Source organism: Noviherbaspirillum sp. (genome assembly GCF_035254685.1).
In the GTDB taxonomy this organism is placed as follows: Bacteria; Pseudomonadota; Gammaproteobacteria; order Burkholderiales; family Burkholderiaceae_D; genus Noviherbaspirillum.
In genome coordinates, this window is sequence record NZ_DATFAI010000025.1 from 55,805 (window position 1) to 249,901 (window position 194,097).

Consider the following 194,097-nt stretch of genomic DNA (forward strand, 5'->3'; position numbering starts at 1 on the left):
GGATCATCAATCAGCAAGATGCATTCCCGCGTACATTAACTTCCAAGCGACATTTCTTCTTCAACAGAGCCGGCTGCGAAAAGAACATGATCAACTTCATCGTTTTGGGAAAGTGCAGGCGTGTGACATCGGCGGTGCTGCAAGCGATCCGCAGTTTCACCGACGCCAAGTGCATCGTGATTGGTGGTCCGGAGACGACCGTGCTGCGATGGTCCGCGCTCTGCAAGCGGCAGGTCACCATCGACCTGAGCGGAACGGATGACGAGCGCTTCGTCGACCTGGTCAATGACATTGTGAAGACGTGTCCGCATGTCATCCTGATTCCGGTTGATTGCGACGGCACCCGCCTTGTCAATCGCGTGCGCGACCGCTTGATGCTGCCTGTCACGCCCATTCCCGAGATGGACGTGCTCGACATGTTCGACAACAAGTGGACCTTCCACCAGTTCTGCACGCGCAATGAGCTGGCCGTTCCGGAGACGCGCTTCATTCCTGCGAAGAACGAACTGGACCATGATGCCATCGCCGCCGAACTCGGCAGCCCCTTCGTCGTCAAGCCGATCGGCCTGGCAGGTTCGACCGGCGTGCAAATCGTGCACAGCAAGGCGGAATTCGAAGAGGTAATCCTGAACAATGATGCCTACGACTATGGCGCGCTGATTGCGCAGCAGTATATCGACGGCGAGGATATCGACGTGAGTTTCCTCGCACTGGGCGGGCGGCTTGCAGCGCTCGCGATCCAGCAGGTGCATGGTGCGAGCATCGTGTTCTGCAGCAATCCTGAACTGGAAGCGATGGCGGAACGGATGTGCCGCGCCAGCGAATACCATGGTGTGATGCATGTGGATGCCCGCATCGATGCGAAGACCGGAAAACTCTACCTGATCGAATCGAACCCGCGGTTCTGGGCATCGCTGACGGCTTCCGTGTGGTGCGGCCTGAACTTCGTTGCGCAGGCCATCATTCCCGCGCCGGGCGCCATTGGCGTTCGCCGCCTGACGTCGGGCACCGCTTACACAAGGTTCCCGCTGATCCGCCCCGGCTGCTGGCAGCAGCTGATATCCGACACAGGCGAACGTGGACGGCTGCTGCGCGCGATGTCGCTCGATCCGGTGATGCTGAGCTGGTTCCTCAAGGATCTGCCGGCCACCGGCCGGAACTTCATTGCCGGGCATGCCTCCGGGCTTTTCGCAGGGATGCGGCGTACGGATACGCCGAATGCCTTTGCGAAAGATGTGGCGCACATCGATCGCCGTGCCTGACACATTTGTCTTGCCGCAGCATTGCGGCAAGACTGCATTGCGCTGCCGTGAACTGTTTCCCGGGTTGGTTTTCTATGTTATGAGGGGCACCGTTTCCCTGTGCCGCCTGCAACTTTCCTTGAGGAGACAAACATGGAATTCCTTTGGTTCATCCTGATTGGCCTGATCGCCGGATGGCTTGCCAGCGCGATCGTGGGCGGCGGCTTCGGCGTGCTGGGTGATATCGTAGTCGGCATCGTCGGCTCATTCATCGGCGGTTATCTGTTCCGCACCTTCGGCTTCTCCGCAGGCGGGGGAACGCTCGGGAGCATCATTGTCGCAACCGTCGGCGCGATCGTGCTCCTGCTGGTGCTGCGCCTGGTGCGGCGGGCGTAGCACTGCATGCAATTTTTTACTGGAAGATATACTGCGCGTCTTGACAGACCGAGCGCGCCAGAAAGGCGGAGTTGCCATGCCTGACGCAGGAAAAATGATTTCCATGACCATGAGCGATGGTGCTGCCGTCGGCGTGTATCACGTCGAAGCGCGAGGGCCGCGGCGCGGTGGGCTGGTACTGATCCAGGAGATATTCGGCGTCACTGAACATATCCGGGAGCAGTGCGATGCCTACGCCGCCGAGGGCTATGAAGTGCTGGCGCCCGCGCTCTTCGACCGTGAGGCGCCGGGATTGCAGGCAAGCTACAGCCCGGAAGACCGGCAAATGGCAATCAGGATCATGCGCGAACTGCATCCTTTCGACCTGTCCGTCGCTGATACGCAAACTTGCATCGACCAGTTGAAAGGCAAGGGGCCGATCTTCATTATCGGCTACTGCTATGGCGGCTCGGTAACGTGGGCGGCCGCCTGCCGCTGCAACGGTTTGTCCGCCGCATCCGCCTACTACGGCAGCATGATTCCGCGACTGTCCAGCGAAACACCGCGTTGCCCGGTCATCCTGCATTTCGGCCGCCACGATCAAAGCATTCCCCTCGAAGGCATCGACCAGGTGAAAGCCCTGCATCCCGAAGTGGAGGTCCATGTGTACGACGCCGGCCATGGTTTCAATTCGGACCGGCGCAGCGATTACCACGAAGAGAGTGCAAGGCTCGCGCGCCAGTGCACGCTCGCGCTGTTCCGCGCGCACGGCGGATAGGACGTATTGCTTCGCGCGCGGGATTTGTCGTGGCGCCGTGCTGTCTACTGTCTCCCTTGTCTGACCTTGTGGCAATAATAGATGTGACACATGGACAGCATGAACCCCCCCCTGCAAAGCAGATGAGCTCGGCCACCGAGGCCGATGCAGGTCCGTGGACGGTCGTTCCGGCAGGAGCGACAAGAGCAGCCACGACGCAAAGAGCCACACCAAGGCCGGCTCCAGCCAGGGCGCCGGCGGCGGGAAGAAGCAGAAGCGTCATCAATAATTGTTGCGGCGCGGGAGGCTGAAAAGTTACGCCTTGTCCAGCCTTTCCGCTGCAGTTTCCCCACCTCCTCCCAAGGGAATCCGGGAATGTCCCGGGTGCGACAGAACCCGATTCGCCAAATGGCGTATCATCCGTATGCTGCACTGCCGCAGAAGGGTCGATGGCTCCCGGCGCCGGCGCACAAAGGAATTTTCGCCAACAATTTGAACTAGGAGAGAAGATGGCAAATACGAAGGATGTGGTGATCGTCGGCGCAGCGCGTACCGCGATCGGCAGCTTTGGTGGTTCGCTGAAGGATATTTCCGCGTGCGACCTGGGCGCTCTGGTAGTCAAGGAAGCGTTTGTACGCGCCGGCATCGAGGCCGCGCAAGCCGGTCAGATCGTGTTCGGCAACGTGATCCATACCGAGCCGCGTGACATGTACGTTTCGCGCGTGGTCGGCGTCAATGCCGGCATGGTCAAGGAATCGGCGGCGCTGACCTTGAACCGGCTGTGCGGCTCGGGTTTGCAGGCCATCGTGACGGCAGCCAATGCGATCCAGCTCGGCGATACCGAAGTTGCAGTCGGCGGCGGCGTGGAAACGATGAGCCGTGCGCCCTATTCGGCGCAGGCCGCACGCTGGGGCCAGCGCATGGGCGACTTCAAGATGATCGACATGATGGTGGGCGCGCTGTCCGATCCGTTCGGTGCGGGTCACATGGGCATCACCGCCGAGAACGTCGCGGAGAAATACGGCATCACGCGCGAAGAGCAGGACGCCTTCTCGCTGGAGAGCCAGAAGAAGGCACTGGCCGCGATTGCTGCCGGCTATTTCAAGTCGCAGATCGTGCCGGTGGAACTGAAGGGCCGCAAGGGAACGGTTTTGTTCGACACCGACGAGCATCCGAAGGCTGACACCACCATGGAGTCGCTGGCCAAGCTCAAGCCTGCGTTCAAGAAGGAAGGTGGCACTGTCACAGCCGGCAATGCGTCCGGCCTGAACGATGGCGCGGCAGCCTGCGTGCTGATGGAAGCGGGCGCCGCGGCGCGCGCCGGCCTGAAGCCGCTGGCACGTCTCGTGTCCTACGGCGTGGCTGGCGTCGATCCGTCCATCATGGGTACCGGCCCGATTCCTGCCGTGCAGCTTGCACTGAAGCGCGCTGGCCTGAGCCTGGACGCGATGGATGTGATCGAATCGAATGAAGCCTTCGCCGCGCAATCGCTGGGCGTCTGCCGTGGCCTCGACCTGGATCCGGCACGCACCAACCCGAACGGCGGCGCGATCGCGCTCGGCCACCCGCTTGGCGCCAGCGGCGCGATCATTACCATCAAGTGCCTGTATGAACTGATCCGCACCGGCAAGCGCTATGGCCTGATCACCATGTGCATCGGCGGCGGTCAGGGCATTGCTGCAGTGATCGAACGTCTCTGACGCAATCGTCGATCCCGAAAAAAACCTGCGGTTGCTCGCAGGTTTTTTTATTGGCTGAACGATTTCCGCTTCAGTACGTGCCGACGAAATCGCGCTTGCCGATCTCGATACCGTTGTGCCGTAGCAGCGCATACGCGGTCGTGACATGAAAAAAGAATTGCGGCAGACCGTAGTGCATCAGATACACCGACTGGCTGGAGAAGCGGCGCTCGCGCGGCGTGTCGGGCTGGATCACGATTTCCTGATCGGGGCGTCCATTGATCTGCTCCGGCGACAGGCTTTCGATGAAGGCGAGTGTCGTTGTGATGCGCGCATGCAGGTCGGCAAAGCTTTGTTCATTGTCCTCATACGCGGGAACGGCGACGCCCGCCAGGCGTGCCGAAGTGCCCTTGGCAAAATCACTCGCCAGCTGCACCTGACGAATCAGCGGAAACATGTCGGGAAAAAGGCGTGCTTGCAGCAATGCATGCGGATCTATCCTTTTCGCGCTGGCATGGGCTTCAGCCTTGGAGAGGACGTCGTCGAGACTGTGCAGCATCTGCGTGAAGACAGGAATCGACGCGGCGTACAGGGTGATGGGCATGGCTTCCTCCGTTGAATATCGTGCAAGTATATCCATTTTCAGAAGAGCGTTTTTGATGCCCTGCACGCAGAGGACGGCGAGGTGCGCGGCGTTCGTCTTTCCTCAAGCGCCGGTACTGGCCGGATCACGCGCCAGCGCCGATTTTTCACTTGCCCGTCTGGCGCAGCAGTTCTTCGGTTACCTCGACGATCGATAGCGAGCGCGGTTCACGTCGCACGACGCGGTGTTCGCTCGCCGGCACGACGGTCTTCTGGCCGGACAATTTTTTCATGAGGCGCACGAACAGGTTCGTACCCTCGGCGGTTTGTGTCTCGCGATCTTGCATGTTGCCTCCAAAGATAGCTTAGTTTCCTGTTTTCAAGCTTAGTTCTCGGATGCAACAAAAAAAGTGAGGCTTGCTAGGGATGCGATTGCCGCCATGTGACCGTCATGACAGTGACAATGATGGCAATGAACAGCGCAAGCGCAACCTTGATCGAGAGCGCCTTGGCGTCGAGCCAGCCATTGACCGGCGCGACGGCGAGGGTCCAGGTAGCGTTCGGCACCTGCACAGTCCGCTCGACCGGATCGATCAGCTGCCGGCCGGAGGAGGCATCGATGATGTGTTTCTTGCCGGTGTCCGGGTGGGTGCGCCAGATCTCGTAGTCGTAGCCGCTCTCCGTCAGCTCCGTCAGCCGGGCCGGTGCCAACGTCTCCGGAAAGCGGATCAGCACGATCACGAATCCCCAGAACTGCGCGGCGCCTTTTTCGTCGCTGACGAAGACGGGCAGCCGCCCGGCCGCTCCCAGGCCGCCCTGGACCAGCGGGAATGGGCCGGCGAGGGTGAGCTTGCGGCTGTCGCGCGCCAGCATGGCTTCCTTTTCGCTTACCGGTTCGGAAAGCACGTCGTACCCGATGGCCCGTTCATTGCCGGCAAGCGGAATGATGTGCCGGATCACGCCGCCGGGCGCAAGTTCGAGCGCGGATATGCCGGGATAGAAGGCGCGCAGCGTATTGGCGAGACGTTCGAATTCCTTCAGGTCGCCCTTGGTCAGCTGCACCATGCTTCCCAGGGCAAAGGCTGACGACATGGCTTGTTCGATGTTGGACTGGATGGCGAACGCGCGTTCGCCGGCCAGATAAGACACCCGTGCCCGTTCATGCCGGACGCGCGCCTTTTCCGAATACCAGATAATCCCGGCCGCGGTCAGCGCATACACCAGCAGGACGATCGCCACGCAGAGGCGCGACCGGTAAAGCGTGGACCTGAAAGAATATCCCATGAAAGCTCAGTGGTAGTGCAGTCCGCACGGACATCCCATTATCAGCAATTTACCTTGCTGACAATATGGTTATTTTTCATGCCCGGGCGGTCGTTGCATTCATGCAACGTGTGTTGGCCGGCTGGCGAGGGGCAGGGTAGTGATTAGCCTGCGCGCATGTACTCTTGGTTACATAAAGAAAGTGACTGCCGGACTGTACGCCGAAGAGGAGTCGCCGGCAAGCGGGTTTTCGCTGGCTGGCAGGCTAAAGGCAAATCGTTACCTTTCTTTACAGAAACGTTTGCGGAAGTGCGCTAACTTGGTGACGAAATGCAACTTTTAATGCATATTGCAGATCGCGACTGTTCCGCGGCGGCTGACCATGACCTGTAGACGATCCAGATCGAATCCCTCTTTCATTGTGTTGTTCGTCATCGGCGGACTGCCGGGCGCCGCGGCTCTTGCCTCTGACCTGACGATCGCTCCCACGACGCGCGAACTGCATCAGCGGAACGAGCAGCACAGTGCAAGGACGGTGGCCACAGCCAGGAAAGTTATGCACGCCAAGACCGCGAAGGCAAGGCGTGCCGAAAAGGACAGGCAGCACAGGATCATCACCTACAACCTGTTTCATGATCCCTTCCTCAAGACAAGTGGCGCCGTCTCCGACAAACGTCATCCCGGCGCAGGCGACCTGCGCGGCCTGACGGCCACCGCTTTTCCCGCCATCGCCGCAAATTCGCCTGGCCTGCCGTCGCGCATTCCCTCCTCGGCAGCGGCACCACTCAAGCTCGCTCCCATGGAAGAGGAGGGGTTTGCATTCGACTGTAAGGAGAAGCCATCCGCCGCCGTTCCTGCGCGGCGCGGTCTCACCGCCTGCTTCAAGCAAAGGCTGGACAATTCATGGAAGACGCAGACCTACGTCTCCGGGACGCGCTCCGATGGCAATGTGAGCTGGGGCGGCGGCTTGTCGCTAGGCTACGATTACTGACGGCCTGCGACGCACACGCCGGCGCACCGCCACCACCATCGCCTTATCGCTGCCTTCGGAAGAACCCGGTGTGCCACCATGAAAACACAGGACTCAACAATATTTTCCGTGTTTTCCGTGTTTTCCGTGTTTTCCGTGTTTTCCGTGGACAAATGTTTTTTGTGCCGCAGCTGAACCCACCGGTTCGTCGTCCACCAGCCTGATCCGCATCCGCTACCGATCCATGCTCAGATGTGGCAGCCCTTGCGATTCATACGCCGCGAGGCGCGCCTGTTCTTCCGGGCTGAATCGCGCGTTGCGCAATTGCTGGAGGGCTTGCTGCCGGTTCGAGGAGGGATCTGCAGAGAGTTTTCCGATCTCGGCAAGATAGGCGCTGACGCGTGCCTGCCATTCTGCTTCAGCGCGATCGAGCGCGGCCAGGCGGTCGGCATCCCCCGCCGTCAGTGTAGTGGCCCGCATGCGGTACACCTCGTCTTCCGTCGCGCCTTGCGTGCGCAGGCTTTGCGCCGTCTTCTGCGCGATGACGAGCTGAGCCAGCGCTGATCGTTTTCCTTCGGCTGCCGCGGCTACAGGCGTCAGAGAGGACTGTTGCGGGAGGCTGACCGAGCCTTGGTCCGGCTGAGCCACGCCGCTCGCCGGCTTCAGGAAGGGAAAGAGATCGGGCTCGGCGACTGCTTTCGGTGCTGCCTCTTCATGCCTCGACCACTGCGAGGCAAGCAGCGCTACCGTGACGAGCATCGCCGCTCCTGCCCACATGACGGATTTCCTGTTTCCCATCGTTTTCCTCTTGTTGCATGTCGCGTGGAGTGACGGCGAGGCCGTCGTCGCGGCCCCGCTCCCCGGTGCTGAATTACAGGCCGTAGATGATGTTCGTGAGGTAGTGGTAGATCGGATAGACCTCCCACGTCGCGCGCTCCCAGCCGATCACATCGAAATGATCATACTGGTTGTAGTAGCCGAGGTAATTCCACGCTCCGCGCACGGCAGTGCCGTCGTAGTTGCGCTGGTATTGTCCCTTCGGGCCATGCATGCTGATCGTGTTGACCACGCCATCATTCGGGAACCAGTTGCTGTCGATGATCACGCGGCTCGGATCGGTCTGCGTGTAGGAACCCATGCCGCGCGTGAAGATGGAAGGCACCACCCATTCACCTGCCGTATTCTTCGTGAAGAAGATCATGTCGTCGCGCGCATACTGGTAGCTGCTGCTCTGGAACGGCGCGATGAGGCGGTCGGTGCCGTTGCAGCAGAAGCTGCCCTGTTCCGTCGCCTTGCTGCCCACCGAAAAATAGTAGACGTTCGGCGAGGTCTTCACCCAGGCATTGAGTTCCCTTGCGCCGTCCGGGCCGAGGTCCCATTGCGCGGAGTCGTGGTTGCTCAGCGACCAGAAGGGCGCGCCGCCGGTGCGGTTGAGGAAGTCGCCCAGGCTCTCCGACGGACCCTGCGCCATCCCGTACTGTTCCAGGTCGAAACCGTACAGCGCGCTGGAGCCGCCCAGGCCGGCCACTTGCACGATCTTGCCGAGCAAATCGGAAACTGTTGGCACATAGTCGATGATGATATCGCGCAGCGTGGTGCCGTCGTGCGGGCTGGCAATCGTCGTCGCGCTCTTGACCCAGCCGACCTTGCCGCCGGTGTAGAGATCGCCGCCGCCTTCATCGCCGTTCGGCGAACCGTTCTCCATCAGCTGGATCAAGGTACGTACTGTCTGGCCGCCCTGGCTGTGGGCAACGAAATGAATCGGATGAGATGCGTCCCACTGCGGATATAGCGCGACAGGGTAGTGGTTCGGGTTATTGTTCGGATCCGCCGCCCAGCATTTTCCCGCCGGCTTCTGGATCTTGCCGTACGCGGCGTATTGCGCAGTGCGCCTGGCGCCGTAGTCGGCGCACCCGCCCTTGATCTGGTAATACAGTTCGACCGCGCGATCCCAGTTCGAACTCACCGGCCCGACCGAGGCGGTGTACACCTGGTGCGTGCCGTTGTAAGTCCTCATGTGCGATTCGATGTCGTTGAAGCCGCCCCAGTACTTGAAATTGGTTCCCTGCAGTTCGTTGGGACCGAATCCCAGGAACCCGTGAACCAGTACGATCGGATCATTGTTGGCCGCAACTGCCGTTCCGCCTGCAAACAACGCAGACAGCGCGACGGTTGCCGTAGCCAGGAAGCGCGAGGTGCGCTTCCATGCCTTGAGTGCAAACGTCATTGTGGTCTCCTTGGTTTGTATGGATGTGCGTGACTGCCTGATACGACTCGAAAGCCCTATCCCGGTCGACAACCGCCGCGTGTGCCCTGGACGCTGCGCATCGCGAGCGTAAGCGCGCCTCCCGACCATGCGGGAAACCACGGCAGGTACCAATGCGATTGATAAATCCGTCAGCCGGAGCGATGCGGCATCAGGTGCTTGCGACGCGCAAGGCGAGCGTTCCCGACTGGGATAGGTCCTTGCGAAGGACTAATGCCCGTGATGCACGCAAGCACCCACCTGGAATAAGGGCAGGGGCGGCGGGAAATGAAAGCGATCGGGCAACATGGTTTGTCTCCAACTGATTGAATTTGAATTCTTGTTTTTGTGATGCCTGTCTGCTTGCATTGTGGTATCGAATGCGGCGCAAACGAGCCGGGATTGATTTCACCATAGCTGGCGCGGGCGCTTCGGCTTTCCGGTTGACCCGGGAAGCCAAGCCATTGACCTTCGAAGCCAGGCGTAGATGCGGGACAACATTTGGTTGCCAGATTGTGCTACCGGAAATAACAAACACGCCGCATCCGGTCTCCGGGCGCCTGGCCGTCGCGGACCCTGCCGCTGCCTCCGGTGCCAGATCAATCGAATGCCTCGATCGACCTCGCATTTCATCGCGCCTCACCTATGCTGAAAGCAGGATGCAGCCATGCACCCGCGCTGACGGCAAGCATCCTGCTCAAAAACAAGGAGATCGCGATGCGTACCTCAATGATGCTTTGCGCCGTGACGGTTCTGCTCGTCGCTTGCGGCACGCCCGAAGAGCGGGCGGCCTATCGTGAAGACCCGGTGAAGGCGATGTCTGCGGAGTATGGGCCGGCTTGCGCGAGGCAGGGTTTGTCGCAGGGAAGCGAACAGTGGCGCAGCTGCATCGTGCAGGCAAGCACGAGGGACGACCTGGCGCGGCAGGGCCTCTTTTACGACAGGTACATGCAGTGGTACTGGTTGAGATGAAGTGACTGCAAGAAGGATTTGCCGAGTACCTGTCGATTGCTTCTGCTACAGGACAGGCACGGCATGCATGACAACATGCTCCCCCGCGCGGGAGAGCATGTCTTCATCACTCGTTTTCGAGGAAGGTCTTCAGGCGATCCGCGCGTGACGGATGGCGCAGCTTGTTCATGGCCTTCGACTCGATCTGACGGATGCGTTCACGCGTCACGTCGAACTGCTTGCCGACTTCTTCCAGCGTCAGGTCGTTGCCGGTGTCGATGCCGTAACGCATGCGCAGCACCTTGGCTTCGCGCGGCGGCAGCGAATCGAGCACGTCCTTGATCACGTTGCGCATCGATGCGAGTGCGGCTGCATCGGCCGGCGCCATGGTCATGCTGTCCTCGATGAAATCGCCGAGGTGCGAATCGCCGTCGTCGCCCATCGGCGTGTCCATCGAGACCGGTTCCTTGGCGATCTTGAGGATCTCGCGAATCTTCTTTTCCGGCATGTCCATCTTCATCGCGAGCGTCGCCGGATCGGGTTCCGAACCCGTCTCCATCAGGATCTGGCGGCTGATGCGGTTGATCTTGTTGATCGACTCGATCATGTGCACCGGCACGCGGATGGTGCGCGCCTGGTCGGCGATCGCACGCGTGATGGCCTGGCGGATCCACCAGGTCGCGTAGGTGGAGAATTTGTAGCCGCGACGGTATTCGAACTTGTCCACCGCCTTCAGCAGGCCGATGTTGCCTTCCTGGATCAGGTCGAGGAACTGCAGGCCGCGGTTGACGTATTTCTTCGCGATGGAAATCACGAGGCGCAGGTTGGCCTCGGTCATTTCACGCTTGGCCTTCTGTGTGCGCGATTCGCCGGTGATCATCTGCTTGTTGATCTTGCGCAGCTCGTCCAGCGGCAGGCCGACGCGTACCTGCAGGTCGAGCAGTTTCTGCTGCAGTTCATGGATCGCGGGAATGTAGCGGCGCATCGCCGGGCCGTACGCATTTCCGCCATCTGCTTCCGCATCGGCCCAGCCGAGATTGGTCTCGTTGCCGGGGAACACGCGGATGAAACGCTCGCGCGGCATGCCGCACTTGTTGACGGCGATGTCCAGGATCTGACGCTCGGCCCTGCGCACCTCGTCGACTTGCGCGCGCACGGTGTCGCACAGTTTTTCCACCAGCTTGGCGGCGACGCGCACGCCGAGCAGTTCCGCCGAGATCGCCCGCTGTGCCTGTGCGCATGCCTGCGAATCGCGGCCTTCCTGTTCCGCCGCGGCGCGCATGAGATCGAATTGCGCCGAGATGACGGCGAACTTCTCCAGCACTTTCTTCTGCAACTGGTCGAGTTGTTCATCGCCGAGGCGCACTGCGGCGCCTTCCCCGGCGTCGTCGTCTTCCTCTTCGAGTTCTTCGTCGAGGTCTTCCTCTTCGGCTTCCTCGGCGGTGATAATCACCGGGTCATCCGCTTCGGCATCGACCAGGCCATCGATGACTTCGTCGACCTTGATTTCTTCCTTCCGCACGCGCTCGATCTGTGCGAGCAGTTCGGCGATCGCGGCGGGGCAGGCGGAGATCGCCTGCATCATGTCCTTGAAGCCGGCTTCGATGCGCCGTGCGATGTCGATCTCGCCCTGGCGCGTCAGCAGCGGCACGGTCGCCATTTCACGCATGTACATGCGCACCGGGTCGGTGGAGCGGCCGTAGTCGCCGTCCATGCTCGACAGCGCGGTCACGACTGCCGTTTCGGCATCGTCGTCGCTGGCAGCGGTCGGCACGTTCTCGGACAGCAGGAGCGTTTCCTCGTCGGGCGCCTGCTCGTACACGGCGATGCCCATGTCGGTCAGGGTGAGGATCAGGGTGTCGATCGAGTCCTGCGCGACGGAGTCGTCCGGCAGGTGGTCGTGGATCTCCGCGTGCGTGAGGAAGCCGCGTTCCTTGCCGATGCGGATCAGCGAGGCCATCAGCTTGCGGCGCTGTTCCATGTCTTCCGGACTGAGTTCGGCCTCGGTCGCGCGGCCCTGCTTGAGCGAGCGTGCCGCGTTCAGTTCTGCGCGCTCAACGGCGTTCAGCGCCGCGATTTCATCGTTTTCTGCGCCGAAATCGGCCGGGCGGCGTCCGCGGCGGCCGGGAGCCTTCTGTTCCGGCAGGACGTAGCTGCTCGTGTCGGGCGCGGGGGATGGTTCTGGCCGTGCAGCCGGCGCCGGCTCGGCTGCCTTGACTGCGGGCGCGGCGCGTACTACGCGCGCCTTGGGAGCGGGCTTGATCTCATCCTTGGGCTGCGTCGTGACGGCGACGGTCGGAGCGGCGGGAACACTGGCTGGTTGTGCCGTGCTCGTGACGACAGGTTGCGAAGGCGCGGTGACTGGGGGTTTGATCACGACCTTGGTCGCGCTCCTGCGCACCACGACAGGTTCTCGTTGCGCGGCAAGTTCCGGCGCGGCCGGCGCCGACTCCGTCATGTCGGCATTGTGCTCCGCATTGCCGATGGTGCCCGGCGCCAGCCGGCGCGGCTTCGTCACCACGACGACCTTGGTCGCTTCCTGCAGCGGGTCGAGGGACGGGCTCAGGGTGCGGACAGTCGGTACGGTCGTGGAGGGGCGAGGCGCCTTGCTGGTTAATGTCAGAGTTTTGGTCGGTTTTGTCATTGCGTAAATATCGATTACAAGACTTGGCGCGTTTAGACGTGGCGAAGGTCGTGAGGTTGCATCATTTTTGCGGAAGGCAGGCCCGTTACGGGCGCAACGCTCCCCGCCGCGAAGTCTCGCGCGCGCAAAAGTAAATTCTTCGGAATGTCAATCTTGGTCAATTCAGACTACTGTCAGTTGCCGCCGCGTGAAAATGAAGTCTTTGCTTCGAAATTTTCAGGGCAGCGAATGGAGCAGGGCGCCGTATTATAGGGGCGTTTGGAAAAAATATCATGCGGGTAGAGCAACAAGGGTGCGCGATGTGGGCCGGCAGATACAGGCGAACGGCTTGCGAGGCAGGATGTTGCCGAAATAATTGACAACGCATCGCAAAAGCTGACGAGAAGCAATTATCATACGGGCTTCGCAGATTTCCCGCCTCACCCGGGCGGGAAAAGAAGGCCCGGCCCAATCGGCCTCGCCTCGCATTTCCTCTCATTCCACACCAGAAGACATGAGGTCATTCATGCTTGCAGCACACGATCAGGCACGCCTCGACGCGCTCTACGAGTCAATGAGCCGCGCTTCGCAAGATGCCCTTGGCTACCCGGTGGCGCGGGATTTCGATTACGCACCGCTGTACAGGTTCCTGCAGTTCCCCTCCAATAATATCGGCGACCCTTTCCAGGCCAGCACCTACCGCGTTGGCACGCGCGAGATGGAACGCGAGGTCATCGAATTCTTCGCCGCACTGTTCCGGGCGCCGCAGGACGACTACTGGGGCTATGTCACCAACGGCGGCACGGAAGGCAATCTCTACGGTCTGTACCTGGCGCGCGAGCTGTATCCGAACGGCATCGTGTATTTTTCGGAAGACACGCATTACAGCGTCGCCAAGAATGTGCATTTCCTCGGCCTGCGGCACATCATGATCCGCTCGCAGCCGAACGGCGAGATCGACTACGAAGACCTGGAGGAAAGCGTCCGCCTGCATCGCGATGTTCCGTCCATCATTTTTGCCAACATCGGAACCACGATGAAGGAGGGCAGGGATGACATCCGCCGCATCCAGGAGATCCTGAAGAAGCTCGTGGTGCGTGAGCATTACATCCACAGCGACGCGGCCTTCTGCGGACCGTTCGCGCAGTTCCTCGACCCGAAGCCGGCCTTCGACTTCGCGGAGGGCGCGGACTCGATCGCGATGAGCGGCCACAAGTTCATCGGCGCACCAATGCCTTGCGGCGTGGTGATCGCCAGGAAGCGCAATGTCGACCGCATCGGCCGCAGCATCGGTTATATCGGCAGCATGGACACGACCATCACCGGCTCGCGCAATGCGTTCACGCCGCTGCTGCTGTGGTATGCGATCAGGATGATGGGCGAAGAGGGTTTGAGGAAACGCCTGGCGCGCTGCCAGGAAGTCGCGCAGCATGCGGTGGAGCGCATGAACGAAAACGGCATCGCGGCATGGCGCAATGACAATGCGCTGACGGTGGTTTTCCCGCGCGTCAGTGATGCCCTCAAGAGCAAATGGCAACTGGCGACCCAGGATGCCATCAGTCACCTGATCGTTGCTCCCGGCACCGAGCCGGAGCTGATTGATGCGCTGATCGCCGACATCGTGAAGGAGCAGGCATGAAATCGATCAAACTGATTGTCGAAGACCGCCCGGGCGTGATGGCCGACATTGCCGACCGGCTGGCGGAAAAGCAGATCAACATCCAGAAGATCGAAGGCGAGACGGTGGGACGCAATGCCGTGCTGGAACTGGTGGTGGACCGCCCTGGCGACGCGATGCGCCTGCTGCACCAGCTCGGGCTGCAGGTCGTCTCGGACGACCTGATCACGATTCGCATTGCGGACCAGCCCGGTGCGCTGGCGCGCGTGACGCGCGAGCTGAACGACGCCAACCTGTCGCTGCGCGGCATCAGCACGCTGCAGCGGCAGGACGGGTTCGCCTTCGTGGCGCTGAGCACCGACAACGATGCAAAGGCGCGCACGCTGCTGCAGGATGTACTGATCTGACCCGTTCGCGGCAGAGTTGCGCGAGATCATGGAGCCTGCCGCGCCGATCGCGTATGTTGTGACAGTTGTGATGCGTCAACATCTCGGCGCTGGTGCCGTGAAGACATCAAACGATCCCGCATTCCGATGAACCAGTTGGGCGGTTTCAGGACTAATCGGATGAAGTGTCCCGCGACCGCGTGACGAACAGGAAAGGCAGGTCTCCCATGTCCCCGGAACAAGCTTCTGCATTGAATTCCCTGTCGCCGAAATCCGGCATTTTCCGAGGGCGCCCGGAGAGTATGCCGCGCCAGATTGCTGCCGCGCCGCAGGCACCACAGCCGCCGCAGCCACTACAGGCGACGCAGGCATCACCAGACGGCCAGACGGGTAGCGATAGTGAAAAACCGACAACCCTGCTCGGCGCGCATGGCGGCAAGCTCGCGGCGGGTGCGGCTGCCATGCTGGGACTGGCGATTTTCTACAAATGGCGCGAGCATCAGCTGGCCAAGAACGATCCTGAAGAATATGCAAGGCTGCAGCGCCTGAAGGCCGTGATCACTGCCGACAAGTCGAAGCACAAGAAAAAGGCCCCGCCGCCACGTGATGAACTGAAGTGAGACCGCGCTTGAAAATCGATTTTGTTTCCGACATTTCCTGTCCCTGGTGCGCCATCGGCCTCAATGCGCTCGAACTGGCGATGCAGCGCATCGGCGATGGACTGAACGTCGAGCTGGCTTTCCAGCCTTTCGAACTCAACCCGCACATGCCGGCCGAAGGCCAGGATGTGCTGGAACACCTGGCCGAGAAGTACGGCAGCACGCGCGAACAGATGGAGCGCAACCAGGAGATGATACGCGCGCGCGGCGAAGCGGTCGGCTTCACCTTCCGCATGGAGCGGCGCAGCCGGATCTACAACACGTTCGATGCGCACCGGTTGCTGCACTGGGCTCAGCTGGAGGGCAGGCAGAGGGCGTTGCAGCATGCCTTGTTCAAGTCCTATTTCACTGACGGCGAAAACCCGGGCGACCACGCCGTGCTGGCGCGGCTGGCGCAGGAATCCGGACTGGACGCGCGGCGCGCCGCGGATATCCTCGCGAGCGACGAATATGCTGAAGAGACACGCCGCCAGGAGCGCTTCTATCTCGACCTGGGCATCCATTCCGTACCGGCGGTGATCATCAATGACCGCTACCTCGTCAGCGGCGGACAGCCGGTCGAGGTGTTCGAGCAAGCACTGCGGCAGGCTGCGCAGGCGGCCGTGACCGCACCCTGAAACAGCTTCTTCAGACCTTCGCGCACATCAGGCGGAATGCGCCGCCCACCGCCAGCTTGTCCTCGCGCTGCGCGAGATAACGCGCATTCAATGCATCCGGCGTGAGGTCTCGCGCCTCCGTGAATCCCATGCCACGCAGCGTGTCGCACAGCGCCACCGGATCGAAGGCGGACTTCCACGGTTCCCCCTGCCCAGCGACATGCAAGGCCAGGTATTCGTTGACGGCGCGTGCGCGCTCGTCGAGCAGCGACGGCTCCACCCTGTAATCAAACACGATCGCGCTTCCCGAAGGCAGGGAGGCGACGAACTTCAAGGTCTCGAACACGGCGTCCGGCGTGAGATAGAAGACCACGCCCAGCCATGAAAAGAAGGCTGGCTGATCCGGGCGGAAGCCGGCTTCCTTCAGGCGCTGCGCGAGCACATCGCGCTCGAAGTCGACGCCGACGAATGTCAGCGAATCCGGCTGCGCGATGGCGGCACTTTCCAGCATCTCGCACTTCCAGCGCTGCGTGGACGGATGGTCGACTTCGAAGACGCGCAGACCATCACCGGACCAGGGGTTGCGGCAACCGAAGGTGTCCAGGCCCGCGCCCAGCACCACATACTGCCGTACGCCATCGTGCACCGCTTTGGCGAGTTCATCTTCCGCCACCTTGCTGCGCACCACCAGCGCCGCGCGCAGGCCGCGTAAAAACGGATTGTTGAACCGCTCCGGGTCGGTGCGGATCTTCGCCTCTTTTTCCGCGCCGAGAATGGCCAGCGCCAGCGGGTCTTCGAACACGACAGGTTCATCGAGCAACTGGTGCGCCGCGCGCAGGGCGGCGACCCGCAGAGCAGACCTGCTTGGTTCGCCGGCGTGGATCATGTTGTCCTGGGTCGGGTGCAATCGGATTCTCCTTTGGCTTCCAAGTCGTCACGATAAAGCCTGACGTGGCGTGAGGGTCAAGCGCCACGGCGCATGGCATATTGGCAACCACGCGGTGATATTCATGCCGCGGATAGCCGATATGAGCAAACAGAATTGGATCTGCATGTCGCGCTGCGGCAATATCGTTCCATCCGATCATTGTTCCGCTTGACACGCGCTGGCGCAAGGAAAGATCCGTCATGTTCAATGAGCAACAACAACAGCTTTCCCCGCAAGAAAGGCAAATCCGGTACGCCTTGTCCATGCGCATTGCCACCGTGGTCGTGGTGTTTTTCCTCGGCGCCTGGTGCCTTTTGCAGTGGACCCTCCAGAGCGAACAGCAATACCTGCTGGAAGGGCTGCGCCGGCAGTTGGTGCAGGTCGAGGCCCTGGCATGCGCGGTGATTGCCGCGTGCGCCTTGCTGCATCTGCTCGCCAGCGCAGCGTGCTGGCTGGCGATTGCCGAAAGGACATCGCGTTCTTCCACAAGTCGTGCGGCGGAACGACACGGCCTGCCAACATGCGAACGCCTGTACCACCGCTTGCTCCACGCTGCCCACATCGAATGATGCCAGTGGACGATGCCATGCGGCATCGTCACGTCTGATCCTTCCCTGCTGCATCTGCTTCTTCCGCGAATGGCATGCTCCTTGCACGCCATCCTTCTTTGCCATTCGCTTCTTCGCGGAGGAAACATGAAAGCTTTTGTCCCGGCAACGCTGTTCGTCGCGATGCTGGCCGTTTCAGGCATCACATCAGCACAATCGACATCGCGCTCGGCATCGACCAGCACCCCCAGCTCCAGCGCCGCTACGCTCGGCACCGGGAGTCCCGTCGCGCCGGTCCAGCAGGACAGCTCTTCATCGGCAGTGCCGGGTTCCACCGGCGGGTCGCACACACCGGGTACCTCCGCCTCGGGCGCTGCTGCGGATTGTCCCGCTGCGATCGCGCGCAGCGAAGACCGGAATCACGGTAGCGGCGGCACCGGCAGCGGCTATGCGTTGACCAAGCCGAATTCGTCGAACGCCAGTGACTGCGCGTCGGTCGGATCGGGTGCTTCCAGTACAGGATCGGGCAGCACGGCGTCGGGCGGTGGCTCGAACCCGATCGCGCCCGGCGTCGGCTCGCAGGGCGGCGGATCCGGCGACAAAACGCCCGGCACGGAACGCGGTCCCACCAACGGCCTTGGCCGGTAAACGCGCATCGGGCCGGGGAGGGTGGCAGGTGAGCTTGAGATGGATTCCGGGCAACAAGGTGTCGCTGCTGGAGAATGGCGAGCAGTTTTTTCCGCGCGTGTTTGAAATGATTGCCGCCGCGCGGCGCGAGGTGCTCATCGAGACCTTCATCTGGTACGACGACAAGGTAGGCAAGCAATTGCATGCGGCCTTGCTGGCGGCGGCGCGCGCCGGTGCGCAGGTGGACATCACGATCGACGGCTTCGGTTCGTTGCCCTTCCCGGAAGAGTTCACGTCCTCGCTGGTTGCCGCCGGCGTGCGCCTGCATGTGTTCGATCCGGCCCCGAAGCTGTTCGGGCGGGTCAATTATTTTCGCCGGCTGCACCGCAAGCTGGTAGTGATCGACGGCGTGCACGCGTTCGTCGGAGGCATCAACTTTGCCGCCGACCACCTCGCCGATTTCGGGCCCGCGGCGAAGCAGGATTATGCCGTCGAGATCGAAGGGCCGGTGGTGGCGCACATCCACGGCTTCATGTTGGCAGCGCTTGCGCAAGGCAGGGCAGAGCGGCGCTGGTTCCGCCGAAGGCGCGCGCCGCCGGCCGTTCCCGTGCTGCCGGAAGCGGGCACGGCCGATACCGTTTTCGTGTGGCGCGACAACGGCGAGCACCGCAACGACATCGAGCGCCAGTACCGGCTTGCGATCAGGCTCGCGCGCCGGCGCGTGGTGATCGCGAACGCCTACTTCTTCCCCGGCTATGCCTTCCTGCGCGAGCTGCGCAAGGCCGCGCGCCGTGGCGTGGAAGTGTCGCTGATCCTGCAGGGCAGGCCGGACATGCCGGTGGTGCAGACCGCCGCCGCCATGCTGTACCACCATCTGCTTGATGGCGGCGTGCGCATCTACGAGTATTGCGAGCGGCCGCTGCATGCCAAGGTTGCGCTCGTGGACGACACATGGACGACGGTAGGATCGAGCAATCTCGATCCGTTCAGCCTGGCGCTCAACCTGGAGGCGAACATCATGGTCTACGACCGCGACTTCAATGCGCAGCTTGCGCAAAACCTGGAGGGACTGATCGCAACCAGCTGTCGCCTGGTCCGGGCCGAAGACCTGCATGAATCGAGCGCATGGCGCAAGCTGCGCAGCTTCGTCCTGTTCCATCTGCTGCGCCGCTATCCGGCTTGGGCCGGGCACTTGCCTGCACACGCGCCGACGCTCGCCTCCTTGCCCGAGACTGATCGTCCTGCCGCAACGGACCGCCTGCAAGAGACGGCGCCGCCATGAGCGGACAGAAAAAGGCAGTGTGGCGCGGGCTGGGCCGGCTGCTGACGCTGGCGTTCTTTGTCGTGGTCGTGCTCCTGCTGGCGAAGCAGGTGCGTTCGGTCGAATGGGGCCAGGTGCTGGACACGATGCGTCAGCGACCCGTCACGGATCTGCTGGCAGCCGCGCTGCTGGCGGCGGCGAGTTTTGCGCTCTATAGCTGCTTCGACCTGCTCGGCCGCCGGCTGACCGGGCATGCTTTGCCCGTGCGCCGCGTGATGACGATCAACTTCATCAGCTACGTCTTCAATCTCAACATCGGCGCCATGGTGGGCGGCGTTGCCTTCCGCTACCGCCTGTATTCGCGGTTCGGCCTCGGCGCCGATGCGATCACGCAGGTGGTGGCGATGAGCATGCTGACCAACTGGATCGGCTACGTGCTGCTCACCGGCCTGGTCTTCCTGCGCCCGCCGGTCGCGCTGCCTGATGGGTGGCGGATCGGCACTATCGGCTTGCAGGCACTGGCCGGCGTGCTGCTGGCCGCCGCGCTCGCCTACCTGCTGCTGTGCGCGTTCAGCAGGCGGCGCTGGTCTTTCAGGGGACGCGAGCTGTGGCTGCCTTCCGGTCGGATGGCGCTCTTGCAGTTCGGCATGTCTTCGCTCAACTGGATGCTGATGGCGGCAACGCTGTTTGTCTTGCTCGAACAGAAGATCGCCTATGCGATGGTGCTCGGCAGCCTGCTGGTGGCTGCCATTGCGGGTGTGATCACCCACATTCCCGCCGGCCTGGGGGTCCTGGAAGCGGTATTCGTGGCCCTGCTGCCCGGATGGTATCCGAGGAGCGAACTGCTGGCCGCACTGCTGACCTACCGCGTCATTTACTACCTGCTGCCGCTGACTTTGGCAGGATTGATCTACCTGAACATCGAACTGCGCGCAAACAAAGATGGTCGAAGAATGGCGAGGGAAACCTGAAGACGTGTAACAGGGGAGCGATGCGCGGCATCGTTGCTTGATGTAGATCACAGTTTCTTCGGGCGGCGGCGCGATCTTGTTTGCGTCGTTGATGTCCTTTGAGGAGATGGCTGCAATCGTGTTCGACGTTGCCGCAAAGAGCAGCGGAAAAAAACAGCAGCCCAATCAAGAAGGGAGTTTTTGAAACCCGGATGGCAAGGAGCAAATGATGGGCAAAGCACCCCAAGCATGGATCGGCGAGATGAGCATCATGGATTCGTCTGGCCACAAAGAGTTGAAATGGAACATGGGCGACCCGAAGGAGATCGCGGCAGCGCAGGAGACCTTTGACCGGCTGATCGAAAAGGGTTATTCGGCTTTCGGGTCAAAGGAGAAGGCGGAGACGAAGCATGTGCTGAAGGCGTTCGATCCGACGCTCGAAGAAGTGGTGATGGTTCCGAGGACGGTAGGGGGCTGACGTGCCCGCCTTGAACCGGGCATGGCAGGTCTTCCGCCGCTGCCTTGCCCGCACCGATACGACAGACGCTTCCGTGGAGGCTGCACGGGCAACTGCCACGCATCGGCGCAATCGCCTGGTATCAAGCGTGTGCGCCAATACTCGTCGCGTGTTCAGGGTGTTCGACCGGGCCATGTCCTGGATGCAGCAGACGCAGCGCGACAGCGACCGGACACGACGCGAGGTGATCCGCTGCGAGCGGCGGGCGAACCGTAAATCGCTCACCCTGCTGCTGAAGCAGTTGAGTCCGGAGCAACGCCAGGAATTCCGCCGCTGCAAGCATTTCCACGTGGTTGGCGGCAGCACTGGCGAGCGCTATCGCATCCGTGTGGACCTGATCGGGAACATCGACGTCCTGCGCCCGGACGGCAGGGTGAAGTACCGGCTGTGCGTGCGCCCGGCGGGCGAGATCCCGGTCTACGATGTGATGGCGGGACAACTGCTGCACCTGCAGGATCCGGACACTGAACAACGTTTCCTGCAGCGCGGCAATGTCCTCTCGGCGCTCCCGGAGGACCATATCTGCCTGCGCACCACCTGGGTCTCCTGACAGGCGCGCCAGGTACGCTGCCCGGTTCCGGCAGCCATCCCGCTTCCGGCGATGGCTGCCGTGCTTCCGTTCGTGCCCAGGAATACGTCGCCCGTTCCGGCTGGCCGGAGTGCACGATTTATTCCTTGGCAAGCCCTTCAATGCGTGTTTGAATAATGCCGAAAGGCAACTTCACCGCTGCACGCCGGCGGCCCGACAACGCGCATTGAAACGACTCCCCATGATCGACTGGTTACGAAGTCTCTTCTTCGGCTCCGGCAAGGCTGCCGTCGCGCCTGCTACGCAGGAGGCCGTCCATGCACCTGCTGCATCTGCTGCACGGGCCATGCGGCCGCCTCGTTTCGCCGCCGATGATGTATCGGCGCTGCAGCGCTATCAGATCGATTTCATGTTTTCCAGCTGGCTGTTCGAAACCGAACAGCAGACGGAAATCTTCACCAACCGGAACGAGGACGCGGTCCTCGCCGCGCTCGACGAGGTGGTGAATTCGAAGGACTCCGGCGCGCACATGGTGCACCGCATGCCAGGTGTGATTCCACATCTGCTGCAAAGCCTGCGCAACCCGGAGTTCGATGGCGTCGAACTGGCGCGCAGGATCTCGCACGATGTCGTCCTCGTCGCCGAAGTACTGCGCCTGGCCAACAGCGTCGCCTTCCGCCCCGGCAAGCCTATCGAGGGCATCGACCATGCGATCCTGGTGCTCGGGCAGAACGGCCTGCGGCAGCTCATCTCCGGTGTCGCGTTCCGGCCCATCATCAACCTCCATTCGGGCGCGTTTACGTACAACCTCGCGCCACGCCTCTGGGCGCAATCGGAGCAATGCGCATTCGCCTGCAACCTGCTGGCGCAGAACAGTCCGGCTGACCCGCTCGATGCCTTCCTTGCAGGGCTGGTGCAGAACGTCGGGCTCACGGTGTCCTTGCGCATCATCGACAGGATTTCGGACGGCAGGCAACCAATCGGATCACCGACCTTCTGCAATGAGCTGGCGGCGAAGGCGCGTATCCTGACCGGCAATATCGGGCGCGAATGGCGCTTTCCGGAGGCCGTCACGACCGCGATCCGCGAGCAGGAATCCGATGAAAAGCTGGCCCGCCTCTCGGCCATCGGCAAGATACTCTGGATGGGCGATTACCTCAGCAAGATCGACATCCTCGTGCGTCGCGGCCGGCTCAAGCAGGACGATCCTACGGTGGTGGAAGGCTTGTCCGACAACGAGATCGATTGCCTTGAGAAGCTGGCGGCCGTCGATGAAAAGGACTGGCTTTCGGCATCTGCGGCACAGCGCTCGCGATAGGTCTCCGCAGTGCACCTCTGATCCTGATCCCGCTCCGATCCCTGTCATGTTTGCAGCCATGACTCTGCAGACTGCACTCTTGGTCGTACCGCCGCAGCACATGTCGTGCGAGCGATTCGCCGCATGAATGACAGACATTCCCTGTACCAATCTCTTCCCTCGCCGCGCTTCTTACATCACGTTGCAGTCATTGGCCGGCCTGCATGCCCTTGTCGTATCGACCCGATCCAATGTGATTGCGTCCGAATGATTTCATTATCGCCTTGTGTTGCAACTTGCTTGCTTCTCAGAAAATTTTGACCTGGATCATGCCGTAAAGATCCATTTTCAATGCATCATTTCGCCGAACTGATCCGGAGACTTCTTCATCTCTGGCAGCGACTTAAGGCAAAGCAAAAGGCAAAAGAAATGGCAAAACAAATGAAACAAAAACTGATCTCCCTCGCGATTGCCGGCGTCGTGCTCGGCATGGCTTCCATCGGCACCGTCCATGCAGCGTCGGACCACGCGCAAAGCAGCGCAGCCGTCAAATACCGGCCTGATGTCACGTTCACGCTGCGTACCGATATCGCCGATGGAAAACTGGTGTTCATCGGCGAGAGCGGCGACATCAAGGGCAAGGTGAATCCGCAGCTGAAGGTGGCCGAAGGCGCCGTCGTGCAGATCAACCTCGTGAATGGCGACGGCGCGCAGCATGATCTCACCGTGCCTGATTTCTCCACCCAGTCGAACAAGCTGAACGAAAAGGGCGCCAGCACTTCCGTCGTGTTCCGCGCCGACAAGAAGGGCGAGTTCCAGTACATCTGCTCGCTGCCCGGCCACATGCAGGCAGGCATGATCGGCAAGATTATCGTCGGGGATACGGTAGCGCCGGCAGCGCCGAAAGCGGCAGAGGTTGCGCGCAGCCCGCTCGAAGTCGGCCAGCCAGTCGGCAAGCGCGGACCGGAGGTCGTCAACGTCAACCTCGAAACCACCGAAGTGCTCGGCCAGCTGATGGACGGTTCCACCTATCGCTACTGGACCTTCAACAGCAAGGTGCCCGGCCCGTTCATCCGCGTACGCGTCGGCGACACGGTGAATGTGAACCTGGCCAATGCCAAGGACAGCCATATGATCCACTCGGTGGACTTCCATGCGGTGACTGGTCCTGGCGGTGGCGCAGCGGTCACGCAGGCTGCGCCGGGAACCGGCAAGAGCTTCCGCTTCAAGGCCATGAACCCCGGTCTTTATGTGTACCACTGCGCGACACCGATGGTGGCGCAGCACATCTCGAACGGCATGTACGGCATGATCCTCGTCGAGCCGGAAGGTGGCCTGCCCAAGGTGGATCGCGAGTTCTACGTGATGCAGGGTGAGCTGTACACGACGCAGAAGCACGGCACGCACGGCGAAAACGAATTCTCGCTGCAGAACCTGCTCGACGAGCGCCCCGAGCACATGACCTTCAATGGCACGCACGATGCGCTGACGAAGACCTACAAGATGGAAGCGAAGGTCGGTGAAACCGTGCGCATCTTCTTTGGCGTGGGCGGCCCGAACAAGACATCGAGCTTCCATGTGATCGGTGAAGTGTTCGACCGCGTCTACAGCATGGGCGACCTGACCTCGGCGCCGCTGACGAACGTGCAGACGACGACCGTGGCGCCAGGCGGTGCGACCATGGTGGAATTCAAGGTTGAGTACCCCGGCAGGTACATCCTCGTGGACCATGCGCTCTCCCGCCTGGAAAAGGGACTGGCTGGCTTCCTGTATGTCACCGGTCCGGAGAACCATGACGTGTTCTACTCGGCAGCAGGTCCGGATCCGAAATCCGGGCATTGATAAACTGCAGTCATTACATGAAGACCCGCGCCAGCGGGTCTTTTTTTATGACTATGATCAGCCGAACTGCCGCCGGAAGCGCCACACGCACAACGCAAACATGGCGCCGCCCAGCCCGATCAGGGCCAGCACCGACGGCCACAATACATCGAGCCCGGCGCCGCGGAAGATGATGCCGTACGAGCATTCGATGAAGTGATGCAGGGGCGACCAGTTCACCAGTTCCGCCAGCCACGGCGGCATCGATTCCGGCGCAGTCCATGTGCCCGACAGCATGGTCATCGGCGCGGAAATCAGGATGGTGAGCATGCCGACCTGCGCCTGGTTGCGCACGAAGGTCGCCATCAGCAAGCCGAGCCCCGAAATGTTGAACACATACAGCGCATTCAGCGCAAAGAACAGCAACGCGCTTCCGCGAAATGGCACGTGGATCAGTGGTTGCATGATGGCATACAGGCTGGCAGCCGAGCCGATCACCACGAGGATGGTGGTCGCGATCACCTTCGAAAGCATGACCTGAAACGGCGACACCGGAGAAACCAGCAACTGCTCGATGGTGCCGCGTTCCTTCTCGCGCACGAACGCCGCGGCAGGGATCAGGACGGCCACCACCGTCATCATCGTGAGCCATTGACCGACCGCATTGAACCAGTGGCCGTTGAGCGTGGGATTGAAGGCGACGCGCATGCGATTGTCGATGGATGCGATGGCCGGCGGCGGATCGCTCGACGAGATCGGAGACATCCTGGTTTGCTGCACATAGTCCTGCGAGAAATTGCCGAGAATGCGTTCGACATAGGAGGGTGCGAGATAGCCGAGCGCGACATTGCTGGCATCGACCTGCAGTTGCAGCCGCGCCGTCTCGTTCCCGCTGCGCAGCGTCTCATCGAAGCGCTTCGGGATGTCGAGCGTCATCATCGTCTTGCCCTTGTCCAGCAATTCCAGCCCCTGTGCCGGGCGCGCGACATGCCCTTCATAAAGGAAATAGGGCGGCATGAAATGAGAGACCAGCTCGCGCGACGCCTTGCTGCGGTCATCGTCGTGCACCGTCAGCCGCGCATTCAGCAGTTCGCCGGTCATGCCCACGCCCGCGACGTAGATATCGAGAGTAAACACATAAACGACGAAGACCAGCAAGGGGATGTCACGCAGGAGCTGCTTCAGGTCCTTCTGCGTGAGAACGGCCACACGCCGCACCCACAGCGTGAGCGCCCGGCCGGCAGCGGTAGACGTGATCATGACCGCGTCCTCTTGCGAAACACAACATAAGAGGCGAGCAGCAGGCCGGCGGCGTAGACGGCGAGGAACAGCACATCGCTCCACAGGAGTGCCCAGCCGGTTCCCTTCAGGAAGGTGCCTTGCACGATGTTGTTGTAGTACATCGGCGGGAAGAGATGCGCGAGCAGGCGCGAGCTGTCGGGTAGGAATGCCACCGGCGTGAACATGCCGGAGAACTGCACCGCCGGCACGATCGCGAGGATCACCGTGATCAGCAGCGCCGAGCCTTGCGTGCGCACCAGCGTCGAGACAAGGAAGCCGATGCTGCAGGTGCAGGAGACATACACCACGGATGCAACGAAGAAGAACAGCAGGCTGCCCTTGAAGGGTGCGCCGAAATGCAGCGTCGCGATCAGCCAGAGCACCACCGTGTTCACGGTCGAGATCATGATATTGGGCAGGAGCTTGCCGAGCAGGTATTCCGCGCGCGTGACGGTGGATGCGTAGATGTTGTAGATCGACCCGGTTTCCTTCTCCCGCACCACGGACAGTGAAGTCAGCACGGCGGGCGCGACCATCATGGTGAACATGATGAGCGAAGGCGCCACCGACCAGATGCTGCGCAGTGCCTGATTGAACAGATAGCGCACTTCAAGATGGATCGGCTGCACCATCACCTGCGCGCGCGACGGCGGCATGCCGAAGTGCTCGGTCAACTGCTGTACCTGCAACGCGCTGTTCGCATCGCGGTTGATGGCATCGACATAGCCGGCGATGCCGCGCACACGATAGGCGAAGGTGCCGTCGAGCAGCGACTGGATCGCCACCGTCTTGCGTGACTTCAGGTCCTGCTCGAAGCGCGGCGGTATGACGAGCACCAGGCGCAGCTTGCCGGCGCGCAGCAGCCGGTCGCCTTCATGCGTGTCCGGCAGGTAGCCCTTGAAGGAAAAGTAGCGCGAATCGATGTAGTGATTGGCATACTCGCGGCTCATGGCGGAGTGGTCCTGGTCGAGCACGGCAAAGGGGATGTTCACCGTGTCCATGTTCATGCCGTAGCCGAACACCACCATCCATGCGACGGGCATGATGAAGGCCAGCAGGAAGAACACACGGTCGCGCACGATCTCGCGCCATTCCTTCAGGAACAGGGTGGTGACGCGTTGCAGGTTCATGGTTGTGCTCCCGCGCTGTTGCCTTGCTCAAGGCGGGTAATGCGGTGGACGAACACGTCTTCGATGGAGAGCGGTTGCGGCGTCACGGAAGGCGCTCTGCCGAGCGCACCGAGCAATTCCATGATGTGCCCGCTGTCTTGCTCCGGGTCGCGGGACAGCACGTGGATGTACTTGCCGTGCAGCGACGCGCCCGTGAACCCCGCCTCGGTCAGCAACAGCAGCGCACGCTGCAGGGGGCTGGCTGCGATCTCCAGCAGCACGCCGGCGTCAGCCTCCGTTTCGCGCTTCAGTTGTTCGGGCGAGGCATCGGCGATGATGCGCCCGCCATGCATCAGCGCCAGTCGGTCGCAGTATTCGGCTTCCGACATGTGGTGCGTTGTGACGAGGATCGCGACGCCGTCCTGCCGCGCCAGGTCGAACAGGATGCGCCAGAAGCGGCGGCGCCCGATCGGGTCGACGCCGGATGTCGGTTCGTCAAGAAACAGCACCTGGGGCCGGTGCAGCAAGGCGCAACCGAGTGCCAGCCGTTGCCGCAGTCCCATCGGCAGGCTCGCAGCAGGCGTGTTGCGGTTGTCCGCCAGCCCCGCCATTTCCATCACCCATTCGGTGCGCGACGCCGCCTGCTTTCTGTCCAGGCCGTAGATGCCGGCGTACAGGCGAATGTTTTCGATCACGCTCAGGTCGGTGTACAGGGAGAACGCCTGCGACATGTAGCCGATGCGCTCCTTGATGCCTTGCGATGCGGAACGCATGTCGACGCCGGCGACATAGCCGGTGCCGCTGGTCGGGCGGAGAATGCCGGTGAGCATCTTGATGGCGGTGGTCTTGCCGGCGCCATTCGCGCCCAGCAGGCCGAAGATTTCGCCGGAGGCAACCGAGAATGTGGCATGGTCGACCGCGCGGAAGCTGCCGAAGTCGCAGGTGAGGTCGAGCGCTTCGATGGCCTTGACCTGCTTTGCCGGTGTCGTAGTTTCCGCCGGTTTCCGGACCGGCTCCGCACCATGCCCGCCGTCTCCGATGAGCGCCACGAAAATATCTTCCAGTTGCGCGCCCGGTTCGACTGCGCCGTGCGGCAACTGCACATGCAGCGCGTCAGGTTCGCCCGTGGCGAGGATCCTGCCTTCATGCATCAGCGCGACGCGATGGAAGCGGCTGGCCTCGTCCATGTAGGCCGTCGAGATCAGCGCCGTGATGCCGCGCTCCTGCACGAGATGCGCGAGGATGGTCCAGAAATCGCGGCGCGAGACCGGATCGACGCCGGTGGTCGGCTCATCGAGGATGATCAGTTCCGGCTCATGCATCAGGGTGCAGACCAGGCCGAGCTTCTGCTTCATGCCGCCCGAAAGATTTTTCATCGGCCGGTCCTTGAAGCGCGTCAGGCGCGTCATCGCCAGCAGCTTTTCCTTGCGCTCGGCCAGCGTGCGTTCATCGACCAGCCGCAGGCGCGCGAAGAAATCGACGTTTTCCTCCACGCTCAGTTCGCCGTACAGGTTCTGTCCGAGGCCTTGCGGCATCAGGCCGATGCGGTCCTTGATCCGTTCGCAGGCGGCGTCCGAATCGAGGCTCACACCGAGCACGTTGACGGTGCCGGCGTCGAAGGTCTGCACGCCGGCAATCGATTTGAGAAGGCTGGACTTGCCCGCGCCGTCCGAACCGATCAGACCGAACAGCTCGCCGCGACGCACGTGCAGATTCACGTCGCCGGCGGCATGGGTCGTGCCATACTTCTTCGTGAAGCCTTCGACGCGGATGACGTCGGACGCTACCAGCGGGGAGGGGCCCACGCGACACCTTCTTTCCATCGTATGACCGCATCGGCGGGCAGTCCCGGCGTGAGGCGATGATCGGGGTTCTTGTCGAGGTAGAGTTTGACCCCGTAGGTGAGCTTGGTGCGTTCGTCCTGGGTTTGCACTTCCTTGGGCGTGAATTCGGCGCGCGAGGAAATCATCTTCACCGTCGCGGGGAAGGGCGTGTCGGGAAAGGTGTCGGTATAGATGCGCGCCGGCAGGTTGAGGCGCACTTTACCAATCAGCGTTTCCGGCACGTAGACGTTGAGGTAAAGCTTGTCGAGGTCCACGATGTCGAAGATCGGGCTGCCCGCGCCGAGCACTTCACCCTTGTCACGAAAGCGCGTGAGCACCACGCCGGCGGAGGGCGCCCTGATCGCCAGGTCGTCGAGCACGCTGCGCGCTTCTTCCAGCGCTGCCCTGGCCTGCGCAAGCTGGGCTTGCAGCGCGGCGATCTCGGCCTCTTTCGCTTTCAGCCTGTCCCAGCCCAACCGGGCATCTGCAAGCTGCTTCTCCGCCTGCCGAATGGCATCCTGTGTCGAACGTTCATCCGCCTTTGCCGCAGTCAGCGCGAGCTCAGCCTGTTCGGCGCGTTGCGCATCCACGAAATGGCGTTCCACCAGCATGTGCGCGCGCTCCGCCTCGCGCGCCGCCTGCTGCGTCGAGGCCTGCGCCTTGGCGCCGTTGTTGCGCGCATGGGAAAGCCCGGCTTCGGCCACGGCGATGCCGTTCGGCACCTCCTTTTTCAGCACGCTGTAGGCGCTCTTTGCCGCATCGAGCTGCGCCTGTGCCGCGCCGACAGCTGATTCCAGTTGCTTCACCCGCGCGCCGGCCTGCGAATCGTCCATCATCGCCAGCACCTGCCCGGCAACCACGGTATCGCCTTCGCGTACGCGCAGTTCGGCAATGCGGTTGGCAATCTTGGGAGAGACGACGACATGGTCGCCCTCGATGCGTCCATTGGCCTGGATCAAGCCTTCGGGAAGTGAGCGGTCATTGGCATGTCGATAGAAAAGCCAGCCCATGCCGGCGAGTGCGACAACCGACAGAACAATGATAATGGTTCGCTTGCGAGCCCACATGCAGCGAGTGTAGACATTCGATCCGCTTCGTTTCGTTGATGCAAGTCAAAGCTTGTCAAAACCTTATTGCGGGTGGCGGAGTGTATGCGGAAGGCGGATGGGCGGGGCGCAGGTGGGGCCTGTCTACTGCGCAAAAACCTTTGTCCACGGAAAACACGAAAAACACGAAATTCAAGATTTTCCGTGCTTTCCGTGCTTTCCGTGTTTTCCGTGGACATTGAACAAACGGCGGTGGGTCAAGCCCGGTGCCTGCATGTCAAGAACGGAGATCAGCTGCTCAGTGCGCGCATCTCGCTGTACAGGTTGGCCTTGCCTTCGAAGCCGATGCCGACCAGTTCCGGCATCGTGACGTGCCCGTTCACCACCTCGACGCCGTCAGGGAAGCCGCCGAAGGGCTGGAACAGATCGGGATAGGATTCGTTGCCGCCGAGGCCGAGGCCGGCGGCGATGTTGAGCGACATCTGGTGCCCGCCGTGCGGAATGCAGCGGCTTGGCGACCAGCCGTGCTGGCGCAGCATGTCGAGCGTGCGCAGGTACTCGACCAGGCCGTAGGAGAGCGCGCAGTCGAACTGCAGCCAGTCGCGGTCGGGACGCATGCCGCCGTAGCGGATCAGGTTGCGCGCGTCCTGCATGGAGAACAGGTCTTCGCCGGTGGCCATCGGCTTGTCGTAATAGCTGCGCAGCACCGCCTGCAGTTCGAAGTCGAGCGGATCGCCCGCCTCCTCGTACCAGAACAAATCGTATTGCGACATCGCCTTCGCGTAGGCGATCGCGGTATCCATGTCGAAGCGACCATTTGCGTCGACGCACAACTGCTGACCGGGGCCGAGCACCGAGAGTGCCGCCTCGATGCGGCGCAGGTCCTCCGCCAGCGACGCACCGCCGATCTTCATCTTGACCACGTTATAGCCGCGGTCAAGATAGCTGCGCATCTCGTCCTTGAGCGCGTCGTCGTTCTTGCCCGGATAGTAGTAGCCGCCGGCCGCATAGACGAAGATCTCCTTGTTCACCGTGCCGTCGCCGTAGCGTTCTGCCAGCAGGCGGAACAGCGGCTTGTTCTCGATCTTCGCCACCGCATCCCACACCGCCATGTCGATGGTGCCGATCGCTACCGAGCGCTCGCCGTGGCCGCCCGGCTTTTCGTTGGTGAACATGCAATTCCAGATCTTGTGCGGATCGAGGTTGGTCCCCTCGTCATTGACCAGCGACTCCGGGTTCGCCGCAAGGATGCGCGGGATGAAACGCTCACGCATCAGGCTGCCCTGGCCGTAGCGGCCGTTGGAATTGAAACCGTAGCCCACCACCGGCTTGCCGTCGCAGATCACATCCGTGATGACGGCGACGAGGCTCAGCGTCATTTTGCTGAAGTCAATGTAGGCATTGCGGATGGGAGAACTGATAGGGATAGTCTTTTCGCGGATTTCCACGATTTTCATGGCGGGCTCCTTGGTCTGAAGAGGTGTCCTGGAACAGGGCGCGGCTTCCTGTGCGCCGTGCGATGTCGATACAATACGCCTCGCCGAAGAACATATAATTCACCTGGATTCACACCATTATTCACCCAAAGTGAAAATCGATTCCTCCTCCGAACTCGCCTTCTTCGTGCTGCTTGCCAAAAAAGCCAGCCTGTCCGCCACGGCGCGTGAGCTTGACATCACGCCGCCCGCCGCGACCAAGCGGCTGGCACAACTGGAGCAGCGACTGGGCGTGCGCCTGGTGAACCGCACCACCCGCACGCTGAGCCTGACCAGCGAAGGTGAGCTGTATCTTGCGCATGCGACGAAAATCCTCGCCCACATCCGGGAGATGGAAGAGCAGGTGGCCGGCGGCCGGGCCGCGCCGAAAGGCCTGCTGCGGGTGAACGCGACATTGGGTTTCGGCCGCACTACCGTGGCGCCCATCATCTCTGCGTTCGCGCAGCGTTACGCCGACGTCGAGGTGCAGCTGCAACTGACCGATCGCCCGATCAACCTGGTGGAAGAAGCCTTCGACCTCGGTATCCGTTTCGGAGAGCTGCCGGACGCGCGCCTCGCTGCGCGCAAGCTCATGTCGAACCGCAGATTCCTGTGCGCCTCGCCGGCGTATCTGAAGCAGTTCGGCACGCCGCGCACGCCGGAGGAGCTGGCACAGCATCGCTGCATCATTCATCGTCAGAACGACGACCCGCACGGCATCTGGCGCCTGACGCGGGGACGCAAGACTGAAACGGTGAAGGTCAGTGGCGGCCTGTCGAGCAATGACGGCGACGTGGTGCTGAACTGGGCGCTGGATGGCCACGGCATACTGCTGCGCTCGGAATGGGATGCCGCGAAATACCTGCAGAGCGGCCGGCTACAGATGGTGCTCGAAGAATACAAGCCTGCGCCGGCCGACCTGTTCGTGTTCTACCCGACGCAGCGCAACCTGCCGGCAAGGGTGCGCGCGTTCATTGATTTTTTTGTTGAGGCGCTCAACCGGTAGAGCGTCCGGATGAATTCAGGTTGCGCATGGAAGAGGGTTATTTTTGTCCACGGAAAACACGAAAACACGGAAAAGTTTTCTCGAATTTCCGTTTCTGTTTGAGCTACGCGGGCTGTTTTGTGGAAAAACTCCGGTGCCCTGGCAAGGGGGGAAATAGCTCTGCATACGGCGTTTGACGTGTTCGCAAAAGCCTCTACATGTTGTTGTTTTCCGTGCTTTCCGTGTTTTCCGTGGACATCTGTCTTGCTGCTTGGTGCAGCTCCCGCCTCACTTCGCCTTCAGCGGCATGCTCTCAAACTTCACGCCAGCCCAGCCGGTTTTCATGAAATTGCGGATGTTCTGGTGGTCCGTACCTGCCGGGTTCTTCAGCACGTCGTCACGATAATAGGCGCCGAAGCATGCGAGCGTTTCCGCTTGCGACAGTCCGTTGAGCTGCGCTAAGGCGAACAGCCGGCACGAACCTGAATTCTGCCCGGCCTCGTTGCGCAAGCTGCCATTGGTGAACGCCGCCGGCGTGAAGTCGTAATTCGCGTTGATCACCGTCATCGTGTCGTCGAAACTGATGGAATCCGGATTCTCCCGGAGCTGCTTGAGAAAGGTGTCGAGCGTCATGGCCATACCTGCGATGTAGTGAGAAAAGGCCGCATTCTAAGCGATTGCACGCGGCCATGCTCTTTACCGCCACCCCGCTGAACCCTTGCACGCTCATTGCTGTCAACACTTGACGTTACGCACGCCGCACGATCATGCCGATCAGAGAAGTTGCCATCAGGACGGTTGGAGACCTTTCACGCGAAGTACGGGCGCTCGCACCCATCGAGCAGAAATGGTTGTTCCGCGGGCAGACCGATGCCTGCTGGAACCTTGCGCCGAGCGTGCATCGCGGCTATACGGCACAACAGGAGCGCTACCTGACCAATGAGTTCCGCGTGCGCGCCCGCAGCCGGCACTATTCCTGCCCCTCCAGCGACGATTACCCCGGCTGGCTTGCGCTGATGCAGCATTACGGCCTGCCCACGCGACTCCTCGACTGGACGTATTCGCCGTTGACCGCAGCCTTCTTCTCCGTCCACCCCGACTACGTCCCGCGCCTGCAAGGCCCGGGACGCGACGCCTGCATCTGGGCGCTGGATGGAAGGAAACTGAATGAATCGCAAGGTTTCGAGCCGCTGATCTTTCCGCTCGACGCCTCTTCCTACGAACCGCTCATCGTTCCTGCGTTCAAGAACCGTGACGAGCTCAACAGTGTCGGCGTTGCCATGGCGATCGAGCATGATCCGCGCATCCAGCTGCAGCAGGGCGCATTCACGATCCATTCCTCCCGCACACCGATCAACCGTATCGAGGGTGCCGACGAATGGCTGCGCCGCTGGATCGTCCGGAACGCTGACATTCCTGCCTTCTTCGAGGAACTGACCACGCTTGGAATCAGGAAATTCACCTTGTTTCCGGACTTGTCCGCATTGACTTCCGAGCTGAAGTCCATCCATCGACCGGGCAAACCCTGTCCCTGAGCGCCGCGGGATGACCGGGCGCGTTTGAGCGCACTCAACGAGTGCTGCACTCGGTTGAATTTGGCGGCGCCGCGCGAACCAAAATTGCTGTCGCCCTGCGCAAGCGGGCGGCAAGGTGTTTCCTGTGCGCTTCGGGCCGGGCAGATTCCGGCATGTCACGGGGAGCGGCGCCATCGAGGATACCGACAACGACCCATAAGCCGAGGAGGAGACATGCAAGCGGAAAACGCCAGCGTCACTATCTACAGGGACCCCATCCCGCCGTCGGTCGAGGCCGACATGGAAGCCTTGTATCAGCACAGGTATGCGTCCAGCCTGCAAATGAAGGTCTACGGCCAAATGACCGCCGATACGATGGCCTATGTTGCTGCCAGGGACGGGAAGACATCCACCGCGCTGCTGTTCCGGCTGGAGCATGGCAAGGCTTGCGTGCTCAACGAGCAGATGTGGCTCGATGAAGGTGAAATCGCGCGTTTTGCGCGGTACATCTTCGCCACGTTCAGGGAGGTGAAGGCCATTTCCTTTCCGGTCGTCCGTACCGAGATACAGCGCTTTCCGTTTCCGCATCAGCAGTTCCATTCCACCACGGATATCGTGCTCACCCTGCCGCATTCGGTGGAAGAGTACATGGCGCGCCTCGGGAAATCGACGCGCAGCTACGTCAAGCGCTATCTCAACAAGCTGCGGCGCGATTGTCCGTCGTTCGAGTTTCGCGCCTATGCCAACAGCGAGATCCGCGACGCGGACGTGCGCGACATCATCGCCCTGAACCGCGCGCGCATGTCCGGCAGGAACAAGACTTCCTATATCGACGAAGAAGAAGAGCGTCGCATGCTCGCGCTCCTGAAGCTGCGCGGCTTCGTCGGCGTGCTCACCATCGATGGACGGGTTTGTGCCGGCACGATCAATTACCGATTCGGCGACAACTACTTCCTGCAGGTGGTTGCGCACAACCCCGCGTATGACGATCACGGGCTTGGCACCCTGTGCTGTTATCTCACGATCTGCGAATGCATCGCGCAGCACGGCAATGAATACCACTTCCTGTGGGGGCAGTACGAATACAAGTACCGCCTGCTTGGCGTGCAACGTGACCTCGACCATCTCGCGGTGTACCGTTCGCGCCTGCACATGCTGCTCCTGCTGCCGATGGCACTGCGCATCGCGCGCGAGGGCTACACCTACTCCTTCCGCAGCTGGGTACTGAACAAGGCGCGCCGCAAGGACGACTCCAGCTTCACCTCCACGCTGGTCTTCCATCTCGTGAATGGTTTGCGCGACCTCAAGAATGTCGCCTCGCGCATGCTGCGGCGCGAGCATGCCGTCGTTGCCGGCCTGCCGCCTGCGCAGGGCAGCGACAAGTGATCGTGGCGTTTTTCGTGTTTCATTCGATACAGGGAGGTCGACATTCATGAATACCATCAGCGGTGCGTCATCCATCGCCAAGGACATCGACGGCCGTGCCGCGAGCGGGCACGCGCGACCCGGCGAATACAGTTTTACCTGTCATGAAAGCGAAGTGCCCGTATTCGCCGCTGCGGAGATCGAGCGCCTGCACGGCCACCTTTATTGCCTGCCATCCTGGCTTGCCTTGACGGGACAGCTCTACGGCGCGGGCACTTACATCGCCAGCAAGGGCGGAACGCCCACCACCGTCCTGCTCTACCAGCGGGAGAAGAATGCCGTCACGGTCGTCAGCGAATTCGTGCATCTCGACGAAGATGACATCCGCCGCTTCGTCGGCCACATGTTCGATTTGAACCCTTCACTCAAGCGTGTCACCTTCAACCGCGCCAGGGCGGACATCCGCAACCTGCCTTATCCATGGCATGCAGTGGACCACACCGAGGACATGATCATCGAATTGCCGGCCACCGTGCAGGAATATGATGCCCGTGTCGGCAAGAACATGCGCCGCAACATCAAGCGCTATACCAGTGCTTTGCAACGTGATTTTCCAAGCTATACCTATCACATCAAGGACGCAGACGAGATCAGCGAACAGGAAATTCGCGACATCATCCGTCTCGGCTGCATCCGCATGGAAAGCAAGAACATCGCGCCACGCTATACCGAGGCAGAGACGCAATGGATTGTGCAGCTGGCGAAACAATGCGGCCTGGTCGGCATCGCCACGGTGGAGGGAAAGGTCTGCGCGGGTGCGATCGGCTTTCGCATCGGCGAGAACTACTTCATGCACATCATCGCGCACGACCCGCGCTTCAATGATTACAGCCTCGGCATCCTGTGCTACTACCACACCATCTGCGAGGGCATCGCCCGCGGCGGCAAACGCTTCCACCTGCTGCAGGGGCGCTACGGCTACAAGTACCGGCTGCAGGCGGAGCGACATGATATCCGGCACATCGACATCTACCGCAGCCCGCTGCATGCGGTCATGCACAGCCGCCGCATCCTCAGGAAAGCGCTCGACGGCCAAATCCTCGCCATGAAGCAGTGGCTATTGCATGACGCCGAGCGCTCCGAATCCCGCACAGCGCGCTATCTCGGAGGCATCGTCAACAAACTGAGGCAGCGCAAACGCGCGGCGTCCGGCAGTTCTGCCGGGTGAGCGCAGCTGAAGAGCTTTTTTGTCCACGAAAGACACGAAAAACACGAAATAGGCAAAAGAATTTTTCGTGTCTTTCGTGTTTTTCGTGGACAAGAATATTTTTGCGGTTGACCTAGGACTCCACGATAACCCACCCCTCCGGAAAGAAATCCTCAGGATGGTTCAGGTGGTCGAGTGCGTTCATGCGGCGTGTCCTGACCACGATTTTTTCGAGGTGCGTGTTGAGATACGCCGCCCACCAGCTGAATGAGCTGAAGCCGGCCGTCACGTTGTACTTGCAGCGGCTCATCAGGTGCAGGTCTTCATAGCCGCGCTCGGGGCCGTTGTGGTCGACGTAGGTGACCTTGCCGTGCACCGGCAGGTTGTGCTTGACCCAGTCGATGTCGTCGGAGAACACGAAGAAGTGTGGCTGCGACAGCTTTTGTTCGAAGAAGGAGATGGCGTTGCGGTAGTAGCGCTCGGTCAGCACGCCGTCATACCAGCTGCGGTACTCCGGTACGGAGACGACGTCCCCGCGCCGTACGTGCAGGCTGACTGACTCGGTGGCGAGTATCTTGTGTTCCATCGCCTTGCTTTGCGCAGACAGCGGCACCTTGAGTTTCAGTTCGTCGAGAATGACGTCGCGCATGGAATCGAAATAGCGGTAGGAGAGGAAGCAGCCGCGCAGGATGGTTTCGTCCGGCAGTTCGAAAAAATTCGGCTTGTACTTCCAGTCGCCGCGCTCTTCGGTGAACATGCGCTTGTCGGTGCCCGAGAGCCTGAGCGCGACCTTCGACAGGTCGACGCCACGGTACCGCAGCAGCCGTACCGCGCTGCGCAGGATGGTGATCTGGCGCAAGCGTGCCTTGAGGGTGCTGTAGATGCCCACGCCTGAGCCCGGCCCGTCTTCCTTGATGGCAGACATGCCGAGCACGTCGGCCTTGATATTGAATCTGTCGAGCTGGAATGAATGCCCGACATATTCACCGAAGTTGCGTCCTTCCCTGCAATCCGTATCGACATCGAGATAGAGCGCCGTGTTGTGCCTGCGGGCGAGGGCGCGCGCTGCCGCGTACATGAAGAGCTGGTTGCCCAGGCCGCTGTGAATCTGAACGACGATCATCCCATTCTCCTCCCGGTTTGCCATGACGGTATTGATGATTGTTGGAACCCGTCACGACATCGATCTGAACGCGCAGCAAACTTGCTCCTCCCTCTCCTGGGAAGGAAGACACATTCGTGGAGAGTGATTGCGTGCGGTGCGATCCGTTCAGTCCATCGGCGCGCTCATTGAGACGCGCCAAAGACGTATCCATCCGGTTTGAATTGTGGGTGCGGCGCATTGCGCTTGGCGGCGTGCCATCCATACTAAGGTGAATGCCTGACCGGCTCACACTATTCTCGAACTGGAGTATGAAATGAAACACGCATCTATCCTCATTGCTGCACTCGCGCTTCCGGCATCGATTGCCTTCGCGCAGACACCTACACCGACCACAACGGGAAGCTCGATACCGTTCATTCCGCTGGTCGGCTCATCCGGCAATGCCGGAAGCTCCACCACGGGCGGGACGACCGGCACAGCGACGGGAGCATCGGCCTGGTTCATCGATACGGCGGCCAGGCTGGTAGTGTTCTGTTCAGAGACCACAACGGCAGGCGGCACAGGAACAACGGCCGGAGCCGGCGCGTTCACCTGCACGGCACAGCCTGTGCCGACCGGCCCGACCGGCGGCGCAACGCCCGCCCCGGCACCAAGCGCGGGAGCAGCACCGACCTCGCGTTGATCAGCCTCACATTAATCAGCATCAGTATTTCCCCCAGGTTCAAAGCGGCGGCCGAGAGATTTCTCCCGGTCAGGCATGGCCGCTTTTTATTGATTCATTGCCGAATCCATGAACACGCTTTGAACTTGCCCTGAACGATTTTTCCGCAACGGCATCACATTGACATGGAGTGATCCCGATTGCGACAACAATGACCATTCCCCGTCAACCCATCGCGCACCGCGCCCCGCCGAAGCGCGCGCCCCGCACGCGAGCACCGCATGTGGCTCCGGGCCCCGTCAGCCTGGAAGAAGTCCGTGAGGAGGCCCAGGATTGCCAGGCCTGTCCCTTGTGGGCCAACGCGACACAGACCGTGTTTGGCGAAGGACCGGAGCATGCGCGCATCATGCTCGTCGGCGAACAGCCTGGCGATCAAGAGGATCGTAGCGGCCATCCCTTTGTCGGACCGGCGGGGCGATTGCTCGATCGTGCGCTGCAAGAGGCCGGGATCGAGCGTGACATGGTGTACGTCACCAATGCGGTCAAGCATTTCAAGTGGGAGCCGCGCGGCAAGCGCCGCATGCACAAGAAACCCGGCGAGGGCGAGATCGCCGCCTGCCATCAATGGCTGGAGCGTGAACTGCAACTGGTCGCGCCGGCGCTGGTCGTCGCCATGGGAGCGACGGCCGCCCGCGCGCTGCTCGGCCGCGCCACGCCGATCGAAGCCAATCGCGGCCACCTGAGTGCCTTTGCCGGCGAAATGCAGATCCTGGTCACCGTGCACCCTTCCTACCTGTTGCGTGTGCCGGACGACGCACGCGCCAGCGCCTATGCCCGCTTCGTGCAGGACCTGAAGCTTGCCGCTCCTTTCGCGGAACGTTTTTCCGACCGGAATGGAAACGCCTAGTACGGCGACGGCGACCACGGATTTTCCTGCACAAGAACAAGCCCGGCACGACAGGATCAAAGCCATTTTGTCCAGGTTGGGCGATAATTCGCCCTCGACCTCTTTTTGTGGCGGCATCCGGGGGGATGCAGCGCATGGTCATCAGCAACTTTTTTTGAAGGCATATACATTGGTCACATCACGAAGCAAGCGCTGGAACGGCAGTTTTGACACCCTTCCAGTCGACTATCTCAAAGGCGTCATGGAAAAAATGGGCGAGTACGGGGACCGTGTGCAGTTTTCCCTCGTCAGCGTCGGAGCCGAACCGAATTACCAGGTGGTGAACAGTTTCGGTAAGGCGATGGCCTTCGACCGCAACCATCATCTGTTCAGGCCGGAAGGCGATGAATTTGAAGGCGTCAACGTCACCCAGCCCTTCACGATGGATCAGGTGAAAGCGGCGATTTCCGGCATCGGCGCCGCATCGCGCCCTGCGACTGCGCGCGGGCCGCGCGTGGTGCGAGCCGGCAGCGGAGGCACGCGCGTCAGCGCGGCGAAGCTCGAGGAGCAGTTCGCCGCGCAACGCTATGAGTATTTCAGGAACAACCGCGCGTCGCTGCCGCCGAGGATTTCCGAATACACCGAGGAAATCACCCAGTTGATGAAACAGGGCAAGTCCGTCGAGGACGCGTTCGGCGAAGTGGTGAAGAAGTACTTCTGAACCGGAGACGAGGATCAGCCGCGCGGCACGGGCGCGCCCTCCGATGAGGGGCCTGTGCCGGGGTGCTTCAGCCCGAGCCTGAGCATCAGGGTTTCCTCGTCGATATTCATCAGTCTGGCAATCGCGCGAAAGTCATCCGGCAGCGCCGGGTCGTCCCAGCCCTTGGCAGAGTGGCGCGCGAGGTCCACGGCCAGCTTCACGTTCTTGACGCGCGGCCGCTCGCTGTGCGAGTCGTCCATCAGGTTCAGCAGCAGTTCGGGCAGCTCCCACGTCCGGCACAACGCCGCCTGCAGGCCCTCGAGCGGGAAATGCAGCACCGCTTCGTAGGCGTCGGCGGTCCGCATCGCCGGATGCGATTTGCGCAGCGCGGCCACCTCCAGTGCCTGGCGCGGCGCGACGCACCAGATCAGCATTTCCGCCAGGTCGTGCAGCAGGGCGGCCACCGCCACTTCTTCACTGTTCAGGTCACAGCGCCAGGTAGCCCAGTCCAGCGCGTAGCGTGCCGCGCGCTGCGCCCGCCGGATGACATGCAGCAGGCCGAGCAGGGCCTGCGGATGCGCGGCAAGCTGTTCTTCGACCACCTCGAATTGCACGAAATGATGGAAGAAGGGTTCGACGCCCAGCATCATCACCGCGTGTTCCACTGTCGAGATATCCTGCAGCTGGCGCCGGCCGCGCTGGCGCACGCTGAAGCGCAGCACGCGCGCGGTCATCAGCGGATCGTGCAGGACGATGTCGGCGACTTCACGGATGTTGATGCGTTCCGCCCGTGCGCGCGCCTGCGTGATGGCATGGGCGGTCTGGCGCAGCACAGGAACCTCGCGGGCGGTCAGGAACTCCGTCCAGGATGCGATGCCGGTGAGCGTTGTCGTCATGGTCGCAGCGAATGGAAATGCCGTTGGGAACGGTCATTGTACTGCCAGCGCGGCAGGGAGGGGCGGGAAGCGACAGGAAGGATGATGCAGCCAGAACGCGCGCCGCCGGGCGGCGGCGCGTGGCAAGGAGAGGGCAAGCTTCGTCAGTCTCGCATGGAGATCATGCGGGGAAACGAAGCTCTCGCCGGCACAAGTCATGCCGGGACGAGCTTGTTGCGCGGCCGGCAGGGAACAAGGACGGGACGCCGCGAACGCTGCTTCGCGGTTCAGCCTCGCCGTTGTCCGCAAGGTGGATCAGCCTGCCGGCAACCCCTTATTTCTTGCTCTTGGGCTGCGCGGGATACTGGCCGCATTCGATGTTGCGGTTCATCTCGCCGGATTTCACGGCTTCCTTGGCTTCGGCGCGGACTTCTGCACGGCTTCGGGTACCCGATCCGCCGGAGGAAGTGTCGGCGCACTCGATGTTCTTGTTGAGTTCGCCGGCCTTGGCGGCTTTCGCCGTTTCAGCCTTCACTTGGGCGCGGGTCTTGCCGGCGGCGCAATTCGGCGAGTCGGTGCACTCGGTGTTCTTGTTGAGTTCACCGGCCTTGCCGGCTTTCGCCGTTTCGGCCTTGACTTCGGCGCGGGTCTTGCCGGAGGTGGTTCCCTGAGCACTGCTTTGCGCGAAAACCGGATAGGAAATCAGCGCACTGATCGCGAGGGCGATGATAGGGCTTGCTTTTTTCATGCTTGCTTCTCCTTGTGTTAATCCTGGTATGAATCCGGCTCAAGCAGGCCGGGTCATTGCGGTACAACAAAAGAAGGTTGCTTTCAGATTACCTTTCCTGCCATGGGTGCGCGTGAGAAAAATCAAATTGTTTTCCGATTTCAACGCGAGGCACGATAGCGGCACGCCTCCGCAGAAAACCGGGAAAATTTCACCGGTTTCCTTGCTGTCCGTGCCTTGCGCGGACATCGACTGGATTGCCCTCAGCATCGAAGCGCTTTGCGACGTCGAGTGACTTCAGGCCCATCGACATCAGCGCGTCACAGGCATCGTCCATCTCGCTCGCCAGGTCGCCGGCAAGCGCGAGCGGCCTGTCCGACGAGGAAATCAATGCGCCGCCCGTAGCGGCATGCAGATTGACCCGCAGCACAGTCTCTCCCTCGACATCGGCCGGCCCCACCACCGCGCACACGCTTTCCGGATCCGTGCCATGCGCTTCCAGTTCGTGGTGCAGGTCCGCCATCCACTGCAATGTCTCGTATTCGGCGATGCCGCGCTCCTTGCCGCCGTGGAACAGGTCCTGATAGAGGAAATCGAGATCGATCTCACGGCCATCGGTGACCAGGCAACGCTTCACCACCGGCACGATGTCCGTGGCCCATTGCCGGAAGCGCGCGGCGCGCTTCTCGAAATAGGCATCGGCCGCTGCCTCGTTTTTTGGCACCTGATAGAAGCGGTCATCCATCCGCTTCAGCGTGAAGCCCAGCAGGTAACGCAATTCCACCGCCACGTCCTCCGGCCCGAAATGGCTCTCCGGCCAGCCGCTCATGCTTTGTCCGATCGCCGGAGCGGCGGGCGCCTTCTTGCGCGTCATGGCCTCATAGGCTTCGCGCACCATGGCCTGCACCTGGCTGTAGCCGATTCGTCCCAGTTCATCCGGATGGTAGGCATGGCTGACGAGGACCAGCTTCGCATCGGGGCTTTCCAGTTGCGCCTGCAGGAAGCTCTCGCGCAGCAGGTCGAAGGCTTCTTCATCCTGGAAGCACTGGTCCGCGCGCAGGCCGCCGAGGGTGCGGGCGAACAGTGGCACGACAAAGGCATTCACTTCGAGTTCCGGCCCGTCCTCGCGGCGGAACACCACATTCTCGGCGGCGTCTTCGATGCGCTCCTTCAGGAGGCGATATGCATCGACGTCTTCGTCCAGCGCATAGTCGAGCGCTTCATGCAGCACATCGTCCTTCTTCTGGTGCAGGCACTTGCGAATGACGCGGACACACTCGGCTTCCGCGGTATCGAGCTCCTCCCTGTTCGCCACACGGTCCTCGCGCGCTGCAAGGTCTGCGGCAAGCATCGCCAGCCGGTGTGCCAGGCCATCTTCATGCTCGGACGAGGACTCGGACCGGGCGGTGGAGACGGTGGATATGGGGCGTTTGTTCTTTTGCATGGTTGTCTCTCGTCGTGTACGAAAAGCTGGCGTGGTGTAGGCTAATGGAAGGCACCCATCAAGCAAGGATGCAGTGCCGCATTTTAATGCAGCGGCACGGACACGCGCCATGCGTGCGCCGGCGTCGCTGCAGAAGCGAGGAGACGATTGATGAAAAAGATGCTGCGCCCATTGCTGGCCGTTATCCTGCTGGGACTGGCGGGCTTTGCCTTTTACCTTTGGAAACAGGGGCCGACCTATCAACCCGCGCCACCGCTTCCGGACGCGGCAACCGTACCGCCTCCGCCACCACCAGCCGCCGCTGCGGAACCAGCGATCCAGTACCCCGTGCCCGAACAGGCGCAGAAGCCGTTGCCGCCGCTGGCGGAGAGCGATGCGGTCGCGCGCGACGCGCTTGCCGACCTGTTCGGCAAGAAGGCAGTGAAGCAGTTCTTCGTGCCGCAGGAAGTCGTTCGCCGCATCGTCGTCACCATCGACAGTCTCCCGCGCAAGGTCGTGTCTGCGCAGTTGATGCCGACCCGGACGGTCGAGGGCAAGCTGCGTACCTCCGACGAAGGTGCGACGCTCACGCTGTCGACGGCCAACTACGAGCGCTATGCGCCTTTCATTCGCCTTGCCAACATGGTGGATGCGAAGGTGTTTGCCGCGGCCTACGTCAGGCTCTATCCGCTGTTCCAGCAGGCCTATCGCGACCTCGGGTATCCGAAGGGCTATTTCAATGATCGCCTCGTCGCGGTCATCGACCACATGCTGGATGCGCCGCAAAGCGAGGGCAAAATCGCGCTGGTCCAGCCGCACGTCTATTACCGCTTCGTCGACCCGGAGCTGGAGTCGCTGTCGGCCGGACACAAGCTGATGCTGCGCATCGGGAACGACAATGCGGCGATCGTGAAAAAGAAGCTGCGGGAGATCCGCAAGGAGCTGGTGAACCTCGGACCCGAGGTGAAGTGAACCTGCATCGGGTCCGCTGCGGGTCTGTTACGTCTTGCCGCCGAACATATGGCCAATGCTCGAGCCCAGTTTGCTCAGCATGCCGGGCGGCACGGCCATATCGCCGCTGGCGAAGCTGTCGAGTTGCGATGCCATCTGTTCCGGCATTCTTTCTTTGAGGAATCCGACGACCGTATCGACGGCCAGCTTCGCCTTGTCTTCCGGCAGTCCGGTCTTGTCCATCAGAAGCTGGATGAGTTCGTTCATGTTCTTGCTCCTTGCTTCGAACGCATTCTCCCTTGACTTCATGGCCACACAGGTACCTGAAGCTGTTCTTGTATCTCCACGTTAGTATCTTTCCGCGCGGTTTGCTTGAAGTGCGTCAAATGGGCGGAACAGAGGCGGGGAAGCAGCGCGTCTTTACTCGCGGAAAGCGTACAGGCCAATGCACAGGCCGATGCCGACGAGGTAGAGGACCCAGGTCTGCGTTACCGCATAGGGATACACCATCAGGCCGACGCCCAGCCATTTGGAAGTGGGACGCGACGTTTTTTTTCCGTAGCGGTAGGCGGCCAGGCCGATGATGCCGAAAAGAATGGCGCCGAACAGGTAGGCCGGGGTAGGGAGCGCCAGGCCGAGCGCGCCGAGTTCGTTCAGGTTGCCCATCTGCTGCACCTTCTCCTGTTCGTCATCCTGCATCAACTGCACCCGCAGTTCTTCCGTCGGTTTCTTCGCAGGGTAGTGGGCAATGATAAACCATGCGATTTAAAAAGCGCCTACGCCTCGTCGCGCACATTCAGTCATGCTTCTTTGATATGCCAGCCAGTTAACATCGGTAGCATCGGCACAACGGAAGCACCGCCGGAATTAAAACTTTCATATCGTATCGGTGCGATTGATTTCCCGTTTGCATGCAAAGCCGCTATGCTCGGGTCGGAGGCATCGCTTGCAGGGTTGTATGGCATTCGCCGCGCGCACCTGCAAGCCTGCACCATCAATCAAACCGATATGGGCAAATCCGTTGAAAGGCGGAGACGCAAAGCTTCTGGTCTACGGGTGTGAATTACCTAAGACAGCAGGGCTGCCGGAGTACATGAGCAGGGAAGAACCGATCTTCATGCCTGTCATCGCCTGACGCAGCCTTCTTCTGCCGGATCACAAGGCTTCGTCTTCAACACCGCTTCTCTCACGCCCGTCATCGGGACGACGCGCCGCGTTTTACAGCGGCACTGCAGCGTGAGGGAAACATGAGGTTCAGCCATCTTGATCGAGAACGTGACCGCGCCGGCAGCAGGCGCGGGACTGCGGCAACAACCGGAACAACCATTGCCGCCGCAGGCGTTGCGCTGCTGCTGTGCGCATGCAGCAGCACGCCCGACCTTTCGCCGGCGGAGGCAGAGCGGCAAGCCGTGGCGGCAACCTACGCCGCAAGCAGTGCCAACGCTCGGCCGAGACATGTCCGGACCACGAGCCGCGACATACTGCGCGAGTGGTCCACATTCGGCATCGATCCGCTGCCCCTGAAGCATAAGCGGGGCAGGACCGCCTTATCTTTGCACGACGTGATCGAAGAACCGGATTACATCCTCACCATCGATCAGATCATGACCAATGCCGGATGCCATGCGTGCGATGAGAAGCCTTACCACCAGATGGTGCTGGACGCCTCCGCCCGCCATGGTGTGCCGAGCAGCCTGATCCATGCCGTGATCCAGAAGGAGTCCGGATACAATCCCGCCGCCACCTCAAGGCGGCACGCACGCGGGCTGATGCAGGTCACGCCGGAAACGGCGCGCTTCGTCGGCGTGCGCAACACGAAATACCTGTATGACCCCCGCACCAATATCGATGTGGGCACTGCGTACCTGAAGTACCTGATCGCCAATCACACGACGGTGGATGAAGTGCTCGCGGCCTACAACGCCGGGCCGGGCAATGTGCGCAAGTACAAGGGGGTGCCGCCGTTCAGGGAAACCAGGCGCTATGTGCGGGACGTGAAGAAGCTGTACACGATCACGGCGAAGTAGTGGTTTGTCTCATCTCGATGTGTGGTTTTTGCCGAAGTCATCGCCGTCCAGCGTCCGGCCGAAACCGCACATCGGGGCGTGCTGGAGCACTGCTTGCAGCCGGGTGGCTGCTGCGCAGTCCTACAGACGCGCGTCCTTCTTCAACTGCTTCAGCGCGGTCACCAGCGTGACGAAGGCCTTGGCGCAGGGCGTGCCGCTGGCCAGCATCGCTTCTGCCTGTTCGTATTCGCCGAGATTGATCTGGCGCACCACCTTCTCTACTTCGGCATGGAAAGCGGTATGCGCATCGACGCAGGGACGGTAGCTTTTCACGAACGGGAACTTGCGCTCGGCTTCGCCGTGCAGCCAGTTGCCGAGCATGCACGCATCGACTTTTGCCATGGCCTTGGCGTCGAGTTGATACTTGCCGGCGATCGCCGCCAGCAGCTTCGCCCGCAGTTCTCCATCCTTGACCACTGCTTCCTCGATGTTCATGGCGTTCCTCTTGTCCTGATAATGAAATGACGCGCGGTTTTATTTCCGCAGTGCAATTAATCATAACAGGCCGGATTGGTCATGTCTAAGGGCCTGTCCAGGAATAAATTGTGCATTTTGCCGAGCGTGACGGGATGCAATGCAAGGCGTTCGTTGCGCCGCAGTGCGGGCACTGCAAGCAGCGAACAACGCCGCGGTGCGCCCGTCATGGCCGAGAAAAATGTGCAATTTATTCCTGGACAGGCCCTAAGCAGATGAAGGCGCGCCGCACGAAGCGTTGCGATGCGCTCATTCCCCGATCAGCGTGACCACCACGCGGCGCACCTGCGCGCCGGTGCGATGCTCCCAGAGATAGAGACCCTGCCAGGTGCCAAGCAGAAGCCGCCCGGCGCCGAACGGCACGTTGATGCTGGTGCCGGTCAGCACGCTGCGCGCATGTGCCGCCATGTCGTCCGCGCCCTCGAGGTCATGGCGATATGCCGGATCGCCATCAGGTGCGATGCGGGAGAGAATGGTGTCGAGATCGCGCCTCACGTCGGGATCGGCGTTCTCGGTGATGGTCAGCGAGCAGCTCGTGTGCTGCACGAAGATGTGCGCAATGCCGGTCTGCATGCCGGAGGCAGCGACGACTTGCGCGACGGCCTGGGTGATGTTGCGGGTGCCGCGCCCGGAAAGAGAAAACTCGAGGATGGATTGGTGCGTCATCGGCATTCCTGGAAGATCGGAGCGGCCATGTCGCGGCATCAAGCAAATTTACCGCGTGGCCGCCACGTCCTGCTTGCGTCCCATCGCTTCGCCCATGCGGATCGCCCGTCCCGGCGACCAGTCGGGATTGAACTCCATCACGCCGCGCGGAAACAGCAGGACCACGGTCGAGCCGAGCAGGAAGCGGCCCATCTCCTCGCCTTTCTTCAGCACGATGTTTTGATCGTCATAATGCCACTCGCGCACGGTGCGCGAGCGCGGTGGATTCACCACGCCGTACCACACGGTCGCCATGCTGCCGACGATGGTCGCGCCGACCAGCACCAGCACGAAGGGCCCGAACGATGAATCGAACACGCACACCACGCGCTCATTGCGTGCGAACAGGCCCGGCACGCCGCGTGCGGTCGCCGGATTGACGGAGAAGAGCGACCCCGGCACGTAGATCATGCGCGTCAGCCTGCCGTCGCAGGGCATGTGGATGCGATGGTAATCGCGCGGGCTGAGGTAGAGCGTGGCGAAGCTGCCGTGGTCGAACTGTGCCGCGAGGCTGCTGTCGCCGCCGACCAGCGCGGTGGTGGAATAGCGATGGCCCTTGGCCTGGATGATCTTGTCATGCTCGATCGCGCCGCACTGGCTGATCGCGCCATCAACAGGACAGACAAAATCCGACCCGGCCAGCGGACGCGCTCCCTCGCACAAGGCGCGCGTGAAGAAATCGTTGAAGCTCGTGTAGCTCGCCAGGTCCGGATTGAGCGCTTCCGCCATGTTCACGCCGTAGCGCTTGGCGAACCAGCGGATCAGCTGCGGCGTGAAGCGCTCGTCTTGCGACCGCGCAACGCGGCCGGCAAGAGTGGTCAGCGCCTGCTTGGGCAGGAGGTATTGATGTAACACGGACAAACGCTTGGGCACGGCTAACCTCGTGGAAAAGAGTTGGCCTGATTATAGCTTCACGATGTCACCGGGAGGTATCGGCGGAGCGCCAGCGAGGACAGCAGAAGTTTCTCCGCGGCCTTGTCAGCAGCCGCGTTTGCCGGGTTCGATGCGTGCCCCCGCTGGGCAAATGAGAGGCACGGCGCTCAGGCGCGCTTGCCGGGAATGACAGTCAGCATCGGCCTCTCTGTTGCCCCTGTGGGCAGTGCCTGCCGGACGGCAGCAGATGGCGCCTGCGCGATTGCCGGCGTAGTCGGCATGGTCTCCAGCTTGAACACACCAACGATCTCTTCCAGGTGGCCCGCCTGGTCCTGCAGCGACTGCGATGCGGCGGCTGCTTCTTCCACCAGCGCCGCGTTCTGCTGCGTGGCATTGTCCATCTGGATGATCGCCAGGTTGACCTGCTCGATGCCGGCAGTCTGCTCTGCGCTGGCCGCGGCGATATCGCTCATGATGGTGGTGACATGCTTGATGCTGTCCACCACCTCGCGCATCGTCGCACCGGCTTCATGCACCAGCGTCGTGCCGGAGCGTACCTGGTCGACCGAGGCGCCGATCAGCGTCTTGATCTCCTTGGCCGCGGCTGCGGAGCGCTGCGCCAGGTTGCGCACTTCCGTCGCCACCACCGCAAAGCCCTTGCCCTGTTCGCCGGCGCGCGCCGCTTCCACGGCCGCATTCAGCGCGAGGATATTGGTCTGGAAGGCGATGCCGTCAATCACGCTGATGATGTCGAAGATCTTCCTGGAGGAATCGTTGATCGATTCCATGGTGTCGATCACGCGCGCCACTGCTGTGCCGCCCTTTGCCGCGACCTCGGATGCGCTGGCCGCAAGCGTGCTCGCTTCACGGGCATTGTCGGAATTCTGCTTGACCGTGCCGGTGAGTTCTTCCATCGAGGAGGCGGTCGTTTCCAGCGAACCGGCCTGCGCTTCGGTGCGCTGGGAGAGGTCTGCGTTGCCGCTGGCAATATCGCTCGATGCGCTGTAGATCGCATCGCTGCCCTGGCGCACTTCGCGCACCATGCGCACCAGGCTCTCGTTCATGTCCTTCAGCGCCTGCAGCAGCGTGCCGATCTCGTTGGTGGAACAGACGTCGATGCGTTGCGTCAGGTCGCCGGTGGCAATGGCGCGTGCCGCCTTCACGCCCTTTTCCAGCGGCAGCGTCACGACCTTGCGGATGAACGGGTAGATCAGGAGCAGCACCGGAATGCAGGTGAACAGGGCCGCGAGGATCGACTTCATGCGCTGGCGCGCAATGCCCGCGTTGGCCTGGTCGAGCGAAACCTTCATGCTGACTACGCCCAGCACTGTGTTTTCCTGTACCTGGTGGCACAGGGTGCAATCCTTGCCGAGTGAATTCTTTTTGGCGAGGGCAGGGCGCACCGCACGCAGGTATTCCCCCTTGCCGTCGGATTCGACGCGAACGATTTCCTTCCCGCTCTGCAGGACCTGGCGTTCGAGTTCATCGGGATCGGCGAGATCCTTGCCGCTGGGCGGAAACAGCTTGTTGACCGCCTCGCCGCGAATCACGCGCACGTCGCGCAGCGTGCCGAGCTGGCTGATCTGGTCGAGGAACACTTCGCGCTGGTTGACGGTGCCGGTGACCATCATGCCGGTCAGTCCGGCCATGGTCATGTCGTACATGCTGCGCGAGAAATCGCCGGCCTGCTCGACCGCCGCCTCGCGATACACATGGTCCTGCCAGACGATCACGCCGGACCAGACAACGAGCAGCGCGACGCCGATCGTCAGCAGCAACTGCACCCAGATTTTCATGTTGGCAATACGCGAACCCATACTTCCCCCGTGTGATGCGGACGTTCCTTCGCCGCTGGATACTGCACGCGACTTCCTGCTTCCCCAACTCACGGATGCTGCCCGGGCACCGGGCAGCGTTCGCTGACGATTGCGTAGCGCGTAACTTTGTTGATTGTCTTTCTGAACCATCCCGGTCCCACTATGGCAAAGGCGGTCGGGACGGGCACTGCAAGGCCCAAGCATAGGAATTGCCCGGCGGCATTTCCTTGACATAAGTCAAATAGCCATGGGGCATGTATGGTATTTGCTTGCCGTTATGGCAATTGATGGAGTGTGGACGGCTCACATGGCGCAGATGCGTCGCCCGAATACCTCCACCTCGTCCCAGTCCGTGAATTCGACCACGGCATGCGGATCGGTCGGGCCTTTGGTCAGCCACATGATCAGCCGGATGATCTGCCGGTCGCGGAAACCGTAGATCGGGTAATTGATCTTGCCGGCAAAAACGCCGACTTCGCGGGGGCGCCAGGAAGTGATTTTCCTGAATTGCCGGATGTAGGGATTGGTCTCCGGCCGGTTCTTCTCCGGCTTGCGCGCCACCACATTGACGGAGAAAAAAGCGCTCGGCCTGCTCTCCAGCGCCTGCCGGTTGCGCTCGATGAAGTCATAGACTTGCGGGCGATGCTTCCCGTAACGGATGCTCGCTCCGATAACGACCTTGTCGAACTTTGCCAGGACCTCGTCCGGCTGGCCGTCCACCGCAACGAGTGCCGCTTGGTGGCCCTGCTGCGCGATCACCTGCTGCAGCCGTCCGCAGATCTTCAGCGTCTGGCCATCGACGGTTGAATAGACGATCAGGATGCTTGCCATGGTGTGCCTTTTCTGGTGTTGCCTGCATGAATGAAATCATGGAAAACGGCACTAAACCAGCAACTAGCGCAAACAAAGGGCAGGGCGGCAAGGAATGAAACAGGCGGGCAAGATTGGGGGGAGGCGGCGCCTTGTCGGTATTTATCGAGTGTTATCGAAACGACTATGCCTCGGCAGTATGCGTGCAGGGCAGGGCAGGCGAGGCTGCCCTGCCCTGCACGCGCCGGATCATTGAATCGGCACCGTTCCCGCTCCGGTGGTCGCAGCGGCGCCAGCCATCGCGCCCATGCCGGCCGGCATGAAGGCGTCGCGTGTGGCCGCGGTATCGAAGTACTGTTCGAAGCGTGCCACCTTGCCGTCGCGCAGGGTGAAGCAATGTACCCACGGATACGAGTACGTCTTGCCGGTCGAGCGCACATTCCATTGGGCGTATCCGCGGACCACGACCTTGTCGCCTTCCGCGATCATGTCCTGCGGCTCGAAACGCTGCGCTTCCTGCGCCTGGTTCAGCTCGGCGAAGAATTGCCCCACGTCCTGCCTGCCATGGTAGTCGCGCGAGAACGGCACGTTCTCGACCTCCATGCCGGTCCATTCGATATCGTCCGCAAACAACTGAAGCAGGTCATCGATATTCCCGCTCTGGAACAACTGGTAGCCGCGCGAGACCAAGGCCTTGTTTTGCTCGATGTCCATCATCATCTCCTTCAAACTGCTCGTTCTTCTGCTCCCTTAATCTGCGTTCGATACACACTAGGTCACCGTTTGAAGGTGCGATTGAGAGGCCTCAAAGCCATGGCAAATCGGGCTGCAGCCACGTTCGGCCGGCTGCTTGTCCTGGATCATTCCGGTTTTTCCTCAGCAAGGCTACGCTGGCGATGCCACAGCGGGAGGATGACATGCCCTGGTCGGAAGACTATTACCCGAAATCGATGAACCATCTGCCGGAACATGCGCGGCGCAAGGCGATCGAGATCGCCAACGCCTTGCTCGCGGAGGGCATGGAAGAGGGGATGGCAATCCGGATCGCGATTGTGAAGGCCAAGCAGTGGGCGCAGCATCACCACCATTGGCCTTATGAGTGAAAGCGGGAAGTGAACAGTAGGGGTGGAATCCGTTTCGCCGCAAAAGATTCCACAAAACCGGATACCGTGTTAAACTTGCGCCCCTTGCGGCTGTAGCTCAGCTGGATAGAGTACTTGGCTACGAACCAAGGGGTCGTGGGTTCGATTCCTGCCAGCCGCACCAGATGCAAAAAGGGGTCACGTTCATGCAGCGTGACCCCTTTTTCTTTGCCTTTCGCCTGCGCTCACTTCACATCGACACCAGCTCGGTATGCCCGAAGCCCTTTTCGTAGTCGAGCACTGAAATCACCTTCGGCGTAATCTTCAGCATCACGATATCCATGTTCTCGCCGGGCTGCGCCCATTCCGTCACCTGCGGATAGCGCTTGACCATGCACTCCGTGGCGCGCCGTATTTCGTTCTGGTCCTCCAGGAGCTGCGCCGTCGCGCCCATCGACAAGCCCTTGATGTGATTCCAGTCCTTGTATTCCGCGTTGATGGTCAGCGACACCTTTTCGCAATGCCGGATGTTGTTCGCCTTCTGGCTGTCCTTGCCGATCCCGACGTAAATCGTCAGCCCGTCGTTCGCGTAGCTGACCGTGGTCGCCTGCGGATAGCCGTCCGGCCGGATCGTGGCCAGCGTCAGGTCCTTCCCGTTGTCGATGATGTCCTGGATAAACTCCCTGTTTGCCTTGTCCATGGTGAACCCCCATCCGGAAGTTGAATTTCAACGCGCAGCATGTGCACCGACCATTGTGCGACGCCGGCCGCAAAACGGATTGATGCGCGTCTAGCTTCTCCGTCCCACAAGTACGCATGCTTGCGTACAATAAACACCTGCACAGCATTCCATCGAACCACCCGCCGAAGAGCCGAAGAAATGATTGACCCGACGGACGCCGTCACCCGCTCCATTCCCCAGCCTGTCCGCCTCGATTTCGCCTCGGAAAGCCGCACCTACAGCATCGCCCTCGACCGTGACCTGTTCGACCAGTGGAGCGTGACGCGCTCCTGGGCAGGCAAGCACAACAACCTGCGAGGGAGCCGGATCACGCATGTCGATTCGTTCGAGGCCGGCCTGGCCATGGTGCACCTGCTCGCCCGGCGGCGCGAGAAGAGCGGCTATCATCTCCGGACACCATTCGCGGGCTAGACGCCGCCCGCGGTAGCCTCCGTTTCAAAAGAAGGAGTACGCATGAGCATGACAATCGCCGGCCCTGACGGCAAATCGCGCTGCAGCTGGTGCGCCAGCGTGCCCGAGTTCCTTCCCTACCATGATACGGAATGGGGCTACCCCGTCAGCGATGATCGTCGCCTGTTCGAGAAGCTGAGCCTGGAAGGTTTTCAGTCTGGCCTGAGCTGGCGCACGATTCTCGTCAAGCGCGACAACTTCCGCGCGGCGTTCCACGATTTCGATTTCGACAGGATCGCCCGCTTCACGCAGCGCGACGTCGAGCGCCTGCTCCAGGACCAGGGAATCATCCGCCATCGCGGCAAGATCGAAGCCGTGATCAACAATGCTGCGCGGGCGCAGGAACTGGTCAAACGGGAGGGCTCGCTGGCTGCCTTCGTCTGGCGCTACGAACCGCACGAAGAACATCGAGCGGAACCGCAGACGGCTTCCACGTCGGCGGAATCGGTGGCACTCTCGAAAGACCTGAAAAAGCTGGGCTGGAAGTTTGTCGGGCCCACCACCATGTATGCCTTCATGCAGGCGATGGGCCTGATCAACGATCATGCCGAGGACTGCGTGATCCGCGCCAAGGTCGAGCGCGCACGAAGAAGTTTTCAACGACCGGGTTGCTGATCACGCAAGATCGCGCAACACGTACGGGTTGGGGCAGTGATGCATGTTGGCATGCGGAACGTTGCGCGCTTGCCAGACATCATGAACCGGCGAGCCTGGTGGTCCATGTCGTTTTGATTGTCGGAACGGCCACGTGGTCAATTAGAGGAAAGCCTCGACCAGGTTTCAAGCCAAGTCCAACTCCAATATGATCTACTTGCGGTTCGTTAACCGAGCGCGCCCCGGCGCTGCCCAAACTTTCAGGAGAAACCATCCATGTCGTCGCTTTCCATCAACTCCACGCTCGGCGACCTGCTCGACAACGATGCGAGCAAGTCCGTTCTCGAAAAGCATCTGCCCGGCATTTCGACCCACCCTCAAATTGCGATGGGCCGCGGCTTCCCGCTGAAGGTGGTGGCCGGTTTCTCCGGTGGCCTGATCACCGATGAAGCGCTTGAAAAGGTCGATTCCGATCTCAAGACGCTGGGCTGAATTGCCCGTGATGCAATGAGGCCGGATGCGATGTGAAACGTCATCGCATCCGGCCTCATTCATGTCGTAGGGCCAGCAAACCCACCGATCGTTTATTTGTAGATGCCCGCTCCAACGATCAGGTCATCCACCTTCTCGACATAGCTCGATTTCGATTCGACTGCCTTGGTGACGGGATTCGGCCATTTGTAGTCGACCCAGCCCTTGCCCTTGGCCTTCGTCACATCGATGAAGCCCTTGATGATGTACTTCCCATCGTTGTCCTTCATCTCGAGCAGATTCTTGCCGACCATCTTCGGATTGTTGCCATGCGCGACATTGTTGCCGTGCATGTCGTAGACAAAAATATAAAGATCGCGGTCATGGAACTGCGTATTGGCCGTGTTGCCGAATTCGGCGAATGCCTTATCCTTGCCGACATCTTTCATGTAAGCGACGGCCTTTTTCACCATGGCCATTGCCTCGTCGGCGGACCCGCGTTCTGCTGCTGCAGCGATGCTGGCGGCAAGCATCAGCAGAGCAAATCCCAATGCCTTGAATAGTCTCATGTCATCCCTCCCTGATTGTTGTATTGATTGATAGGCACAGCACGAGCGCTGCGCTGGCTGGAAGTATTCGATGCGTCGCCCTTGCCGGCAAGCGTGCAACTACGTAAAGCGGAGTACGTGGCATCACGTACGTAGCGCCTTTGATGCAGAGCCGGTTATGGTAACGTTGTGCGACAACGATTTATCAGAGAGGCAAAAGTGGCCATTAGCTATTTGACAGCGTTGAAACTGATCCCATGGGATGACGTCGTTCGCAATGCGCCTTCGATCATTGATGGTTCCAGGAAGCTGTGGAATGCGGTAACCAAGAGTTCACAACCGACCGCGACAAGCATGGAATCGCGCGTATCGGCGCTCGAATCCGAGATTGCCGAACTCAAGCAGGAATTGATTTCATCGGCCGACCTGATCAAGGCGCTGGCGGAACAGAATTCACAGCTCGTCCAGGCGGTCAGCGCGTTGCAGAAGCGTGCGCGTCTGCTGTTGGTCGCAGTCGCGGCGCTTGGCGTCGGCGTTGCAGTAGTTGCCACTCTGCTTTTCATACGTTAGGACAGGCAAGCCATTCGACACAAGGGCAGGGTGGAGCGGATGCCGAATGCGTGCCCTGCGCTTGTCGAACGTCGTGGCAATCCTCAGGATGCTGTGCTGCGCGGCATGCGCGAGGATGCCTGGATCGTGCGCCAGCTCCCTGGCGGATGCCCGAACTCGCGCTTGAATGCACGGCTGAATGCAGCCTCGGAATCATAGCCGACCGTGCCGGCCACTTCCGCCAACGGTCTGCCACCACTGAGCAGGCGAGCAGCCAGGCACAAGCGCCAATGTGCCAGGTACTGCATGGGTGGTTGCCCGAGCAGATCGGTGAATCGCTGCGCGAAGGCCGAGCGCGACAGCCCGATATGGCCCGCGAGCTCCTCGACCGTCCAGGGATGCGCGGGGCGCGCATGCAGGTGCGACAGCGCGCGTCCGACGTAACGGTCGCGTACTGCGGCAAGCCATCCTTTTTCGCTTTCCGGCAGGGTATCGATGTAGCGCCGTATGGCATGCACGAACAGGAGTTCGGACAGCTTGGCGAGCACGCTGGTCGTGCCCGTTCGCGGGTCAGCGGCTTCGGCCGCAGCAAAGCTGAGGGCGGAAGCGAGCCACGCCGACTCGATGCCTTGCCCCACGTCGACCTTGAACAGGCGCGGAAGTGACGCGAGCAGGGGATTGCTCAACCCGGCATCGCATGCAATGAAGCCGCACACCATGCGGGTAGGCAAGCCACCGCCGCCATAGTTGACAGCCATCACCTCTCCCGGATGCGCCTGCAGGTAATTGCTCAGGAGCGGCCCGGACGGCACCGGATTCGTCGTCAGTTCGCTCCCCAATACATGCAGTTCCCCCTGCGGCACCACCAGCAGCTCGCCGGCCTCGACACGGATTGCGGAATTTTCATTGCCAGCGAGACTCACCCAGCAGGACCCGCCTGTGATGAGGTGATACGACAATACCCGGCCTGGCTCCGGGAGATACATTGCACAGAGCTCGTTTTCCGCCTTGCTGGTCACGCACCAGGGTGCAGTGAATTCGGCGTTGAGAAAGACCGCGCCGTTGAGCTGCACCACGCGCAACACCTCAGAGAGGGCATCCATTTCAGTCTTCCCCGCAAATCCGGCGTCCCGGGCAAGAAAGCCGGAGGCCGGAGCATTCAACAAAGAAGAGCGCAGGCCGATACTGCATTCCGTCGCACTCCAATCGCCGGTCCGTCAATGGCCACAGGCTGGCCGGAGGCGACGCGTCCATTTCATTATCGTCCTCCGCACCCTGATGCGGAATATTCGAGGAGAATCGCCATGTCCGCAGTCATTTCCACTTCGCCGCCCACCACGGATCTCGCCGCGGTGAAACACCGCCAGCAAGCCGCCTGGTCCACCGGCAACTACGCTGTCGTCGGCACCACATTGCAGATCGTGGGTGAGAATTTGTGCGAGGCGCTCGACCTCCGCTCAGGCATGTCCGTGCTTGATGTCGCAGCCGGCAATGGCAATGCGTCCCTGGCAGCAGCGCGCCGCTGGTGTGACGTCACTGCCGCCGATTACGTTCCCGCGCTGCTGGAATCCGCCAAGGTTCGCGCACAGGCGGAAGGCCACACGATCCGATTCGAGGAGGCTGACGCCGAGAACCTGCCGTTCCCCGATGCATCATTTGACGCGGTGATGTCCACCTTTGGCGTGATGTTCACCCCGGACCAGGAAAAGGCTGCGGCCGAGCTGGCCCGCGTCTGCATGCCGGGCGGAAAAATAGGCATGGCCAACTGGACGCCCGACGGTTTCATCGGGCAGCTGTTCAAGACCATCGGCAAGTACGTTCCGCCTCCGGCCGGTGTGAAATCGGCTGCACTGTGGGGCACCAAAGCGAGGTTGCAGGAACTCTTCGGCGATGCTGCAAACGAAATCCGCACCACCAGCCGCGACTTCGTTTTTCGCTATCGCTCGCCCGCGCACTGGATCGAAGTGTTTCGCACCTATTACGGACCGATGAACAAGACTTACGCTGCGCTCGATGGCGCGAAGCAGGCCGCCTTCACGCAGGATCTGCTTGCTCTCATGGACAGAGGGAACCGTTCGGGCGATGGCACGCTGGTGTTGCCCGGCGAGTATCTCGAAGTCGTGATCGAGCGCAAGTGAATGCGGGTGGAGATCCGGCTCGCTTTCGGCGTTCACAGAGCGAGCCGCGCCAATCGTTCAGCGTGCCGCATTCGCCGGCCGCTCGACCGGTTCAAGACGGACTCTACGCAAGGGATCTCAGCGAAATGCCCTGTTCAGGCGAGCCGTCCAGGTAATCATGCCCGGTATTGGTCAGCCGCCAGAAACCGCCGTCCGATTCCGCCGTCCATCCCTTGTCTGCAAGAAGGTGCAGGTGGTGGTGAACGACTGCCTGTTCCGTGTTCAGGCGCTGGGCGATTGCGACGGCACTGAGCTGAGGTTCCGGCGCTTCCAGAAGCTTTCCCAGGATCGCTTCCATGAGCATTTGATCTCGTTTCATGACGATGAAATTGGCAAAAAGCGCCATCTTAGCGGAATTGGCGGGGCAGGCGTTCCCCTTGAATGCGGTAATTGCCTGCGGCAGATACCATCGGGTCCGGCGCTGCCGATACCTGATTCTGATCTGATTCTGATCTCCTGTTTTATCTTCAGCGCATACGGAGATCATCTACCGCTTTGCCGATGGGATCAGGACATTTAGTGCCCCACACCTAGCCCGTGCAGCCTCGGATTGCTTACAATGCACGCAATGCCGCAACCCGGCCGGCACCATAAAAAAACAAAACAATAATTCCCTTGGAGAGCAAATGCGCTTAATCGCATGTGGCAGCCTTGCTGTTTCCGTCCTCATTCTGAATCCGTCCGTTGCCTCCGCTGGCATCAACAAATGTACCGACGCTGCTGGCGTCGTGACCTATTCCGATCAGCCCTGCGCGACGCAAGGGCAGCAGGCGGCCGAGGCGCGGGACAGCACGGCCTTCTCCTTGCTGGAGGCCCGCGAGAACGACAAGAAGTTGGGGGAGACGTGCATCCGGCTCACGATGCGGCGCAATCAGTGCTACCGGATCGATAACCGCCTCGCCACTGCGCTTCGCGTCAGCTGTGAAGGGCCGATGAAGCGCGAGCGCGTGCGGCAAGCGGAACAGCGCTACAGCCGCTATGCGAATCAGCGCGACCAGTCGGACGCGCTCTATCAAGAGCAGTCGCAACAGGCCGCCGACTGCAGCGCCTTTGAAAAGACCGTGTACAAGTTCCTGCGCGAGAGTTTCCGCGATGCGCTCTCCGCCGACGATATCAAGGCGCTGGAATACCACTTCAATGCAGTGCCTTCCGATGGCAGGCCGGATGTCAGCGTTCCGCGAAGAAGGTATAACCGTTACTGAGTTCCCGCGTAGCGCCCGGCACCTGCGCGCTACAGCTTGTCGATGATCGAGCCGCGCGATCCGTAGCGGCTGTTTTCGCGGGCTTCGATGGCCAGGTCCCTTGGCATCATGCCATCCTGGTCGCGCGCCGTGGTCGGGGCGCCAGCGGCGAGCAGCGTGTCAACGACCTTCTCCGAATCGTAATTGAGCTTCATGGCGGCCAGATGCAGCGGCGTCCGCCCGTGATCGTCTTGCGCGTAGACAGACGCGGAATAATGCAGCAGTTCGGTGACGATATCGTTCTTGCCATCTTTTGCCGCATGGTGCAGGGCAGTACGACCCTTGCTGTCCTTCGCATTGATGTCTGCGCCCGCGGCAACCAATACGGGAATCGATTTCACGGACGCGACATGGATCGGCTGCCGGCCGAAGGAATCGACGTCCGAGAGGTTCAGCCCTTTGGACGTGAGAAGCTGCAGGCAACGCTGGTCCATGCCGGCCTGCGCCGCGATGTGCAGCAAGGTCATGCCCTCGCCGGTGCGCTGCTGCGGATCCAGCCCGAAGCTGAGGAAGTATTCGAGCCGTTCGACGCGCGGCACCTTCGCCGCTTTCTGCAGCAATGTGAGCTCATGCAGCGCGCCGATGTTCTTCGGGTCGGCCCCATGCGCAACCAGCCACTTGAGCGTGTCCAGCGACGCGCTCGACGCCGCTTCATACAGCACATCGTTCATGCCCGGCTCGCCGATGCGTTTCGCGACGGCGGCAAGGTCGACCGAATTGGACGAATTGTCGATCTGCCCGGTCGAAAGGAACAGCTCCCTGATCTCGACCAGCGTCGGCGTGGCGCTCTGGCGCGCACGGTTGTTGGTCGTGCACCAGGCGACGAGACTGATCAGGATGAGTGCAGGCACGAGCCTGACCAGGAAGCGGACGCGTTTTGTCTGATCGCTCATTTTCCTCCCTTTGTGATGAGCGTTATGTGCAGTGGTGCCATGCCTCCATCGCTGTTTTCTTGTTTTGATGATACCTGGATAGATGCTGCGCGAGGCCAGCGCTGATTGTATTGGCACAACGCGGCGGCGGCAAATTCGTGGTGCCAGTTCGCATTGGAACTTATCATCCGGCGAAATCTTCGACATCCCATATTCGAGGTAGGCGGTTCCCACTGTCGTCGCATGATGCACAATGCAAAACCGGTTCAGCTCTTGCGACTTTCGCATGCAATGGTGTTTGCCGAAGGCTTGGCCTCGCCCTTCACGATGCGACGGTCATCGTTTCAAAAAACGCACCGCCAAATCGCCGAGATCGCCATAACGGAGAGTTACTTCTTCTCCGACAGGCAGGTCGAAACTGCCAGCGTACGAGCCGGTAATCACCGCTTGTCCCGCTTGCAAGCCAGATCCCCTGCTGCGCAGGAATTCCGCCAGCCAGTACAGCGGAGCGCGTGGATCTCCATCCGGATGACGACCGTCGAGCAATGTTTCATGCCCTGATTCAAGTGTCACGCGAATCGGCATCGCCGCAGCCGCGTGTGCCTTTTGCGTCTCGACCACCTTGCCGATGAACACTCCCTGATTGAGCAAGCCATCCGCAAGATTTTCGGCGAAAGACGCGCCGGCAGGATCGCTGTAGCGGCTGTCAATCAGTTCCAGCGCAAGACGCGTCTCCGCGATCGCGGCATCGACGTCAGCCTGTGTATAGGCAGCATCGCGCGCCGGCAAGTCCTTGCCAAGAATGAACGCCAGTTCCGGTTCGACACGAACATGCCCAGCGCGAACGATGGCGGGACAATCCCCGCCATCCTGCATGGTCACGGCGCAAATCGGCGCCATGACAACGCGGCCCTCGGACGGCGTGCCGCATTTCCATGCGCGCACCGGCACGCCGAGTTGCCCTGTGACGCCTGACTGGATTGCGAGCGCAGTATCGACATCCAGTGGCCGGCACCATTCGGGCAGGCGAGGGCCTTGTTCGGCATTCCTGCGGCGCGCCGCAAGGATCGAAGCCGCGCTGGAGACGGACGAGGTGTTCTGGGGCATGAGAACCTTTGAATGAGGGCGTCGGGCAAGTGTTGATGCGCCATCGAGGCGCGGCCCCCGGCCGTTGATGGCGCAGCCGAGGGAGACTTGATGATAACTCCATGCCGGCACATGCTGGCTGATCCCATCGGTCCAATTCACGTATCATTAGCGCCCCTCCTGAATCCCGTAGATTTCCAAAATGACAAACGCATGCGGCGTCGATTTCGGCACCTCCAACTCCACCATAGGTTGGAGCCGTCCCGGCCGGCCGGCGCTGCTGGCGCTGGAAGACGGGAAGGCGACCTTGCCGTCGGCAGTGTTTTTCAATGCGGAAGAGGATGAGACCAGCTTCGGCCGTGCCGCTCTGGTGGATTATCTGGCCGGCTACGAGGGGCGCCTGATGCGCTCCCTGAAAAGCCTGCTGGGCACAAGCCTCATCGAGGGACAGACCGAAGTGCTGGGGCGCGCGTTGCCGTTTCGCATGCTGTTGTCGCAATTCATTGCCGAGCTCAAGCGCCGCGCCGAAGCGGCCGCTCAAAGCACGTTCGACCGCGCGGTGTTCGGGCGCCCGGTCCATTTCATCGATGACGATGCCAATGCCGATCAGCTCGCGGAAAACACGCTCAGGGAAATCGCACTCGCGGCCGGCTATAACGAAGTGGCCTTCCAGTACGAACCGATCGCTGCCGCCTTCGATTACGAATCGCAGATCGACCGCGAAGAACTGGTGCTGATCGCCGACATCGGCGGCGGCACCTCGGATTTCTCCTTGATACGCTTGGGCCCAAAACGCGCCGGCAGGCCGGAGCGCCGCGACGATATCCTCGCCAACGGCGGCGTTCATATCGGCGGCACCGATTTCGACAAGTATCTCAGCCTCTCCTGCGTGATGCCCTTGCTGGGATTGGGCAGCAGGCTCAAGAGCAATAACGAAGTGCCGTCCAGCTATTACTTCAATCTCGCGACCTGGCACACCATCAATCTCGCCTATACGCAGCGGGCGGAACGTGAATTGCAGGAGATCCATCGGGACGCGATCGAGCGCGACAAGCTCGGCCGCCTGCTGCACCTGATTAAAGAGAGGGCAGGGCACTGGCTGGCGCTGCGGGCGGAAGAAGGAAAGATCGCGTTGTCGGATACCGGTGCCGCAGAACTCGTGCTCGACCGGCTGTCGCCGCCGAAGACGCTATCGCTCGACCGCAAACGCTTCGACGCCGCCGTCGATCATCTCACCATCGCGGTGGAAAAGACCGTGCGCGACTTGATGCGGGACGCCGGCGTCGCCCCGGGATCGGTCGATACGGTGTTTTTCACCGGCGGGTCGAGCGGTGTGCCGCTGCTGCGTGAACGGATCGCAGCAGCGGTGCCGCATGCGCGCAAAGTCGAAGGGGACCGCTTCGGCAGCATCGGTGCCGGGCTGGCACTGGATGCGGCCAGGAAGTTCTGCTGAGTGGGGATCGGCGCGAACCGGCTTGCCGGCATTTGCGCTGGTTGTCGGGTAGGCAACGTGGCGCGCTTCACGCGACCCCGGAGCGCATCGCAGCAATTAAAATAAATAGCGTCGAGCCGCGATATTCCCAGTCATTGCTGGTCGAACCAGCAATCTCAACACTTCCTGTTTCGGAATTGTCATGCCTACCGTCATCAGTCACCGGCGCATCAACATCGTTACGCTCGAACACGGCGAATCCATCGCGGAGCACTGTCGCGACGGCGACATAGCGATCGTCCGGGGTGAGGCCGGCTGGTGGACTCACTTCGTTGGTGAAAATGGTACCTACGAAAGCTACGACGCGCCGTTCGACAGTTACAACAAGGCGCTGTGGGCGGCGAAGGCGGCGGCGGAATTTTCTGCGGAATAGAAGACATGCATGCGCATCCTGCATCGATGCGCATGCACCATCTCCGTTGCATCACTCCCTGGCAGATCATCCAGATAATGATGATGGATAAAGGATAGTAGGGTGGGTTGAGCAAAGCGAAACCCGCCAATGCCTCGCCTGCCGATAATGCAGCATTAACGCACTTGCCAACGCTGTCACGGTGCGCTCAGCCCACCCTGCGTTTTTATCTGGATGATTTACTAGCCGGCTACTCGCCCGCTCAAACAAGCCCGGCCTTGTCCAGACCAAGGGCCTTGTCGAGCACGCCCGGCGTGGTGCGGAAGGCCACGTTGAGGCGATTCCAGGCGTTGATGCCCATCACGCGGAAGGTCAGCGTCGAGAGCTCCTTCTCGCTGAACTGCTCACGCAGCTCGGCGTAGAGCTCGTCAGAGATGCCGGCGGGCGCGAGCTGGGTCAGCGCCTCGGTATAGGCCAGCGCGGCGCGTTCCTTGGGAGTGAACAGCGGCGACTCGCGCCACGCTGCCACGTGATACAGGCGCAGCTCGCGTTCGCCGTGCAGCTTCGCCTCCTTGACATGCATGTCAAGGCAGAAGGCGCAGCCGTTCATCTGCGAGGCGCGGATATCCACCAGATGGGACAGCCCCTGCTCGATGTGTCCGCTGTTGGTGATGGCCATGCTGAATTCCTGGAGCTTCCTGACCAGTTCAGGCGTCTGCTCGGCAAAGTTTAGGCGGGGTTTGGCATTGGTATGGCTCATGATTGTTCTCTTTCCTGTGAATGATGGAGAGGTTGAGGTGATGCAGTGATTGCGCTCACATCATCAAGACGATTCTATCGTGCGCAATGTGACATCGCCGCTGAAAAAATTTTGCTTGTATCGCTGAACCTGGGATGAGTTCAGGGTGCGTCTCGCGCACCGCGGTGGAGCGGGCACGTGAGTTCGGGGGGGGCAGTTTTTGCGATTCAGCCGGCGCATGATCGCAAGACCTAGCCAGTTCACATCACTTCCAGTTGATTGAGATTTGCGACACGGCATGAGAGACTTCCTTTTCGCTTCTTCCTGATTTCGGAAATGTCATGACTGTAAAAACCGTCTTTCACCATGCCCTGGCACCCGGCAAGACACTCGCCGTCATGGGCGGCGTGCACGGCAATGAATACTGCGGGCCTGCCGCCATCACAAGGCTGCTGTCCGATCTCGACAGCGGCGTCGTTGCCCTGCAGCGCGGCACCCTGCAAGTGATGCCGATTGCCAATCCGCGTGCCTACGCGCAAAAAACGCGCTTCGTCGAGCGCAACCTGAACCGCTATCTTTTCCCGAAGGAAGAGAAACGGCACTACGAAGATCATCTCGACCCCGTCGTCTGCGGCTTTCTCGATCGCGCAGACGTTCTGCTGGACCTGCATTCCTATGCCTCGCAAGGCGGCCCGTTCGTTTTCCTCGGCGGCTCGCAGTCACGGCCGGAGGAAGTCGGGTTTGCCCGCGCACTCGGTGTGCGCGATTTCGTCTGCGGGTGGGCCGATGCATTCGGCAGTGGCGGAAAGGGTGGCGACAAGGAGTCGCAGGGCACGACCGAGTATGCGCGCGCCAACGGTGCGCTGGCGGTGACACTGGAGTGCGGGCACCACCACAACGCCGATGCGGCCGACGTCGGCTATCGCGCCATTCTTCGGGCGCTGGCGCATCTTGACATGCTCGCGCCCGATTGCGAAGCGGCGCGTTCGCTGGATGCGGGCGTTGCGCCTGAATCACAACGTTGCGTCTGGATGAAAAGCGTCTTCTACAAGGAGGCGGAGGCCACCTTCGTCAAGCCATGGCAGCACTTCGACCGCATTGCATCCGGTGAGGTCATTGCAAGCGGAGCCAAAGGCGACCTCGTCGCCCCGGAGGATGGGCACATCATCTTGCCGAAGGCGAGCGCTGCGACGGGGGATGAATGGTTTTTTTTCGGTACGCCGGGTGCGTTTCCGGAGTAAGCGCGGCAATGTGGAGGCAGACTCGACCGATATAGGTAGTTTTTTGTCAAAAAAATTTAGGGAGATGACATAAGATTTAATCGTGCTTGCCCCCATATAAGCCTGCCCCCTATATCCATTTGATGGTGCACCATTGAGTATGGACAACGACAACGTCATCCGGCTGAGCGGCCCGTTCCGCATCAATGACTCCCTGGGACGGACATGGGCAATCCGCGCGATCCGCATCTATGATGAGGGCTACGGCATCATCGACGTTTATGTCGACCTGGACGCGGCCATGGAAGACGACCCGCTCTACGAAGATCCCCTCGTCATCCGACAGATCCTGGCAAGGCTGCGCATGCTCGGCTACGACGGCCCGGATTTCGGTGCTGGCGATTCCGGCCTGCAGGACGACAAGCTGATCGTCCTCGAAGCACCGGAAGAGTTCGGTCATTTCGCGGCGAGCAGGGGGTGGAAAAATCTTGCGGAAGCGTATGAAGAGGATGACGCCAATGCTGCTGCATCCGGCGATGCAACGATGAATCCTTGTGCACAGGCCGCATTCGGTGCACTGATGAAAAAATTGGGCGTAAAGTAACGGCCGACTTATGTCGGCTTATTTTCCCTCGAATCAATATCCGCCAGCGACTCGCGTCCACGTTCGGTCACGTCGAATCCTTCCCCGACTGTCCGCGGCGCGATCAACCCTTTCCTGCTCAGGAACGTTGCGACGTCCGGGTCGATGGCGCCGGGTACGGAGTACGCCACTGCGCGCAGTCCGTCGATGCAGCGTTTCAAAAACAATGTCTGCAGCCCTTTTTCCGTGAGCGCAAACACGCCGCCCTTGCACGTAATGTATTTCAGGCCGGCGAGCCGCTTGGCGTTCCGGGACACGCACGCGCTCTCGCGCTCCCCCTTTCTCAATCGACGAATCTGGGCGAGTGCCTCGAGTTCATCCTTCGTCAACTTGTCTTCCATGGTGTTTGCCTTAAATGTTCGTTATCTGTTTGGCGAATGCAAAAACGGGGGCAGGTCTTGCAATCATACAGGTTGGATTGCAAGACCTGCCCCCGTTCGCGCCGCAGCGAGGATGGCCTGATTATTTCGAGTAGTACCCGACTCCGACCAGCACATCGCCCACGCGCTGAATCAGCGAGTGCTTGGCCTCGACCGCGTTAGTGGCCGGATTGCGCCACGCATAATCGACCGTTCCATTGCCTTTCTCTTTTGCCAGCGTAATCATTTCCTGCACCAGCGGCTTGCCTGCGGCGTCATGCAGTTCGCGTGCATCGGTGCCGCTGAGCTGAGGTACGGCGCCGGAGGCGCGATATTTGCCGTCGTCGATGCCGATCGCGAAGACATACAGGTCGCCACGGATGAAACCGCCTTTCGGATCGTTGAAGCTTTGGTAGGCGGGGCCGGCGCCGGCCTTCTGAATCTGCGCGACGGCCCTTTCAAGCAGTGCCTGCGCCTCTTCCGGGGCCGAGTGCGGAATGTAGTAACCAACGCAGACGATGTACTTGCCTACCTTGTGGAAGGATACTGTCTTGTCTTCGATGCGATTGTCGGCCTGGTTCAGCCAGCGGTATTGCACGATGCCGGTGTCGCTGCTACGGGCGGTATCCAGCAGTTCGTGCATGAACGGCTTGCCGGCCTCGTCGCGCAAATCGCTGACATTGACGCCGACCAGTGCATCCGGCACTCCGCCATTCGCATACATGATGCCGTCCGTGCCGACGACATAGACGTAACGCGAACCATGCACAAACGCTCCCTTGCGGTTGTTAAACGCGTTGAACGATTTGTCGGGGCCATGCTTTTGCAGATAGGCGACTGCATCGGCGAGCAAGCCCGCTGAATCTTTCGCTTCCGCACGTTCGATTGCGCCGGGCACGCGCGATGCGTTATCGGCCGGCGCGGATGCGAGCGCTGGAGCAGCATTCAAGGCGGCCGCGAGGGCCAGGACTAGTAAACCCGCAGGCATTGTTTTCATCGGTTACTCCGTTGCAGTGAAGAATGGAACCAGTCTAGCGAGTGATATCGCGCCGCATCAATGACGTGAGTCAAGCTACGAGAAACTCTGGTCGATCACTTGTTGCAGCGCTTGCGCATGGCGTTTACCGCTTGCGCGTGCAGGTGTTCCAAATTGGAGCAGTAGAGGATGGGGCAGGTCATGCAATCACGCGTGTGTGCTTGCAAGGCCTGCCCCCTTTTGCCCGTTGACTCTGCTCAGTCGGCTTAAAAAATGGGGGGATTACCCATGCTTCACGGGGTTTCAATGAATGTAATCTGCATGTCGGGCGAAATCGGCATCGTCGCGAATCTGATGTTCCCAGAATCTCCTCTGCCACAAGCCGGGTTCGTGCCGATTATTCCGAGAATCGGACAACTCTTTCACACCCAGCGATGCGCCGCACTCTCTTGATACATACCGTTTAATCTTTGACCAGCGGATCGAAAAGTCCGAGTCACCTGCGGGCAACGTTAAGATGCAATGCAGATGATTCGGCAAGAGCACCCAGGCATTGATATCAAATGGATGCTGCTCCCGCGTGTGGCGAACAGCTTCACGCAGTGCAGTTCGCACCGGCGCTTCGGTCAACACACCAAGTCGACGAAACGTGTTCACGGTAAAAAAGAAAGTGCCGCCGGCGACGATTGCTCTTCGATAATTCGGCATTGGCAGAATGGTAGGGTGCGCCGCTCGCACCGGTGCGGAGAAAAATCAGGTGTGCAAAGTATAACGGCGATGAAGAGGGGATTGGTGCGCCGAGCGCACCCTACGTTTGCCGGATGATCTCGATCGCAAGAGCCGCCTTGCGCTTCGCCGCCCAGCGCTTGAATTCTTCTTCTATCATCATGCTCATGTCATTTCCCTTTCAAGGTGATGGCCTGAGCAGATATTCAGTGGGCCATTACACGTGAGCCGAGAGAAAAAACAACTTTTCGCTCATAGGAAAGAGTTGTATTGTTCCTTTCTCTATTTGCTATACGGCAAGGCTTTGGTAGGATCGGCCCTAGGGCAACGCAATGGAAGACCAGACCTGAGATGTCAATCATTCATTGTTGCAACTTGAACAAGCTGTAAATAAGTGCAGTCGCAACACGGGTCTTTGCATGGAAGGGGCTGGGCGAATGAATACATCGCGTATGGCGACAGAATCGGACGGCGTGTCATCACCCCGGAGTGACGCGAGTCTGCAGGATAAAAGCAATATGGACGATGCCAGCCTATTAACAGAAGCCTTTCTTAAAGGTGCGGGCTTGCCGGCAGGGGCACTGCCTTCCGGGCTGACGCCGGAGCTGATGGAACTTGTTGGTCAGCTACTGAAAACCTCCATCAACAGCACTCTTGAGCTGAGCAAGCTGCGCGCAACAGTAAAAAGGGAGGCGCACGCAGAAGTCACGATGGTCGTCGTGCGCAATAACAACCCGCTGAAGTTTTTCTCAGACAGCGAGACCGTGCTCACGCAAATGCTGCGCAAGAAGATGCCCGGCTTCATGAGCCCGATAGAGGCGATGGACGACGCACACGAAGACATCAAGGCACATCAACTGGCTCTCCTGGCAGGCATGCGCGAAGAGATGCGTGCCTTGGTCGGATCGCTTAACCCGGCGGTTCTTGAAAAAGACGTGCCAGTCAGGCCGCTGATTGATGCCTTGCAGCCCTCCGCCCGCAAGGCACGCGCGTGGGACAAGTTCCACGAAGTCCATGACCACATCAAGCGCAAGCACGACGGCGATCTGCAGACGGTCTTTGGCCAGGCGTTTCTGGACGCGTACGAGAAAGAGACGGAACGCATCAAGAATGCGGCGACGAGTGCAGCGAAAAATAGTGAATCAATTGAGTAAATCCGTCGCCATCCTCAAGCCACGCCTGACCTTGCGTTTCGCAGCAGTCACGAATACGGGTGGCCGCGCCAAAAACGAAGACGCCTATCGAATTTCCATGCGTGATGCGCGGGCTTGCTTCGCCGTGTCAGATGGAGTGGGCGGTGAAAATGGCGGCGAGATTGCCTCGCATGCCATCGTGAATACAGTCGTCACGCATTTCGAACAGCAGGACGCCGTCACCGATGCGGCATTGCTTGCCTGCCTTAATGCAGCCAAAGCGGAAGTCGCGCGCTTGCAGGCCACGGATGCGGCGTTGAAAAAAATGAGCGCCACGGTCGCCGTGCTGCTGCTCGACTGCGAGCGGGGAGAGGCACAATGGGGCCATCTTGGCGACAGCAGGATCTATCAGTTTCGCGATCAAAAAGTCTGCCGGGTGACCAAAGACCACAGCGCCGTGCAGCAGCTCGTCGAAGCAGGTTATTGCACAGCGGACGAGTTGCGCGCTCACCCGCTGCGCAGCAGCCTGCTCGGTGCGATCGGCGTGTCCGATGCCGAGGCGGCAGACCCTGTCCAGGAGTCGAGCGAGTTTGCAAGCGGTGATGCCTTCCTCCTGTGCACCGACGGTTTCTGGGAATGGATTGCAGAGAATCAGATGGAGGCAGCCTTGCAAGGCGCAAGTTCAGTAGAGCGCTGGCTCGATGCACTGGAAAAGATGGCCGGCGAAAGCGCGCTGTCTTCGCACGCCCCGCGCGATAATTACACGGCAATCGCCATCTGGATAGCAGATCCGGAATCACCCTCCGACCAGGCATAGTGTGAATCAGAACGTCATCCAATCGAACACGCAAAACACGTCGCAGTTATCAGAAAATTGCCTCGCCGTCGGCACACGCCTTGCAGAATTCGAGATCCGCAGCGTCATTGGCGAGGGCGGCTTCGGCATTGTCTATCTCGCCTTCGATCACTCGCTGCAGCGCACCGTCGCCATCAAGGAATACATGCCTGCCTTGCTGGCTGGCCGCGGCAAGGACGATAGCGTCACCATTCGCGCCAAGCAAAACCAGCACACCTTTGAAAAAGGCTTGAAAAGCTTTATCAACGAAGCACGGCTGCTGGCCCAGTTCGACCATCCTGCGCTGATCAAGGTCTATCGCTTCTGGGAGCAGAACAACACTGGCTACATGGCGATGCGGTATTACGAAGGCCGGACACTGAAAACGATCCTGAGTGAAAACCCCGCCGTCATCACCGAAGCCTGGCTGAAATCGATCCTCGCTCCCGTGCTTGAAGCGCTCGAGGCACTCTACAAGGTCAACATCCTGCATCGCGACATCTCGCCCGACAACATCATGGTGCAGAACAATGGGCAGGCGGTGCTGCTCGATTTCGGCTCTGCGCGGCAGATCATCAGCGATATCACGCAATCCCTGACGGTGATTCTCAAGCCCGGCTATGCGCCGGTTGAACAGTACGCCGACGAGCGGTTCAGCGACGATGCCGCCATGATGCAAGGTCCGTGGACCGACATTTATTCGCTCTCGGCCGTGATCTATTTGCTGATCACAAAATCACCCCCGCCGGTATCTGTCGGCCGCATGATCAAGGACCCGATAGCGACGCTGGAGACCGGGGATTACCCGGGATTCAGCAAGCCATTCCTTGCAGCGATCGACAAGGGGCTGCATGTACAGCCGCAGGAGCGCCCACAGTCAATCGACGAGTTTCGTCGCTTGCTGGGTCTGGCGACTGGTGCGCGGAGTCAGAGCCAGCCATCAAGTCAGGCATTGCCGGAAAAATTGCCACCACACAGTGCAACGATTCTCGCAAGGGCAGAAGCCACGAACAGCGCAGGCCCGATAACGAGTTCAGGCAAAAGCGTCCCAGCGACGCCGGCGCCAAAAGCAAAATGGCCGTGGATCGCAGCAGCGCTTGTCCTTGCCCTCGCCGTAACGGGCGGCCTGCTTGTTCGTGGCAAGCCGAAGGCGGGGGAGACCATTGCCTCTGCCGGCGCCGGCGCATCTGCAGACACTGAGACCAGCGAATGGGACAAGCTCAAGGACAACAAGGACGCCACGCCCGCTGCAATAAGGGCCTATCTCAAGCGCTACCCCAATGGAACATTCGCGCAAGTGGCTGAAACCAGATTGGCGATGGTGCAGGAGCAGGAACTCATCAAGCGGATAGAAAACACCGGCGAGACGACATCAGCGCAAGCGAAGGATAAGCAACCGGAAGGCGCGCCTGGCGATGTGAAGCTGAATATTGCGCCATGGGGAACGGTATCGGTCGACGGCGTGGAGAAGGGCGTCAGTCCCCCATTGAAGCACTTCTCGCTGCCTGAAGGTAAACATCGCATCAAGATCGAGAATCCGGCATTTAAGGCGCATGTCATCGATGTCGAGATTCATCCAAAAAAACGACTGACCATCGAGCATCATTTTTCGGCTAATTCATGAATCGACTTCCCCGTTTTTTACTCCTTGCGTTGTCTGCCGGCTCTCTGCTGATGGCGGGATGTAGCACGTTCCAGACTGCGAAGCACGACGAGCCAGCACCCAAGCCTGTCGCGGAAAAGGCGTCACCATCATCCAAGGCAAGTGGTGAAAAGTCGGCCGCAGCGGAAAAGAAGACGCACACCCCTGAAAGAACATCGTCCGCGCCAGAGATTGCATTAAACGAGGGCATCGCCCTGTACAACGACGGCGATTTCAACGGCGCGATCAGGAAGCTGAATACCGTCAAGGGTGCAGAAAAGCCAGTCCAGTTATCAGCATACAAGTACAGCGCCTTCAGTTACTGCGTGAGCGGACGAAAGGTCGCATGCAGGCATCAGTTTGAAAAAGCATTGAAACTCGACCCGAACTTCGACCTTGAGCCGGGGGAGAAGGGGCATCCGCTATGGGGCCCGGTGTTTGCGCGCGTTAAGAACAAAAAGAAGTGAACGGATCGCAGCAGCAGGCACGACCGGTCTTGCGATCCAACGTGGGTGATGGAAAGACCTCACTCCGTTCATGTGCACCATCAAACGAGGAAATACTGAGCGCAAATTAATTGCAAAAAAGTCAATGATTGGTTAGCCTTGCTCCTCACGAAAGGAGATTGGCATGTCTTTACCCTGGATCGTAAAGGGCGACAAAACGTCACATGGAGGCACCGTCATTGAAGGCGACCCGACCTTTGATACGCATGGCAAACCGGTTGCCCTCGTTGGACACATGGTGACCTGCCCCAAATGCAAAGGTGGCCCTTTTCCGATCGTCACCGGCGCTCCGGATTTCGTATGCAACGGCCGGCTGGTAGCTCGGCACGGCGACAAGACCGCCTGCGGCGCTACGTTAATCAGCGGTCAGGCAGCGAGCAGGTGGTCATCCGAAGTCGGCTCGGTAACTGCAATACGCACGAACGGCTCTTCGCGTATGTTTGAAGATGACGCTGCGCCAGAGTACGAGCACTACTATTCGCTCGTTGACGAGGCCGACAATCCTGTGGACGGCTATTGCTACGATCTCCACTGTGATGGAGAAATTCATACACGAGCAGGGAGCTTTGCGAGCGGTATTACGGCACGGATCGTCGGGAACAAGGAGACCGGCCTGATCGCGTGGCTGGCAAAGGATGGAGGCCTGCGCTCATGAGCGGCACCACCACGCTGGACAATGAAACACGTCTTCTTGCCGCAATGGCGTACGGAGAGTCCTCATCGCAGAACGTGGCGGATGAAATGAAAGCGATCGCCAACGTATTGGTACGCCAGAGGAATGCGCGCGGATACAAGGATATGGCTGCGTTCACTGCTTCCGATCCAACATTTTCCTTTGTCGTCAACGACGGCAATGCTCGCTATGCCAAGCTCATGAATGCCAGTGAAAACGACATTGCGAAAGATCCCGGAATGACCGCTGCAGTGGTCGCAGCGCAGAACGCATTGTCTGACGGGCCGGACTTGTCAAATGGCGCTTACTTCTGGGATGGCGCGGATATCAAGACGAATTATGCGAAGCACTTCAAGGTGCGAAACGGAATCCGGTTTTCTGGTCCGGCGCACAATATCTACGGGATCGACGAATCGACAAAGCTCGTGATTCTGAAGAAGGTCGTGGTCAAGAGGGTGAAGGGAAAAGTCGTGAGCAAGAAGGAGATAGAACTCGGACGTTACGACCACGTTTACGAATCAACTGCAGCATATGGCGGGACGATTTTCTGGAAGCATAATCCCGACTACATGAAAGTTACGCACGCGAAGGAATACAAGTGAAAAATCTTTGCATGGGCGTGCTCTTGTTGACATGGTCTGTCGCTTCGGGGGCCAAGCCGACACCACAGATTATTCAAAGCTGCCTGCGAACGGAATCTGTTGCCGGCGCAGACTACATTGAGATCAATCCGGGCAGCTTTAACCAGGAAGACGACGAAGCTGGCAAGAAGACTTTCACGACAATCACCGTGCAGGGGAAGGAGTTCGGTATTTGGAAAGAGACCGGATCGAACAGATTCGGCATGGTACATGCGGGAAAAGAAATTCCAATTAAGCGCGTGATCCGGCTCAGCAGTCATGCGCCCAGCCCATTCGATCCGTACACGGCCCAGTGGGGGAAGGCACGTGACACAAAAAGTGTCTATGTGTGCGTAACCTTCAATTTTGAAGGGCTAGGGGAGAGCGGAAGCTTTCAAAATGTTCGTGGCTTGTATTTGCTGGAAATGAATAATGCCAGGTCGAGGATTTTTTACATCGTTGGCGATATCAGGCAATAGCTCTGTGTCAGTACGTAGGTTGGGCTTCTCAGCCCAACCTACTACGCGTGCTGAATCATTTTTTGGCGATTGGCTCTGCCGGTGCTGAAACTGTTTGCTGTGGTGGTTGGCTCGCGCATTTTTTCTCGATTGCCGCCTGCTGTACGGCGTCGGCCTGCCCCTTTAAAGTTGCATATTCAGCTTCTTGTGCCTTAGTCCCGCCGAGAGCAAAGAGCGCCGGCCAAAACAACACTATGCCGACACCCGCGATAGCCTTATCGTTTGATGCCGCCTCATCTAATCGACCGCCAATCTGGCTTACCTTTCCCTGGATTCGAGCCGTCTCTGCAGCAATTTGATTGCAATCGAAAGTTTGATAGGTGACGGGCGATACGTAAGTCCCGGCAATGTCCTTGCTGGACGTTGCACAACCCGCGAGCGCGATGGCTACAGCTACTGCAGTGGTTTTTTTCATTTTCTTGCCCCTTTTAGTTATTGTTGATTTGCAATTAAACCGCGGCAGGGAAAAATTCGCATCCCATATTCATGACTTTTCGTCCCCGAGCTTGATATAGAACCGATCCCGGCCCCATCGCTAGATTAGTCCGTCGATTAGCTCGCCGTCAGAAAATGCTTTCAGTTCCCCCGAACTGCTCGAAGCTTTTCTCAAGCCTTGTCACTATTTCAGCATTGAGTGATTGCGCTTGCTTGTCGGCAGACTCCTCGCGTCTCTTCTTGCGGTCGGGCTGAAGTCGTAGGAGCAGATGAAGGAAGTTCGACTTCTCATCGCCCTATAGCAGGAAGTTGGGCTTCTCAGCCCAACCTGCGCTAGCTGCGAAATTTGAGGAGCAGTATCGGTGATATGAAGGGTTCGCAAGTAAAAAATTAGTTCAAATCAAGTTTTTCTGCTTTGCCATAAACATGGGATGACATTTTGCATCATGTGTAGGTAAAAATTGTCGACGCAAAATTCAATTACTGAAGAACGTCAACAGGAGGGGATATGACGAATGCTTATGTCGAATACAGGCCAAAATCAAATGATCAAACACATGGCGTGACACATCATGTGGTCATTGTGAACGAAGTCGAAGTGCAGCAATTCAACACCCAATTGGCAGCAGAAAAATGGGCCCGCAGCCAAGGTTATACAGTTCATGTTGCTCGGGAACGGCATCGGCAGGAACGACCCAATCCTGCTCACTGGCGTAAATCGGATTGTTAGTCCTTATCAATACGATCGGGCTTCGCGAATTCAAAAGTCGAAGTTGTGACTGCACCGAATCTCTGTAACAGAGAAAACCGGGGCGGCCATGCAATCCCACGTGTTGAATTACATGGCTCGTCGTATTCAATTCAAATTGCAAACAATCACTCTAAAAGATTCTTGGAAAGGGATGTGCGAACGATGGTAGCAAGTCTCGCTTACGTGTCGCAACTCCACTCGACGGAGGTCGACAAGCTATTGGTTTTATGTGAAGAAGTAACGCGCGCCACTCCGGAAGGCGCGCATCGCTTTATTGAGCCCGCTCCTGGAGTGCTATCCCGAGCTAAATCGCAGCAGCATAATATTATTTTTGGGAGACGTGGTTCTGGAAAGTCTAGTTTATTGCGGAAGACTGCGGCTGATTTAACCGTAGATCGACGCCCTATAGCGTTTGTTGATATGGAGACGTTCAAAGGCCATTCTTATCCTGACGTTCTAATCAGTGTTCTCATTAAGAGCCTACAGGAGTTTCGAAAATGGCTTGACGGCGCTGCAGTGACCCCTGCAACGAAAAAGTCGTTTTGGAACCGATTATTTGGTACATCACCAAACCGACCTCCGTTCAACAAATCCAACACCGCACGATTGGCCAGTGGCCTAGATTCGCTTATTCGTGATCTGGAAAATCAGCTCCGCACTCCAGAAACAGCATCGAAACAGGTTAAACATACAAAATCGGATGAAAACAGCGGTGCTGGGGAAATGGCGGTTGATGGGAAGGTACTAGGAGTTGGAATAAAAAGTAAGGCAACACTTGGCGCTAAGTCAGTCGATTCAACGGAAGTGCAATCGACATATGTTTCGCATAAAGTCGAATACTTACATCAAAATATTCTTCAATTCCAAAATTTTTTCCAAGATCTGTCAGGTCTCTCGAATGGCCCGTCATTCTTAATATTGGACGATCTATACCATATCCGTAAAGCAGACCAGGCAAAAGTAATTGATTATTTTCATCGCGTTGCCAAAGGTAATGGCATGTGGCTGAAAGTTGGCACAATTAAGCACAGAAGCCAGTGGTATCAACACTCTGATCCACCAATTGGAATGAAGCTAGGGGATGATGCGAAAGAGATTAACTTAGATATCTCCCTTGAGAAATTTGAAACCCTTCGAGAATTTCTAAAAAAAATCTTGAGCAATTTGATGGTGGAGGTGCCGCCGGTTTCGATAAAGGAATTGGTCAACCCGACCGCAATCGATCGCTTAACGATTGCGTCCGGAGGCGTTACCCGAGATTTTATCGGTATTTTTTCAAATGCAATTGCTCAAGCAAGAAATCGAGGGCCAAATAACCATCGAGGACCAAAAATTGGAGCTGAGGACGTAAATCTAGCAACTGGCGATTATGATCCAATCAAACGAGAGGAATTTAAGGTCGACTCGGATGAGGACCGAGAACAGTTAGAGACTGCATTCCAAAACCTCGTTACATTTTGCACAGAGAAATCTAAATGCAATGTCTTTCTCGTTTCCCAAAAGTTGGTTGGCCCAGTCCGTGAAGCAATAGATCAACTTATTGACCTCAGGCTAATTCATCCAGTTAAGTCCAGGGTCACTCTCAAGAGAGGAGCTCCCGGAGAGCTTTTTGAAGCATATATGCTAGATCTTAGCCAGTACACTGCAGCCCGGAAAGTCCACGAATTTCAAATTGTCGATCTGAGTGCAAGTGATAAGGACGAGGCAATCCGAAAATCATCACTGATTTACAATGGCAGCTAGAAAGCAGATTAGCGAGTGCCTTCGTAGATATAGAGAATTCAAGACGCTTTTGTGTCAATAATAGCTTCGATCGCGATTGTTTTACGAATGTTGCTACGAGAAAGCCAACCTCATTGGGAGGATGGCTTTTTCTTGGTCTGTGGTAATTGTCGCTTGCGGTAAATTTATTATTCTACTTCCCCCAACTATCCTTCAACGTAACCACCCGATTAAACACCGGCCTCGTCGCCGAGTGATCCACCCGATCCGCCACAAAATACCCATGCCGCTCAAACTGGAACTTCTCATCCGCGAGCGCATGCCGCATGCCCGGTTCCAGATAGGCGGTAATCACTTCCTTCGCATTCGGGTTCAGCGCTGACTTGAAATCCTTCCCGCCCGCATCGGGGTTTGGGTCGGTGAACAGGCGATCGTACAAACGCACTTCCGCTTCCAGCGCATGCGGCACGCTGACCCAGTGGATGGTGCCCTTGACCTTGTAGTTCGCGCTGCCTTCGGTGCCGCTCTTGGAATCCGGGAAGTAGGTGCAGTGCACGGCCGTCACGTTGCCGTCCGCATCCTTGTCGCAGTGCGTGCATTCGACCACGTAGCCGTAGCGCAGGCGCACCTTGTTGCCGGGGAAGAGGCGGAAGTAGCCCTTGGTCGGGGTTTCCATGAAGTCGTCGGCTTCGATCCACACTTCCTTGGTGATCGGGAACGTGCGGTGGCCGCGTTCCGGGTGGTGCGGGTGGACCGGGGCGGTGCAGTCGTCGGCGAGGTTGTCGGGGAAGTTGTCGATGATGAGCTTCAGGGGCTTGAGCACGGCGATGGCGCGCGGTGCCTTGGGGTCGAGGTCGTCGCGCAGGGCGCCTTCGAGGGTGCTCATGTCGATCCAGCTGTCGGCCTTGGCGACGCCGGCGCGTTCGCAGAAGAGCTGGATGGATTCGGGCGTGAAGCCGCGGCGGCGGATGCCGGCGATGGTGGGCATGCGCGGGTCGTCCCAGCCGTCGACGATCTTCTCTTCTACCAGTTGCAGCAGCTTGCGCTTGCTGGTGATGGCGTAGGTCAGGTTCAGCCGCGCGAATTCGGTTTGTTGCGGCAGGGGCCTCTTGAAGAAGCCGCCTTCGGCAAGGCGTTCCAGCAGCCAGTCGTAGAACGGGCGGTGGTCCTGGAATTCGAGCGTGCAGAAGGAGTGCGTGACGTATTCGATGGCGTCTTCGATCGGATGCGCGAAGTCGTACATCGGGTAGATGCACCACTTGTCGCCGGTGCGGTGATGATGCGCGTGGCGGATGCGGTAGATCGCGGGGTCGCGCATGTTCATGTTGGGCGAGGCCATGTCGATCTTGGCGCGCAGGATGTGTTCGCCGTCCTTGAAGTCGCCGGCGCGCATGCGACGGAACAGGGCGAGCGATTCTTCCGGCGCGCGGTCGCGGAAGGGCGAGTTCTTGCCGGGTTCGCTGAAGTTGCCGCGGTTCTTCGCCATGTCTTCGGCGCTCTGGCTGTCGACATAGGCGTGGCCGGCGCTGATCAGGTATTCGGCCATCATGTACATCTGGTCGAAGTAGTCGCTGGCGAAGTAGAGATGAGATTGTTCACCATTCGCGCCTTCGTCCTTCCAGTTGAAGCCGAGCCATTGCACTGCGTCGATGATGCTGTCGACGTATTCCTGTTCTTCCTTGGTTGGGTTGGTGTCGTCGAAGCGCATGGTGCAGCGGCCGCCGTAGTCGCGCGCGAGACCGAAGTTCAGGCAGATCGACTTGGCGTGGCCGATGTGCAGGTAGCCGTTGGGCTCGGGCGGGAAGCGCGTGACGATGGCGGGCAGCGGATGGCCGTTGGGATCGGTGCGGCTGGCGTACTTGCCGGAAGCGAGGTCGGACTCGATCAGGGCGCGCAGGAAGTTGGAGGCGGGCGCGTTGTTGTCGCTGGCGGCGGTGTTCTTGGAATTGGTGCTCATGGAAAATTCTGGGATAGCGTTGTAAGTGACTTAACAGGGCATTTTACCGTACAGGGGGAGGGCGGAGGAAACGGAAGGGCGGCCGGCGCAAGCCTGGAAACGGCACCGCAGGCGCGCGATCCAGCCTACTCTGCCGTTTCCCGTGAGCGGCTGTAGCAGGCCAGGTCTTCCCGACCGACACTGCGCGCCCAGTCGTCCGCCCAGGACGCCAGCGGGCCGAGCGCCTTGAGCAGCGCATGGCCCGTGAGCGTCAAGCCATAGCCGCCGCCATTCTGCAGGTCGACGATGCCGGCATGGCGCAATTCCTTCAGCCGCGTGTTCAGCGCATTGGGCGAGGAGATCTGGCAGGTTTCCTGCAGGGCACGAAATGAAAGACGCTCGCCGGTGCGCAGTTCCCACAGGATACGCAGCGCCCAGCGCCGCCCGAGCAGGTCGAGCAAGGCCATGATGGCCTGGCCCGAGCGGGAGTTGCGTACCGACTTGCCCGGCTCGATGATTTTTCTGGTTGCCATGATCTGCTTGACCTCTTCAGGTTTGTTCGCTATCTTTTTGATAGCATACACTCCTGGAGGCACTTGTGGATCAACTCTTGCAGTTTGCGAAGCATTCCCTGGAATCCCAGCCGTTCAGCCGTTTGCTTGGCGCGGAGATCGAGCATATCGACGGCACCGACGTGGCGATCCGTCTGCCGCTGCGTGATGAGTTGAAGCAGCAGCACGGCTTCGCGCATGGCGGCGTGCTCAGCTATCTGGCGGACAATGCGCTGACCTTCGCCGGCGGCATGGCGCTCGGGCCGGCGGTACTGACGGCGGAATTCAAGATCAACTATGTGCGCCCGGCGGTCGGTACTGCACTGGTGGCGCGCGCAGCCGTGATCCATGCGGGCCGCAGCCAGGCGGTGTGCCGCTGCGATGTCTTTGCGCGTGACGCCGGATCGGAGAAATTGGTGGCGACCGCGCAGGGAACGATCAGCAAGGTGGAGAGCCTGAAACGGGAATAAGGCATGGCATGGCGCGAGATTAGGTTCGGCAGGGAGAGGTCTTGCACCCGGTCACTATGGCTTGAATGGAATGGCGCTACAGTGAAGTGAGTTGACCTCTCCAGCCACGGGGCACAAGCCATGTTGCTCAAACGTGAAGACCTGCAAGCCGCCGCGGATGCCGGCGTGCTCGACCCGAGGGAAATCGACGGCCTGCTTTCCTTCCTTACCCGGCGCGAACTGCAGGCGCAGCACGGCAGCGCGCGTTTTTCCGCAACGCATATCCTGTACAACCTCGGCGGCATGCTGGCGATCAGCGCGGCGTCGTTGTTCACCACGCTGGCCGTGGAAGCACTCGGCATGACCGCCTTGCTGGTGCTGTCGGTGCTGTACGCCATTGCTGCCATCGGCATTGCGGCAATGCTGGAAAAGCGCGGCTTCGGCATTCCAGCCGGCATCTTCGCCACGCTGGCCATCGCGCTGGTGCCGCTCGCGGTGTTTGCCTTGCAGCATGTGCTCGGCTTCTGGGCCGAGGGGCCGAACACCGAGCACTACCGCAACTATCACGCCTACATCGACGGGCGCTGGCTGATGATGGAGCTGGCGACGCTGGTCGCAGGTTCGCTGCTGCTGTGTCGCTTCCGTTATCCCTTCCTGACCATGCCGATTGCGGTAACGCTGTGGTACATGGGCATGGATATCGTGCCTGCGCTGATGATGCAGGCCGGCATCGGCAGTGAGGAATGGTATGTCGGCGAGGCATCGCAGTTGCGCAAGCTGATTTCGCTCGTGTTCGGTCTCGTGATGCTGGCGCTTGCCTTTGCCGTCGACTTGCGCACGCGCCGCGGCAAGGATTATGCGTTCTGGCTGTACCTGTTCGGCCTGCTGACCTTTTGGGGCGCGCTGTCGATGCTCGGCTCCGGCAAGCTCGCGGGCAAGCTGGTTTACCTCGCGCTGAATGTCGGCCTGGTGTTCATTGGCGCGGTTCTCGGCCGCCGCGTGTTCGCCGTATTCGGCGGCATTGGCATCGCCATCGTGCTGGGCGACCTGTCATGGAACCTGTTCCGGGACAGCTTCGTTTTCGTGCTCGTGCTGACGCTGCTCGGCTTCGGATTGATCATCGTCGGCCTGTGGTGGAGCAGGCACGAAGCGAAGATCACAGCACGGTTGCGCGCGACGCTTCCCGCGAGTGTGCGCGAGCTTCTTGCAGCGCGTTCATAGCCTGCCGCATCGTGATGCGAGGAATACCTTTCCTGGTTTCAATGCATCGAAAGCGTCGATTTGACATTGCATAAAACCTGTGAATTTCGGTAGAACGCGCTTGATGTATATCTACGTGGCGCGCCGCGAAAGCCTATTTAATAGGCAGCGAAGACGATGTTGCAATACCTGCACGGGCGTTCCGAAAACAGCGTTAATCCCAATCTCGTCAGCGCGCCCGTCACACCGGGGCGTACGGGCGGGCGATCCAATCCATCGATGCAAGCGCTCGCATCACGACATGCCACGGAACGGCAGTCCTGCGTCTTTGAATAGTCCAGGCGGTTCATCGCAAAGAAAGACAGGTGCATCGGATCCCTTTGCCGCTGCACGCAGCGTGAACGACCGCCGCATATGAGCCTGTCAGCAAGAACAATAAACGAGGAGCGATGAATGACGATTAGACGCGATGATTTGGTGGCCGCGGCGGCAGTGGGGCTCTTGCAATACCGGCAGATCGATCCGCTGTTGGTATTCCTTTTACAGCGCGATGTGCGCCTCAAGCGCATGGCGCTGATCGAGCAGGCGCAGGCGCGGCAGCGCAGCGGATTCCACGCCTTCCTGTCGCATGTGGCCGCGCTGCTGGCGGTGATCACTGCCTCGCTGTTCGGCGTGCTGTTCACCACGCGCTCCGTGCACACGATGGGCTTCAGCGCGGTCGTGCTGTTCACGCTGCTGTATGGCTTCAGCACGCTGGCGCTGGCGTTCTGGTTCAAGCAGCGCGGCTACTGCGCGCGCGTCCGCGTGCTGTCGGCCCTGATTATGACGTCCGTGCCGCTGGCGGTGTTTGCGCTACAACAGGTCGCAAACTGATTCTCAGGCCACCAGGCGTTTAACCGACTCCGCGCGTCCAAGGCGCGGATGGCGCGGTGCTTCTGGGAGGCGCGGCGCGACGGGCACTGCTTCCTCCATGATCATGTCCGCGGCAAAGGCAACCTGCGCGGCGCCCAGCCTGAACATGCTGACCACGTGCGCCAGGCCGTGTGCCTGGTCTCGCAGCGCATCGGCTGCTGCGGCCGCTTCCTCCACCAGTGCCGCGTTCTGTTGCGTCACCTGATCCATGTGGGCGATGGCCTCGTTCACCTGTTCGATGCCGGCGCTCTGCTCCATGCTGGCGGCACTGATTTCCGCGATGATGCCTGACACCCGGCCAATGCTGGCCACGATGTCATTCATGGTGGTGCCGGTCTGGTTGACCAGTTGCGTGCCGACGCCGACCTTGTCGACCGAGTCGTTGATCAAGGCCTTGATCTCCTTTGCCGCGCTGGCCGAGCGTTGCGCCAGGTTGCGCACTTCCGTGGCGACGACGGCGAAGCCACGGCCTGCTTCGCCGGCGCGCGCTGCCTCCACTGCTGCATTCAACGCGAGGATGTTGGTCTGGAAAGCGATGCTGTCGATCACGCCGATGATGTCCACAATCTTCTTCGAGGATTCATTGATGGAGCCCATCGTCTCGACCACTTCGAACACCATCGCGCCGCCCTTGCCGGCGATCTCCGATGCGCTCTGCGCGAGCTGGTTGGCCTGCTGCGCATTCTCCGCGTTCTGCCTGACGGTGCCGGTGAGCTCTTCCATGGCGACCGTGGTTTTCTCCAGCGAGATCGCCTGCTTTTCGGTGCGCGAGGAAAGGTCCATGTTGCCGGCGGCGATTTCGTTCGAGGCGGTGGCGATCGATTCAGTGCCGCCGCGCACCTGAGTGACGATGTTCATCAGCCCGGCATTCATCTCTTGCAGCGCCTGCAGCAATTGCCCGGTCTCATTGCGCGAGTGCACCTCGATGCGCGCGCTGAGATCGCCGGAGGCGACTTGCCTGGCGATGGCGACCGCTTCGTGCAGCGGCCTGCTGATCGAGCGCACGATCAGGTAGCCGACCAGCGCGCCGAGCAGAACGATGGCGATGACTGCGCCGATCAATGCGTAAGTGGTGTGCGTGAGCTTCGATGCGCGCGGATGCAACACATCGTCCAGCGCGGCCATCGCCGCTTCGTAGAAATGCACCTGTTCGTCGATGGCAGACGTCATCGCGGCAAAATAGTCGGATGCGACGTAGCTGAACTGCTCCGGCTTCAGGATCTGATCAGTGGTGAGCTGCAGCACGTCGCCGCCTTTCTTCAGCGTGGCCTGCAGCGGCGCGTCGAGCCTGTCCTGGATGGCCGTGTTAAACGCTGCAGATTTGCCCAGCGCATTCCTGATGCTGGCATAACGCTCGTTCGCCTGGTCGATCAACGCGACCAGCGCGGCGCGCTCGTCCTGGGACATCGTCTTTGCCGTGAGGATCGCGGAGCCGCGCGCACGCATGCGGCCGAGGGATTCCATCACGGCCGGGGACTGGACCAGCGCGGCGTCGATCAGGTAGCGCGTATCGGCCTCCGGATCGAGGCTGAGCCCGTAGTAATCGACGATCAGTTCGCTAGCCTTGAGCAGCTGGCCGATCAAGGCGGTGTGCTCTGCAAAGCTGTTGCTGGCCGACAGGCTTTGCTTCGAAACGCTTCCCGCCAGCGTCTTCCATCGCGCTTCCGATTCCTGCCACAAGGAGCGGATGCCTGGACTATTGATGCCAGCCGCGACAGCATCCATGTTCGCGAAGGCCTTGTCGGCCTCATCCTGCTTGGCGCTGCGTTGCGCCTGGGCGTTCCCATTACCGCTCAAGACGATGGCGGACAGGCCGCGATGCTGCTGCACGAGCCGCACGACGGCAAGAATCGCGCGTACCGGTTCGATGCCGCGCGCTTCCGTCGTCGCCGTCGTGACGGACTTGTTGGATTCATTGATGTAGAGCGCGAGCGGGGCGGCGACGAGGATCACGCCGAAGAGGGATAGCAGGGCGAATTTCTGCCACAGGAAAAGCCGGTTCAGGAGCGCATTCATGGGTACATCTTTCAGGATGAGTCGAGCGCGGCGCGGACAAGCCGCGCCGTGTTACCTGCCAATAAAGGGATCAATCAGGCTCCGCGAGCAGCAAGGCGGGAATGGACGGCTCTTCAGGACCTGGGGCAATCGCGATTAGAAGAGAATTGCCTCATAGCAATACTAACGATAAAGAAATGCAATTTCCTTGACGTGGAGCAATTACATCTGTTTGAACAGGTGAGCAAAAACCCTGCTCACGGCAAGGCTTTCCGCGCGCCCGCGCAACCTGACGGACAGCTTGCCGCTTTCATCACGGATCGCCACATCGATGCGGCCGGCATTGACGATCGTGCCGCGGTGGATCTGCCAGAACTGGTTGCGGTCGAGCTGCGGCAGCAATTCTTTCAGGCTGGTGCGGATCAGCGATTCGTTGTCAGTCGTTACCACGTTGACATATTTGTCCGCCGCTTCGAAGTACACCACGTCCTCGACGGGAATCATGCGGATCTGGTTGCCGACTGCCGCGCGGATGACGGCCAGGCGTTCGGCTGCGGCGGGCATGGCTGGCACCAGCGCGCGCAATTGCGCGACCACGCGTTCGAGTTCATGGCCGCGCTCCTCGTCGCGCGCGAGCCGCGCCTTGAGGCGCTCGATGGTCCTGGCGAGGCGCGCGTCGCTGACGGGCTTGAGCACATAGTCGGCCGCCGCCTGCTCGAATGCCTGCAGCGCGTATTCATCATAGGCAGTGACGAACACCACCAGCGGAAAGGGCCGGTCATCCGGCCATTCCTCCGCCAGTTCCTGCGCCGCATCCATTCCAGTCTTGCCGGGCATCTTGATGTCGAGGAACAGGATGTCGGGCCGCTGCGCCAATGCTTCCTGCACGGCGGCGATGCCGTTTTCCACGACGGCGCCGATCTGCAATTCCGGCCACAGGCGTTGCAGGGTCTGCGCCAGCGTCAGGGCAAGGATGGGTTCGTCTTCGGCGATGAGGGCGCGAACGGTTGTCATAGCGGCAGGGTGAGGAGTGCAATCACGCCGGAGGGCGCATTGGGTGTAAGGGAAAAAGCGGCGCGATCGCCGTACAGCATCTGCAACCGGTCGCGCACGTTGGTGACGCCGACGCAGGTGCCGGACGTTGCCGCATCGGCATCCATGCCCAGTCCGGTATCGGCAACCGTCAGCGAAAGCAGATCGCCGTCGCGTTCGGCCTTGACATCGATATGCCCGCCTTCGACCTTCGGCTCGATGCCGTGCTTGATGGCATTTTCCACCAGCGGCTGCAGCAGCATCGGCGGAACCGTTGCCTCGCACAGGTCCTCCGGCAGGTGGAAGGCATACGACAGGCGCGCACCCATGCGCACCTTCATCAGGCCGAGGTAGGCGTCGAGCAGGGCGAATTCCTGTGCGAGTGATGTCTTGTCGGAACGCGACGCGGACAAGGTGGCGCGCAGATACTGGATCAGCTGGTCGAGCATGTGCTGCGCGCGTGGCGGATCGACGGCGATCAGGCCCTGGAGGTTGGCGAGCGTGTTGAACAGCATGTGCGGCTCGATCTGCGCCTGCAGCATCTGCAACTGTGCCTGCATCGCCTGCTTCTCGATGGCGGCAGCGCGCGCCTTCTCCGCTGCGACAGTGGCCTGCAATTGCGCGAACTGCCCGCGCCGCCAGAAGAACCAGGTGATCACCACGCAGGCGAGCGCGGTGAACCAGATGGTGGCGCCGGCATGCTTCGACTGATAGGCGGCGACATTCGCGGCATCGAGCCCGAGCAGCTGGATGGCGAGCGCGTCGCCGAGCAGCTTGGCAGCGGGTATGGCGGGAACCAGTAGGGCGATGAACGGCCATTGCGGCGGCATGCCGTGTCCCCAGAGCAGCATGCGGCCGCCGTCGATGAACAGCAGCGCGAGCGTTCCGATGCATAGCGAGAACACCAGGTTCTCCAGGAAACTGTCGCTCGCGCGAAGGACGTAAGTGCTGATCAACGCGCCCGCGACATTGAAGATGGTCACGATGCCCAGGTGCTTCAGCAGGACAAGCGGCAGCGGGCATTCGTCGGGAATGGCGGGCGGCGCGGCATGCATGCTGTTGTTCGTCGTTTTCATGTACGGAATGGTAACCCGGATCCTGCGCAATCCAGCCGGCCTCATGCCAGCCCGATCGCCTGCCATACCAGGTGCCCGAGCAGGCGCTGCGGCAGGAAGGTGAGCGCGCCGGCAATGACCAGTCCTGCATACGCATTGATCATGCCGCGTCGGTGCGCCCGGATGCGGCCCTTGACGGCCGCGAACACCGAAGCAGCTACCGCCAGCAGTGTGAAGACGGACAGCGAGTGTATCCAGGAGAAATGCCCGCTGGTCCTGATGCCGAAAGACACCAGCGCGGCCGTGACCATCAGCACGACCCATGCGCGGCCGAATGCACGGTGCAGTGGCGTGCCCTTTTTCAGGCCGAGCGTGATGCCGCCGATCACGATGGCGCCCATGGCGCTCAGCATGTGGACGAGGATGACAGGCGTGAATTCCATGATGCACTCCCGAAAGCTGGTTCGTTGCAGGCATTATGGAAAAGCCGCGCGCCGATCGGAAGCACGGTGCGACGAAGGCCGGTTTTGGTGGAGCGAGAGGAGTGTCTGGCAGCGCGAGCGGCGTCAGAAACCGACTGCCTGCCCGTCGCGCCGCGGGTCGCTGGCGGCGATGTAGCCATCGGCCGCCTTCCAGATGAACTGGCCGGCACCGAAATCCATGTAACTGTCGGTAATGATTTCCACGCGATGTCCGCGCGCGGCGAGTTCGTCGCACACGTCCTGCGGCATCGTGTGTTCGACATCGACCGACAGGCCGCTCTTCACCTTCCAGCGCGGCGCATCGCAGGCGGCCTGCGGCTGCTGCCCGTACGCCAGCATGCGCACCAGCGTCTGCAGATGCCCTTGCGGCTGCATGTTGCCGCCCATGACGCCGAAGCTCATCAGCGGTTCGCCTTCCCTGGTCAGGAAGCCGGGGATGATGGTGTGGAAGGGCCGCTTGCCGGGCGCGACGCAGTTCGGGTGCTTAGGATCAAGGCTGAAACCGAAGCCGCGGTTCTGCAGGCTGATCCCGGTTTCCGGCACCACCACGCCCGAGCCGAAGCCCATGTAGTTGGACTGGATGAAGCTCACCATCATGCCTTCCTCGTCGGCGGTGGTGAGGTAGACGGTGCCACCCTTGGGCGGTGTTCCGTGCTTGAAATCCGTGGCATGGCGCATGTCGATCATCTTCGCGCGCTCCGCGAGATAGGCGTCATTCAGCAGTTCCTCGACGCCCACTTTCGTCATCGCGTGGGTATCGGCCACCCAGCGGTAGGTATCGGCAAAGGCCAGCTTCATCGCCTCGATCAGCAAATGATGGCTGTCGGCGGAATCGACCGGGTAGCGAGTGATGTCGAGCTTGTCGACGATGCCGAGCGCGATCAGCGCTGCAATGCCTTGCCCGTTGGGCGGCATCTCGTGCAGCGTATGGCCGGCGTAATCCTTCTGGATCGGCGTGACCCACTCAGGCCGGTAGCCGTCGAGGTCGTCGAGGGTCATCGCGCCGCCGTTCGCATGCGCATGCTGCACCATGGCTTCCGCAAGCTCGCCGCGATAAAAGGCTTCACCATGTGTTTCCGCGATGCGCGTCAGCGTGTGTGCCGCATCCGGGAAAAGGAATTGCTCACCGACTTTCGGTGCGCGCCGGCGCGGCATGAAGGCGCGCGCGAAGCCGGGCTGGTCCTTCAGCAGGGGCACCGCGGCCGCCCATTTGTGCTGCACGATGGGCGACACCATGTAGCCGCGTTCGGCAAGATCGATCGCAGGTTCGAAAAGGTCGGAAAAGGGCAGCTTGCCGAAACGCTCCGACAGCTCAACCCACGCGCCCACCATGCCCGGCACCGTGACCGAGTCCCAGCCGCGCTGCGGAATCTTGCCCCCGTGTTTGCGCGCAAAATAGGAAGGTGTCCATGCCGCCGGGGCGGGACCGGAGCCGTTCAGTCCGTGCAGTTCGCGCCCGTTCCACAGCTGCGCGAAGGCATCGCCGCCCAGCCCGCATCCGGTTGGCTCAACCACGACGAGCGCCGCCGCTGCTGCAATCGCCGCATCGACGGCATTGCCGCCCTGCAGCATCATGCGCAATCCGGCCTGGGCGGCAAGCGGATGGGAAGTCGCCACGACATTACGAGCAAACAGGGGAACGCGTACGCTCGGGTAGGGATTGGCCCATTTGAATGTCGTCATGGCGGCTGGCTTTCAATGGAAGGTGAAAGGCATTTTACGTGTCAATCTTGCATGTGGCATTGATTTCTTTAATGAAAATGACGCAAGAACAAGGCGCTGCTAATTGCCGTGCTTGCAGGAAATCATGGAAAAATGCCGTGCGTAAAGTGCATGGGCGAACGATCTGTGCACCATGCAGTCTTTGTCTGATCTGTTCTTGCCTAATGAGGTGACCCTTGCCGGATACGATCCGCAACTTGTTCCAGCAGCTCGCGCCCGCCGTCGATTTCTGCTCGCTGCGCATGGTGGAGGAAAGCAGCGAGCACCTGATGGTGCGGCAGGATGTGCTGCAACCGCTGGCCACGCGCATTGATCGGGGCGCGATGGTGACCGTCGTGCATCGCGGCGGATATGGCTATGCGGCCACCAGCGACCTGAGCGCGGCCGGCGTGAAGGCCGCACTCGACCGTGCGCGCCACTGGGCCGAGGCGAGCGCCGGGCGTTCGGTCATCGACTATTCGCGCATTGTCATGCCGACACCGCAGGGGCATTATGCCGGCCCTGGAACGGGCGGCGAAACGCCGCTTTCGCGCAAGGACCTGATCGACCTGCTGATGCGCGAATCGCAGAACTGCCGCATCGACGAGCGCATCGTCGATTGGCATGCGTCGTTGTGGCGCGTGGCGACTTCGCAGCTTTACCTGACGGCCGATGGCGCGCAGGCATCCCAGGAATTCCGTTACGTCGTGCCCAACCTGCAGGTCACCGCGCATGACGGCGCCGACACACAGACACGCAGCCTCGGCGGCCAGTACAACGGCTACTGCCGGCAGGGCGGGCTGGAGATCCTCGAACATGCACGCTTCGATGGCGCCGGCAGGCGAGTGGCGCAAGAGGCGCTGGAATTGCTCACCGCGCCGAACTGCCCGAGCGACACCATGGATCTGTTGCTGATGCCGGAACAGATGATGCTGCAGATTCACGAATCGATCGGCCATCCGCTCGAACTCGATCGCATTCTCGGCGACGAGCGCAACTTCGCCGGCACCAGCTTCGTTACGCCCGACATGTTCGGCCACTATCGCTATGGCTCGGAACTGCTGAACGTTACCTACGACCCCGAGCGACCGGAGCAGTACGCGAGCTACCGCTGGGACGACGAGGGTAGTTCCGCCGAACGCGCTTGTCTGATCCGCAACGGCATCCTCGAACGTCCGCTCGGCGGCGCGATCTCGCAGGCGCGTGCCGGCATGCAAGGCGTTGCCAATGCGCGCGCCTGCAGCTGGAACCGTCCGCCGATTGACCGCATGGCCAACCTGAACATCGAACCGGGCGAGACCAGCCTCGACGACATGATCCGTTCCGTCGAACGTGGCGTACTGATGGACACCAATGTGTCATGGTCCATCGACGATTCGCGCAACAAGTTCCAGTTCGGCTGCGAGCTTGGCCGCCTGATCGAAGACGGCGAGCTCAAGGGCGTCGTCAAGAATCCGAATTACCGCGGCGTCTCGGCCACCTTCTGGCGCTCACTGAAAGCCGTCGGCGACCACAGCACCTTCAGCGTGATGGGCACACCCTTCTGCGGCAAGGGCGAGCCCTCGCAGGTGATCCGCGTCGGCCATGCTTCGCCCGCCTGCCTGTTCGGCGATGTCGATGTGTTCGGAGGCGAATGATGCAAGCGTATTTTGATGAACTCGCTGCCTTCCTCGGCACCTGCCTGCGCGGCACGGAGCAGTACAAGTGCTGGCTCGCGGCAGAGGAATCGGATTTCGTGCGTTTCAACCGCAGCGCGATCCGTCAGCCAGGCCATGTGCGGCAGATCCACCTGTCGCTCAGCCTGATCGATGGCTTGCGGCACGCGAAAGCGACCATCACGCTGGCCGGCGACATGTATGCCGATCGCACGCAACTTGCCGACGCCGTGAGCCGTTTGCGCGAACAATTGCGCGACCTGCCGGAAGATCCGCACCTGCTGTACGCCACCGACGTGCATTCGACGCAGCACATCATCGCTTCGCGCCTGCCGAAGAGCAGTGCCATCGTCGACGAAGTGCTTGCCGCGGCGCAGGGCCACGACCTCGTCGGCATCCTCGCCGCGGGCCCGGTCTTTCGCGGCTTCGCCAATTCCTTCGGTCAGCGCAACTGGCACGAGACGGCGAGCTTCAATCTCGACTGGAGCCTTTACCATGCGCGCGACAAGGCCGTGAAAACGACCTATGCGGGATTCGACTGGGACAGCGCCGCCTTCGCGGCCAGGTTCGCCAATGCCGTCGAACAGCTCAAGATCCTGCAGCGCGAACCGGTCAGCATCCATCCCGGGGAATACCGGGCCTACCTCACGCCCACGGCGCTGGGCGAGATCGTTGGCATGCTGAACTGGGACGGCGTGTCAGAGAAGGCACTGCGCACGCGTCAGAGCCCCTTGCGGCGTATGCGTGATGAAGGCGTGCGGCTGAGCGATGCGGTGAGCCTGGCGGAAGATACGGCAGGAGGGCTGGCGCCGGCATTCCAGGAAGATGGGTTCATCAAGCCGCCGAGTGTGCCATTGATCGAGCAGGGGCGCCTGGTCGGCAGCCTTGTGTCGCCGCGCACTGCGAAGGAGTATGGCATTGCCACGAACGGCGCTGGTGCGGGCGAGGGAATGTCTTCCACGACGCTTGCTGGCGGTACATTACCGATGTCGGACGTGCTCGCCGAACTCGATACCGGCATTTTTGTCAGCAACCTGTGGTACCTGAATTTCTCCGATCGCGCGAATGGCCGGCTGACTGGCATGACCCGCTTTGCCACCTTCTGGGTGGAAGGCGGCCGGATCAAGGCGCCGCTGAATGTAATGCGCTTTGACGACTCCCTGTTCCAGTTGCTTGGCGAAAGACTGCTTGGCTTGACTCGTGAGCGCGAAATGCTGATTGATACTGATACCTACGGCGCGCGCAGTACGGCAAGCGTCTTGCTGCCCGGTGCACTGGTCGGAGACATGGAGTTCGTTCGTTAGTGCAGAAACTTAGTCATCCTTGCTTTCACCATTCAACCAGAACCGCAATTCGCGCACAGGATCCGGGCGCAGGCAGGCGTCGATGAATACGGCAGCGTGCCGTGCAAGAAAATTGCCGCGATCCAGGAAATCGACCCCAAGCGGGAACAGGAAATATTCGATCACCGCTAGCGGGCCGACCTGGAAATACCGGTCGCCGAGCAAGAACACCAGCAGCATGCCGACAGCGAACAGCGTGAGCGCGAGCAGTGCCCGCAGCGCACGCTGCTTCACCGGCGGTGCGTTCGGATCCTCGCGGAACGGCCATCGGCCGAGGCCGAGGGCGAGCAGCGGCAAGATCACGAGTGCGCGCAGCCCGACAACGACAACACGGACCAGCCACGGCATGGTGTTCAACCGGGGCCGATGCAGGAAGCGGGCAAGACCAACATCGATCGAGCGTGTCAGGCTCGGTTTTGTCCGAGCGGGCACTTGCCCCGGGACTCCAGGCCGCTTTGTCCCCCAGGTAAAGCAATGCCAGAACACGCTGCCGGCTGCGATCAGCGTCAGCACGCTCAAAGTAAAAAGGCTGACCGGGGACCTGAGGTTCTGAAGATCGAAATCGCCGCTGCGCCGGTATTTGCCATTCAGTGAGATCAGGTTGTCCAAGGCAATCGCGTGGGCATGTACACCGAGCAGATCCTGTCCGAGCGGTGAAACCAGGCGATCGCCATTACTCTGAAAGCCGGTGCCGAATAGCACGATTTTCCCCTCGATCGCGTCTTTGCGTTCCGCTTCGCTCATCCCCACGCCGGAAAGTGCGCGGATCGACAGCTGGCGATTGTAGGGGCAGATCGGCAGCGGTGGCCCGCCGCGCAGCCAGTTACGGACAAAGAGGGGCAGCAGCGGTACGGTATCGAACAGTCCGATGTGGTTGACGCACGCCCTTTCCAGCACGCCTTCCTTGTTCTCGCGCAGATGCAGCACCGGATTGAGCGGATGGCCGTTGACCGGCCACAGGAGAGCCATGGCCTCTTTCCCGACTTTCGGGCAGGACTTCTCGATATCGCAAGCGAGCGCGTAGGCGGCCGAACGCAGGCCTGGCTTGAGCGGATATTCCCAGACTGAATGATCGAAGTGGTCATCGAGCAGGTTGGGAGCAACGAACTCGAAGCAGGGTCGACCGCCTGCATCCGGCTCGGCCAGTTGTCGCAGCGTGCGCGACGCGGGTTGCTGTTCGCCGAGCGAGGCGATATACACCGGAACTCCGGCATCGCGCGCGGCGCAGGCGGCGCTCCGGAATCGTTCGACCAGATGCGCGGGGCGGTCGTCGAGGAACAGGATGTCGATGAACACCGCTTTCGGCTTGAACCTGACGAGCTTGTCGATCAGCCGCTGGTAGTAATCCATCGGTACTGGCCAGTTCAGTCCGAGGTACTCGAGGTCCAGATCGTCGATGGCCAGCACCGTGACCTTGTCGCGACCGGTTGTCGGATAGGCGCTGGTCAACAATGGCAGGTACGCGCTCGCCGCCATGCGCTTGGCCGCCTCGGCGGCCGGCAGGCCGTTGGTGGCCACCGCCAGCGCAAGGCCGACCAGGATCGACATTGCCACGGTCAACAGGGCGCGCCGAAATACCGAGTAACGCTCATAAGGATGGCGTCGTTCCTGTTGTGCAGCCATCATTAACGTTTGGCGACCTGCTGGCAGCGTTCGCGATAAGTCACGTGGATAGCGTTACAGGTCACCAACTCCTGCTGCAATTCCTCCTTGAAACCGAGCTCCGCGTAGATCTCGACCAGCAACGGCGTCAGTGCCGGCGCATCCTTGAAGCGCTCGCGTGCTTCCTTGACGATCTGCAGCGCCTGAGGGCGATGGCCTTGCTTTGCTTCGGAACGGATCGCCGCGGCGTAGGGCTTCCATGAGGGCTCGGCCGCGTGGTAACTCTTGACCAGCTGGGCGTTTGATTCCTTGCGCCCCAGGAATTCCATGGCCCGATAGAGCTCGAAGTTGGGCATCGCCTGCGTGGCGCCCGCCGCGTTTGCCTTGGTGACCGGAAGCAGGAGCTTGTACGCATCCTCATAACGGCCTTGCTCCAGGTCGGTTATTGCGGCGAATGTAGCGGCGTACGCATCCAGCACCGACTTGACTGCCTTGTCCGTGATCACCTTGCCATAGGCTTCCTTGCCGATGACTACACGCGGCCAGTCCGCATGGTGTTTGTCGCGGTAGGCCGTGAACTCTTCCTTGCGTTTTTCGCCGTTCTCGTGCTGGCTCGCGAGCGACTCCTTCAGCGCCTCGCCGCTGTTTTTGAGCCCGAGTTTCAGCGCGCCATCGATGCTGCCGCTGTTGACCAGGGTCTGCATCTCCGCCTGGACCTGCGCTTCCTTCTCTTTGCGACGTTCTTCCTGTTGTTTGTCCCAGGCTTCGACATGGCCGAGGAAGTTCCACATGCCCGTGGCCGAATAACCTGCCTTGCGCAGCAAGTCGGTACCGAGCCGATCGGCATCCATCTCCTGGCTGCGTGTCCACGCCGGCAGCATCACCTTGTCGGTCAGATCGATAAGCAACTGCATGCGCGCGAGCGACTTCCGCTGACCCGGGGTGAGGGCGGCGCTGGCACCCTGCAAATCGTCGAGTTTGTTCTTCAGATCCGCGCCGACGCCGAATGCGAATTGCAGCTGCTTTTGCACGCTGCTGAACAAGGTGCTGTCGTGATGATGCATCAGCACATGGCTTAGCTCATGCGCGATCAAGGCAGCCAGTTCATCCTCGCTTTCGATGGTCTTGATCCAGGCGACCGACACGAACAGGTTGCCGTCCGGTGTGGAAGTCGATGCCAGTTCGCTGGTCGCAAGCAGGTATACGTTACCCGGCAGACCGGAGACGCCGGAAACGTCCTTCAGGCGCGCGTAGATGCCGTTCGCATAGTCCTGGAAGGTCTTGATGGGCACCAGTCCGAAGTTTTCCAGACGATACGATTCGATATCGCGTTCCACGCCGATGGCTTGGTTTGAGGGCGTGTAAGGTCCTTGCTTGAGGGTCTCCAGCAAGGGCTTGTCGGACGAGCCGTCGAACAGACCACCAACGCTCTGGCCGATTCCCGAAAACAGGGACGAGATTCCGCCACTCTGGTTGGCGTCCTTTTGCTCTTCGGCTTGTGCCAGCGCGTTGCCGTGGAGCCCGATCAGTGCTGCGGCGAGCGCCGTGGCGAGGGCGGTAGACCGCATCCAGTTGACTCGTTTCATTTATTCTTCATCCCCACGCAGTGCTCGTTGGCGCCGCGTCCAGCGCCAACGCTGATATTGGCGGAAACGACATTGCAATTGGCCTGGATCGCCTGCTTGTAATTGAAATCCTCGATCGCCACCCAATAATCCTCGCCGCCGTGCTTGATGCGCACCATGCCTGTCGGTGTCTCTTCCCATACCTTCAGCGGGAAGGCGAGTTCGGCAACCGGCAGTTTTTTCCCTTTTTGGCGGCCGTCGGAATCGACGTAGGTAGTGACAGCACTCTGTTTTCCCGCAGGACCTGCTAATTCTTTGGGGCCGGACTGAGCGAAAACGGAGGGAAGGCAGCAAATGACCAGTGCAACTAGAGCGACAAGCGATTTCATGGTGGATGAAATTTTGTTGATGTACGGAAATGTTCTAGACTAGGCATCAATGCAAAGCCGAGCAATCCCACATTCATGGGATGCCGTCTGTCATGACCGTGAATGCATGAGGATGAACTCAGGGAATTCGATGACCATAAAGCCCACCCACCCCGATAACTCGCGCTCGACCCTGGAACGTATCCTCGATGGGTGTCGACTCTCGCCGGAAAGCCTCGCCGAAGCGACGCACGAAATCGAGCAGATCTTTGCGGAAGACCGTGCAGTGCTGGTGATGGATATGAGCGGCTTTTCACGCACGACCGTGCATCACGGCATCGTCGCGTCGCTGGCGATGATTCATCAGGTCAGATCGATTGCACGACCGTGTATCGAGGGCAGTGGCGGAGTGCTGGTGAAGGCGGAGGCGGATAACCTGTTCTGTCTGTTCGATACGCCGGCGCTGGCGCTGGGCGCGGCCGATGAAGTGATTCGCAGGCTCGGCGTCGCCAATGCGACCATCCCCGAGGATCGGCGGCTCTATGTCTCGATCGGCATCGGTTTCGGGCGTATTCTCAATATCGCCAACGAGGACCTGTTCGGCCATGAGGTCAACCTCGCGAGCAAGCTGGGCGAAGACATCGGCAAGCGGAACGAGGTCCTGCTCACTGCAGCCGCGCGCTGCTCGCTGACGCGGGAAGCGCTTGGACTGCGGGAAGAGGCAGTGGAAATTTCCGGCTTGATCGTACCGTACTTCGTGGTCGAGAAACTGGACCTAGGATACGGCGACGCGGCCTGTGCCTAAGAACGGCAGAGCATTTTCGCGGCACTCCACCTGCGTCCCGGATGACGTCCGGTTTTGCTAGACAACACCCTTTGTCCTGAGTGCCGCGATCTGCTCCTCGCTCTGCCCAAGCACATCGCGCAGGATCTCCTGCGTATGCTGCCCCAGCATCGGCGGCGGCATGTCATAGCGCGGCGGTGTCTGCGACATCTTGACCGGACTGCCGACCAGCTTTACACCAGCGCCCGTCGGATGCGGCAGGTCAATGCGCATACCGCGCGCCTGCACCTGCGGATTCTCGAACACTTCGTCCAGCTTGTTGATCGGCCCACAGGGCACGCCGGCGGCTTCCAGCGCATCGATCCATTGCTGCTTGGTCTTCGTCTTCACCATCTCCGCAAGAATGGGCACCAGCGTGTCGCGATGTTGCACCCGCATCGGATTCGTGGCGAAGCGTTCATCGACTGCCAGTTCCGGACGCCCGCCGGCTTCCACGAAGCGGCGGTATTGCCCGTCATTGCCGACCGCGACGATGATGTGCCCGTCAGACGTGGCGAAGGTCTGGTAGGGAACGATGTTCGGATGCGCATTTCCCCAGCGCTTGGGTGGATTACCGCTGGCAAGGTAATTGGTGTTCATGTTGGCCAGCATGGCAACCTGCACGTCGAGCAGGGCCATGTCGATGTACTGGCCTTCGCCGGTTCGGTCGCGATGCGCCAGCGCGCTCAGCACTGCGATGGTGGCATACATGCCGGTCATCAGGTCGGCGATCGCGACGCCGGCCTTCTGCGGGCCGCCGCCGGGCAGGTCGTCACGCTCGCCGGTGATCGACATGAAACCGCCCATGCCCTGGATGATGAAGTCGTAGCCGGGGCGCTGCGCATACGGGCCATCCTGGCCGAAGCCGGTGATGGAGCAGTAGATGATGTCGGGTTTCTCGCGCCTGAGCGATTCGTAGTCAAGGCCATACTTCTTCAATTGTCCGACCTTGTAGTTCTCCAGCACCACGTCGGCCTGTTGCGCCAGCTTGCGCACGAGGTCTTGTCCTTCGGGACTGGCGATGTCGATGGTGATGGAGCGCTTGCCGCGGTTGGCGGCGAGGTAGTAGGCGGCCTCGCTGGTGTCGCGGCCTTCTGCATCCTTCAGGTAGGGCGGCCCCCAGTGGCGGGTGTCGTCGCCGGCGCCGGGGCGCTCGACCTTGATGACATCGGCGCCCATGTCGGCCAGGTTTTGCGCGCACCATGGTCCCGCCAGCACGCGGGTAAGGTCGAGTACGCGGATATGTCCAAGTGCTTTCTTCAGTGACGAACCAGCCATGTTTCGAATTGTTCTGCAGTCAAGGGTTGAGTATAGAAAAACCCCTGCGCGATATGACAGCCATGCTCGCGCAGGTAGGCGATCTGCTGCGGCGTCTCGACGCCTTCGGCCACCACATCCAGCCCGAGCGGCTGCGCCATCGAAATGATGGCTTCGGTGACGGCCCGATCGTTTCCCTCGGCCGGCAGGCCGCGGACGAGACTGCTGTCGATTTTAACCTTATGCACCGGATAGCGCCGGAGGTAGGTCATGTTCGAGTAGCCCGTGCCGAAATCATCGATGCTCAACCTGATCTGCATGTCGCCCACGCTGCTCAACATCGACGATGCCATCGTATTGTGCTGCATGACCGTGCTTTCCTTGATCTCCCATTCCAGCCGCTCGCCGCTCACACCCGTCCTGTCAAGCGCATCTTCCAGCACCGGCAGCAGCGCGCGGTCCATCAGCTGGCTTGCCGAGAGGTTGATGGCGAGCGTGAAGCTGTCCAGCCCACGCGCGAGCCAGGCATTCAGCTGCTCGCAGGCGTCGTTCATCACCCATGTACTGATGTCGTGGATCAGGCCGGCCTGTTCCGCGAGAGGCAGGAAATGGGCGGGCAGCAGAATCCCGTGCTGCGGATGGCGCCAGCGCAGCAGGGCTTCCACGCAGCGCACCTTGCCGGTGCGCAGGTCGACCTGCGGATGATAGAAATGCTGCAGTTCACCTTGGTCGATGGCGCGCCGCAGTTCATGTTCCAGTGCGGTGCGGTTGGCAGCGACCTCATTCAGCCGTGGCGCGAACATCTGGTATTGGTCGCGGCCCGCCGACTTTGCGTGGTACATCGCGATGTCCGCTTTTTTCATGAGGGTGTCAATGTCGGTGCCGTCGGCAGGATAGAGCGCGATGCCGACACTCGCGGATATCCGCAGCTCGTGCCCCTGCAGCGAGAAAGGCCCGCGCATGGTCTCGACAATCTGCATGGCGATGTCGTCGGCGATGCGCATGTCGCTCAGGTTGCGAGCGAGCAGCATGAATTCGTCGCCGCCCAGTCGCACCAGTATGTCGTTCTTGCGCACCACGTTCTTCAGGCGCATCGCCGCTGCCTTGAGCAGTTCGTCGCCCAGGGCATGGCCGAGCGAATCATTGACGTTCTTGAAGCCGTCGATGTCAATGAAAAATGCCGCCAGCGAATTCGCCTTGCCCGCTACGTCCGGGAAAAATTCCGCTGCCTGATCGAACAGGTAATGCCGATTGGGCAGGCCCGTCAGGCTGTCGTGATGGGCGAGGTGGCGCAGCTGCGCCTCCGTCTTGCCGCGCGCCACTTCATTGAAGACCAGCGTGATCAGGCCGGCGACGTTGTTGGCGAATTCGGCTTCATCCTTGCGCCATTGGCGCGGCTGCTGGAAATGGTCCAGGATCAGCACGCCGCTGACCGTGTCGCCGCGCCGGACCGGCACCATCATGGTCGCCTTGATCGCCGCTGAATGGAAGTATTCGCAATAAATCGCCGCGCGAGGATCCTGGTCTACATCGGCAATCACTAGCTGCCGCTCGTTGCGCATAACCCGCTGCAGCATCGCATTGAAACTTTCCGCGAGACTTGGATCGGGTGATTCGTCGACGTAGTTCTGGCGGATATCGTCGTAGGCCATCATGCATTGCGGCGTCGCGGCACCGCCATCCAGTTCCCAGTAGGCGCAGCGATGTGCGCCGAGAGCCTTGGCCGATGCCTTCAGGATAACGGTCAGTGCAGAGGACAGGTTGGCATGCGGCCGCTGCGCCATGCGGAACAGGCGATTGAGATAGTGCAGCATGCGCTTTTTATCCGCAGCGCTGCGCTGCTGCTGCCGGACCTGCTCGGTGGCGTCGCGTGCAGTGAGAAGGATACCTTCGACGTCCTCGTTTCCCTGCAACTTGCGCGCGTGGCCGGCAATGTGCCGCCATGCGCCATCCGGCTGCCTGATGCGGAACATGAACGGAAACTGCGCGGCCGTTTCGCTGGAGGAAGCCTTTTCCATGGTCGCGTCCAGCCGCTGCCTGTCATCGGGATGCACCAGGTCGCGCAGTGGCTCATCAAGCTGGCCGGCGACGTTGCTGAATGCAGGATTGGCGAACACAAGCTTCGTCTCGCTGTCGCAGACACAGACCAGGTCAGGCATCTGCTCGATGATGGAACGCAGGTATCCGGTCTCTTCGATCCCGGCAAACGCCTCGGCTTTCTTCAGCGGCTTCAGCACCCAGATCGTGCAGCGCGCATCGGTCAGGGTATCGATGCGGTTCTCGATCAACTGGAACTCCAGTGGCGAGCCGTTCTTCCCGATCAGCGTGATGTGCGCGCCGGCGTCAGGGATGCGCTGCTCGCCGGGATGTGAAGCATCATTGCCAGTCGGGAATAGCGATTCGACCGGCCTCCCTGCGAGCTCGCTTTCATCGAATCCGAGCTGCTGCGCAAGTTGTGCGTTCAGATGGATGATGATGCCTTCTCGCACGAACAGCAGCCCCGTGTCGGCTCCGCCAAACAGGTCCGAAAGCGCATGCCATTCCTCGGGGAAAATGAAGGTCGCCGAGTCGAACGGTGCAGGATAAGAGGGCGAAGAAGGCGAATAGGGCGCGGATTGAGGGGGCGCAGGTCGCGGGCTGTCTGTGGGCATGGGCGCGCATGGCGGTGGATCCAGCCCCAGCCGGCACGGCACAGGCCAAACCGTTTCGCCTTTGATTAACGATTGGCATTAGACTACGTGTCGTTCAGGATCATTCCAAGAGAAAGATCAAACCATGTGGTTTTATCCGAAAATCATTGCCCATCGCGGCGGCGGCACGCTCGCTCCCGAGAACACGCTGGCAGGCATGCGCTGCGGGCTCGCCCATGGATTTCACGCCGTCGAGTTCGATGTCATGTTGTCGTCCGACGGCATTCCAGTTCTGATGCACGACCCGGAGTTCGGCCGCACCGTGCGCGGCAATGGCAAGGTCAGCGAGACCACCGCACGGCAGCTGGCAGCGATGGATGCGGGTTCATGGCGGGATGCGAGGTTTGCCGGCGAGCCGGTGCCCACGTATGAAGAAGTGGCGGATTTCTGCAAGTCAAACGGCATCTGGATGAATGTCGAGATTAAGCCCGCGCCCGGCTTCGAGGTGGAGACCGGACGCGTCGTTGCCGAGTGGACCCGACGCCTGTTCGCCGGCGAGATCGCGGCCTGCATACCAGGCGTCAACGACGCGACCGTGCCGCTGTTTTCCTCCTTCTCGTTCGACGCGCTTATGGCAGCAAAGACGGCGGCGCCGGAGATTCCACGCGGTTACCTGGTCGATGTCGTGCCGCCCGATTGGCGCGAGAAACTGCGCGCGCTGGATGCCGTCGCGCTGCATACCAACCACAAGAACCTGACGCCCGGCCTTGCCAGCACGATCAGGCAGGAGGGCTTCGGGCTGTTTTGCTACACCGTCAACACACCGGAGCGGGCGCGCGAAATCCTGGCGTGGGGCGTGGACGCCTTCTGCACTGATCGCGTCGATCTGATCGGTCCCGGCTTCGCAGGCAACTGACTCGCTTACGCCCGGTTACAAAGCTTACAGTTCGCTTGTCGTCGTCGCCCGCTTTCCTTTCGTTGAAGGCCTCATGGGAATGTCGCCCATGACCTCTTCAACGAAAGGAAGGCAACATGACAAAAACATCAATCATCACAGCTCTTCTGGCTACGCTGCTCGCCGCACCGGTATTTGCACAGAATGCCGCCACCACGGTGCAGCGCGACGTCAACCAGCAGCAGCGAATCGAAAAGGGCTTGCAATCCGGCCAGCTGAACACGCGCGAAGCGGCGCGTCTGGAGCGGGAAGAATCGCAGGTCGACCGCGCCGAAGCCAAGGCCTTGCGCGACGGCAGCATGAGCGCCGCGGAAAAGCGCAACATCACCCGCCTGCAGAACCAGGCAAGCCGCGACATCGCCGCAGAACGTCATGACGCGCAGACAGGCAACCCGGATGCCGCCTCGAGCAAGCGCATGCAGGCTGACGTGCAGCGCAATGTCAACCAGCAACAGCGCGTCGAAAACGGCATCAAGGACGGTTCCCTGACCAACCACGAAGTAGCCAGGATGGAACGCGGCCAGTCAAAGGTGAACCGCAAGGAATTCCGTAGCGGACGCGACGGCCATGTCGGCGCTTTCGAGCAGGCGAAGGTGCAACGCAGCGAAAACCATCAGTCACGCCGCATTTTCCGCCAGCGGCATGATGGCCAGAGGCGCGGGTGACCGGTTGTCAATGAGATCCTGATGTCTTTGCAGGCCCGCCGGATTGCCCCGGCGGGCCTGTTTTCATTCTGCGAAGGGCGCTCATCGAAGAGGGGATATCACGTATAATCAACGGTTTGCAACGCATTCCCTTCTTTTTCGCCAAACATGAACTCGTCTGAAATCCGCGACAAATTCCTGAAGTATTTCGAATCCAAGGGCCACACCATCGTCCGCTCGTCCAGCCTCGTGCCGGGCAACGACCCGACGCTGTTGTTCACCAACTCCGGCATGGTGCAGTTCAAGGACGTGTTCCTCGGCCAGGACAAGCGCGCCTACACCCGCGCCACCACGGCACAGCGCAGCGTGCGCGCCGGCGGCAAGCACAACGACCTGGAAAACGTCGGCTACACCGCGCGCCACCACACCTTCTTCGAAATGCTGGGCAATTTCTCGTTCGGCGATTACTTCAAGCGCGATGCGATCCACTACGCATGGGAATTGCTGACCAGTGTCTACAGCCTGCCGGCGGAAAAGCTGTGGGTCACGGTCTACCAGGAAGACGACGAGGCGTATGACATCTGGGCCAAGGAAGTCGGCGTGCCGGCCGATCGTATCGTGCGCATCGGCGACAACAAGGGCGCGCGTTATGCGTCCGACAACTTCTGGCAGATGGCCGACACCGGCCCTTGCGGTCCGTGCTCGGAAATCTTCTACGACCACGGCCCGGAAATCTGGGGCGGCCCCCCGGGATCGGCGGAAGAGGACGGCGACCGCTACATCGAAATCTGGAACCTGGTGTTCATGCAGTTCAACCGCGACGAGGCCGGCGTCATGCATCCGCTGCCGCGGCCCTGCGTCGACACCGGCATGGGACTGGAGCGCATTGCGGCCGTGCTGCAGCATGTCCACTCCAACTACGAGATCGACCTGTTCCAGAACCTGATCACGGCCGCCGCACGCGAAACCAACACCAGCGACCTCACCAACAATTCTCTGAAGGTGATCGCCGACCACATCCGCGCCTGCTCCTTCCTGATCGTCGACGGCGTCATCCCCGGCAATGAAGGCCGCGGCTACGTGCTGCGCCGTATTATCCGTCGCGCCTTGCGCCACGGCTACAAGCTGGGCCAGACCAAGCCCTTCTTCTACAAGCTGGTCAAGGACCTCGTGAAGGAAATGGGCGCTGCCTATCCGGAACTGCCCGCGGTGCAGTCGCGTGTCGAGCAGGTGCTCAAGCAGGAAGAAGAGCGCTTCGGCGAAACGCTGGAGCACGGCATGAAGATCCTCGAAGCCGCGCTGGCGAAGGATTCGAAGCGCCTCGACGGCGAAACCGCCTTCACGCTGTACGACACCTACGGCTTCCCGCTCGACCTGACCGCCGACATCTGCCGCGAACGCAACGTCGAACTCGACCAGGCCGGCTTCGAAGCCGCGATGGAGCGCCAGAAGCAGCAGGCGCGCGCCGCGGGCAAGTTCAAGATGGCGGCTGGCGTCGAATACAGCGGCGAGAAGACCAGGTTCGTCGGCTATGAAGCGCTGTCACATGAAAGCAAGGTGGTCGCACTCTACGTCGACGGCACCGCAGTGCATGAAGTCAATGCCGGCCAGCATGCGATCGTGGTGCTCGATACCACGCCGTTCTATGCGGAATCCGGTGGCCAGGTGGGCGACTCCGGCGTGCTCGAATCGGTGTACGGCGACCAGGTCGTCACCTTTGAAGTGAAAGACACGCAAAAGATCCAGGCCGACGTGTTCGGCCACCACGGCGTGCTGGTGCAGGGCCGCCTGTTGGTCGGCGACACGCTCAACGCCAAGGTCAACACCCGCCAGCGCGCGCAGACCATGCGCAACCACTCGGCCACCCACCTGATGCACAAGGCCTTGCGCGAAGTGCTCGGCGGCCATGTGGCGCAGAAGGGCTCGCTGGTCGATCCGGAGAAAACCCGTTTCGACTTCAGCCACAACGCACCGCTGAGCGCCGATGAAATCCGCCGCGTCGAGGAAATCGTCAACCGTGAAATTCTCGCCAACGAAGCCACGCAGGCGCAGGTGATGACCTACGACGACGCCATCAAGTACGGCGCGATGGCCCTGTTCGGCGAGAAGTACGGCGACGAAGTGCGGGTACTCGGCATCGGCACCTCGAAGGAACTGTGCGGCGGCACGCACGTGACGCGCACCGGTGATATCGGCCTGTTCAAGGTCGTGTCGGAAGGCGGCGTCGCTGCAGGCATCCGCCGCATTGAGGCAGTGACCGGCGAAGCGGCGCTCGCATTTGTGCAAAACCTCGCCGCGCGCGTCAACGAAGCCGCGGGCACGCTCAAGGTGCAGCCGGAAGAACTGACGCAGCGCATCGTGCAGGTGCAGGACCAGGTCAAGTCGCTGGAGAAGGAACTCTCCGCGCTGAAGTCGAAACTGGCGTCCAGCCAGGGCGACGAGCTGGTCGCCAAGGCGGTCGACGTCAACGGCATCAAGGTGCTGGCTGCAACATTGAACGGCGCCGACGTGCCGGCCCTGCGCGAAACGGTGGACAAGCTGAAGGACAAGCTGCAGACAGCCGCTATCGTGCTGGCGGCCGTTGCGGACGGCAAGGTCAGCCTGATCGCCGGCGTGACGAAGGATGCGACGGCGAAGGTGAAGGCCGGTGAACTGGTCAATTTCGTGGCGCAGCAGGTCGGCGGCAAGGGCGGCGGACGTCCCGACATGGCGCAAGCCGGCGGCACCGACCCGAGCGGCCTGTCCAAGGCGCTGGAAGGCGTCACCGACTGGGTCCGCCAACGCGCATGACGACTTACCGGTACTGTCCGATGTGCGCCGCGCCTCTCATCGAGCGCGCGGACACGGGCGAGGGCGGCAAGGTTCGCCTCGCCTGCCCCGACGGGCATTGGACGCACTGGGACAATCCGCTACCGGTCCTCGCCGCGCTGGTCGAGGTCGAGGGCCGTATCCTGCTGGCGCGCAATGCCGCCTGGCCGGAAAAGATGTTCGCGCTGGTCACCGGCTTCATGGAGCGCGGCGAGACGCCGGAGCAGGGAGTGATGCGCGAACTGAAGGAAGAAACCAATCTCGACGCCGACGAACTCTCGCTGATCGGCATTTACGAATTCATTCGCAAGAATGAACTCATCATCGCCTACCACGTGAAGGCGTCCGGTGAAATCCGCCTCTCCGAAGAACTGGTTGAGTACAGGCTGGTGGCGCCGGAAAAGCTACGGCCCTGGCGCGCCGGAACCGGCTATGCGGTGGCCGACTGGATGCGCGCGCGCGGCCTGCATGTCGAATTCATCGACCTCCCCACGACTTCTTGAACGCTTTCCCCACGTTACTTGTTGCGTCGCACAAAATCGGACGCATTTGCGGTAGAATTCCTGCATCTCAGCCATTTTGTTGACCGACAATCATGGAATTCCATAAAGACCTCGATGCGCGCGGCCTGAATTGCCCGTTGCCGATCCTGAAGGCAAAAAAGGCGCTGGCAGAAATGGCAAGCGGCGAAATACTGCGTGTGACTGCGACGGATCCCGGCTCGGTGCGCGATTTCCAGGCCTTTGCCAGACAGACAGGCAACGTGCTCGTTGGACAAAGCGAGAACAACAAGGAATTCACTTTCTTCATGAAGCGCAAGTAGTGCGCCTAATTCGCAGATTAAACCGATAGCTTGAGATGACTTGATTTGCCGCACGACGCAGTGCGGCAATTTCTTTACTCTCCCTTGCGGAACGGGCGCCTGATTCACCAGCGCTGCAAGCCTTCCGCAAAACAATCCTGGATCAGCTTTTTTGGATTTTTGATGCGATTTAGTGCATACTCTCTACCAATTAATAGAACGGTCGTGCTAAATTTCCGCATGCTGTCTGGATCTCTTCTATAATCACAGTTTGGTTTACGTTAACGTCAATTGTTTCTCTACAAAGGCAAAGCTATGAAAGTTTTGGTTCCAGTCAAACGCGTGGTGGACTTCAATGTCAAAGTCCGCGTGAAGTCCGACGGCTCGGGCGTCGATACGGCCAATGTCAAGATGTCGATGAACCCGTTCGATGAAATCGGCGTCGAGGAAGCCACCCGCCTCAAGGAAGCCGGCAAAGCCACCGAAGTCGTCGCCGTATCCTGCGGCGTGACCCAGTCCCAGGAAACTCTGCGCACCGCCATGGCCATTGGCGCCGACCGCGGCATCCTGGTCGAGACCGATGCCGAACTGCAGCCGCTGGCCGTTGCCAAACTGCTCAAGGCCGTGGTCGACAAGGAACAACCCCAGCTGATCATCCTCGGCAAGCAAGCCATTGACGACGACTGCAACCAGACCGGCCAGATGCTCGCCGCCCTGCTGGGCTGGCCGCAAGCCACCTTTGCCTCCAAGATCGTGATCGATGGCGACAAGGCGCAAGTCACACGTGAAGTCGACGGTGGCCTCGAAAACCTGTCGCTCACGCTGCCGGCCATCGTCACCACCGACCTGCGCCTGAACGAGCCGCGCTACGTTACGCTGCCCAACATCATGAAGGCCAAGAAGAAGCCGCTCGAAACCGTCAAGCCGGCCGACCTGGGTGTGGACGTGACCCCGCGCGTGAAGACCCTGAAAGTGACCGAGCCGCCCAAGCGTTCCGCCGGCATCGTCGTCCCGGACGTCGCCACGCTGGTCAGCAAGCTCAAGAACGAAGCCAAAGTCATCTAACCATTTTCAGATCAGGAATCCATCATGACAGCACTCGTCATTGCTGAACACGACAATGCTTCGTTGAAAGGAAGCACCCTCAATACCGTCACCGCTGCCGTCCAGTGCGGCGGCGACGTGCACGTGCTGGTTGCCGGCGGCAACTGCGGCGCAGCGGCCGAAGCCGCATCGAAGATCGCCGGCGTCGCCAAGGTGCTGGTCGCCGATGCGCCGCACCTCGCCAACGGCCTGGCCGAAAACGTCGCCGAGCAGGTCATTGCATTGGCTGGCAATTACTCGCACATCCTCGCTCCCGCCACCGCCTACGGCAAGAACATTGCACCGCGCGTCGCAGCCCGCCTGGATGTTGGCCAGATCTCCGAAATCACCAAGGTCGACAGCCCCGACACCTTCGAGCGTCCGATCTACGCCGGCAATGCAATCGCGACCGTGCAATCGTCCGACCCGGTGAAAGTGATCACCGTGCGCACCACCGGCTTTGACGCCGCTGCCACCAACGGCAATGCCGCCGTGGAGCAGATCACTGCCGTTGCCGATACCGGAAAGGTGGCGTTCCTCTCGCGCGAACTGGCCAAGTCCGACCGTCCTGAACTGACCGCTGCCAAGGTGGTGGTGTCCGGCGGCCGCGGCATGGGCTCCGGCGAAAACTTCAAGATCCTCGAGCCGCTGGCCGACAAGCTGAATGCGGCCATGGGCGCATCGCGCGCTGCCGTGGACGCAGGCTTCGTGCCGAACGACTGGCAGGTGGGCCAGACCGGCAAGATCGTGGCACCGCAGCTGTACATCGCCGTCGGTATCTCGGGCGCGATCCAGCACCTGGCCGGCATGAAGGATTCGAAGACGATCGTGGCGATCAACAAGGATCCGGAAGCGCCGATCTTCTCGGTGGCTGACTACGGCATCGTGGGCGATCTGTTCGAGATCGTGCCGCAGCTCGTGGCGGAACTCGGTTAAGCAGGAAAGAAGCAGGAAAGAAGGGCGACTCAACGCCCCTACGAAGAACAATAATTGAAACTACCGGGCAGGATCTGCCGGGTTTGTCGCGGAGTTGACAGGATTTTTTCCGGCACTTCGTAATAATGCCCGCAGTCCTGCCTATTTTTTTGTTTTGGAGCCTTACATGAGCTACGTCGCCCCGTTGAAAGACATGCTGTTCGTGTTGAACGAACTTGCAGGTCTCGCCCAAGTGAATGCATTGCCCGGCTGCGAAGACGCCAGCCCTGAAACCGTCGAAGCGGTGCTGGAAGAAAACGCGAAATTCTGTGGCGAAGTGATTGCGCCGCTCAATGTCACGGGAGACAAGGAGCCCAGCTTCTGGCACGACGGCGACAAGGTCACCACCACCAAGGGTTTCAAGGAAGCCTTCAAGTCCTTCGGCGAAGCTGGCTGGCAGGGCGTGCAGCACCCGGTCGAATTTGGCGGTCAGGGCCTGCCGAAGCTCGTGGCGACTCCCTGCATCGAAATGCTCAATGCTGCGAACCTGTCCTTCGCGCTGTGCCCGCTGCTCACCGACGGCGCCATCGAAGCACTGATGACGGCCGGTAGCGACGAGCAGAAGGACATTTATCTCGCCAACTTGATTTCCGGCAAATGGACCGGCACCATGAACCTGACTGAGCCGCAGGCCGGTTCTGATCTGGCGCTGGTGCGCACTCGTGCAGTGCCGCAAGGCGATGGCACCTACAAGATTTCCGGCACTAAGATTTTCATCACCTATGGCGAGCACGACATGGCGGAGAATATCGTCCACCTCGTGCTGGCGCGCACCCCGGACGCACCGGAAGGCGTAAAGGGCATTTCGCTGTTTATCGTGCCGAAATTCCTGGTCAATGCCGACGGCTCGCTCGGCGCGCGCAATGATGTGCACTGCGTCTCGATCGAGCACAAGCTTGGCATCAAGGCCAGCCCGACTGCAGTGCTGCAGTTCGGCGACCATGGCGGCGCGATCGGAACCTTGGTCGGCGAGGAAAACCGCGGCCTCGAATACATGTTCATCATGATGAATGCCGCGCGCTTCGCCGTCGGCATGCAGGGTATCGGTGTCTCCGAGCGTGCCTATCAGAAGGCGGTGCAGTACGCGCGCGATCGCATCCAGTCGCGTGATCTCGCCGGATCGAGCGGCCCAGTCGCGATCATCCATCATCCGGACGTGCGTCGCATGCTCATGTCAATGCGCGCCCATACGGAAGCAGCCCGCGCACTGTCCTACGTGACGGCCGCTGCGCATGACGTGGCGCACCACCACGCCGATGAGGCGACACGCAAGGCCAATCAGGCGTTCTACGAATTCATGGTGCCGGTCGTCAAGGGCTGGTCCACTGAAATGTCGATCGAGGTGGCATCGAACGGTGTGCAAGTCCATGGCGGCATGGGCTTCATCGAGGAAACCGGCGCTGCGCAGTACTATCGTGATGCGCGCATCCTGACCATTTACGAAGGCACAACGGCAATTCAGGCGAACGATCTCGTCGGCCGCAAGACGGTGCGCGATGGCGGCGCCACTGCGAAAGCCATCATTTCGCAAGTGCGCAGGACGGAAGAGGAACTGGCTTCCGGTTCCGCCGACCTGCAGGCAATCCGCAAGCAGCTCGCTGCCGGCTCGAAGGCGCTGGAAGAGGTCGTCAATCATGTCGTCGGCAACATGAAGTCCGACATCAAGGGCGTGTTTGCAGGCAGCGTGCCGTACCTCAAGCTCGCTGGCGTGGTGCTCGGAGGATGGCAGATGGCGCGTGCGGCCCTGATTGCCGAAGACAAGCTCAAGGCAAATGACGGCGACGCGAAGTTCTACCAGGCGAAGATTGCGACCGCGCGCTTTTTTGCGGACCACATCCTGTCGCAAGCCGCCTGCTATCGCGCCGCGATCATCGAGGGCAGCGCAGGTGTTCTGGCGCTTGCGGAAGACCAGTTCTAACGTTTTTGTCGCAGTCATGAAGGCAGCCTGTTGGCTGCCTTTTTTTATTCCGGAAGCGAACTCTCGGCGTATTTTTCGATCTGCCGTATATAAATCGATAACGTGTGGTTTCTGGTCCGGAGGCGATCATGAAACGCTTATTGGCAGTGGCAAGCCTGCTGGCAGGGTTGAGCTTGCCGTGCTGGAGTGCGGAACCCATCGGCAACATCACAACTGCAGATGCAATCGCGATCCAGGAAGTCGTCCAGTCACAACTGGACGCGCTGGCCAACGACGATGCGGCCAGCGCATTCGAGCTGGCAAGTTCGCAAAAACGGTTGCTGATCGGCAGTCCCGACAAGTTCCTGCGGCTCATCAAGGAAGAGTACAACCCCATCTATCACTACGAGCGAGCGATTTTCTCCAGCCCGGAAGTAATCGAGGGCGACCCCATTCAGGTGGTACGCGTCACGGACAATACCAGCCACGTGTGGGTCGCAATCTTCTCGATGCAGCAGGAAGAAGACAGCAGCTGGAAAATTGACGGCTGTCAGTTGCTTGAAACGACGAGCGTTTCAATCTAGACCAATCCTTATCCATGCGGTCGGGCGTTCGCGTTCCAGTCGGGCGAAAGCGTCTTGCATCGTGTCTCCACCTTCCCATTAATCGGCATGCGACGATGTCGTCGCACATCGCCCGATTGAGTGACAGTTCAATACAGAGAAAGCATGTCGCATGGCGCGTGGCTCGCGCGCACAGCGGCTTTCTTCTTGCCGGATGGAGAGTCTGATTTCTTGCGATCTGTCAGATCAACCGTAAGCACCGCCGGTAAACAACAGGTCGAACGTGCGGGCAATGGCAGAGATTACGGCAATCGCGCCGCCGCCAAAGGTGAGCACCAGCACCAGGGCGAGCGGCCAGCCAGAGTGAGATTGCCGACCGGAATCACGATTGTGCTGCGCGTCCCATTTTTCGTCAGGGGTGAGACCAATTACCAGTGCCTCGATGAAGCCCGCGAATATCGACACGGGGAGCAAGGCCAGGTGTACCCACGCCCAGACATCTTTCTTGCCGTAAAGATAAAACCGGTGTGCACCCAGTCCACCAAATATGGATGCAAGAAAAGTGGCAAGTGTCTTGTTTTTGTGAGGTGTTGTCATGGCGGCAGGCGTTGCAGGCTGTTGCGTTCTTGTTAAAATAATCGATTATTCGCCGGTGCGGTCATTCCCGGGCGAGGCGTAGTGTGCATGAGCTGCGCGCGCAAGGCAACGCCGGGCCACGCGGCGTACGCTTTGCCCATCATTACCAAACTTGCAGGGGCTGGGAAAAATGGGCTATAATTTCCGGCTTTTTCCGTCTTCGAATACTTTTTGGAAGCACATTATGGTCGTTATCCGTTTATCCCGTTCCGGCGCCACCAAGCGTCCTTTCTACAATATCGTCGCCACCGACTCGCGCAACCGTCGTGACGGCCGCTTCATCGAGCGCCTGGGTTTCTACAACCCGATCGCTGCCGGCAATGATGAAGGTTTCCGCATTGCGCAGGACCGCCTGGCGCACTGGCAGGGTGTTGGCGCGCAATTGTCGCCGACCGTGGCACGTCTCGTGAAAGAAGCCGGCAAGAAAGCCGCTGCTTAATTCAGCTTGTCGAGCATAGGCGCATCGGGGATGGATATCCCTGAGGATCTGGTGCTGGTCGGGTATGTGACTGGCGCCTATGGCATCAAGGGCTGGGTAAGGATCAAGCCCTATTCAGCCGACGCGGATGCGCTGCTGTACGCAAGAACATGGTGGCTGGACAAACCCGTCCTGCGCGACGTCGACATGATGCAGGCCAAGTCGCACGGCGAGGACGTCGTTGCTCAGTTGATGGGTGTGGCCGATCGCGATGCGGCGGAAGCGCTCAAGGGTGCAACCGTGCAGGTGAGGCGCAGCCATTTTCCACCGCTATCGGACAATGAGTTTTACTGGATTGACCTGATTGGCCTGGCAGTCGAGAACCTGCAAGGCGAAAGCCTGGGAACGGTTGCTGACCTGATGGACAACGGCGCGCATCCGATATTGCGGGTGGTTGCTCCGGCAGGGCTGGAAGGCGAGAAGCCAACAGAGCGGTTGATCCCGTTTGTCGATCAGTTCGTCAAGACGGTCGACCAGGCAGCGAAGAAGATTACGGTGGACTGGGAGCTGGACTATTAGCTCCGATTTTGGGGATTGGTGAAGATGCAATTCGATGTCGTCACACTCTTTCCCGACATGTTCGCCGCGATAACGCAGTCGGGCATCACCCGACGTGCGTTCGAGCAGAAGAAGTGTGCGCTGGCGCTGTGGAATCCGCGTGACTTCACGATCGACAATTACCGCACCATCGACGACCGGCCATATGGCGGCGGTCCGGGTATGGTAATGATGGCGAAGCCGCTGGAAGCGGCGATCGACGCGGCGAGGGCGCGCCAGTTGCAGCAGGGGTTGCCGCAGCCACGCGTGGTGTATCTTTCGCCGCAAGGTAGGCCGCTTACGCATGAACGAGTGATGCAGCTGACAGCCGAGCCTGGGTTGGTGCTCCTTTGCGGGCGTTATGAGGCGGTGGACCAACGTTTGCTGGATCGCTGCGTGGATGAGGAAATCAGTCTCGGTGACTTCGTGCTGTCGGGCGGTGAGTTGCCGGCCATGGCACTGATGGATGCGGTGATACGGCAATTGCCAGGTGTCCTGAATGACGATGTATCGGCAGTCGAGGACAGCTTCGTCAACGGCTTGCTGGACTGTCCGCATTACACGCGGCCGGAAGTGTACGAAGGCGTTGCGGTGCCGCCTGTGCTACTGGGCGGGCATCATGCGGAAATTGAAAAATGGCGACGCGAGCAGTCGCTGCTGGCGACCGCGACAAAGCGGCCGGATCTGATTCTGAAGGCGCGTGAAGCAGGATTGCTGACACGAGCCGATGAAAAGTTTTTAAGCAGTTTGTAGTTGTTGTATCGCGCGGGGTCATTCCCGTATTTGTAAAACTCCATCCTCTACCGGGCAATTAGCGAAGCACATCGCCTGCGCCGGCACGATGGTTCAAGGAGCTGAAAATGGACTTGATCCAGAAACTCGAGCAAGAAGAAATCGCCCGCCTGGGCAAAAACATCCCTGACTTCGCACCGGGTGACACCGTCGTCGTCAACGTCAACGTGGTTGAAGGCACCCGCAAGCGTGCACAGGCTTACGAAGGCGTCGTGATTGCACGCCGCAATCGCGGTCTGAACTCTAACTTCATCGTTCGCAAGATTTCGTCCGGTGAAGGCGTGGAACGTACCTTCCAGCTTTATTCGCCGCTGATCGCTTCGATTGAAGTCAAGCGCCGTGGCGATGTCCGCCGTGCGAAGCTGTACTACCTGCGTGAGCGTTCCGGCAAGTCGGCACGTATCAAGGAAAAGCTGCCGAACCGTCGTGCAGCAACGCAGGCAGCGGAGTAATCGACGCGTACTGCAGGAAAAAGGCACCCGCGGGTGCCTTTTTTCATTTCCGGCCGACCTGCCCGTATCCACGTTAGAATCGGTAATCGACTTTTTACCGACTATTACAGGAAAGTTACTTTGTCCAAACTGATTTTCGACCCAGAAGCCTTGCCCGTGGAATCAATCGCGGGAGAGGCTCCTGTCGCGCCGGAGCGGCTGACGGAAGCGTGGCTGCGAGAGCGTTTTGCCAGTCCGCCGCAGTGGAAACCCGAGCATTTTGAAGAACCGTTGATGCGGAAGTCTTTTCCCGGGCCGACCCCGGCGTCGGTGCTCATGCCGCTCGTGGCGCGCGAGCAGGGCCTGACATTGCTGCTGACACAGCGTACCGCCCATCTGAACGACCATGCCGGCCAGATCAGTCTGCCCGGGGGGCGGATGGATGAAGTGGATACCTCCAGCATTGAAACCGCACTGCGCGAAACGGAAGAGGAAGTGGGGCTGCACCGTCGTCACATCGAAGTGCTCGGCACACTTCCCGACTACTTTACCGGCACCGGTTTTCGCGTCACCCCGGTGGTGTCGCTGGTGCGACCGCCTTTCGAACTGCGCGCTGATCCGTTCGAGGTGGCGGAGATTTTTGAGGTTCCGCTGGCGTTCCTCATGAATGGCCTGAACCATCAGCGCCGCACGATTGACCTGCCGGGCGACAGCCGTCGCCGCAGCTTCTATGCCATGCCGTACGATCGTTTTTTCATCTGGGGCGCGACGGCCGGAATGCTGCGCAATCTGTTTCATTTCCTGCGTGCATAGCTGCATTGGGCCGGATTCCCCGGAGCTGTCCTGCTCCCGGCGCTTTGGTTTGATTACCGTGTTGCGCTGCGTTATCGTATCGGTTGTGTGATTATCAAGGCAGGCAGATGACCTTCTTCTCCATTCTTTTCGCGTTGTTACTCGAACAACTCAAGCCGCTGCGCGCGGACAACCCCATGTATGCCGCGGCCAAGCAGTTGGCTGCGCGCATCGAGGCGACCTTCAACGCTGGCGAAGAAAGGCATGGACGCATGGCCTGGATCGTGACCATGCTGGTGCTGATGGTGCCGACCCTGCTGGTGTACTGGCTGTGCCTGAAAATCAGTCCGCTGGCAGCCTTGCTGTGGAATGTCCTGATCGCCTACCTCACACTCGGGTTCCGCCATTACAGCCATTACTTCTCCTCGATCCAGATTGCGCTGAATAGCGGCGATGAAACCGCTGCGCGCGAACTGCTTGCTGAATGGACGAGGCAGAACACCGTCGGCATGAGTGTCAGTGACATCTCGCGCGTTGCCGTGGAAAAGGCCTTGATCGCCAGCCATCGCAACGTGTTCGGCGTGTTTTTCTGGTTTGTCATGCCGATCGGGCCCGCGGGCGCGATCATGTACCGTGTGGCGGAATACCTTGCCCGCGCCTGGAACGAGCCGGAGCACCTGAAGAACGAGCCTTTCGGCCGTTTCGCCATGAAGGCCTTTTACTGGATCGACTGGATTCCGGCGCGCCTGACGGCCATCGCCTTTGCCATCGTCGGCAACTTCGAGGACGCGATTTATGCATGGCGCAATTTTGCGTATCGCTGGCAGGACGAGAGCGTGGGCATCATCCTTTCCGCCGGGGGCGGAGCGATGGGCCTCCGCCTTGGGACCGAGCGTGAAAATGCCGCGGATATTCCTACCGTCGACGCTGCGACTGTCGACACGACCACCATCGAAACAGAAGGATTGCCTGGCGAAGAGGCAACGACCCGGGCGCTGCAAAGCACCGTCGGGCTCGTGTGGCGCGCGTTGCTGCTCTGGATGCTGCTCCTGCTCCTGCTGTCGATTGCCGTGTGGCTCGGCTGACGCCGGCTGACGATCCCGGCATGTTTTGCTCCCGCAGACGGGACATTATTCCAGTTTGTCTTGGTCTAATGGATCGTCCGGCGGTGATGCTTCCGCCTCGTGTCGGGCCGGTTCAAAACCTTGGTGCTCACTGTTTCTGCTACAGGCAATATCTCACAATGTGAAATATTGTGGCACAACAAGTCTTCTATAAGATATAATATGTAAGAATTCTGCAAGCTTGGCACCGCATGATGGCGCCAAGCCAGAAGCCGGTTGATTCACCGAATTGCAACCGGCTCCGGAATAATAGCAACCGCTATAAAGGCAAGCCGCGCACATGGCCAATTCGACTAAACACAAGATTGTTGCCCGCGAGTTTTTCATCCAAGGGGTGACCAGCGATGGCAGGCAGTTTCGACCCAGCGACTGGGCCGAGCGTTTGTGCGGCGTGTTGTCCTGCTTCCGCCCGGAAGGCACGGGCGGGCCGGGTGCCCATCTTCGCTATTCCCCCTATGTCCGCCCGACAGTACTGGGCGGCGTGAAATCGGTTGTCGTCAACGAGGCCTTGCGCGACATCGAGCCGCTCGCCTTTCACTTCGTTGTCAATTTCGCAAAGGACAACGATCTCCAGATCGTCGACGCTTGCCTTTTGCCTGACGAGAACGAAAAGCTCGCCTGATTTTCGACGACCTTTCTCTCACGTTTCCCAGCTGGAGTCTCTTCAAACTACCTGTCGCTGCCGCAGTGTCGCGGCATAAGCCTTCCAGAGGCTGGATGTCGCTGCGGCCGTCATGCCGAAGACCGCGTGCGCCGCTGCGGTGATCCAGTCCTTGCTCGCTTCAAACCACGGGAAAAGCGCGGTGAACCCGTACATGTTGATCCCGAAAAGCATTAGGCCGAACAGGCATCCCGCGACGATGGCGCGTGCCTGGTTCAGGTGCATCGTCAATGCTTCGAGCAATGCGGCATAGGCCAGCGAGAGGGTGAAGTGGACCAGCGTGGCCGCCAACATGATTCCCCAGTCCAGGGCGACAGGAGGCGGTAGCACTGCGGGGCCCAATACAATGGCGGCAGCCAGGCGCGTGTCCCTCAGGAGCATGTTGAACGGCGACAGGCCTGCAAGCCACCACAGAATGACCTGGGCAATGGTGGCGACGATGCCGGCTGCCGCGCCGGAGACCGCTACTGCCGGCCAGTGCATTTTTGCATGCCGCGCGGCGGGCAGTTCGTGACAAACGGACTCGACCAGACGTGCGCCGAGCCGATGCGCCAAGGCGTCCGCGCCCTGCTGCATGAGCGCGTGGTGGTTGCTTGCAAACAGCCTGCGCGCGGCGGGCGCTGCAAGGTTCATCCACAGCTTGGTGGTGTGGACATGCCATTCATAATGCACGGTAGTGATCCCGGCCTGATGGGAAAATGTCCAGCGACCGACGCCTTCCAGGTCGCCGCTTATGCTGGCCTCGAGGAATTCCGGCGAGACGATGCGCGTAGTCAGGGCATCAAAACGGAGCCTGTACGGCAGCCTTCCTTTCCACGTGTAGTGGCGCACGCTGCCAATGCCATCAGGGCGCCCTTCGACGCGCTGTTCGACCGCATCGGCGCCGGGCCACCATGCCGGCCACTGCAGGGAGTCCACGATGGCGTCGAACACCGGTTGCATCGGCACCGCGAAACGCCAAGTGGCAAGCAGTCGATATTCGGCCATGGGTGATGCGACTTTGACAATATCATTCTATCCTAATGCGGATGCGCACGACCGGATTTGAGCTATTCCCGGCGTGAGGCCGAAAAGGCGTCTGCAGATGATGCGGATATGCCAGTAGAGTGAGGCCGGGGCATCGCCGGCTTTCATTTCCGATGGGAAATGCTGTACTCTAGCAAAGGCTGTGTTTCTGAATAGAAATCCTTTCTTTCCCAAGGGTGCCTGGAGCCGCGATGTTTCGCAGTCGTCTGCCATTCAATTTCTCGATCGCCACCGTGCTGGCACTGGCGATTGGACTGATTTGCACGGCTGCCCTGTTCCTGGGCGTGCGCCGCCTCGAGCATGACAAGGTTGAACTCGACTTCAGGCAGCACGCGAACGCGCGCATCCTCGGGGTGCGGCAGCAACTGGATGAAACTGTCCAGGTGCTGAAAGTGATCAACCAGCTGTTTGCCAGTTTTGATCCAGTCAGCCGCGAACAATTCAGAACCTATACCCAGCCGCTCCTCGACCGCTATCCCTTCATCCAGGCATTCAATTTTCACCGTTTCGTTCCGGCCGGCGAGCGCAAGGCCTATGAGGAATCGATGCGTGCGCAGTTCCCCGGATTCGCCATGACCCAGCTCAGGGATGGCAAGCTCGTGCCCGCACAGGAGCGTGACCGTTACCTGGTCGTGGATTACATCGAGCCCTTTCGCGGCAACGAAGTGGCATTCGGCATGGACGTGTCGCCCAACGCGCAGGAAATGGCAGCGGTGCAGTACGCCATCGACACCGGCAAGGCCGCATCCACCGGACTGCTGCACCTGGCGCAGGGCGATGGGGCGATGCTGGGATTCGTGGTCGTGATGCCCGTGTATCGTCATGGCATTCCACTGGATGACGTCGAAGCGCGCCGCAAGGCGGCCATCGGCGATACTGCCGCCGTATTTGACGCCCGAGGCGTGATGGAAAAGTTGCTGGCGGCGAATGGCATGATGGACACGGCCGACATCGACATCAGCGTGTATGCCGGCAGCAGGCTTGACGAAGCTTCGCTGGCATACCGGCGCGGCGCCGCGCCGATCGCAAAAAACGAAGCATCATGGATCCCGGGCTGGATAGTCCGGGACAGGCCGGAGAGCATTCTGCGCCGCTTTGATGTCGCCGGACAAACCTGGCTCATCAGCACGTCGGCGGCGCCGACCCTGTTTGCCGATCGACACAACGGCTCGCTGTACGGATTGATCGCCGGCGCACTGATCAGCATCCTGTTCGCGGCCTATGTGCAGGCGCTCTCCCTGCGTTCGCGCCGTGTGCACCGGTTGGTCGAGCAGCGTACCGCGGAGCTGCGCCTGGCGAATGCGCTACTAACGGACGATATCGCCGCGCGCCTGCGTGCCGAGGAGGGATTGCGACTGCGCCAGCGCGCGATTGATGCCAGCGCCAACGCGATCATCATCGTCAGCGCGACACCCCCTGGCTATCCGATCGAATACGTCAATCCGGCATTCGAACGCATCACCGGCTATTCCGCGGCCGACGTCGTCGGGCGCAGCGCCGGCATGCTGTGGGCGCAAGAACCGGGGCAGCCGGAGGTCGAGGAGCTGCGCGCCGCGGCGCGCGAGAAGCGTGAAGTGCATACGGTCCTGCAGAGCCACAACAAGAACGGCGACACGATCTGGGCGGATGTCTATCTCGCGCCGGTCCGTGACGAGGCCGGGGAGGTCAGTCACTACGTCGTTGCCTTGTACGACATCACTGCCACCAGGCGCTATCAGGCCGAGCTTGAATTCCAGGCCAACTGCGACACGCTGACCGGGCTGGCCAACCGCAGCCTTCTGCACGACCGGCTGCGGCAGGTGATCGCCTATGCGGAGCGTTACGGCAATCCGGCCTGGGTGCTGTTCATCAATCTCGACCGCTTCAAGTTCGTCAACGACACGCTGGGCCATCACGCTGGCGACATCGTGCTGAAATGCGTGGCACAGCGCTTGCGTGATGCGGTGCGAGACACTGATACGATCGCCCGGCTGTCGGCCGACGAGTTCGTGCTGGTGCTGCCGGAGCGGGCCGACGAAAGCCTGTCGCCGGCGGTGGTCCAGCGCATCATGGATGCGATCACGCCGCCCATCGTGATCGAAGGATACGAATTCGTGATGGGTTGCAGCGTCGGCATTGCGGACTGCCCGGCCGACGGCACGGAACCCGACGTGCTGATCAAGCACGCCGGCATCGCCATGTATCGCGCCAAGGAAGTCGGGCGCAACAACTTCCAGTTCTACACGGCGTCGATGAACGAGCGGGCGATGGAGCGCCTGCGCATCGAGGGCGATCTGCGCAATGCGCTGGAGCGCGAGGAGTTCGTGCTGCATTACCAGCCGCAGGTCGACCTCGCCACGGGGCGCGTTGTCGGCGTGGAGGCACTGATCCGCTGGCAGCATCCGGTCATGGGCATGGTGCCGCCGGTGCGTTTCATCGAGCTGGCCGAAGAGATGGGAATGATCCTCCCGATCGGGACCTGGGTGATGCGCACGGCCTGCCGGCAGAGCGTGGAATGGGCACATGCCGGGCTCGGACAGGTGCGAGTGGCGGTGAACCTCTCGGCGCGCCAGTTCTATCAGCAGGACCTGGTCGCTACCATCGCAGCGATCCTGGATGAAACCGGCATCGCGCCGCAACTGCTGGAGCTGGAACTGACCGAGAGCATGATGATGAGCGACATCGAGCATGCCGTTGGCATCCTGCGCAAGCTCAAGGCGCTCGGCGTGCATCTGGCGATCGACGACTTCGGCACCGGCTATTCATCGCTCGCCTACCTGAAGCGCTTCCCGATCGACGTGCTGAAAATCGACCGCTCATTCGTGGGCGACATCACCGTCGACCCGGATGATGCGGCGATCGTCCTGTCCATCATCTCGCTGGCGCACAGCCTGCGGCTGCAGGTAGTGGCAGAGGGCGTCGAGACCGAAGCACAGCTTGCCTACCTGCGCCGGCACGGCTGCGACTGCATGCAGGGCTATTACTTCAGCCGTCCGCTGCCGGCCCAGGAATTCACGCAGCTGCTGCGCCACGACCGGCATCTCCAGCCGCCCGCCGGCAACATCAGCGGCCAGCGGCCGAGCGAGACGTTGTTGATCATCGATCATGAGGCCGACAGCGCACGGGCGCTGCACGGCATGTTGCGTCAGGATGGCTATCAGATCCTGAATGCCTTTACTTCCGAAGAAGCGATTGGGCTCATGGCGCGGCATGAAGTGCAGGTGGTCCTGTGCGAACGCGGGATGCCCGCTGTCGACGGCATGGCTTTGTTAGGCCAGGTCAAGTCGCTTTACCCGCAATCCATCTGCATCCTGCTGTCGCATGAGGCCGCGCACGATACGGTGATCGATGCTGTCAAACGCGGCGAGATTTATCGTTTCTTCACCCGGCCATGGAGCGAAAAGGCGTTGCGCGACAGCATCCGCGACGCTTTCCATCATTACTGGCTGCTGAGCGGTACCGACACCCGGCCGGCGCATGTTTCCGCATAAGCCTCATGTCGCCGGCAATTATCTTGATCGCACGCCGTCGATGCACTAGCTTGAATTGAAGGCAGGCCGCAAGGCTTGCCGGAATTGAAACCAGTGCACGCAACACGGAGCGCGACATGACCGACACCAGGACCGAGCACGACACGTTTGGCGCCATCGAGGTGCCAACCGGGCGATTATGGGGAGCCCAGACCCAGCGATCGCTGGAGCATTTCCGCATTTCATCCGAGCGCATGCCGCAATCCTTGATCGTTGCCCTGGCACAGGTGAAGCGCGCCTGTGCCGTGGTGAACCGCGAACTGGGCAAGCTCGACGAAAAGAAGGCGAACGCCATCATTGCGGCAGCCAATGAAGTCATCGAGGGGCGATGTCCCGATGAATTTCCGCTTTCCGTCTGGCAAACGGGCTCCGGCACGCAGACCAACATGAACATGAACGAGGTGCTGGCCAATCGCGCGTCGGAATTGCTGGGCGGCACGCGCGGCGAAGGAAGGCTGGTGCATCCCAACGATGACGTGAACCTTGGCCAGTCATCCAATGATGTTTTCCCGACAGCCATGCACGTGGCGGCGGTCCACGCGGTCACGCATGCGCTGCTGCCGGCGCTGCGCGGCCTGCGTGATACGCTCGACGCAAAGGCCGCCGAGTTCGAGGGCGTGGTCAAGATCGGGCGCACGCATTTGCAGGACGCAACGCCGCTCACGCTCGGGCAGGAATTTTCCGGCTATGTGGCGCAGCTCGATCATGCGGCCGTGGCCATCGGCGCCACGCTGCCGGCGCTATCCGAGCTGGCCATCGGCGGCACGGCGGTCGGCACCGGCCTGAACACCCATCCGCAATTCGGCGAGCGCGTCGCGCAGGAACTCGCACGTGCCACCGGCCTTGCATTTACGAGCGCGCCGAACAAGTTTGCCGCGCTGGCCGGGCAGGAAGCGATGCTCGCCGCGCATGGCGCGCTGAAGACGCTGGCGGCGGCCCTGATGAAGATCGCGAACGACGTGCGCTGGCTGGCCTCCGGGCCGCGCTCGGGACTGGGCGAGATCACGATTCCCGAGAACGAACCCGGCAGCTCCATCATGCCAGGAAAGGTCAACCCGACGCAGTGCGAGGCGCTGACAATGCTGTGCTGCCAGGTGTTCGGCAACGACGTAGCGCTCAATTTCGGCGGCGCTTCAGGCAACTTCGAACTGAATGTGTTCAAGCCGCTCATCGTGCACAACTTCCTGCAGAGCGTGCGCCTGCTGGCCGATGGCATGGACAGTTTCGACCGTCATTGCGTACGCGGCATCGAAGCGAACCACACGCGCATCGCGGAGCTGATGGAACGTTCGCTGATGCTGGTGACCGCGCTGGCCCCGCACATCGGCTATGACCGCGCGGCGCAGATCGCCAAGCGCGCACATCATGAAGGCAGCACATTGAAGGAAGCCGCGCTGGCGCTGGGCTATGTGACAGCGGAGGACTTCGAACGTTGGGTCAGGCCGGAAGCGATGACGCACCCGACGGCAGGCGCGAAGTAAATCAGTCCTTGATCGACAGCATGACCTGTTCGCGGAACCAGCGGTTGGCCGGATCGTTGTCGACGCTTGCATGCCAGTAGAGGAAGACGTCGAAAGCTGGTACTTCGAGTGGGAAGGGGATGATCTGGTTGCCGAACTGTTCGTTGGCAATGCGCGCATAGCGGCCGGGCATGGTGAGGATCATGTCGGTCTGGCTGACCACGCGGCAGGCGGCATAGTAATGCTGGCAGCGCAGGCGGATATGCCGCTCTAGCCCGAAGCGGCTGAGTTCGAAATCTTCGATACCGGGCCCCCGGCGGCGTGAACTCGCGAGAATGTGGTCTTGCTTCAGGTAGGTGTCGATGTTGATGCTGCCGTCGATGGCGGGATGGCCCTTGCGCGCCACGATCACTGTCGAATCCTGGTAGATCCGCGTATGCATGATGTCGCTCGACAGCGGCAGCAGCACGTCGATGGCGCCGTCCAGGGCGCCGGTGGCGAGTTCCGTTTCCAGTTCCCTGCGCTCCACCTGGCTGGCGGCGATGTCCACCAGCGGCGCGGCCTGCCGCACGCGGCGCATCAGCGGTGGCAGGATGGTCGCTTCGAGCACATCGCGCAGCGCAATATTGAAGCGCTTGCCGGTTGTCTCCGGGTCGAAGGCGTGCACGCCGTTCAGCGTCACTTCCAGCCCGCGTAGCGAGCGACGGATCGGCTCGATCATGTTGCGTGCGAGTGGGGTGGAAACCATCTTATGGCCTTGCCGCACGAACAGCGGGTCATCGAACATCTGGCGCAGGCGGCCCAGCGCGTGGCTGATCGCCGGCTGCGTGAGGTTCAGTTTCTGGCTGGCACGGGTAACGCTGCCCTCCGTGTAGATGGCTTCGAAGACGGTGAACAGATTCAGGTCGACCCGGGAAATATGCATCGTGCTTATGAACTTCGATAATAACTATTCATTTGATCGATTCTATACCCGGCGATATGCTTCCTCAACAGCTAAAGCATGGGAAGCGACGGATGGGACAAATCTACCTGGTGCGCCACGGACAGGCATCCTTCGGCAGCACGAACTACGACCAGTTGTCGGAGCTCGGTTTTGAGCAGGCGCGCCTGCTGGGCGAATGGTTTGCCAATTCGCACCAGAAGTTCACGCGCGTCGTCACGGGCAGCCTGAACCGCCACCGGCAGACGGCTGACGCGTGCATCGGGAGCTTGCCGAAATCGCAGCGCGTCGATACGGACTGGAACACCGATCCCGGCTTTGACGAGTACAACCATCACGAGGTGATGGTCCGCCATCATCCGGAGTTCGAGGATCCGGAGGCGGTCAAGCGCTTTCTCGCTTCCAGCCCGAACGCGCGCCGGGTGTTCCAGGAAATGTTCGAGGCGGGGATGCGGCGCTGGATGGATGGCGCGCACGACACGGATTACCGCGAGCCGTGGCCTGTTTTTAAGGGCCGCTGCGTGGCCGCGCTGCAGCGCCTGCTCGACGGCGCCGACAAGTCGCAGAACATCGTCGTGTTCACCTCGGGCGGCACCATCGCGACGATCTGCCAGCACCTGCTCGGATTGCAGGACCGGCAGATGGCGGAAATGAACTGGTCGCTGGTCAACTGCGGCGTCACCAAGCTGCTGTACCGGCCCGGCCGCGTCACCCTTAGTTATCTCAACAACTACGCTCATCTCGAATGGCTGGGCGAACCGCACACCATTACTTACCGCTGACGCACTTACACCTGAATTCTTTATCGCTGATCATGACCAACGCAAACCTGTTCGACCTCACCGGAAAAATCGCGCTCGTGACCGGCGCCAGTCGCGGCATCGGCGAATCGATCGCCAGGACATTCGCCGCGTATGGCGCACATGTGATCATCTCCAGCCGCAAGGCGGAGGCTTGCGAAGCCGTCGCGGCTGCCATCCGTGAAGCAGGCGGATCGGCCGAAGCCATCGCCTGCCATATCGGCGAGATGGCGCAGATCGAGGCCATGTTCGCTGCCGTTGCGAACAAGCACGGCCGCCTTGACATCCTCGTCAACAACGCCGCCACCAATCCGTATTTCGGCCCCATCGTCGATACCGACCTGTCCTCGTTCCAGAAGACGGTCGACGTGAATATCCGCGGCTATTTCTTCAGCTGCGCGCTGGGCGCGAAGATGATGGCGAAAAGTGGCGGCGGCAGCATCATCAACGTTGCCTCGGTCAACGGCGTGATCCCGGGCGGCATGCAGGGCATCTATTCGATCACGAAAGCCGCGGTCATTTCGATGACGCAGGCATTCGCCAAGGAATGCGCGGAAGCGAAGGTGCGCGTCAACGCGCTGCTGCCTGGCGCGACCGACACGAAGTTTGCGAGCGCGCTGGTGCACAACGAAGCGGTGCTCAACAGGCTGATGCCGCATGTACCGATGCGTCGCGTCGCTCAGCCGGACGAGATGGCCGGCGCGGTGCTGTACCTGGCATCCGATGCGGCGAGCTACACCACCGGCACCTGCATCAATGTCGACGGCGGTTACCTGATCGGGTAGGCCGGCGCAAGTCAAGGCAAGGCGGTGCCGCTCCGCTATCGAAGCGGCGCCGGACAGGATCTCATCACACGCATGCCATCAACAAGAAACAAGCAATGCATGCATAACTTCATGGAGTGACATATGGACTTCGAATACAGCCCCAAGGTCAAGGACCTGCAGAAACGCGTGACGGCATTCATGGATGAGTACATCTATCCGAACGAAGCCGGCTTCTTCAAGGAAATCGAAGCGAACCGCGCCAAGGGCAATGCCTGGGTGCCGACGAAGATCGTGGAAGAGCTGAAGGAAAAGGCGCGCGCGCAAGGCTTGTGGAACCTGTTCCTGCCCGAATCCCATCGTGGTGCCGGCCTCACCAACCTGGAATACGCGCCCCTGTGCGAAATCATGGGCCGCTCGCTGTGGTCGGCCGAAGTGTTCAACTGCTCGGCGCCTGATACCGGCAACATGGAAACGCTGGAACGCTATGCCAGCGAAGAACTGAAAGAGCAATGGCTGGAGCCTCTGCTGCAAGGGAAGATCCGTTCCTGCTTCGCGATGACGGAGCCGGCAGTTGCGTCTTCCGACGCCACCAACATCGAGAGTTCGATCGTGCGCGACGGCGATGAGTACGTCATCAACGGCCGCAAATGGTGGTCGTCCGGCGCCAACGATCCGCGCTGCAAGGTCTTCATCTTCATGGGCAAGACCGATCCCTCCGCCGAGAAGCACAAGCAGCAGTCGATGATCGTGGTGCCGCGCGACACGCCTGGCGTGAAGATCCTGCGCAACCTGCCTGTGTTCGGCTATGACGACGCGCCGCACGGCCATGGCGAGGTGCATTTCGAGAATGTGCGCGTGCCCGTTTCGAACATCCTGCTGGGCGAGGGCCGCGGTTTCGAGATTGCACAGGGCCGTCTCGGACCGGGCCGCATCCACCACTGCATGCGCCTGATCGGCCTGGCCGAGCGCGCGCTGGAAGACATGTGTCGCCGCAGCCTGAAGCGTGTCGCGTTCGGCAAGCCGATCGCGGAACAGACCGTCACGCTGGAGCGCATCGCCAACGCGCGCATCCTGATCGACCAGGCACGCTTCCTTGTGCTCAATGCCGCCTACATGATGGACACCGTGGGCAACAAGGTCGCTGCAAAGGAAATCGCCATGATCAAGGTGGCGGCGCCGAACATGGCCTGCCAGGTGATCGACTGGGCGATCCAGGCGCATGGCGGCGCCGGTGTCTCGGGTGACTTCAACCTTGCGTATTCGTATGCGCAGGCGCGCACCTTGCGCCTTGCCGATGGCCCGGACGAAGTGCATCGCAACCAGATCGGCAAGATGGAACTGCGGAAGTACAAGTGACGGGCACGTGCGGCGGCACATGACCGCCGCACGAAACGAACAATCGCCACCACCGGCCTGCTTCTCGATGCCGGATGTGGTGCGTGAAGGGGCGGCAACGAGGGTGTACACGCATGGAACCTGACATCAAGCGATTCCCCTGGATCAAGTCTTATCCGCCCGGCGTGCGCTGGGATGCGGAATTGCCGGTGATGCCAGTCCAGCAGTTGCTGGATGATGCCGCCGCGAAGTGGCCGCATCATCCTGCCCTCGATTTCATGGGCCGCCAGACGACGTATCGTGAGCTGGCCGTGCTGGTCGATCGCGCCGCCAAAGGCTTCCAGCAACTTGGCGTGCAGCCGGGCGTGCATGTCGGCCTCTATCTTCCGAACACGCCGCATTATGTGATCAGTTTTTTCGCGGTGCTGAAGGCCGGCGGCATCGTGGTGAACTACTCGCCGCTGGATGCTGAGAAGGTGCTGGCGCACAAGATCGAAGATAGCGAAACCGAGATCCTCGTTACGCTCGACCTGGAAGCGCTTTATCCGCAGATGGCAAGGCTGCTGGGCAGCACGCGCCTCAAAAAGCTCGTCGTCGGCACGATTCCCGAGTTGGCGGCCCATTCGAACGTGGTGCGTGCGCAGATGCAGAAGGCCGGACAACTGGCAGAAACAGCCGAAGATGCGCGCATCACGCGCTTTGCGGCCTTGCTCGACAATGATGGCCGCTATCGCACGTATCCGCTCTCCGATGTGACACAGGACGTCGCCGTGCTGCAGTACACCGGCGGCACTACCGGATTGCCCAAGGGGGCGATGCTGACCCATGCAAACCTGACGACTGCGTGCAGCCAGCTCCACGCAGTCGTGAGCGGCGAGCCGAAAGTCCTGGAAGAAGGTAGCGAACGCGTGCTCGCAGTACTGCCGCTCTTCCACATCTACGCACTGACCGTCAACATGCTGTTCGGCATTCGCATGGGCGCGGAAATCGTCCTGCATCCCCGGTTCGACCTGAGCGCGGTGGTCAAGGACCTGGCCGAAAAGAAGATCACCGTATTCTGTGGCGTGCCTACCATGTACACGGCGATCATCCATTACCCCGACATCGGCAACTACGAATTGAGCTCGCTGAAATTCTGCGGATCGGGTGGCGCGCCCCTGCCGATGGAAGTCAACCAGAGCTTCCAGCACCTGACCGGATGCTGCCTGGTAGAAGGCTGGGGCATGACGGAAACCTCGCCGACCGGCACCTTCACGCCGGTGTATGGCATCCAGAAGACCGGTTCCTGCGGCATGCCCACTGTGGGCGTCACGATCAAATTCGTCAGTATCGAGGATCCGTCGCACGAGGTGAACCGCGGCGAGCACGGCGAGATGTGCATCAAGGGCGCGAACGTGATGAAGGGCTACTGGAAGAACACGGATGCGACCGCGGAATCCATGACACCGGATGGCTTCTTCCGCACCGGCGACGTCGGCTACATGGACGAGGACGGCTTCGTGTACATCGTCGACCGCACAAAGGACATGATCCTGTGCGGCGGCTATAACGTTTATCCGCGCAACATCGAGGAAGCGATCTACGAGCATCCGTCGGTCGCGGAGGTGAGCGTGATCGGCATTCCCGATGCGTATCGCGGCCAGTCGCCCAAGGCATTCATCACGCTCAAGCCAAGTGCGGAAGCATTTACGCTGGACGAACTGAAGTCCTTCCTGCGGCGGCGCCTCGGCAGGCATGAAATGGTGCAGGCGATGGAGATCCGCGCGGCATTGCCGAAGACGCCGGTAGGAAAACTCTCGAAGAAGGAACTGTACGAGGAAGAACAGCGCAAGCGCGCCAGGACGGAATCGAAGGCCGGCTGATCTGCGGGCAATCATTTAGTCCACGGAAAACACGGAAAAAACAGAAAATTTCGTTGCGATGTTTTCCGTGCTTTCCGTGTTTTCCGTGGACATCCATCGGTCAGAATTGTTTCTCGAGCGCGCTATCCAGCCATCGCCACCTGGCCATGCAGCAGCTGCTCGAACTGCTCCGGCGGCAGCGGACCGGAAAACAGGAAACCTTGCGCATAGTCGCATTCGGCATCACGCAGCCAGTCACGCTGCGCTGGGGTTTCCACGCCTTCCGCAATCACTTGCAGGTCGAGTTTGTGCGCCATCACGATGATGGTTTCGGCTATCGTGCGGCTGGTCGCATTGCGCTCCATGTCGCGCACGAATGATTGATCCACCTTCAGATAGTCGACATCGAATTTCTTCAGATAGGCCATGGAGGAATAGCCAGTGCCGAAATCGTCGATCGCCACTTCGACGCCGGCATCGCGCAGGTTGAGCAGCTTGTCAGCGGTGCTGGACGAGGCGTTGAGCAGGAGACTCTCGGTGATTTCAACGGCGATGCTGTTGCGCGCAAGACCGATCCGCCGCACATGTTCGCACCAGTCGATCGTCTTGTCATTCGGCGCGAATTGCACGGGAGACTTGTTGACGCTGACCTGGAATGGCGTGCCGCGCAGCTCGCTCCAGCGCTTGCACCAGTCGGTGGCCTGCATGAACACCCAGTTTCCGATGTCGTTGATCAATCCGGTTTCCTCGGCGACGCCGATGAATTCGCCAGGGCACACCAGGCCGTGCTTCGGATGCTGCCAGCGCAGCAGCGCTTCGCCTTTGACGATGTGGCCGTGTTTCAGGTCGATGATGGGCTGGAAGTACAAGACCAGTTGCCGCTCCTTCAACGCATTGCGCAATTCACCGATCAGCCTCAGCCGTTTCCAGGCCCGCTCCTGCATCGAACGGGTGAAGAAGCTGAACTGGTTGCGTCCGGCATTCTTGGCGACGTACATGGCCTGGTCCGCGTTCCTCAGCAGCCGCGCGGGCTCGGTTGCATCGCCGGGATGGAGCGTGATGCCGATGCTGCCGGAAACATGGATGACCTCCTGACTCAGCAGGAAGGGCCGGGCGAGCGCCGCGAGGATTTTCTCCGCAATGCTTTCGACATGCGCGCGGTCGTCGAGATCGGTCAGGATCACCGTGAACTCGTCGCCGCCGAGGCGCGCAACCGTGTCCGCCGAGCGCACGCAGGCGCGGATACGGGCCGCGCTCTCGCGCAGCAATGCATCGCCGGCATCATGGCCGAGCAGGTCGTTGACTTCCTTGAACCGATCCAGGTCGATGAACATCAGCGCCAGCAGTTTTCCGCTGCGGCGCGAATTCACCACCTCGTAGTCGAGGCGGTCGCGGAACAGGCTGCGGTTGGGCAGGCCGGTGAGGGCATCGAAGTTGGCGCGCCGCAGCGTCTCCTGCTCGGAGGAGACATCGACCGTGGTGCCGACCATGCGCAGCGCCCAGCCTTCATCGTTGCGGCTGACGACTGCGCCCCGTGCCAGGATCCATTTCCAGCGGCCGTCCTTGCAACGCACACGATACTCGCAGGCCAGGAAGGGGACGCGCCCCTGCACGCAGGACATGGTTTCCGCGACGACGCGGTTCTGGTCGTCGGGATGGGTGATTGCCAGCCAGTCGCGCAAGTGCTGGCCGACGTCTTCCTCAGCGTAACCGAGCATGGCGCGGCCCCGGCCGGAGAGGCTGAAGCGGTCGGTGGCGATATCCCAGTCCCACACGCCGTCGCCGGCGGCTTCGAGCGCCAGCTGGAACCGTTCCTCACTCGCACGCAGTGCCTGCTGCGCGCGCACCTGTTGCGTGACTTCATACCCGAATGTGAGGATTGCCGTGACCGTGCCGTCCTGCGCAAAGACCGGGTGGTACACGAAGTCGACAAACGCCTCTTCCATTGGCGCGTCCGCTGCCCGTTGCATGAGCACCCGGCACGCGTGGCCGAGGAAAGGTTCACCTGTCTGGTAGACCTTGTCGAGTACGGTGCTGAGATCATGCAGGGCAAAAGCCGGGGCGACTTCACGCGCCGGTTTGCCAATCACGGAACGATGGCACAGCAACTGGTAACAGGCGCTGTTCATCGTTTCGATTACATGGTCCGGCCCGCGCAGCAGGCACACGAAGCCCGGCGCGTGGTCGAACAGCTCCTGGATGGAAATCAGTTCCTCTGCCCGCGTTGCATGAGGCCGGTCGGCGTGCTGCGCGGCGGAACGGGTCTCTGCGGGAAAGGCATCAAAGACGGATTGTCCGATGAGTTCATTGCGCAGGCGCGAGGAAACGCGGAGAAACGCGCTATTGGCGTCGACGATCCGCAATTCTGCGGACAGCAGGAGACAGGCATTATCCGATGCGTGAAGCGCAGCAGATATGTGAGAGAGCTGCTGCATGGAACGATCCTTCCGAAAGGAACCGGCGGCGCGCCGGCTCCCTGGTATTTGGCTGGAAAGACCGCGGAATAGTTCCTTGGCTCAGGTGGAGGGCTGCATCACGGCAAGGAATGCCTTGCGGATCTGGCGACCGCATCGCGCGGATATCGAACCGGCACCTGCTTGCTGCGTGTCATGGCGCGACAGGATGCCGTAGTATTTCCGGTCCGGTGAAATCCACGGATAGAAACCGAATTTGCCCGGGCTCGAATAGGCATCCACCGTGCCGTTGCCGTTTTCCGATTCCACCCAGTGGTTGTACGAGTACGACCACGGCTCGTTGAGCAGGACGACCGGCGAGTAGATGGCCTTGTCGGGGCAGGTCGCGGGCTGCGCGCAGGTTGCGTCTTCACCGAGGTGCGCGCCGATCACCAGTTGCTGGCGCATGATGCGGCGCAGGAATTGCGCGTAGTCGGTGGCGCTGGCGAACAGTCCGCCGGCCATCAGCGGCTCGAGCGGCGCCATGCTGAATCCGCTGCTCAGGCCGAGCGTCGTCTGGTATTCCTGGTCGAGCTGTTTCGACGTAAAGGATGACAGGCCGAGGTCGACCGCCGCGAGCTTCTGGTCGTGGCCGCTGTCGTAGTAGAAACGGCCCTGGGTATTCGGGTCGGGCAGGGTAGTGTTGGCCTGGTTGCCGGCGGCATAACACGCGCCGATAGTGAGCTTGCCGATGCAGGCGTTGTCATTGAACCCAGTGTAGCCGGACAGGAATCGCAAGCCGTCATGCAGGGAGGGATCGCTGCGCACTGCGTCGATGCCTTTCTTTTCGAGAACATAAGCGCCGAAGACGAATTTCGATGCCGACGCGATATCAAAGCGGCTCGTCGCCGTGATCGAACCGCCGCCCTGCGTATTCGACACCAGGGGCGCATCACTGGCCGCGTCCCCGATTTCCCAGTAAAAGTCGCCCAGGGTCGAGGTATCGCACAGCGGGTCGCTGGATGCCGCGGCCTTGGCTGCGGTGATCGCGGCATCGAGTTTGCTCGCCGTTACCGGAGCGGCGCTGCCTGCACCCGCACCTGAAGCAGGCGCGGGTGGTGGCGATGTTGGTGTGCCCGACATGCTGCCGCTACTGCCGCCGCTGCTGCTGCCACCGCCGCCGCAGGCGCAGAGCAACGCGCTCGACGCAACCAGGGTGCACCAGCCAAGCCATGATAATTTCCGCATCTTGTATTCCGTAAAAATGATCGTTGACATGCAATCCGGGCGTTCCGCCCTGTCTTCCGGTGTACTCTATGCGCCAAATCTGTAATTTTTATGGAATGCGGATGGCCGCTCGGGCGCATTCGCACCTCGCCACATTCATTGCCCATTCATTGCACGATGAACCGACCGTACCAGGTACTTCTTGTCGAAGACGATCCGTTGATTGCAAGAACGCTTTCGATGAGCCTGCGGCATGAAGGATTCCATCTGACGGTCGCGGCCACCGCGCATGAAGCCGGGCAGGCACTTGCCGATGGCGCATTCGACATGGTGATGTTCGACGTCGGTTTGCCGGACGGGAATGGCATCGCGCTCTGTCGCGAGCTGCGCAAGCGTGACGAAGGCATACCGATCCTGATGCTGTCGGCGCGCACCGACGAGGCCACGGCAGTGGCGGGCATTGAAGGCGGGGCCGACGACTACATTCGCAAGCCTTACGGGCTGCAGGAACTCACGGCCAGGATGAATCGCCTCGTCGCACGACGCAGGAAGCGTGAGCCCATTGTTTTCGGAGCGATCGGCATCGACCTGCAAAAGCGTGCGGCCAGTGCGGGGGACGTGCCGCTGCAGCTTGGCAAGAAGGAATTCGAGATCCTCTTGCGGCTCGTGCGCGCGCAGGGCGACATCGTGACGCGCGAGCAGATGCTCGACATGTTCGAGGACGGCGCCGCCACGTACGACCGGACCATCGATTCGCATCTCAGCCACTTGCGCCGCAAGCTGCGCGATGCAGGAGCGGCGGTGCGCATCGTCGCTGTCTATGGGGTCGGCTACAGGATGGAGCAAACATGAACCGCTCGCTCTGGCTGCGATTCCTCGGGCTCAGCGTCGTCTTCGCCCTGCTGCTCGGCTTGCTCTACGCAAGGCTGATCCGCGAAGTCGCCGGCGATGCGCGCGAGGATGTGCAGCGCAGCGTGTACCTGTTCATCGCCCGCATCGTCGAAGAAGCGCCCTATGCGGATGCGATCCGCCACCTGGACCGGCTGCGCACCGAGTCGCCGTCGATGTCGCCGGAAGTGTGGGTGATCTCCGCCGCCGGGCAGGTCATGGCCAGCAACAGCGTTGCGCCGCCGCCGCAGGACTTGCTGCAGGAGGGGCTGCCGCAGCAGGTGCACGACATTGTCATGCGCGGCCACTTTTTCTCCGGCGCGTCGGCGGCGGCCGTCATACGGCTGAACGCGGCCGAACCGGCTTGGCTGGTTGTGCGCAACGCGGCCCAGGCAGGCCGCCACCTTGTCCTGACGCTCGGCACGTTCCTCGTCGCCACCGTGCTCGGCGCGATCTTCCTCGGCCTGTCGATGGTCCTGCTGTACCTGCGCGGGCATTCGCATGAGGCGAGGCGAGTCATTGCGCGTATCGAGTCCGGCGACCTCGCGGCGCGCTTCAAGGTGGACAGGCTGGACGCAGTCGGCCGCCTGATGCACGACTTCAATCGCATGGCCGATGAAATCGGGCGCCTCGTGGCGCGCTTGCAGGCCACCGAGCGGGCACGGCGCGAACTGCTGCAGGAACTGGGACATGATCTGCGCACGCCGCTGACCAGCCTGCGCACCGCGATCGAGGCGCTGGCGGCGCACGGCGAAGCCATGTCGAGCGAGGAGCGGCAGGAATTCTTCGGCGTGGTGAACAGCGAATTCGGCTACTTCAGGAAACTCGTCGATGACCTGTTCTTCATTGCCGAAATCGACGAGCCGCGTTACCGGAATGCCGCGCAGCGTCTCGACATCGTCGCCATCGTGAAGACCGAGATCCAGTCACTGGAGGCGAGCGCGCGTGCCGCGCACGAAGCAGGCGGCGGGATTCGGATCGAGGCAGAGCTCGACGCAGCAATGCCCGACACGTGCGCGGTGATCGGCGATGCCTATCTGGTCGGGAGGCTGTTCCGCAACCTGTTCGACAACGCAGCCAGGCACGCCAGCAGCGTAGTGCGCATCAGGACGAGCATCCGGCCGGGTTTTGTCGATGTGTCGGTTGCGGACGACGGTGCCGGCATGAGTGCGGCGGCCATCGCCGCGTTCGGACAGCGGCGTCGCCAACGCGTGCTGTCCGAGGGAGGCGACTTGTCCGCATCGCTGGGACTCGGTTCGGTGATCATCAAGACCATCGTGTCGCTGCACGGTGGCGATATTGCCCTGGAAAGCGGCCCCGCCGGAGGTGTGCTGCAGGGAACCCGTATTACCGTTTCTCTTCCGTTGGAAGAAGTGCGCGACGCCGCGCTGGTGTGATCAGCGCGACGGCGCTGGTTCGCGACGGCTCTTTTTCTGCGGGCGATGTTTCGCGACATCGCGCAGAAAGGGCGCAAGCTGCCGGCGCACCGCTTCCTGACCGTGTTCGATGACGAAGTCCTGGAAGGCCGCCGCGACGGTGGGAATGTGCTGGTCGCTCAGATGCATCACATACCAGTCGGCTTCCAGCGGATTCTCGGCCATGGGCAGCATCTGCACCAGCCCAGCCTCGAATTCCAGCGTGCAGGCATGGACGGAGAGGAAGGCGATGCCCAGGCCGGCCACCACCATGCGCTTGATTGCCTCGTTGCTCGACAGTTCGGAGCCGATGCGCAGCGGGTAGCCGGACTCCTTGAACAGGCGCTCGATGGCGGTCCGCGTGCCGGAGCCGCGTTCGCGTACGAGCAGGTTCGCTTCCATGATGTCGGCCAGCGTGACCTGTTTCTTCTTCATCAGCGGGTGTGTCGGGCTGGCGATGAATGCCATCGGGTGGCGCGCGAAACGTGCGGCATTGGTGCGCAGCTCGCGTGGCGGCGTGCCCATGATGGCGAGATCGATTTCATGCTTGCCGAGCATGTTCACGATCTCATTGCGGTTTCCCACCTGCAGCTTGATCCGGACATCCGGCCGTTCTGTCGTGAAGCGCACCAGCATCGGCGGCAAGAGGTACTCGGCCGTGGTGATCGCGCCGATGCGCAAAGTGCCGCTGATGACGCCCTTGAGCGCAGCCACCTCGTCCGTCGCTTCGCCCCACAGCCGCAGGATACGTTCCGCGTAGCCGAGCATGACCTCGCCCGCCGCTGTCAGCTGGATGCCGCGTCCCACCTTGCGCGTGAGCGGTGTCCCCGCGGCTTCTTCCAGCATGCGCAATTGCAGCGACACCGCGGGCTGCGTCACGTGCAGCGCCTCGGCGGCGCGCGACACGCTTTCATGGCGCGCTACCAGGAGCAGGGCCTGCAATTGCTTGAAGCTGGCGAGATGCATAAGCGTTACCTTATTAAATGAATATAAAAATTAATTTTTCTTTTCAATAGCGTGCGCTTATAGTAACAGCGAACCCATCAGCATCGTATATTGGCAGGCTATCAACATGGAAACCGAAGCACTCATCCTCGGACTGGACGGCGTCATCCTCGATACGGAAGCAGCGCACCTGGAAGCAAGCAACGGCGCATTTGCCAGCTGCGGTCTCGGTTTGCAATGGTCGCTGCCGCAATTGCGCCAGGCGACGCGGATCTGGGGCGCGACGAATGCGCTGGCCGCCGTGATCGACAAACTCGCATTGCCTGTCAACGGCAAAGATGCGTCGCGATTGATGCAGGAAAAGCACAGGCTGTTCCGCGATGCAGTGCTCGCCCGCCGACCGGAGCTGAACGCCGCCTGCGTGTCCCTGATGCAGGATGCGCTCGAGCGTGGATGCAAGCTCGCCGTGGTGACCGACATGGCGCCGGGGACCACCGCCACGCTGCTCGACCAGGTCTTCGGCAGTGATGTGACCAACAGGTTTGCCGCCGTGGTGGGCGGTGCGGATTTTACGGCCGTGACGGATAACGGTCCGCACCATCTCGCGCTGCGCACCATGGGCGTCGAGGCGCGGGCCTGCGTGGCGATCGACAGTGGCGCGCCCGGCCTGCGGGCTGCTCAAGGCACTGGCATCGGCACTGTCGCCGTCGGACCGTATGACAAGGATATCGCGCGTATTTCCGGCGCCGATGTGTGGTGTCCGCAGTGGAAGGAAATGCGGCACTGGATGGAGCACAGAAGCGCGCTGCGGGACAACGCGCGGCCTTCCGTGACCCTTGATTCCTTGCATGCCTTGCGTGCACTCCGCACGGGGGCGCGTGCCCCGGTGTCTCTGCTGCGGCAGGCGACACCAGCCCGAATGGCCGCCTGAACGTCCTTGCAGTTTGCTGCACGGCCCCGGCGCGGGCGTCCGATGCAGCGCTGCCAACCTTCGCCGCAGCGCGAGGGTGAGTTCCTGTTATTGGCAACCGAACCGCTTGTCGCGGTCTTCTCGCATGCCTGCGCGACATGCGGACCCTGTTCGAATTTTCAATCAGCCTGGAGGCATGAAATGGAAACCATCGTCATCGTGGGAGGAGGAGCCGGCGGGCTTGAACTCGCGACTCGCCTGGGCGACAGCCTTGGTGCAAATGGCCGTGCGCACGTTGTCCTCGTGGACCGCACGCCGGTGCACTTCTGGAAGCCGTTGCTGCACACCGTCGCTTCCGGCAAGCTCGATCCGCAGGTGCACCAGCTTGAATATTCGGCGCAGGCGGCCAATCACCACTTCCAGTTCATTTGCGGCGAAGTGCAGGGCGTTGACCGCGGTACGCGCACGGTCGAGATTGGTCCCTACCGCATTGATGGCGGCGATGGCACCGATGATGACGGGGAAGTGCTGCCCCGCCGCAGCGTGCGTTACGACAAGCTCGTCCTGGCGTGCGGCGCCATCACCAACTTCTTCAACATCCCCGGTGCGGCGGAACATTCGCTGACGCTCGACAGCGTGCATGACGCGGAATTCTTCCGCAAGCGTTTCCTCGCGAGCTGCATGAAGGCGAGCCTGCGCAGGGCAGAGAACCACGCTGCAGCGGTAGATATCGTGATCGTCGGCGGCGGCGCCACCGGTGTCGAACTGGCAGCGGAACTCTGCCATACTGTGCGGGCGCTGGCGCAGTACAAGATCCACTCGCTCGACCCGGCGCGCGATGTTCGTATCCGCATCATTGAACGCGGCGAGCGCCTCTTGCCGCAGTTGAATCCGCGGCTGTCCAGGCGCGCCGCACGTTACTTGCGCGCGCTTGGCATCGAGGTTTGCACGTCCACGACGGTGGCGCGCGTGGATGCCGATGCCGTGCATGATGCGACAGGAAGGCGGTACGCGTCGGACATGACGGTCTGGGCGGCGGGCGTGGAAGCGCCGGAGCTGTGCCTGTCGCTGCGCCTGCCGGTGAACCGGCTGAAGCAGATTGCGGTCAGCCCCAGCCTGCAGACGGTGGGCGATCAGGATGTCTTCGCGCTCGGCGATTGCTCCAGCTATGTCTGTCCGGTGAACGGCACGGCGCTTCCGCCGCGCGCGCAGGTCGCGCATCAGCAGGCGGTGTTCCTTGCTGAAGTGCTGTCGAAGCGGCAGGAGGGGCCATTGCCGGCGTTCCAGTATCGCGACTACGGCTCGCTCGTTTCACTCGGGCCGCTGGCGGCGGTCGGCGTTCTGGTCGGCGGCCTGTCCGGACGCGAAATGCTCGTCGGAGGCTGGACAGCGCGCCTGTTGTACGGCCTGATGTACCAGCGGCATGTGATGTCGCTGCACGGCTTCATCCGCATGGCGGCGCAAACGCTGTCGCACTGGATTCGCGCGAAGGTGACGCCGCCGGTCCGGTTGCACTAATCTAATGTCTTGCGGCGCGGTCGTCAACATCGGCCGCGCCGAAGTGTTGCATGATGTTCGATGCGAGGGCCTGCCTGTCCTCGTCGCGGGCGTCGACGGTCAGCGTGATGTTGCCGTACTTGGACGCATTGGCGTAGTCATGCGAGTAGGTCTGGTCGAAAGTATCGTTCGGCGAGGTGGACGAGGCGGAAAATGCGTCGTTGCTGCCTTCGCGCCCCGAGGGGACATTCCCCACCGAGAAATTCCCTTGCATCGCGCCCCCTTCGTCATTCTGTGAAACGAGGTGGACTTCATCTTCACCGAATCCCGCGTCGAGCAGTTGCCGCCGCGCGTTTTCGGCGTTCGAGAATGTGTCGAAGACTCTGATGAGTGTATGTGGCATGTCGATCTCCTTCGGCTGCGTGCGCCAGTCTTTGTGACTGGCGCCGCGGCGATTAGTGCCGCAGCGCCGATGCCCGGCACCTTGTCCGGTGCTGTCGCATGGCAAGGATGTTTGCGGCATATCAAACCTGCGAGGCTCGATCAGCCTACACTGGCCCGAAGTCCCCCACCTCGATTGACACATTCGGACAAAAGATGACGACAAGACCGGAGACACTTTTCGAAGCGGCGAGTTATGACCTGAACAAATTCAGGGAGCGCCGCATGGCTGAACGGCGCGCGACCCAGCGCAATACGCCGGATCGTCGCATGCAGCGCAGCGCAGCTCCGCCGGCCGATCAGGCAAGCGGTGCTACGGTCGATCCCCCACCAGGAAAAGACGGCTCCGCCTGAACGGCGCGATTCTGCTTGCGCGGTCATCGATCAGGCATCCGGCCTGACCGGTGTCGCCGCATCCGTTCCGACCACGGTGGCCCATGGCCGGACCCACCATCGCGTCACCAATCCATGCTGCACGTAAGGATCCGCCGCAGCGAAACCCTTTGCCACTTCCGGTGAATCGCCCGAAAAGAGCAGCATGGCGCTGTCCACCGGATCTGTCAGCGCACCCGCGAGCACGAGTTCGCCGCGCTCCTGCGCTTGCCATGCCAGTTTCAGGTGTTCCGCCCGAAATTCACCCCTGCGCGCCAGATAATCATTGCTGACTTCATAGAACAATAAGTAGTGCATGCCTGATCCATAAAAAAGAATGAGACGGGACTGAGTAGCGAGACGATTCTGCCGGCGCGGGCAAAGACCCGGGCCGCGCCGCGAGAGATATTGTAAAGAGATTGTGGCGTGCACGGCGCGGTCGCGTTGCGGCCGGATGATGACGATGGATGGGGATGATGGAAGACGGGGAGGTGTCGCAGTACAGGGTCCATTCGGGAGAGAACGAAACCCTGCACTATCGAAGCGACACGCGATGAGGATTATCCTGCAGGTTCATGCCGCCCTGCGTCAGCGTGGTGTGCCGCGCCGTAGCAGGTTGACGATGGCCAGCAGGACGACGGCGCCCAGGAAGGACACCAGCAGTGACGAAATGCTGAAGTCGCTCTGGTTGATAGTGCCTGTGCCGAACAGCGGCGCGAGCAGCCATCCGCCCAGCAATGCACCGACAATGCCCACGACAATGTTCAGCAGGAGACCTTGCTGCGCATCCGTACGCATCACGAGGCTGGCGAGCCAGCCGAGAATACCGCCGACGACAATCCAGATGATGAAGTTCATATTTACCTCCTAAACAAGTTGATAGACTGCTACTTCATAGACACGGCCGCATATCGAATGGTTCATGTCGAATGGCCCGCCTGCGATCCTGGTCTTGTGGCATGCAGCACGCGGCTCCGACGCAGGAGAGAACGGCCCGGGATTCGCATGCCGGTGCGCATGAATGCGCGCGCGGCCACGATGCGAGGATCTGCACGCTCACCCCTCCTGCCATCCGCCTGCTTCATTCCGCGCGTCGCTCCATTCTTCCTCGACGGGGAGCGGCGAGAAGCCTTCCTCGTCCTCGACCAGGACAGTCGCGCGTTCCTTGGATCTCATCAATTCCGTGGCATACGCATAGGCATCCTCCTTCTCGTCAAACGATGCGAGTGGCTCTTCGAAACCCTTTTCCGATACATCCCACGTTCCGTTGATGCCGGGCGAAACGCAAATCACGACCGTGCGGTCCACTGTGTTGCTGTCGTTGGATTCCATGGTCGGGTCTTTCGCCCCGCCATCGCGCCTGGCGACGGGCGTCGGGGCGGCGCAGGCATCATTGCGTGGTAGTCGGGTGTGGGGATTGGGCATCAAGCGCGCCGCGCGTGATGTTCAATGCAGGGTGCGTTCAAAGCCCTGGATCTGCTGCTCGGCTTCGTCCTTGCCGATGCCATAGGCTTCCTGGATCTTGCCGACCAGCTGGTCGCGCTGCCCGTTGATCATGTCCAGCTCGTCGTCGGTGAGCTTGCCCCACCGCTCCTTCAGTTTGCCTTTGAACTGCGTCCAGTTCCCGGCGACGGTATCCCAATTCATGACAGTCTCCTTTTCACAAAAAAGAATGCTTCCTTGGTGCTGCATGTGAGCGGTGCAAATCCTGTGCCTGTATCAGGGCGGGCTGCACAGTGGAGGTCATGTGGGATTTGGCAATGCTTGCTTGTAAATGTTCCAAGCGGCTTTGAAAACAATACAGCGCGAAGCGTGGAGTCGTCGTTGCGCAAAACCGGCGAACCGAGACGTTGATGCGACGCAAACATGGCGGCCCTGTTGCTTTGCATGATGGAAGCATGACTAAAAGACAACGTTTCCAATACGATGCAAAGTTGCCGTGCGGGTGCCGGATGCGAACCGGCTTGCGGAAAGATTGCACTGCGCGCGGCATTGCCGGTCACAGTCAATGCGCGCCGGCCTACCGGCTGTCGCACCGGAGCTTGATTTCTTTTTGGAAAGAAAGCCAGAAATTGAGTGGAAAAACCGCTTCATTAGCGTTTTCGTAACACATTGTGAACAATTTCTGGTGTGGCCGGAAACTTAATGAGGGACAAGGTGTCATTTGTTACACCTAAGTACGATGTGTTTTATCTAACAGGAGCCAATCATGACCGAACACGCGCTATCCGGACAGGAAACCTATGATCCGAACCGATTGCTGGACACGCTGCTCGAAAAAATGAATCTGAAAAATGATGCAGCCCTCTCGCGCATGCTCGAAGTTGCACCGCCGGTCATCAGCAAGATCCGCCACAGGAGACTGCCGATCGGCGCGTCGCTGCTGATCCGCATGCACGAAACGACTGGAATGAGCATCCGCGAATTGCGCGACCTGATGGGCGATCGCCGCACCAAGTACCGCTTGAGCGATGCCCAGGGCAAGCCGAAACCGACCGATGTGGCCCAGCAGCCCGGCGGCACGGGAGGGCAGCCTACACACTTTCACTGATGACAACACCGAGCCGTAACCGGCGCCCTGATCAAGATCAGGTGCGCCGGCCCGGCACGGGCGCAGTTCCAGCAAGGCGCGGAGCAGGTTTCCAGATTCGGACGTGAATCCGGGATTGCGACGTATCGCCGTTCTTATCATCAAGGCAGGAATCACATGCTGCGACTATTCTGTCGCCGGCGTCGGTTCCCTGTTCTCTTCTCCTCCCCTCCCTCTCCCTTTGTCTGACATCCGAGGTGCCGGGCCGCCATGCGCGCCGGATCGTGTCGGCAGCACCGGAAATTGTTGATTTCTGCTGACGTTTCAGCTCGATTTTTCATGATGCGGGTCAATGCGTACGTTGTTCGATGCTAATATTCTCGCTATTGACTACAATCAACTTTTTCCTGCGTGATAACACTGATCGCCCCTCTTCGCAGGCGTACCGTCGAGGCGCCTCCCGCACGCCATCAACTTCGCATTCCCCAGTCCAAAGGTGCAACATGCTCAGAAACCTCACGATCAAGTCACGCCTGATCTTTGTCGTCGCCTTTCTGTCCCTGAATTGCATCATCGGCGCGGTGCTTGGACTGGGCAGCCTTTATATGGCCAACGAAGGCATGAAGTCCAACTACCTGTATCGCCTGCGCCCGACCGAAGAGCTGGACGGCATCGTCCGCCTGATCGACCGCAACCAGATCGCGATCGCCCAGGCATTAACCACCGAACCGGCCGCCATCGCCGGCGAGATGGATGCGGTCGACAAGCGTGCCGCGGAAATCAATGCGCGCTGGGACAGTTTCATGGCGACCTATGCGGCCAGAATGTCGAGCGAAGAAAAGGCGCTGGCCGACAAATTCATTGCCAGCCGCGCCAGGTTCTTCGACGAAGGACTGAAGCCTGCGATCGCGGCGCTGCGCGCCAATGACGTGGCGCAGGCTGGCAAGCTCATGCGGGGGCCGATGAATGAATTGTTCGTGCCCGTGTCCGAAGGCGCCAACCAGCTGATGAAGTTCCAGGAAGACACCGCGAAACAGGAATACGAGAAGAACCAGAACATCTACTTTTGGGTTCGCCTCTCCTGTATCGGCGGAATGGGAATTGCGATCCTGCTCGGCGCCGCGATCTGCATCTGGCTGATCCGCGCGATCGCCAAGCCGCTGGCCGATGCAGTCAAGGTGGCGCGCAGCGTCGCTGCCGGCGACCTGACCACGCGCATCGAAGCGACGAGGGCCGACGAGACCGGCCAGCTGCTCGACGCGCTGAAGGACATGAACGAGAGTCTGGTCAAGATCGTGAGCGAAGTGCGCAGCGGCACCGAAACCATCGCCACGGCATCGAGCCAGATCGCGTCCGGCAATCTCGATCTCTCTGCGCGCACCGAGACGCAGGCGAGTTCGCTGGAAGAAACCGCGTCCTCCATGGAGCAGCTGACCGGCACCGTGAAGCAGAACGCCGACAGCGCGTTCCAGGCCAACCAGCTGGCGATGTCCGCTTCGGAAGTCGCCGTCAAGGGCGGCACCGTCGTATCGCAGGTGGTGGATACCATGGGCTCGATCAATGAATCGGCGAAGAAGATCGCCGACATCATCGGCGTGATCGATGGCATCGCCTTCCAGACCAACATCCTCGCGCTGAACGCCGCAGTGGAGGCGGCGCGCGCGGGCGAGCAGGGCAAGGGTTTTGCCGTGGTCGCAACCGAAGTGCGGCAGCTGGCGCAACGCTCGGCGGCCGCAGCTAAGGAAATCAAGGCACTGATCGACGACTCGGTCGAGAAGGTCGGGGTCGGCGCGAGACTGGTGGATCAGGCCGGCGCCACCATGAAGGAGATCGTCGACAGCGTCAAGCGCGTGACCGACATCATCAGCGAAATCTCGATCGCGAGCAAAGAGCAGACCGATGGCATCCAGCAGGTCAACCAGGCGATCACGCAGATGGACGAAGTGACGCAGCAGAACGCGGCGCTGGTCGAAGAAGCGGCGGCTGCCGCGGAATCGCTGCACGAGCAGGCCGATGGGTTGGCCCATGTCGTGAGCGTGTTCAAGCTTGCTGGCGAGCAGGTCGCGCTCGGCGGCATGAGTGCTGCGAAAAGCATTCCGGCGCGGGCCGCCACCGCGATACCGATCGCACGCAAGCCTGTTGCCACTGCAAGCCGCGTTACCACTGCGCGACCGGGAAACGACAGCGACTGGGAAGAGTTCTAACGATCTTGGCGCGATAAGCGGATATGACTGCATGACTGCGGCTGCAACGGTAAAACCTTGCAGCCGTATTTTTTTGGTCCACTAGTAAATCATCCAGATAAATTCCTAGGGTGCGCCGCGCGCACCATGACAGCGTTTGCCGGCACGCCGGTGCTGCATCATCGGCAGTCGAGGCATTGGCGGGTTTCGCTTCACTCAACCCACCCTACCATCCTTTATCCCTCATCATTATCTGGATGATCTACTAGTGATACCCCTCGCCCGGCTGCACCTTTCCGCGGAACACCCAGAACACGAAAACGGTGTAGCCGAGGATCATCGGCAGCAGGATGACGGCGCCGATCAGGAGGAATACCTGCGAGGAGGGATGCGCCGCCGCTTGCCATAGCGTGATGGTAGGCGGCACGAGGTAGGGCGCATTCGAAATCAGCAGGCCGATGTAAGCCAGCAGGAACAGCCCTGCCGCCGAGGCGAATGGCACCAGGGTGCGATTGTTCTGGATGCCGCGCCAGCAGAACCACGCCAGGAGCAGCGTCGCCAGCGGTAGCGGTGCCAGCCAGTAGAAATTGGGCAGGCTGAACCAGCGATCGGCGATGCGCCCGATCTGCAGGGGCGTCCATACGCTGACCAGCGCAATGAAACCAAGCATGCCGAGCAGCAGCGGCGTGCCCATGCGGCGCGCGAGATGTTCGACGTCGCCGCCAGCCTTCATCATCAGCCAGGTTGCGCCAAGGAGCGCATAGCCGGCCACCAGAGCAAGGCCGCACATGACGCTGAAGGGGGTGAGCCAGTCGAAAGCACCGCCCGCGAACTGGCCGTTCTCGACGCGGATCTCCTGCAGCAATGCACCCAGCACCACGCCTTGCGCAAAAGCCGCCAGCGTGGAACCGGCTGCGAAGGCGACATCCCAGTGGTGATGATGTGGCTTCGCGACCCAGCGGAACTCGAAGGCGACGCCGCGAAAAATCAGGGCTAGCAGCATGATGATGATCGGCAGGTACACCGCCGGCATGATCACCGCGTACGCCTTCGGAAATGCGACCCACAGTCCGCCTCCGCCCAGCACCAGCCAGGTCTCGTTGCCGTCCCAGAAGGGCGCGACGGTGTTCATCGCCTGGTCACGCTGTGCTTCGGTCTTAAAGAACGGAAACAGGATGCCGAGGCCGAGGTCGAAGCCGTCGAGCACGACATACATTGCAACGGCAACGCCGATGAGCAATGCCCAGATGACGGGCAACGTATATTCGAGTGTGCTCATGTCGCGTCTCCTGCGCCTTGCTGTGCAGCGGACAGCGGACGGTTGGGCAGTGCTTCCGGCCCGGGCGATACGGGTTGCGGACCCTTCCTGAGCATGCGGTGGATATAGACGATGCCGATCGAGAACACCACGGTATAGACGAGCACGAACAGGACCAGCGACAGCGCCACCGTCGATGCCGCCACCGGCGAGGTGGCGTCGGCGGTGCGCAGGATGCCATAGGCCAGCCATGGCTGCCGGCCCACCTCGGTCACGATCCAGCCGGCGATGATGGCGATGAATCCCAGCGGCCAGCTGCGTCCCACCGGCTTGAGGAACCATGGCGTCGTGAACAGGCTCTTGCGCAGCCACAGCACTCCGCCGATCACGCCGATGACCAGCATCAGCACACCGAGCCCGACCATCAGGCGGAAGGCAAAGAAGACGGGAATGATCGGCGGGCGCTGGTCGCGAGCGAAGTCGCGCAGGCCTGGGAAGAGCCCTTGCGGATCATGCGTGAGCACCAGGCTGCCTGCATTCGGGATGGCCACTTCCGCCCGGTTGCGTTCGGCCTGCGCATCCGGCCAGGCGAACAGCACCAGGCTGCCCGGCTCGCTGCCGTCCCAGTGCGCCTCGATGGCGGCGATCTTGGCCGGCTGGTGCTTCAGGGTGTTCAGCCCGTGGAAGTCTCCGACGAGTATCTGCAGCGGCGCCAGCGCGATGACCATGCCCAATCCCATGCGCACCATGATCCTTGCTTCGCGTTCGAAGCGCCCCGCGAGGATGTACCGCGCGCCGGTCGCGAGCACGACCAGCGACGTAGTGAGGTAGGTGGCGATCATCATGTGGGCGAAGCGATAGGGAAAGCTCGGATTGAAGATGATCTGCGACCAGGCCAGCGGATAGGCGATCCCGTCACGCATGCCGAAGCCGGCAGGCGTCTGCATCCAGCTGTTGGCGGAAAGAATCCAGAAGCCGGACAGCGCAGTGCCGACGGCGACGATGATCGACGCCACCGTATGCAGCCAGGGCGGGACGCGGTTCCAGCCGAACAGCATTACGCCGAGGAAGCTCGCCTCCAGGAAGAAGGCCGTCAGCACTTCGTAGCCGATCAGCGGGCCGACCACATTGCCGACCACTTCCGAAAAGCGGCTCCAGTTGGTGCCGAACTGGTAGGTCAGCACGATGCCCGACACCACACCCATGGCGAACGATATCGCGAAGATTTTCGTCCAGAAGCGGGCCAGCAGGTGGAAATGCGCCTCGCCGCTGCGCAGCCAGATCACCTCGAGCGTGGCAATGAAGGCGGAAAGGCCGATCGAGAACGCTGGAAAGATGATGTGGAAGCTGATGGTGAATGCGAACTGGAGTCGCGCGAGCAGAAGGCCATCAATACCAGCGAAGCTGTCCATCGGGCTATCCGTACCTTTCAGTGAATGCGATAACTTTCGTGCCGCCGGCGCTACCGGCCATTCGCTTCGGAATCAATGCGACATCAGCACGGGCACTGTCATGGTTTCCAGTACCGTGCGCGTCGCGCCGCCCAACAATATTTCGCGGAACCTCGCGTGGCCGTATCCGCCCATGATGATGAGATCGACGCCCTTGTCCGCGGCCAGCGACAGCAAGGCGTCGCCGATTTCCTGGTCGGTCTGTTGTTGCGATATGTCGATCTTGATGCCATGGCGCGCGAGGTACTCCGCCAGGTCGGCGCCGGGGTGCGCTCCGTGCGCCTGCGGCTGCAATTGCGGATTGAACACTGCCACATTGATCACTTGCGCGCGCCTGAGCAGGGGAATGGCGCCTGCGACGGCGCGTGTTGCGGCCATGCTGGCGTCCCATGCAACAAGCACGCGGTTGCCGATGTTGTCGAATTGCCCCGCATAAGGCACCAGCAACACCGGGCGGCCCGAATTGAGCACGACGTATTGCGGGAAATCCGGCATCACCACGGGCGAGAGTTCATTGGGATCGTTCTGTCCGATGACGACCAGATCGGCATAGCGCGCCTGCAGGCACACACCCGCGCCGGCTTCATCGTCCACCAGTCGCTTTTCGAACGAGGGCAGGCCGAGCCGCCGCACGCAGTTCTCGAAATCATCGAGACCGCGTTCCGCGCGCTTGCGCAGAAAGTCGAGATGCGGGCGCAGGTTCGGATTGGTGTCGGCCAGCATCATGGTCTGCACCAGGTAGCGGGAAGCGCCGGTCATGGCGGTGCCGATCAGATGGGCACTCTGGGTCATGGCGATCGCTGCGGCGATCTTGATCCGTTCGCTGGCACGGTTGGATTCGTCCACGTGCACCAGGATGGTTTTGTAGGACATGCAGGCTTCCTTGTCGACTTCGGCGCTGGCAACATTCCGTTAGACCGGGCCAGGCGCGAAAAACAAGCACGCGAGCGCGGAAGGTTGACGCGCATCAAAGCTTCACCGGCACGATCGCACGACAGTGTCCGCGGCAGGGATGCTCCCTTGATTTCACTCAAGCCTCACTTAGAATGGAAATGCCGCTGAGCGAAATTGGGAGAAGTGCATGGTTTTCCTTCAGGACCATCTTTCACGAGCGACAAAAATGCAGATCGAATCCGGCTGGAAGACGGCGGGCCTGCTGACGGACAGGCTGATCGATAGCCTGAAGCAGGTGGCCGAACTGCACTTCAGCCTTGCAATGGCGACGGTCCAGCAGGCGAACTTTGCGACCCGGCAATGGATGGCGGCCGGCCAGCCGCAGCACTTTGTGCCGCTGGCTGCATCGCAGCTCGAATCGGAGGTGCAGCGCCTGCTGGATTACGGGTACTACCTCACAGGCATTGCATCCGTCACGCTGGTCGATATGACGAAGATCGCCGGCAGCGTCGCCGCCGACACCAGCAACAGGATGCGGGAACTGGCCGAGGACGCGGACCATGCCGTGCCGTCGGGATGCAAGGCGGCAGATTACATCATCAGGCAGTTGATCAGCCTTGTTGGTGCCGCCTGCGATGAGCTGATGAAATTCGCGCAGTACGCAGCGCGGACCTAGCGCAGCGAACCATGACACAGACAGGGAGCATTGTGGCGATCGCGCATTTCCGGTTTTACGCAGAATTGAACGACTTCCTGGCCCCATCGCAACGCCAGTCAGACTTTCCGTATCCACTCTCGCGCGACGCTTCGGTCAAGCACATGATCGAGGCGCTCGGCGTGCCGCATACCGAAGTGGAACTCATCCTGGTCGACGGCGTATCGGTCGATTTCAGCCATCGTCTCCAGGATGGCGAGCACGTGAGCGTGTATCCCTGCTTTGCCTCGATCGACGTTACGCCGTTGATGCGCCTGCGCCCGCCCGTTGCCGGGCCGGCAAGGTTCGTCGCCGATGCGCACATGGGACAGCTGGCGAAGAACCTGCGCATGCTCGGCTTTGATGTCCTCTACCGCAACGACTACAGCGACGCCGAACTCGCGCGCCTGGCCGCGAGCGAAGACCGCATCGTGCTGACGCGCGATCGCGACTTGCTGATCAGGAAGGAGATTGTGCGCGGCTGCTACCTGCATTCGACAGCGAGCGATGCGCAGGTGATGGAAGTGATAGCGCGCTTCGACCTGGCGCAATCCGCGCGCGCTTTCAGCCGTTGCCTGACCTGCAACGGCGAGCTGAGGATGGTCGGCAAGGAGGAAGTCGGGCACCGCGTTCCGCCGCACAGCAGGCAGTTCTACGACCGCTTCTTCGAATGCCAGGAGTGCGCGCAAGTGTATTGGGAAGGATCGCACGTGGCGCGCATGCTCGGCACCGAAAAGAATGAGGAAGGCGAAATGGAAAACAATTCACCCGCACCAAACATGTCCAAAAACATTCCCTACCAGCCATGACCAAACAATTTTCTGCCGCCGCCGAGCGGAACAGCCAGCCCATCCTTGCCGTCCTGCGCGAACTGCTGCCACAGCCCGCGCGCGTCCTTGAAATCGGGAGCGGCACCGGCCAGCATGCGGTCTATTTCGGTGCCCATCTTCCGCATGTCACCTGGCAGACGAGCGACCTTCCGCAGAACCATGCGAGCATCCACGCCTGGATGAACGAAGCGAACCTGCCCAATGTGCTGCTGCCGCTGACGCTCGATACATCGACGCCCGACCATTGGCCGCAGGAGCAGTTTGATGCGGTGTTTACGGCCAACACCTGCCACATCATGTCCTGGGACGAGGTGAGGGCGATGTTCTCCGGCATCACCCGCGTCTTGCGCGCAGGCGGCCTGGCCTGCGTCTACGGTCCCTTCAACTACGGCGGAAAATTCACCAGCGAGAGCAATGCAGTGTTCGATGCTTCGCTGAAAGCGCAGGCGGAACACATGGGGCTCCGCGATTTTGAAGCGGTGGACCGGCTTGCGGGCGAGAACGGGATGAGGCTGCGCAAGGATTACGAGATGCCCGCGCACAATCGCCTGATCGTGTGGGAGAAAAGCTGAGCCGGCAAGTACGTGGCTTAATCTACTTAATGTACTTAATGCACCTAATGCAGGTAAAGGTTCGATTGCACCTTGATCAGGTCTGCAAAATTCTCCGCGGGCATCGGCTCGCTGAAATAGAAGCCCTGCACGCTGTCGCAGGCGTTCTCGCGCAGGAAATCGTATTGCTGCTGTGTCTCCGCCCCCTGCGCGATGACGCTGCAATCCAGGCTGTGCGCAATGCCGATGATGGCCTTGGCCACTGCCGCGTCGTCCCGGCTTGCGGGGATGCCTTGCACGAATGAACGGTCGATTTTTACCGCGCCGATCGGGAACTGTTTCAGGTAGGCGAGCGAGGTATAGCCGACGCCGAAGTCGTCGATCACCACGTTGATGCCGGCATCGCGCAGCGCGCGCAGCACGCCGGTTGCCTTCTCCGGGTCGGCCATGACGGCGCTTTCGGAAATTTCCAGCTCCAGGTACTGCGCTTCCAGTCCCGTCTCGTGCAGGATGGACTGGATGTTTTCCAGGAGTTTCTCGTCCATCAGCTGGCGCGCGGACAGGTTCACCGCGACCTTCAGGCTGACGCCGCTCGTTTCCTGCCACAGCTTGTTCTGCCGGCACGCGGCGCGCAGCGCCCAGTAGCCGATCGGCTTGATCAGTCCGGTGTCTTCCGCGACCGGGATGAACTGGCTGGTGGGCACCATGCCGAGCCCCGGGTGCCTCCAGCGCAGCAGGGCTTCCATGCCGGTGATGCGATTGTTGCGGATGTCGATTTTCGGTTGGTAGTGCAGCGACATCTGGCCGCGCTCGATCGCGTGGCTGAGCGCGTATTCGAGCGAGAGGCGCTCGGTGGTGTTCCGATTCAGTTCCGGCGAGTAGTAGCAGAAGTTGTTGCGGCCATTTTCCTTGGCGCGGTACATGGCGATGTCGGCGTTCTTCAGCAGCGTATCGGCGTCGGTGCCGTCGTCGGGGAAGGTGCTGATGCCGATGCTGGTGCTGATGTTGAGTTCATCGCCGTCGCCCAGGAAGGGCGGCACGAAGGCGGCGAGGATCTTTTCGGCAATCGTCCCGCCGCGATGCGGTTCATCAACGTTTTCCACCAGCACCACGAACTCGTCGCCGCCCAGCCGCGCCACCGTATCCGATTCGCGCAGGATCTCCTGCAGTCGTGACGCGGCTTCGCGCAACACCAGGTCGCCGGTGGCGTGGCCGAGCGTGTCGTTGATATGCTTGAAACGATCCAGGTCGAGGAACAGGACTTCGAGCGAACGGCCGGGACGTTCGGCGATCGTGAGCGCGTGTTCCAGGCGCTGGTGGAACAGCATGCGGTTCGGCAAGCCAGTGAGCGAGTCGAAGTGCGCGAGGTAGGCCATCTGCTCGGCAGTCTTCTTGCGCTCGGTAATGTCGCGCATGATGAACAGCGATGCACGCCGGCCCTTGTGGGTGAAGGGCGAGGAGTTGACTTCGACGTCGACCGGGCTGCCGTCCAGCCGGAGCAGTTTCTCGTCGAGGGAGACAAACGTTTCTCCTTCCTTCATGCGTGCGATGCGCTCCTGCTTGAGCGCATGGAAGTCGGCATGGAGGAAATCTTCCAGCCGCCGGCCGATGATTTCTCCGTTACCGCGCGCGCCGAACAGCGTGATTGCCGCCTCGTTGGCGAAGACGAAGGCGCCGTCCTGATGGACGAGTATCGCGTCCGGCGACAGTTCCACGACCTTGCGGTAACGCTCTTCCGCTTCGCGCAGGGATGCTTCCGCCGCTTTCTCTTCCGTGATGTCCTGCGCCGTGCCCAGCATCCGGGTGACGCGTCCGTCCGCATTGCGCCGCGGCTGGCCGCGTGCGAGGACAGTCCTGATCGAGCCGTCGGGCAACACAATGCGATGTTCGACCTGGAAAGGCTGCGCGGTAAGGCGGCTTTGGTCCACCACGTCGATGAGCATGGCGCGGTCATCCGGATGGACCCGCGCAAAGAAAGACTCGCGGCTGAGCGTGAATGTTTCCTTGCTGACGCCGAAGATCCGGAAGAGTTCGTCCGACCAGGTCGTCTGGTTGGCTTCGATATCCCAGACCCAGCTGCCGAGCCGCGCCATGTGCTGCGCCTCGGCCAGTTGCCGCTCGCGCGACGCCAGCTCCTGTTCGAAGCGCTTGCGTTCCTCGATCTCGGACAGCAGATCGGAGGTGCGCTGGCGCACCTGCAGTTCCATGCCGTCGCGTTCCGTGCGCAGCGCTGTTTCAACCCGGCTGCGCTGGTAGATCTCGCGGGCGAGCGCGAGGCCCATGGTGCCGACCACGCTGAAATACACGCTCAGGAGCAGCAGCGAGGAATTCATGTTCTCGCGCGCGAACGGACCATGCCCGTTCGCCGTGTTCCAGACGGCGACGCCGCACACGACGACAGTGGTCCAGGTCACCGCGGCAAGGTTGAACCTGAATGCAGCCCAGAGGAAAAATGGAATGGCCAGATAGGCGGTTGGCCAGCGCCCGAAGACCCCGCTGAACACGATCTGGCTCGTCGCTAGCAACAGGATCAGGAATGCGGCGGCCTCCGCGATCCGGGCGGCTCGCCATTGCACGCCGCTGCGGATGTCCCAGGCCAGCAGTAGCGGCAGGACGATGATCATGCCCGTGGCGTCGCCCAGCCACCAGGTGAGCCAGCCCCGCACCAGCGCGACCAGGCTGGGGTGGTCAGAAAGGTAGATCGCGACGGTGCCCACCGTCGCGCCGATTTTTCCCGTCATCAGGGCAATGCCGATGAATCGGAAGATGGTATTGCGGTAGATGAAGTCGGTACGAGTGTGGTAGAGGTGCTGGATCAGCCAGGTGGCGGTACACGCTTCGAGCAACGCGCCGGTGCCGATGAGAAGGGCGACAGGCAACGCCTTGCCGATCAGCAGGGCGTTGAGCGAGGAACCCGCCAGGACTGCCGGCGCAAGGCGCGTGCCGCCGACAAGCAATGCATACACGGCGATCGCGGATGGCGGCCAGAATGGGCTGCTCAATTCTGGCAGGAACGCGAAATTCGTGGAGAAGCGGGCGACGATGAAATACACGCCCGCGAGGAGGGCGAATTGTCCGAGGTACTGACGGATGCCATGCGGACTGGACCTTGGCCTATCGCCGGCATGCCCAAGAATATTGCTGATCAACCTCATCCCCTGGCCTTTCGCGGAACGACATGAGATGACTTGCCCGACGAGGTCATGCAATCTGCCGCAAGTCATTTTCCATCGCTCCGGAAACACTCGAACGGCGAGGCTTACCACCGGTGTTCTGTAAGACTGGCACATCAGGTTGCGGTTCAACCGCGCTGTCAGTTTTGCGCCCCTTCACACAGATGAAGCCACGACTCTGAAACGTGGAGTGGCGGGAAGGAGGCGCACTGCGTAAAAAATCAGCAAAATGTTCATGCAAAAACGGCAACTATTTTGAGAATTATCAACACCTTGCGGTATAGTTTCCAACTAGAAAAAACGGCCGCAACAAGAACAAGAAACCGGCGAACAAGGCAGTACCCACCTTTCATCAGCTACCTATGAGAAATCGCCTCTCGCATCTGCTTGCCGGTGTGGTCCTTGCCGCATCGGTGTTTCCCGTTCTGGCAGCGGATCCTCCTGATGACATCGCGCGTTTCGAGATCAAGCGTTTTGACGTCGCCGGCAACACGCTGCTCAGCGCACAGGCCGTCGAGCAGGCGGTAGCGCCGTTCACCGGCAAGGACCGTAACTTCGGGCATGTGCAGATGGCGCTGGAAGCGCTGGAGGCCGAATACCATCGCCTCGGCTACAACGTGGTGCAGGTCGCCTTGCCCGAGCAGGAACTGAACCAGGGCGTGGTCAGGCTGCAGGTGGTGGAGACGAAGGTCGGCACGGTGACGCAGGTTTCATGCATCACTTGATGCACACCGCCCGCACCTGCTTGATATCCGTGATTCCCGACAAAATCTTCTCGATACCATCCATCTTCAGCGTCAGCATGCCGTCTTCCAGCGCCGTGGCCAGCATCATCGCGACGCGGCTGTGTTCCTGAATGAGCTTCTTCAGGCGGTCGGTGCCGAGCATGAGCTCATGCAGGCCGACCCGGCCCTTGTAGCCGTTGCTGCACTGGTCACAGCCGACGGCCTTGTACAGCTTGAACTTGCCCTGGCCGTCGCCATAGTTCCTTGCCCAGTTGCCCAACACCGCCTGCTTTGCAGCCTGCTCGTCCTTGACGAACGCTTCCGTGTTACGCAGCTCTTCACAGTATTCGGCGAGCAGGAGTTGAACCTCTTCTGCTGAAGGCTCGTAGGCCATCTTGCAGTTCGAGCAAAGCCGTTTCGCGAGACGCTGCGCCAGCACGCCGAGCAGGGCATCGGCGAAGTTGAACGGGTCCATGCCCATGTCGAGCAGGCGCACGATCGATTCTGGCGCGCTGTTGGTATGCAGTGTGGCGAACACGAGGTGGCCGGTCAGCGAGGCTTCAATGCCCATCGATACCGTTTCCTTGTCGCGCATTTCGCCGACCATGATTACGTCCGGGTCGGCGCGCAGGAAGGCGCGCATCGCAGTCGCGAAATCGAGGCCGCTCTTGCGGTTGACCTGCACCTGGCGCAGCCCCTTCTGCGTGATTTCCACCGGGTCTTCCGCTGTCCAGATCTTGGTTTCCGGCGTATTCAGGTGATTGAGCACGGAATGCAGCGTGGTCGTCTTCCCCGAGCCGGTCGGACCGCACACGAAGAACAGGCCGTAGGGTTTGCTCACGGCGCCCTTGAGGCGTTGGAGGTTGTGCGGCAGCACGCCGAGCTTGTCCAGCGGAATCGGTTCGCCCGCGGCAAGGATACGCATCACGATGTCCTCGACGCCGCCGGCCGATGGAATGGTGGCCACGCGCAGTTCGATATCGAGCGGCGCAAATTTCTTGAACTTGATCTTGCCGTCCTGCGGCTTGCGTCGCTCCGAGATATCCAGGTCGCACATGATCTTGATGCGCGCCGCAAGCGCATTGCGATAGCTTGCCGGAATCTCGATGTAGGGTTCGAGCGAGCCGTCCTTGCGGAAGCGGATCATGGTCTTTTCCTTGCCGGGGCGCGGTTCGATGTGGATGTCGGACGCATTCTGCCGGTAGGCATCGATGATGATCTTGTTGACCAGCTTGACCAGTTCATTTTCCGCAGCGGCGGACAAGTCGGCTTCGGAGAACTCGGTGCCTTCTTCATCGCCGTCTTCCATGCCGGAGAGCAGTTCACCGACCGATCCCAGTTCGCTTTCCGCACCGTAGAACTGATCGATGGTCTGCCTGAACTCGGCGTTGGTCGTCACGCGGTACGCCAGCTTTGCCTTGGGGAAGATGCTGTTGATGATCTTCGCGTTGCGTACCTGCTCCGGATCGATGGCGAGGATGACCACGCCTTCGGAACCTTCTTCGATCGGCAACCACTGGCTTTGCTCGATGAATTCGCGCTTGAGGTTCTTCAGCAGGTCGGTCGGCTTGACGCGGTCCGCCTTGAAGGGTTCGTACGGTACGCCGAAGAACTTGCCGAGCGCCTGCCCGATGGCAGGCAATTTGACCTGGAATTCATTGACGAGGATGCTTTCGATGTCATCGCTCTTGCGCCGTGCGGAGCGCGCGGCCAGTTCCAGTTCGGCCGCCGACAGCACGGCTTCGGCGATCAGCTGGTCGTATTTCGAGCGGATCATCGCCGGCGGACGCAGGCGTTGGGTATAGGCGATCGCCAGCGTCTTGCCCAGTTCCCGAATGCCTTCCTCCGAGATGCCGGAGAAGGTCGTGCCGTCGCGGTTGTTGATGAGCTGGACCACGCCCAGCAATTCGTTGTTGCGTTCATCAATGACCGGTGCCACCAGCATCTGCTTGGTGCGGTAGCCGGTGCGGCGGTCCACCTCGCGCAGGAAGTGCAGCTCCGGCGAATGCAGTTTCAGTTCGTCGTCGTCGTAGACATCGCGGATGTTGACGACCTTGCGCGTCAGCGCGACGTAACCGGCCACGCTCTGGTCGGAAATCGGCAGCCTGAGCTGGTTGACTGAATTGAGCCCGGTCTTGACCTTCGACACGATGCAGGTCTTGTCCTCCGCCACGGTATAGATGGTGAGACGGTCGGCATTGAACAGGTCGCAGACATCCTGCGACAGATCGAGCATGATCTCGTCGACGTTGCTCGTGGAGTGGATCTTGTTGGTGACGGCCTGAAGCTTCTTGAAAAAGTTCAGGCGGATGTTGACATCGTCCTGGCCGCCATTGCTTTTAGGGGTACCGAGAACAGCACTCATGTCGTCTTGTCCATTCGTCATCAATAGCCATCGTCGGCGCGGTCGTCACGTCACGAATCTGCAGCGCGTGGGCATGCGTGCGCAGGAAATGGCACCAAGCTCCAATGATAATGGATCGCGTTGCAAAAATGTATCACGGCTCCCGGCATAATTTTGGAGGGGTGTTTTGCGGCGACATAAAAGCCGCAATCGACTGGATTCAGTCTACAATCATTCAAAAAAGAAAACGGGGGAGGGCAATGGGAGAACTGTCGTCAACGCGCGCAAGGCCGGATTGCAGAAGGAAGTCCGCCGTCGCTTTTCACACAATGAATGACCCGCTACTAACGGGCGCCGAACAATGAAGTTGCAAGTACTAGGATGCGCAGGCGGGATCGGGGGCCGCGAGCGCCTCACCACGACGCTGCTGGTGGATGACGATGTCCTGCTGGACGCCGGCACGGGACTGACCAGCCTCGACATCGAACAGCTGGTCAGGATCGACCATGTATTCATCACGCATTGCCATCTTGATCACGTCGCGGGGTTGGCGCTGCTGCTGGATGCAGTCCAGGGCAGAAAGGGTGGACCGGTTACAGTCCATGCTACCGAGCGCGTCATCGCCTCACTGAAAAAACACCTGTTCAACTGGGTCCTGTGGCCGGATTTCGCCGTCATTCCGAATCCGGAAAATCCGACGCTGCGTTGGGAGCCGATCGACCCGCACGGCAGCGTGGAAATCAACGGACGGATCATCCACGCCTGCCCGGTCAACCATACCGCCGGCTCGTCGGGCTACTGGATGCACAACACGCATGCAGGTTTCCTGTTCACGGGCGACATGGCGGCCACGCCGGAAGTGTGGACGATGCTGGCGAACGAGAAGCGGCTTGCGAAAGTGATCGTGGATTGTTCTTTTGCCAATGCGGACATGGAGATTGCCCAGCGTTCCCTGCATTTCTGCCCGCGCTCGCTGCTGGCCGACATCAAGTCCGTGCCGCTTTCCGTCGAATTCCTGATCTACCATTTGAAGCCTGGCCACGAAGACCTGATCATGCAGGAGCTGCGCACGGAAGGGGGTGCTCGCGGCTTCACGGCGCTCAAGTGCGGAGACGTATTCGAATTTTGAACGAGCGCTTCATGCGCAGCGAAGGGTGGTGCGCCGTGACGCGGCTGAACAGTGATGACCGAGCCAAACACACCTGACATCGCGCTGAGACTGGAACAGCTGACCGAGCTCAGCGTGGAACTCAGCGCCAATCGTGACACCACGCTGCTGCTGGAGAAGATCCTGCGCACTGCGAAAGGCATGACCCACGCAGATGGCGGCACCCTCTACCGTGTCAGCGCCGACAAGAAAAGCCTGTGCTTCTCGATTTCGCTCAACGACACCCTCGGCATGTACCAGGGCGGCATGAGCGGCAATGAAGTTGCGATTCCCGACATACCGCTGTATTCCGCCACGGGCGCAAAGAACCTCGGCGCGGTGGCCGCCTACGCCGCCAACACCGGCGTGTCCGTGAACATCCAGGATGTCTACAGGGTCGATATCTTCAATTTCTCGGGCATGCGCAAGTTCGACGAGGCCTACCATTACCACTCGCAGTCCTTCCTGACGGTGCCGATGCAGGACCACGAGGGCGAAGTGATCGGCGTGCTGCAATTGATCAATGCGAAGGATCCGCAGACTGGCACGACCCAGCCGTTTTCCGAAACCGACCAGCGCTTCATCGAAGCGCTTGCATCGCAGGCCGCGATCGCGCTCACCAACCAGCAGCTGATCGCCCGTCTGGAAGACCTGTTCGAATCCTTCGTCACCCTGATCAACATCGGCATCGATGAGAAGTCGCCGCACACCGGGCGGCATTGCCATCATGTGCCGCAGCTCACCATGATGCTGGCCGATGCCGCGCACGAGATCGACAGCGGCCCGCTGGCGGGGTTCGAGATGACGAAGAGCGACCGCAAGCAGCTATGGCTGGCCGGCTTGCTGCACGACTGCGGCAAGATCACGACGCCGGTACACGTGGTCGAGAAGGCCACCAAGCTGGAAACCATTTTCGATCGCATCCACATGGTCGACACGCGGTTCGAGGTCGTCAAGCGTGATGCCGAAATCCGCGCGCTGAAGGAAAAGCTCGCCAGCGGCAACGATCCGACACGTCATGTGGAGATCGATCGCACGCTCACCGAGGAACTGGTCCGCATGGACGCCGACAGGGATTTCCTGCGGCGCGCCAACATCGGCGGCGAGGTCATGTCGGAAGACGACCAGAAGCGCGTCGCGCAGATCGCGGCACGCTACCGATGGACGGCGCCGGACGGTTATCCGCGCGACCTGCTCAGCGAGGAAGAAATCGGCAACCTCACGATCCGCGCCGGTACGCTGAACCAGCACGAGCGCGACATCATCAACAACCATATTGTGGTGACCATCCGCATGCTGGAGTCGCTGCCCTGGCCGAAGCACCTGAGCGACGTACCGGAATATGCCGGCGGCCATCATGAGCGGATGGACGGCAAGGGCTATCCGCGTGGCCTGCGCCGTGAGGAGATGTCATGGCAGGCGCGCATGATGGCGATCGCCGATATCTTCGAGGCGCTGACCGCGAAGGACCGGCCCTACAAGAAGGGCAAGACGTTGTCCGAATCGCTGCACATCCTCGGCGGCTTCAAGCTGCGCGACCACATCGACCCCGACCTGTTCGACATCTTCATCCGCAAGAAGGTCTATCTCGACTATGCGAAACGGTTCATGGACCCGGCACAGATCGACGATGTGGATGAAAACGGTATTCCGGGCTACGTACCCTGATCCACGGGAGTGAACTTGCGACGCCACCTGTCCAGATACGGCACCCGCTGGGTGCTTGCATTGCTCTTCACGCTGGCCGCTGCACTGCAGATCCTGCATTTCCTGCCGACCACGCTGGTTGATCGCATCGACGTGTTCATCTACGACATGCGCATGCGGGTGCAGAAGGGTGAACTCGATCCGCGCATCGTGATCGTCGACATCGATGAGAAAAGCATCGCGGAAGTCGGCCGCTGGCCATGGAACCGCGCCACCGTGGCAAACCTGATCGACAAGCTCGACGAGAAATACCACGTCAGGACGGTGGGCTTCGACGTGATCTTTTCCGAGCCTGATACCAGTTCCGGCTACAACACGCTGGAAGCGCTGGCGAACAAGGAACTGAAGGATGTGCCCGGCTTCGGCGATCGGGTGCGCGCGCTCAAGCCAAAGTTCGATTACGACAAACGCATGGCCGCGGCGCTCGACGGCCGGCCGGTCATGCTTGGCTACTTCCTGTCGAATGAACCGACCGCGATCACCAAGGGCCTGCTTCCGTCGCCGGTGTTCACCGTCGATCAGCTCGGCGGGCGCGAGATCGACGCCTCGGTGTACAAGTCCTATACCGGCAACCTCGAGGAATTGCAGCAGGCGGCCAAGGGTGGCGGTTTCATGAACCCGACACCCGACCCGGACGGCGCAATCCGCCGCCTGCCGCTGCTCGCGCAGGTCGATGACGGTTTCTACGAATCGCTCGCACTGGCGACCGCGCGCGTCGGCCTCGGCGCAAGCCGGGTGAAACCGGTGTTCTTCACCTCGGAAGAAACCCATCTCACCGGCGACACGCTGCGCGAATATGGCGCGCTGAAGGCGATCAAGCTCAATACCAAACCGCATACGACGACCATTCCCCTCGAACGCAACCTCACCGCGCTGATCAATTACCGCGGACCGGGCGGTCCGCGCGGCGGCCAGTATCGCTATGTTTCGGCGGTCGATGTGCTCAAGGAGCGCCTGCCGGTGGATGACCTTGCCGATCGCATCATCCTGGTCGGCACCACATCGGCCGGCCTGAAGGACCTGCGCGCTGCGCCTGTCAACATCGACTATCCCGGCGTCGAGATGCATGCCAACATCATTGCCTCGATCCTCGACGGCGACTTCAAGCAGGAACCCGATTTCAGCGTGGGACTGGAACTGGTGGAGGCCGGACTGGTCGGTGTCGCGCTCGGTGTGCTGCTGCCGGTGCTGTCGCCGCTCCTGTCCATCCTCGTCTCGCTGGCGGCGATGGCCGGCGTCATCGGCCTCAACCTCTACATGTACCAGTCATTGAACTGGGTGGTGTCGATCGCGGCGGTGCTGCTGCTGATCGGCAGTCTGTTCGTGTTCAACCTCGCCTGGGGCTACCTGTTCGAGTTCCGCAAGAGCCGCGCGATGGTGAACCTGTTCGGCGAATACGTCGCGCCGGAACTGGTCGCGGAGATGGCAGAGAACCCCGAGAGCTACAACATGGAGGGCGAAAGCCGGGAACTGACCGTGCTGTTCTGCGACGTGCGCGGCTTCACCACGATTTCCGAGGGTCTCACGCCGAATGCGCTGCGTGAGTACATTAACCTGTATCTGACCGCGATGTCCGAGGACATCCGCGGTAATCGCGGTACGCTGGACAAGTACATCGGTGATGCGGTGATGGCATTCTGGGGCGCGCCGGTGGCCTTGCCCGACCATGCCAGCCGCGCCGTCTCGACGGCATTGCAGATGCAGGCCAGCGCGAAGAATCTGAACGAAGACTTCATCGCCCGCGGCTGGCCGCAACTGAAGATCGGCATCGGCCTGAATACCGGCGAGATGCGCGTGGGCGACATGGGTTCGAAGATCCGGCGTGCCTACACTGTGATGGGGGATGCGGTGAACCTGTCTTCGCGGCTGGAGGGCATCACCAAGGTGTATGGGGTAGGCATCACGGTGGGCGAAGCCACGCGCCTCGCTGCACCGCAATTCGCCTACCGCGAACTCGACCGGGTGCGCGTCAAAGGCAAGAACGAACCGGTGCCGATTTTCGAACCGCTATGCCTCGCGTCGGAACTCGACGAATCGACACGAACAGCGCTCGACAAATGGCACAAGGCGCTGGAACTGGTGCGCGCGCAGCAATGGGACCAGGCGGCGCAGCGCTTGCGCGAGCTCCACGAACTGTATCCCGAGGCCGGCTTGTACAAGCTCTACCTGGAACGCATCGACCACTACCGCAAGGATCCGCCGGATGCCGACTGGGATGGCGTGACGACGTTCGAGACGAAGTGAGTTCTGTTGGGTGTCCACGAAAGACACGAAAGACAGGAAAATTTCTTATGTATTTTTTCGTGTTTTTCGTGTCTTTCGTGGACAAGGATTTTTACAGAAACAAGTTGTTTCAACCCTTACCGATGGATACTGGCATTGCATTCCCGTTTGGCTTTAAATGAAGCCGTCATCAACGAGCACTGCCATGAAAACCTCTCGCATTTCCGTTCTCCTCATCGGCGTCACGATTATTGCCGGCTGCGCCAGCCCGGGTTACTACCCGCCGGCGACATCACAGAACTATCCGGCGCCCGTATCGACTTATCCTCAGACCTATCCGTCGTCGCAACCGTATTACCAGTCCTACGGCACGGTGGATTCCATCCAATTGGTGCAGGGGCAGGGCCAAAACGCTACGACCGGTAACATCGGCGTCGGTGCCGTTGTGGGCGGCGTAGTTGGCGGCTTGCTCGGCAACCAAATCGGCGGCGGGCGCGGGCGGAAAGCGGCGACCGTGGCGGGTGTCGTCAGCGGCGCGATGATCGGCAATGAGATCGAGCGCAATTCACCTGGACACGACGCCTACCAGGTCGGTGTGCGTCTCGACAATGGCACGCATCAGACTATCGTCCAGGACAGCGCCGCCGACCTGCAGATCGGCACGCGGGTGAGGGTGGAGAACAATCGCGTGGTTCGCTACTACTGACCTTCATCACGAAGAAATAAAAAAGGCCCGTATCGATGCGAATGCCATACAGTTGGGCTCATTTTTTCTTATGTCGTCCCCGCGAAGGCGGGGACCCAAGCTGAGTCTCTGAAGCTCACTCCCTATGGATCCCCACCTTCGCGGGGATGACATTCTTGCGCGAGCAGGATTTACTGAACCGCATTCCTGCATCGCTGCAGATCTTTTTGCTTGGCGCAACGCGGATCAGTCACCCAGTTCCACCAGCAGGTCCTTGGCGGCGACCACAGCGCCCGGTTTCACATGCAGGTGCTTCACCACCGCATCACGCTCGGCGCGGATCATGGTTTCCATCTTCATCGCTTCGAGGGACACCAGCGGATCGCCCTTCGCCACTTTCTGGCCCGGTTTGACTGCCACTGTCACCACCATGCCCGGCATCGGCGCGCCTACATGGTGCGGGTTGCCATCCTCGGCACGCGGATGCGTCACCAGCTTCAACGCCCCTGCACGATCCACCCGCACCAGGCGCGGCTGGCCGTTGAGTTCAAAGAACAGCTTGCTCTGTCCTTCTTCCTCCAGTTCGGTGCGGCCTTGCAGGCGGATCACCAGCCTCTTGCCCTGGTCGATGTCGACGGAAATCTCCTGGCCTTCCTTCAGACCGTAGAAGAATACCGGCGTGGGCAGCACACTGACATCACCATAATCGCGGCGATGCTCTGCGTAGTCGCGGAAGACCTTCGGATACATCAGGTACGAAGCGAGTTCCTGCTCGCTGATGCTGCGGCCGACGGCTTTCTCGGCATCGGCGCGGGCCTGCGCAAGATCGACTTCCGGCAGGTTCTTGCCGGGGCGGCCTTCCATCGGTTTCGCGCCCTTGAGCACTTTCTTTTCCAGCTCCTTGGGGAAGCCATCCGGCGGGAAACCCAGCTCGCCCTTGAACAGCGAGATCACTGATTCCGGGAAGGCGATTTCCTTGTCCGGATGTTTCACCTCGTTTGGCGTCAGGTCGTTGGCCACCATGAACAGTGCCATGTCGCCGACCACCTTCGAGGTCGGCGTGACCTTCACAATGTCGCCGAACAGCTGGTTCACGTCCGCATAGGCTTGCGCCACTTCGGTCCAGCGATGCTCGATGCCCATGGCGCGGGCCTGCTCGCGCAGGTTGGTGTATTGTCCGCCAGGCATTTCATGGCGGTACACGTCCGAGGTGCCGGAACGCATGTCCGCCTCGAACGGTGCGTACTGGCGACGCACGCCTTCCCAGTATTGCGAGATGGAGAACAGGGATTCCTTGTCGAGCGCCGGATCGCGTTCGGTATGGCGCAGCGCGGCTGCGATCGAACCTAGGTTGGGTTGCGAGGTCAGGCCGCTCATCGCATCCATCGCGCCATCGACCGCATCGCAGCCGGCTTCAATTGCCGCAAGCACGCTCGCCGCCGCTATGCCGCTGGTATCGTGCGTATGGAAATGGATCGGCAGTCCGACTTCTTCCTTCAATGCCTTGATCAGTGCGCGCGCCGCATGCGGCTTGCATACGCCGGCCATGTCCTTGATCGCGAGGATGTTGACGCCCGCCTTCTCCAGTTCCTTCGCCATCTTGACGTAGTACTGCAGCGTGTACTTCGGACGTGCCGGGTCGAACGGATCGCCGGTGTAGCAGATCGCGCCTTCGCACAGTGCGCCCGTGTCACGCACCGCATCGATGGCGACCCGCATGTTCTCCACCCAGTTGAGCGAATCGAACACGCGGAACAGGTCGATGCCGCCCGCCGCCGCCTGCTGCACAAAGTGCTTCACGACATTGTCGGCATAGTTGGTATAGCCGACCGCGTTGGATGCGCGCAGCAGCATCTGGAACAGGATGTTGGGCACTGCTTCGCGCAACTTCGCCAGGCGCTCCCACGGATCTTCCTTGAGGAAGCGCATCGAAACGTCGAAGGTGGCGCCGCCCCAGCATTCCATCGAGAACAGGTTGGGCAGCATGCGTGCGTAATAGGGCGCGACCGCGAGCATGTCGGCGGTGCGCATGCGCGTGGCGAACAGCGACTGGTGCGCGTCGCGCATGGTGGTATCGGTGATCAGCACCTGCGGCTGGTCCTTCATCCACAGCGAGAACTTCTCGGCGCCCAGCTCCCTGAACTTGTCGCGCGAGCCCGGTGTGATCGGTGTGGAACGATGCATGGAGGGCAGTATCGGCGCGGACAGCTCGCCGTCGATACCCTTGCGACCCTTCATCTCCGGATTTCCGTTGACTTCCACATCGCCGATGAAGCGCAGCAGGCGGGTGGCGCGGTCGCGGCGCTTGGAAAACTGGAACAGTTCCGGTGTGGTGTCGATGAAGCGGGTGATGCATTCGCCCGACTTGAACATCGGGTGGTTGATGACGTTCTCGAGAAAGAGCAGGTTGGTCGAGACGCCGCGCACACGGAACTCGCGCAATGCACGGTCCATGCGCGAAATCGCTTCGTCGGAAGTCGGCGCCCACGCGGTGACCTTCACCAGCAGCGAATCGTAGTAGGGCGTGATCACCGCGCCGGAGTAGGCAGTGCCGCCGTCGAGGCGCACGCCGAAGCCGGCCGCGCTGCGGTAGGCGACCAGGCGGCCATAGTCGGGCGTGAAATTGTTTTCCGGGTCTTCGGTGGTGACGCGGCATTGCAGTGCATGGCCGTTCAGGCGGATGTCTTCCTGCAGCGGGATGCCCGCGTCCTGCTCATCCTTGTCGCCGATGCGCGCGCCTTCGGAGACGCGGATCTGCGCCTTCACGATGTCGATGCCTGTCACCTGTTCGGTCACGGTGTGCTCGACCTGGATGCGCGGATTGACTTCGATGAAATAGAACTTGTTGGTGTCGGCATCCATCAGGAATTCGACGGTGCCGGCATGCGTGTAATTCACGGTGCGGCCGAGGCGCAATGCGGCGCCGCACAGTGCTGCGCGGGTTTCATCATCCAGGTACGGCGCAGGCGCGCGCTCGACCACTTTCTGGTTGCGTCGCTGCACCGAGCAGTCGCGCTCGAACAGGTGCACCAGGTTGCCGTGCGTGTCGCCCAGCAGCTGCACTTCCACGTGGCGCGCGCGGCGCACCAGCTTCTCCAGGTACATCTCGTCGTTGCCGAAGGCCGCTGCGGCTTCGCGTCGCGCGACTTCGAGCTGGCCAGGCAGGTCCGCTTCGGATTCGATCACACGCATGCCGCGACCGCCGCCGCCCCAGCTCGCCTTGAGCATCAGGGGATAACCGACTTCTGCCGCAAGTTTCTTCGCCTTCTCGATATCGTGCGGCAGCGCGGAGGTGGCGGGCATGACCGGCACGCCGGCGGCAATCGCCGCATTGCGTGCTGCGACCTTGTTGCCGAGCGTGCGCATGACTTCCGGCTGCGGGCCGATGAAGATGATGCCGTTCTTCGCGCAGGCTTCCGCGAAGTCGGGATTCTCCGACAGGAAGCCATAGCCGGGATGGATGGCATCGACGCCCGCTTCCTTGGCGATGCGGATGATGTCGTCGATGTCGAGATAGGCGGCAATCGGCTTCTTGCCTTCGCCGACCAGATAGCTTTCATCGGCCTTGAAACGATGCAGCGCGAAGCGGTCTTCGGCGGCATAGATCGCGACCGTGCGGATGCCGAGTTCGGCTGCCGCACGCATGACGCGTATTGCGATTTCGGATCGGTTGGCAACGAGGATCTTTTGGATCCGCTGCGCCTGGGTTTGAACGTGAGGTTTCATTGTTTGAAGTTACAGGGATGGGGAAACTGGTGCACCGCGCAAGGATAAAATAAATCTCCGGCGGGGAGGTGAAACTTTTTCATTGTGTGCTTGCCTGCCGCCTGGTCTGTGCGGAAATGGAACGACCGTACGCGAACGGTCGTGCGCATGTTGCGCCAATGTGGGGCAGCGTCTTCCCTGCACATGGAGGGCGGCTGCGGAGGCGGAACCATTCGCATTTCCTGTGCCTCCAATGCAATACCTTTAATAAACCATGAGGGCATTGATGTCCGTGCCGCACCGGCTGCCCGCATGGCGCGACGGTGTTTCACGAATCTGATTCGCCGGCTGTTGCAGCGGTGTCCGGGCCGTGTTGCACGGAAGAATGCTTCTGCAAGGAAACTGGCGTTGCCAGCCGTCAGACCATGAACAACACCCTGACGTCCGCTCAACTGAACGGCATTCTGAGCATTGCCGATGATGCGATCATTTGCGTCGACGGCATGCACCGCATCATCCTGTTCAACCAGGGCGCGGAACGTACTTTCGGCTGGAAGGCGGCGGAGGTGCACGGCAAGGAACTCAACCTGCTGCTGCCTCCGCGTTACCATGGCGAGCACGGCAGGCATATCGAACGCTTCGACCGTTCCGGCCAGAGCGCGCGCAAGATGGCTGAGCGGCAAGCCATCTATGCGGTACGAAAGGACGGTAGCGAATTTCCCGCGGAAGCATCGATCTCGAAACTTGAAGCGGAGAGCGGCATGATCTACACGGTCATCCTGCGCGACATCTCCAGACGCATGGCCTATGAGCGGGAACTGAAAGCAGCGAAGGAAAGGGCGGAGGCGGCGATGCAGGCCAAGAGCATGTTCCTCGCCAACATGAGCCACGAAATCCGAACGCCGCTGAACGCCGTCATCGGCATGACGAGCCTCTTGCTCAACACGCATATCGATGACGAACAGCGTGACTACGCCGAAACGATACGCGCCAGCAGTGAAGTGCTGCTCACCATCATCAACGACATCCTGGATTACTCGAAGATAGAAATCGGCAGGCTGGAAATCGAACGCCAGCCCTTCGACCTGCGGCGCTGTATCGAGGAGTCGCTCGACCTGATCTCGCCGGAGGCCAGCGAGAAGAACATCAACCTTGCCTATTTCATCGATGAGAGCGTACCGGCCGCGCTGGTCAGCGATGTCACGCGCCTGCGCCAGATCCTCGTCAACCTGCTGTCGAACTCGATCAAGTTCACGCATCGCGGCGAGGTGGTGGTGTCGGTATCCGCCGTGCCCTTTGGCGACGCCAGTCATGAAGTGCTGTTCTCGGTGAAGGACACCGGCATCGGCATCCCGCAGGAGCGGCAGGGCGAGCTGTTCCAGGCGTTCACCCAGGTCGACGCATCGACCACGCGCAAGTACGGCGGCACCGGCCTCGGCCTCGCGATCAGCAAGCGGCTCACGGAAATCATGGGCGGCAGGATGTGGGTCGAGAGCGAGGTCGGCGCCGGCTCGATCTTTTCCTTCACCGTCGTGGCCGAAGCCTCGGGATCGCAACTCGCGCAGAGCTTCCTGCAGGAGCGGTCTTCCGCGCTGGCCGGCAAACATGTGCTGATCGTCGACGACAACAGCACCAACCGGCGCATCCTGGTCAAACAGGCGCTGCTGTGGGGCATGGTGCCGTCCGCTGCGGCTTCCGCCATCGAGGCGCTCGACCTGGTACGCCACGGGCATGCATTCGATGTCGCGATCCTCGACATGAGCATGCCGGAAATGGATGGCCTCAGCCTCGCGACGGAGATTCGCAAGTACCGTGATGAAAAGGCGCTGCCGCTGATCATGCTGACATCGGTCGCGCACCGGCCGCGCAACGTGATGACAAGCGAGGTGAAATTTTCCGCCTATTTGAACAAGCCGATCAAGCCGACTGCCTTGTTCGACGCGCTGCTGCATTCCATGCAGATCGCGCCCTTGAACGCGCCGATGCGACGTGTCGCCGCGCCCTCTGAAAAACTGGCAGACACGCTGCCGGTCAAGATCCTGGTGGCGGAGGACAATACCGTCAACCAGAAAGTGGTGCAGCAGTTGCTGGCGCATCTCGGCTATCGCGCCGATGTGGTCGCCAATGGCATAGAGGTGCTCGATGCGCTGGAGCGGCAGAATTACGACGTGGTGCTGATGGACGTGCAGATGCCGGAAATGGATGGGCTGGAGGCGACGCGCCGCCTGCGCGCGCGGTACGGCGCGGGCGTGCCGCCGCGCGTGATTGCCATGACGGCGAATGCGATGCCCGGCGATCGCGACAAATGCCTCGCTGCCGGCATGGACTCGTATGTGCCCAAGCCGGTAGAGCTGGAGGATGTGCGCGCGGTGCTGATTGCGGTGTCGTCCCCGGTTGAAGAGGAAATCACCCACGAGGATGCGGAGGTGATCGACCGTCGCCGCATCGGTCAGCTGATGGAACTGCAGGACGAAAACAATCCGACACTGGTGTCGGACATCGTCGAACTCTTCATCGCCGATTCGCCGAAACACCTGCAGCACATTGCGGAGGCGATTGCTGCAGGTGATCCGGCAGCGCTGGAATCGGCTGCGCATCGTTTTCTGTCCAGCATCGAAAACCTCGGCGCGGGGCGCATGCGCAGGCATTGCATGGAACTCGAGCAGCGCGGCAGGGACGGCGTGCCGGACGGTGCGGCGGGGCTGCTCGCGGCACTCCAGCGCGAATTCGAGATCGCGCGCCAGCACCTGCGCGGCATCGTTGCGGCGCCCTGACCGGCCTGCGCCGGCATCTGCCGTGCTCACACTGAGGTGCTCACGCTGATGCGCGTGCCGACGGTGAGCGTTGCCTGAACCGTTCGATGACTTCGAACAGCGCCATGCCGGCAAGCATTGCGATCACGAACAGCATGCCCTTGGGTGCGCCCGCGCCGATGAGCACCAGCGCCGGCCCCGGGCAGATGCCGGACAATCCCCAGCCGATCCCGAACAGCAGGTTGCCGCCGACGAGGCGCAGATCGACCTGGCCGATGTTCGGCAGTTGCATCGGCAGGTTGAGCAGCGAGAGCGAACGGCGATTGGCAAGGGCGAATCCGGCCAGTCCGACGATGACAGCGCCGCCCATCACGAGCGCAAGCGACGGGTCCCATTTGCCGGCGAGATCAAGGAATCCCAGCACCTTGGCCGGATTTGCCATGCCCGCGACGATGAGCCCGAGGCCGAATATCAGCCCGGCCAGGAAGGCAAAGAGGATATTCACGCCACTATCCTCCCACCAGGTGGCGCACGACATATACCGTTGCGAACCCGGCAAGCATGAAGCAGAGTGTGGCGACCAGCGAGCGCGGCGACAGGCGCGACAATCCGCATACGCCATGGCCACTCGTGCAGCCGGAGCCGTACTGTGTGCCGATCCCCACCAGCAGGCCGGCCAGCGCCAGCCCAGCCGACCCGGTTTCAAACCGGATCTCCGGCAGCGCGGCAAATACCTGGTAAAGCAGGGGTGCGGCAATCAGGCCGGCGATGAATGCCAGGCGCCACATCGTATCGCCTTCGCGCGGCCGCATCAGGCCGCCAACGATGCCGCTGACACCAGCAACCTGGCCGTTGAACAGCGCGAACAACACCACGGCGAGGCCGATCAGCACGCCGCCGGTCAAGGCCGGCAGGGCCGTGAAATGATTCCAGTCAATGAACATGAAGACTTCCTATGCTTGCGGGCAGTACAGATCGTAAAGTGTACTGAGCAGTGCCAACACCTTGGGATCGGTGACGGAATAAAAGATGCGCTTGCCGTCGCGTCGCGTGTTGACCAGGTTTTCCGAGCGCAACACGCCGAGCTGTTGCGACAGCGTCGGCTGGTGGATATCGAGTATTTCCTCCAGTTCGCCAACGGATTTTTCTCCCTGGCTCAACTGGCAAAGCAATAACAGGCGATCCTCATTGGCAAGCACGCGAAGTGCAGTCGTCGCTTCAGCTGCGGCAACGCGCATGCTTGCAATGTCGATCAGGGTTGCAGCATTTCCCATGAATTCTCCAGAATCTCCTTGACCGTATTTTACTGATCGATAATATATTAATCAATATAATGTTATGGGAGCTGCAGATGGAACCGCGCATCGAAGCCTTTTACGATACCGTCACCGGGACAGTGAGCTATGTCGTGTACGACCGCCCCGGCGGTCGCGCAGCCATCATCGACCCGGTCCTTGACTACGACGCCAAGGCAGGGCGCACCAGGACAAGGAACGCCGACCGGCTGATCCAGTTCGTGTTCGCGCATTCGCTGAACGTCGACTGGATCCTGGAAACCCATGCCCACGCCGACCACTTGTCCGCTGCGCAATACCTGAAGCGCCACCTCGATGGCAAAATCGCCATCGGCGAGCGCATCCGCCAGGTGCAAGGTGTGTTCAAGAACCTGTTCAATCTCGGCGACGACTTCCGCGAGGACGGCTCGCAATTCGATCATCTGTTCGCCGAAAACGAAACCTTCCAGATCGGCGCCCTTGAGGCACACGCACTATTCGTGCCCGGCCACACGCCGGCCGACATGGCTTACCGTCTCGGCAGCGTGGTATTCGTCGGCGACACGCTTTTCATGCCGGACGTCGGCACCGCGCGCTGCGATTTCCCCGGCGGCGATGCGCAGACCCTGTACCGCTCGATCCGTGAGCTGCTTTCCCTGCCCGCCGACACGCGGCTCTTCATGTGCCACGACTATCCGCCGGAAGGCCGTGGCCCTGAATGGGAAACCACCGTCGCTGCAGAACGCGAGCGCAACATCCATGTCCATGACGGCGTTACCGAAGAGCAGTTCGTCGCGATGCGGCAGAAACGCGATGCCGGCCTCGAGATGCCGAACCTGATCCTGCCTTCGATCCAGGTCAACATCCGCGCAGGCAACATGCCGCCGCCGGAGGGAAACGGCGTGAGCTACCTGAAGATTCCGCTCAACGCACTCTGAGGATTCGCGAAGACTTGTCCTTGGACACCGGGATGCGAGGTCTTGTTCATTGCTCAAGGGCTTGCATGCGAGGCGATGCCGTTTCCGTCCGGTCATGCGTGCGCATGGATGCTTGGGCCACGTTGCAATTCCTGCCGAATCTCCAGCGCAACCTGCCATCGCTTTTCCTTTGTCACGAAACGGCCCACCTCCACCCGGACGCCTTTGGCTTCGAGGCCGATCAGGTCATGTGAGGGATCGGGCGGCGCTACGCGTGTCCACTGCGGATCGAGGCGAACCTGCACGATATGCCCGGCCTGGATCTGTTCCACCAGCAGGCAGTCACCGGCCAGCGCTATGTGTTCATGGTCCGTGGCGTGACGCGCATACTGGATGAACGCCATCACCAGCGCGAGCGCTTCCAGCAGGGCGAAGGCGAGCACATACCATGCGCCGTGCAGGACAAACCAGGCGGAAACCAGCAGTGAAGCGACACAGGGCACGGCGAACGCCACTGCCAGCTGCCACGGGGACAGCGAGCAGTTGCGCTTCAGCAGCCATTCATGCGCCTGCATGTCGTCCCTCCGCGCATGCCTGTCATTTCACCAGCGGCGGCACTTCAAAGGTATGGAACGGTGCCGGGCTTGGCACAGTCCATTCCAAACCTTGCGCTTCTTCCCAGGGTGAGGCTTCCGCCGGTTTGCCGCCGCGAATGGTCGGGATCACGACGAAGAAGACGAAGTACACCTGCGTCAGGCCGAACAGGAAGGCGCCGATGGATGTCAGCATATTGAAGTCGGTGAATTGCGCCGGGTAGTCGGCATAGCGACGCGGCATGCCGGCCAGGCCGAGGAAGTGCATCGGGAAGAAGCTCACGTTGACCCAGATCAGCGAGTTCCAGAAATGGAACTTGCCGCGCCATTCGTTGTACATGTGGCCGGTCCATTTCGGTGACCAGTAATAGAACGCGCCGAACAGCGCGAACAGCGAGCCGGCCACCAGCACGTAGTGGAAGTGCCCGACCACGTAATAGGTGTCCTGCATCTGGATGTCGATCGGCGCCACGGCCAGGATCAAGCCGGAGAAACCACCGATGGTGAACACGAAGATGAAGCCCACGGCGAACAGCATGGGCGTCTCGAAACTGAGCGATCCTTTCCACATCGTCGCCACCCAGTTGAACACCTTCACGCCAGTCGGTACCGAGATCAGCATGGTCGCGTACATGAAAAACAGCTGGCCGGTGACTGGCATGCCGGTGGTGAACATGTGGTGCGCCCAGACGATGAACGACAGGATCGCGATCGACGCGATGGCATAGACCATCGAGGCATAGCCGAACAGCTGCTTGCGCGCAAAGGTGGGAATGATCTGCGAGATGATGCCGAAGGCCGGCAGGATCATGACGTAGACCTCGGGGTGGCCAAAGAACCAGAACACGTGCTGGTACATCACGGGGTCGCCGCCGCCTGCCGCGTTGAAGAACGAGGTGCCGAAGTGGCGGTCGGTCAGCATCATCGTGACCGCGCCGGCCAGCACGGGCATGATGCCGATCAGCAGGTAGGCGGTGATTAGCCAGGACCAGCAGAACATCGGCAGCTTCATCAGCGTCATGCCGGGGGCGCGCATGTTGAGGATAGTGGTGATGATGTTGATCGCACCCATGATCGACGAGGCGCCCATGATGTGCACCGCGAAAATGGTCATGTCCATGCTGATGCCCATCTGGATCGACAGCGGCGGATACATGGTCCATCCCGCCGCGGCTGCGCCGCCGGCAACGAAGAAGGACGATGCCATCAGGATGGCGGCGGGCGGCAGCAGCCAGAACGAGAAGTTGTTCATGCGCGCGAAGGCCATGTCGGATGCGCCGATCTGCAGCGGGATCATCCAGTTCGCGAAGCCGACGAAGGCGGGCATGATGGCACCGAAGATCATGATCAGCCCGTGCATCGTCACCAGCTGGTTATAGACCTCGGGCCGGAAGATCTGCAGCCCGGGCTGGAACAGCTCGGCGCGGATCAGCATGGCAAGGACACCGCCGAACAGGAACATGACGATCGAGAACCACAGGTACAGCGTGCCGATATCCTTGTGGTTGGTGGCAAACAGCCAGCGCTGCCAGCCGTGCGGGTGGTCATGTGCTGCGTGGTCATGTGCGCCATCGTGCGCATGATCGGCGGTGGTCGTGACGGCCATGTGGGGCCTCCGGATGAATAGCCGCGACGGTGCTTGCCCATGCACCGTGTGCAGGCGGAAGTGGATAAAGGTCGCAGGAATGCGTCGCACATCCCGGCTGGACAAGGTATGACCATGTCCAGCGGATCGGATCGCGAGAGCGCGCTGACAGGTTCTGATCCTGATCAAACCATGGTCGGCTTTCCCTGCCTGCAGGACAGAGCAAATGCTCTGCGGGAACCTCACCGTCGTCGCGTTTTCCGGATTTTCGCTATGATGCTTCCCTTATGCTTCCCTTGGCATCGCCACTCGTTGCGGTGCCGGACATCACAACAACGCCACGCCATGCATTCAAGACTGACGCCATCCACCGCACTCCTGCTCACCATTCCGCCCCTGCTCTGGGCAGGCAACGCCGTTGTCGGCCGCATGGTGCACGCCTGGGTGCCGCCGATGACGCTCAATTTCTTGCGCTGGGCTATCGCGCTGGTGATCCTGCTGCCTTATGGCGGCTTCATCTTCCGCAAGGGCAGTGGCCTGTGGACGTCCTGGCGCCGCTTCGCCGTGCTCGGGCTGGTCGGTGTTGGTCTCTACAACTCGCTGCAATACCTGGCGCTGCAGAGTTCGACGCCGATCAACGTGACGCTCGTTGGCGCGAGCATGCCGGTGTGGATGCTGCTGATCGGAACGCTGTTCTTCCACGCCACGGTAAGAGGCAGGCAGATCGTCGGCGCAGTGCTCTCGATTGCCGGCGTGCTGGTCGTGCTGAGCCGCGGCGAGTGGCATCAGCTGATGGCGATGCGGCTGGTCCCGGGAGATGTCTTCATGATCCTCGCCACCATTTCCTGGTCTTTCTACAGTTGGATGTTGATCCAGCCGAAAGACCCCAAGGAAATTCGCAGCAACTGGGCGGCATTCCTTCTTGCACAGATCGTCTACGGGCTGATCTGGTCGTTCCTGTTTGTCGCCGGAGAATGGTCGGTGGGCGATGCGCACATTGCCTGGAGCTGGGCGCTGGTGGCGGCGCTGCTCTTCATCGCCATCGGGCCCGCGGTGATCGCCTACCGTTGCTGGGGCACCGGCGTGCAGCGCGCAGGCCCAGGCATTGCGAGCTTCTTCAACAATCTCACGCCACTGTTCGCCGCCATCATGTCCTCGGCTTTCCTTGGCGAACCGCCACATCTTTTCCATGCAGCGGCGTTTGTGCTGATCGTCGGCGGCATTATCTTTTCTTCTCGCCGATGACAAAACCCATGTGCACGTCGCGGGATTGCTGCTCGAATTGACGCAGATCATGCGGGCCTACGCACTGCATTTCCCTTTGTGCAAGCTACAGCAAGTTACAGGCGGCTTCCGGTAGAATCGATAGAGCCTGTTCGACACCTTTTTGGCAGGTGCGCAACCCCGATAACCGGCCATCTACGTTGTTGCAACTCCTTGCCGTGGAACCGCCACCGCGCGTCGTTGCGCCTAGTATCTGGCCGGTTCTCGAGGCTGCACACCTGCCAAAAAGATATCAAACAGGCTCTCATGGTCAGCTTGCATTCAAGCATAGGCGGCCGGTTTTTATTCCTATTTTTTCCGGAGGTGAGCGTGCCAGGTTTACTCCCCAACGTCGATCGCGACGGACTTCTCGAATTTTCGGTCGTATTCACCGATCGCGCACTCAACCACATGTCTCAACTCTTTCAAGGCGTGATGCGCGACATTTCCGCGACCTTGAAACAAGTCTACAAGGCCAGGTCGGCCATCGTTGTGCCCGGCAGCGGTACCTTTGGCATGGAAGCCGTCGCCCGCCAGTTCGCGACCGGCAAGAAATGCATGGTGATCCGCAACGGCTGGTTCAGCTATCGCTGGACACAGATCTTCGACATGGGCAGCATCCCCGCATCATCCACCGTACTCAAGGCGCGTCCGGTCGAGGCCGGGCGGCAAGCGGCCTTTGCGCCCGCGCCCATCGAGGAAGTCGTTGCCGCCATCAGGGAAACCAGACCGGACCTCGTCTTCGCTCCGCATGTGGAGACCGCTTCCGGCATGATCCTGCCGGACAGTTACCTGCGCGCCGTGGCCGATGCGGTGCATTCCGTCGGTGGCATGTTCGTGCTCGATTGCATCGCCTCGGGCGCGATCTGGGTCGACATGGAAGCCAACGGTATCGACATCCTGATCAGCGCACCGCAAAAAGGCTGGAGCTCGTCACCATGCTGCGCGCTGGTGATGCTGAGCCCGCTTGCCCGCGAGCGCATCGATTCGACCACCAGCACCAGCTTCGCTGCCGATCTGCGCAAGTGGCTGCAGATGATGGAAGCCTACGAGAATGGCGGCTTCGCCTACCATGCGACCATGCCGACCGACGCGCTGGCAAAGCTGCACGACACGATGAAGGAAATGCAGGCCTACGGCTTCGACAAGATCCGCGACGAGCAGCAGGAACTCGGCAATCGCGTACGCGCGCTGCTCGCGAGCAGGGGAATCAAGAGCGTCGCCGCAAAGGGTTTCGAAGCCCCGGGTGTGGTGGTGAGCTACACCGACGATGATGGAATTCGCACCGGCTCGAAGTTCGCCGATGTCGGATTGCAGATCGCTGCAGGTGTGCCGCTGCAATGCGACGAGCCAGCCGACTTCAAGACGTTCCGCATGGGCTTGTTCGGGCTGGACAAGCTGCACAACATCGATCGCACGGTTGATCACATCGCGAAGGCGCTCGATCGCGTTTTGTAAGCAAGCTGGAAGGGCCTGGAAATTCCCTCCCCCTTGCAGGGGGAGGGCTAGGGTGGGGGTAGTGAGGTTGAACACTGGACTGCGCCAGCCTAACCAGTCTACCCCTCGCCGGGCGCCCCCATCCCAGCCTTCTCCCTGCAAGGGGGAAGAGGCTGCATGTCACGCACTTTGCGCGAACGTGAAAGCTTCGGCTGATTTGCGGGGGAATGCGGGCACTTGAAACGGCCGGCTTGCTACCGTTCAGAACGGCGCGTTGTCCTTCGCATGCGACAGCAGCAACGCAGGCGGCGCGAAGCGTTCGCCATACCGGCTGCACAACTGCTCCGCACGCTCGACAAACTTCTTCACGCCGACGTGATTCACGAACTGGACCGCGCCGCCGGTCCATCCCGGGAAGCCGATGCCGAAGATCGATCCGATATTCGCATCGCGCGTCGATTCCAGCACCTTCTCCTCCAGGCAGCGGATGGTCTCGATGCTCTGGATATACAACAGTCGGTCGCGCACATCCTCGTACGGAATCGACGCATCCTTGCTGCCGAACAACTGGTGCAGCTGCGGCCAGAGGAATTTCTTCCCGCCGTTCACCGACGGATCTTTGGGATACTCGTAGAAACCCGCGCCCGTCGCCTTGCCGCCGCGCTTGAACTCGTTCACCATGCGCTCCACGATCGCAGTCGCCGGATGCTCGACGAAGGGCTTGCCTTCCGCCGCGTAGTCAGCGCGCATCTGGCTCGTCACGTGCAGTGACAGCGTCAGCAAGACTTCGTCCTGCACGGCGAGCGGACCGACCGGCATGCCCACCGACAGCGCCGCATTCTCGATCAGCGCTGGCGGCAGGCCTTCGCCCAGCATCGCGATGCCCTCATTGACGAAGGTCGCAAACACGCGGCTGGTGAAGAAGCCGCGCGAATCATTCACCACGATCGGCAGCTTGCCGATCTGCTGCACATAGTCATAGGCGCGCGCCAGCGTTTCTTCCGAGGTCTTCGCGCCTCGTATGATTTCCACCAGCTGCATCTTGTCGACCGGTGAGAAGAAATGCAGGCCGATGAAGCGCGATGCATCCGGGAAGGCCTGCGCCAGTCCGGTGATCGGCAGCGTCGAGGTGTTGGATGCCATGATGCCGCCCGGCGCGAGATATTGCGCGGCTTCGCGTGTCACCTCGGCCTTCAGCTCGCGTTTCTCGAACACCGCTTCGATAATCAAATCGCAACCCGACAGGTCGGCAGCGCTCGCAGTCGGCTGGATCAGCTGCAGCGTTTCAGCCGCCTTGGCCTCCGTCGCGCGGCCCTGGCGCACGCGCTTTTCCAGCAGGCGCGCGCTGTAGGACTTGCCTTTCTGCGCTTGCTCGACGCTCACGTCCTTCAGCACGCAGGGCACGCCCTTGATGGCATTCGCCCAGGCGATGCCGGCGCCCATCATGCCCGCGCCCAGGATGCCCACCTTGCTTGCTTTCCATTTCGGCACCTCGCGCGGGCGGCTCTTGCCTGCGCTGATTTCCTGCATCTGGAAGAAGAAGGTGCCGATCATGTTCTTGGCCACCTGTCCCGTCGCCAGCTTCGTGAAATAGCGGCCTTCGATGACGAGCGCGTTGTCGAAATCGACCTGCGCGCCTTCGACCATCGCGCACAGGATTGCCTCCGGTGCCGGATAATTGCCGCGCGTCTTCTCTCGGAGCATGGCCGGTGCGACCATCTGCATCGGCATCAGCTTCGGCGTGTTGGGTGCGCCGCCCGGCAGCTTGTAGCCTTCGCCGTCCCACGGCTGCTTCGCATCAGGATGCGCGAGGATCCAGGCGCGTGCCTGCGCCATCAAGTCATCCTTGTCCTTCGCCAGCGCATGCACGAAGCCTTTCGACAGCGCTTCCTGCGGTGCGATACGCTTGCCTTCGACGAGATAGGGCATGGCTTCCTGCAGGCCGAGCAGGCGTACCGTGCGCACCACGCCGCCCGCGCCGGGCAGCAGACCGAGCGTCACTTCCGGAAAGCCGAACTGGATGCGGGCGTTGTCGAGGCTGATACGGTGATGGCAGGCGAGCGCGAGCTCTAGCCCGCCGCCCAGCGCGCTGCCGTTCAGCGCGGCGACGACGGGACGTCCGAGCTTTTCAAGGCGGCGCAAGACGGCCTTGATGCCTTCGACCATGCGGAAGCATTCCTCCGCCTTGTCGGCGGGAATTGCGATCAGCTCCTTCAGATCGCCGCCCGCGAAGAACGTCTCCTTGCCTGACGTGACGATCACACCCTTGATCGCGTCGCGTTCCTTCTCCAGCCGCGCCACCGTGTCGGCGAGCGCCTGCTGGAAGGCGGCGTTCATGGTGTTGACGGGTTGCCCCGGCATGTCGATGGTGAGGGTGACGATGCCGTCGGCCATTTGCCATTGGATGCTCATGCGAATTCTCCTTATACCCGTTCGACGATGGTGGCGATGCCCATGCCGCCGCCCACGCACAATGTGATCAACCCGCGCCGCAAATTGCGCGCTTCCAGCTCATCGATCAGGTTGCCGAGCAACATGCATCCGGTTGCGCCCAGCGGATGGCCGAGCGCGATCGCGCCGCCATTGACGTTGATTTTCTCTTCAGGCACATCGAGGTCTTTCATGAAGCGCATTACCACGGCGGCAAAGGCTTCGTTGACCTCGAACAGGTCGATGTCCCTGATGCCCAGCCCGGCCTTCTCCAGCGCCTTGCGGGAGGCGGGGGCGGGGCCGGTCAGCATGATGGTGGGGTCGGTGCCGGTCACTGCCGCGGCGACGATGCGCGCGCGTGGCGTCAGACCGAGGCGCTTGCCGATGACTTCGTTGCCGATCAATGCCAGCGCCGCGCCATCGACGATGCCGGAGGAATTGCCTGCGGTATGCACATGGTTGATGCGCTCGACCTGCGGATACTTGCGGATGGCGACGCTGTCGAAGCCCATCTTGCCGGGCGACTCGAAGGAAGGCTTGAGCCCGGCCAGCGTCTCCATGGTTGTCTGCGGCTTGATGAATTCATCCTCGGCCAGCACCACAATGCCGTTCTGGTCGCGCACGGGATGCACGGACCTGAACCGGCCCGCCGCACGTGCGGCCGCAGCCTTCTGCTGCGAGCGCATGGCGAAGGCATCCACGTCTTCGCGCGAGAAGCCTTCCAGCGTGGCGATCAGGTCCGCCCCGATGCCTTGCGGCAGGAAATCCGTCTCGAAGCTCGTTTCCGGATCAGCCGCCCACGCACCACCGTCGGAGCCCATCGGCACGCGTGACATCGACTCCAAGCCGCCGGCCACGACCAGTTCTTCCCAGCCGGAACGCACCTTTTGTGCGGCGAGATTGACGGCTTCCAGCCCCGATGCGCAGAAACGGTTCAGCTGCACGCCCGCGGCCTTCCAGTCCCAGCCAGCGGCCAGTGCAGCGGTCTTCGCAATGCAGGCGCCCTGGTCGGCGACCGGCGTAACGCAACCGAGCACGACGTCGTCAACAAGGGCGGTATCGAGTTGATGGGCGCGCTGCAGTTCGTGCATCAGGCCGGACAGCAGGCTGACAGGCTTGACGGAATGCAGGCTCCCGTCTTTCTTCCCTTTTCCGCGCGGCGTGCGGATGGCATCGTAAATAAAGGCATCAGTCACGGTTGTCTCCTTGACGGTAATTCGCCCATCATAGGACGCTGTATTTTGCAAAGCAACTGCTTGGTTGGTGGATGCCCTCTAATTCCGTGCGGCATGATGGGCTGCGACGGCCGCTATAATTGTGGCCATCATCATGTCCAAACACACCCCATCTTCGCCGCGCCCGAGGCGCGCGCCCCGCAAACGTCCCCTTGTCACGATCAGTGAGGACGAGGGTAATCGCCGCGCCGATCTCATCCGCGTGTCGGCCCGGCTGTTCCGCGAGAAAGGTTTCGACGGTACCACGGTGCGCGATATCGCGGATGCCGTCGGCATGCGCTCGGGGAGCCCGTTCTATCATTTCAAGAGCAAGCAGGACATCCTCGCCGCGGTGATGGAGGAGGGGCTCGTCGCCGGCCTGCAAGACACTGAACGGATCGCCGCCAGCGATCTGCCGCCGCGCGAGAAATTCCGCGCGCTGGTGCGTTCGCATCTCGAAACGGTGCTCGCCGAGGGGCACGACTTCATCCCCGTACTGCTGCACGAATGGCGCGCACTCAGTCCCGAACATCAGGCCCGCATCATCGACCTGAAGGACCGCTACGACGCGCGCTGGCAGCAGGCTCTGGCCGAGTTGAAAAAGGCCGGCCTCGTCAAGTCGGACAGCAAGGTGGTGCGCCTGCTGATGCTCGGCGCCGTCAACTTCACGATCCAGTGGTACAAGCCGGGAAAGGGCCTGAGCATCGACCAGCTGGCCGATCAGGCGGTGGAATTCTTCCTGGGCGGGCTGGGCTAGGCTGTCCGATCAGGACACAGAAGTTCTTGTCCACGGAAAACACGAAAAACACGGAAAAGATTTTGTGTTTTTCGTGTTTTCCGTGGACAGCAAAAAAACGCTCATCGCAGCATGGCTGTGCGCCAAGCCCCACCGAGCAAATTCATCGGTATAAACAGATCATTCCGGTGACTTCATCGCCACCGCACGCAGGCAGAACGCCTGAATCGAGTGTACCAAGGCATTTTCCTCGATCACTGGCTGATGGCCTTCCTGCCACATCAGCGGCCCGACCAGTGCTTCGGCGATCACGCCGACCAGCGCCGCAGCGCTGATGGACGCGTCCTGCGCGGGGAAGTCGCCCGACCGGATGCCGTCTTCCACCAGTTGCCGGAAAATCTCCGCATAGGCGTGGCGATAACGCAGGCGTTCCGCATCCACCAAGGCATCGACCGGTTCGGCGATCAAGGCGAAGGCCAGGCGGCGCGCGCGGATCGCGCGCTTGGAGAAGGCAAGGATCGTATTGAGCAGCCGCTGCGCAGGCGGCCCTTCGCGCAAGGCTGTCTGGCGCACTACGTCCACTTCCTTTTGCGTCGCGAGGCGGAAGATCTCGGCGCAGAGCTCCGCCTTCGAGCTGAAGTGCATGTAGACGGCGCCTGTCGCCACCCCTGCGCGCTGCGCGATGGCGCTGATGGTCACCGCGCCGAATCCGCCTTCCGACACGATATGTACGCCCGCATCCAGGATGCGTTGTCGCTGCGCCGCCTTGCGCGCTTCGGTCTTCTCGGTCGGCCGGTAAGCCATGGAACGATTCCTTTACGTCTTTTGGCGGCCAGTGTAACCGAGGCAATCTTGCACGGACAAGCGTCGTCCGCCAGTGGGTTGACATGTCGCGTTCCGCATGCTTAACTTGAAGCTAATAGTATGAATTTGAATTCATACTTTCAATTTGGAAATATTTTCGGCGCTCGCGGTGAGTGAAGTCATGGCCGCCGCGCCTGTCGCAGCACCTATTCTGTGGAGCGGTCCAATGAACGACATTCAATTCAAGACTTCCTACCTTGCCGAAACCCACGAAGTCCAAAACCAGCCGCAACCGCTGCAGGACTACAACGTCTACCTGCAGGACCTCGCCCTGCGCGAAGCCGTCGCCCGTGAAGACGGCGCATGGGCAGAAGGCGAACTGCAAGGTTTCGGTGTGCTGGCCGGTTCGCAGGAAATGATCGAACTTGGTTTCCAGGCCAACGAAAACAAGCCGGTGCTCCACACGCATGACCGCTACGGCCGGCGGGTCGACGAGGTACGCTTCCACCCTGCGTATCACCGCCTGATGCAAGTCTCGATCGAGCACGGCCTGCATTCCTCGCACTGGACCCATCCGCGGCCCGGCGCCCAAGTCGCGCGCGCCGCGAAGTTCTACATGCAAAGCCAGGTTGAAGCGGCGCATTGCTGCCCGATCACCATGACGTCCGCCGCGATCCCCGCCTTGCGCCTCCAACCCGATGTTGCCGCCCAATGGGAGCCGAAGATCCTCGCGCGTCACTATGACCACCGCAACGTTCCGACGAACGACAAGATGGGTGTCACCATCGGCATGGCGATGACGGAAAAGCAGGGCGGTTCCGACGTGCGTGCCAACACCACGCGCGCCTATCCGCTCGGCGCGCAAGGTCCCGGCCAGGCGTATGAACTGGTCGGGCACAAGTACTTTGTGTCTGCGCCCATGTGCGATGCCTTCCTCGTTCTCGCGCAGGCGCCGGGCGGGCTGTCCTGCTTCCTGCTGCCGCGCTGGCGTCCGGACGGCAGCAAGAACGCACTGCAGATCCAGCGCCTGAAGAACAAGATGGGCAACGTCGCCAACGCATCGAGCGAAACCGAGCTGCGCGGCGCCTGGGCGGTGATGGTCGGAGAGGAAGGGCGCGGCGTCGCCACCATCCTCAAGATGGTGTCCATGACGCGCTTCGACTGCATGATCGGCTCCTCCGGCGGCATGCGTCAGGCGGCTGTCCAGGCCTTGCACCACTGCGCGCACCGTTCCGCCTTCGGCAAGCTCCTGTCGCAGCAACCGCTGATGCAGAACGTGCTGGCGGACCTCGTCATCGAGACCGAGGCAGCGCTTGCCATGACCATGCGCGTCGCCGGTGCCCTCGACCGCAGCGTGGACAGCCAATCGGAACGCCTGCTCGTGCGCGTCGGCACCGCCGTTGGCAAGTACTGGATCTGCAAGCGCACACCCGGCCATGCGTACGAAGCGATGGAATGCATCGGCGGCAGCGGCGTGATGGAGGACAGCATCATGCCGCGCCTGCTCCGCGAATCGCCGGTGAATTCGATCTGGGAAGGCAGTGGCAACGTGCAATGCCTCGACATGCTGCGCGCAATGGGCAAGAGCCCTGAATCCGTCGATGCCTTCATGGCCGAAGTGAGCCGCGCGGCTGGCGCCGACAAGCGCCTCGATCAGTACATCGCGCAGATGCAGGCTGAGTTCGCCGATCTGGCCGACATCGAGTACCGCGCCCGGCGCGTGGTGGAGAAGATGGCGCTTGCGCTGCAGGGATCGCTGCTGGTGCGGCACGGCGACCCGGCGGTGGCCGACGCTTTCTGCGCTTCGCGGCTGTCAGGCGGAAGCACCGGGTTTGTCTATGGGGGATTGCCGCGCGGGGTGGATTGCGGCGCGATCATCAGACGCGCCCTGCCGATGGCCGCGTAGGCCCTGCTGGGCCTGAACCTCATCCCCGCGGGGCGGCCAGCTGCCTTCGCGGGGACGAGGCAAGAAAAATAGCGCTGATTGAAGGGTATCCTGACCCTTCAGCGCCTTCTATCCGTCCGGCGAAAGCCACGGCGGGTGCGCGCATGTGTCTCGAAGGTCTGGCCTTGTGACGAATCAAATGGTCTAATCATGCATAGACGGTATATGAATTATCGCATGCAGGTCATTCTTCAACAGGGGCATAGGACCATTTACATGACCGACAACAGCAAACCGGAGACAAGAATCATGGCGGACCTTGCAGACATGTCGCCTGCATATTTCGGCATGGTCATGGCAACTGGCATCGTTTCGCTCGCCTCCTACCTGCTCGACTATCCGCGCATCGCGCACGCACTGTTCGGGTTCAATATTGCAGCCTATGCCATCCTGTGGGTATTGACCGTGCTGCGCGCAGTGCGCTTCCCCCGGCGCTTCTTCGGCGACATGGTCGACCACCTGCGCGGTCCCGGTTTTTTCACGACCGTGGCAGCGACAAACATCCTCGGCAGCCAGTTCGTGGTGCTTGCTGCCGACTATCGCACCGGCAGCATCCTGTGGGGCGTGGCCATCCTGCTCTGGATCGCGCTGACCTATACCATCTTCACCGGCATCACCATCAAGGAACACAAGCCGACGCTGGATCGCGGCATTAGCGGCGGCTGGCTGCTGGCAGTGGTGGCCTCGCAATCCATCGCCGTCCTCGGCGCGCTGCTGGCCGCACATGTCGATCAGCCTTACCGGCTTGAAATCAACTTCCTTGCGCTCTCGATGTGGCTGTGGGGCGGCATGCTGTACATCTGGATGATGTCGCTCATCTTCTATCGCTACACCCTGTTTCCGTTTTCACCCGGCGACCTGTCGCCGCCATACTGGATCAACATGGGCGCCATGGCGATCTCCACGCTTGCCGGTTCGCTGCTGATCATCAATGCGCCGGATGCACCGTACCTGCTTTCGCTGCTTCCCTTCATCAAGGGCTTCACGGTCTTCTACTGGGCGACGGGCACCTGGTGGATACCGATGCTGCTCATTCTCGGTTTCTGGCGCTATGTGTCAAGGCGCTTTCCGCTCACCTACGACCCGCTGTACTGGGGCGCCGTCTTCCCGCTGGGGATGTATGCCGCATCCACCAGGCGCATGATTGACGCGATGGAATTCGGCTTCCTCCAGTTCCTGCCGCGTGTCTTTCTTTATATCGCCATGTTCATGTGGGCCATTACCCTGATCGGGCTGGTGTTCGACCTGCTGCAACGTGTCGGCATCCTCGGCAAGGAGAAGGCACGCGCCTGACGCGCCGGCGATGGCGGTTCAAATGAAAAAGAGCCCGCGTTTGCGGGCTCTTTAACGTACATCTTGGCTACTTTTTTGCGTATGACGTGCCGGAATGATCAGGCAAAGTTCTTCGCCACGAAATCCCAGTTCACCAGGTTCCAGAATGCCTCGACGAACTTCGGACGTGCGTTGCGGTAGTCGATGTAGTAAGCGTGTTCCCACACGTCGCAGGTGAGCAGCGGCTTGTCGCCGGTCGTCAGCGGCGTGGCGGCGTTCGAGGTGTTGACGATGTCCACCGAACCGTCGGCCTTCTTCACCAGCCAGGTCCAGCCGGAACCGAAGTTGCCGACAGCGGACTTGTTGAATGCTTCCTTGAACTTGTCGAGGGAACCCCACTTCGCATTGATGGCATCGCCCAGCGCGCCGGCCGGAGCGCCGCCGCCGTTCGGCTTCATGCAGTTCCAGAAGAAGGTATGGTTCCAGACCTGCGCCGAATTGTTGAACACGCCACCGGACGACTTCTTGATGATGTCTTCGAGCGAGGCGTTTTCGAACTCGGTACCCTTGATCAGGTTGTTCAGGTTTGTGACGTATGCCTGATGGTGCTTGCCGTAATGGTATTCCAGGGTTTCCTTCGACATGTGCGGCTGAAGTGCGTCCATCGGGTAGGGTAGCGGGGGCAGGGTATGTTCCATGATGCTTCCTTTCTAGTTTTAAGGTTGATGTTGTTCTTGAAAGACCTCAATTGTATGTCGGATGCGGATTACCTGCATGCGGCGGGTTATTGATGCATTGCCAAACCAGTGCAAAAACCTCTTTGTTGCTTTTATGGCGGTAAGTGCCGCCAATTTTGTCTATCGCCGGACAACTTGCTTCGGCAGCGGAAAAATTCATTCCAGCATCGGCTGTACGCTCGCGATCCCGACCTCGGCTCCGCCTTCCGCCAGCCTGACGGTGACAGTCTGTCGCGGATGTAGGTCTTTGGGCGCGCGGATGATCCTTCCTTTGCTGTCAATGATCATCGCGTAGCCGCGTTCCAGTGTACGTTCGGGGTTCAGCAACTCCAGCTGCGCGCCAAGCGCCGCAAGCGACTGTCGGCGTTGGGCGGCCTGCGTTGCCATGCGCGTGCCGATGCGTCGCATGATTTCATGAAGTAATGCCCGCTCCCGCGCCGTCTTCGGCAACTGCGTCGCGAGCCGCGTCTGCAAGTGCATCAGTTTGTAGCGGGCCTGGCTGAGCGGCATGCGCGTGGCATGTGCAAGGCGGGTCTGCAGGCCGTGCAGCTTCAGGCGTTCATGGGCGATGTAGGCGGCAGGGCTTACCAGCCGGTGCGACAGCCAGTCCAGTGTCTGGGTTGCCTCGGCAACCCAGCGTCGAAATGCGCGGGTAATGTCGTCGGCATGCGCGCCGAGCGTGGCAAGCCAATCGGCGCGCGGCGCGGCGGCCATTTCAGCGGCTGCAGTTGGCGTCGGCGCGCGCAGATCGGCGGCGAAATCGGCAATCGTGAAGTCGGTTTCATGGCCAACGCCCGAGATGACCGGCATCGAACAGGCGGCAATCGCGCGCGCCACGCCCTCGTCGTTGAACGACCACAAGTCTTCGATGCTGCCGCCGCCCCGGCACACCAGCAGCACATCGCATTCCGCGCGCGCCGATGCCGTGTTGATGGCATGCGCAATTTTCTGCGCCGCGCCTTCTCCCTGGACCGGCGTCGGATACAGGATCACGCGGACGTGGGGGGCGCGTCGCTGCAGGGTACTCAGGATGTCACGCAGGGCGGCCGCCTGCGGGCTGGTGACGATGCCGACCGTCCTGGCAAACAGGGCCAGCGGCCGTTTGCGCATCGGGTCGAACAGGCCTTCTGACTCCAGCTTCTCCTTCAACCTGAGGAAGGCTTCAAACAGGTTTCCCGTTCCCGAGCGCCGGATGGCTTCGACATTCAGCTGGTAGTCCCCGCGTGGCGCATACAGCGTCACCAGTGCGCGCACCTCGACCTTGTCACCCTCGCGCGGAATGAAACCGGCGTATTGGGCACGGCCACGAAACATTACCGCGCGCACCTGCGCACTGTCGTCCTTGAGGGTGAAATACCAATGCCCTGATGCCGCCTTGGTGAAATTGGAAATCTCGCCGGAAACCCACGCCAGCGGGAAATTTCTTTCCAGCATCCGCGCCACGGCGTGGTTCAGGGAGGAAACCGTCAGTACGGGCGGCGTCAAATCTGGAGTTTCGAGCGGACTTCTAAGATTCATGCGGTCTTCCAAGGAAAAACCTTTCCACAGGCGCGCCAATTGGACATCGTTTTGTCATAATTGGTTACAAACAATATCGTACTCTAGTAAGTGCTTGATTTTGCTTGAAAAACTGAATTTCCATGATTTCTTTATGGAAATCAAAAACCTTTTGGAATCAAACACTTTTAGTTGCGCAGGGTAATTACTCACAAAGTTATCCACAGGGCTTGTGAAGAACTTTTTCCCCGGTATTGTAGCGAGATGGCCTTGCCCGCAAAGGCTCAACACGATACATTCTGCATCCGACTGATTTCAACTCGAGGAGCCCCTTTTGCTCGCCATTATCCAAGCTGCCGGCTGGCCGATCTGGCCGTTGTTGATCGCATCCGTCATCGGACTGGCGTTGATCATCGAGAGGATATTGTACCTTCGCCGTAGCCGCATCCTTCCGTCAAACCTGCTGGATGAAGTCATTCGTGTTTATCACAACGGCAAGATCAGTTCGGAAATCATTTCCAACCTGGAACAGAATTCGCCGCTCGGCCGCGTGCTGGCTGCCGGCCTGCGCAATGTGAACGCGCCGCGCGATGTCATGAAGGAATCCATCGAAGAAGCCGGGCGCGGCGCCGCGCACGAACTGGAACGTTTCCTGACCACCCTCGGCACGATCGCCACCCTGGCGCCGCTCATGGGCCTGTTTGGCACCGTTGTCGGCATGATCGAGATCTTCGGTGCGCAAAATGCGGTCGGCGCCAATCCAGCCGAACTGGCGCACGGTATTTCAACGGCGCTGTACAACACCGGATTCGGCCTGGCGATTGCGATGCCTTCGCTTGTGTTCTACCGCCATTTCCGCGCGCTGGTCGACAGCTTCATCGTCGACATGGAACAGCAGGCAGTGAAGTTTGTCGACACCGTGCATGGCACCCGCAAGTAAGGCGACACCATGAACTTCCGCAAAGGCCAGGGACGCGAAGATCCGGAAATCAACCTGATTCCCTTCATCGACGTACTGCTGGTGATCCTGATCTTCCTGATGATCACCACCACCTACAGCAAATTCACCGCCTTGCAGATTACCCTGCCCACGGCCGATGCCGAGAAGGCCATCGAGCAGCCGCAGGAAATCAACGTGGGTGTCGATGCGCAGGGCCATTATGCCGTTGACAATTCGCCTGTCGCCGCGCATGACGCCGCAGCCCTCGCCGAAGAGCTGAAGAACGCCGTCGGCGCCAAGGCGCAGTCGCGCAATGGTCCGGTTGTCATCATCAATGCGGATGCGATGGCGACGCACCAGTCAGTCATCAATGTGCTCGAGGCGGCGCGACTGGCCGGACTTGACAAGGTCACCTTTGCCGCACAAACCAGCGGCAAGAAATGACTCGGCGCATGGCCACTGCGCTGCCCCGCTCCTGGATGCGGCGCGGCTTGCTGGCCAGTGCGTTGTTCCCCGTTTCCCTGTTGTTCCGCTTTCTGGTTGCCATTCGACGCACGCTCTATCAGGCTGGCGCACTGAAAAGCGTGCGTCTCTCCGTTCCCGTCATCATCGTTGGCAACATCTTCGTCGGCGGCACAGGCAAGACGCCGTTCACTATCTGGCTGGTCGACCAGATGCGGCGTGCCGGCTATGTGCCCGGCGTCGTGTCGCGCGGCTACGGTGCGCGTAACCGCCAGCCGGTCGAGGTCACTGCAGTCTCGACACCAGCCGATGTCGGCGACGAGCCGGTGCTGATAGCACACCACGCCGGATGCCCGGTGATGGTAGGGCGTGATCGTGTCGCGGCGGCGCAGACCATGCTGGCCGCGCATCCTGAAGTGAACCTGATCATTTCCGACGACGGCTTGCAGCATTACGCCCTAGAGCGCGACGTCGAGATCATCATCAGCGACGATCGCGGCCATGGCAACGGCTGGATGCTGCCAGCCGGCCCCTTGCGCGAGCCGGCCTCGCGCCCGCGGGACTTTACCATCGTCAATACGGTGCGCCAGCCGGCGCACGGTGCTGGCTGGTTCCCCATGCAGATTGCCGGCGATACTGCCGAACGTCTCTCGAACCGCTCGCAGTCGATCGCGCTGAACGCAATACGCTCACAGCGCATCGTCGCTGCGGCCGGCATCGGCAATCCTTCCCGGTTTTTCGCCATGCTGCGCAGTGCCGGTTTGACGATAGAGGAACTGCCATTGCCCGACCACTACGACTTTGCCGACAATCCATTTGCGCGTGTATCCGCAGATATCATCCTGATCACCGAGAAGGATGCAGTAAAATGTACGCAAATCGATACGATAAAGAACGACCCGCGCCTTTGGGTCGTGCCTGTGACAGCGCGCCTCGACCGCGCGCTGGCTGAACGAATAGTGGAGAAATGTCGTGGACGCCCGACTGCTTGATATCCTGGTCTGCCCGCTGTGCAAGGGGCCGCTTGAATACGATAAGAATGCGCAGGAACTGATCTGCAATCCGGACAAGCTCGCGTTCCCGATCCGGGACGGCATTCCGATCATGTGGGCCGACCAGGCGCGCGACCTCACCGCGCCACCTGCTCCGACTTCCGCCGCCTGAAAAATTCCACGCCCTGCGCCGTGCTGCGGCGCACGCCCGGCAGCAATCAGAGAAGCCGATGTCTTTCACCGTCATCATTCCCGCGCGACTTGCATCGACGCGTCTTCCTAACAAGCCGCTGGCCGACATCGGCGGCAAGCCGATGGTGGTTCGCGTTGCGGAACGCGCTGCCGAGTCGGGCGCGTCGCAAGTGGTAGTTGCAACCGATCATGCCGATATTGTGAACGCTTGCCGCCAGTACGGCGTGGAGGCGCGCATGACGCGCGCGGATCATCCTTCCGGCACCGACCGCATCGCCGAAGTGGCTGCAGCACTCGGGCTCGGCGCTGGCGATGTTGTTGTCAACGTCCAGGGCGACGAGCCATTGATTGCGCCCTCGCTGATCGCCGCCGCCGCCGGGCTCATCACTGACCAGGTGCCGATGGCGACCGCTGCGCATCCGATCTACGAGCTTGCGGACATTTTCAACCCCAACGTGGTCAAGGTGGTGCTCGACAAGGCGGGCAGGGCGCTCTATTTTTCGCGCGCTACCATACCCTGGCATCGTGATGCCTTCGCCAGGTCGAGGGAGAGCGTTCCGGACGGGTACCGACCATTGCGGCACATAGGGCTTTACGCCTACAGCAACGCCTTCCTGCAGGCCTATCCCGCGCTTGAGCAGTCGCCGCTCGAACAGATCGAGGCGCTCGAACAGTTGCGCGTGCTCTGGCATGGCTATTCCATTGCAGTCCATGTCACGCCGGATGCCCCCGCAGCGGGTGTGGACACGGCGGAGGATCTGGCGCGGGTGCGGCAGTACTTCGATCAAGGAATTTCGAAGAAATCGGGCGGGTAACTGCCGAAACGGGGGAATTCTGTGGTAAGTTTCATGCAATGTTTGTGTGATAAAAAGCATGTCTTTGGGGGAAGCTAACCCCGTCACCACGAAAAAATTTAAAACCAGTCTAGGAAACTCTCATGCGCCTCATCCTCTTAGGACCGCCAGGTGCCGGTAAGGGCACGCAAGCAAATTACATCAAGGAAAAGTTCAACATTCCCCAGATTTCCACCGGCGACATGCTGCGAGCAGCCGTGAAGGAGGGCACTCCGCTGGGTCTGGCTGCCAAGAAGGTCATGGATGCGGGCGGACTTGTCTCGGATGACATCATCATCGGCCTGGTGAAGGATCGCCTGAAGCAGCCTGACTGCGCGAACGGCTATCTGTTCGACGGTTTTCCGCGCACCATTCCGCAGGCGGATGCCATGAAGGAAGCCGGTGTCGCGATCGACTACGTGCTGGAAATCGACGTGCCCGATGAAGCGATCATCGAGCGCATGAGCGGCCGTCGCGTGCACCAGTCGTCCGGACGTACTTACCACGTCAAGTTCAACCCTCCGAAGGTTGCAGGCAAGGATGACGTCACTGGTGAAGAACTGATCCAGCGCGATGACGACAAGGAAGAAACAGTGAGGAAGCGCCTTGCTGTCTATCACGAGCAGACGGAAGTGCTGGTCGACTACTACAACAAGTGGGCGAAGTCCGGACAGCCCGGAGCGCCGAAGTACAGGAAGATTGCCGGCGTCGGCCCGGTCGAAACGATCCGGGACAAGGCCTTCGCTGCACTGGCTGATTAGACGAAAGCAAAAGCGGACCTCATGTCCGCTTTTTTTATATCCGCATTTTTTTACAGGACTAATCAAGGTCAAGTTTCAAAACCCGAGCAGTTGTTTTTTCTCCCGGTTGAAAATGCGTTATGCAAGAATACTGGGAATGTTGTAACGGAAAAGTTTAGCAGTGCGCAGTAGTCGCAGGACGACGACAGCAGATACCGATCTGTACCAGCAGGCATATGCCGTCGCCGTCCTCCGGAATGTGTCGTTGTTTTAATCTTGGTGTGAACAACATGGAGGAAACAGTATGGCAACAGGTTTGTGGATTGCCGTAGTCTGCGGTGTATTGGCCGTCATCTACGGATTGGTGTCCCGGAGCTGGATCTTGAGTCAGGATGCCGGCAACGCCCGCATGCAGGAAATCGCGGCGGCGGTGCAGCAGGGCGCAGGTGCGTATCTCGCGCGACAATACAAGACCATTGCAATGGTCGGTGTCGTGCTCGCGATCCTCATCGGCGTTTTCCTCGACGGAACAACCGCAGCCGGCTTCGTGGTCGGCGCCATACTGTCCGGCGCATGCGGGTTCATCGGCATGAATGTGTCGGTGCGCGCCAACGTCCGCACTGCGCAGGCCGCTACTCACGGCATCGGCCCGGCACTTGCCGTTGCGTTCCGTGGCGGTGCGATCACCGGTATGCTGGTGGTCGGCCTCGGCCTGCTTGGCGTGAGCCTGTTCTTCTGGTACATCACCGGAGGCAAGGCGGTCGATGCGGTCACCCTCAAGCCTCTGCTGGGTCTCGCATTCGGTTCTTCGCTGATTTCGATCTTCGCGCGTCTTGGCGGCGGTATCTTCACCAAGGGCGCTGACGTCGGCGCCGACCTGGTGGGCAAGGTGGAGGCCGGCATTCCGGAAGATGATCCGCGCAATCCCGCGGTGATCGCCGACAACGTGGGCGACAACGTCGGCGACTGTGCCGGCATGGCGGCCGACCTGTTCGAGTCGTACGCCGTGACGCTCGTCGCCGCGCTGATCTTGGGCAAGGAGGCGTTCGGCGAGAAGGGCCTGGTATTCCCCCTCATCATCCCGGCGATCGGCGTGGTCACCGCCGTCATCGGCATCCTGCTCGTCGCGCCGCGTCCGGGTGACCGTACCGGTATGACCGCCATCAACCGCGGCTTCTTCATCTCCGCGGCCATCTCCGCCGTGCTCGTCGCGATCGCGTCGCTGGCCTACTTGCCGGCCAGCTTCGCCGACCTGCCCGGTGCCACGGCGGGCAACTTCGGCCGGTTCGGCGGGGACCCACGAGTGATCGCGATCGTCGCGGTGCTCATCGGGCTCGTGCTGGCGGCGGCGATCCAGCTCCTGACCGGCTACTTCACCGAGACCTCGCGCAAGCCGGTCAAGGACATCGCCCGCGCCTCGCTCACCGGGCCGGCGACGAACATCCTTTCCGGCATCAGCGTCGGGCTCGAGTCGGCGGTGTACTCGGCGTTGCTCATCGGCGGCGGTGTCTACGGCGCGTACCTGCTCGGGCACGGTTCCGTCACGGTGGCGCTGTTCGCGGTCGCGCTCGCGGGCACCGGCCTGCTGACCACCGTCGGTGTCATCGTGTCGATGGACACCTTCGGCCCGGTCAGCGACAACGCCCAGGGCATCGCCGAGATGTCCGGCGAGCTGGAGGGCCCGGCGGCGCAGGTCCTCACCGACCTCGACGCGGTCGGCAACACGACCAAGGCGATCACCAAGGGCATCGCGATCGCGACCGCGGTTCTCGCCGCGACCGCGCTGTTCGGCTCGTTCACCGACACCGTCGGCAGGGCGCTGCGGGACGCCGGGCTCAACCCCGACAACGCCCGCACTCTCAACATCGGCATCCCCGACGCGCTCGTCGGCCTCGTCATCGGCGCGGCCGTGGTGTTCCTGTTCTCCGGCCTGGCGATCAACGCGGTGGGCCGGGCGGCCGGGCGGGTGGTCTTCGAGGTGCGGGAGCAGTTCCGCACCAAGCCGGGGATCATGGACGGCAGCGAGAAGCCCGACTACGGCGCCGTCGTCGACATCTGCACCAAGGACTCGCTGCGGGAGCTGATCACGCCGGGCACGCTCGCCGTGCTCGCGCCGATCGCGGTGGGCTTCGGCCTGGGCTACCCCCCGCTCGGGGCGTACCTCGGCGGCGCGATCGCCGGCGGCGTGCTCATGGCCGTCTTCCTGGCCAACTCCGGCGGCGCGTGGGACAACGCCAAGAAGCTCGTCGAGGACGGCAACTACGGCGGCAAGGGCTCCGACGTCCACGCCGCCACGGTGATCGGCGACACGGTCGGCGACCCGTTCAAGGACACCGCCGGCCCCGCAATCAACCCGCTGATCAAGGTCATGAACCTCGTCAGCCTCCTCATCGCGCCCTCCGTCGTGAAGTACTCGGTCGGCGCCGACGAGAACAAGCCGCTGCGGATCGCGATCGCGCTGGTCGCCGTGGCGGTCGTGACGGCAGTGATCGTCGTCTCGAAGCGGCGCAGCACGGCGATCGCCGGTCCGGAGGTGGCCGCCGCCGAGGCGGGCACCGAGCGCAAGGCCGAGGTCCCCGTCTGACCGACCGACCAGGAAGATCACCGGTGAGGTCCGTCCAGGACCTCGGGTGGACCCCACCGCGACGAGCGGGGCGAGGAGCACCGGCATGGCGCCGCCTGGAGGTGACCGGGCGGGGCTGTCCGGGCGGCGGCACGGCCACCGGCCGGCAGCGCCTCTCGCACGATCCGCCGGCCATGCCCTAGCGTGATCGCATGGCCCGGCAGTTGTCACTTCTCTCCGCGACCGTGCAGGCCCCGGCGGTCGAAGACCTGGAGGGGTTGTTGTGCGGTCCGGGCCACGTCGTCCGGCGCGGGGACGCGGCCCGGCTGTCGGTGGTCGTGCCGGGCGGCTGGCGCGTCGCGCCGCTGCTGGCCGGGCTCGTCGCGCTGGAGCTGGCCGGCGACGCCGTGGCCGTCGGCGGCCAGCGGCCGCCCTACGGCGGGGCACCGTACGGCGGCGTACCGGCCGCCGGCACCGGAATGGTGAGCGTGCGCACCGCGTTCGATCCACGGCTGGTCCCGGTCGCCGCCCGCTGGTTCGCCGGCGCCCGGCTGGTCGCCCCGGCCGGCCTCCACCTCGACGGGGGCCGGCTGCGCTGGTGGGTGCTGGCGGCGGGCCGGCCCGACCGGCTCGGCTACCGGCTGGCCGTAGGACCGAACGCCGAGCCGGTCTGGCCCGCGGTGGGCGCCGCGCTCGCCGCCGCCGGCCTGCCGGCGACGTTTCTCGGGCCCCGGGCGGACGGTCCGGCGTACCGTCTGGTCGGCGGCCGGCGGCTGGCCCGCCTCCGGGAGCTCGTCGGCGAGCCGCCCGAGGGCGTGCCGCCAGGCGCCTGGCCGGCGAGCTGAACCACCCGTCGCACCACCACGCAGCAGCCCGAACCGAGGAGAGCAGTGCCCCCGCGCACCACGTCGACCGCCGCGGACCGGACCGCGTCCCCGCCCGCGCGCGCCGGCGCGAACGGCGGCCCCGCCGCCACCGGACCCCGGCTCGTCATCGTCGAGTCGCCGGCCAAGGCGAGGACCATCGCCGGCTACCTCGGGCCGGGTTGGCTGGTCGAGTCCAGCATCGGCCACATCCGCGACCTGCCGCGCAACGCCTCCGACGTCCCCGCCAGCCACAAGGGCCAGCCGTGGGCCCGGCTCGGGGTCGACGTCGACCACGGCTTCCAGCCGCTCTACGTCGTCACGCCGGACAAGAAGCCGCAGGTCGCCAAGCTGCGCCAGCTCGTCAAGGACGCCGCCGAGCTCTACCTGGCCACCGACGAGGACCGCGAGGGGGAGGCGATCGCCTGGCACCTGCTGCAGACGCTGCGACCCAGGGTCCCGGTCAAGCGGATGGTGTTCCACGAGATCACCCCGCAGGCCATCCAGCGCGCCATCGACAACCCGCGCGACATCGACGAGCACCTCGTCGACGCCCAGGAGACGCGACGCATCCTCGACCGGCTCTACGGGTACGAGGTGAGCCCCGTCCTGTGGAAGAAGGTCATGCCGAAGCTGTCGGCGGGCCGGGTGCAAAGCGTCGCCACCCGCATCCTCGTCGAGCGGGAGCGTGCCCGGATGCGCTTCCGCAGCGCGAGCTACTGGGACGTCGAGGGGATCTTCGTCGGGGACCGCGACCCGACCCCGCTGCCCGCGACGCTGGTCGCGCTGGAGGGCCGCCGGCTGGCGACCGGCCGCGACTTCGACGACGGCGGCAGGCTCACCGGCGCCGACGTCGCCCTGCTGGACGAGGCGGCGGCACGCTCCCTCGTCGACCGGCTGGCGGACACCTCGTTCACGGTCAGGACCGTCGAGGACAAGCCGTACCGCCGCTCCCCGTACCCGCCTTTCATGACCAGCTCGCTCCAGCAGGAGGCCGGGCGCAAGCTGCGCTTCGACGCCCGGCGCACCATGCAGGTCGCGCAGCGGCTGTACGAGAACGGCTACATCACCTACATGCGCACCGACTCCACCAACCTGTCGGAGGCGGCGCTGACCGCGGCGCGGGAGCAGGCGCGCCAGCTCTACGGGCCGGAGTACGTGCCGCAGCGCCCCCGCACGTACGCCAAGAAGGTCAAGAACGCCCAGGAGGCGCACGAGGCGATCCGGCCGGCCGGCGACCACTTCCGTACGCCGGGGGAGGTCCGCCAGGGGCTGGACAACGACGGCTACCGGCTCTACGAGCTGATCTGGCAGCGTACGGTGGCCAGCCAGATGGCCGACGCCACCGGCACCAGCGCGACCGTGCGGGTGGGCGGGCGCTCCAGCGTGGGGGAGGACGTCGAACTCGGCGCGTCCGGCAAGGTGATCACGTTCCCCGGCTTCCTGCGGGCCTACGTGGAGGGCGCCGACGACCCCGACGCCGAGCTGGAGGACCGCGAGCGGCGGCTGCCGGCGGTCCGTGTCGGCGACCCGCTCACCGCGCGCGAGCTGCACCCCCGCGGCCACACCACCAGCCCGCCTCCCCGCTACACCGAGGCCAGCCTGGTCAAGACGCTGGAGGAGCTGGGGATCGGCCGCCCGTCGACGTACGCGAGCATCATCGGGACGATCCAGGACCGCGGGTACGTGTGGAAGAAGGGCGCCGCGCTGGTGCCGAGCTTCGTCGCGTTCGCGGTGGTGGCGCTGCTCGAGGACCACTTCACCCGGCTCGTCGACTACCGCTTCACCAGCGCCGTCGAGGACGACCTCGACGCGATCGCCGGCGGCGTGACGCAGTCGGTCGACTGGCTGACGCGCTTCTACTTCGGGGGCGAGGGCGGGCAGGAGAACGGCGTCGCCCGTTCCGGCGGGCTCAAGCGCATGGTCAACGAGCGGCTGGCCGACATCGACGCCCGCGAGGTCAACTCCATCCCGCTCGGCGTGGCCGCCGACGGCGAGCCGGTCGTCGTCCGCGTCGGCAGGTACGGGCCGTACGTCCAGCACGGCGCGCAGCGTGCGAGCGTCCCCGACAGCCTGCCGCCCGACGAGCTGGGCGTCGACCGCGCGATGGAGCTGCTGGCGGCCCCGAACGGCGAGCGGGTGCTGGGCACCGACCCGGCGACCGGCGCGCAGGTGATCGCCAGGATGGGGCGGTACGGCCCGTACGTCACCACGACCGAGGACCCGCCGCGCACCTCCAGCCTGCTCCGGGCGATGTCGCCGGGCACCGTCACGCTCGACGAGGCCCTGAGGCTGCTCACCCTCCCCCGCACGCTCGGCGTGGCGCCGGACGGCGAGGAGGTCACCGCCCAGAACGGTCGCTACGGTCCGTACGTGAAGAAGGGTGGGGAGTCACGTTCGCTGGAGAGCGAGGAGCAGCTCTTCACGATCACCCTGGACCAGGCGCTCGCCCTGCTCGCCCAGCCCAAGCCCCGCGGCCGCCGCACCGCCGCCGTGCCCCCGCCGCTGCGCGAGCTCGGCGAGGACCCGGCCACCGGCAGGCCGATGGTGGTACAGGAGGGCAGGTTCGGGCCGTACGTCACCGACGGCGAGACCAACGCCAGCCTCCGCAAGGGCGACGGCGTCGAGGACCTGACCGCCGAGCGGGCGGCCGACCTGCTCGCCGAGCGGCGGGCCCGCGGCCCGGTCACCCGGCGGCGGGCGCCCACCCGGGCCGCCGCGCCGCGCAAGGGCAGGAGCGCGGCGGGGTCGTCGGGCGGCCCGCGGCGGACGGGCTGAGCGGTGCCCAGCCGGGCCGGGGACGGGCACCGCCCGACGGGCGGCCCGGCGCGGCCGCCCGTGGCCAGCGTCCCCAGGCCCCCGCGCCGGCCGGTCAACCACGACAACGACGTCCGCTCGGTGCTGCGCGTCGGCCCGTTCCGCAGGCTGTGGCTGGCGCTGGCGGTGTCCAGCCTGGGTGACTGGATCGGCCTGCTCGCCACCACCGCGCTGGCCACCAGCCTGCAGAAGGGGTACTCGGCGAAGGCCTACGCGCTGGGCTCGGTGCTCGTCGTGCGGCTGCTGCCCGCGCTGCTGCTCGGCCCGGTCGCCGGCGCGGTCGCCGACCGGCTCGACCGGCGGCTGACGATGGTCGTCGCGGACGTGGTCCGCTTCGGGCTGTTCGTGTCGATCCCGGTCGTCGGCACGCTGTGGTGGCTGCTCGTCGCCTCGTTCCTCGTCGAGTGCGCGAGCCTGTTCTGGAATCCGGCGAAGGACGCGAGCGTCCCCAACCTGCTGCGCCCCGAGCAGCTCGAGGCGGGGAACACGCTCAGCCTCATCACGACCTACGGCACCGCCCCGGTCGCGGCCGGCATCTTCGCGCTGCTGTCCGCGCTCAACCGGGCACTCGCCTCCGGCATCCCGTTCTTCAGCACGAACCCCGTCGACCTCGCGCTCTACTTCGACGCGGCCACGTTCCTGGCCTCCGCGTGCGCGGTGTTCACGCTGCGCTCGATCGGCCGGGCCAGGCGCGCGGAGGCCGCGCCCCAACTGTCGTTCTGGGCATCGATCACCGAGGGCTGGCGGTTCGTCGGCGGGACCCGGCTGGTCCGCGGGCTGGTGGTCGGCATCCTCGGGGGCTTCGCGGGGGTCGGGTGCGTCGTCGCGCTGGGCCGGCTCTACGCCGGCCTGCTCAGGGGTGGCGACGCGGCGTACGGCGTGCTGTTCGGGTCGGCGTTCGTCGGGCTGGCCGGCGGGATGGCGCTGGGGCCGCGGCTGCTCGGCGGGTACAGTCGCCGCCGGCTGTTCGGGATCGCGGTCACCGGCGCGGGCGTCACCCTCATGATCGTCGCGGTGCTGCCGAACCTCGTGGTCGCCGTCGGCATGGTGGTGCTCATCGGCGCGTTCGCCGGGGTGGCCTGGGTGACCGGGTACACCCTGCTGCAGGCCGAGGTGTCCGACGACAAGCGCGGGCGCACGTTCGCGCTGGTGCAGTCGCTGGTGCGGGTCGACCTGCTGCTCGTGCTCGCCGCCGCGCCGACGCTGGTCGGCCTCATCGGCGCGCACAGCATCGTGCTGCCCAACGGGGCCCGCATCCGCGCCGACGGCGTCACGCTCGTGCTCCTCGCCGGCGGGGTGGTCGCGGTGGCCGTCGGGCTGTACGCGTTCCGGCAGATGGACGACCAGGTCGGCGTCCCGGTGCTGCCGGAGATCTGGGCGGCGGTCCGCGGCCGGCCGCTCCCCCCGCGGCACCCCGGGTTCTTCCTGGTCGTCGAGGGCGGCGAGGGCGCCGGCAAGTCGACCCAGGTGGCGCTGCTGCGGGACTGGCTGGCCGGGCTGGGCCGCGAGGTCGTGGTCACCCGCGAGCCCGGGGGCACCCCCCTCGGGGAGAAGCTGCGCGCGCTCCTGCTCGACCCCGCCGGCGGCCGGATCGGCGGCCGGGCGGAGGCCCTGCTGTACGCCGCGGACCGCGCCGAGCACGTCGAACGGGTCGTCGAGCCGGCGCTGCGGCGCGGCGCGGTGGTGCTGTCCGACCGGTACGTCGACTCCTCCCTCGCCTACCAGGGCGCGGGACGCGAGCTCGACCACGACATGATCGGGAAGCTGTCGCAGTGGGCCACCGGCGGCCTCGTCCCCGACCTCACCGTGCTGCTCGACCTGCCGGCGGAGGAGGGGCTGCGGCGCGCCCGCGGCCAGGCGGAGGGCTCGGACCGGATGGAGGCGGAGACGGTGGCGTTCCACGAGCGGGTGCGGGAAGGCTTCCTGCGGCTCGCCCGGGCCGACCCGCAGCGCTACCTGCGGGTGGACGCCGGCCAGCCGGCGGAGGAGGTGCAGCGGCGCATCCGCGCGGCACTGCCCGACGCGCTGCCGGTGCCGGTCGCGCAGGAGCGGGCGGACCGGGTGGTCGTGTGAGCGTCTGGAACGTGCTAGTCGCCCAGCCGGCCGCCGTGGCCACGCTGTCGGCCGCGGCCGAGGCGGCCACCAGAGTGCTCGGCGAGGGGCCACTGGCGGCGGCGCGG

Annotated in this window: 182 protein-coding genes, 1 tRNA gene and 1 riboswitch; of the genes, 108 read left to right on the forward strand and 75 right to left on the reverse strand. The window is 61.4% G+C overall.

All coding sequences use genetic code 11. The features are described 5' to 3' along the window. Positions 1-86: 86 nt before the first annotated feature. From VJ698_RS12090 to VJ698_RS12105, 4 genes are all read left to right on the forward strand, one after another. Positions 87-1,262: an ATP-grasp domain-containing protein gene (locus VJ698_RS12090; protein WP_324103014.1), complete on the forward strand. Its 1,176-nt coding sequence runs from the start codon at positions 87-89 to the stop codon at positions 1,260-1,262. 132 nt (positions 1,263-1,394) lie between these two features. Further along, entirely contained in the window at positions 1,395-1,637 is a 243-nt protein-coding gene (locus VJ698_RS12095; RefSeq protein ID WP_324103015.1) for a GlsB/YeaQ/YmgE family stress response membrane protein, read from the forward strand. A 76-nt stretch (positions 1,638-1,713) separates the two neighbouring features. Beyond that, positions 1,714-2,394: a dienelactone hydrolase family protein gene (locus tag VJ698_RS12100; RefSeq protein WP_324103016.1), complete on the forward strand. Its 681-nt coding sequence runs from the start codon at positions 1,714-1,716 to the stop codon at positions 2,392-2,394. A 488-nt stretch (positions 2,395-2,882) separates the two neighbouring features. Then, complete coding sequence (locus VJ698_RS12105) at positions 2,883-4,073, forward strand: acetyl-CoA C-acyltransferase family protein (protein WP_324103017.1); 1,191 nt, start codon at positions 2,883-2,885, stop codon at positions 4,071-4,073. Between the two features lie 70 nt (positions 4,074-4,143). Here VJ698_RS12105 and VJ698_RS12110 read toward each other — a convergent pair whose 3' ends face one another. From VJ698_RS12110 to VJ698_RS12120, 3 genes are all read right to left on the reverse strand, one after another. Beyond that, the gene (locus tag VJ698_RS12110) at positions 4,144-4,656 is read right to left on the reverse strand and encodes a DUF1993 domain-containing protein (protein WP_324103018.1); all 513 of its coding nucleotides are present in this window, start codon (positions 4,654-4,656) and stop codon (positions 4,144-4,146) included. Between the two features lie 145 nt (positions 4,657-4,801). Continuing rightward, on the reverse strand, positions 4,802-4,981 hold the full coding sequence (locus VJ698_RS12115) for a hypothetical protein (RefSeq protein WP_324103019.1): 180 nt from the start codon (positions 4,979-4,981) through the stop codon (positions 4,802-4,804). Between the two features lie 73 nt (positions 4,982-5,054). Next, positions 5,055-5,918, reverse strand: a complete 864-nt coding sequence (locus VJ698_RS12120; RefSeq protein ID WP_324103020.1) for a CHASE domain-containing protein — start codon at positions 5,916-5,918, stop codon at positions 5,055-5,057. 535 nt (positions 5,919-6,453) lie between these two features. Here VJ698_RS12120 and VJ698_RS12125 point away from each other — a divergent pair. Further along, the gene (locus tag VJ698_RS12125) at positions 6,454-6,888 is read left to right on the forward strand and encodes a hypothetical protein (RefSeq protein ID WP_324103021.1); all 435 of its coding nucleotides are present in this window, start codon (positions 6,454-6,456) and stop codon (positions 6,886-6,888) included. A gap of 213 nt (positions 6,889-7,101) precedes the next feature. Here the strand turns inward: VJ698_RS12125 and VJ698_RS12130 are convergent, their stop codons facing one another. Both VJ698_RS12130 and VJ698_RS12135 read right to left on the reverse strand, forming a co-directional pair. Then, complete coding sequence (locus VJ698_RS12130) at positions 7,102-7,644, reverse strand: lipase secretion chaperone (RefSeq protein WP_324103022.1); 543 nt, start codon at positions 7,642-7,644, stop codon at positions 7,102-7,104. 94 nt (positions 7,645-7,738) lie between these two features. Further along, entirely contained in the window at positions 7,739-9,094 is a 1,356-nt protein-coding gene (locus tag VJ698_RS12135; protein WP_324103023.1) for a lipase, read from the reverse strand. Positions 9,095-9,829: 735 nt separating this feature from the next. Here VJ698_RS12135 and VJ698_RS12140 point away from each other — a divergent pair. Then, positions 9,830-10,084: a hypothetical protein gene (locus VJ698_RS12140; protein WP_324103024.1), complete on the forward strand. Its 255-nt coding sequence runs from the start codon at positions 9,830-9,832 to the stop codon at positions 10,082-10,084. Between the two features lie 106 nt (positions 10,085-10,190). Here the strand turns inward: VJ698_RS12140 and rpoD are convergent, their stop codons facing one another. After that, on the reverse strand, positions 10,191-12,707 hold the full coding sequence (rpoD, locus tag VJ698_RS12145) for an RNA polymerase sigma factor RpoD (protein ID WP_324103025.1): 2,517 nt from the start codon (positions 12,705-12,707) through the stop codon (positions 10,191-10,193). 505 nt (positions 12,708-13,212) lie between these two features. On the opposite strand from rpoD, the gene VJ698_RS12150 reads away from it, so the two are divergent. The 4 genes from VJ698_RS12150 (at position 13,213) to VJ698_RS12165 (ending at position 15,966) form a co-directional block, all read left to right on the forward strand. After that, on the forward strand, positions 13,213-14,325 hold the full coding sequence (locus VJ698_RS12150; protein WP_324103026.1) for a histidine decarboxylase: 1,113 nt from the start codon (positions 13,213-13,215) through the stop codon (positions 14,323-14,325). Beyond that, positions 14,322-14,711, forward strand: coding sequence for an ACT domain-containing protein (locus tag VJ698_RS12155; protein ID WP_324103027.1), 390 nt, complete (start codon positions 14,322-14,324; stop codon positions 14,709-14,711). The genes VJ698_RS12150 and VJ698_RS12155 overlap by 4 nt, the downstream gene beginning before the upstream one ends. A 206-nt stretch (positions 14,712-14,917) precedes the next feature. Next, positions 14,918-15,310 carry a hypothetical protein gene (locus tag VJ698_RS12160; protein ID WP_324103028.1) on the forward strand — a complete coding sequence of 131 codons (393 nt, stop codon included), beginning with the start codon at positions 14,918-14,920 and terminating at the stop codon, positions 15,308-15,310. A gap of 8 nt (positions 15,311-15,318) precedes the next feature. Then, on the forward strand, positions 15,319-15,966 hold the full coding sequence (locus VJ698_RS12165) for a DsbA family oxidoreductase (protein ID WP_414691151.1): 648 nt from the start codon (positions 15,319-15,321) through the stop codon (positions 15,964-15,966). 10 nt (positions 15,967-15,976) lie between these two features. Here VJ698_RS12165 and VJ698_RS12170 read toward each other — a convergent pair whose 3' ends face one another. Beyond that, positions 15,977-16,852: an SAM-dependent methyltransferase gene (locus tag VJ698_RS12170; protein ID WP_324103030.1), complete on the reverse strand. Its 876-nt coding sequence runs from the start codon at positions 16,850-16,852 to the stop codon at positions 15,977-15,979. A 221-nt stretch (positions 16,853-17,073) separates the two neighbouring features. Here VJ698_RS12170 and VJ698_RS12175 point away from each other — a divergent pair, with 221 nt between their 5' ends. From VJ698_RS12175 to nirK, 8 genes are all read left to right on the forward strand, one after another. Further along, entirely contained in the window at positions 17,074-17,442 is a 369-nt protein-coding gene (locus VJ698_RS12175; RefSeq protein WP_324103031.1) for a hypothetical protein, read from the forward strand. A gap of 126 nt (positions 17,443-17,568) precedes the next feature. Continuing rightward, positions 17,569-18,069, forward strand: a complete 501-nt coding sequence (locus VJ698_RS12180) for a hypothetical protein (RefSeq protein ID WP_324103032.1) — start codon at positions 17,569-17,571, stop codon at positions 18,067-18,069. A gap of 28 nt (positions 18,070-18,097) precedes the next feature. After that, entirely contained in the window at positions 18,098-19,330 is a 1,233-nt protein-coding gene (gene clsB, locus VJ698_RS12185; protein ID WP_324103033.1) for a cardiolipin synthase ClsB, read from the forward strand. Further along, positions 19,327-20,280: a lysylphosphatidylglycerol synthase domain-containing protein gene (locus tag VJ698_RS12190; RefSeq protein ID WP_324103034.1), complete on the forward strand. Its 954-nt coding sequence runs from the start codon at positions 19,327-19,329 to the stop codon at positions 20,278-20,280. The genes clsB and VJ698_RS12190 overlap by 4 nt, the downstream gene beginning before the upstream one ends. A 205-nt stretch (positions 20,281-20,485) precedes the next feature. Beyond that, a complete protein-coding gene (locus VJ698_RS12195; RefSeq protein ID WP_324103035.1) occupies positions 20,486-20,737 on the forward strand; it encodes a hypothetical protein in 252 nt (83 codons plus the stop codon). 1 nt (position 20,738) lies between these two features. Then, positions 20,739-21,326, forward strand: coding sequence for a hypothetical protein (locus VJ698_RS12200; RefSeq protein ID WP_324103036.1), 588 nt, complete (start codon positions 20,739-20,741; stop codon positions 21,324-21,326). A 220-nt stretch (positions 21,327-21,546) separates the two neighbouring features. Further along, a complete protein-coding gene (locus VJ698_RS12205) occupies positions 21,547-22,623 on the forward strand; it encodes an HDOD domain-containing protein (protein ID WP_324103037.1) in 1,077 nt (358 codons plus the stop codon). 420 nt (positions 22,624-23,043) lie between these two features. Beyond that, positions 23,044-24,444 (forward strand): copper-containing nitrite reductase, encoded by a 1,401-nt coding sequence (nirK, locus tag VJ698_RS12210; RefSeq protein ID WP_324103038.1) that lies wholly within the window; start codon positions 23,044-23,046, stop codon positions 24,442-24,444. Between the two features lie 57 nt (positions 24,445-24,501). Here the strand turns inward: nirK and VJ698_RS12215 are convergent, their stop codons facing one another. The 5 genes from VJ698_RS12215 to VJ698_RS12235 all read right to left on the reverse strand — a co-directional run bounded on the left by VJ698_RS12215 (position 24,502) and on the right by VJ698_RS12235 (position 31,139). Beyond that, the gene (locus VJ698_RS12215; RefSeq protein WP_324103039.1) at positions 24,502-25,683 is read right to left on the reverse strand and encodes an ABC transporter permease; all 1,182 of its coding nucleotides are present in this window, start codon (positions 25,681-25,683) and stop codon (positions 24,502-24,504) included. Then, complete coding sequence (locus tag VJ698_RS12220) at positions 25,680-26,834, reverse strand: ABC transporter permease (RefSeq protein WP_324103040.1); 1,155 nt, start codon at positions 26,832-26,834, stop codon at positions 25,680-25,682. The genes VJ698_RS12215 and VJ698_RS12220 overlap by 4 nt, the downstream gene beginning before the upstream one ends. Next, positions 26,831-28,618, reverse strand: coding sequence for an ATP-binding cassette domain-containing protein (locus VJ698_RS12225; protein ID WP_324103041.1), 1,788 nt, complete (start codon positions 28,616-28,618; stop codon positions 26,831-26,833). Before VJ698_RS12225 ends, VJ698_RS12220 begins: the two co-directional genes overlap by 4 nt. Beyond that, positions 28,597-29,703 carry an HlyD family secretion protein gene (locus tag VJ698_RS12230; RefSeq protein WP_324103042.1) on the reverse strand — a complete coding sequence of 369 codons (1,107 nt, stop codon included), beginning with the start codon at positions 29,701-29,703 and terminating at the stop codon, positions 28,597-28,599. Before VJ698_RS12230 ends, VJ698_RS12225 begins: the two co-directional genes overlap by 22 nt. 269 nt (positions 29,704-29,972) lie before the next feature. Next, positions 29,973-31,139: a mandelate racemase/muconate lactonizing enzyme family protein gene (locus VJ698_RS12235; protein WP_324103043.1), complete on the reverse strand. Its 1,167-nt coding sequence runs from the start codon at positions 31,137-31,139 to the stop codon at positions 29,973-29,975. Between the two features lie 130 nt (positions 31,140-31,269). Between VJ698_RS12235 and VJ698_RS12240 the strand changes: the two genes are divergently transcribed. After that, on the forward strand, positions 31,270-32,163 hold the full coding sequence (locus tag VJ698_RS12240; protein WP_324103044.1) for a LysR substrate-binding domain-containing protein: 894 nt from the start codon (positions 31,270-31,272) through the stop codon (positions 32,161-32,163). Between the two features lie 267 nt (positions 32,164-32,430). Here VJ698_RS12240 and VJ698_RS12245 read toward each other — a convergent pair whose 3' ends face one another. Further along, positions 32,431-32,775 carry a HopJ type III effector protein gene (locus VJ698_RS12245; RefSeq protein WP_324103045.1) on the reverse strand — a complete coding sequence of 115 codons (345 nt, stop codon included), beginning with the start codon at positions 32,773-32,775 and terminating at the stop codon, positions 32,431-32,433. Positions 32,776-32,909: 134 nt separating this feature from the next. On the opposite strand from VJ698_RS12245, the gene VJ698_RS12250 reads away from it, so the two are divergent. The 3 genes from VJ698_RS12250 to VJ698_RS12260 all read left to right on the forward strand — a co-directional run bounded on the left by VJ698_RS12250 (position 32,910) and on the right by VJ698_RS12260 (position 36,249). Continuing rightward, positions 32,910-33,677: an FRG domain-containing protein gene (locus tag VJ698_RS12250; protein ID WP_324103046.1), complete on the forward strand. Its 768-nt coding sequence runs from the start codon at positions 32,910-32,912 to the stop codon at positions 33,675-33,677. A 213-nt stretch (positions 33,678-33,890) separates the two neighbouring features. Further along, positions 33,891-35,042, forward strand: coding sequence for a GNAT family N-acetyltransferase (locus VJ698_RS12255; protein WP_324103047.1), 1,152 nt, complete (start codon positions 33,891-33,893; stop codon positions 35,040-35,042). A gap of 46 nt (positions 35,043-35,088) precedes the next feature. After that, positions 35,089-36,249 carry a GNAT family N-acetyltransferase gene (locus tag VJ698_RS12260; RefSeq protein WP_324103048.1) on the forward strand — a complete coding sequence of 387 codons (1,161 nt, stop codon included), beginning with the start codon at positions 35,089-35,091 and terminating at the stop codon, positions 36,247-36,249. Positions 36,250-36,361: 112 nt separating this feature from the next. Here VJ698_RS12260 and VJ698_RS12265 read toward each other — a convergent pair whose 3' ends face one another. Then, positions 36,362-37,351 (reverse strand): alpha-1,2-fucosyltransferase, encoded by a 990-nt coding sequence (locus VJ698_RS12265; protein ID WP_324103049.1) that lies wholly within the window; start codon positions 37,349-37,351, stop codon positions 36,362-36,364. A 295-nt stretch (positions 37,352-37,646) separates the two neighbouring features. Between VJ698_RS12265 and VJ698_RS12270 the strand changes: the two genes are divergently transcribed. The 3 genes from VJ698_RS12270 to VJ698_RS12280 all read left to right on the forward strand — a co-directional run bounded on the left by VJ698_RS12270 (position 37,647) and on the right by VJ698_RS12280 (position 39,601). Continuing rightward, positions 37,647-38,015 (forward strand): hypothetical protein, encoded by a 369-nt coding sequence (locus tag VJ698_RS12270; protein ID WP_324103050.1) that lies wholly within the window; start codon positions 37,647-37,649, stop codon positions 38,013-38,015. A 190-nt stretch (positions 38,016-38,205) separates the two neighbouring features. After that, on the forward strand, positions 38,206-38,901 hold the full coding sequence (locus tag VJ698_RS12275; RefSeq protein WP_324103051.1) for a UdgX family uracil-DNA binding protein: 696 nt from the start codon (positions 38,206-38,208) through the stop codon (positions 38,899-38,901). A gap of 169 nt (positions 38,902-39,070) precedes the next feature. After that, entirely contained in the window at positions 39,071-39,601 is a 531-nt protein-coding gene (locus VJ698_RS12280; RefSeq protein WP_324103052.1) for a hypothetical protein, read from the forward strand. 14 nt (positions 39,602-39,615) lie between these two features. Here VJ698_RS12280 and VJ698_RS12285 read toward each other — a convergent pair whose 3' ends face one another. The 3 genes from VJ698_RS12285 to VJ698_RS12295 all read right to left on the reverse strand — a co-directional run bounded on the left by VJ698_RS12285 (position 39,616) and on the right by VJ698_RS12295 (position 42,626). Next, complete coding sequence (locus tag VJ698_RS12285) at positions 39,616-40,476, reverse strand: HDOD domain-containing protein (protein ID WP_324103053.1); 861 nt, start codon at positions 40,474-40,476, stop codon at positions 39,616-39,618. Positions 40,477-40,789: 313 nt separating this feature from the next. Continuing rightward, positions 40,790-41,203 (reverse strand): DUF4148 domain-containing protein, encoded by a 414-nt coding sequence (locus tag VJ698_RS12290; protein ID WP_324103054.1) that lies wholly within the window; start codon positions 41,201-41,203, stop codon positions 40,790-40,792. 190 nt (positions 41,204-41,393) lie between these two features. Continuing rightward, the gene (locus tag VJ698_RS12295) at positions 41,394-42,626 is read right to left on the reverse strand and encodes a DUF2863 family protein (RefSeq protein ID WP_324103055.1); all 1,233 of its coding nucleotides are present in this window, start codon (positions 42,624-42,626) and stop codon (positions 41,394-41,396) included. 150 nt (positions 42,627-42,776) lie between these two features. On the opposite strand from VJ698_RS12295, the gene VJ698_RS12300 reads away from it, so the two are divergent. Further along, the gene (locus VJ698_RS12300) at positions 42,777-43,577 is read left to right on the forward strand and encodes a DUF3014 domain-containing protein (protein WP_324103056.1); all 801 of its coding nucleotides are present in this window, start codon (positions 42,777-42,779) and stop codon (positions 43,575-43,577) included. 27 nt (positions 43,578-43,604) lie between these two features. Here the strand turns inward: VJ698_RS12300 and VJ698_RS12305 are convergent, their stop codons facing one another. After that, positions 43,605-43,823, reverse strand: a complete 219-nt coding sequence (locus VJ698_RS12305; RefSeq protein WP_324103057.1) for a hypothetical protein — start codon at positions 43,821-43,823, stop codon at positions 43,605-43,607. Positions 43,824-43,976: 153 nt separating this feature from the next. After that, positions 43,977-44,255: a hypothetical protein gene (locus tag VJ698_RS12310; RefSeq protein WP_324103058.1), complete on the reverse strand. Its 279-nt coding sequence runs from the start codon at positions 44,253-44,255 to the stop codon at positions 43,977-43,979. Between the two features lie 302 nt (positions 44,256-44,557). Next, positions 44,558-44,645: riboswitch (cyclic di-GMP riboswitch) on the forward strand. A 158-nt stretch (positions 44,646-44,803) separates the two neighbouring features. On the opposite strand from VJ698_RS12310, the gene VJ698_RS12315 reads away from it, so the two are divergent. Beyond that, positions 44,804-45,583, forward strand: a complete 780-nt coding sequence (locus VJ698_RS12315) for a lytic transglycosylase domain-containing protein (protein ID WP_324103059.1) — start codon at positions 44,804-44,806, stop codon at positions 45,581-45,583. A gap of 120 nt (positions 45,584-45,703) precedes the next feature. Here the strand turns inward: VJ698_RS12315 and VJ698_RS12320 are convergent, their stop codons facing one another. The 6 genes from VJ698_RS12320 to VJ698_RS12345 all read right to left on the reverse strand — a co-directional run bounded on the left by VJ698_RS12320 (position 45,704) and on the right by VJ698_RS12345 (position 51,015). Next, positions 45,704-46,057, reverse strand: coding sequence for a chemotaxis protein (locus VJ698_RS12320; RefSeq protein WP_324103060.1), 354 nt, complete (start codon positions 46,055-46,057; stop codon positions 45,704-45,706). A 288-nt stretch (positions 46,058-46,345) separates the two neighbouring features. Next, positions 46,346-46,762, reverse strand: coding sequence for a secondary thiamine-phosphate synthase enzyme YjbQ (locus VJ698_RS12325; protein WP_324103061.1), 417 nt, complete (start codon positions 46,760-46,762; stop codon positions 46,346-46,348). Positions 46,763-46,810: 48 nt separating this feature from the next. Beyond that, positions 46,811-47,674 (reverse strand): archaetidylserine decarboxylase, encoded by an 864-nt coding sequence (gene asd, locus VJ698_RS12330; RefSeq protein ID WP_324103062.1) that lies wholly within the window; start codon positions 47,672-47,674, stop codon positions 46,811-46,813. A gap of 167 nt (positions 47,675-47,841) precedes the next feature. Further along, positions 47,842-49,491 (reverse strand): methyl-accepting chemotaxis protein, encoded by a 1,650-nt coding sequence (locus VJ698_RS12335; protein ID WP_324103063.1) that lies wholly within the window; start codon positions 49,489-49,491, stop codon positions 47,842-47,844. A gap of 303 nt (positions 49,492-49,794) precedes the next feature. Beyond that, positions 49,795-50,322, reverse strand: coding sequence for a menaquinone-dependent protoporphyrinogen IX dehydrogenase (gene hemG / locus VJ698_RS12340; protein WP_324103064.1), 528 nt, complete (start codon positions 50,320-50,322; stop codon positions 49,795-49,797). Between the two features lie 228 nt (positions 50,323-50,550). Beyond that, entirely contained in the window at positions 50,551-51,015 is a 465-nt protein-coding gene (locus VJ698_RS12345; protein ID WP_324103065.1) for a nuclear transport factor 2 family protein, read from the reverse strand. 203 nt (positions 51,016-51,218) lie between these two features. Here VJ698_RS12345 and VJ698_RS12350 point away from each other — a divergent pair, with 203 nt between their 5' ends. Then, positions 51,219-51,404 carry a hypothetical protein gene (locus VJ698_RS12350; protein WP_324103066.1) on the forward strand — a complete coding sequence of 62 codons (186 nt, stop codon included), beginning with the start codon at positions 51,219-51,221 and terminating at the stop codon, positions 51,402-51,404. 86 nt (positions 51,405-51,490) lie between these two features. Beyond that, positions 51,491-51,567: transfer RNA gene (locus VJ698_RS12355), tRNA-Arg, on the forward strand. A gap of 66 nt (positions 51,568-51,633) precedes the next feature. Here the strand turns inward: VJ698_RS12355 and VJ698_RS12360 are convergent. Further along, positions 51,634-52,083, reverse strand: coding sequence for a pyridoxamine 5'-phosphate oxidase family protein (locus VJ698_RS12360; protein WP_324103067.1), 450 nt, complete (start codon positions 52,081-52,083; stop codon positions 51,634-51,636). Positions 52,084-52,263: 180 nt separating this feature from the next. On the opposite strand from VJ698_RS12360, the gene VJ698_RS12365 reads away from it, so the two are divergent. The 3 genes from VJ698_RS12365 to VJ698_RS12375 all read left to right on the forward strand — a co-directional run bounded on the left by VJ698_RS12365 (position 52,264) and on the right by VJ698_RS12375 (position 53,661). After that, complete coding sequence (locus VJ698_RS12365) at positions 52,264-52,536, forward strand: hypothetical protein (protein WP_324103068.1); 273 nt, start codon at positions 52,264-52,266, stop codon at positions 52,534-52,536. 42 nt (positions 52,537-52,578) lie between these two features. Continuing rightward, on the forward strand, positions 52,579-53,190 hold the full coding sequence (locus tag VJ698_RS12370) for a DNA-3-methyladenine glycosylase I (RefSeq protein WP_324103069.1): 612 nt from the start codon (positions 52,579-52,581) through the stop codon (positions 53,188-53,190). A gap of 255 nt (positions 53,191-53,445) precedes the next feature. Next, complete coding sequence (locus VJ698_RS12375; RefSeq protein ID WP_324103070.1) at positions 53,446-53,661, forward strand: hypothetical protein; 216 nt, start codon at positions 53,446-53,448, stop codon at positions 53,659-53,661. Positions 53,662-53,753: 92 nt separating this feature from the next. On the opposite strand, the gene VJ698_RS12380 is transcribed toward VJ698_RS12375, so the two are convergent. Then, the gene (locus VJ698_RS12380) at positions 53,754-54,209 is read right to left on the reverse strand and encodes a cache domain-containing protein (RefSeq protein WP_324103071.1); all 456 of its coding nucleotides are present in this window, start codon (positions 54,207-54,209) and stop codon (positions 53,754-53,756) included. A gap of 333 nt (positions 54,210-54,542) precedes the next feature. On the opposite strand from VJ698_RS12380, the gene VJ698_RS12385 reads away from it, so the two are divergent. Then, positions 54,543-54,758 (forward strand): hypothetical protein, encoded by a 216-nt coding sequence (locus tag VJ698_RS12385; RefSeq protein WP_324103072.1) that lies wholly within the window; start codon positions 54,543-54,545, stop codon positions 54,756-54,758. Between the two features lie 83 nt (positions 54,759-54,841). Here the strand turns inward: VJ698_RS12385 and VJ698_RS12390 are convergent, their stop codons facing one another. Next, entirely contained in the window at positions 54,842-55,840 is a 999-nt protein-coding gene (locus tag VJ698_RS12390) for an AraC family transcriptional regulator (protein ID WP_324103073.1), read from the reverse strand. Positions 55,841-56,041: 201 nt separating this feature from the next. Here VJ698_RS12390 and VJ698_RS12395 point away from each other — a divergent pair, with 201 nt between their 5' ends. Next, on the forward strand, positions 56,042-56,875 hold the full coding sequence (locus tag VJ698_RS12395) for a class I SAM-dependent methyltransferase (protein ID WP_324103074.1): 834 nt from the start codon (positions 56,042-56,044) through the stop codon (positions 56,873-56,875). A gap of 103 nt (positions 56,876-56,978) precedes the next feature. On the opposite strand, the gene VJ698_RS12400 is transcribed toward VJ698_RS12395, so the two are convergent. Then, positions 56,979-57,401, reverse strand: a complete 423-nt coding sequence (locus VJ698_RS12400) for a hypothetical protein (protein WP_324103075.1) — start codon at positions 57,399-57,401, stop codon at positions 56,979-56,981. A 139-nt stretch (positions 57,402-57,540) separates the two neighbouring features. Between VJ698_RS12400 and VJ698_RS12405 the strand changes: the two genes are divergently transcribed. Further along, positions 57,541-58,116 carry a DUF4124 domain-containing protein gene (locus tag VJ698_RS12405; protein ID WP_324103076.1) on the forward strand — a complete coding sequence of 192 codons (576 nt, stop codon included), beginning with the start codon at positions 57,541-57,543 and terminating at the stop codon, positions 58,114-58,116. 29 nt (positions 58,117-58,145) lie between these two features. On the opposite strand, the gene VJ698_RS12410 is transcribed toward VJ698_RS12405, so the two are convergent. Together VJ698_RS12410 and VJ698_RS12415 are read right to left on the reverse strand one after the other, a co-directional pair. Next, a complete protein-coding gene (locus VJ698_RS12410; RefSeq protein ID WP_324103077.1) occupies positions 58,146-59,048 on the reverse strand; it encodes an ankyrin repeat domain-containing protein in 903 nt (300 codons plus the stop codon). A gap of 315 nt (positions 59,049-59,363) precedes the next feature. After that, positions 59,364-60,134, reverse strand: coding sequence for a fumarylacetoacetate hydrolase family protein (locus VJ698_RS12415; protein WP_324103078.1), 771 nt, complete (start codon positions 60,132-60,134; stop codon positions 59,364-59,366). Positions 60,135-60,315: 181 nt separating this feature from the next. Between VJ698_RS12415 and VJ698_RS12420 the strand changes: the two genes are divergently transcribed. Next, positions 60,316-61,566: an Hsp70 family protein gene (locus tag VJ698_RS12420; RefSeq protein ID WP_324103079.1), complete on the forward strand. Its 1,251-nt coding sequence runs from the start codon at positions 60,316-60,318 to the stop codon at positions 61,564-61,566. Positions 61,567-61,747: 181 nt separating this feature from the next. Continuing rightward, positions 61,748-61,978 carry a hypothetical protein gene (locus VJ698_RS12425; protein WP_324103080.1) on the forward strand — a complete coding sequence of 77 codons (231 nt, stop codon included), beginning with the start codon at positions 61,748-61,750 and terminating at the stop codon, positions 61,976-61,978. Positions 61,979-62,219: 241 nt separating this feature from the next. Here the strand turns inward: VJ698_RS12425 and VJ698_RS12430 are convergent, their stop codons facing one another. Then, complete coding sequence (locus VJ698_RS12430) at positions 62,220-62,717, reverse strand: carboxymuconolactone decarboxylase family protein (RefSeq protein WP_324103081.1); 498 nt, start codon at positions 62,715-62,717, stop codon at positions 62,220-62,222. Between the two features lie 320 nt (positions 62,718-63,037). Between VJ698_RS12430 and VJ698_RS12435 the strand changes: the two genes are divergently transcribed. Continuing rightward, positions 63,038-63,937 (forward strand): succinylglutamate desuccinylase/aspartoacylase family protein, encoded by a 900-nt coding sequence (locus VJ698_RS12435; RefSeq protein ID WP_324103082.1) that lies wholly within the window; start codon positions 63,038-63,040, stop codon positions 63,935-63,937. A 139-nt stretch (positions 63,938-64,076) separates the two neighbouring features. Beyond that, the gene (locus VJ698_RS12440) at positions 64,077-64,520 is read left to right on the forward strand and encodes a hypothetical protein (protein WP_324103083.1); all 444 of its coding nucleotides are present in this window, start codon (positions 64,077-64,079) and stop codon (positions 64,518-64,520) included. 8 nt (positions 64,521-64,528) lie between these two features. On the opposite strand, the gene VJ698_RS12445 is transcribed toward VJ698_RS12440, so the two are convergent. The 3 genes from VJ698_RS12445 to VJ698_RS12455 form a co-directional block, all read right to left on the reverse strand. Then, positions 64,529-64,900, reverse strand: coding sequence for a hypothetical protein (locus VJ698_RS12445; protein ID WP_324103084.1), 372 nt, complete (start codon positions 64,898-64,900; stop codon positions 64,529-64,531). Positions 64,901-65,021: 121 nt separating this feature from the next. Continuing rightward, on the reverse strand, positions 65,022-65,915 hold the full coding sequence (locus VJ698_RS12450; RefSeq protein WP_324103085.1) for a cache domain-containing protein: 894 nt from the start codon (positions 65,913-65,915) through the stop codon (positions 65,022-65,024). A gap of 282 nt (positions 65,916-66,197) precedes the next feature. Next, a complete protein-coding gene (locus VJ698_RS12455; RefSeq protein ID WP_324103086.1) occupies positions 66,198-66,602 on the reverse strand; it encodes an REP-associated tyrosine transposase in 405 nt (134 codons plus the stop codon). A 455-nt stretch (positions 66,603-67,057) separates the two neighbouring features. Here VJ698_RS12455 and tagH point away from each other — a divergent pair, with 455 nt between their 5' ends. From tagH to VJ698_RS12490, 7 genes are all read left to right on the forward strand, one after another. Next, entirely contained in the window at positions 67,058-67,774 is a 717-nt protein-coding gene (gene tagH / locus VJ698_RS12460) for a type VI secretion system-associated FHA domain protein TagH (protein ID WP_324103087.1), read from the forward strand. After that, a complete protein-coding gene (locus tag VJ698_RS12465) occupies positions 67,680-68,570 on the forward strand; it encodes a PP2C family serine/threonine-protein phosphatase (RefSeq protein WP_324103088.1) in 891 nt (296 codons plus the stop codon). Before tagH ends, VJ698_RS12465 begins: the two co-directional genes overlap by 95 nt. A gap of 1 nt (position 68,571) precedes the next feature. After that, positions 68,572-70,212 carry a serine/threonine-protein kinase gene (locus VJ698_RS12470; protein WP_324103089.1) on the forward strand — a complete coding sequence of 547 codons (1,641 nt, stop codon included), beginning with the start codon at positions 68,572-68,574 and terminating at the stop codon, positions 70,210-70,212. Beyond that, positions 70,209-70,697 (forward strand): TssQ family T6SS-associated lipoprotein, encoded by a 489-nt coding sequence (locus VJ698_RS12475; RefSeq protein ID WP_324103090.1) that lies wholly within the window; start codon positions 70,209-70,211, stop codon positions 70,695-70,697. Before VJ698_RS12470 ends, VJ698_RS12475 begins: the two co-directional genes overlap by 4 nt. 163 nt (positions 70,698-70,860) lie before the next feature. Further along, on the forward strand, positions 70,861-71,391 hold the full coding sequence (locus VJ698_RS12480; RefSeq protein WP_324103091.1) for a PAAR domain-containing protein: 531 nt from the start codon (positions 70,861-70,863) through the stop codon (positions 71,389-71,391). Then, the gene (locus tag VJ698_RS12485) at positions 71,388-72,011 is read left to right on the forward strand and encodes a hypothetical protein (protein ID WP_324103092.1); all 624 of its coding nucleotides are present in this window, start codon (positions 71,388-71,390) and stop codon (positions 72,009-72,011) included. The genes VJ698_RS12480 and VJ698_RS12485 overlap by 4 nt, the downstream gene beginning before the upstream one ends. Beyond that, positions 72,008-72,508 carry a hypothetical protein gene (locus tag VJ698_RS12490; RefSeq protein WP_324103093.1) on the forward strand — a complete coding sequence of 167 codons (501 nt, stop codon included), beginning with the start codon at positions 72,008-72,010 and terminating at the stop codon, positions 72,506-72,508. Before VJ698_RS12485 ends, VJ698_RS12490 begins: the two co-directional genes overlap by 4 nt. A 55-nt stretch (positions 72,509-72,563) precedes the next feature. On the opposite strand, the gene VJ698_RS12495 is transcribed toward VJ698_RS12490, so the two are convergent. Beyond that, positions 72,564-72,962, reverse strand: coding sequence for a hypothetical protein (locus VJ698_RS12495; protein WP_324103094.1), 399 nt, complete (start codon positions 72,960-72,962; stop codon positions 72,564-72,566). Positions 72,963-73,490: 528 nt separating this feature from the next. Here VJ698_RS12495 and VJ698_RS12500 point away from each other — a divergent pair. Continuing rightward, positions 73,491-73,712: a hypothetical protein gene (locus VJ698_RS12500; RefSeq protein ID WP_324103095.1), complete on the forward strand. Its 222-nt coding sequence runs from the start codon at positions 73,491-73,493 to the stop codon at positions 73,710-73,712. A gap of 183 nt (positions 73,713-73,895) precedes the next feature. After that, on the forward strand, positions 73,896-75,476 hold the full coding sequence (locus VJ698_RS12505; RefSeq protein WP_324103096.1) for a hypothetical protein: 1,581 nt from the start codon (positions 73,896-73,898) through the stop codon (positions 75,474-75,476). Between the two features lie 172 nt (positions 75,477-75,648). Here the strand turns inward: VJ698_RS12505 and VJ698_RS12510 are convergent, their stop codons facing one another. Both VJ698_RS12510 and VJ698_RS12515 read right to left on the reverse strand, forming a co-directional pair. Continuing rightward, positions 75,649-77,412 (reverse strand): glutamine--tRNA ligase/YqeY domain fusion protein, encoded by a 1,764-nt coding sequence (locus tag VJ698_RS12510; protein WP_324103097.1) that lies wholly within the window; start codon positions 77,410-77,412, stop codon positions 75,649-75,651. A gap of 125 nt (positions 77,413-77,537) precedes the next feature. Continuing rightward, entirely contained in the window at positions 77,538-77,924 is a 387-nt protein-coding gene (locus tag VJ698_RS12515) for a winged helix-turn-helix transcriptional regulator (RefSeq protein ID WP_324103098.1), read from the reverse strand. 65 nt (positions 77,925-77,989) lie between these two features. Between VJ698_RS12515 and VJ698_RS12520 the strand changes: the two genes are divergently transcribed. The 3 genes from VJ698_RS12520 to VJ698_RS12530 all read left to right on the forward strand — a co-directional run bounded on the left by VJ698_RS12520 (position 77,990) and on the right by VJ698_RS12530 (position 80,464). Beyond that, complete coding sequence (locus tag VJ698_RS12520; RefSeq protein ID WP_324103099.1) at positions 77,990-78,412, forward strand: PaaI family thioesterase; 423 nt, start codon at positions 77,990-77,992, stop codon at positions 78,410-78,412. 120 nt (positions 78,413-78,532) lie between these two features. After that, complete coding sequence (locus tag VJ698_RS12525) at positions 78,533-79,612, forward strand: DUF2157 domain-containing protein (RefSeq protein ID WP_324103100.1); 1,080 nt, start codon at positions 78,533-78,535, stop codon at positions 79,610-79,612. A 432-nt stretch (positions 79,613-80,044) separates the two neighbouring features. Continuing rightward, complete coding sequence (locus VJ698_RS12530) at positions 80,045-80,464, forward strand: hypothetical protein (protein ID WP_324103101.1); 420 nt, start codon at positions 80,045-80,047, stop codon at positions 80,462-80,464. A gap of 3 nt (positions 80,465-80,467) precedes the next feature. On the opposite strand, the gene VJ698_RS12535 is transcribed toward VJ698_RS12530, so the two are convergent. From VJ698_RS12535 to ggt, 5 genes are all read right to left on the reverse strand, one after another. Next, positions 80,468-82,519, reverse strand: coding sequence for a methyl-accepting chemotaxis protein (locus tag VJ698_RS12535; protein ID WP_324103102.1), 2,052 nt, complete (start codon positions 82,517-82,519; stop codon positions 80,468-80,470). A gap of 201 nt (positions 82,520-82,720) precedes the next feature. After that, positions 82,721-83,512, reverse strand: a complete 792-nt coding sequence (locus VJ698_RS12540) for a LytTR family DNA-binding domain-containing protein (protein ID WP_324103103.1) — start codon at positions 83,510-83,512, stop codon at positions 82,721-82,723. After that, entirely contained in the window at positions 83,509-84,606 is a 1,098-nt protein-coding gene (locus VJ698_RS12545) for a sensor histidine kinase (RefSeq protein ID WP_324103104.1), read from the reverse strand. The genes VJ698_RS12540 and VJ698_RS12545 overlap by 4 nt, the downstream gene beginning before the upstream one ends. 41 nt (positions 84,607-84,647) lie before the next feature. Then, a complete protein-coding gene (locus VJ698_RS12550) occupies positions 84,648-85,028 on the reverse strand; it encodes a DUF2306 domain-containing protein (RefSeq protein WP_324103105.1) in 381 nt (126 codons plus the stop codon). Positions 85,029-85,151: 123 nt separating this feature from the next. Further along, positions 85,152-86,750: a gamma-glutamyltransferase gene (gene ggt, locus VJ698_RS12555; RefSeq protein WP_324103106.1), complete on the reverse strand. Its 1,599-nt coding sequence runs from the start codon at positions 86,748-86,750 to the stop codon at positions 85,152-85,154. Between the two features lie 281 nt (positions 86,751-87,031). Here ggt and VJ698_RS12560 point away from each other — a divergent pair, with 281 nt between their 5' ends. Then, the gene (locus VJ698_RS12560; protein ID WP_324103195.1) at positions 87,032-88,405 is read left to right on the forward strand and encodes a TldD/PmbA family protein; all 1,374 of its coding nucleotides are present in this window, start codon (positions 87,032-87,034) and stop codon (positions 88,403-88,405) included. Continuing rightward, positions 88,402-89,727, forward strand: a complete 1,326-nt coding sequence (locus tag VJ698_RS12565; protein WP_324103107.1) for a TldD/PmbA family protein — start codon at positions 88,402-88,404, stop codon at positions 89,725-89,727. The genes VJ698_RS12560 and VJ698_RS12565 overlap by 4 nt, the downstream gene beginning before the upstream one ends. A 9-nt stretch (positions 89,728-89,736) precedes the next feature. Here the strand turns inward: VJ698_RS12565 and VJ698_RS12570 are convergent, their stop codons facing one another. Genes VJ698_RS12570 through VJ698_RS12580 form a run of 3 tightly spaced genes read right to left on the reverse strand, consistent with a single transcriptional unit; the run spans position 89,737 to position 93,322 of the window. Further along, a complete protein-coding gene (locus VJ698_RS12570; protein ID WP_324103108.1) occupies positions 89,737-91,392 on the reverse strand; it encodes a CHASE2 domain-containing protein in 1,656 nt (551 codons plus the stop codon). After that, a complete protein-coding gene (locus VJ698_RS12575; RefSeq protein ID WP_324103109.1) occupies positions 91,392-92,954 on the reverse strand; it encodes a M48 family metallopeptidase in 1,563 nt (520 codons plus the stop codon). The genes VJ698_RS12570 and VJ698_RS12575 overlap by 1 nt, the downstream gene beginning before the upstream one ends. Continuing rightward, positions 92,951-93,322 carry a hypothetical protein gene (locus VJ698_RS12580; RefSeq protein WP_324103110.1) on the reverse strand — a complete coding sequence of 124 codons (372 nt, stop codon included), beginning with the start codon at positions 93,320-93,322 and terminating at the stop codon, positions 92,951-92,953. The genes VJ698_RS12575 and VJ698_RS12580 overlap by 4 nt, the downstream gene beginning before the upstream one ends. A gap of 130 nt (positions 93,323-93,452) precedes the next feature. Between VJ698_RS12580 and VJ698_RS12585 the strand changes: the two genes are divergently transcribed. Beyond that, positions 93,453-94,106: an adenylate/guanylate cyclase domain-containing protein gene (locus VJ698_RS12585; protein ID WP_324103111.1), complete on the forward strand. Its 654-nt coding sequence runs from the start codon at positions 93,453-93,455 to the stop codon at positions 94,104-94,106. Between the two features lie 57 nt (positions 94,107-94,163). On the opposite strand, the gene VJ698_RS12590 is transcribed toward VJ698_RS12585, so the two are convergent. Further along, positions 94,164-95,402, reverse strand: coding sequence for a CaiB/BaiF CoA-transferase family protein (locus VJ698_RS12590; protein ID WP_324103112.1), 1,239 nt, complete (start codon positions 95,400-95,402; stop codon positions 94,164-94,166). Next, entirely contained in the window at positions 95,384-98,032 is a 2,649-nt protein-coding gene (locus VJ698_RS12595) for a sensor domain-containing protein (RefSeq protein WP_324103113.1), read from the reverse strand. Before VJ698_RS12595 ends, VJ698_RS12590 begins: the two co-directional genes overlap by 19 nt. Positions 98,033-98,156: 124 nt before the next feature. On the opposite strand from VJ698_RS12595, the gene ugpQ reads away from it, so the two are divergent. From ugpQ to VJ698_RS12640, 9 genes are all read left to right on the forward strand, one after another. Then, on the forward strand, positions 98,157-98,927 hold the full coding sequence (ugpQ, locus tag VJ698_RS12600; protein WP_324103114.1) for a glycerophosphodiester phosphodiesterase: 771 nt from the start codon (positions 98,157-98,159) through the stop codon (positions 98,925-98,927). A gap of 116 nt (positions 98,928-99,043) precedes the next feature. Further along, a complete protein-coding gene (locus VJ698_RS12605) occupies positions 99,044-99,631 on the forward strand; it encodes a hypothetical protein (RefSeq protein ID WP_324103115.1) in 588 nt (195 codons plus the stop codon). Positions 99,632-99,778: 147 nt separating this feature from the next. After that, on the forward strand, positions 99,779-102,400 hold the full coding sequence (gene alaS, locus VJ698_RS12610) for an alanine--tRNA ligase (protein WP_324103116.1): 2,622 nt from the start codon (positions 99,779-99,781) through the stop codon (positions 102,398-102,400). Then, positions 102,397-102,921: an NUDIX domain-containing protein gene (locus tag VJ698_RS12615; protein ID WP_324103117.1), complete on the forward strand. Its 525-nt coding sequence runs from the start codon at positions 102,397-102,399 to the stop codon at positions 102,919-102,921. Before alaS ends, VJ698_RS12615 begins: the two co-directional genes overlap by 4 nt. 92 nt (positions 102,922-103,013) lie before the next feature. After that, positions 103,014-103,241, forward strand: coding sequence for a sulfurtransferase TusA family protein (locus tag VJ698_RS12620; RefSeq protein WP_324103118.1), 228 nt, complete (start codon positions 103,014-103,016; stop codon positions 103,239-103,241). Positions 103,242-103,535: 294 nt separating this feature from the next. Next, on the forward strand, positions 103,536-104,285 hold the full coding sequence (locus VJ698_RS12625) for an electron transfer flavoprotein subunit beta/FixA family protein (RefSeq protein ID WP_324103119.1): 750 nt from the start codon (positions 103,536-103,538) through the stop codon (positions 104,283-104,285). A gap of 24 nt (positions 104,286-104,309) precedes the next feature. Then, complete coding sequence (locus VJ698_RS12630; RefSeq protein ID WP_324103120.1) at positions 104,310-105,239, forward strand: electron transfer flavoprotein subunit alpha/FixB family protein; 930 nt, start codon at positions 104,310-104,312, stop codon at positions 105,237-105,239. 166 nt (positions 105,240-105,405) lie between these two features. Continuing rightward, entirely contained in the window at positions 105,406-107,196 is a 1,791-nt protein-coding gene (locus VJ698_RS12635; RefSeq protein ID WP_324103121.1) for an acyl-CoA dehydrogenase, read from the forward strand. A gap of 128 nt (positions 107,197-107,324) precedes the next feature. Beyond that, complete coding sequence (locus tag VJ698_RS12640) at positions 107,325-107,759, forward strand: DUF4864 domain-containing protein (protein ID WP_324103122.1); 435 nt, start codon at positions 107,325-107,327, stop codon at positions 107,757-107,759. A gap of 225 nt (positions 107,760-107,984) precedes the next feature. Here the strand turns inward: VJ698_RS12640 and VJ698_RS12645 are convergent, their stop codons facing one another. Then, on the reverse strand, positions 107,985-108,335 hold the full coding sequence (locus tag VJ698_RS12645) for a TM2 domain-containing protein (RefSeq protein ID WP_324103123.1): 351 nt from the start codon (positions 108,333-108,335) through the stop codon (positions 107,985-107,987). A 223-nt stretch (positions 108,336-108,558) separates the two neighbouring features. Here VJ698_RS12645 and rpsP point away from each other — a divergent pair, with 223 nt between their 5' ends. The 7 genes from rpsP to VJ698_RS12680 all read left to right on the forward strand — a co-directional run bounded on the left by rpsP (position 108,559) and on the right by VJ698_RS12680 (position 113,150). Then, positions 108,559-108,813 carry a 30S ribosomal protein S16 gene (gene rpsP / locus VJ698_RS12650; RefSeq protein WP_324103124.1) on the forward strand — a complete coding sequence of 85 codons (255 nt, stop codon included), beginning with the start codon at positions 108,559-108,561 and terminating at the stop codon, positions 108,811-108,813. A 30-nt stretch (positions 108,814-108,843) separates the two neighbouring features. Beyond that, positions 108,844-109,371: a ribosome maturation factor RimM gene (gene rimM, locus VJ698_RS12655; protein ID WP_324103125.1), complete on the forward strand. Its 528-nt coding sequence runs from the start codon at positions 108,844-108,846 to the stop codon at positions 109,369-109,371. 24 nt (positions 109,372-109,395) lie between these two features. Beyond that, a complete protein-coding gene (gene trmD, locus VJ698_RS12660) occupies positions 109,396-110,142 on the forward strand; it encodes a tRNA (guanosine(37)-N1)-methyltransferase TrmD (protein ID WP_324103126.1) in 747 nt (248 codons plus the stop codon). 107 nt (positions 110,143-110,249) lie between these two features. Continuing rightward, the gene (gene rplS / locus VJ698_RS12665; RefSeq protein ID WP_324103127.1) at positions 110,250-110,633 is read left to right on the forward strand and encodes a 50S ribosomal protein L19; all 384 of its coding nucleotides are present in this window, start codon (positions 110,250-110,252) and stop codon (positions 110,631-110,633) included. 120 nt (positions 110,634-110,753) lie between these two features. Then, complete coding sequence (locus tag VJ698_RS12670) at positions 110,754-111,425, forward strand: CoA pyrophosphatase (RefSeq protein WP_324103196.1); 672 nt, start codon at positions 110,754-110,756, stop codon at positions 111,423-111,425. A gap of 107 nt (positions 111,426-111,532) precedes the next feature. Continuing rightward, positions 111,533-112,489 carry a CobD/CbiB family protein gene (locus tag VJ698_RS12675; protein ID WP_324103128.1) on the forward strand — a complete coding sequence of 319 codons (957 nt, stop codon included), beginning with the start codon at positions 111,533-111,535 and terminating at the stop codon, positions 112,487-112,489. Positions 112,490-112,808: 319 nt separating this feature from the next. Then, positions 112,809-113,150: a DUF3579 domain-containing protein gene (locus tag VJ698_RS12680; protein ID WP_324103129.1), complete on the forward strand. Its 342-nt coding sequence runs from the start codon at positions 112,809-112,811 to the stop codon at positions 113,148-113,150. A gap of 42 nt (positions 113,151-113,192) precedes the next feature. On the opposite strand, the gene VJ698_RS12685 is transcribed toward VJ698_RS12680, so the two are convergent. Continuing rightward, a complete protein-coding gene (locus VJ698_RS12685; protein WP_324103130.1) occupies positions 113,193-114,176 on the reverse strand; it encodes an SRPBCC family protein in 984 nt (327 codons plus the stop codon). A 230-nt stretch (positions 114,177-114,406) separates the two neighbouring features. Here VJ698_RS12685 and VJ698_RS12690 point away from each other — a divergent pair, with 230 nt between their 5' ends. After that, positions 114,407-117,685 carry an EAL domain-containing protein gene (locus VJ698_RS12690; RefSeq protein ID WP_324103131.1) on the forward strand — a complete coding sequence of 1,093 codons (3,279 nt, stop codon included), beginning with the start codon at positions 114,407-114,409 and terminating at the stop codon, positions 117,683-117,685. Positions 117,686-117,801: 116 nt separating this feature from the next. After that, the gene (fumC, locus tag VJ698_RS12695) at positions 117,802-119,205 is read left to right on the forward strand and encodes a class II fumarate hydratase (protein ID WP_324103132.1); all 1,404 of its coding nucleotides are present in this window, start codon (positions 117,802-117,804) and stop codon (positions 119,203-119,205) included. A gap of 1 nt (position 119,206) precedes the next feature. On the opposite strand, the gene VJ698_RS12700 is transcribed toward fumC, so the two are convergent. After that, complete coding sequence (locus tag VJ698_RS12700; protein WP_324103133.1) at positions 119,207-120,109, reverse strand: LysR family transcriptional regulator; 903 nt, start codon at positions 120,107-120,109, stop codon at positions 119,207-119,209. 92 nt (positions 120,110-120,201) lie between these two features. Here VJ698_RS12700 and VJ698_RS12705 point away from each other — a divergent pair, with 92 nt between their 5' ends. From VJ698_RS12705 to VJ698_RS12720, 4 genes are all read left to right on the forward strand, one after another. Next, complete coding sequence (locus tag VJ698_RS12705; protein WP_324103134.1) at positions 120,202-120,909, forward strand: histidine phosphatase family protein; 708 nt, start codon at positions 120,202-120,204, stop codon at positions 120,907-120,909. 32 nt (positions 120,910-120,941) lie between these two features. Continuing rightward, a complete protein-coding gene (locus VJ698_RS12710) occupies positions 120,942-121,712 on the forward strand; it encodes an SDR family oxidoreductase (protein WP_324103135.1) in 771 nt (256 codons plus the stop codon). Between the two features lie 123 nt (positions 121,713-121,835). Further along, positions 121,836-123,050, forward strand: a complete 1,215-nt coding sequence (locus VJ698_RS12715) for an acyl-CoA dehydrogenase (RefSeq protein WP_324103136.1) — start codon at positions 121,836-121,838, stop codon at positions 123,048-123,050. 113 nt (positions 123,051-123,163) lie between these two features. Further along, positions 123,164-124,891 carry a long-chain fatty acid--CoA ligase gene (locus VJ698_RS12720; RefSeq protein WP_324103137.1) on the forward strand — a complete coding sequence of 576 codons (1,728 nt, stop codon included), beginning with the start codon at positions 123,164-123,166 and terminating at the stop codon, positions 124,889-124,891. Positions 124,892-125,013: 122 nt separating this feature from the next. Here VJ698_RS12720 and VJ698_RS12725 read toward each other — a convergent pair whose 3' ends face one another. Then, on the reverse strand, positions 125,014-127,305 hold the full coding sequence (locus VJ698_RS12725) for an EAL domain-containing protein (protein ID WP_324103138.1): 2,292 nt from the start codon (positions 127,303-127,305) through the stop codon (positions 125,014-125,016). 81 nt (positions 127,306-127,386) lie between these two features. Beyond that, positions 127,387-128,511, reverse strand: coding sequence for a hypothetical protein (locus tag VJ698_RS12730; protein WP_324103139.1), 1,125 nt, complete (start codon positions 128,509-128,511; stop codon positions 127,387-127,389). Between the two features lie 156 nt (positions 128,512-128,667). Here VJ698_RS12730 and VJ698_RS12735 point away from each other — a divergent pair, with 156 nt between their 5' ends. Beyond that, positions 128,668-129,342: a response regulator transcription factor gene (locus VJ698_RS12735; protein WP_324103140.1), complete on the forward strand. Its 675-nt coding sequence runs from the start codon at positions 128,668-128,670 to the stop codon at positions 129,340-129,342. Next, on the forward strand, positions 129,339-130,775 hold the full coding sequence (locus VJ698_RS12740; protein ID WP_324103141.1) for a HAMP domain-containing sensor histidine kinase: 1,437 nt from the start codon (positions 129,339-129,341) through the stop codon (positions 130,773-130,775). The genes VJ698_RS12735 and VJ698_RS12740 overlap by 4 nt, the downstream gene beginning before the upstream one ends. Here VJ698_RS12740 and VJ698_RS12745 read toward each other — a convergent pair whose 3' ends face one another. Then, a complete protein-coding gene (locus VJ698_RS12745; protein ID WP_324103142.1) occupies positions 130,776-131,759 on the reverse strand; it encodes a LysR family transcriptional regulator in 984 nt (327 codons plus the stop codon). Positions 131,760-131,865: 106 nt separating this feature from the next. On the opposite strand from VJ698_RS12745, the gene VJ698_RS12750 reads away from it, so the two are divergent. Next, positions 131,866-132,669, forward strand: coding sequence for an HAD family hydrolase (locus VJ698_RS12750; RefSeq protein ID WP_324103143.1), 804 nt, complete (start codon positions 131,866-131,868; stop codon positions 132,667-132,669). 180 nt (positions 132,670-132,849) lie between these two features. Continuing rightward, positions 132,850-134,166 carry an NAD(P)/FAD-dependent oxidoreductase gene (locus tag VJ698_RS12755; RefSeq protein WP_324103144.1) on the forward strand — a complete coding sequence of 439 codons (1,317 nt, stop codon included), beginning with the start codon at positions 132,850-132,852 and terminating at the stop codon, positions 134,164-134,166. 1 nt (position 134,167) lies between these two features. Here the strand turns inward: VJ698_RS12755 and VJ698_RS12760 are convergent, their stop codons facing one another. Then, complete coding sequence (locus VJ698_RS12760) at positions 134,168-134,548, reverse strand: hypothetical protein (protein WP_324103145.1); 381 nt, start codon at positions 134,546-134,548, stop codon at positions 134,168-134,170. 194 nt (positions 134,549-134,742) lie between these two features. On the opposite strand from VJ698_RS12760, the gene VJ698_RS12765 reads away from it, so the two are divergent. Further along, a complete protein-coding gene (locus VJ698_RS12765; protein WP_324103146.1) occupies positions 134,743-134,940 on the forward strand; it encodes a hypothetical protein in 198 nt (65 codons plus the stop codon). A 30-nt stretch (positions 134,941-134,970) separates the two neighbouring features. Here VJ698_RS12765 and VJ698_RS12770 read toward each other — a convergent pair whose 3' ends face one another. The 4 genes from VJ698_RS12770 to VJ698_RS12785 all read right to left on the reverse strand — a co-directional run bounded on the left by VJ698_RS12770 (position 134,971) and on the right by VJ698_RS12785 (position 136,605). Further along, positions 134,971-135,276 carry a YciI-like protein gene (locus VJ698_RS12770; protein WP_324103147.1) on the reverse strand — a complete coding sequence of 102 codons (306 nt, stop codon included), beginning with the start codon at positions 135,274-135,276 and terminating at the stop codon, positions 134,971-134,973. Positions 135,277-135,546: 270 nt separating this feature from the next. After that, complete coding sequence (locus tag VJ698_RS12775; RefSeq protein ID WP_324103148.1) at positions 135,547-135,816, reverse strand: GlsB/YeaQ/YmgE family stress response membrane protein; 270 nt, start codon at positions 135,814-135,816, stop codon at positions 135,547-135,549. A 198-nt stretch (positions 135,817-136,014) separates the two neighbouring features. Next, positions 136,015-136,383, reverse strand: coding sequence for a hypothetical protein (locus VJ698_RS12780; RefSeq protein ID WP_324103149.1), 369 nt, complete (start codon positions 136,381-136,383; stop codon positions 136,015-136,017). A 21-nt stretch (positions 136,384-136,404) separates the two neighbouring features. Further along, a complete protein-coding gene (locus VJ698_RS12785; protein WP_324103150.1) occupies positions 136,405-136,605 on the reverse strand; it encodes a CsbD family protein in 201 nt (66 codons plus the stop codon). Between the two features lie 562 nt (positions 136,606-137,167). On the opposite strand from VJ698_RS12785, the gene VJ698_RS12790 reads away from it, so the two are divergent. After that, entirely contained in the window at positions 137,168-137,509 is a 342-nt protein-coding gene (locus VJ698_RS12790; protein ID WP_324103151.1) for a hypothetical protein, read from the forward strand. A 482-nt stretch (positions 137,510-137,991) separates the two neighbouring features. Further along, entirely contained in the window at positions 137,992-139,692 is a 1,701-nt protein-coding gene (locus tag VJ698_RS12795; RefSeq protein ID WP_324103152.1) for a methyl-accepting chemotaxis protein, read from the forward strand. Between the two features lie 244 nt (positions 139,693-139,936). Here VJ698_RS12795 and cydB read toward each other — a convergent pair whose 3' ends face one another. The 3 genes from cydB to VJ698_RS12810 all read right to left on the reverse strand — a co-directional run bounded on the left by cydB (position 139,937) and on the right by VJ698_RS12810 (position 143,253). After that, positions 139,937-140,950, reverse strand: a complete 1,014-nt coding sequence (cydB, locus tag VJ698_RS12800; protein WP_324103153.1) for a cytochrome d ubiquinol oxidase subunit II — start codon at positions 140,948-140,950, stop codon at positions 139,937-139,939. After that, positions 140,947-142,341 carry a cytochrome ubiquinol oxidase subunit I gene (locus VJ698_RS12805; RefSeq protein WP_324103154.1) on the reverse strand — a complete coding sequence of 465 codons (1,395 nt, stop codon included), beginning with the start codon at positions 142,339-142,341 and terminating at the stop codon, positions 140,947-140,949. The genes cydB and VJ698_RS12805 overlap by 4 nt, the downstream gene beginning before the upstream one ends. A 72-nt stretch (positions 142,342-142,413) precedes the next feature. Continuing rightward, positions 142,414-143,253 carry a universal stress protein gene (locus tag VJ698_RS12810; RefSeq protein ID WP_324103155.1) on the reverse strand — a complete coding sequence of 280 codons (840 nt, stop codon included), beginning with the start codon at positions 143,251-143,253 and terminating at the stop codon, positions 142,414-142,416. 247 nt (positions 143,254-143,500) lie between these two features. Between VJ698_RS12810 and VJ698_RS12815 the strand changes: the two genes are divergently transcribed. From VJ698_RS12815 to VJ698_RS12825, 3 genes are read left to right on the forward strand one after another with little or no spacing between them, the layout of a single operon-like run. Continuing rightward, a complete protein-coding gene (locus VJ698_RS12815; RefSeq protein WP_324103156.1) occupies positions 143,501-143,950 on the forward strand; it encodes a hypothetical protein in 450 nt (149 codons plus the stop codon). A gap of 11 nt (positions 143,951-143,961) precedes the next feature. Continuing rightward, positions 143,962-144,777 carry a Mut7-C RNAse domain-containing protein gene (locus tag VJ698_RS12820; protein ID WP_324103157.1) on the forward strand — a complete coding sequence of 272 codons (816 nt, stop codon included), beginning with the start codon at positions 143,962-143,964 and terminating at the stop codon, positions 144,775-144,777. Then, complete coding sequence (locus VJ698_RS12825; protein ID WP_324103158.1) at positions 144,774-145,370, forward strand: DUF938 domain-containing protein; 597 nt, start codon at positions 144,774-144,776, stop codon at positions 145,368-145,370. The genes VJ698_RS12820 and VJ698_RS12825 overlap by 4 nt, the downstream gene beginning before the upstream one ends. A gap of 44 nt (positions 145,371-145,414) precedes the next feature. Here VJ698_RS12825 and VJ698_RS12830 read toward each other — a convergent pair whose 3' ends face one another. Then, positions 145,415-148,504, reverse strand: coding sequence for a bifunctional diguanylate cyclase/phosphodiesterase (locus tag VJ698_RS12830; protein ID WP_324103159.1), 3,090 nt, complete (start codon positions 148,502-148,504; stop codon positions 145,415-145,417). A 380-nt stretch (positions 148,505-148,884) separates the two neighbouring features. Here VJ698_RS12830 and VJ698_RS12835 point away from each other — a divergent pair, with 380 nt between their 5' ends. Further along, a complete protein-coding gene (locus VJ698_RS12835; RefSeq protein ID WP_324103160.1) occupies positions 148,885-149,247 on the forward strand; it encodes a POTRA domain-containing protein in 363 nt (120 codons plus the stop codon). Here VJ698_RS12835 and VJ698_RS12840 read toward each other — a convergent pair. Further along, on the reverse strand, positions 149,240-151,612 hold the full coding sequence (locus VJ698_RS12840) for a GspE/PulE family protein (protein WP_324103161.1): 2,373 nt from the start codon (positions 151,610-151,612) through the stop codon (positions 149,240-149,242). The genes VJ698_RS12835 and VJ698_RS12840 overlap by 8 nt on opposite strands. 340 nt (positions 151,613-151,952) lie before the next feature. On the opposite strand from VJ698_RS12840, the gene VJ698_RS12845 reads away from it, so the two are divergent. From VJ698_RS12845 to VJ698_RS12860, 4 genes are all read left to right on the forward strand, one after another. After that, complete coding sequence (locus VJ698_RS12845) at positions 151,953-152,720, forward strand: 3',5'-cyclic-nucleotide phosphodiesterase (protein WP_324103162.1); 768 nt, start codon at positions 151,953-151,955, stop codon at positions 152,718-152,720. A 54-nt stretch (positions 152,721-152,774) separates the two neighbouring features. Further along, positions 152,775-154,406, forward strand: a complete 1,632-nt coding sequence (locus tag VJ698_RS12850; RefSeq protein ID WP_324103163.1) for an HD domain-containing phosphohydrolase — start codon at positions 152,775-152,777, stop codon at positions 154,404-154,406. 9 nt (positions 154,407-154,415) lie between these two features. Further along, on the forward strand, positions 154,416-156,689 hold the full coding sequence (locus tag VJ698_RS12855) for an adenylate/guanylate cyclase domain-containing protein (RefSeq protein WP_324103164.1): 2,274 nt from the start codon (positions 154,416-154,418) through the stop codon (positions 156,687-156,689). Between the two features lie 184 nt (positions 156,690-156,873). Continuing rightward, a complete protein-coding gene (locus VJ698_RS12860; RefSeq protein ID WP_324103165.1) occupies positions 156,874-157,374 on the forward strand; it encodes a glycine zipper 2TM domain-containing protein in 501 nt (166 codons plus the stop codon). A gap of 225 nt (positions 157,375-157,599) precedes the next feature. Here VJ698_RS12860 and VJ698_RS12865 read toward each other — a convergent pair whose 3' ends face one another. Then, on the reverse strand, positions 157,600-161,079 hold the full coding sequence (locus tag VJ698_RS12865; RefSeq protein WP_324103166.1) for a pyruvate carboxylase: 3,480 nt from the start codon (positions 161,077-161,079) through the stop codon (positions 157,600-157,602). 404 nt (positions 161,080-161,483) lie between these two features. Here VJ698_RS12865 and VJ698_RS12870 point away from each other — a divergent pair, with 404 nt between their 5' ends. Continuing rightward, positions 161,484-163,832, forward strand: a complete 2,349-nt coding sequence (locus tag VJ698_RS12870) for a response regulator (protein WP_324103167.1) — start codon at positions 161,484-161,486, stop codon at positions 163,830-163,832. 40 nt (positions 163,833-163,872) lie between these two features. Here the strand turns inward: VJ698_RS12870 and VJ698_RS12875 are convergent, their stop codons facing one another. The 3 genes from VJ698_RS12875 to VJ698_RS12885 are packed head-to-tail and all read right to left on the reverse strand — an operon-like array spanning position 163,873 to position 165,085. Next, the gene (locus tag VJ698_RS12875; RefSeq protein WP_324103168.1) at positions 163,873-164,316 is read right to left on the reverse strand and encodes a DUF6691 family protein; all 444 of its coding nucleotides are present in this window, start codon (positions 164,314-164,316) and stop codon (positions 163,873-163,875) included. 4 nt (positions 164,317-164,320) lie between these two features. After that, positions 164,321-164,755 carry a YeeE/YedE family protein gene (locus tag VJ698_RS12880; RefSeq protein WP_324103169.1) on the reverse strand — a complete coding sequence of 145 codons (435 nt, stop codon included), beginning with the start codon at positions 164,753-164,755 and terminating at the stop codon, positions 164,321-164,323. A 9-nt stretch (positions 164,756-164,764) separates the two neighbouring features. Then, entirely contained in the window at positions 164,765-165,085 is a 321-nt protein-coding gene (locus VJ698_RS12885) for a metalloregulator ArsR/SmtB family transcription factor (RefSeq protein ID WP_324103170.1), read from the reverse strand. A 77-nt stretch (positions 165,086-165,162) separates the two neighbouring features. On the opposite strand from VJ698_RS12885, the gene VJ698_RS12890 reads away from it, so the two are divergent. Next, positions 165,163-166,023, forward strand: coding sequence for an MBL fold metallo-hydrolase (locus VJ698_RS12890; protein ID WP_324103171.1), 861 nt, complete (start codon positions 165,163-165,165; stop codon positions 166,021-166,023). Between the two features lie 92 nt (positions 166,024-166,115). Here the strand turns inward: VJ698_RS12890 and VJ698_RS12895 are convergent, their stop codons facing one another. Next, entirely contained in the window at positions 166,116-166,577 is a 462-nt protein-coding gene (locus VJ698_RS12895) for a DUF2244 domain-containing protein (protein WP_324103172.1), read from the reverse strand. 22 nt (positions 166,578-166,599) lie between these two features. Continuing rightward, the gene (gene ctaD / locus VJ698_RS12900; RefSeq protein WP_324103173.1) at positions 166,600-168,201 is read right to left on the reverse strand and encodes a cytochrome c oxidase subunit I; all 1,602 of its coding nucleotides are present in this window, start codon (positions 168,199-168,201) and stop codon (positions 166,600-166,602) included. Positions 168,202-168,525: 324 nt separating this feature from the next. Here ctaD and VJ698_RS12905 point away from each other — a divergent pair, with 324 nt between their 5' ends. Beyond that, positions 168,526-169,425 (forward strand): DMT family transporter, encoded by a 900-nt coding sequence (locus VJ698_RS12905; RefSeq protein ID WP_324103174.1) that lies wholly within the window; start codon positions 168,526-168,528, stop codon positions 169,423-169,425. Between the two features lie 348 nt (positions 169,426-169,773). After that, complete coding sequence (locus VJ698_RS12910) at positions 169,774-170,901, forward strand: aminotransferase class V-fold PLP-dependent enzyme (protein ID WP_324103175.1); 1,128 nt, start codon at positions 169,774-169,776, stop codon at positions 170,899-170,901. Positions 170,902-171,141: 240 nt separating this feature from the next. Here VJ698_RS12910 and VJ698_RS12915 read toward each other — a convergent pair whose 3' ends face one another. Both VJ698_RS12915 and VJ698_RS12920 read right to left on the reverse strand, forming a co-directional pair. Then, positions 171,142-173,292: a 3-hydroxyacyl-CoA dehydrogenase NAD-binding domain-containing protein gene (locus VJ698_RS12915; RefSeq protein WP_324103176.1), complete on the reverse strand. Its 2,151-nt coding sequence runs from the start codon at positions 173,290-173,292 to the stop codon at positions 171,142-171,144. 11 nt (positions 173,293-173,303) lie between these two features. After that, complete coding sequence (locus VJ698_RS12920; RefSeq protein WP_324103177.1) at positions 173,304-174,506, reverse strand: acetyl-CoA C-acetyltransferase; 1,203 nt, start codon at positions 174,504-174,506, stop codon at positions 173,304-173,306. 133 nt (positions 174,507-174,639) lie between these two features. Between VJ698_RS12920 and VJ698_RS12925 the strand changes: the two genes are divergently transcribed. Continuing rightward, entirely contained in the window at positions 174,640-175,281 is a 642-nt protein-coding gene (locus VJ698_RS12925; protein ID WP_324103178.1) for a TetR/AcrR family transcriptional regulator, read from the forward strand. 159 nt (positions 175,282-175,440) lie between these two features. Here the strand turns inward: VJ698_RS12925 and VJ698_RS12930 are convergent, their stop codons facing one another. Then, complete coding sequence (locus VJ698_RS12930) at positions 175,441-176,064, reverse strand: TetR/AcrR family transcriptional regulator (RefSeq protein ID WP_324103179.1); 624 nt, start codon at positions 176,062-176,064, stop codon at positions 175,441-175,443. A gap of 226 nt (positions 176,065-176,290) precedes the next feature. Between VJ698_RS12930 and VJ698_RS12935 the strand changes: the two genes are divergently transcribed. Together VJ698_RS12935 and VJ698_RS12940 are read left to right on the forward strand one after the other, a co-directional pair. Then, entirely contained in the window at positions 176,291-177,970 is a 1,680-nt protein-coding gene (locus VJ698_RS12935) for an acyl-CoA dehydrogenase family protein (protein ID WP_324103180.1), read from the forward strand. 255 nt (positions 177,971-178,225) lie between these two features. Then, complete coding sequence (locus VJ698_RS12940; protein WP_324103181.1) at positions 178,226-179,302, forward strand: tellurite resistance/C4-dicarboxylate transporter family protein; 1,077 nt, start codon at positions 178,226-178,228, stop codon at positions 179,300-179,302. Between the two features lie 98 nt (positions 179,303-179,400). Here the strand turns inward: VJ698_RS12940 and sodB are convergent, their stop codons facing one another. Both sodB and xseA read right to left on the reverse strand, forming a co-directional pair. Then, a complete protein-coding gene (gene sodB, locus VJ698_RS12945; RefSeq protein WP_324103182.1) occupies positions 179,401-179,979 on the reverse strand; it encodes a superoxide dismutase [Fe] in 579 nt (192 codons plus the stop codon). Between the two features lie 195 nt (positions 179,980-180,174). Beyond that, a complete protein-coding gene (xseA, locus tag VJ698_RS12950) occupies positions 180,175-181,536 on the reverse strand; it encodes an exodeoxyribonuclease VII large subunit (protein WP_324103183.1) in 1,362 nt (453 codons plus the stop codon). Positions 181,537-181,849: 313 nt separating this feature from the next. On the opposite strand from xseA, the gene VJ698_RS12955 reads away from it, so the two are divergent. From VJ698_RS12955 to tmk, 10 genes are all read left to right on the forward strand, one after another. Further along, entirely contained in the window at positions 181,850-182,455 is a 606-nt protein-coding gene (locus tag VJ698_RS12955; protein WP_324103184.1) for a MotA/TolQ/ExbB proton channel family protein, read from the forward strand. Positions 182,456-182,464: 9 nt separating this feature from the next. Further along, entirely contained in the window at positions 182,465-182,899 is a 435-nt protein-coding gene (locus VJ698_RS12960) for a biopolymer transporter ExbD (protein WP_324103185.1), read from the forward strand. An 8-nt stretch (positions 182,900-182,907) separates the two neighbouring features. Further along, positions 182,908-183,909 carry a tetraacyldisaccharide 4'-kinase gene (lpxK, locus tag VJ698_RS12965; RefSeq protein WP_324103186.1) on the forward strand — a complete coding sequence of 334 codons (1,002 nt, stop codon included), beginning with the start codon at positions 182,908-182,910 and terminating at the stop codon, positions 183,907-183,909. Continuing rightward, positions 183,890-184,081 (forward strand): Trm112 family protein, encoded by a 192-nt coding sequence (locus VJ698_RS12970; RefSeq protein WP_324103187.1) that lies wholly within the window; start codon positions 183,890-183,892, stop codon positions 184,079-184,081. Before lpxK ends, VJ698_RS12970 begins: the two co-directional genes overlap by 20 nt. A 58-nt stretch (positions 184,082-184,139) precedes the next feature. After that, positions 184,140-184,916, forward strand: a complete 777-nt coding sequence (gene kdsB, locus VJ698_RS12975) for a 3-deoxy-manno-octulosonate cytidylyltransferase (RefSeq protein ID WP_324103188.1) — start codon at positions 184,140-184,142, stop codon at positions 184,914-184,916. 122 nt (positions 184,917-185,038) lie between these two features. Further along, positions 185,039-185,695, forward strand: a complete 657-nt coding sequence (gene adk / locus VJ698_RS12980) for an adenylate kinase (protein ID WP_324103189.1) — start codon at positions 185,039-185,041, stop codon at positions 185,693-185,695. Between the two features lie 283 nt (positions 185,696-185,978). Then, positions 185,979-188,258, forward strand: coding sequence for a sodium-translocating pyrophosphatase (locus VJ698_RS12985; RefSeq protein WP_324103190.1), 2,280 nt, complete (start codon positions 185,979-185,981; stop codon positions 188,256-188,258). A gap of 191 nt (positions 188,259-188,449) precedes the next feature. Then, positions 188,450-189,082: a hypothetical protein gene (locus VJ698_RS12990; RefSeq protein ID WP_324103191.1), complete on the forward strand. Its 633-nt coding sequence runs from the start codon at positions 188,450-188,452 to the stop codon at positions 189,080-189,082. 45 nt (positions 189,083-189,127) lie between these two features. Beyond that, positions 189,128-191,878, forward strand: a complete 2,751-nt coding sequence (topA, locus tag VJ698_RS12995; RefSeq protein ID WP_324103192.1) for a type I DNA topoisomerase — start codon at positions 189,128-189,130, stop codon at positions 191,876-191,878. A gap of 60 nt (positions 191,879-191,938) precedes the next feature. Continuing rightward, on the forward strand, positions 191,939-193,990 hold the full coding sequence (tmk, locus tag VJ698_RS13000; protein WP_324103193.1) for a dTMP kinase: 2,052 nt from the start codon (positions 191,939-191,941) through the stop codon (positions 193,988-193,990). Positions 193,991-194,097: the final 107 nt, after the last annotated feature.

Bases quoted from the DNA above. Each gene is read 5' to 3' on its own strand.
- VJ698_RS12865 (WP_324103166.1), bottom strand. From the start codon at position 161,079: ATGAAACCTCACGTTCAAACCCAGGCGCAGCGGATCCAAAAGATCCTC.
- VJ698_RS12930 (WP_324103179.1), bottom strand. From the start codon at position 176,064: ATGGCTTACCGGCCGACCGAGAAGACCGAAGCGCGCAAGGCGGCGCAG.
- VJ698_RS12575 (WP_324103109.1), bottom strand. From the start codon at position 92,954: ATGAAACGAGTCAACTGGATGCGGTCTACCGCCCTCGCCACGGCGCTC.
- rpsP (WP_324103124.1), top strand. From the start codon at position 108,559: ATGGTCGTTATCCGTTTATCCCGTTCCGGCGCCACCAAGCGTCCTTTC.
- VJ698_RS12790 (WP_324103151.1), top strand. From the start codon at position 137,168: ATGACCGAACACGCGCTATCCGGACAGGAAACCTATGATCCGAACCGA.
- VJ698_RS12845 (WP_324103162.1), top strand. From the start codon at position 151,953: ATGAAGTTGCAAGTACTAGGATGCGCAGGCGGGATCGGGGGCCGCGAG.
- fumC (WP_324103132.1), top strand. From the start codon at position 117,802: ATGACCGACACCAGGACCGAGCACGACACGTTTGGCGCCATCGAGGTG.
- VJ698_RS12235 (WP_324103043.1), bottom strand. From the start codon at position 31,139: ATGAAAATCGTGGAAATCCGCGAAAAGACTATCCCTATCAGTTCTCCC.
- VJ698_RS12160 (WP_324103028.1), top strand. From the start codon at position 14,918: ATGTCCCCGGAACAAGCTTCTGCATTGAATTCCCTGTCGCCGAAATCC.
- VJ698_RS12770 (WP_324103147.1), bottom strand. From the start codon at position 135,276: ATGCACTACTTATTGTTCTATGAAGTCAGCAATGATTATCTGGCGCGC.
- VJ698_RS12700 (WP_324103133.1), bottom strand. From the start codon at position 120,109: ATGCATATTTCCCGGGTCGACCTGAATCTGTTCACCGTCTTCGAAGCC.
- xseA (WP_324103183.1), bottom strand. From the start codon at position 181,536: ATGAATCTTAGAAGTCCGCTCGAAACTCCAGATTTGACGCCGCCCGTA.
- VJ698_RS12195 (WP_324103035.1), top strand. From the start codon at position 20,486: ATGATGGGCAAAGCACCCCAAGCATGGATCGGCGAGATGAGCATCATG.
- VJ698_RS12870 (WP_324103167.1), top strand. From the start codon at position 161,484: ATGAACAACACCCTGACGTCCGCTCAACTGAACGGCATTCTGAGCATT.
- VJ698_RS12175 (WP_324103031.1), top strand. From the start codon at position 17,074: ATGTTCAATGAGCAACAACAACAGCTTTCCCCGCAAGAAAGGCAAATC.
- VJ698_RS12510 (WP_324103097.1), bottom strand. From the start codon at position 77,412: ATGAGCACCAATTCCAAGAACACCGCCGCCAGCGACAACAACGCGCCC.
- VJ698_RS12560 (WP_324103195.1), top strand. From the start codon at position 87,032: ATGGTGGAGGAAAGCAGCGAGCACCTGATGGTGCGGCAGGATGTGCTG.
- VJ698_RS12455 (WP_324103086.1), bottom strand. From the start codon at position 66,602: ATGCCGAATTATCGAAGAGCAATCGTCGCCGGCGGCACTTTCTTTTTT.
- VJ698_RS12830 (WP_324103159.1), bottom strand. From the start codon at position 148,504: ATGAGGTTGATCAGCAATATTCTTGGGCATGCCGGCGATAGGCCAAGG.
- VJ698_RS12385 (WP_324103072.1), top strand. From the start codon at position 54,543: ATGGAATCGCGCGTATCGGCGCTCGAATCCGAGATTGCCGAACTCAAG.
- VJ698_RS12395 (WP_324103074.1), top strand. From the start codon at position 56,042: ATGTCCGCAGTCATTTCCACTTCGCCGCCCACCACGGATCTCGCCGCG.
- ugpQ (WP_324103114.1), top strand. From the start codon at position 98,157: ATGTGGTTTTATCCGAAAATCATTGCCCATCGCGGCGGCGGCACGCTC.
- VJ698_RS12205 (WP_324103037.1), top strand. From the start codon at position 21,547: ATGATCGACTGGTTACGAAGTCTCTTCTTCGGCTCCGGCAAGGCTGCC.
- VJ698_RS12640 (WP_324103122.1), top strand. From the start codon at position 107,325: ATGAAACGCTTATTGGCAGTGGCAAGCCTGCTGGCAGGGTTGAGCTTG.
- VJ698_RS12480 (WP_324103091.1), top strand. From the start codon at position 70,861: ATGTCTTTACCCTGGATCGTAAAGGGCGACAAAACGTCACATGGAGGC.
- VJ698_RS12115 (WP_324103019.1), bottom strand. From the start codon at position 4,981: ATGCAAGATCGCGAGACACAAACCGCCGAGGGTACGAACCTGTTCGTG.
- VJ698_RS12290 (WP_324103054.1), bottom strand. From the start codon at position 41,203: ATGAAAAAAGCAAGCCCTATCATCGCCCTCGCGATCAGTGCGCTGATT.
- VJ698_RS12630 (WP_324103120.1), top strand. From the start codon at position 104,310: ATGACAGCACTCGTCATTGCTGAACACGACAATGCTTCGTTGAAAGGA.
- rimM (WP_324103125.1), top strand. From the start codon at position 108,844: ATGGATATCCCTGAGGATCTGGTGCTGGTCGGGTATGTGACTGGCGCC.
- VJ698_RS12715 (WP_324103136.1), top strand. From the start codon at position 121,836: ATGGACTTCGAATACAGCCCCAAGGTCAAGGACCTGCAGAAACGCGTG.
- alaS (WP_324103116.1), top strand. From the start codon at position 99,779: ATGAACTCGTCTGAAATCCGCGACAAATTCCTGAAGTATTTCGAATCC.
- VJ698_RS12905 (WP_324103174.1), top strand. From the start codon at position 168,526: ATGCATTCAAGACTGACGCCATCCACCGCACTCCTGCTCACCATTCCG.
- VJ698_RS12625 (WP_324103119.1), top strand. From the start codon at position 103,536: ATGAAAGTTTTGGTTCCAGTCAAACGCGTGGTGGACTTCAATGTCAAA.
- sodB (WP_324103182.1), bottom strand. From the start codon at position 179,979: ATGGAACATACCCTGCCCCCGCTACCCTACCCGATGGACGCACTTCAG.
- VJ698_RS12315 (WP_324103059.1), top strand. From the start codon at position 44,804: ATGAGGTTCAGCCATCTTGATCGAGAACGTGACCGCGCCGGCAGCAGG.
- VJ698_RS12745 (WP_324103142.1), bottom strand. From the start codon at position 131,759: ATGCATCTCGCCAGCTTCAAGCAATTGCAGGCCCTGCTCCTGGTAGCG.
- VJ698_RS12880 (WP_324103169.1), bottom strand. From the start codon at position 164,755: ATGTTCATTGACTGGAATCATTTCACGGCCCTGCCGGCCTTGACCGGC.
- VJ698_RS12155 (WP_324103027.1), top strand. From the start codon at position 14,322: ATGAAATCGATCAAACTGATTGTCGAAGACCGCCCGGGCGTGATGGCC.
- VJ698_RS12415 (WP_324103078.1), bottom strand. From the start codon at position 60,134: ATGCCCCAGAACACCTCGTCCGTCTCCAGCGCGGCTTCGATCCTTGCG.
- VJ698_RS12305 (WP_324103057.1), bottom strand. From the start codon at position 43,823: ATGAACGAACTCATCCAGCTTCTGATGGACAAGACCGGACTGCCGGAA.
- VJ698_RS12675 (WP_324103128.1), top strand. From the start codon at position 111,533: ATGACCTTCTTCTCCATTCTTTTCGCGTTGTTACTCGAACAACTCAAG.
- VJ698_RS12685 (WP_324103130.1), bottom strand. From the start codon at position 114,176: ATGGCCGAATATCGACTGCTTGCCACTTGGCGTTTCGCGGTGCCGATG.
- VJ698_RS12535 (WP_324103102.1), bottom strand. From the start codon at position 82,519: ATGAATGCGCTCCTGAACCGGCTTTTCCTGTGGCAGAAATTCGCCCTG.
- VJ698_RS12360 (WP_324103067.1), bottom strand. From the start codon at position 52,083: ATGGACAAGGCAAACAGGGAGTTTATCCAGGACATCATCGACAACGGG.
- VJ698_RS12485 (WP_324103092.1), top strand. From the start codon at position 71,388: ATGAGCGGCACCACCACGCTGGACAATGAAACACGTCTTCTTGCCGCA.
- VJ698_RS12935 (WP_324103180.1), top strand. From the start codon at position 176,291: ATGAACGACATTCAATTCAAGACTTCCTACCTTGCCGAAACCCACGAA.
- VJ698_RS12405 (WP_324103076.1), top strand. From the start codon at position 57,541: ATGCGCTTAATCGCATGTGGCAGCCTTGCTGTTTCCGTCCTCATTCTG.
- VJ698_RS12840 (WP_324103161.1), bottom strand. From the start codon at position 151,612: ATGAGTGCTGTTCTCGGTACCCCTAAAAGCAATGGCGGCCAGGACGAT.
- VJ698_RS12390 (WP_324103073.1), bottom strand. From the start codon at position 55,840: ATGGATGCCCTCTCTGAGGTGTTGCGCGTGGTGCAGCTCAACGGCGCG.
- VJ698_RS12815 (WP_324103156.1), top strand. From the start codon at position 143,501: ATGCAGATCGAATCCGGCTGGAAGACGGCGGGCCTGCTGACGGACAGG.
- VJ698_RS12785 (WP_324103150.1), bottom strand. From the start codon at position 136,605: ATGAATTGGGATACCGTCGCCGGGAACTGGACGCAGTTCAAAGGCAAA.
- VJ698_RS12580 (WP_324103110.1), bottom strand. From the start codon at position 93,322: ATGAAATCGCTTGTCGCTCTAGTTGCACTGGTCATTTGCTGCCTTCCC.
- VJ698_RS12530 (WP_324103101.1), top strand. From the start codon at position 80,045: ATGACGATTAGACGCGATGATTTGGTGGCCGCGGCGGCAGTGGGGCTC.
- VJ698_RS12135 (WP_324103023.1), bottom strand. From the start codon at position 9,094: ATGACGTTTGCACTCAAGGCATGGAAGCGCACCTCGCGCTTCCTGGCT.
- VJ698_RS12635 (WP_324103121.1), top strand. From the start codon at position 105,406: ATGAGCTACGTCGCCCCGTTGAAAGACATGCTGTTCGTGTTGAACGAA.
- rplS (WP_324103127.1), top strand. From the start codon at position 110,250: ATGGACTTGATCCAGAAACTCGAGCAAGAAGAAATCGCCCGCCTGGGC.
- VJ698_RS12515 (WP_324103098.1), bottom strand. From the start codon at position 77,924: ATGGCAACCAGAAAAATCATCGAGCCGGGCAAGTCGGTACGCAACTCC.
- VJ698_RS12590 (WP_324103112.1), bottom strand. From the start codon at position 95,402: ATGGCTGGTTCGTCACTGAAGAAAGCACTTGGACATATCCGCGTACTC.
- VJ698_RS12150 (WP_324103026.1), top strand. From the start codon at position 13,213: ATGCTTGCAGCACACGATCAGGCACGCCTCGACGCGCTCTACGAGTCA.
- VJ698_RS12890 (WP_324103171.1), top strand. From the start codon at position 165,163: ATGGAACCGCGCATCGAAGCCTTTTACGATACCGTCACCGGGACAGTG.
- VJ698_RS12620 (WP_324103118.1), top strand. From the start codon at position 103,014: ATGGAATTCCATAAAGACCTCGATGCGCGCGGCCTGAATTGCCCGTTG.
- hemG (WP_324103064.1), bottom strand. From the start codon at position 50,322: ATGGCAAGCATCCTGATCGTCTATTCAACCGTCGATGGCCAGACGCTG.
- VJ698_RS12190 (WP_324103034.1), top strand. From the start codon at position 19,327: ATGAGCGGACAGAAAAAGGCAGTGTGGCGCGGGCTGGGCCGGCTGCTG.
- VJ698_RS12740 (WP_324103141.1), top strand. From the start codon at position 129,339: ATGAACCGCTCGCTCTGGCTGCGATTCCTCGGGCTCAGCGTCGTCTTC.
- nirK (WP_324103038.1), top strand. From the start codon at position 23,044: ATGAAACAAAAACTGATCTCCCTCGCGATTGCCGGCGTCGTGCTCGGC.
- VJ698_RS12255 (WP_324103047.1), top strand. From the start codon at position 33,891: ATGCAAGCGGAAAACGCCAGCGTCACTATCTACAGGGACCCCATCCCG.
- VJ698_RS12835 (WP_324103160.1), top strand. From the start codon at position 148,885: ATGAGAAATCGCCTCTCGCATCTGCTTGCCGGTGTGGTCCTTGCCGCA.
- VJ698_RS12985 (WP_324103190.1), top strand. From the start codon at position 185,979: ATGGCAACAGGTTTGTGGATTGCCGTAGTCTGCGGTGTATTGGCCGTC.
- VJ698_RS12540 (WP_324103103.1), bottom strand. From the start codon at position 83,512: ATGACAACCGTTCGCGCCCTCATCGCCGAAGACGAACCCATCCTTGCC.
- VJ698_RS12820 (WP_324103157.1), top strand. From the start codon at position 143,962: ATGACACAGACAGGGAGCATTGTGGCGATCGCGCATTTCCGGTTTTAC.
- VJ698_RS12230 (WP_324103042.1), bottom strand. From the start codon at position 29,703: ATGTGGGCTCGCAAGCGAACCATTATCATTGTTCTGTCGGTTGTCGCA.
- VJ698_RS12720 (WP_324103137.1), top strand. From the start codon at position 123,164: ATGGAACCTGACATCAAGCGATTCCCCTGGATCAAGTCTTATCCGCCC.
- VJ698_RS12645 (WP_324103123.1), bottom strand. From the start codon at position 108,335: ATGACAACACCTCACAAAAACAAGACACTTGCCACTTTTCTTGCATCC.
- VJ698_RS12270 (WP_324103050.1), top strand. From the start codon at position 37,647: ATGAAACACGCATCTATCCTCATTGCTGCACTCGCGCTTCCGGCATCG.
- VJ698_RS12180 (WP_324103032.1), top strand. From the start codon at position 17,569: ATGAAAGCTTTTGTCCCGGCAACGCTGTTCGTCGCGATGCTGGCCGTT.
- VJ698_RS12915 (WP_324103176.1), bottom strand. From the start codon at position 173,292: ATGAGCATCCAATGGCAAATGGCCGACGGCATCGTCACCCTCACCATC.
- VJ698_RS12755 (WP_324103144.1), top strand. From the start codon at position 132,850: ATGGAAACCATCGTCATCGTGGGAGGAGGAGCCGGCGGGCTTGAACTC.
- VJ698_RS12705 (WP_324103134.1), top strand. From the start codon at position 120,202: ATGGGACAAATCTACCTGGTGCGCCACGGACAGGCATCCTTCGGCAGC.
- VJ698_RS12730 (WP_324103139.1), bottom strand. From the start codon at position 128,511: ATGCGGAAATTATCATGGCTTGGCTGGTGCACCCTGGTTGCGTCGAGC.
- VJ698_RS12310 (WP_324103058.1), bottom strand. From the start codon at position 44,255: ATGCAGGATGACGAACAGGAGAAGGTGCAGCAGATGGGCAACCTGAAC.
- VJ698_RS12750 (WP_324103143.1), top strand. From the start codon at position 131,866: ATGGAAACCGAAGCACTCATCCTCGGACTGGACGGCGTCATCCTCGAT.
- VJ698_RS12450 (WP_324103085.1), bottom strand. From the start codon at position 65,915: ATGAAAACAATGCCTGCGGGTTTACTAGTCCTGGCCCTCGCGGCCGCC.
- VJ698_RS12860 (WP_324103165.1), top strand. From the start codon at position 156,874: ATGAAAACCTCTCGCATTTCCGTTCTCCTCATCGGCGTCACGATTATT.
- VJ698_RS12380 (WP_324103071.1), bottom strand. From the start codon at position 54,209: ATGAGACTATTCAAGGCATTGGGATTTGCTCTGCTGATGCTTGCCGCC.
- VJ698_RS12805 (WP_324103154.1), bottom strand. From the start codon at position 142,341: ATGGACAGCTTCGCTGGTATTGATGGCCTTCTGCTCGCGCGACTCCAG.
- kdsB (WP_324103188.1), top strand. From the start codon at position 184,140: ATGTCTTTCACCGTCATCATTCCCGCGCGACTTGCATCGACGCGTCTT.
- VJ698_RS12140 (WP_324103024.1), top strand. From the start codon at position 9,830: ATGCGTACCTCAATGATGCTTTGCGCCGTGACGGTTCTGCTCGTCGCT.
- VJ698_RS12265 (WP_324103049.1), bottom strand. From the start codon at position 37,351: ATGATCGTCGTTCAGATTCACAGCGGCCTGGGCAACCAGCTCTTCATG.
- VJ698_RS12410 (WP_324103077.1), bottom strand. From the start codon at position 59,048: ATGAGCGATCAGACAAAACGCGTCCGCTTCCTGGTCAGGCTCGTGCCT.
- ctaD (WP_324103173.1), bottom strand. From the start codon at position 168,201: ATGGCCGTCACGACCACCGCCGATCATGCGCACGATGGCGCACATGAC.
- VJ698_RS12100 (WP_324103016.1), top strand. From the start codon at position 1,714: ATGCCTGACGCAGGAAAAATGATTTCCATGACCATGAGCGATGGTGCT.
- VJ698_RS12420 (WP_324103079.1), top strand. From the start codon at position 60,316: ATGACAAACGCATGCGGCGTCGATTTCGGCACCTCCAACTCCACCATA.
- trmD (WP_324103126.1), top strand. From the start codon at position 109,396: ATGCAATTCGATGTCGTCACACTCTTTCCCGACATGTTCGCCGCGATA.
- ggt (WP_324103106.1), bottom strand. From the start codon at position 86,750: ATGACGACATTCAAATGGGCCAATCCCTACCCGAGCGTACGCGTTCCC.
- VJ698_RS12345 (WP_324103065.1), bottom strand. From the start codon at position 51,015: ATGGACATCGAGCAAAACAAGGCCTTGGTCTCGCGCGGCTACCAGTTG.
- VJ698_RS12760 (WP_324103145.1), bottom strand. From the start codon at position 134,548: ATGCCACATACACTCATCAGAGTCTTCGACACATTCTCGAACGCCGAA.
- VJ698_RS12990 (WP_324103191.1), top strand. From the start codon at position 188,450: ATGGCCCGGCAGTTGTCACTTCTCTCCGCGACCGTGCAGGCCCCGGCG.
- VJ698_RS12430 (WP_324103081.1), bottom strand. From the start codon at position 62,717: ATGAGCCATACCAATGCCAAACCCCGCCTAAACTTTGCCGAGCAGACG.
- VJ698_RS12285 (WP_324103053.1), bottom strand. From the start codon at position 40,476: ATGACGACAACGCTCACCGGCATCGCATCCTGGACGGAGTTCCTGACC.
- VJ698_RS12425 (WP_324103080.1), top strand. From the start codon at position 61,748: ATGCCTACCGTCATCAGTCACCGGCGCATCAACATCGTTACGCTCGAA.
- rpoD (WP_324103025.1), bottom strand. From the start codon at position 12,707: ATGACAAAACCGACCAAAACTCTGACATTAACCAGCAAGGCGCCTCGC.
- VJ698_RS12495 (WP_324103094.1), bottom strand. From the start codon at position 72,962: ATGAAAAAAACCACTGCAGTAGCTGTAGCCATCGCGCTCGCGGGTTGT.
- VJ698_RS12440 (WP_324103083.1), top strand. From the start codon at position 64,077: ATGGACAACGACAACGTCATCCGGCTGAGCGGCCCGTTCCGCATCAAT.
- VJ698_RS12375 (WP_324103070.1), top strand. From the start codon at position 53,446: ATGTCGTCGCTTTCCATCAACTCCACGCTCGGCGACCTGCTCGACAAC.
- VJ698_RS12325 (WP_324103061.1), bottom strand. From the start codon at position 46,762: ATGACGCACCAATCCATCCTCGAGTTTTCTCTTTCCGGGCGCGGCACC.
- VJ698_RS12615 (WP_324103117.1), top strand. From the start codon at position 102,397: ATGACGACTTACCGGTACTGTCCGATGTGCGCCGCGCCTCTCATCGAG.
- VJ698_RS12125 (WP_324103021.1), top strand. From the start codon at position 6,454: ATGCACGCCAAGACCGCGAAGGCAAGGCGTGCCGAAAAGGACAGGCAG.
- VJ698_RS12780 (WP_324103149.1), bottom strand. From the start codon at position 136,383: ATGCCCAATCCCCACACCCGACTACCACGCAATGATGCCTGCGCCGCC.
- VJ698_RS12895 (WP_324103172.1), bottom strand. From the start codon at position 166,577: ATGCAGGCGCATGAATGGCTGCTGAAGCGCAACTGCTCGCTGTCCCCG.
- VJ698_RS12475 (WP_324103090.1), top strand. From the start codon at position 70,209: ATGAATCGACTTCCCCGTTTTTTACTCCTTGCGTTGTCTGCCGGCTCT.
- VJ698_RS12885 (WP_324103170.1), bottom strand. From the start codon at position 165,085: ATGGGAAATGCTGCAACCCTGATCGACATTGCAAGCATGCGCGTTGCC.
- VJ698_RS12370 (WP_324103069.1), top strand. From the start codon at position 52,579: ATGAGCATGACAATCGCCGGCCCTGACGGCAAATCGCGCTGCAGCTGG.
- VJ698_RS12825 (WP_324103158.1), top strand. From the start codon at position 144,774: ATGACCAAACAATTTTCTGCCGCCGCCGAGCGGAACAGCCAGCCCATC.
- tagH (WP_324103087.1), top strand. From the start codon at position 67,058: ATGAATACATCGCGTATGGCGACAGAATCGGACGGCGTGTCATCACCC.
- VJ698_RS12500 (WP_324103095.1), top strand. From the start codon at position 73,491: ATGACGAATGCTTATGTCGAATACAGGCCAAAATCAAATGATCAAACA.
- VJ698_RS12765 (WP_324103146.1), top strand. From the start codon at position 134,743: ATGACGACAAGACCGGAGACACTTTTCGAAGCGGCGAGTTATGACCTG.
- VJ698_RS12215 (WP_324103039.1), bottom strand. From the start codon at position 25,683: ATGATCACGTCTACCGCTGCCGGCCGGGCGCTCACGCTGTGGGTGCGG.
- VJ698_RS12585 (WP_324103111.1), top strand. From the start codon at position 93,453: ATGACCATAAAGCCCACCCACCCCGATAACTCGCGCTCGACCCTGGAA.
- VJ698_RS12940 (WP_324103181.1), top strand. From the start codon at position 178,226: ATGACCGACAACAGCAAACCGGAGACAAGAATCATGGCGGACCTTGCA.
- VJ698_RS12275 (WP_324103051.1), top strand. From the start codon at position 38,206: ATGACCATTCCCCGTCAACCCATCGCGCACCGCGCCCCGCCGAAGCGC.
- VJ698_RS12525 (WP_324103100.1), top strand. From the start codon at position 78,533: ATGTTGCTCAAACGTGAAGACCTGCAAGCCGCCGCGGATGCCGGCGTG.
- VJ698_RS12690 (WP_324103131.1), top strand. From the start codon at position 114,407: ATGTTTCGCAGTCGTCTGCCATTCAATTTCTCGATCGCCACCGTGCTG.
- VJ698_RS12350 (WP_324103066.1), top strand. From the start codon at position 51,219: ATGCCCTGGTCGGAAGACTATTACCCGAAATCGATGAACCATCTGCCG.
- VJ698_RS12250 (WP_324103046.1), top strand. From the start codon at position 32,910: ATGCCGATCAGAGAAGTTGCCATCAGGACGGTTGGAGACCTTTCACGC.
- VJ698_RS12105 (WP_324103017.1), top strand. From the start codon at position 2,883: ATGGCAAATACGAAGGATGTGGTGATCGTCGGCGCAGCGCGTACCGCG.
- VJ698_RS12595 (WP_324103113.1), bottom strand. From the start codon at position 98,032: ATGCCCACAGACAGCCCGCGACCTGCGCCCCCTCAATCCGCGCCCTAT.
- VJ698_RS12550 (WP_324103105.1), bottom strand. From the start codon at position 85,028: ATGGAATTCACGCCTGTCATCCTCGTCCACATGCTGAGCGCCATGGGC.
- VJ698_RS12680 (WP_324103129.1), top strand. From the start codon at position 112,809: ATGGCCAATTCGACTAAACACAAGATTGTTGCCCGCGAGTTTTTCATC.
- VJ698_RS12220 (WP_324103040.1), bottom strand. From the start codon at position 26,834: ATGAACCTGCAACGCGTCACCACCCTGTTCCTGAAGGAATGGCGCGAG.
- VJ698_RS12960 (WP_324103185.1), top strand. From the start codon at position 182,465: ATGAACTTCCGCAAAGGCCAGGGACGCGAAGATCCGGAAATCAACCTG.
- VJ698_RS12850 (WP_324103163.1), top strand. From the start codon at position 152,775: ATGACCGAGCCAAACACACCTGACATCGCGCTGAGACTGGAACAGCTG.
- cydB (WP_324103153.1), bottom strand. From the start codon at position 140,950: ATGAGCACACTCGAATATACGTTGCCCGTCATCTGGGCATTGCTCATC.
- VJ698_RS12400 (WP_324103075.1), bottom strand. From the start codon at position 57,401: ATGATCTCCGTATGCGCTGAAGATAAAACAGGAGATCAGAATCAGATC.
- VJ698_RS12245 (WP_324103045.1), bottom strand. From the start codon at position 32,775: ATGACGCTCGACACCTTTCTCAAGCAGCTCCGGGAGAATCCGGATTCC.
- VJ698_RS12605 (WP_324103115.1), top strand. From the start codon at position 99,044: ATGACAAAAACATCAATCATCACAGCTCTTCTGGCTACGCTGCTCGCC.
- VJ698_RS12735 (WP_324103140.1), top strand. From the start codon at position 128,668: ATGAACCGACCGTACCAGGTACTTCTTGTCGAAGACGATCCGTTGATT.
- VJ698_RS12775 (WP_324103148.1), bottom strand. From the start codon at position 135,816: ATGAACTTCATCATCTGGATTGTCGTCGGCGGTATTCTCGGCTGGCTC.
- VJ698_RS12710 (WP_324103135.1), top strand. From the start codon at position 120,942: ATGACCAACGCAAACCTGTTCGACCTCACCGGAAAAATCGCGCTCGTG.
- VJ698_RS12130 (WP_324103022.1), bottom strand. From the start codon at position 7,644: ATGTGGGCAGGAGCGGCGATGCTCGTCACGGTAGCGCTGCTTGCCTCG.
- VJ698_RS12545 (WP_324103104.1), bottom strand. From the start codon at position 84,606: ATGAAAACGACGAACAACAGCATGCATGCCGCGCCGCCCGCCATTCCC.
- VJ698_RS12570 (WP_324103108.1), bottom strand. From the start codon at position 91,392: ATGATGGCTGCACAACAGGAACGACGCCATCCTTATGAGCGTTACTCG.
- VJ698_RS12810 (WP_324103155.1), bottom strand. From the start codon at position 143,253: ATGTCCTACAAAACCATCCTGGTGCACGTGGACGAATCCAACCGTGCC.
- VJ698_RS12725 (WP_324103138.1), bottom strand. From the start codon at position 127,305: ATGCAGCAGCTCTCTCACATATCTGCTGCGCTTCACGCATCGGATAAT.
- VJ698_RS12260 (WP_324103048.1), top strand. From the start codon at position 35,089: ATGAATACCATCAGCGGTGCGTCATCCATCGCCAAGGACATCGACGGC.
- VJ698_RS12335 (WP_324103063.1), bottom strand. From the start codon at position 49,491: ATGGGTTCGCGTATTGCCAACATGAAAATCTGGGTGCAGTTGCTGCTG.
- VJ698_RS12435 (WP_324103082.1), top strand. From the start codon at position 63,038: ATGACTGTAAAAACCGTCTTTCACCATGCCCTGGCACCCGGCAAGACA.
- VJ698_RS12565 (WP_324103107.1), top strand. From the start codon at position 88,402: ATGATGCAAGCGTATTTTGATGAACTCGCTGCCTTCCTCGGCACCTGC.
- VJ698_RS12505 (WP_324103096.1), top strand. From the start codon at position 73,896: ATGGTAGCAAGTCTCGCTTACGTGTCGCAACTCCACTCGACGGAGGTC.
- VJ698_RS12095 (WP_324103015.1), top strand. From the start codon at position 1,395: ATGGAATTCCTTTGGTTCATCCTGATTGGCCTGATCGCCGGATGGCTT.
- VJ698_RS12120 (WP_324103020.1), bottom strand. From the start codon at position 5,918: ATGGGATATTCTTTCAGGTCCACGCTTTACCGGTCGCGCCTCTGCGTG.
- VJ698_RS12925 (WP_324103178.1), top strand. From the start codon at position 174,640: ATGTCCAAACACACCCCATCTTCGCCGCGCCCGAGGCGCGCGCCCCGC.
- VJ698_RS12445 (WP_324103084.1), bottom strand. From the start codon at position 64,900: ATGGAAGACAAGTTGACGAAGGATGAACTCGAGGCACTCGCCCAGATT.
- VJ698_RS12320 (WP_324103060.1), bottom strand. From the start codon at position 46,057: ATGAACATCGAGGAAGCAGTGGTCAAGGATGGAGAACTGCGGGCGAAG.
- VJ698_RS12795 (WP_324103152.1), top strand. From the start codon at position 137,992: ATGCTCAGAAACCTCACGATCAAGTCACGCCTGATCTTTGTCGTCGCC.
- lpxK (WP_324103186.1), top strand. From the start codon at position 182,908: ATGGCCACTGCGCTGCCCCGCTCCTGGATGCGGCGCGGCTTGCTGGCC.
- VJ698_RS12090 (WP_324103014.1), top strand. From the start codon at position 87: ATGATCAACTTCATCGTTTTGGGAAAGTGCAGGCGTGTGACATCGGCG.
- VJ698_RS12300 (WP_324103056.1), top strand. From the start codon at position 42,777: ATGAAAAAGATGCTGCGCCCATTGCTGGCCGTTATCCTGCTGGGACTG.
- VJ698_RS12295 (WP_324103055.1), bottom strand. From the start codon at position 42,626: ATGCAAAAGAACAAACGCCCCATATCCACCGTCTCCACCGCCCGGTCC.
- adk (WP_324103189.1), top strand. From the start codon at position 185,039: ATGCGCCTCATCCTCTTAGGACCGCCAGGTGCCGGTAAGGGCACGCAA.
- VJ698_RS12365 (WP_324103068.1), top strand. From the start codon at position 52,264: ATGATTGACCCGACGGACGCCGTCACCCGCTCCATTCCCCAGCCTGTC.
- VJ698_RS12110 (WP_324103018.1), bottom strand. From the start codon at position 4,656: ATGCCCATCACCCTGTACGCCGCGTCGATTCCTGTCTTCACGCAGATG.